The sequence below is a fragment of the Lactococcus nasutitermitis genome (assembly GCF_018403765.1).
GTDB classification, from domain to species: domain Bacteria; phylum Bacillota; class Bacilli; order Lactobacillales; family Streptococcaceae; genus Lactococcus; species Lactococcus nasutitermitis.
The window spans coordinates 1-184,261 of the sequence record NZ_BOVQ01000006.1 but is presented as its reverse complement, the minus strand read 5'-3'; the positions used below and the strand labels follow the sequence as shown (position 1 = coordinate 184,261).

The 184,261-nt window shown below is 38.6% G+C and carries 188 protein-coding genes, 7 tRNA genes, 1 pseudogene and 1 riboswitch; of the genes and pseudogenes, 36 read left to right on the top strand and 160 right to left on the bottom strand.

The genetic code is table 11. The features are described from left to right. Nucleotides 1-172: 172 nt before the first annotated feature. From KJS36_RS08235 to KJS36_RS08170, 14 genes are all read right to left on the bottom strand, one after another. Nucleotides 173-2,158 carry a glycoside hydrolase family 65 protein gene (locus KJS36_RS08235; protein WP_213536438.1) on the bottom strand — a complete coding sequence of 662 codons (1,986 nt, stop codon included), beginning with the start codon at nt 2,156-2,158 and terminating at the stop codon, nt 173-175. Nucleotides 2,159-2,203: 45 nt separating this feature from the next. Beyond that, the gene (locus KJS36_RS08230) at nt 2,204-3,049 is read right to left on the bottom strand and encodes a carbohydrate ABC transporter permease (protein ID WP_213536437.1); all 846 of its coding nucleotides are present in this window, start codon (nt 3,047-3,049) and stop codon (nt 2,204-2,206) included. Further along, complete coding sequence (locus KJS36_RS08225; RefSeq protein WP_213536436.1) at nt 3,046-3,969, bottom strand: carbohydrate ABC transporter permease; 924 nt, start codon at nt 3,967-3,969, stop codon at nt 3,046-3,048. The genes KJS36_RS08230 and KJS36_RS08225 overlap by 4 nt, the downstream gene beginning before the upstream one ends. Before the next feature lie 67 nt (nt 3,970-4,036). After that, on the bottom strand, nt 4,037-5,326 hold the full coding sequence (locus KJS36_RS08220) for a sugar ABC transporter substrate-binding protein (protein WP_213536435.1): 1,290 nt from the start codon (nt 5,324-5,326) through the stop codon (nt 4,037-4,039). 47 nt (nt 5,327-5,373) lie between these two features. Next, complete coding sequence (locus KJS36_RS08215; protein ID WP_244842841.1) at nt 5,374-7,686, bottom strand: glycoside hydrolase family 65 protein; 2,313 nt, start codon at nt 7,684-7,686, stop codon at nt 5,374-5,376. Nucleotides 7,687-7,740: 54 nt separating this feature from the next. Continuing rightward, nucleotides 7,741-7,995 carry a hypothetical protein gene (locus KJS36_RS08210; RefSeq protein WP_213536434.1) on the bottom strand — a complete coding sequence of 85 codons (255 nt, stop codon included), beginning with the start codon at nt 7,993-7,995 and terminating at the stop codon, nt 7,741-7,743. Beyond that, nucleotides 7,985-8,428 carry an RDD family protein gene (locus KJS36_RS08205; RefSeq protein WP_213536433.1) on the bottom strand — a complete coding sequence of 148 codons (444 nt, stop codon included), beginning with the start codon at nt 8,426-8,428 and terminating at the stop codon, nt 7,985-7,987. The genes KJS36_RS08210 and KJS36_RS08205 overlap by 11 nt, the downstream gene beginning before the upstream one ends. 126 nt (nt 8,429-8,554) lie before the next feature. Beyond that, the gene (locus KJS36_RS08200) at nt 8,555-9,535 is read right to left on the bottom strand and encodes a LacI family DNA-binding transcriptional regulator (RefSeq protein ID WP_244842839.1); all 981 of its coding nucleotides are present in this window, start codon (nt 9,533-9,535) and stop codon (nt 8,555-8,557) included. Between the two features lie 55 nt (nt 9,536-9,590). Then, complete coding sequence (gene ezrA, locus KJS36_RS08195; protein ID WP_213536432.1) at nt 9,591-11,321, bottom strand: septation ring formation regulator EzrA; 1,731 nt, start codon at nt 11,319-11,321, stop codon at nt 9,591-9,593. 338 nt (nt 11,322-11,659) lie between these two features. Further along, nucleotides 11,660-12,688 (bottom strand): translation elongation factor Ts, encoded by a 1,029-nt coding sequence (gene tsf / locus KJS36_RS08190; RefSeq protein ID WP_213536431.1) that lies wholly within the window; start codon nt 12,686-12,688, stop codon nt 11,660-11,662. Between the two features lie 149 nt (nt 12,689-12,837). Beyond that, the gene (rpsB, locus tag KJS36_RS08185) at nt 12,838-13,605 is read right to left on the bottom strand and encodes a 30S ribosomal protein S2 (RefSeq protein WP_213536430.1); all 768 of its coding nucleotides are present in this window, start codon (nt 13,603-13,605) and stop codon (nt 12,838-12,840) included. A 204-nt stretch (nt 13,606-13,809) separates the two neighbouring features. Further along, a complete protein-coding gene (locus KJS36_RS08180; RefSeq protein WP_213536429.1) occupies nt 13,810-14,394 on the bottom strand; it encodes an ECF transporter S component in 585 nt (194 codons plus the stop codon). 18 nt (nt 14,395-14,412) lie between these two features. Next, entirely contained in the window at nt 14,413-14,955 is a 543-nt protein-coding gene (coaC, locus tag KJS36_RS08175) for a phosphopantothenoylcysteine decarboxylase (RefSeq protein ID WP_213536428.1), read from the bottom strand. After that, nucleotides 14,948-15,643 carry a phosphopantothenate--cysteine ligase gene (locus tag KJS36_RS08170; protein WP_213536427.1) on the bottom strand — a complete coding sequence of 232 codons (696 nt, stop codon included), beginning with the start codon at nt 15,641-15,643 and terminating at the stop codon, nt 14,948-14,950. The genes coaC and KJS36_RS08170 overlap by 8 nt, the downstream gene beginning before the upstream one ends. 196 nt (nt 15,644-15,839) lie before the next feature. On the opposite strand from KJS36_RS08170, the gene KJS36_RS08165 reads away from it, so the two are divergent. The 5 genes from KJS36_RS08165 to adhE all read left to right on the top strand — a co-directional run bounded on the left by KJS36_RS08165 (nt 15,840) and on the right by adhE (nt 24,637). Next, nucleotides 15,840-16,862 (top strand): lactonase family protein, encoded by a 1,023-nt coding sequence (locus KJS36_RS08165; RefSeq protein ID WP_213536426.1) that lies wholly within the window; start codon nt 15,840-15,842, stop codon nt 16,860-16,862. Nucleotides 16,863-17,002: 140 nt separating this feature from the next. Further along, complete coding sequence (locus KJS36_RS08160) at nt 17,003-17,860, top strand: Rgg family transcriptional regulator (RefSeq protein ID WP_213536425.1); 858 nt, start codon at nt 17,003-17,005, stop codon at nt 17,858-17,860. Nucleotides 17,861-18,222: 362 nt separating this feature from the next. Next, complete coding sequence (locus KJS36_RS08155; RefSeq protein WP_213536424.1) at nt 18,223-20,463, top strand: ThiF family adenylyltransferase; 2,241 nt, start codon at nt 18,223-18,225, stop codon at nt 20,461-20,463. Continuing rightward, on the top strand, nt 20,460-21,680 hold the full coding sequence (locus KJS36_RS08150) for an MFS transporter (RefSeq protein WP_213536423.1): 1,221 nt from the start codon (nt 20,460-20,462) through the stop codon (nt 21,678-21,680). The genes KJS36_RS08155 and KJS36_RS08150 overlap by 4 nt, the downstream gene beginning before the upstream one ends. Before the next feature lie 251 nt (nt 21,681-21,931). Continuing rightward, the gene (gene adhE, locus KJS36_RS08145) at nt 21,932-24,637 is read left to right on the top strand and encodes a bifunctional acetaldehyde-CoA/alcohol dehydrogenase (RefSeq protein WP_213536422.1); all 2,706 of its coding nucleotides are present in this window, start codon (nt 21,932-21,934) and stop codon (nt 24,635-24,637) included. Between the two features lie 61 nt (nt 24,638-24,698). Here the strand turns inward: adhE and KJS36_RS08140 are convergent, their stop codons facing one another. The 10 genes from KJS36_RS08140 to rsmD all read right to left on the bottom strand — a co-directional run bounded on the left by KJS36_RS08140 (nt 24,699) and on the right by rsmD (nt 33,467). Beyond that, entirely contained in the window at nt 24,699-25,934 is a 1,236-nt protein-coding gene (locus KJS36_RS08140; RefSeq protein WP_213536421.1) for an MFS transporter, read from the bottom strand. Nucleotides 25,935-25,971: 37 nt separating this feature from the next. After that, a complete protein-coding gene (locus KJS36_RS08135; protein ID WP_213536420.1) occupies nt 25,972-27,477 on the bottom strand; it encodes an ATP-binding cassette domain-containing protein in 1,506 nt (501 codons plus the stop codon). Then, nucleotides 27,461-28,486, bottom strand: a complete 1,026-nt coding sequence (locus tag KJS36_RS08130) for a radical SAM/SPASM domain-containing protein (protein ID WP_213536419.1) — start codon at nt 28,484-28,486, stop codon at nt 27,461-27,463. Before KJS36_RS08130 ends, KJS36_RS08135 begins: the two co-directional genes overlap by 17 nt. A 53-nt stretch (nt 28,487-28,539) precedes the next feature. After that, nucleotides 28,540-28,665 carry an SSH motif RaS-RiPP peptide gene (locus KJS36_RS10910; protein WP_280520340.1) on the bottom strand — a complete coding sequence of 42 codons (126 nt, stop codon included), beginning with the start codon at nt 28,663-28,665 and terminating at the stop codon, nt 28,540-28,542. 24 nt (nt 28,666-28,689) lie between these two features. Continuing rightward, nucleotides 28,690-29,739 carry a radical SAM protein gene (locus KJS36_RS08125; protein ID WP_213536418.1) on the bottom strand — a complete coding sequence of 350 codons (1,050 nt, stop codon included), beginning with the start codon at nt 29,737-29,739 and terminating at the stop codon, nt 28,690-28,692. Beyond that, nucleotides 29,729-29,908, bottom strand: coding sequence for a PqqD family protein (locus tag KJS36_RS08120; protein WP_213536417.1), 180 nt, complete (start codon nt 29,906-29,908; stop codon nt 29,729-29,731). Before KJS36_RS08120 ends, KJS36_RS08125 begins: the two co-directional genes overlap by 11 nt. A gap of 252 nt (nt 29,909-30,160) precedes the next feature. Next, nucleotides 30,161-31,030 carry an Rgg/GadR/MutR family transcriptional regulator gene (locus tag KJS36_RS08115; protein ID WP_213536416.1) on the bottom strand — a complete coding sequence of 290 codons (870 nt, stop codon included), beginning with the start codon at nt 31,028-31,030 and terminating at the stop codon, nt 30,161-30,163. Nucleotides 31,031-31,262: 232 nt separating this feature from the next. Beyond that, nucleotides 31,263-32,306 carry a SepM family pheromone-processing serine protease gene (locus tag KJS36_RS08110; protein ID WP_213536415.1) on the bottom strand — a complete coding sequence of 348 codons (1,044 nt, stop codon included), beginning with the start codon at nt 32,304-32,306 and terminating at the stop codon, nt 31,263-31,265. Next, nucleotides 32,303-32,797 carry a pantetheine-phosphate adenylyltransferase gene (gene coaD / locus KJS36_RS08105; protein WP_213536414.1) on the bottom strand — a complete coding sequence of 165 codons (495 nt, stop codon included), beginning with the start codon at nt 32,795-32,797 and terminating at the stop codon, nt 32,303-32,305. The genes KJS36_RS08110 and coaD overlap by 4 nt, the downstream gene beginning before the upstream one ends. A 130-nt stretch (nt 32,798-32,927) precedes the next feature. Then, complete coding sequence (gene rsmD / locus KJS36_RS08100; RefSeq protein WP_213536413.1) at nt 32,928-33,467, bottom strand: 16S rRNA (guanine(966)-N(2))-methyltransferase RsmD; 540 nt, start codon at nt 33,465-33,467, stop codon at nt 32,928-32,930. Nucleotides 33,468-33,608: 141 nt separating this feature from the next. On the opposite strand from rsmD, the gene KJS36_RS08095 reads away from it, so the two are divergent. The 3 genes from KJS36_RS08095 (at nt 33,609) to KJS36_RS08085 (ending at nt 35,897) form a co-directional block, all read left to right on the top strand. Further along, a complete protein-coding gene (locus KJS36_RS08095; RefSeq protein WP_213536412.1) occupies nt 33,609-34,508 on the top strand; it encodes a prenyltransferase in 900 nt (299 codons plus the stop codon). Between the two features lie 75 nt (nt 34,509-34,583). Continuing rightward, entirely contained in the window at nt 34,584-35,210 is a 627-nt protein-coding gene (locus KJS36_RS08090) for a CPBP family intramembrane glutamic endopeptidase (RefSeq protein ID WP_213536411.1), read from the top strand. A 45-nt stretch (nt 35,211-35,255) separates the two neighbouring features. After that, on the top strand, nt 35,256-35,897 hold the full coding sequence (locus KJS36_RS08085) for a hypothetical protein (protein WP_213536410.1): 642 nt from the start codon (nt 35,256-35,258) through the stop codon (nt 35,895-35,897). Between the two features lie 65 nt (nt 35,898-35,962). Here KJS36_RS08085 and KJS36_RS08080 read toward each other — a convergent pair whose 3' ends face one another. Then, nucleotides 35,963-37,183, bottom strand: a complete 1,221-nt coding sequence (locus KJS36_RS08080) for an MDR family MFS transporter (protein ID WP_213536409.1) — start codon at nt 37,181-37,183, stop codon at nt 35,963-35,965. Then, nucleotides 37,180-38,406 (bottom strand): MDR family MFS transporter, encoded by a 1,227-nt coding sequence (locus tag KJS36_RS08075; protein ID WP_213536408.1) that lies wholly within the window; start codon nt 38,404-38,406, stop codon nt 37,180-37,182. The genes KJS36_RS08080 and KJS36_RS08075 overlap by 4 nt, the downstream gene beginning before the upstream one ends. 195 nt (nt 38,407-38,601) lie before the next feature. Between KJS36_RS08075 and KJS36_RS08070 the strand changes: the two genes are divergently transcribed. Genes KJS36_RS08070 through KJS36_RS10840 form a run of 3 tightly spaced genes read left to right on the top strand, consistent with a single transcriptional unit; the run spans nt 38,602 to nt 40,397 of the window. Then, nucleotides 38,602-39,093 carry an RNA polymerase sigma factor gene (locus tag KJS36_RS08070; RefSeq protein ID WP_213536407.1) on the top strand — a complete coding sequence of 164 codons (492 nt, stop codon included), beginning with the start codon at nt 38,602-38,604 and terminating at the stop codon, nt 39,091-39,093. Nucleotides 39,094-39,119: 26 nt separating this feature from the next. Beyond that, on the top strand, nt 39,120-40,214 hold the full coding sequence (locus tag KJS36_RS08065) for an anti sigma factor C-terminal domain-containing protein (RefSeq protein WP_213536406.1): 1,095 nt from the start codon (nt 39,120-39,122) through the stop codon (nt 40,212-40,214). Between the two features lie 51 nt (nt 40,215-40,265). Then, a complete protein-coding gene (locus KJS36_RS10840; RefSeq protein ID WP_244842837.1) occupies nt 40,266-40,397 on the top strand; it encodes a DUF6019 family protein in 132 nt (43 codons plus the stop codon). A gap of 143 nt (nt 40,398-40,540) precedes the next feature. On the opposite strand, the gene KJS36_RS08060 is transcribed toward KJS36_RS10840, so the two are convergent. Further along, on the bottom strand, nt 40,541-41,731 hold the full coding sequence (locus KJS36_RS08060; RefSeq protein WP_213536405.1) for a DNRLRE domain-containing protein: 1,191 nt from the start codon (nt 41,729-41,731) through the stop codon (nt 40,541-40,543). Nucleotides 41,732-42,006: 275 nt separating this feature from the next. Between KJS36_RS08060 and KJS36_RS08055 the strand changes: the two genes are divergently transcribed. Then, entirely contained in the window at nt 42,007-42,453 is a 447-nt protein-coding gene (locus KJS36_RS08055) for an OsmC family protein (RefSeq protein ID WP_213536404.1), read from the top strand. 265 nt (nt 42,454-42,718) lie between these two features. Here the strand turns inward: KJS36_RS08055 and KJS36_RS08050 are convergent, their stop codons facing one another. From KJS36_RS08050 to ahpC, 6 genes are all read right to left on the bottom strand, one after another. Next, complete coding sequence (locus KJS36_RS08050; protein WP_244842835.1) at nt 42,719-43,297, bottom strand: DUF5626 family protein; 579 nt, start codon at nt 43,295-43,297, stop codon at nt 42,719-42,721. Between the two features lie 115 nt (nt 43,298-43,412). Next, the gene (locus tag KJS36_RS08045; RefSeq protein ID WP_213536403.1) at nt 43,413-44,246 is read right to left on the bottom strand and encodes an Rgg/GadR/MutR family transcriptional regulator; all 834 of its coding nucleotides are present in this window, start codon (nt 44,244-44,246) and stop codon (nt 43,413-43,415) included. Between the two features lie 71 nt (nt 44,247-44,317). Next, nucleotides 44,318-45,664 (bottom strand): glucose-6-phosphate isomerase, encoded by a 1,347-nt coding sequence (locus KJS36_RS08040; protein ID WP_213536402.1) that lies wholly within the window; start codon nt 45,662-45,664, stop codon nt 44,318-44,320. A gap of 164 nt (nt 45,665-45,828) precedes the next feature. Continuing rightward, entirely contained in the window at nt 45,829-47,853 is a 2,025-nt protein-coding gene (locus KJS36_RS08035; RefSeq protein WP_213536401.1) for an oxidoreductase, read from the bottom strand. A gap of 149 nt (nt 47,854-48,002) precedes the next feature. Further along, nucleotides 48,003-49,535, bottom strand: a complete 1,533-nt coding sequence (gene ahpF, locus KJS36_RS08030; protein ID WP_213536400.1) for an alkyl hydroperoxide reductase subunit F — start codon at nt 49,533-49,535, stop codon at nt 48,003-48,005. 49 nt (nt 49,536-49,584) lie between these two features. Further along, nucleotides 49,585-50,148, bottom strand: coding sequence for an alkyl hydroperoxide reductase subunit C (gene ahpC / locus KJS36_RS08025; protein ID WP_213536399.1), 564 nt, complete (start codon nt 50,146-50,148; stop codon nt 49,585-49,587). A gap of 292 nt (nt 50,149-50,440) precedes the next feature. Here ahpC and KJS36_RS08020 point away from each other — a divergent pair, with 292 nt between their 5' ends. Beyond that, nucleotides 50,441-50,932, top strand: coding sequence for a YkgJ family cysteine cluster protein (locus KJS36_RS08020; protein WP_213536398.1), 492 nt, complete (start codon nt 50,441-50,443; stop codon nt 50,930-50,932). Between the two features lie 50 nt (nt 50,933-50,982). On the opposite strand, the gene KJS36_RS08015 is transcribed toward KJS36_RS08020, so the two are convergent. From KJS36_RS08015 to KJS36_RS07955, 13 genes are all read right to left on the bottom strand, one after another. Further along, a complete protein-coding gene (locus KJS36_RS08015; RefSeq protein WP_213536397.1) occupies nt 50,983-51,669 on the bottom strand; it encodes an alpha/beta fold hydrolase in 687 nt (228 codons plus the stop codon). A gap of 203 nt (nt 51,670-51,872) precedes the next feature. Beyond that, nucleotides 51,873-52,601, bottom strand: coding sequence for an ABC transporter permease (locus KJS36_RS08010; RefSeq protein ID WP_244842854.1), 729 nt, complete (start codon nt 52,599-52,601; stop codon nt 51,873-51,875). 51 nt (nt 52,602-52,652) lie between these two features. Next, nucleotides 52,653-53,393, bottom strand: a complete 741-nt coding sequence (locus KJS36_RS08005) for an SAM-dependent methyltransferase (RefSeq protein ID WP_213536395.1) — start codon at nt 53,391-53,393, stop codon at nt 52,653-52,655. 1 nt (nt 53,394) lies between these two features. Continuing rightward, complete coding sequence (locus KJS36_RS08000; protein WP_213536394.1) at nt 53,395-54,141, bottom strand: ABC transporter ATP-binding protein; 747 nt, start codon at nt 54,139-54,141, stop codon at nt 53,395-53,397. A gap of 26 nt (nt 54,142-54,167) precedes the next feature. Continuing rightward, nucleotides 54,168-54,659 (bottom strand): VOC family protein, encoded by a 492-nt coding sequence (locus tag KJS36_RS07995; protein ID WP_213536393.1) that lies wholly within the window; start codon nt 54,657-54,659, stop codon nt 54,168-54,170. Between the two features lies 1 nt (nt 54,660). Next, entirely contained in the window at nt 54,661-55,023 is a 363-nt protein-coding gene (locus KJS36_RS07990) for an MmcQ/YjbR family DNA-binding protein (RefSeq protein ID WP_213536392.1), read from the bottom strand. Between the two features lie 285 nt (nt 55,024-55,308). Then, nucleotides 55,309-57,933 carry a valine--tRNA ligase gene (locus KJS36_RS07985; RefSeq protein ID WP_213536391.1) on the bottom strand — a complete coding sequence of 875 codons (2,625 nt, stop codon included), beginning with the start codon at nt 57,931-57,933 and terminating at the stop codon, nt 55,309-55,311. A gap of 28 nt (nt 57,934-57,961) precedes the next feature. Further along, nucleotides 57,962-58,282 carry a nucleotide pyrophosphohydrolase gene (locus KJS36_RS07980; RefSeq protein WP_213536390.1) on the bottom strand — a complete coding sequence of 107 codons (321 nt, stop codon included), beginning with the start codon at nt 58,280-58,282 and terminating at the stop codon, nt 57,962-57,964. Further along, nucleotides 58,279-59,967 carry a DNA/RNA helicase domain-containing protein gene (locus KJS36_RS07975; protein WP_213536389.1) on the bottom strand — a complete coding sequence of 563 codons (1,689 nt, stop codon included), beginning with the start codon at nt 59,965-59,967 and terminating at the stop codon, nt 58,279-58,281. Before KJS36_RS07975 ends, KJS36_RS07980 begins: the two co-directional genes overlap by 4 nt. Nucleotides 59,968-59,970: 3 nt before the next feature. After that, nucleotides 59,971-60,903, bottom strand: coding sequence for a RhuM family protein (rhuM, locus tag KJS36_RS07970; RefSeq protein ID WP_213536388.1), 933 nt, complete (start codon nt 60,901-60,903; stop codon nt 59,971-59,973). Between the two features lie 10 nt (nt 60,904-60,913). After that, nucleotides 60,914-61,864: a restriction endonuclease gene (locus KJS36_RS07965; RefSeq protein WP_213536387.1), complete on the bottom strand. Its 951-nt coding sequence runs from the start codon at nt 61,862-61,864 to the stop codon at nt 60,914-60,916. 1 nt (nt 61,865) lies between these two features. Then, on the bottom strand, nt 61,866-62,414 hold the full coding sequence (locus KJS36_RS07960; RefSeq protein ID WP_213536386.1) for a GDSL-type esterase/lipase family protein: 549 nt from the start codon (nt 62,412-62,414) through the stop codon (nt 61,866-61,868). 315 nt (nt 62,415-62,729) lie between these two features. Then, complete coding sequence (locus KJS36_RS07955) at nt 62,730-64,265, bottom strand: MDR family MFS transporter (protein WP_213536385.1); 1,536 nt, start codon at nt 64,263-64,265, stop codon at nt 62,730-62,732. A gap of 116 nt (nt 64,266-64,381) precedes the next feature. Between KJS36_RS07955 and KJS36_RS07950 the strand changes: the two genes are divergently transcribed. Continuing rightward, entirely contained in the window at nt 64,382-64,969 is a 588-nt protein-coding gene (locus KJS36_RS07950; protein WP_213536384.1) for a TetR/AcrR family transcriptional regulator, read from the top strand. Nucleotides 64,970-64,982: 13 nt separating this feature from the next. Here KJS36_RS07950 and KJS36_RS07945 read toward each other — a convergent pair whose 3' ends face one another. The 5 genes from KJS36_RS07945 to rlmD all read right to left on the bottom strand — a co-directional run bounded on the left by KJS36_RS07945 (nt 64,983) and on the right by rlmD (nt 68,834). After that, on the bottom strand, nt 64,983-65,660 hold the full coding sequence (locus KJS36_RS07945; RefSeq protein WP_213536383.1) for an SGNH/GDSL hydrolase family protein: 678 nt from the start codon (nt 65,658-65,660) through the stop codon (nt 64,983-64,985). 125 nt (nt 65,661-65,785) lie between these two features. Then, nucleotides 65,786-66,403 (bottom strand): FusB/FusC family EF-G-binding protein, encoded by a 618-nt coding sequence (locus KJS36_RS07940; protein ID WP_213536382.1) that lies wholly within the window; start codon nt 66,401-66,403, stop codon nt 65,786-65,788. 124 nt (nt 66,404-66,527) lie between these two features. Further along, a complete protein-coding gene (locus KJS36_RS07935) occupies nt 66,528-66,755 on the bottom strand; it encodes a DUF1912 family protein (protein ID WP_213536381.1) in 228 nt (75 codons plus the stop codon). Between the two features lie 24 nt (nt 66,756-66,779). After that, the gene (locus KJS36_RS07930) at nt 66,780-67,283 is read right to left on the bottom strand and encodes a GNAT family N-acetyltransferase (RefSeq protein ID WP_213536380.1); all 504 of its coding nucleotides are present in this window, start codon (nt 67,281-67,283) and stop codon (nt 66,780-66,782) included. Nucleotides 67,284-67,400: 117 nt separating this feature from the next. After that, nucleotides 67,401-68,834, bottom strand: a complete 1,434-nt coding sequence (rlmD, locus tag KJS36_RS07925) for a 23S rRNA (uracil(1939)-C(5))-methyltransferase RlmD (RefSeq protein WP_213536379.1) — start codon at nt 68,832-68,834, stop codon at nt 67,401-67,403. Between the two features lie 70 nt (nt 68,835-68,904). Between rlmD and recX the strand changes: the two genes are divergently transcribed. Beyond that, nucleotides 68,905-69,732, top strand: coding sequence for a recombination regulator RecX (recX, locus tag KJS36_RS07920; protein WP_213536378.1), 828 nt, complete (start codon nt 68,905-68,907; stop codon nt 69,730-69,732). 216 nt (nt 69,733-69,948) lie between these two features. Here recX and KJS36_RS07915 read toward each other — a convergent pair whose 3' ends face one another. The 3 genes from KJS36_RS07915 to gnd all read right to left on the bottom strand — a co-directional run bounded on the left by KJS36_RS07915 (nt 69,949) and on the right by gnd (nt 74,079). Then, a complete protein-coding gene (locus KJS36_RS07915) occupies nt 69,949-71,448 on the bottom strand; it encodes a gluconate:H+ symporter (protein WP_213536377.1) in 1,500 nt (499 codons plus the stop codon). A 145-nt stretch (nt 71,449-71,593) separates the two neighbouring features. After that, a complete protein-coding gene (gene gntK, locus KJS36_RS07910; protein WP_213536376.1) occupies nt 71,594-73,093 on the bottom strand; it encodes a gluconokinase in 1,500 nt (499 codons plus the stop codon). Between the two features lie 80 nt (nt 73,094-73,173). Then, a complete protein-coding gene (gene gnd, locus KJS36_RS07905) occupies nt 73,174-74,079 on the bottom strand; it encodes a phosphogluconate dehydrogenase (NAD(+)-dependent, decarboxylating) (RefSeq protein ID WP_213536375.1) in 906 nt (301 codons plus the stop codon). A gap of 171 nt (nt 74,080-74,250) precedes the next feature. Here gnd and KJS36_RS07900 point away from each other — a divergent pair, with 171 nt between their 5' ends. Continuing rightward, entirely contained in the window at nt 74,251-75,099 is an 849-nt protein-coding gene (locus tag KJS36_RS07900) for a MurR/RpiR family transcriptional regulator (RefSeq protein ID WP_213536374.1), read from the top strand. A 24-nt stretch (nt 75,100-75,123) separates the two neighbouring features. Next, nucleotides 75,124-75,432 (top strand): DUF960 domain-containing protein, encoded by a 309-nt coding sequence (locus KJS36_RS07895; RefSeq protein WP_213536373.1) that lies wholly within the window; start codon nt 75,124-75,126, stop codon nt 75,430-75,432. A gap of 31 nt (nt 75,433-75,463) precedes the next feature. Here KJS36_RS07895 and KJS36_RS07890 read toward each other — a convergent pair whose 3' ends face one another. After that, nucleotides 75,464-76,231, bottom strand: a complete 768-nt coding sequence (locus KJS36_RS07890; protein WP_213536372.1) for a metallophosphoesterase — start codon at nt 76,229-76,231, stop codon at nt 75,464-75,466. Between the two features lie 179 nt (nt 76,232-76,410). Between KJS36_RS07890 and KJS36_RS07885 the strand changes: the two genes are divergently transcribed. Beyond that, nucleotides 76,411-81,438: a lectin-like domain-containing protein gene (locus tag KJS36_RS07885; RefSeq protein WP_213536371.1), complete on the top strand. Its 5,028-nt coding sequence runs from the start codon at nt 76,411-76,413 to the stop codon at nt 81,436-81,438. Between the two features lie 96 nt (nt 81,439-81,534). On the opposite strand, the gene rpsR is transcribed toward KJS36_RS07885, so the two are convergent. The 4 genes from rpsR to KJS36_RS07865 all read right to left on the bottom strand — a co-directional run bounded on the left by rpsR (nt 81,535) and on the right by KJS36_RS07865 (nt 83,722). Next, nucleotides 81,535-81,780 carry a 30S ribosomal protein S18 gene (gene rpsR / locus KJS36_RS07880; protein ID WP_213536370.1) on the bottom strand — a complete coding sequence of 82 codons (246 nt, stop codon included), beginning with the start codon at nt 81,778-81,780 and terminating at the stop codon, nt 81,535-81,537. Between the two features lie 136 nt (nt 81,781-81,916). Further along, nucleotides 81,917-82,417, bottom strand: a complete 501-nt coding sequence (locus KJS36_RS07875) for a single-stranded DNA-binding protein (protein ID WP_213536369.1) — start codon at nt 82,415-82,417, stop codon at nt 81,917-81,919. A 6-nt stretch (nt 82,418-82,423) separates the two neighbouring features. Next, nucleotides 82,424-82,717 carry a 30S ribosomal protein S6 gene (gene rpsF, locus KJS36_RS07870; protein ID WP_213536368.1) on the bottom strand — a complete coding sequence of 98 codons (294 nt, stop codon included), beginning with the start codon at nt 82,715-82,717 and terminating at the stop codon, nt 82,424-82,426. Between the two features lie 159 nt (nt 82,718-82,876). After that, a complete protein-coding gene (locus tag KJS36_RS07865; RefSeq protein WP_213536367.1) occupies nt 82,877-83,722 on the bottom strand; it encodes an undecaprenyl-diphosphate phosphatase in 846 nt (281 codons plus the stop codon). A gap of 146 nt (nt 83,723-83,868) precedes the next feature. Then, nucleotides 83,869-84,036: riboswitch (Lysine riboswitch) on the top strand. Between the two features lie 251 nt (nt 84,037-84,287). On the opposite strand from KJS36_RS07865, the gene KJS36_RS07860 reads away from it, so the two are divergent. Then, nucleotides 84,288-85,763 (top strand): amino acid permease, encoded by a 1,476-nt coding sequence (locus KJS36_RS07860; RefSeq protein ID WP_244842831.1) that lies wholly within the window; start codon nt 84,288-84,290, stop codon nt 85,761-85,763. A gap of 233 nt (nt 85,764-85,996) precedes the next feature. Here KJS36_RS07860 and KJS36_RS07855 read toward each other — a convergent pair whose 3' ends face one another. From KJS36_RS07855 to KJS36_RS07820, 8 genes are all read right to left on the bottom strand, one after another. Further along, a complete protein-coding gene (locus tag KJS36_RS07855; RefSeq protein ID WP_213536366.1) occupies nt 85,997-86,392 on the bottom strand; it encodes a hypothetical protein in 396 nt (131 codons plus the stop codon). Nucleotides 86,393-86,429: 37 nt separating this feature from the next. After that, complete coding sequence (locus KJS36_RS07850; protein WP_213536365.1) at nt 86,430-86,645, bottom strand: hypothetical protein; 216 nt, start codon at nt 86,643-86,645, stop codon at nt 86,430-86,432. Between the two features lie 12 nt (nt 86,646-86,657). Beyond that, nucleotides 86,658-86,990 (bottom strand): hypothetical protein, encoded by a 333-nt coding sequence (locus tag KJS36_RS07845; protein WP_213536364.1) that lies wholly within the window; start codon nt 86,988-86,990, stop codon nt 86,658-86,660. A gap of 43 nt (nt 86,991-87,033) precedes the next feature. Beyond that, nucleotides 87,034-87,297, bottom strand: coding sequence for a hypothetical protein (locus KJS36_RS07840; RefSeq protein ID WP_213536363.1), 264 nt, complete (start codon nt 87,295-87,297; stop codon nt 87,034-87,036). A gap of 120 nt (nt 87,298-87,417) precedes the next feature. Then, a complete protein-coding gene (gene dnaX / locus KJS36_RS07835; RefSeq protein ID WP_213536362.1) occupies nt 87,418-89,094 on the bottom strand; it encodes a DNA polymerase III subunit gamma/tau in 1,677 nt (558 codons plus the stop codon). A gap of 8 nt (nt 89,095-89,102) precedes the next feature. Continuing rightward, nucleotides 89,103-89,756, bottom strand: coding sequence for a phosphotransferase (locus KJS36_RS07830; protein ID WP_213536361.1), 654 nt, complete (start codon nt 89,754-89,756; stop codon nt 89,103-89,105). Then, a complete protein-coding gene (msrC, locus tag KJS36_RS07825) occupies nt 89,753-90,250 on the bottom strand; it encodes a free L-methionine (R)-S-oxide reductase MsrC (RefSeq protein WP_213536360.1) in 498 nt (165 codons plus the stop codon). Before msrC ends, KJS36_RS07830 begins: the two co-directional genes overlap by 4 nt. Nucleotides 90,251-90,282: 32 nt before the next feature. Next, on the bottom strand, nt 90,283-90,753 hold the full coding sequence (locus KJS36_RS07820) for a GNAT family N-acetyltransferase (protein WP_213536359.1): 471 nt from the start codon (nt 90,751-90,753) through the stop codon (nt 90,283-90,285). A gap of 77 nt (nt 90,754-90,830) precedes the next feature. Between KJS36_RS07820 and KJS36_RS07815 the strand changes: the two genes are divergently transcribed. After that, the gene (locus KJS36_RS07815; protein WP_213536358.1) at nt 90,831-91,100 is read left to right on the top strand and encodes a chorismate mutase; all 270 of its coding nucleotides are present in this window, start codon (nt 90,831-90,833) and stop codon (nt 91,098-91,100) included. 54 nt (nt 91,101-91,154) lie between these two features. Here KJS36_RS07815 and KJS36_RS07810 read toward each other — a convergent pair whose 3' ends face one another. The 13 genes from KJS36_RS07810 to argR form a co-directional block, all read right to left on the bottom strand. Continuing rightward, nucleotides 91,155-91,592 (bottom strand): hypothetical protein, encoded by a 438-nt coding sequence (locus KJS36_RS07810; RefSeq protein WP_213536357.1) that lies wholly within the window; start codon nt 91,590-91,592, stop codon nt 91,155-91,157. Nucleotides 91,593-91,743: 151 nt separating this feature from the next. Next, on the bottom strand, nt 91,744-93,084 hold the full coding sequence (gene glnA, locus KJS36_RS07805; RefSeq protein WP_213536356.1) for a type I glutamate--ammonia ligase: 1,341 nt from the start codon (nt 93,082-93,084) through the stop codon (nt 91,744-91,746). A 31-nt stretch (nt 93,085-93,115) separates the two neighbouring features. After that, nucleotides 93,116-93,484, bottom strand: a complete 369-nt coding sequence (locus KJS36_RS07800; RefSeq protein ID WP_213536355.1) for a MerR family transcriptional regulator — start codon at nt 93,482-93,484, stop codon at nt 93,116-93,118. A 112-nt stretch (nt 93,485-93,596) separates the two neighbouring features. Then, on the bottom strand, nt 93,597-94,028 hold the full coding sequence (locus KJS36_RS07795) for a low molecular weight protein-tyrosine-phosphatase (protein ID WP_280520339.1): 432 nt from the start codon (nt 94,026-94,028) through the stop codon (nt 93,597-93,599). Nucleotides 94,029-94,152: 124 nt separating this feature from the next. Then, nucleotides 94,153-95,103 (bottom strand): PTS sugar transporter subunit IIB, encoded by a 951-nt coding sequence (locus tag KJS36_RS07790; protein WP_213536352.1) that lies wholly within the window; start codon nt 95,101-95,103, stop codon nt 94,153-94,155. A gap of 120 nt (nt 95,104-95,223) precedes the next feature. Continuing rightward, complete coding sequence (gene ruvB / locus KJS36_RS07785; protein WP_213536350.1) at nt 95,224-96,225, bottom strand: Holliday junction branch migration DNA helicase RuvB; 1,002 nt, start codon at nt 96,223-96,225, stop codon at nt 95,224-95,226. 83 nt (nt 96,226-96,308) lie between these two features. Continuing rightward, complete coding sequence (ruvA, locus tag KJS36_RS07780) at nt 96,309-96,902, bottom strand: Holliday junction branch migration protein RuvA (RefSeq protein WP_213536347.1); 594 nt, start codon at nt 96,900-96,902, stop codon at nt 96,309-96,311. A gap of 36 nt (nt 96,903-96,938) precedes the next feature. Continuing rightward, a complete protein-coding gene (locus tag KJS36_RS07775) occupies nt 96,939-97,892 on the bottom strand; it encodes a glycosyltransferase family 2 protein (protein WP_213536443.1) in 954 nt (317 codons plus the stop codon). A 47-nt stretch (nt 97,893-97,939) separates the two neighbouring features. Continuing rightward, nucleotides 97,940-99,823: a DNA mismatch repair endonuclease MutL gene (gene mutL / locus KJS36_RS07770; protein WP_213536345.1), complete on the bottom strand. Its 1,884-nt coding sequence runs from the start codon at nt 99,821-99,823 to the stop codon at nt 97,940-97,942. A gap of 149 nt (nt 99,824-99,972) precedes the next feature. Then, nucleotides 99,973-100,566 carry a hypothetical protein gene (locus KJS36_RS07765; RefSeq protein WP_213536343.1) on the bottom strand — a complete coding sequence of 198 codons (594 nt, stop codon included), beginning with the start codon at nt 100,564-100,566 and terminating at the stop codon, nt 99,973-99,975. 49 nt (nt 100,567-100,615) lie between these two features. Beyond that, nucleotides 100,616-103,135 carry a DNA mismatch repair protein MutS gene (gene mutS, locus KJS36_RS07760; RefSeq protein WP_213536341.1) on the bottom strand — a complete coding sequence of 840 codons (2,520 nt, stop codon included), beginning with the start codon at nt 103,133-103,135 and terminating at the stop codon, nt 100,616-100,618. A gap of 199 nt (nt 103,136-103,334) precedes the next feature. Further along, nucleotides 103,335-103,685 (bottom strand): YlbF family regulator, encoded by a 351-nt coding sequence (locus tag KJS36_RS07755; protein WP_213536339.1) that lies wholly within the window; start codon nt 103,683-103,685, stop codon nt 103,335-103,337. Further along, nucleotides 103,675-104,121, bottom strand: a complete 447-nt coding sequence (gene argR, locus KJS36_RS07750) for an arginine repressor (protein WP_213536337.1) — start codon at nt 104,119-104,121, stop codon at nt 103,675-103,677. The genes KJS36_RS07755 and argR overlap by 11 nt, the downstream gene beginning before the upstream one ends. A gap of 139 nt (nt 104,122-104,260) precedes the next feature. Here argR and argS point away from each other — a divergent pair, with 139 nt between their 5' ends. The 3 genes from argS to KJS36_RS07735 are packed head-to-tail and all read left to right on the top strand — an operon-like array spanning nt 104,261 to nt 106,610. Beyond that, nucleotides 104,261-105,952, top strand: coding sequence for an arginine--tRNA ligase (gene argS / locus KJS36_RS07745; RefSeq protein WP_213536335.1), 1,692 nt, complete (start codon nt 104,261-104,263; stop codon nt 105,950-105,952). Nucleotides 105,953-106,012: 60 nt separating this feature from the next. Continuing rightward, the gene (relB, locus tag KJS36_RS07740; RefSeq protein WP_213536333.1) at nt 106,013-106,291 is read left to right on the top strand and encodes a type II toxin-antitoxin system RelB/ParD family antitoxin; all 279 of its coding nucleotides are present in this window, start codon (nt 106,013-106,015) and stop codon (nt 106,289-106,291) included. Continuing rightward, a complete protein-coding gene (locus KJS36_RS07735; RefSeq protein ID WP_213536331.1) occupies nt 106,278-106,610 on the top strand; it encodes a type II toxin-antitoxin system RelE/ParE family toxin in 333 nt (110 codons plus the stop codon). Before relB ends, KJS36_RS07735 begins: the two co-directional genes overlap by 14 nt. 24 nt (nt 106,611-106,634) lie before the next feature. On the opposite strand, the gene KJS36_RS07730 is transcribed toward KJS36_RS07735, so the two are convergent. The 7 genes from KJS36_RS07730 to KJS36_RS07700 form a co-directional block, all read right to left on the bottom strand. Further along, the gene (locus KJS36_RS07730) at nt 106,635-107,351 is read right to left on the bottom strand and encodes a GntR family transcriptional regulator (protein WP_213536329.1); all 717 of its coding nucleotides are present in this window, start codon (nt 107,349-107,351) and stop codon (nt 106,635-106,637) included. Between the two features lie 67 nt (nt 107,352-107,418). Continuing rightward, nucleotides 107,419-108,843 (bottom strand): glycoside hydrolase family 1 protein, encoded by a 1,425-nt coding sequence (locus KJS36_RS07725; protein WP_213536327.1) that lies wholly within the window; start codon nt 108,841-108,843, stop codon nt 107,419-107,421. 22 nt (nt 108,844-108,865) lie between these two features. Beyond that, nucleotides 108,866-109,420 (bottom strand): hypothetical protein, encoded by a 555-nt coding sequence (locus tag KJS36_RS07720; RefSeq protein ID WP_213536324.1) that lies wholly within the window; start codon nt 109,418-109,420, stop codon nt 108,866-108,868. Continuing rightward, nucleotides 109,417-110,247: a carbohydrate ABC transporter permease gene (locus KJS36_RS07715; protein WP_213536322.1), complete on the bottom strand. Its 831-nt coding sequence runs from the start codon at nt 110,245-110,247 to the stop codon at nt 109,417-109,419. Before KJS36_RS07715 ends, KJS36_RS07720 begins: the two co-directional genes overlap by 4 nt. Further along, entirely contained in the window at nt 110,244-111,125 is an 882-nt protein-coding gene (locus KJS36_RS07710) for a carbohydrate ABC transporter permease (RefSeq protein ID WP_417496607.1), read from the bottom strand. The genes KJS36_RS07715 and KJS36_RS07710 overlap by 4 nt, the downstream gene beginning before the upstream one ends. Nucleotides 111,126-111,194: 69 nt before the next feature. Further along, nucleotides 111,195-112,520 (bottom strand): ABC transporter substrate-binding protein, encoded by a 1,326-nt coding sequence (locus KJS36_RS07705; RefSeq protein ID WP_213536319.1) that lies wholly within the window; start codon nt 112,518-112,520, stop codon nt 111,195-111,197. 150 nt (nt 112,521-112,670) lie between these two features. Further along, nucleotides 112,671-113,603: a glycoside hydrolase family 113 gene (locus tag KJS36_RS07700; RefSeq protein WP_213536318.1), complete on the bottom strand. Its 933-nt coding sequence runs from the start codon at nt 113,601-113,603 to the stop codon at nt 112,671-112,673. A gap of 93 nt (nt 113,604-113,696) precedes the next feature. Here KJS36_RS07700 and KJS36_RS07695 point away from each other — a divergent pair, with 93 nt between their 5' ends. Together KJS36_RS07695 and KJS36_RS07690 are read left to right on the top strand one after the other, a co-directional pair. After that, a complete protein-coding gene (locus tag KJS36_RS07695; RefSeq protein WP_213536317.1) occupies nt 113,697-114,635 on the top strand; it encodes an acetylxylan esterase in 939 nt (312 codons plus the stop codon). A 178-nt stretch (nt 114,636-114,813) separates the two neighbouring features. Continuing rightward, complete coding sequence (locus tag KJS36_RS07690; RefSeq protein WP_213536316.1) at nt 114,814-115,260, top strand: Hsp20/alpha crystallin family protein; 447 nt, start codon at nt 114,814-114,816, stop codon at nt 115,258-115,260. 38 nt (nt 115,261-115,298) lie between these two features. Here the strand turns inward: KJS36_RS07690 and KJS36_RS07685 are convergent, their stop codons facing one another. The 17 genes and pseudogenes from KJS36_RS07685 to KJS36_RS07600 all read right to left on the bottom strand — a co-directional run bounded on the left by KJS36_RS07685 (nt 115,299) and on the right by KJS36_RS07600 (nt 127,332). Continuing rightward, complete coding sequence (locus tag KJS36_RS07685; RefSeq protein WP_213536315.1) at nt 115,299-116,180, bottom strand: NAD(P)-dependent oxidoreductase; 882 nt, start codon at nt 116,178-116,180, stop codon at nt 115,299-115,301. Nucleotide 116,181: 1 nt separating this feature from the next. Beyond that, nucleotides 116,182-116,397, bottom strand: coding sequence for a hypothetical protein (locus KJS36_RS07680; RefSeq protein WP_213536314.1), 216 nt, complete (start codon nt 116,395-116,397; stop codon nt 116,182-116,184). Between the two features lie 65 nt (nt 116,398-116,462). Further along, nucleotides 116,463-116,545 (bottom strand) — tRNA-Leu (locus KJS36_RS07675). A 77-nt stretch (nt 116,546-116,622) separates the two neighbouring features. Next, nucleotides 116,623-117,492, bottom strand: a complete 870-nt coding sequence (locus KJS36_RS07670) for an MIP/aquaporin family protein (protein ID WP_213536312.1) — start codon at nt 117,490-117,492, stop codon at nt 116,623-116,625. 99 nt (nt 117,493-117,591) lie between these two features. Next, entirely contained in the window at nt 117,592-118,074 is a 483-nt protein-coding gene (locus tag KJS36_RS07665) for a MarR family transcriptional regulator (RefSeq protein WP_213536310.1), read from the bottom strand. A gap of 59 nt (nt 118,075-118,133) precedes the next feature. After that, nucleotides 118,134-118,781: an FMN-dependent NADH-azoreductase gene (locus KJS36_RS07660; protein ID WP_213536308.1), complete on the bottom strand. Its 648-nt coding sequence runs from the start codon at nt 118,779-118,781 to the stop codon at nt 118,134-118,136. 84 nt (nt 118,782-118,865) lie between these two features. Continuing rightward, nucleotides 118,866-119,654, bottom strand: a complete 789-nt coding sequence (locus KJS36_RS07655; protein WP_213536305.1) for a histidinol-phosphatase HisJ family protein — start codon at nt 119,652-119,654, stop codon at nt 118,866-118,868. Between the two features lies 1 nt (nt 119,655). Then, on the bottom strand, nt 119,656-120,312 hold the full coding sequence (gene hisIE, locus KJS36_RS07650; protein ID WP_280520342.1) for a bifunctional phosphoribosyl-AMP cyclohydrolase/phosphoribosyl-ATP diphosphatase HisIE: 657 nt from the start codon (nt 120,310-120,312) through the stop codon (nt 119,656-119,658). Nucleotides 120,313-120,317: 5 nt separating this feature from the next. Then, on the bottom strand, nt 120,318-120,947 hold the full coding sequence (locus tag KJS36_RS07645) for a sugar O-acetyltransferase (protein WP_213536301.1): 630 nt from the start codon (nt 120,945-120,947) through the stop codon (nt 120,318-120,320). Nucleotides 120,948-120,991: 44 nt separating this feature from the next. After that, nucleotides 120,992-121,777: an ABC transporter permease gene (locus tag KJS36_RS07640; RefSeq protein WP_213536299.1), complete on the bottom strand. Its 786-nt coding sequence runs from the start codon at nt 121,775-121,777 to the stop codon at nt 120,992-120,994. Between the two features lies 1 nt (nt 121,778). Further along, a complete protein-coding gene (locus KJS36_RS07635) occupies nt 121,779-122,603 on the bottom strand; it encodes an ABC transporter permease (protein WP_213536296.1) in 825 nt (274 codons plus the stop codon). After that, nucleotides 122,587-123,603: an ABC transporter ATP-binding protein gene (locus KJS36_RS07630; RefSeq protein ID WP_280520338.1), complete on the bottom strand. Its 1,017-nt coding sequence runs from the start codon at nt 123,601-123,603 to the stop codon at nt 122,587-122,589. Before KJS36_RS07630 ends, KJS36_RS07635 begins: the two co-directional genes overlap by 17 nt. 112 nt (nt 123,604-123,715) lie before the next feature. After that, nucleotides 123,716-124,480, bottom strand: coding sequence for an imidazole glycerol phosphate synthase subunit HisF (hisF, locus tag KJS36_RS07625; protein ID WP_213536294.1), 765 nt, complete (start codon nt 124,478-124,480; stop codon nt 123,716-123,718). Continuing rightward, nucleotides 124,477-124,965, bottom strand: a complete 489-nt coding sequence (locus tag KJS36_RS07620; protein ID WP_213536292.1) for an NUDIX domain-containing protein — start codon at nt 124,963-124,965, stop codon at nt 124,477-124,479. Before KJS36_RS07620 ends, hisF begins: the two co-directional genes overlap by 4 nt. Next, the gene (gene hisA, locus KJS36_RS07615; protein ID WP_213536289.1) at nt 124,962-125,675 is read right to left on the bottom strand and encodes a 1-(5-phosphoribosyl)-5-[(5-phosphoribosylamino)methylideneamino]imidazole-4-carboxamide isomerase; all 714 of its coding nucleotides are present in this window, start codon (nt 125,673-125,675) and stop codon (nt 124,962-124,964) included. Before hisA ends, KJS36_RS07620 begins: the two co-directional genes overlap by 4 nt. Next, a pseudogene (locus KJS36_RS07610) lies at nt 125,672-126,838 on the bottom strand (DNA glycosylase AlkZ-like family protein). The gene hisA and the pseudogene KJS36_RS07610 overlap by 4 nt, the downstream one beginning before the upstream one ends. Nucleotides 126,839-126,936: 98 nt before the next feature. Further along, entirely contained in the window at nt 126,937-127,332 is a 396-nt protein-coding gene (locus KJS36_RS07600) for a MerR family transcriptional regulator (protein ID WP_213536285.1), read from the bottom strand. A 110-nt stretch (nt 127,333-127,442) separates the two neighbouring features. Between KJS36_RS07600 and KJS36_RS07595 the strand changes: the two genes are divergently transcribed. Continuing rightward, nucleotides 127,443-128,903, top strand: coding sequence for an MFS transporter (locus KJS36_RS07595; protein ID WP_213536283.1), 1,461 nt, complete (start codon nt 127,443-127,445; stop codon nt 128,901-128,903). 10 nt (nt 128,904-128,913) lie between these two features. Here the strand turns inward: KJS36_RS07595 and hisH are convergent, their stop codons facing one another. The 20 genes from hisH to hisC form a co-directional block, all read right to left on the bottom strand. After that, nucleotides 128,914-129,525, bottom strand: a complete 612-nt coding sequence (hisH, locus tag KJS36_RS07590) for an imidazole glycerol phosphate synthase subunit HisH (RefSeq protein ID WP_213536281.1) — start codon at nt 129,523-129,525, stop codon at nt 128,914-128,916. Further along, complete coding sequence (locus KJS36_RS07585) at nt 129,522-129,875, bottom strand: GNAT family N-acetyltransferase (protein ID WP_213536279.1); 354 nt, start codon at nt 129,873-129,875, stop codon at nt 129,522-129,524. The genes hisH and KJS36_RS07585 overlap by 4 nt, the downstream gene beginning before the upstream one ends. A 73-nt stretch (nt 129,876-129,948) precedes the next feature. Then, nucleotides 129,949-130,743, bottom strand: a complete 795-nt coding sequence (locus KJS36_RS07580) for a DUF5710 domain-containing protein (RefSeq protein ID WP_213536277.1) — start codon at nt 130,741-130,743, stop codon at nt 129,949-129,951. Continuing rightward, nucleotides 130,703-130,882, bottom strand: a complete 180-nt coding sequence (locus tag KJS36_RS07575) for a hypothetical protein (protein ID WP_213536275.1) — start codon at nt 130,880-130,882, stop codon at nt 130,703-130,705. Before KJS36_RS07575 ends, KJS36_RS07580 begins: the two co-directional genes overlap by 41 nt. Nucleotides 130,883-130,983: 101 nt before the next feature. Then, on the bottom strand, nt 130,984-131,115 hold the full coding sequence (locus KJS36_RS10905; protein WP_280520337.1) for a hypothetical protein: 132 nt from the start codon (nt 131,113-131,115) through the stop codon (nt 130,984-130,986). Nucleotide 131,116: 1 nt separating this feature from the next. Next, entirely contained in the window at nt 131,117-131,716 is a 600-nt protein-coding gene (hisB, locus tag KJS36_RS07570) for an imidazoleglycerol-phosphate dehydratase HisB (protein ID WP_213536273.1), read from the bottom strand. 43 nt (nt 131,717-131,759) lie between these two features. After that, nucleotides 131,760-133,793: a DUF6287 domain-containing protein gene (locus KJS36_RS07565; protein WP_213536271.1), complete on the bottom strand. Its 2,034-nt coding sequence runs from the start codon at nt 133,791-133,793 to the stop codon at nt 131,760-131,762. Nucleotides 133,794-133,822: 29 nt separating this feature from the next. Further along, nucleotides 133,823-135,109 (bottom strand): histidinol dehydrogenase, encoded by a 1,287-nt coding sequence (gene hisD / locus KJS36_RS07560; RefSeq protein ID WP_213536269.1) that lies wholly within the window; start codon nt 135,107-135,109, stop codon nt 133,823-133,825. A 24-nt stretch (nt 135,110-135,133) separates the two neighbouring features. Then, on the bottom strand, nt 135,134-135,637 hold the full coding sequence (locus KJS36_RS07555; RefSeq protein WP_213536266.1) for a GNAT family N-acetyltransferase: 504 nt from the start codon (nt 135,635-135,637) through the stop codon (nt 135,134-135,136). 102 nt (nt 135,638-135,739) lie between these two features. After that, complete coding sequence (locus KJS36_RS07550; protein WP_213536264.1) at nt 135,740-136,414, bottom strand: enhanced serine sensitivity protein SseB C-terminal domain-containing protein; 675 nt, start codon at nt 136,412-136,414, stop codon at nt 135,740-135,742. Between the two features lie 55 nt (nt 136,415-136,469). Next, complete coding sequence (locus KJS36_RS07545; RefSeq protein WP_213536262.1) at nt 136,470-137,075, bottom strand: hypothetical protein; 606 nt, start codon at nt 137,073-137,075, stop codon at nt 136,470-136,472. A gap of 38 nt (nt 137,076-137,113) precedes the next feature. Beyond that, nucleotides 137,114-137,533 carry a GNAT family N-acetyltransferase gene (locus KJS36_RS07540; protein ID WP_213536259.1) on the bottom strand — a complete coding sequence of 140 codons (420 nt, stop codon included), beginning with the start codon at nt 137,531-137,533 and terminating at the stop codon, nt 137,114-137,116. Then, nucleotides 137,530-138,123: a hypothetical protein gene (locus tag KJS36_RS07535; protein WP_213536257.1), complete on the bottom strand. Its 594-nt coding sequence runs from the start codon at nt 138,121-138,123 to the stop codon at nt 137,530-137,532. The genes KJS36_RS07540 and KJS36_RS07535 overlap by 4 nt, the downstream gene beginning before the upstream one ends. Next, complete coding sequence (locus KJS36_RS07530; protein WP_213536254.1) at nt 138,120-138,578, bottom strand: NUDIX hydrolase; 459 nt, start codon at nt 138,576-138,578, stop codon at nt 138,120-138,122. Before KJS36_RS07530 ends, KJS36_RS07535 begins: the two co-directional genes overlap by 4 nt. A 29-nt stretch (nt 138,579-138,607) precedes the next feature. Then, nucleotides 138,608-139,180, bottom strand: coding sequence for a hypothetical protein (locus KJS36_RS07525; RefSeq protein WP_213536252.1), 573 nt, complete (start codon nt 139,178-139,180; stop codon nt 138,608-138,610). Nucleotides 139,181-139,231: 51 nt separating this feature from the next. Beyond that, nucleotides 139,232-139,579 carry a hypothetical protein gene (locus KJS36_RS07520; protein ID WP_213536250.1) on the bottom strand — a complete coding sequence of 116 codons (348 nt, stop codon included), beginning with the start codon at nt 139,577-139,579 and terminating at the stop codon, nt 139,232-139,234. Next, entirely contained in the window at nt 139,576-139,887 is a 312-nt protein-coding gene (locus KJS36_RS07515; RefSeq protein ID WP_213536248.1) for a hypothetical protein, read from the bottom strand. Before KJS36_RS07515 ends, KJS36_RS07520 begins: the two co-directional genes overlap by 4 nt. A 17-nt stretch (nt 139,888-139,904) precedes the next feature. Beyond that, nucleotides 139,905-140,528 carry an ATP phosphoribosyltransferase gene (gene hisG, locus KJS36_RS07510; protein WP_213536245.1) on the bottom strand — a complete coding sequence of 208 codons (624 nt, stop codon included), beginning with the start codon at nt 140,526-140,528 and terminating at the stop codon, nt 139,905-139,907. After that, entirely contained in the window at nt 140,521-141,474 is a 954-nt protein-coding gene (locus KJS36_RS07505; RefSeq protein ID WP_213536243.1) for an ATP phosphoribosyltransferase regulatory subunit, read from the bottom strand. The genes hisG and KJS36_RS07505 overlap by 8 nt, the downstream gene beginning before the upstream one ends. Continuing rightward, nucleotides 141,464-142,522, bottom strand: a complete 1,059-nt coding sequence (gene hisC / locus KJS36_RS07500; protein ID WP_213536241.1) for a histidinol-phosphate transaminase — start codon at nt 142,520-142,522, stop codon at nt 141,464-141,466. Before hisC ends, KJS36_RS07505 begins: the two co-directional genes overlap by 11 nt. A 504-nt stretch (nt 142,523-143,026) precedes the next feature. On the opposite strand from hisC, the gene KJS36_RS07495 reads away from it, so the two are divergent. The 4 genes from KJS36_RS07495 (at nt 143,027) to zwf (ending at nt 146,439) form a co-directional block, all read left to right on the top strand. Beyond that, nucleotides 143,027-143,410, top strand: a complete 384-nt coding sequence (locus tag KJS36_RS07495; protein ID WP_213536239.1) for a MerR family transcriptional regulator — start codon at nt 143,027-143,029, stop codon at nt 143,408-143,410. Nucleotides 143,411-143,493: 83 nt separating this feature from the next. After that, nucleotides 143,494-144,366: an SDR family NAD(P)-dependent oxidoreductase gene (locus tag KJS36_RS07490; RefSeq protein ID WP_213536237.1), complete on the top strand. Its 873-nt coding sequence runs from the start codon at nt 143,494-143,496 to the stop codon at nt 144,364-144,366. A gap of 98 nt (nt 144,367-144,464) precedes the next feature. Then, a complete protein-coding gene (locus KJS36_RS07485) occupies nt 144,465-144,644 on the top strand; it encodes a hypothetical protein (RefSeq protein ID WP_213536234.1) in 180 nt (59 codons plus the stop codon). Between the two features lie 289 nt (nt 144,645-144,933). Continuing rightward, nucleotides 144,934-146,439, top strand: a complete 1,506-nt coding sequence (gene zwf / locus KJS36_RS07480; protein ID WP_213536232.1) for a glucose-6-phosphate dehydrogenase — start codon at nt 144,934-144,936, stop codon at nt 146,437-146,439. A 336-nt stretch (nt 146,440-146,775) separates the two neighbouring features. On the opposite strand, the gene KJS36_RS07475 is transcribed toward zwf, so the two are convergent. The 11 genes from KJS36_RS07475 to mreC all read right to left on the bottom strand — a co-directional run bounded on the left by KJS36_RS07475 (nt 146,776) and on the right by mreC (nt 157,530). Then, complete coding sequence (locus KJS36_RS07475; protein ID WP_213536230.1) at nt 146,776-147,306, bottom strand: YqeG family HAD IIIA-type phosphatase; 531 nt, start codon at nt 147,304-147,306, stop codon at nt 146,776-146,778. 49 nt (nt 147,307-147,355) lie between these two features. Next, on the bottom strand, nt 147,356-148,507 hold the full coding sequence (dnaJ, locus tag KJS36_RS07470) for a molecular chaperone DnaJ (protein WP_213536228.1): 1,152 nt from the start codon (nt 148,505-148,507) through the stop codon (nt 147,356-147,358). Nucleotides 148,508-148,613: 106 nt separating this feature from the next. Continuing rightward, nucleotides 148,614-149,300, bottom strand: a complete 687-nt coding sequence (locus KJS36_RS07465; protein ID WP_244842828.1) for a C39 family peptidase — start codon at nt 149,298-149,300, stop codon at nt 148,614-148,616. A 79-nt stretch (nt 149,301-149,379) separates the two neighbouring features. After that, the gene (locus KJS36_RS07460; protein WP_213536227.1) at nt 149,380-150,087 is read right to left on the bottom strand and encodes an aspartate/glutamate racemase family protein; all 708 of its coding nucleotides are present in this window, start codon (nt 150,085-150,087) and stop codon (nt 149,380-149,382) included. A gap of 34 nt (nt 150,088-150,121) precedes the next feature. Then, a complete protein-coding gene (locus KJS36_RS07455) occupies nt 150,122-151,291 on the bottom strand; it encodes a carboxylate--amine ligase (RefSeq protein WP_244842843.1) in 1,170 nt (389 codons plus the stop codon). Nucleotides 151,292-151,382: 91 nt separating this feature from the next. Then, complete coding sequence (gene asnB / locus KJS36_RS07450; RefSeq protein WP_213536226.1) at nt 151,383-153,260, bottom strand: asparagine synthase (glutamine-hydrolyzing); 1,878 nt, start codon at nt 153,258-153,260, stop codon at nt 151,383-151,385. A 128-nt stretch (nt 153,261-153,388) separates the two neighbouring features. Continuing rightward, nucleotides 153,389-154,705: a coiled-coil domain-containing protein gene (locus KJS36_RS07445; RefSeq protein WP_213536225.1), complete on the bottom strand. Its 1,317-nt coding sequence runs from the start codon at nt 154,703-154,705 to the stop codon at nt 153,389-153,391. 130 nt (nt 154,706-154,835) lie between these two features. Further along, complete coding sequence (locus KJS36_RS07440; RefSeq protein ID WP_244842826.1) at nt 154,836-155,804, bottom strand: CHAP domain-containing protein; 969 nt, start codon at nt 155,802-155,804, stop codon at nt 154,836-154,838. Between the two features lie 48 nt (nt 155,805-155,852). Beyond that, on the bottom strand, nt 155,853-156,032 hold the full coding sequence (locus tag KJS36_RS10835; RefSeq protein ID WP_244842824.1) for a hypothetical protein: 180 nt from the start codon (nt 156,030-156,032) through the stop codon (nt 155,853-155,855). A gap of 80 nt (nt 156,033-156,112) precedes the next feature. Then, entirely contained in the window at nt 156,113-156,652 is a 540-nt protein-coding gene (mreD, locus tag KJS36_RS07435) for a rod shape-determining protein MreD (protein WP_213536224.1), read from the bottom strand. Next, nucleotides 156,649-157,530, bottom strand: a complete 882-nt coding sequence (gene mreC, locus KJS36_RS07430; protein ID WP_213536223.1) for a rod shape-determining protein MreC — start codon at nt 157,528-157,530, stop codon at nt 156,649-156,651. Before mreC ends, mreD begins: the two co-directional genes overlap by 4 nt. A 235-nt stretch (nt 157,531-157,765) precedes the next feature. Between mreC and KJS36_RS07425 the strand changes: the two genes are divergently transcribed. Beyond that, entirely contained in the window at nt 157,766-158,215 is a 450-nt protein-coding gene (locus KJS36_RS07425; RefSeq protein ID WP_213536222.1) for an NUDIX hydrolase, read from the top strand. Nucleotides 158,216-158,264: 49 nt separating this feature from the next. Here the strand turns inward: KJS36_RS07425 and rpiA are convergent, their stop codons facing one another. The 8 genes from rpiA to KJS36_RS07390 form a co-directional block, all read right to left on the bottom strand. Further along, nucleotides 158,265-158,939: a ribose-5-phosphate isomerase RpiA gene (rpiA, locus tag KJS36_RS07420; RefSeq protein ID WP_213536220.1), complete on the bottom strand. Its 675-nt coding sequence runs from the start codon at nt 158,937-158,939 to the stop codon at nt 158,265-158,267. A 74-nt stretch (nt 158,940-159,013) separates the two neighbouring features. Beyond that, a complete protein-coding gene (locus KJS36_RS07415; RefSeq protein ID WP_213536218.1) occupies nt 159,014-159,262 on the bottom strand; it encodes a hypothetical protein in 249 nt (82 codons plus the stop codon). A gap of 29 nt (nt 159,263-159,291) precedes the next feature. Further along, the gene (locus tag KJS36_RS07410; RefSeq protein ID WP_213536216.1) at nt 159,292-159,537 is read right to left on the bottom strand and encodes a hypothetical protein; all 246 of its coding nucleotides are present in this window, start codon (nt 159,535-159,537) and stop codon (nt 159,292-159,294) included. 25 nt (nt 159,538-159,562) lie between these two features. Further along, nucleotides 159,563-159,964, bottom strand: a complete 402-nt coding sequence (locus KJS36_RS07405) for a hypothetical protein (RefSeq protein ID WP_213536214.1) — start codon at nt 159,962-159,964, stop codon at nt 159,563-159,565. Continuing rightward, a complete protein-coding gene (locus tag KJS36_RS07400) occupies nt 159,961-160,620 on the bottom strand; it encodes a VanZ family protein (RefSeq protein WP_213536212.1) in 660 nt (219 codons plus the stop codon). The genes KJS36_RS07405 and KJS36_RS07400 overlap by 4 nt, the downstream gene beginning before the upstream one ends. A gap of 86 nt (nt 160,621-160,706) precedes the next feature. Beyond that, nucleotides 160,707-161,135 carry an Rgg family transcriptional regulator gene (locus tag KJS36_RS10900; RefSeq protein WP_280520336.1) on the bottom strand — a complete coding sequence of 143 codons (429 nt, stop codon included), beginning with the start codon at nt 161,133-161,135 and terminating at the stop codon, nt 160,707-160,709. After that, nucleotides 161,101-161,565 (bottom strand): hypothetical protein, encoded by a 465-nt coding sequence (locus tag KJS36_RS10895; RefSeq protein WP_280520335.1) that lies wholly within the window; start codon nt 161,563-161,565, stop codon nt 161,101-161,103. Before KJS36_RS10895 ends, KJS36_RS10900 begins: the two co-directional genes overlap by 35 nt. 69 nt (nt 161,566-161,634) lie before the next feature. Further along, complete coding sequence (locus tag KJS36_RS07390; protein WP_213536210.1) at nt 161,635-165,930, bottom strand: 2-hydroxyacyl-CoA dehydratase; 4,296 nt, start codon at nt 165,928-165,930, stop codon at nt 161,635-161,637. A 360-nt stretch (nt 165,931-166,290) separates the two neighbouring features. On the opposite strand from KJS36_RS07390, the gene KJS36_RS07385 reads away from it, so the two are divergent. After that, complete coding sequence (locus tag KJS36_RS07385) at nt 166,291-166,905, top strand: TetR/AcrR family transcriptional regulator (RefSeq protein WP_213536208.1); 615 nt, start codon at nt 166,291-166,293, stop codon at nt 166,903-166,905. Nucleotides 166,906-166,926: 21 nt separating this feature from the next. Here KJS36_RS07385 and KJS36_RS07380 read toward each other — a convergent pair whose 3' ends face one another. Next, nucleotides 166,927-167,502 carry a TetR/AcrR family transcriptional regulator gene (locus KJS36_RS07380; RefSeq protein WP_213536206.1) on the bottom strand — a complete coding sequence of 192 codons (576 nt, stop codon included), beginning with the start codon at nt 167,500-167,502 and terminating at the stop codon, nt 166,927-166,929. A gap of 147 nt (nt 167,503-167,649) precedes the next feature. On the opposite strand from KJS36_RS07380, the gene KJS36_RS07375 reads away from it, so the two are divergent. Next, nucleotides 167,650-168,387: an SDR family NAD(P)-dependent oxidoreductase gene (locus KJS36_RS07375; protein WP_213536204.1), complete on the top strand. Its 738-nt coding sequence runs from the start codon at nt 167,650-167,652 to the stop codon at nt 168,385-168,387. A gap of 421 nt (nt 168,388-168,808) precedes the next feature. On the opposite strand, the gene KJS36_RS07370 is transcribed toward KJS36_RS07375, so the two are convergent. From KJS36_RS07370 to KJS36_RS07355, 4 genes are all read right to left on the bottom strand, one after another. Continuing rightward, nucleotides 168,809-169,033, bottom strand: a complete 225-nt coding sequence (locus tag KJS36_RS07370; protein WP_213536202.1) for a hypothetical protein — start codon at nt 169,031-169,033, stop codon at nt 168,809-168,811. 144 nt (nt 169,034-169,177) lie between these two features. Beyond that, nucleotides 169,178-170,323, bottom strand: a complete 1,146-nt coding sequence (locus KJS36_RS07365) for an ABC transporter permease (protein WP_213536200.1) — start codon at nt 170,321-170,323, stop codon at nt 169,178-169,180. Continuing rightward, on the bottom strand, nt 170,320-171,075 hold the full coding sequence (locus KJS36_RS07360; protein WP_280520341.1) for an ABC transporter ATP-binding protein: 756 nt from the start codon (nt 171,073-171,075) through the stop codon (nt 170,320-170,322). The genes KJS36_RS07365 and KJS36_RS07360 overlap by 4 nt, the downstream gene beginning before the upstream one ends. A gap of 5 nt (nt 171,076-171,080) precedes the next feature. Then, nucleotides 171,081-171,791 carry a pseudouridine synthase gene (locus KJS36_RS07355; protein ID WP_213536196.1) on the bottom strand — a complete coding sequence of 237 codons (711 nt, stop codon included), beginning with the start codon at nt 171,789-171,791 and terminating at the stop codon, nt 171,081-171,083. Nucleotides 171,792-171,969: 178 nt separating this feature from the next. Here KJS36_RS07355 and mnmE point away from each other — a divergent pair, with 178 nt between their 5' ends. Continuing rightward, the gene (gene mnmE / locus KJS36_RS07350; RefSeq protein ID WP_213536194.1) at nt 171,970-173,337 is read left to right on the top strand and encodes a tRNA uridine-5-carboxymethylaminomethyl(34) synthesis GTPase MnmE; all 1,368 of its coding nucleotides are present in this window, start codon (nt 171,970-171,972) and stop codon (nt 173,335-173,337) included. A gap of 127 nt (nt 173,338-173,464) precedes the next feature. Here mnmE and KJS36_RS07345 read toward each other — a convergent pair whose 3' ends face one another. Further along, nucleotides 173,465-174,001: a TetR/AcrR family transcriptional regulator gene (locus KJS36_RS07345; protein WP_213536192.1), complete on the bottom strand. Its 537-nt coding sequence runs from the start codon at nt 173,999-174,001 to the stop codon at nt 173,465-173,467. A gap of 166 nt (nt 174,002-174,167) precedes the next feature. Between KJS36_RS07345 and KJS36_RS07340 the strand changes: the two genes are divergently transcribed. Next, nucleotides 174,168-175,313, top strand: coding sequence for an MFS transporter (locus KJS36_RS07340; protein WP_213536190.1), 1,146 nt, complete (start codon nt 174,168-174,170; stop codon nt 175,311-175,313). Between the two features lie 15 nt (nt 175,314-175,328). Here the strand turns inward: KJS36_RS07340 and recG are convergent, their stop codons facing one another. The 4 genes from recG to KJS36_RS07320 form a co-directional block, all read right to left on the bottom strand. Continuing rightward, nucleotides 175,329-177,326, bottom strand: a complete 1,998-nt coding sequence (gene recG / locus KJS36_RS07335; RefSeq protein WP_213536189.1) for an ATP-dependent DNA helicase RecG — start codon at nt 177,324-177,326, stop codon at nt 175,329-175,331. A gap of 166 nt (nt 177,327-177,492) precedes the next feature. After that, nucleotides 177,493-177,984, bottom strand: coding sequence for a hypothetical protein (locus KJS36_RS07330; RefSeq protein WP_213536187.1), 492 nt, complete (start codon nt 177,982-177,984; stop codon nt 177,493-177,495). Between the two features lie 107 nt (nt 177,985-178,091). Beyond that, entirely contained in the window at nt 178,092-179,105 is a 1,014-nt protein-coding gene (gene gap / locus KJS36_RS07325; RefSeq protein ID WP_213536185.1) for a type I glyceraldehyde-3-phosphate dehydrogenase, read from the bottom strand. Between the two features lie 300 nt (nt 179,106-179,405). Then, nucleotides 179,406-179,918 (bottom strand): DUF536 domain-containing protein, encoded by a 513-nt coding sequence (locus KJS36_RS07320; protein ID WP_213536183.1) that lies wholly within the window; start codon nt 179,916-179,918, stop codon nt 179,406-179,408. A gap of 151 nt (nt 179,919-180,069) precedes the next feature. On the opposite strand from KJS36_RS07320, the gene KJS36_RS07315 reads away from it, so the two are divergent. Beyond that, nucleotides 180,070-182,763, top strand: coding sequence for a cation-translocating P-type ATPase (locus tag KJS36_RS07315; RefSeq protein WP_213536180.1), 2,694 nt, complete (start codon nt 180,070-180,072; stop codon nt 182,761-182,763). 70 nt (nt 182,764-182,833) lie between these two features. Here the strand turns inward: KJS36_RS07315 and KJS36_RS07310 are convergent, their stop codons facing one another. From KJS36_RS07310 to KJS36_RS07280, 7 genes are all read right to left on the bottom strand, one after another. After that, the gene (locus KJS36_RS07310; protein WP_213536178.1) at nt 182,834-183,550 is read right to left on the bottom strand and encodes a helix-turn-helix domain-containing protein; all 717 of its coding nucleotides are present in this window, start codon (nt 183,548-183,550) and stop codon (nt 182,834-182,836) included. 180 nt (nt 183,551-183,730) lie between these two features. After that, nucleotides 183,731-183,814, bottom strand: a tRNA-Leu gene (locus tag KJS36_RS07305). 20 nt (nt 183,815-183,834) lie between these two features. Then, nucleotides 183,835-183,906 (bottom strand) — tRNA-Gln (locus KJS36_RS07300). A gap of 5 nt (nt 183,907-183,911) precedes the next feature. Then, nucleotides 183,912-183,984: transfer RNA gene (locus KJS36_RS07295), tRNA-His, on the bottom strand. Nucleotides 183,985-183,994: 10 nt separating this feature from the next. Further along, nucleotides 183,995-184,065, bottom strand: a tRNA-Trp gene (locus KJS36_RS07290). A gap of 8 nt (nt 184,066-184,073) precedes the next feature. Then, nucleotides 184,074-184,154, bottom strand: a tRNA-Tyr gene (locus tag KJS36_RS07285). A 31-nt stretch (nt 184,155-184,185) separates the two neighbouring features. Further along, nucleotides 184,186-184,258 (bottom strand) — tRNA-Val (locus KJS36_RS07280). Nucleotides 184,259-184,261: the final 3 nt, after the last annotated feature.

The following is a 184,261-nucleotide window of genomic DNA, read 5'->3' as shown; positions in this document are numbered from 1 at the left end:
ATTCTATCAAACTATAACTCCCCTGTCAAGAATTAAGCACGCATTTTTGATTTTTTTTCCCTTGCTGTTCGTCTATTCCGAACTTTTTTTGCTTTCTTCCCTTGATATGCCTAGCTTCATGGTCTTAAAAAAACCATATAATTTTTTTCAAAAATTATATGGTTTGCTCATTCTATTTTCCTTTTTGCTCAAAAAAGACTTCTTTTATCTCATTCTTATATTTAATTTTAAATTTAATTGCTTGAATTTCTCTTGGCAAATGATTTTCAAATGCCAATTCTCCTTCTGATGTAAAATGCAAGCCCGCAAATCCGTAAACAAGCCCTAGCCAACTTCCTCCCATATTGGCAGCATGGATACCGTGAGCTGCATTTCCTTGGATATCTGCCAAATCCATTATTGCACTATCCGAAAAGAAGCTATACGCTTGCTTATCCCTACCAAGGCGACTCGCTATTACACCATGCACAGCACGCGATAAACTACTATCATGTGTCGTAAGAGGTTCATAAAAATCACAGTCGCGCGCCATTTGCTCTATATCCTCAGCAAAAAGCATATGTGCCAAAAGTGTGTCCGCTTGTTTTAATACCTGATGTTTATAAATCTTCATCGGATGATAATGTAAAAGTAAAGGATAATTTTGTAGTGGCGTTTCATCAAAATCCCAAGGTTCTTTACTTAGGAAACTGTCATCTTGTTGTGTGATTTTGCGCTTATTATCGTATCCAAAATACATTTGCTTTGCGGCTTGTTGCCAAAAAATACTTTCCTTTTCATTCTCATCAAAACGCTTTGCCAATTCATAAGCATAGTAAAGATTATTTTGTGCCATTTTATTTGTATAATAATTATTATTAACTAAAGCTGTATATTCATCTGGACCTGTCACTTCATGAATTTCAAATCCTCGCGAACTATGAAAACCGTAACTTATCCAAAATCTTGCTGTTTCATAGATAACATCACGTGCTAGTGCAATAAACTCATGGTCTCCTGTCACTTTTTCGTAAAGTTGAAAAGCATAGCTAATATCTCCATTGATATGAAGCTGTGCTGTTCCTGCTGGATAATAAGCAGATGTTTCATGCCCACTAATCCCACGCCAAGGATACAGCGCTCCCTTAAAGTCAAGTTCTTTCGCACGCTCTTTTGCAATAGAAAGTTGATTCACTCGATAACTAAGCAAGCTTTTGGCAATATCTGGCTGAGTGTAAATAAAGAATGGTAGAAGATACATTTCTGTATCCCAAAAATAATGTCCCTCATAGCCTTCACCAGTTAAACCTTTTGCTGCAAAATTAGTTTTTCCATCACGACCTGCTGAATTAAATAAATGATAAAGATTAAGCCGTATTCCTTTTTGCAATCTATCATCACCTATTATCTCAATATCAGATACATCCCAAAATTCTTGAAAAATATGTTCTTGCTGAACTTTTAAATCATCATAATCTATATCAAGAAACAGATTTTCTCTTGATAATTGATAAAGTTGGACAAATTCCTGTGTTTGACCTTTATTCAGCTCAAATTCATCGTTGTATTCATCAAATTTAAAGTATAATGATAAATTGCTATTTACAGTTGTTAATTTATTTTTTTCAAAAACCAACTTTGTGCTTGCTTCACGCACTCGTGGGTCAAACTCACTATCTACTGCAGGTGCGATATGCTTAGCATTTTTGATAACTCTAATATTTCCCTCAAAATTTAATGCTGTTATATTCCATTTTTGTGCATAAACATGACGATTAGCATGACTAGTAAAACTTTCTAAGCTAATCTTTATTTGCTTTCCTGATGGTGTTGCATAAACATAATTTTCATTCAATATTCCCGTTTTCATATTTAAGAATAATTCACGCTGAACTAACTTTGAGAACATTTCATCTATTAGGCTAATTTCAATAGTTCGTAAATCAAAAAGTTTCACCATTGTTTCATGATTTTTTGCATATCCATAAGCATTTTCACCGTAAATAATCTCATTACTTTCATAAAAACCATTTACAAAAGAGCCTGGAGTCGCATTTTTCTCTAAAACCGGACCACTTGCGCGTACTCCTAAAAAGCCATTTGCCTGTGCAAAAATTGTCTCAATATTCCCTGTATTTGTATTACCTAAATCGGCAAGTGTTAAAATAAAATCTTGCATTTTTTCTCCTATCAAACAAGTCTGCCAATAGTAGCAGACTCTTTTTTATTTTTCTCCGTCCATCCTTACACCTTGCAATAGATATTTATTAAAAATAATGTAGATGATAACAATTGGGATAATGGTAATGACCGAACCAGCCATACCAAGATTCCAATAATTAGAATGACCATCTGATGAAATCAATGTTTGCAATCCTTGAGTAAGTGTATAGTTTTGTGGAGACTTTAAATACCAGATAGCATTTGAGAAATTATTCCAAAATCCCATAAAGATAAACACTGCTTGGGTTGCAATACTTGGTCTTGCCATTGGCATAACAATACGGAAAAATACTCCTGTACTACTCAAACCATCAATTCGTGCTGCTTCTTCAACATCTTTGGGAAAGCTCAGGAAAAACTGACGCATCATGAAAATAAATGAAATATTAATCGCTGATGGAATAATCATTGAAGTCAAAGTATCAATCATACCTAAGTTTGTCAATAAGACATAATTTGGTACGAGTAGTACTTGTCCTGGCACCATCATCAAAGCTAGAAAAGCATAATATATCTTATCACGTCCTGGATAACTCAATCGTGCCAATGAATAACCTGCCATTGAGTTAAAAAATATATTGATTGCTGTTCCAATCACTGAGATAATCACAGAGTTCAAAAACCATTGTGGAAATGATGCTGAACCTGATGAAAAGATTTGTTGATAATTCGAAAAAGTAAATTCTTTAGGAATTAAACTCATTGAACCCGATACAATCACGCGCAAAGGTTCAAAACTTGCTGAAATCGCCCAGAGAAATGGATAAAGTGTTGTCAAAGCATAGATAATAAGAATGACGTAGAGCAATACTTTAAGTGCGGTTGCTTTTGAACTTTTATTTGTCATTTTGCAAGTCCTCCATTGAGTTTTTCTGCGATACGACTAACAACAAAAATCAAAATTCCCAGTAACACAGCGATTGCTGCTGCATAACCAATGCCTGAACCCAATCCTGTCGTCGCATATTGATAAATCAAAAGAGCCAACGTTAGAGTAGAGTTAGATGGTCCTCCAGTTCCTCCAGAAAAAATATAAGCTTGGTCAAACATTTGGAAAGTTCCAATAATCCCAGTTAAAAGAACATAAGTCGTAATAGGGCGTAAATATGGGACAGTGATATAGCGCAGGCGCTGCCAAGCACTTGCTCCATCTATCATTGCTGCTTCATAGAGTGAGTAAGGCAAATCAACCAATGAAGCCAAATAAATGGTCATATAAAATGGAACGGTTGACCAGATATTCATCGCAACGATGACTTTCATCGACCAAAAAGGTTCATTTAAAAAATTGATTGGTGTATGATATAATCCCATTCCGATAAATAATTGATTGATAGGTCCATTAACATTGAACAAAAACATAAAAATTAAAGTTAATGCTGCTGAGCTTGTCAAGGTTGGCAAGAAGTATATCAGACGAAAAATTGACTTTCCTTTTACACCGCGTGAACTCAACACATAAGCAATCACTAAGGAAATTATTGTTTGACAAGGAACGACAATCGCGACAAAACCTAAAGTATTTTCTAATGCTATCTTGACTGTAGGGTCTGAGAAAATATTGATATAATTTTGAAAGTTATTCCATGAATAGTTGTTTGTCAGCATATTGACTTTATTAAAAGACATATAAACAGCAAATACAACTGCGTAGATAAAAAAGATAGCTGCGATAACACCTGCTGGTATTAAAAATCCATAACCTTGTAACATTTCTGATGTCTGACGACGTGAGCGTTTCTTTTTTGTAGATTTGGTTTGCTCCATGATAAGCACTCCTTTTTATAAAAAGGAGTAAGGGCTAGCCCTTAGCATCCTTATTTAAATTCATTACTTAATTGCCATTCTTAATTGCTGTATTGGCTTGGGCATCTGCTTTTTTCATTGCACTAGAAAGTGATGTTTTGCCTGATAATGCACTTGGCAAGAAGTTATTAAATGATGTTTGAACATCAACAAGCGATGTTCCATATTGCCATGGTGTAGCATATCCAACTTCATTAGCAAAGACTTCAAGTTGCTTATCACCATTGATAACTTTTGCTTTTAAGTCACTTCGTGTAGGAAGAACACCCGTATTGTCAGCATCAATCGTCATACCAGCTTTTCCTGTGACGTATTGAATCCACTTATTTGCGAGACTTTGTTCTTTAGATTGTTTGGATTCCGCCCAACCAACTGTGTAAGACATTGTTTCTTTTTTGCCATTGTAAGTAAACATTGGGAGAATGGCAAAGTTTTTGCCTGGTTCCATCTTGTATTGTTGTTGAAGGGTTTGATAATCCCAGTTTCCATCGTCAATCATGAGAACTTTCCCTGTACCAAATGCTTCCCCATCATTAGATGAACCTATTGATTGTGGTGTTGCTGTTGCTCCTGTTTTTGTAAGTTGAGTCAAAATATCAAGATTGGATAAAGTTTTGGAACTCGAAAGATTTGAGTTGCCATTTCCTTTATCTTTGATAAAACTAGGATTGCTTGCGCTGACGATTGGGAAAAGACGGGCAAGGTCTTGGTCGTAACCAAAGGCTGAAACTTTTCCTTTTCCATAAGCTGCATCTAATTTTGCTTGAATGCCTGGCAACCATTTGACTAAGCCTTCGTAAGAAGTTGGAATATCGCTCTGGCTTACTCCACTTTTCTTTAACATATCAAGATTGACAAGATAGGCAAGAGTTGACATATCTTTTGGGATACCGTAAACTTTGCTACCTGACTTAAAAGCATCTAGTTGTGTTTTATAGAAATCACTGAACTTGTAACCATCAGAAGATTTCAAAGGTTGAAGCACACCTTCTTTATTGTAAAATGGAAACATTGAGCTGTCAACGTAGAAAACATCAGGTGCTGTATGGGCTGAGAAGTCCGCAGGAAGTTGTTGATTGATGTTCGTGTAAACTTTGTTGACAACTTTTGCTCCTGTTTTCTTCTCAAAGTTCTTAATTTGCTTTTTCATCGCTGTTGTTTCTTGGGGAGAACCAGCCCATGTTCCAATTTTCAAAGTTTGACCTTTGAAGTTAGTGCTTGAATTTTTACTTGATGATGCTGAGTTGCCACAAGCTGCAAGTGTTGCGATTGCCATGACAGATGCTCCGCCAAGTGCTACTTTTTTCCATGTTTTCATTTTTATTTTCCTCCTAGGTATAAATGAAATTTTATATATGCTGTGTATTACAGCGTGATTGTTACCGTGTTTTGTAAAGTATATTCTTTACCATTATGTAGAAATGTGATTGACTGTCCATCATCTGCTTTAATGAGTGTCAGTTTATCTGGTTCAACTTCTGCGTGGATACTTTCTCCATGATAGTCAAAACCGTAATCCAGATGTTGCCAATCTTTAGGTAAATGTGGTTCAATTCGAAGTTTACTATCAATCATACGAACACCCCCAAATCCCATGACAATCATTTGCCAGATGCCACCTAGACTTGCTGCGTGAATACCTGCATCTGACGACTTCATGTATTCTCCCATATCAATATTGATTGCTTTATTGAAGAAATCATAGGACTTATCTAGTTTTCCTAAATCGGCAGAAAGAATAGCATGTGTAGAAAGACTAAGTGAGCTATCGTGTGTTGTTTTGGGCTCATAGTAATCAAAGTTTTTTAATTTTAATTCTTTATCAAACAGTCCTTCAAAAAGGAGCATAAGTAAGAGAACATCGGCTTGCTTTGTAATTTGCATTTGATTGACTTGTTCTAAATTGTAATCGTGAAAAAGACTATCAACACCATCTTTTTCTTTATACTTTGTCAAATCAAGAAGTTTTTTATTCAGATAACTATCATCTTGAGGAATAATTCCTGCTTTTGTAGGTTGTGGTAGAAAAATTTTAGTTGATTTTTCTTCTAGTTCTTCTTTTAGCTTGACAAGATTAAATTTTTTATTGAGTTTTTTATATATTGGCGATTTATTTTTTTTCAAATGTTCAATGAGTTGGATAGCATAGGTCATATTCCAATGAGCTGTATAATTGGTATAACTATTATTATTGACGTGTTCTTTGTATTCGTCTGGCCCAATGACGTTGTCAATTTCGTAATAGTTTTGCTTAGAATTATATTCCAATCGACTTGCCCAAAACTGTGCTGTATCTAGTAAAATCTCATCGCCTTTTTCTTCCTCAAAATCGTCATCTCCTGTGACATCAATATATTGTTTAATTCCGAAAGCAACATCAGACGTAATGTGTTGTTCAATGAAACCTGACCAAATTTTGGTTGCTTGACCTGTGACAATATCAGCAGCTCCCCAGATTGGGGTCACTTCTCCATCTGCTGGTTTTGCTGCTTCCCAAGGATACTGCGCTCCTCTATAACCATTTGAAATTGCCTTTTTATGAGCGCCATCAAGTCCTAAATAACGATAAGTAACAAGATTTTTTGCGATATCTGGATGTGTAAAGTTGAAGTAAGGAAGCATAAAGATTTCTGTGTCCCAAAACGCATGACCTTTGTAACCTTCACCAGATAAACCTTTCGCTCCAATATTCATATGTTCATCATGAGCAGGTACCATCGCATGAAGATGATATTTTGCAAAACGAATAGCTAACTGGTCTTTAAAATTTTTACTCTGTATAGTAATTGGATGCTTGTCCCAAATTTTTTGCCAAGTGTTTGTTGACTCTGCTAATAGTTCGTCAAAATCTTTTTTATCTATATTTTGTAATTCTGCAACGGCTGTTTGGCGTAAAGCTGTGAGAGATTTATCTTTTAAATCATTGTCTATTGAAGTATAGATGGATGCACGTTTTTCAAAACTTATAATTTCTTCACTATTTAAAATGAAGTTATAATTCATAAAAAATGCACGTCGTTCTGTTTCTGGACGTTCTGTTGCTGATTTTGACAATAGATGATGAACGGTTTGTATAAATTGGATATTGCTGTGAGTGGTTCTTGGCATCATTTGAATGAACTTGCCATTCATCAGACCTTTTTCTCCATCTGTAAAATGTTGACTGCCTTCATTGGAAACCTGTCCGTTAATTCCAGATTTTATTTGGATATTTATTGTTTTTTGGGTTAAATTATTGAGTGTAAGCTGGCTTGCCATGAGATGTTTGCGTGCCATTGATACAAAGCGTAAAAACTTGAATTGTAGCTGGATATCTTTAAATGTCCAAATAAAACTTCTTGTTAATAGACCATTTTTTAAATTGAGTTGTTTAGAATAATTTGTTACACTTCCTTGACTCAGAGAGAAAAGTTCACCATTTATAAGTATTTCTAGCGCCCACATATCAGGTACATTGGGAAGTTCTGTTACTTCGTTTTCATCAAAGTTATTAAAAGTTCCTGCTACAAAGGTATCTCGCTTTTCACCGATATAGCTTTCTTCTTCACTGCTTCGAGTGCCTAAGTAGCCATTTCCAAGTGCCATTACACTTTCTGTTTTTCCAAGATATTGTTGTTCAAAACCTTTTTGTTCAATTACCCAGGGTTTTTCCTTATTATAATTCATTAAAGCTGGCATTTTATCCTCATTTTCTTTTAACTAAAACGTTTTAGTATTAGTTATAACAATTTTTTATTTATCAAAGTAATGTTGATTTCTAAAAATCAAAATTACTGCTCCAAAAATGTAAATTCCAATGATTAGTACTATTTTTAATTGTAAAAATATACTTATCACTGCAAAGATAGGGGCATATATCAAGTAGGCTTTTATCATTTTTGCTGGTTCATAATCAGTTCGATAATACCAAGCAATACCGTAAGCAACAATTACTGTCAAGAGAAACATTGTAATGAGAGGGAAAGTTGCTATCTTTTCAACTGTCATGGCTTTCTCTTACTCCTTTTGTCCTGATGACTACTGTACTGTGTCCGATGATATCATGTAAAAACTTTCCCTTAGTCAGATAACAAATAAAGCTAATCACTGCAACAATAGGCCCAGCCAGTGGCAAAAAATATAATATTTTTGCCACTTCTCTTTGTCCGACTTCCATGAGTTTTACTGATTTTTTGCTCGTTGTAGATGAGAAAATTTCAACTTGTAGTTTTGCAAAATATTTCCCTAGACTTTGACCTTCAAAGCTGCTTATGGCAATCATGTTGTAAATCACAAATAAGAGGGCTGCAAGTAGATTGACAAGTGGCAATAGGGTTGCTGATTTGAATAAGAAGTTTGCCAAGAGTAAAAAAGGAATATAGATGATAATTAAATCAATCAGACTTGCCAATATTCTCTGGACAAATAGTAATTTTTTCATTTCAAGAACTCCTAAAACGTTTTAGTTCTCTTTAATTATAACTTAACCGCTTTCATATGTCAATCACTCTGTAGAATTTTATAAGTCAAATGAGTTAATTTTTTATAACGTTTACATTTTTTAACTTTAAATATCTGCACTTTCTCTGACAATAATTGCATAAGGAACCGTATGTTTTTTTATTTCCCCGTGTTCTATTTGTAGAAGAAGGTCTTTTGCTGCTTCTTGACTAATTTTTTTAATATCTTGGCGAACAGTTGTTAGTGTAGGTGTGATATAACTAGCCAAAGTAATGTCATCAAAACCTACGATAGCTATTTTTTTATTTATATTTCTTTCTCGCAAGGCTTTGATAATTCCTATTGCCATAAGGTCACTCGCAGCAAAAATAGCATCAACGCTCTCCAATGAAGGATAATTTAAAATCATTTTGTAAGCAAATTCTTCTGAAAATTCAGCATAAATTACTTTTGGATTTCGAGTAGCTGAACGATAACCTTTTTCTCGGAGTTGGGAGACGATTGCCTCTTTTGTACCATTAACAAAAAGAACATTTTGGGCGCCAGCTTTGATAAGACGTGTTGTAACTTCTGCTGCCGCTGCTTGATTATCAATAGAAACACTTCCAACTTTTTCATTTTGTAACAAAAGATCAATCGCTACAACAGGAAGTGGGAAATTTTTTAATTCTTCATAATACGGGTCTGTCACTCGTAATCCTTGGATAATCAATCCTGAAATATCTCGCTCTGAACAAAATTGTTTGAGACTTTTCTGCTTTTGTTTATTTGAATTTGTTGCATAAAAAACAAATTCATAGTCTGTTTTATCCAGATAGTCGTTGACACCACCTAATATTTCTAGTGGCATTGCCACACCTGGTGTGACGTTGATTTCATTGAGAATAAGGGCGATTATTCTCTTTTTTTTGCTGGATAATTGGCGTGCTGCATTATTTGGAGTATAATCCAAGATTTGTGCGGCTTGATAGACTTTTTTTCTGGTTTCTTCGCTAATATCTCCATAATTATTGAAGACGCGAGAGACTGCGCTCACAGAAACTCCTGCTATGTGCGCAACGTCTTTAATCGTTACTTTTTTTATCATCTTTAGTTATTCTTTTTTAAAAAATCGCAAGTGAGACTTGCGATTTAGTGATTTATTATCTGTATTCTGGTTTTGCTTTGTCGTTGAAATAAACTCTGGAAATACGCTCTACTGCGCCAGGTTCTACGAGTTCTAGCGTTTTAGAAATTTCTTCAAAGGAAGCGTCATAATTTTGGTTGCGTTCAAAATATTGAAGTGCTCTGGAAATTCCTAGTGCTACACGTTCATCTGTTGCTTTATATCGGTTGGCATATTGCATGAGTTGTTCTGAAAGAACTGCATGGTCAACTAATTGGTCTGTTGTATCTTTTAAGACGTGCATATCTTCTGTTGAAACGTCAACGATATGATTGATGCTATCAATATTTAAGCGAATACGTCCAAGTTCTTTGAAAAGGTTTTGAATACGGTCGCTGGTCATGAAGAATAAATCAAGATAATCTTTTGGCAAGCCTGGCAGGTTACATTTTTCTACATAACGTTTGATTGTGCGAAGTTCTGAATCAAATTTGTCGGCAATTTCTTGGGCTGCTTTTTCTTCATCTTTTAAGCTTGTGAGGATGTTGCTAATTTTAAGCTGATTTTTTTCAATATCTTCTAAAGTATCTACGATTGCGTTCACTTTACGTGAAAGTGTAGAGTAAGGAATTTGCTTTTCTTCAATATCTTGAAGAAGTTCATCTACTTCTGTATCTAAGATATCTAAATGCTCTTGATATCCACGAACATAGCCTTTTTCATTGCCGGAAAGGACGTAAGACTGAGTCACATGGTCAATCTCAAGAAGGAGATTTTTATTATTGGCACGTGTATGGTCAATGTAGTCTTTGAGGACAACTGCGCGTTTTTCAACATTACGTCGTGCGCCGTATTCTCTTTCAAAGACATTGTAGAGGTCGTCAATCTTGTCTTGGATATTGACAAGTTCGTTTTCTACTTTTTCTAATTCAAATTGTTCGAGGAATTCTTTTGCTGTTGCAACTGTTGTTTTGATATTTTCTATCTTTTCGTCAACATTAACACTTTCTGGCAAAGTATAATCTTCAACTTTGAATTTTTCGTAGGCTTCTTCTAATCCTTCGATTTGTTTTGGCAAATCTTTATCCAGAGTGTTGATGTATTCTGGAATGTGTTCTGTGATTGCGCGGAGAGCGATGGTGTGTTCTTCGGCTGTTTCTAAAACTTCTGCAGCTTCAATTGGGTCTCCTGTGGAATTGAGGGTAACAAATTGAGAAAATTCTGTTTCGATATTGTCTAGTTGTTTTTCAATTTCACTAATCACACTGCCAAATGTATCTGCATTGTCTGTGATATCGTTGTGGAGCGCTTCGTACAAATCTAGTGATTCTTGAATTTTGTTTGAGTTGGATTTTTCTTGTTCAGTTAAAGCTTCCATTCCTTTGCGGATGTCTTCAACTTCTTGCTCCATCACTTCAATCTGTCCTTCACTGTCTGAAACAGACTCGCGGGCGCGGAAAAAGTGGAAAGAATCATTAAGTTGTTCGGCTTCAAAAATATGATTTTCTAGGTCGGCAAATGAATTGGAAGAAAGGTCTATCCATTTTTGATTTTGCTCGCGAAAAACTGTTTGAGATTGTCCAACGAGGTGCATTTGTTTAATTCTGTCGATTTCTTCTTGGACGGGAAGGTCAAACAGAGCTTCCTTACGTTCTTCTAAGTCCAAGATACGGTCTTCAGTTCTTTTTCGCATAATCATCGCAAAAGCGTAGAAAATGGCAAGGATAACGACGATTACAATAACTAAAATAATAATGGTATGTGACATGGGTTTGGCTTACTCCAAATTTGTTTGTTTAGCTTACTGGCACTCTTTGGCGCAAGTAAGAGTTTTTGAGCCTCATGTTATTCAATTACTTCCTGATATAATAGGCTCGAATTTCGTTTTTCTTTGATTATAGATTTATGAAACTACAAAATCTCATCTTTAATTATAGCATATAATGTTAAATAAATACACTATCGGTTAAAATTTTCTATGTTTTTTTTATGAGATTTTTGATATTTTTGTCCGAAATTGATGATGGTATTTGGAGTTTTCTGCGAAAAAGATAAAAAATGGATTTTCGCAAGGAAAATCCATTTTTTATCTTTTTTATTATTTGCTTAGTTCATGCCTGCTTGTGCGGCTACTTCTGCTGCGAAGTCATTTTCTGCTTTTTCGATACCTTCGCCAACTTCAAAACGTGCAAAGTTGATAACTTGAGCGTTTTCTGACTTGAGGAATTCTTCTACCGTTTTGCTGTCGTCCATGACGTAAAGTTGTGCAAGAAGCGTGTATTCTTGGTCAACTTTTGTGTTGTCAAGGATGAAACGTCCCATTTTACCTGGAAGAATTTTATCCCAGATTTTTTCTGGTTTGCCTTCGGCTTTGAGCTCTGCTTTGATGTCTTCTTCTGCTTTGGCGATGATTTCATCTGTGAGTTGAAGTTTTGAGCCGTATTGGTGAAGTGGCAAAGCTGGTTTGTCAACCATTGCGCGGCTTTCATTGTCCTGCTCAATTTTGTGGTTGATTTGTGCAAGTTCATCATGAACAAACTCTGGAGCGAGTTCTGTGTATGAAAGAACGGTTGGGTGCATTGCGGCAACGTGCATTGCTACTGATTTTGCAAGACTTTCATCTGCACCTTCAAGAACGGTAATCACTCCGATACGTCCGCCATTATGTTGGTAAGTTCCGAAATGTTGTTCGTCTGTTTTTTCAACGAGAGCGAAACGACGGAATGAGATTTTTTCTCCGATAGTTGCTGTAGCGTGAACATAAGCATCGGCAAGCGCAACGCCTTCAGCATTTTTGAGAGCAAGCGCCGCATCATTGTCAGCTGGTTTGTTCGCTGCGATGAGTTCTGCTGTTTCTTTTACAAGTGCTACGAATTGGTCGTTTTTAGCAACGAAGTCTGTTTCAGAATTGATTTCAACAAGTGCTGCGACATTTCCTTTGACTGCGATACCTGTCAAGCCTTCTGCTGCAACGCGGTCAGCTTTCTTTTCAGCTTTGGCGATACCTTTTTCACGGAGCAATTCTGTTGCTTTTTCCATGTCGCCGTCTGTTTCAACAAGTGCTTTTTTTGCATCCATGATACCTGCACCAGTTTTTTCACGCAATTCTTTTACTTGAGCTGCTGTTACTGCCATTTTTATATTTCTCCTTGTCGTTTATTTTTGACAGTTTTGTCAAAAATGTTTTATGTGTTTTGACAGAACTGTCAAAAGTATTTTTTATCAAAAAACAGGTAGAGGCGTAGGGCCTCCGCCTGTTGTTGTGACTTAGTTTATAGTGTTGCTTATTTGCCTTCTACGATTTCAGCAAGTTCTTCAAGAGATTCTTCTGAAGCTGTTTCGTCTGCTACGAAGTCTTCTGCTGCATCTTCACCTTGACGGCCTTCGATGATAGCATCTGCCATTTTGGCTGTGATAAGTTTAACAGCACGGATTGCGTCATCATTTGCAGGGATAACAACATCAATAGGTTCTGGGTCTGCGTTTGTATCAACCATAGCAACAACTGGGATTCCCAAAGTTTTTGCTTCTTTGACAGCGATTTGTTCGTTATGTGGGTCAACGATGTAAATCAAGTCTGGGATACGTGGCATATCTTGAATACCACCGATGAATTTTTCAAGACGTTCACGTTCTTTGTTAAGAAGGACAACTTCCTTCTTAGGCAAAACGTCAAATGTGCCATCTTCTTCCATTTTGTTGATTGATTTAAGGCGTGATACACGTGTTTGGATTGTGTTCCAGTTTGTGAGCATTCCACCCAACCAACGATGGTTGACGTAGTATTGACCAGCACGTTGTGCTTCATCTTTAACAGCTTCAGCAGCTTGTTTTTTTGTACCAACGAAAAGTACAATCGCACCATTTTCTGATGCTTGACGTACGTAATTGTAAGCTTCATCAACAAGTTTTACTGTTTTTTGAAGGTCAATAACGTGGATACCATTACGTTCTGTGAAGATGTATGGTTTCATTTTAGGGTTCCAACGACGTGTTTGGTGACCGAAATGAACACCGGCTTCAAGAAGTTGTTTCATTGAAATAACTGACATTTGAATGTCTCCTTTTAAGATAGTTTTTCCTCTTTTATCCGTCTGCCGCAACCGCTACACTAAATGTGCACTACGATATTGTCAGGATAAAATGTGAAATGGTTGCTTTTTGTCTGTACATGACTGTGCAGATACTGCAACTTTTTTATTATACACTATTTTTTGTGTTTTGACAAGAAATTTTTTTGACAGTTCTGTCAAAAATTATTTTCTGCTTTTTTGAAGACTTGGCACAATCGCACTGACGAGAATAACTGCTAAAAGTACTTCTACGAGTGAATTTGTGGCAATAATACTTTCAATCAAGTAGCCAAATGTCCATTTTAATGTTGCTCCAAAGAAAATGAAGATAGAGCCAAGTACCAAAATCGTATTTGTCGCTGTTCCAACAAATGCTGCCAAGCCAATACCTGTACGATTTTTCATTAATTTATAAACGAAATATGGAAAAATTCCAATCAAAATCCGAGGAATAAAGGCGATAATCAATGCGGCAAGTGAGCCGTGATTTGTCCCCGGAATTGGCTGAAGTGGGCTAAACATAAAGCTCGATGGCGATGTCACGATGGTGGCATTAATGAAAGAAATCAGCCCCATCATAAATCCTAGAAAAGCACCTTTGCGCCAGCCAAGAACGATACTTGCAACAATCACTGGGATATGCAACAATGTGGGTTTGATTGGGAAAGGCCAAACGCTATAAATCATCTGGCTAAAAAGCTGAATCACAATCATAATCGCAATGAAAATCGCAAGAATTGCGATATCCGAGGCTTTTGATTTTCTCATTTTATTCTCCGTTTTTTCTTATTTTTCTAGTTTTTTGAGGACAGCATTGACAATCTCATCGACATTTGCAAGAGCGCCTCGGCCGTAGTCACCACAAGCAAGTAGCGCTTCTTTTGGTTCGATTTCTTCGTATCCGATTTCTTTGAGAATGCTGAGATTACGTGCTGTGAGTGGATTTTTGTACATTTGTGTATTCATCGCTGGCGCAAGCATTTTGATAGCTTCGTCAGGAAGAGCGAGGGCGACAGCTGCCGTGACATCATTTGCTGCGCCTTGAGCGAGCCGGCTGATAGTATCGGCTGTGGCTGGAGCAACAATGAACAACTCCGTTTGCTTTGCAAGGTCAATATGATTAACCACGGCTGGACGTTCTTCATCCATGATATCTGTGTGTACCTTATTTTTTGACAGAACTTGCAAGGTCAAAGGTGTGATAAATTGCGTGGCTGAGCGCGTCATCAGTACTGTGACATTGTGCTTTTTCTTTGTGAGAGCGGACACAATATCTGCCGCTTTGTAAGCTGCAATACTGCCTGTGACAGCAAGGGTAATATTAGCCATGATAAGCCTCCTGAGCTTTTTCTAAAATACTTTGAGCGATTTCTAACTTTGTATGCATTTTGACAATTCTGTCAAAACTGATGAGCAGGGCTTCATGCTGTGTTTTCGTGATATTTTCAAGGTCATTGGCAATGATAAAATCTGCCTGATTTTTGACAAGACTTTTCTGTGCAACATCAACTAGTTCTTGTTCTGACACACCTGCGAGGAGTTTAAATCCAAAAAGTTGGACTTGTGGATTCCATTTTTTTATGTAAGAAATAACTTTCGGCGTTTTTTTCAACAACATGAGCTGAAAATCAGAATTAGATGAGATTTTTCTCACTTTTTCAGCAGAAAAATGAAGCAAATCATCTTTTGAAAAGTCATCTGAAAAATTTGACAGAGCTGTCATAAACACTGGCTGATAATCGCTGACTGCCATTGTGTGAACCACAGCATCCACTTCTGGCACAAGCTTTTCCATATTTTTGACAAGACTGTCAGTCGTCGTGATATGGATAATTGTCAGATTTTCCGCTGCTTCTGGCAAAATCGCTGTTTCACTTGCAAGCAAAAAAACCTCATGACCAGCTTGTAAAAACTGCTCTGCTGTGATTTTTCCCAAGCTTCCTGTGGCAAAATTACTGATACCACGTACATCGTCAATCCGCTCAGTTGTCCCACCAGACGTAATTAAAACGCGCATTTTTCTCCCCTCATTTGCTCTTTATTTTACAATAAATGATGCCATTTTTCAAGAAAACGTTTCAGATTTTTTGACAATTCTGTCAAAAAAATCTTATCAAAATTTAGCGAAAACGCTTTATTTGTGTTAAAATAATAAGTGGAAAATTAAAGAAAGGAAAAGTAAATTTTCTCATCAGCAAATTTACTTATATAATATGAAAGAAAAATTTCTCATCGGTGGCTACACAAAACGTGAGAGCAAAGGAATTTACAGTGTTGAACTCGATACAGATACCGCAACGCTATCAAATCTTGCACTCGTAGCTGAAATCTCTGGCGCCACTTATCTCACAGTTGACGCGCACGATCATCTCTACGCTGTCGCTTCTGAAAATAGCGAAGGTGGCACAACAGCCTTCACATTTGACGGCAAAAAAGCAGAGAAACTCAACAGTGTCACAGCTCCAGGCGCTTCTAACTGTTATGTCTCTGTCGATGAAGCACGCAATCTTGTTTATGCAGCCAACTATCATCTGGGCGAAGTCCGCGTTTATAAACGCTTATCTGACGGCTCTTTAGAGCTCACTGACGTTGCAAAACACGAAGACCATCATGGGCCAAAACCTGAGCAAAAAGGAGCGCTCTGCCATTTCGCCAATCTCACACCTGACAATCGTCTCGCTGTCTGCGATTTGGGCAATGATGCCGTTTATACTTATGCTGTCAGTGCTGACGGCAAATTGTCTGACGCAAAAATTTATCATTCCCAAGCTGGTTCTGGCGACCGCCACATCACTTTTTCGGCTGACGGCAAACACGCTTACCTCGCTTGCGAACTCGACTCAACAGTCGAAGTCTTGACTTATGAAAATGGCACTTTTAATTTACTGCAAAAAATCACTACATTACCTGACACACACACAGGTTTCAACGGTGTTGCTGCCATTCGCCTGAGTGCTGATGGAAAGTTCCTCTACGTTTCCAATCGTGGCAATGACAGCATTGTCAGCTACAAAGTTGCTACAGATGGCGCCAGCATTGAAACTCTCGGCTGGGCTTCTACTGAGGGAAACATTCCTCGCGATTTCAACTTCAACAAATCAGAAGATTTCATTCTCGTCGCACACCAAGATTCTGACAATCTCACGCTTTTTAAACGCGACCAAAATTCTGGCGCACTCACACTCGCCCAAAAAGACTTTTATAGCCCTGAAGGCACGTGTGTCTTTGCTTTGTAAGCCTATAAATTTAAAATAGTCAAATAAAAAACAGCTTTTCTCAAAAAAGCTGTTTTTTTATATTTACAAGCACTTTTTTATATTGTATAATATCATCAGAAATATTTCAATTTTTTAATATATTAAAAGTAGGTAGAAAAATGGAAAAAGAAATTAATTCAAGAATCGGGAAAGTCGTTGCCATGATTCGGGCGAACAAAAAGCTCACTTTGAAAGAGGTAACTGGTGGAGAATTTTCAGAATCAATGGTTTCTTTGCTAGAAAGTGGCAAACATAGCATCTCTGTCGATAAATTCTTTACTATTCTTGTCCATTCAAAAGTTTACTTAGATGAATTTGAATATTTGTACAATGATTATTCTCAACGTCCCGACCAAATCTTTGAAAATGAAGTCTCCAAAGCCTATGCAAATAAAGACCTGACCGCTTTAAAAAAGCTACACACATTCTGGAGCGATAAAGCAGAGCACTCAAAAAATAAATTTGATAAAATCAATAAAATTTACACTCAGTTAATCATCGCTATTGTCGAAAAATCTGTCCCTTTCAGAGAGGATGTTGGATTTTTGATGGACTACTTAGAATCCGTAGATGAATGGGGCAGATATGAACTCTGGATATTTTCAAACTGTACCTCATTTTTCGATGATAATGCTTTAAAATACTATGGAACTTTAATTCTTGGTAAGACTAATTTTTATAAACGTCTCACCAATCAAGCAATGGTCATCACTACTTTCTTAAATATCATCAACGCATGGTTGACAAGAAAAAATTTACCTCAAGCTCTGAAATATATCAATCACGTCAAAGAAATCGGCATTCCCTTTGATTGCTTTCTTGAAAAGTTATTTTTGAACTATCATGAAGCCCATTATCATTATCTACAAGGCTACGACAAGAATAAAAGTGAATTAAAAAAAGTCATAAAAACACTTGAAGATTATGGTTTTCAATCCGAAGCGGATGCTTGGACTAAAGAAATCGATACTTTTTGATATATTAAAGAAATTTCCCAAAAGTTGAATAAAAGAGTTAAACTTTGAGTGGTTGATAAAGAACAGCATCTCGACCAATCATAATTTTAATAAACAAATTTCCAGTTGCAAATGAAAATTTGAGCATCATTGCTTGCGTGCACAGAGCAATGTGAAAGGAGATGAGCTTTTTGGAAAAAGAAGATTTTATTGAATTACTCGTTGATGAAATCATGGACGATGTTGAACGCATTGATGAAAATGCTGATAAATGTTACTGTGTCATTCTTTGCTGATGATAAAAATTATTCATCATTGTTGAATAAAAAAACTTTATGCCAGAAAATTTTTATGATTTCTGGCATTTTATTTTAGGAGGCACTATGTTAATCATTAATAAGGCAAAATACCTTTCGATAGATGAAAATGGCTTATTCTTCTACGATAGCAATTATAAAAAATTACACCGATACACTAAAGAGGTTTGGGAATGTTTAATTTCATGGTATGAAGAACCCAAAAATGAAGATGACTTTCCCGATATCAAACTGTCACAAGACGAATTAGAAGCACTTATTATTGTTCTCAAGCAAAATAACATATTAAAAGAATTTCATGAAGTAGATGAAGTAGATGAAAAGATGATTAGGTTGAATAATTTCTACGAGACGTATGGCTCAACAACATTCAACAAGGTTTTCGATACTAAAATTCTAATCATCGGTTGTGGTACTGTTGGCTCTGGAGTTGTTCAAAGTCTTGTAAAAATGGGGTTTACTAATTTTTGTTTAATAGATTTTGATAAAGTTGAAATGAAAAATGTTATTGCTCAAACTATATTTGAAAACAAAGATGTTGGAAAAGAAAAGGTTGAAGTAATCAAAGGCTATATCGAACAGCACTCGCTTTTTTTGCCGAACATTGTCCTTCAAAAAACATTTATCAACACGATACAAGATTTCATAACTATTTATAAAAATTATGAAGCAGATTTTATAATTGACTGCTCAGATACAAAAACAAAAGAATTAGTGACCCAACTCATAAAATTTATCGAAATAAAAAAGAAAGTTTATCTATCAACTGGCTATTCCACAAATAAAAGTATTGTTTATAAAGTTTCTGATGACTTTTCCAATTTTAGAAATTATACGTTTAAAAATTGGGAACACTTTGAAAAAAGCTTGCATTATCCTTCAAATCGCGGAACGATTATTGATTCACAATTACTAGGAAGTATCATCACTAGAATTATTGTCAATCACATTTATAAACTAGCCCCACTTGATCAATTATTAGAAATTAACTTACTAAATATGTCAACAAGCTTTGTTGAATATCATTCTAATCGTGAAAAATTTCAAAAAAATTTGGCCGGTATTTTTGAAAAAACACCGTTAAAAAATATTACAAATCAAAAAGAAAAGATAATAAATTTTGCTCAGTATTTAAAATTCATCAACAACATCCAGCTTGATACAACCTATTTGAGCACTGACATAACAACTTCTTTGGCTATATTTAGTGAGCAATTTGCGAAACGTCAAAAATCGCTAACAAACACTTTATCCATCCCTTTGCCCTCAAATTTTTATTCCGAAAATCAACTAATGAAGTATTTTGCTGATTATTCATCCCAAGAATATTTTTATATTTTTGCTACTGAAAATAAGACCGAGCTGCTCAAAAGTTTTTCTATCTCTTTAAAAAACTACTTTAGTAGCCTCTCCCAAAGAGATAAAGAGCTTTTATCTGAAATAAAAAATTTATCTGAAGAAAATTATCATACAATCAATACTGATGATAAAGAAAAAATAGATTATTTCGATTATAAGCCTGAGGGAAAAGTAGATTTTGGAAGCGATGAAAAATGTCTGGATTTTATTCATTGCTTACTATTGCAGAACAATCAAAGATTTTCAAAAATTTTTGATAAATTATTGGAAGATAATCACATAAATTTAGAAATTTCAAAAGATATTTTTGGCAAAACACTTTATATAACGAGCTTAGATGAACATTTTGTTTATTCAACCTTTGACAATAGTTATGATGCAGTAATAACTCTCCTTCATGAGTTGGGACATTGTTTTACTAATTATCAACTAGATAAAGAGTTTTATTTATTCCAGTCAAATTCTTATCTCAACGAAGGGCTTGCAAATCAATTTTTAGTAGATATACTAGATTATAAAATATCTGAACACTATCAAGCCGAGTTAAATCAGTTAAAAAAAGCAATATACAGTAAATTTTATAGGGAAGTAACTTATCATCTTGATCAATTAATATTCCTTACAACATCTTATGCTTTTATGGAAAAAAATGTAGAACTGACTGAAACTGATTATTTAAGACTATTTAATGCCATGAAAAACTTGCATTCCAATATTTCTGAATATACTCATGGGAAGTTATTTGAATATAATTATTTGCTCAATATCCAGATGTATATGGGACAAAAATCTATTTTACATGATTTTCTTGAAACTGTTAATTTTCTTGCCCTAGACTATAAAGTATCTGCCAAAGGCTCTCTACCTAAAGAACTTATTTTTGAGCAAAAAACACTCGCCAGCGCTATTATTGTAGCGTTAAAAAATTTGAAGGAGCATTTGCAATGAACACTAAACTCGTAAAAATATTCTCAATATTTCTTTTCGGAAATCTAACAAGTCAAGCGTTGAGCTATATGATAGATTGGCACGTTCTGCGAGAAACAGGTCATGCCACTGACTTTGCACTCATAATCATGCTTTCATCTTTGGTAGCACTGATTGCCATGCCTTTTATAGGAACGCTTGTTGACCGAAAAAATCATAAGCATTTATTGCTTGTCGCACAAATTTTTGAAATCGTGTCATTATTGATTTTCTTCATTCAACCTTATCACAACCTTGTTGTTTATATTTTGTTAACAATAGCTCTTTCGCTCGCAAATATTTTGTTTTTGCTGACAATGTTCGCTTCTGTTGCTGAAATTGCCGATAATGATGAAGAAATGATGAAAATCAATGGAATTCAACAAGGAATTTCAACAACATTTTCCATCATTGCGCCTCCTTTAGCTGGCTTTTTATTAGTTTTTGTAAGCGTTCGCTTTTTTGCTCTTATTGAAATTTTCAGCGCAGTTTTAGTTCTTTTTGTTACTCTATCATTAACAATCAAGAAAACAACTGCTGCGACAGCTCAAGCAAGCTCCGATGAAAAAATTTCTTTTCACGATGTGCTTCGTTTTCTTTTTCAAAAACAGTTAATTCTATCTTTAATGCTAGTAATGGTTTCTCTTAATTTCATTTTGGCTGCTGTTAATATTGGTATTCCTTATTTTATCACTCATCAATTTGCAGGCAATACCAAACTTTTGGGAATTATCGAAACGGGACTACCTATTGGCATGATTTTAGCTAGTTTTATTTCACAACATTTGAAAAAAATTCATCTCTTAGATACTTTGCGCATTTCGTACAGCTTGGTTGCTTTGAGTATTATTCTATTTGGTGTTTTCGCATTTTTAGATGTGAGAAATATCATTTTTATCGCTCTCACATTTTTACTCTGTGGACTTGTGCTGGGAGCTGGTCAGGGTGTGAGCCAAATTCCCATGTTGACATTTTTGCAAAAAAATATTTCTGAAAAGATACAAGGAAGAACTTTTTCAATCATTGACACTTTCGCTCAAATACTCGTTCCTATTGGTTTATTGATGTATGGCTTTGTTTATGACCATTTAAATTCTGGCAGTATTTTGATTGTTTCTGGTCTTGTTCTTTTGCTCTTTATAATTTTTATCAGTAAAAACTTTAAAAATTATAAAAAAGATGACCGTTATGATTTTTGACAGAACTGTCAAAAACCTTTAGTGCATACGCACCGCAAAAAATTATTATTATTTGAATATATAATATATAATATATTTTTTCTTAATTATAGAATATGTTCTTCTCGTTCATTATAAAAAATATTTTTGACAAAACTGTCAAAAAAACTTTATCAAAAAAATTGTAAAAATTATCACAATAACACTTGACAAAGCAAAAAAACTTTGTTAAAATAATAACGTGAAATAAATCACAAGGAGAAAAAGAATTCATGGTTACAAAAACCCAATCCAAAGCAGCTCCCAAAAAAGAATTAACTGCTGAAGAAAAAGCAGCAAAATTCCAAGAAGCTGTCACTTACACTGACAAACTTGTCAAACAAGCACACGAAGCTGTCCTCAAGTTTGAAGGCTACACACAAGAACAAGTTGACACAATCGTTGCCGCTATGGCACTTGCCGCAAGTGAACATTCACTTGAACTCGCACACGAAGCTGTCAACGAAACTGGTCGTGGTGTTGTTGAAGACAAAGATACGAAAAATCACTTCGCATCAGAATCTGTCTTCCACGCCATTCAAAACGATAAAACAGTCGGCGTCATTCGTGAAAACAAAGTCGCTGGTTCTGTTGAAATCGCAAGTCCTCTTGGCGTCCTCGCTGGTATCGTTCCAACAACGAACCCAACATCAACTGCTGTTTTCAAATCACTCTTATCAGCGAAAACACGTAATGCTATCGTCTTTGCCTTCCACCCACAAGCGCAAAAATGTTCTTCTCACGCTGCACAAATCGTTTACGAAGCAGCCGTTGAAGCCGGTGCACCTGAAAACTTTATCCAATGGATTGAAGTTCCAAGTCTTGACATGACAACCGCCCTTATCCAAAACCCTGGTATCGCAACAATCCTTGCTACTGGTGGTCCTGGTATGGTCAATGCCGCACTCAAATCTGGTAATCCTTCACTCGGTGTTGGTGCTGGTAATGGTGCTGTATTTATTGACGCAACTGCTAATGTTGAACGTGCCGTTGAAGATTTACTTCTTTCAAAACGTTTTGACAATGGTATGATTTGTGCCACTGAAAACTCTGCTGTCGTTGCAGCTGAAGTTTACGATGAATTCATGAAGAAAATGCAAGAACAAGGTGCTTATCTTCTTCCTAAGAAAGATTACAAACCTCTTGCAGACTTCGTATTCGTAAAACGTGAAGATGGCTACGGTGTGACAGGTCCTGTCGCTGGACGTTCTGGTAAATGGATTGCTGAACAAGCTGGCGTTAAAGTTCCTGCTGATAAAGACGTTATCCTCTTTGAACTTGACAAGAAAAATATCGGCGAAGCTCTTTCATCTGAAAAACTTTCTCCATTGCTTTCTATCTATAAAGCAGAATCTCGCGATGAAGGTGTAGAAATCGTCCGCGCACTCCTTGCTTATCAAGGTGCCGGACACAATGCTGCATTGCAAATCGGTGCAATGGATGACCCATTCGTCAAAGAATATGGCGAAAAAGTCGAAGCTTCTCGTGTATTGATTAACCAACCTGACTCAATCGGTGGCGTTGGAGATATCTACACAGATGCAATGCGTCCATCACTTACATTAGGAACTGGTTCATGGGGTAAAAATTCACTCTCACACAATTTGAGTACATATGATCTATTGAATATTAAAACAGTGGCAAAGCGTCGTAATCGCCCACAATGGGTTCGCGTGCCAAAAGAAATCTACTACGAAAAAAATGCAATCTCTTACTTACAAGAATTGCCACACGTGCATAAAGCCTTTATCGTTGCTGACCCAGGTATGGTCAAATTCGGTTTCGTTGACCGCGTGTTGGAACAACTTGCACTTCGCAATGAGCCAGTTCAAACAACAATCTACGGTTCTGTTCAACCTGACCCAACATTGAGCCAAGCTATCGAAATCGCTCGTCAAATGAACGATTCTCAACCTGATACAGTTATCCTTATCGGTGGTGGGTCTGCCCTTGATGCTGGTAAGATTGGTCGTTTGATTTATGAATATGCAAGTCGTGGCGAAGTAGATATCAAAGATGATGCAGCCTTGAAACATCTCTTTGAAGAACTCGCCCAAAAATTCATTGATATTCGTAAACGTATCATCAAATTCTACCATCCACATCAAACACAAATGGTTGCTATCCCTACTACTTCTGGTACAGGTTCTGAAGTTTCTCCGTTTGCCGTTATTACAGATGACGAAACTCACGTTAAATACCCACTTGCTGACTATCAACTCACACCACAAGTTGCGATTAACGACCCTGAGTTCGTTATGACAGTTCCAAAACGTACTGTTTCTTGGTCAGGTATTGATGCCCTCTCACACGCGCTTGAATCTTACGTGTCAGTTATGGCTTCTGATTATACTCGTCCTTGGTCACTCCAAGCTATCAAACTCATTTTTGAAAACTTGACAGCTTCTTACAACTATGACCCAGCACACCCTACAAAAGAAGGACAAAAAGCACGTGAAAACGTCCATAATGCAGCAACTATCGCTGGTATGGCATTCGCCAATGCTTTCCTCGGTATCAACCACTCACTTGCCCACAAAACAGGTGGTGAATTTGGACTTCCTCACGGACTTGCTATCGCTATCGCAATGCCACACGTTATCAAGTTCAACGCGGTAACTGGTAATGTAAAACGCACACCATATCCACGTTACGAAGTTTACACAGCTCAAAAAGACTATGCAGACATCGCACGTTTCATGGGATTTACCGGTAAAACTGATGAAGAACTCGTAGCCAGCTTGATTAAAGAAATCAAGAAATTGACTGATTCTATTGATATTGATATCACATTGACAGGAAATGGTGTCAAGAAAGACCATCTCGAACGCGAACTTGACAAACTTGCCGACCTCGTTTACGATGACCAATGCACACCAGCTAATCCACGTCAACCACGTATTGATGAAATCAAACAGCTCTTGCGTGACCAACTTTAAGTTTTAAACAATAAGAAAAGCCGATTAAAACATCGGTTTTTTATTTTAAATTTTCTAAGTTTCAAAAAACATAATCCTCCTTATCCACTTTATCAACAAATCGGAAACCAATAGTAATTGCTAAAATCATCAATACACCGGAAATCAAGTAAATCCACTGCCCTTGAAAATGGTCAAATAATAATCCATAAAACATCAACCCAACTGGAGCAAGAATTTGTGCGGAAGTATCAATAATCGTAAATGCTCTACCTTGTATTTCTTCTGGAATATTATTTTGAGCAAATGTCATCATAGGTACGCGAGAAATTCCCAGACTTAGTCCAATCAAAAGCATGAGTAAAGCAAGACAAGCAACTATAACAATCATATTTTTTAGCATTAAAGCAAGAACAATGCCAAAACCTAAGATGACAAAAGCACAAGAGAAATAAGAAATTTTTAATACTTTAAAAATAAAATATTTTTGAAGTTTTTGAGTCAAAAAACTTCCTACAATGATACCTGCTGGAAAAGTAAGTTGCACGATACCTAAAATAATAGTATTTCCATGAAATCTATGATTGAGCATAAAAGGAATTCCCACATTGATGGAACCCAGCAGAAAATTAAGAGCAATTAAAATTCCCACAATGATAAGCAGTGCAGATTTCTTTTTCAAAAGTTTAAAAACGGTTTTATAAGATGACTTTTCATCTTCTTTGTCGGTCTTTTTTCGTACTGTTTTCTTTTCTTTAAAATTAAGTCTCAAAACCATCAAAATAACAACAGCTTCACAAAATATTTCAAGCCAAGAAAATGATTTCACAGTTATAAATGTAAGAAAAACACCAGCTAATCCAGGCGAAATAATGGCAAATAATGCTCCTACTCCTTGTTCAATTCCATTTATTTGTGACATTTCTTGTTTTTCTTCAGAGAGGGATTTTACTGAAGCGTACATCGTGATAGAAAATAATAAATCTCCCAAATCAAGCCCTACAGAAAAAAGAATGTAAGCAAGTAAATTCTGAAAAGGTTGGATGATAAAAATGAGCAAAACAAAAATACTAAAACATTGCGCAACTAAAAGAAGTTTCTTGTGATTATATTTATCAACGATAATCCCAACCAAAGGCATTGTAACAAGCATAACAACAGACGATATCGTAGAAATTAAAGCAAATTGAGAGGCTTGATGTGTTTGTTTTAAAACTGTCCACGAAATCATGAAAGTTAAAGTCGCACTTGACAAATTTCCAAATAAAAACATGAGAAAAATCGTGAGTAGTTTATTATTTGTAAGTATTTTTTTCATATTTCTCCTTCTATGTTCAGCAAGAGGTTTGTCATTGTTAAGATTCAACAATTTTTCCTTTTTCCAACTTCAAAATGCGGTTAAATTTTCCTAAAAATTCATCTTTTTGATGTATCGTCATGATTACTGTTGCTGGTAATTGGAGAACTTTTTGAAGTTCATTCTCAAATTGATAGTAATCCAAAGCAGAAAAAGGTTCGTCCAATATGACAAGTGGAGACTCTTGATTTGTTACACGTGTCAGATACATCTTTTGTTTCTCCCCGCCTGATAATGTTGTCGCAGAGACCTCACTTTTAGTATCACTCACCTTTTCCTGATAGCTCCCAAAAATCGTGACATTATTTTTATAAGTATCATGGAAAGTATGTTCTGCCTGTAAAATTTTGGCAAATGCACCATCCAAATTCTTGATTTCATTACCATCTACGAAAATTTTTCCCTCAAATTCATCATCTGTGCCATTCAAGACATTTAAAAATGTACTTTTCCCCGAACCATTTTCCCCAATAACCGCTATCTTTTCACCTTTTTTAATCATAAGTTCTGGAATATCCAGCTGAGTATTTCCTACTACTTTCTTCAAGCTTTGAATTTCAATCTTATCAAACGATTTTATCGCTCTCTTAGGTAATTGAACTTGGGAAACAATTTCTAAAAAATTCTTTTTTACATTTTTTATAGACTCCAACATTTGAATATCATATAATAACTCCGTCATTGGCTCTGAGAATGCTGTGATGTAGCTCAAACTCGCAGCAACTTCTGGAATAGAGAGTCGCCTTGTTGAAAGAGCGAAAACGAGATAAATAAATAGTACAATCCCTGTTAAACTAAAAGATGAAGCGTTCATGATGATTCCAAATGCCTTTAACAATCCATATTTTAAATAGTGCGTTTGCAAATTATCCAACGATTTTTGTTGTACTTTTTGAAAATTTTCTTCCGTTTCATCATTTACTAAATGGTGACCTGTTAATAAATCTTCTAATTTAGCATAATAATCTCCTTGACTTTTTAAGTAAGCATCTCGTCTTGCAGCAGTACGTTTTCCAATTATTTTAGGAACTTGTATCGTCAATAATGCAGTAATAAATAAAATAGAAGCTACCCAAATATTGACTGTTTGACTGATAATAACTGCAAAAATAACCATTTTCATAATTTGCTGATAAAAGCTGAATAATGGTGCTAAGTAATCTTTTTCCAAAGCATCTAAATCGTTAGCCTGATAAGAAACATACTCTGCCACTTTTTGTTTTGAAAATTTTCCTTGTGGCATAGCCAATAATTGATTAAACCAAGTATTTTTTAAGCTCGTGGAAAAAACAATTCCATAGCGCCATTCTAAACGCATTGATAAATAATTACAAAGTAAATAAAAAACCGTGCAACCAATATATCCAATCATTGCGAACAAAAATTCTCGTCTAAGTAAAGCTTGCGTAAAATAAGGAATTAACGCTTGAGCAACATAAGACAACGCAACTAAAATAAATACAGCAACAATATACAATCTAATCGGTCTAATAAACTGTTTCATTTTTAACCTTTCTCGCTTGAGCTGTCCTTTGGCAAATCTGCGCACAAACAGTTGAATCTCCACTTTCCGCAAATGCTATTCCAGGACATTGTGTACAATAATTAATTAATGCACATTTTGAACAATTTTTACTGTTAGCTAAACTATAAGTAGCGAGCACTCTTCTACGAATACTCTTCCAGATATCTTTTATATTTTCTGAATTAATATTTCCAAGACTTTTATTGTATAAAGAACATGGCTGTACCTCTCCAGTACAAGTAATGTATATTGAAACTTCAAGAGACTGACAAGTTTTATAATTTTTAGATTTATCTATTAAAATTGTTCCATTAATCGTATCTATATCCTCTTGTATTTCACACAATTGATTAAAAGAAAGAGACAAATTACTACCTGTTAAATACTCCGAGCGTTTCGGAACGATTTGAGCATCAACTTTATACGCAATATTCATTTCCTCACAAAACTGTTTTAATTCTACATATGCATAATAATTTTTTCTCATGATTGGTGTTTTTATTGCTACAGCAATTCCATATCTTTGCAATAATTCAATATTTTTTAAAACTTTTTTCAATGCTCCTTTAGTTTGCGAAATTTCATCATGTATTTGCTCATCAAGAGAAAAAACTGTACAAGATATATAATCTATTTCCAACTGCGCTAATCTTTTTATTTTTTCTTCATTCAAGATAGAAATATTTGAGTAAATTACTACGTTAAAAAACATTTCTCGGGCAATTGTTATCATGTCCATCACCTGCGGATGACAGAAAACCTCTCCGCCTGTTATTACCAATTCAAACACTCCCATTTCTCTTAAATTACCCAATAATTTTTTAAATTGAAAAAGAGAAAATCCTTTTATTGTATAATTATCAAAATAACAATGTTCACAGTGCCAATTACAATAAGAAGTTAACTCAATTGTTACTGAAAATAGCTCTCCCTCTCTCTTATATAACTCTATAATCTGATTCATACTATCATACTTCGCATTTTTCATAAATCTTCTCCAAACTACAAACAACGAGAATAAAAATTCTCGTTGCTCGTATTTCATTCTTTAGTTTGTGCCACAATATGAGCGCTAGCTCCACTACATTCAGCACTTTTATTCGATACAATGCTGTTTCTAGTTGAAACTTCTGTCATTGTTGGTTTACTAAATGCTTTTTTCATCATTTAACCTCTTTCTATTGTACCTTTTTAACAAAGGTGATTTATTTTTTCTAGGTTGTCATACTTATCTTTATTGTCAAACCTTACCTTTGCAAGTATTTTTGACGAAGTAGAACACCCCCATAAATCCTTATCTTCCAATAATGCAATTCTGCTACAACGTGCGCAATATTCCTTAACAGAACAAGCATTACAAAATCCTAAATCTTTTTGTTTTTTAGCTTGAATTTTCTGTAACACAACATTATCTTTCCAAATATCATGTATAGACGTATCTAGAATGTTATCTAAAGGCAGATTTAAATTATTACACGCAAGATAGTTTCCATTTGCTTCAATAGTACATGAACAGCGAGTTGCATTACATACGTACATACTGTCATTTTTTGAGAAACACATAAAATTTCTAATTTCATCAATTTGAACTAACTTATCTTGTAAATAATTATTATCAACTCTATAATTAGCTGGTTTTGTCTGACCATCTGTTTGATAAAAAATATTTGTTGTCGCTAAATGCTTAAAACCCGATTCAGAACAATATGCAACTATTTCTTCCAAGCAATCTTGGTTGATGTTCATAAGTATCTGTTTAACTTCAACACTTATACCATATTTTTTCAATAGTGCTAAGTTTTTCAAGGTTGCATGAAGCGAGCCTTTTACAGTAGTAATATGATCATGAATTTCTTCTTGCAAAGAAAATAAAGTACAAGATATTTGAGAAATATGAATTTTTGCAAGTCTTTTTATCTTTTCTTCGTCCAACAAAGAAACATTAGTAAAAAGTTTCACATCAAAGAAATGGGCACGCGCATTCTCAATAATTTCCATGGCATCTTTTCTCATAAAAATTTCTCCGCCTGTGAAAACTAATTCAAAAGTTCCCATTCTCCTCAAATCATCAAATAATTTATCAAGTTCTTTCGCACTTAGTCCTTTTTGTGTATATTCAGGAATATAGCAATGCTTACATCTCCAATTACAACGTGTTGTTAATTCAATAGTAGCCGAAAGTAAAGTCTTATTTTCTGAAGCCAGCTCATAAAGGTCTTTCTTCATAAATTCAGAGTTCATAAATGAGTCCTTTACCCAAAAGATTTGCAATAAAATCACTTACTTCATCTTGTAACTCTTCTTTATCAACTTCATATAATTTTGTGAGTTCTTCAACAATTATGCGTAATGTTCGATTTTTAGAAATAAGCATCCACATTTCTTTTGCCGAATCCTCTAAGAGCGTCATTTTATTGTTTTTTTATCTAAGATATAAACTACTTGAGTCTTAGGTTCAATCTGCCAAGCAAGATGGGGCGAGTAGTAAAACTTTTTATTCATAACCTAACCTTTCGGATAATATCAAATTTTTCCTTAAAAATCATAAATTAGAAGTTCAAGGTAAATACAAATTAGAACTTTATTGCTTTCCTCTATTGATATACTTATTAAACCATTATTTAAGTTTGTCTAAAAAATTTTTTGAATATATGAAAATCACTTATAAATTTTCGATTTCTTGATAAAGTGCTTGAGCTTCTTCTCTGTAACCATATTGTTCAAGAGTGCTGGCACATTTTTTCATTTCTTCAATACCAGATTTTTGATTTTGAAGTGTCCGATAATGAGCTTTATGATAATTGAGAATAATTTTTTCATAGAAGAAATCAATTTTAATTGTCATTTTATCAAGATGATTGATGTATTTTAGCGCGAGTACGAGATTGCCATGACGTAAAAAAGTGTCAATCAAATTTAAAAATGTACGAATAACCATTTGCTGATTAAGGTGAATAGAACTATAAAATTCTGTTTTTCCTAAAATGAGTAGTCCATAATTTTTTAAAGCATTATTATCAAAAAAACGTAAACAATTTCCAAAAATCCAGATTTCATAGCGTCCCCAATCACTGACAGAGTCCAGATAAGTCATCAAAAAGTCAATATCTTCTTCAAATGGTTTTGAATTTTGAGCCATTGCAAGAATAATTTTTAAAACTGTCTTATTCAGTTTATAGAATTTGTGTTCTGGATTTTCTTGGATTTTTGTCTCCCAAAAATCCAAAATTTCTTTGATACCCTTAATATCTTTTTTAGCATAGAGTTCTGCAAGTTTTTTTTGCAGAATTTCTTCTTCATTTGATACGTATTCATTATAAATCTGCTGAAACTCATCCAGATAGGTATTTGAGTTTTCTAAAACATCAAAAAATTTGCTAACGGTAATATCTGTCTCGCCATTTTCAAACTTTGAAAGTTGTGACTCTGAAAACTGTCCTTTCGTCACTTCTCTAAGTTTCAGATGCTTTGCTTGTCTAATCAAGCCAACCGTTTCTCCAATCTTTTCATTTATTCCATTTTCTTTCTTCATTTCGTTTCCTTTTTTCTTATATTCGAAAAATTTCAATTTATCTCTAATTTATTATACAATTTATAAGGGGAAATGTAAAAAATTAGAAAGAGGCTCTTTATGAAAAAATCTAAATTAAAGTGGATAATTTTTTTAGCATTTGATATTATTATCATTTCAAAATTCGCTGCTATTCTGCCAACACTGCTTAAATAATGAAAAAGCCTGCTATCATTTATAGCTGGCTTTTCTTTTAATCATCAACCTTCCCAGTTTCAAGATATGTCACGGCATCTTGGATAGTTTTGACGGGGATAATTTTCATTTTTGTGTGGATTTTCTTTCCTGCGGCTTTGGCGGCGAGGTAGTTGTTGTCTGCTAGCTTTTTGCTGCCGCTGTCTGGGACGAGGAAGATTTTTGCACCTTGATTGCTGGCGGTGACGATTTTTTTGTCAACGCCACCGATTTGTCCAATTGTGCCGTCGTCATTTATTGTCCCTGTGCCGGCGATTTCTCTGCCTTGACGGAGATTTTTGCCTGTGAGCTGGGTGTAAGTTTCGAGTGTGAACATCATGCCAGCACTTGGTCCACCGATACTGCCTGCATCTATCGTGACTTTGGGGGTGGTTATCACGTTTGTGTGGTCCACAAGTTCGATTCCAATTCCTGTTTTGCCGTTTGAAAGTTTGATGAATTTTCCTGTTGCTGTGTGCTTTTTGCCGTCAATGCGTGTGACGTTGAGTGTGACAGCTTCTCCAACTTTTTGGCTGGCAACATAAGCAATCATTTCTTTTGAGGAAGTAAAATGTTTGCCGTTGACTGCTGTAATCGTATCTGCGATTTGGAGTTTATTGGCAAATGTGGAGTTTTTTGTGACTTGCATCACATATACACCGTCGTATTCCATTTTGTAGGGTTTATTTGCCAATTTAAATGCTTGATACACAGCTGTGTTCTGCGCTGTTTGCATATAAAATTGATTGACAAGATTGTACTGTGAATTTGACAAGCCGCCCGTCAAATCTTGCGCACTATAAATCGTTGCAAAGTGATTGAACTGAGCATAAATCATCATCAATGCGTTCGCCCGCACAATCTCAACTGTCGTGAGAAAGAAATTTCCTTTAGATGTATCTTTGTGTCCTTCGACTTTTACCATCGTGTTGAGCGCTTGTGTCGTGCCGGGAACTTCGAGGTAATAATTTGTAGGGACAACGAGGGCAATAACGATAAGGACTGGAATTAAAATCAGGGCAAGTGTCTTTATCAGGCTGCGTTTTTTCTTATTTTCTTTCATACTTTTTTCCTATTTTTGATGGCTTCAGCTATGTTTTTTGGCACCCATTGGGAGACATCTTGACCGAGGCTGGTGAGTTCGCGCATTCTGGTAGAGTTGAGTGGTTCTAACTCTGGTTTTGCTAGGAGAATGACGGTTTCAATCCCTGTCATTTCATGATTGAAATAGAACATATTTTTTTCGTATTCTAAGTCTGTCGAATTTCTGATGGAACGCACAAGTGTTGTCACTCCAAGTTTTTTGGCAATGTTGACTGTCAATTCTCGCTCGTGTGTGATGACTCTGACATTTGACAGTTCTGTCAAATTTTCTAGCGTATCATTGAGCATTTTGACACGTTCAGCCGTTGAAAAAAGGGGATTTTTTTGGTCATTTTTGAAAATACCAACATAGAGTCTGTCAAAAAGCGCTGCTGCGCGGATAATAATATCCAAATGTCCATTTGTCAGCGGGTCAAATGTCCCCGTAAATAAAGCAATTTTTTCTGTCATATTTTTTCTTTCGTCATAAAGTTTTTGACAGTTTCGTCAAAAATATTTTCCCTATTTTAGCGTTTTTGACAGAACTGTCAAAAATCCTAGCATATTCGTAAACGAGCAAGCTCGCAACGACTATCCTATATCAAAACTCATAAATTGAAATTTTCGAGATACCATAGATTTTCTGCTTCACTAAATGTAAATTGCCAATCGTTTCTGATAATTCGACAGATTTATCTGTCTCACAGACGACTGTCACAGTTGCTGACAAGAGTTCTCGTTCCTGCATTATCAATAAATTTTTCTCAATCTGTTCTTTTGCGTAAGGCGGGTCGAGCAAAATCAAATCAAACTTTTTTGACAACATTGTCAAAACCTTTTCAGCAGACATTTTCATCAATTCAAATTTCTCTGCTTCTTTGGTCATCTGAATATTTTCCAAAATAATCGCTTGCGCCTGCCTGTCCCGCTCAACCAAGACTGCTTCATCCATTCCACGCGATACTGCCTCAATCGACAAAGAACCAGAGCCAGCAAATAAATCCAGCACCAGTCCACCATCAAAATAAGGCCCAATCATGTTAAAAATCGCCCCTTTGACTTTATCTGTCGTAGGTCGCGTTGTCTTTCCTGGCAAGGTTTTTAGCGGACGTCCGCCATAATTTCCTGATACAACTCTCATAGTCTTATTTTACCACAAAATCTCCCAAAATCATCTGCTCTCCCCTCTTTTGCTCAAAATATTCTGTGAGATAATATCTTTCTGATACGTCTTATTTTTTGATATAATTTAACAAGTAAAAACTCTTTCAAAAAGGAAATTATGACTTATACACTTACTTTCAAGGACTGGTTTATTGCCACGCGCCCTTGGTCATTCGTTGTGACCGCTTTGCCGACTTTATTTACATTTCTCTTTGTCCTCCTCGAAGAGCCTCAATACAGCAATCGCTGGGCTTTAGGACTGATTGCTATCTTGGGTTCGATTATCTACCAAGCCGGTGGCAATCTGCTAAGCGACTATCACGACTACAAACGTGGTGTGGATAAGGCGGGCGCTGTCGTCGGCAATGATATCTTGACTAGCGGACGTTTCTCGCCAAAACAAGTGCTGATTTTTGGACGAACGATGACGACGCTCGGTATTCTTCTCGGACTTTTCCTTGTGAGCCAATCTGGTCTGCCACTTCTTGCGATTGGAATTTTTGGTACATTAGGTTCTGTATATTATCGCAAATTCAAGGCGATTGCGCTTGGTGATTTGTTAATTTTTCTGATTTATGGCCCGATAATTATGGGCGGAACTTATTATGTGATGACACAGCATTTTTCTGGAGCACTCTTTTTTATCAGTGTGCATTTTGCTTTCATCACTGTTAATGTCCTTCATGCCAACAATTTGCGCGATATTCAAAATGATACGAATGCTGGTGTTCATACATTTGCCAGTATTCTCGGCGTGAAAAATTCGATTATTTATTATAATCTCTTGACTTATCTATCTTATCTCGTCATTGTCATCTCTGTTCTTCTTGCGCAACTTCCGATTTGGAGCTTATTGTCATTGATTACTCTGCCTATCGCCATTCGCAATACAAAAATGGTCAATCAGGCAACTACTGATAATTCAGCGATTAAAGACCTTGACAAATCAACTGCTCAGCTTCAACTCCTCGTGAGTTTGACCTTAATTATCGCCATTATCATTGCCATTATTTTTTGATAGCTTTATCAAAAATATCAAAATTAGAAAAAACAGTCTGTCAGAATTTTTGACAGAACTGTCAAAAAAATTATCATGCAAAATACAAATAAAATTAAACTTCCCTACATTATCTTAACTGCTGCCGTTCTCTGGTTCATCATGTTCAGCCCTTGGACGAAAACACACATCAATTTTTGGCTGGCGATGACTATTTCCGGAAGTCTCCTCATCATTCTCAGCCTCATTTCTGGTAATAAATTCTGGAAAAATATTCACTTCTCCATTCGCGATATTATCATCGGATTTGTCTCAGCACTGTTCATGTGGCTTGTTTTCTGGATTGGAAACTTTCTGTCTGTTCATCTTTTCAACTTCGCTGCACCACAAGTCAATGCTATTTATGGGCTAAAAGCTGGGAGCGATAGTGTCATCATCGCACTTCTTCTCCTATTTATCATCGGTCCTGCCGAGGAAATCTTCTGGCGCGGTTTCGTCATGGAACGACTTTCTGAAAAATGGGGACCTTGGCTCGGATTTGCCAGCGCAACACTCATTTATGCCAGCATTCACATCTGGAGCTTTAACTTCATGCTCGTCATGGCAGCACTCATTTGCGGAATATTCTGGGGATTACTCTACAAATTTAACCGAAATCTCCTCACAATCGTCATCTCTCACGCTATCTGGGACGTCATGGTTTTCGTCATTTTCCCAATTTAACAAAATAACATTGACTTCGTATTCTAAAAATGATATAGTTGCACTATGAAAACGAAAATCATTATTGGAATACTCTCTGTTTTTCTGCTGACAAGCCTTGTAGTCGTTGGTTTTTCTGCAAATAAAAATCATTCACTTTCCAGCAAAAACAGTACATTATTAAACAAAATAACTAGCATAAAAAAAGCAGACAGTTCAAACCTTGCTAACGCACAAAACACTTATAAGCAAAATCTGCTACAAAATTCATCTCTACTTTCTTCACAAAAAAGCAAAGATAGCTCCGCGATTGCTTCAATTAACAAGAAAAACAGTGCAACATTAGCTTCACTCAATAAAAAATCAGCTGCCGTATCAAAATCTCTCAACATTTTGCAAAGCAAATATAATGCACAGAGCAAAAATCTCAAAACAGTCAATGACAAACTACAGACGCAAGAGCAAAAAACAAAAGCCAGCACATCAACCACAGCGCAATCAGTCAAACTTCCTAACGGACTTTTAAACGAAAATTACACTACAAGCATCGCCCAGCTCAAAAAGCTCAATGTTACTCACGTCGCAAGTGAAGACAGCTCAGCAAATAATACAACAAACACAACAGAAATCTTGGACACAACAACATCGACCTCTCTCAAAGTAGGAGATAGTTTTAATCCCAATGATTTGCTGATTGTTATTTACTAAAGGGCATCTCGGAAAACTGCTTTTCGAGATACCCTAAAAAAAATGCTCAGAGATTGAGCATTTTTTTAAACCAAATTTTCATGCAAACGAATTGCCTTAATCGCAGGGAGAGCGCCAAGTAAAATAATCACAATCATGAAAATTGCCATTCCATCATTGCCATAAATACTCGAAAAGGACACTAGAACACCAGAAATCACCGATGCAATCGGCTGTGTCACAGAAAATGCACCTGTATAAGTCCCAACTTTCTCGCCCTCCATCAAGTCTGCCCGCAAAGCTTGTGAAAATGGCACCAAAATCATCTCACCAAAAGTGGCAACCAGCGCAGCGACAACTTCCCAAGTAAAATTATGTCCCAAAAAAGCAATCACAAATCCTGTCCCTTGTAGCACAATTCCAAGTCCAATTCCTGTTTGGCGCGACCAATTTTTCGTCAGTTTATTCATAGCATTCATACATAAAACAATCACAAAAGTATTGATAATCAAGAAAAGTGTCAACATTCGCTGCCCATAAATCTCAAGTCCAAGAAAATGTGTTGCCTTAAAACTATCACTCAAATGTACCGGCAAATAATAATCTACCTGATTAAAAATCATGGCAATAAAAATCGAAGCAAACAGATAATACATAAAAGCACTATCTTTTGCCACACTAAAATAAGCTTTAATAATGTTTGTTTCTACTTTTGCATGAACTTCCTTGGGATTAAAACTCTCATCAATCCCGAAAAGCACCACCAAAAAACTGATAAACTCCTCTATCGTGATTGCCAGCAAAAGCCAAACCAAATAATCTCTGAAAAACCAGCCAGACAAACCAGAACCAATCATAATCGCAAAGTTGATAATCCAGTATTGGATACTATAAACCGTGCGCCGATTGTCAGTCGTTGTCAAATCTACAATCATCGCTTGACTTGCAGAATTAAAAAATCCAAATCCAAAATTCAATATCAAAAATCCTAAAAAAGTCGTCCAAGGATTAAAATAAAAACTTGAGTTTGAAAAAGTTGCCAGTGCTGCACCAATCGTTGTTACCAACGTTGAAAAGAGCATAATCGGACGCCGACCGCGCATATCTGACAAATGTCCCGCATAAAGTCCGACCAGAAACACCATGATGGACGAAATAATTAGTAAAATCCCTGTGATACCTGCGCCCATATATTTATTATAATAAATCGTCATTGAGCCACCGACCGTACTGAAACACAGCGCTCCTAGAAAATTCATCATCAATCTTACCCGAATCGTTGGGTGAAGATTAAAAAACCCCTTCATTTTTCTCCCTCTTTTCTCTGCTGATGTCGTGCAACAGCGAGCATACATAGCGTAATCGCAAGTATTTCCGTGACGACAAGTACTAAACTCACACCAAAAGCCTTGATAATTGGTGATATAGAAACTAATCCAGCCGCGATAATACTGGCAAGTGGCTGACGAATAGCTCCCACTCCGTTATAAGCACCAATTTTTTCAGGAGCCATCAAGTCTGCTCCCAGTGATTGAGCGCTTGGTGTATAGATGATTTCGCCAAAAGTGTAAATAATCCCCGAAATGAAAATCGGTGTAAAAGTTGTCGTCATAAAGGCAACTATCATTCCCAAAGTCATGAAAATACTACCAAAAATAAAGCCTTTGCGGTGCGACCAAGCGTGTGTCCATTTGTTCAATGTTGTCATCAAAACAACGACCATCACACAAGCCAATATCAAGTAAATCGTGAGCATTCTTTGTCCGTAAATCTGAAATCCAAAAACGCTTAAGGTTTGGAAAGAATTTGACAAATGCACAGGTAAAAAATTGTCAAACTGCATGATAATCATCGTTGTCAGGATATTTGCCAGCATAAAAATCATGTAAGTTTTATCTGTCACGACACTTCGATAACTTTTAAAGATATTCTCAGGCTTTTTGTCTTTCACTGGTGTGAAAGTTTCTGTTATCATGAAGATAATAATCACGAGCATCACAATAATCGTCGTGAGCAAAATTCCAAGTAATGCCAAAAATGCAGGTTTGAACAGCCAAGCACCGAGCGCAGCTCCAATGATGACTGAAAGATTTTGCGCCCAGTAATTGAGCATGAACACGACTTTCCGATTTTCAGCCGTCGAATCATCAATAATCATCGCTGAACCGCTCGTCACATCAAGATTGAAGCCAAAACTTATCAACAGAAAACCGATAAAAGTCGTCCAAGGATTGACATGATGAGGAAGATTTGAAAAAAGCGCTACGAGAGCACCTGCAGCTTGGATAAAAGTGCCGGAAGTCATCACAGGTTTGCGGCCATGTTTATCCGACCAATAGCCCGCCAGCAGTCCTGCTACGAAAGTTGCCAAGGCTGATAAAGCAAGAAAAGCCCCTGTAATCGTTGCTCCCACGTGCTGATTATAGTAAATCGTCATTGACGAAAAAACCGTCCCATATGAGAAGGCTGCTAAAAATACTATCACAATCCTCAACTGAAGATTCCGATTGAGACTCCAAAACTCCTTCATTTATTCTCCTAAAAACCTGTTCTTAAAATACTTATAATTTTCTTAAATTATGTACAACAATTATAACACAAAACACTTGTAAAAAATAGTTGTTCTGGTATTGTTTTTGTATAATACGTTAAAACCATATTTTTGATAAAATAAACTGTAACCAAACTGAAAGTTCATTTGTTATATATGTGAAAGGAGGAAAAAGTGAACATCAAAGATTATGAGCAAGACGTCACTCATTATGCTGTGGAAATCACGAAGTACCTCGTTTCGCGGGGAGCATCACTAGAAGATGCCGAAGATACGGTGCAGGATACGATTGTGATACTGCTGGATTTGGACGTGTTGATAGAGCCACGAAAATTACGTGCGTTCATGTATCGCGTGTCTATCCGAAATTACATCAATAAATATCGACGCGCGAGCAAATATGCGCAGATTATTGAAGAAATCGGACGTGGTTTGTCAGAATTTGCCGAGGAAAAACGGACGATTGACCTGTCAGAACTTTTGACAAAACTGTCAAAAAAAGATGCGAAGCTTTTGACACAATTTTATTATGAAAATTTGTCTGTCAACGAAATTGCGCAGAAAACAGGATTTTCGGTCAGTAAAATCAAAGTCAATCTTTACCGCGCACGCAAAAAATTAAAGAAAATTTTAGAAGAAAAAGGTTATGACGGCTTTGAAAGCTGAATTTTCCTAGAGAAAGAAGGATAAAAATGAAATATATACTTGCATATTTAGTCTTGTCAGCGATTATTTTTGGGATTTACTGGCTGGTCAAAAAGATTGTGAAACATTTTAGAAAATCGCGTGCTGACGCAGACTTGGAGAGAAATTTTAAACAAGTGGCTAGAAAAGCACGGATGAAACGTATCTTTTTGCCTGTTTATCTAACGCTGACCGCGCTCGTTGTGATTTTCGGGATTGTCATGCAGCTTAATAGTGCGCAGATGGAAAAATTGTATTTTAAAACCAGCAATCAAGCGGATGCATTTGTGGATATTCAAGCACCAAATGTGGGATATAACAATGCTTATATCAATGATTACGGTGTTTTCAGCTCAAACGTTCATCTGGATACTTACAAAAATCTCGATGGATATCATGTAGCGTTCAAGCCGCTTGATTTTCCTTTTGGTACGCTTTCGATGTATATGAGCCATGAAGATTATGATATGTATGCTTCGCCACACATCGTGAATAACGGATATTACACGCAAAATAACAATCAAAAAATTGCTTCATTTTTTCAGCCAAAAGTGAATTTTAAGAGCAAGGATTACTATGGCTTGCAACCAACACATGAAGCTTCAACCTTTAAAAATCAGCCCAATGAACTGGCAGAAATTGCTGTGACGTTTAAAAAACCACTGACTTATGCGCAAATCCAAGCGCTCGTGCCGAAAAATCTGCTGATCAACTGGTACTGGATTGGATATTCTGAGTCCAAAAATCTGGACGCTGCTTATAATCTGGATTATTTCGGGCTAAATTCCGATTCAAAAACAGTTGATAACGGCAATACCGACCAGCTAACAGGGAAATTATCTGCTGCTTCTTACAAGGAATTTGTCAAAAATGTCAAAAACTGGCCAACCGAGCAGACATTATCCACAGGCGAATTTAATCCCCTCAAAGATGCACGCAAACAGGTCGAAAAATATCCGAATCTTGCGAGCGCGAAATTTTCCGGTATCATTTTGACAGGGCAAACCAAAAATTTCGGAACGCTTGACAGTAAAACTTGGGTATTTGCAACAAATGTTGGATTGACAACACCGATTGTACCTTATGTGAAGCCACTCAAATGAGAAAGTGCTATAATGTAATCATTAAAGTACCCTATAAAAGGAGGTTTCAAAATGGGTTCAATTATTGGACTATTGGTTTATCTTATCATTTTCCTAATTATTTGCTTTTCCCTTTATTTTGTCATCAAAACTGCTGTGAAAAATGCAATTAAAGAAAGTAAAAATGAGGGAATTTTGAAGTAAATGCTATGAAAATTTTTTGACAGTTTTGTCAAAAAATTTTTTCTATTCCGTCCGTTTGACAGCTCTGTCAAACCAGACTTCAGCAAAATTTACCAAAAATAAGAAACCCCTCTTGCCTTTAACCGAGCAAGAGAGTTTTTAATTTAGTGTGCTGTAAAGTTGGGGACATCTTTTGTCACCGCAAAATAGATAGCTTGACTCGTATAAAAATTCACTGTTTTATCAATGAAAGTATCAGAAGAATCCCAAGGATAACGTGCCGGAGAAATGCCGGGCCCTGAGCAAGGCAACACAAACGACGGGGTATTACCTGAAAATTTCTGAGCCCATTGTCCATCACTCAATTCAGTTTGCCAGTGATAATCAAAATCATCTGGATTTCTGAAATCAACACTCCCATCAAACGATTTTACGCCTACCCTAAGCGCAATTCGATACTCCTTTTTAGCATCAATCGAACTATCAAAATGAGCCAGTCTTCTGAATTTCGAAATTTTTAGAGACTGTTGGTGCGTAGCGACATACTTTTCCGTCAAATCAGCGATATAGTTAGCAATTCCATTTTCACCAGATTTTTTATAAATGTTGCTCATTATTGCTGGGTTGCCTTTTAAATCAGTAAGCAAAATTTCATTGGTATCTCGCAACGCGTTTGATAAGCAATTTCCTTTTGGAACCGAGGTAAAAGCATATTTACCATAATTGCTTGCACGCGCTTTTTGTTTCCCCGTAACAACGAGATAAGGTCTTGAGGCATTATCTTTTTCAGTATCCCCAGTATAAAAGGTACTTGTGCTTCCTTTTATCGCCACTAATGAGAAGCCATTATTTTTTGAATGTCCTGCCAGCCAATTTTTAAGCGTTGACGTCACATCAAGACTCAACCACCCATTTTTTCCAGACTTGACTGATGTGCTAATTGGTTTTCCAATATCAGATTTGATTTGAGTGAAACGACTATCTAGTCCAACCCATGCTGCACCTGTTGCCGCACCAATTTTCAACGCTTTGGGGAGCTTCCCCGACTTCAGTCTTAGATATAATCTGGCGGTGACGACCTCGTTAGAAAGCCATCTTGCCTGTAGAGGAAGGCGTAAAAAAGCAAAATTTTCTTTTCCTTTTATATTTGACACAGTAATTTCCGAAAAATCTTCTGTTGCTTGTCCTGTCGCCTGGTTAAAACTATTATAAGCTGTTGTAGAATCGGTTGACTTCCAACTTTGTGTGCTAGTAGATGACACACTCTTGCGATGTGCTGAGAGCGCATTCGATGTACACGCGGAAAGAGCTAAAGCAATCACACTAAGAAAAATGATTATTCTTATCTTTTTCATTTTAAACTCCATTTCGTCTCGCTGCGCTCGGCGAATCAATAAGTCATGAAAACGAGTGCGCACTCTCGTTTCGTGTATAATAATGGTACAAAGCACGAAAGCAATATGCCAGAGCACCTTGTACAGCAACAGTTTTAACTTATTTTAATCTTAAAATTACACTTTGTCAAAAATTATCTGATTTTTAAGCTTTTGACGAAACTGTCAAAACAGATTTCGGCAAAATTTACCAAAAATAGCGTAAAATAGAACTATCAAAGATTCAGGAGGCTCTCATGTCAGAAGAAAATTTGCACCCTACGGCGACCTACAAAACCGTTGCCATCAACGAAACTGGTGTCAATGGTGTGTCCTACATCAAAAACGAAGAAACTTACCCAATCAGCGCGCCCAGCAATGCCGAAGCTGTTGGAAATCCCGAGAAATTTCTCGGACTTGCACTTGCGACCTGCCTCAACGCTACGCTCGAAGCCATCGAAGAACGCAATCAACTGGCACACACAAGCAAAGTAAAAGTTGCCGTTTATCAAGCGCCCGACGAAAAAAAGCGAGGTCTGATGTTTCTCGTGGACGTGACCGTATTTATCCCGCTCAGCGCTGACGTTGATGAGCGCAAAGCACGTGCGATGTTTGACCTCGCAGAAAGTCGCTGTCCTGTCGCCAAACTCGTCGGTGGCAATGAAAATGTTACTTTTACGCTTGTTCATAACTGGGAAGACTAAAAAAGCTTTTTGACAGTTTTGTCAAAAGCTTTTTTGCTACTTATTTTTTTTATAGAACTATCAAAAACAAAACAAGGCTATCAAAAATTTTGACAGCCTTGTTTTTCACATTTTATAGGCCTGTATTAAGCTTCTTTACGCTTTATAGTCTATTTCTTTTTATTATCAGCCCCATTTTTCTTTATTTTAGACACCAACCTTGCAATTAGAAATATTACAAATGCTACAAAAAGTATGGTGCAAATAAAAACTATACTTAAGATAATCAATTATTCGTAATCACAATCTTATTGGAACTGTTAATTGTAGCACGTACCCATCCAGTCCAAGAAATTATATTATAAATTGGTGTAGTAAAATCAAAGCGGGCTGTTGCTTGTTTACTACTATCTACAGTTAATGTATGCGAGCCAACTGAGCCCGCAATGATATAGTCAAGGTTATTAGCAGATGTTATTTTATTACTGGATACGTTAATATAAAATGTCACATTCCATGCAACTCCCCAAGCATTAATTTTATATTTTCCATTCGCTACCCGTAGCAACGGATTAATTACTGGTGTCATAGAGTAATTAGTAATAGTTCCATCATCAGCAGTTATTGTCTGAATCTCTCCAGTACTAGGTAGATTTTGATAATCAAAAGTTGCAGAGCTTGCACTATCTACAATATCTTCAGATATTGCCTGATTTGTGTCTGTATCAAAAGATGGTATTGTAGTTGTTACTTGAGGAGAAGAATCTGATGTTATTTCATCTGCACTTGCCAATACTGGCATTGCAACAGAAAGAAGAACAACTGTGGTCATAAGACCTGTGAGAATTGATTTTGTTTTCATCATGCAAACCTTTCTTTAATAATATATTTGCACTTCAAGGATGCGCGCTTATCCTTTATTCTAAAACTATTATAAACCTAAAAAGTTCTAAATGATTAAAAAAGCAGTAGCTTTAAAGCTACAAAAAAACAACCCCTATATTTTCACATTTTCTGCGATAGTACTGAACCAAAACTTCTCTGTCTAAAAATGAAAATACATTTAATGCAGTTTCTATCTCAACCCTTCCATTTCCTTGATGAATAAAAAAATAATCAAAAATCCCAATGGATAATCGTTTTAAAGTAGCTGTATAAAGGTCAGTGGTTACCAACTTTTTTTGCTCAATAATTTGTAATACCTGTTTCGCTTTATCACGCTCACCTCTTGAAACTAAAAGATAAACTCCACGGTAAAAGGCTTGCAATATTTTTCTTCTATATTTCAATATATCATAATAATTTTCACTTTTTTCATCAAAATCATCCATCAATTCCAAGATTTCCGATGTCGTCAAGCTATTCAAAATACAGAAAAAGAGGCAAATTTCAAAATATCCCCACTCTTTTATTTTCTTTAAGTATAATAAGACTTGTTCAGTTTCCACTTTCTCTAAATCATCAACATTACTTTTTGCAGCTAAGGCAAGTAAAATATAGCCTGAATTCCTCGCTTCCTGATAAAGTGCTTCTAATTTTTTCTTATCAAATTTGAAATTTGCTTCTTCAATCTCATTCAAGAACTCTTCTTGAAAATCAGGAACAAAATCATTAAGAATCAAATCAAATTCACCTAAACTCACATTCATTTCTTGGAGCATCATATCCACACGTTCCAAACTCATCATTGTTTTTCCTCGCTCAAAACGGCTCAAATCTGTTTTATCAATTCCTAATTTTTGAAAGTAGGATAAAGGCAATCCTTTTTGTTCTCTTAAAAATCTAAATTTTTCTCCATATCTTGCAAAAGACATTCTTCGCTCCTTTTTGATTTATTTCAAGAAAAGAGCCTATCAAATGACAGGCTCTATTTTTTCAAAAAATTTTACAAACGCGCGTTCAATTCATCTGTCAATTCTTCATAGCCAGGTTTGCCCAAAAGTCCAAACATATTACGTTTGTAGCTTTCGACACCTGGTTGGTTAAATGGATTAATTCCGTTTAAGTAGCCAGAAATACCAATCGCAAGTTCAAAGAAGTAAATCGCATAACCAAGTGTGAATTCGTCTTGTTCAGGCAAAGTCACAATCATGTTAGGGACATTTCCGTCTGTATGTGCAAGCAAAACACCGTCAGAAGCTTTTTTATTGACAAAATCAACATCTTTTCCTTCAATGTAAGCAAGTCCGTCAAGGTCTGCGTCCATCTTAGGGATGGTAATATTTTTACGAGGTTTTTCAACACGAACGGCTGTTTCAAATACAGTACGAGTGCCTTCTTGAATCCATTGTCCGAGTGAATGCAAGTCTGTTGAGAAGTTCGCAGACGTTGGATAAATCCCTTTTTGGTCTTTTCCTTCAGATTCACCAGCGAGTTGTTTCCACCATTCTGAGAAATATTGCAATGATGGCTCGTAGTTAATCAAAATTTCTGAGAATTTTCCCTTGCGATAAAGAATATTACGAAGCGCAGCATAAGCATAAGCATCATTTTTACGCACATCTGTCTCAGTATATTCTTTACGTGCGGCATTGGCACCTTCCATGAGTTTTTGAATATCATGTCCAGCAGCTGCGATAGGAAGAAGTCCAACAGGTGTCAAGACAGAAAAACGTCCACCAACTGAATCTGGGACAACGAAAGTTTCCCAACCATTGGCATCCGCATTAACTTTAACAGCTCCCTTGGCTTTATCTGTTGTTGCGTAAATGCGACCGTTCGCGCCATCACGACCGTATTTTTTCACAAGCAATTCTTCAAAGACACGGAAAGCAATCGCAGGTTCAGTTGTTGTACCTGATTTTGAGATAACATTCACTGAGAAATCTTTATCTTCAACAAAATCAACCAAGTCAGCCAAATAGTTTGAGCTGATAGAGTTTCCAGCGTAAACAACGAGCGGAGCTTTGCGTTGTTCAGGCGTTTGATAATTTGCAAATGTAGAGTTCAAAAAGTCATTTGCCGCACGCGCACCAAGGTAAGAACCACCAATACCAAGAACCACGAGAACTTCGCTTTCCTCAGCGATTTTCTTAGCTGCTGCTTGAATGCGCGCAAATTCAGCCTTATCATAATCTTCAGGAAGGTCAATCCAACCACGGAAATCAGCGCCCGCGCCAGTACCTTCGCGAAGAACTTTATCCGCAGCAGTAATCTGCCATTGGATTTCGTCCAATTCATTATCAGCTACAAATGGTGTAAGTTTTGAATAATCAAATTTAATATGAGACATTTTTTCTCCTTGTGAACTATTTATTTTTTGATAACTTATTTTACCATTTTTTAGAAAAATACTCAATCTATGACTCTTTTTATACTATAAATTTATCATCTTTTTTATTTCCGCATTTTGAAAATAAAAAATCAGCCGAAAAAGGCTGATTTGTAAGTAAGTTTTTAGAGAGTTTGTGCGAGTGCAAAGGCATCATTAACAGCTTCAAGCACATCACGCACTTGATTTGAATCCCCAAGATTTGTGACATGGGGATATTCTTCCTTCAAAGCCTCATAAAGTGTTTTTTCAGAGCGATAGCCGAGAGCGAGAACAACTTGTGAAGCTGGAAGAGTTTTATTTTCTCCATTTTGCTCAACTTCAATACTGTCTGGATTGATTTTAGTTAAACGTGCAGATGTATATCTTGCAACTTTATGAAAATCAAGAAGTTCCAACATCATCTGCCAGTTTGGATGTGGTGCACCTTTCGGCAAAACTGTATCCGCCATTTCGATGATTTGTGATTTTTTACCATGTTTAGCAAGCCAAATAGCAATTTCTACACCAACTGTTCCCCCACCGATGATTGTCGTGAGTTCTCCTGCATTTTCAGCACCTGCAGTAAGGAAATCTTTGGCAATCGTAACATTTGGCAAATCAATACCTGTAACAGGTGGGATAAAGTCATAAGAACCTGTCGCAACGATGATTTCGTCTGCTTGCGCCAATCTTGTATCTTCCGCTGTGATGGCTGTGTGAAACTCAATCTTCACCCCAAGTTGTGAAAGCTGTCTGCCCCACCATTGTACCAGACGAACACCAGCTTCTTTAAACTCAGGAACGACACCATAGCTAAAAAGTCCGCCAATTTTATCTGATTTTTCGTAAATCGTCACTTGATGTCCTTTTGCCGCAAGAAGTCTTCCAGCTTCAAGTCCAGCAGGTCCTGCTCCGATAATCGCAATCTCTTTCACATTTGTTGTTTTTTCAGTTTCTAATGGAAATTCGCATTCACGTCCTGCACGCGCATTGACTGTACAATGCGCATTACGATGATTGACTTGATTGAAACAGCCTTCGTGGCAATATTGACACGGTGTGATATCTTCATAGTTGCCTGCATAGATTTTATTGACAATCTGTGAATCAGCAATCAACGGACGACCAAGCGCAACCATATCAAGTTTATTTTCCGACAATGCTTGTTCTGCAAAGTCAGGATTTGCCATCATTCCCGAAACGATAACAGGAATATTGACCACTTTTTTGACCTCTTCAGAAAGTGGCAAATAAGGCCCTTGTTCAAAGAAAAGTGGTGGATGCGCCCAATACCAACTGTCATAGTTTCCACCATCAACAGACAAATGCGCATAGCCATAACTTTCAAGCATTTTTGCAACTTCAAGTCCTTCAGCAAAATCACGACCAGATTCAAGTACATCTGGTTTTTCAAGAGTAATTTTTGTTTCTTCTGGGAGAATACCTTTTCGTAAATCTTTGACGAAAGATTTGAGTGAAAGTCGCATTCCAACTGGGAAATCTTCCCCACAGACACGATGAATTTCATCAATGATTTCTTTTGTGAAACGCAGACGATTTTCAAGACTACCGCCGTATTCATCTGTGCGCTGATTATAAAAACTCATAGAAAATTGGTCAAGGAGATAACCTTCATGGAGTGCATGAATTTCTACACCTGCAGCGCCACCATCTTGGGCAATTTTTGCTGCTGTCCCAAATTTTCGGATAATCTCGTGAATTTCATCAATAGATAGTGCACGCTGTTGTTTTTCTGGGTCCCAACGATTGCTGATAACACTTGGAGCAACATAAGATTGTTCACTCGTCGTAACAATTGGGAAAACAGCGCGTCCAAAACCTGCTGTGAGTTGGACAAAAAGTTTTGAGTCGTATTCCGCCATTGCTGTCGTCAGTTTTTTCAATCGTTTTGTGAATAATTCTGGATTTTGATTGGGCATTGGCATTCCGAGATTGACATTTTCTACGTCATTATCTACTTTACAAAGGCTGGTAAATAACACACCAACTCCACCTTTGGCACGTTCAAGATAGTATTCAATCGCGCGCTCACCAAAAGCACCATCTTCATATTCGTGAACAAAAAGCATTGGCGCAAGTGCGTAACGATTTTTTATTGTAACTTTACCAATTTTAATTGGCTCAAACAGATTTTCGTGGTTTCCCATTTCTTCTCTTTTCTTGTGATAATTTTAACTATACTATTCTAAACTTTTTTTGCTTGTTTATCAATTTTCAAAGACGAAAAAGAGAAATTATTTTTTTGACAGTTTCGTCAAAAAAATCAGTACTTTTGTACTGATTTTTTTATCATTTTTTAATTACGTATCAAATAATCAAAGGCTGAAAGTGCTGCTGTCGCACCTGTTCCCATAGAAATAATGATTTGTTTGTAACGACTGTCTGTACAGTCACCGGCTGCAAAGACTCCCTCAACACTCGTTGCACCTTCTTTATCAGCAAGGATTTCGCCACGCGCATTGAGTTCAATACTGCTTTCTTTGAGCCATTCTGTATTTGGCACAAGTCCGATTTGGATGAAAATACCTGCGATATCTAAATGCGTTGCTTCGCCAGTTTCTCTTGAAACATAATCCACACCGTTGACTTTATCTGTTCCTGTGATTGCCTTCGTTTCAACATTTGTCACAACCGTCACATTTGCCAAACTGTAAACTTTATCAACTAAGACTTTATCTGCTTTAAGTTCTGGCATAAATTCAAGAACTGTCACGTGTTTAACAACACCCGCAAGGTCAATCGCAGCCTCAATTCCAGAATTTCCACCACCGACAACAGCTACATCTTTTCCAGCAAATAATGGGCCATCACAGTGTGGACAATAAGCAACACCTTTTGTTTTAAACTCTTGCTCACCAGGGATACCAAGGTCACGCCAGTGCGCACCTGTTGCCAAAATCAAACTCTTTGTTTTGAGAATAGCACCATTTTCAAGCGTCACTTCGACTTGCTCTTTCTTTTCCAACTTCACCGCACGTTGTGTTTTCATCAAGTCAATCGGATATTTTTTCACGTGCTCTTCAAGTTGACGTCCAAGTTCCAATCCTTCGATATAAGGTGTTCCGATGAGATTTTCAATCCCCAACGTTTCCAAAGGTTGACCACCAAAACGTTCTGCTAAAACGCCTGTACGAATACCTTTACGCGCCGCATAGATAGCTGAAGCTGCACCAGCAGGTCCTCCACCAACGACGAGTACATCAAAAAGCTCTTTCTCATCAAATTCTTCACTGCCAGCAGGACCAAGAATTTTTTCCAAGAGTTCTTCAAGTGTCGCACGACCACTGGTAAATTCTTCACCATCTTTGAAAACAGTTGGCACAGCCATGATACTTTTTTCTTCGACTTCTTCTTTATACATTCCGCCCTCAATCATCGTGTGACTGATGTTTGGGTTCAAAATAGTCATGACATTGAAAGCTTGCACGACATCTGGACAGTTATGACACGTCAAACTGACATAAGTTTCAAAGTGAAGTGACTTTTTGATAGCTTTAATCCGTGGAATGAGTTCTGGGTCAATCTTTGGCGCGCGTCCACTAACTTGCACGAGCGCAAGCACCAATGAATTTAACTCATGTCCAAGTGGCAATCCAGCAAAAACAAGACCTGAAACCACACCTTCGCGCGCAATTTCAAAAGCTGGACTTTTTGGTAATTTTGCTTCTTGAACAGAAATTTTATCAGACAAACTCGCAAGTTCCGTCACAAAATTTCTGATTTTTTCTCCATTTTCACTCTCATCACTGTCAACTTTAAGAATAATATCATTTTCCAAAAGTTGTAAATAAGGCTTTAGTTGACCTCGCAGTGTTTCATCTAAAATCATGTTTTCTCCTTTTATTTAAAAAGAAGTGAGCTACACTCACTTCTGGCGATTAGATTCTTCCAACAAGGTCGATACCAGTTGTCAATGTTTCGCCATCTTCTTTCCATTTGGCAGGGCAAACTTCGCCTGGATGTGTACGAACATATTGAGCTGCTTTGATTTTGTCAATCAGTTGACTTGCATCACGTCCGATACCATCAGCTGTAATTTCGATTGCTTGAATCACTCCATCTGGGTCGATGATAAAGCTTCCACGTTGAGCAAGTCCTGCTTCTTCATCAAAAACATCAAATTCACGAGAAATTTTTCCTGAAGGGTCAGCAAGCATTGTATATTTAAGTTTTGAAATAGCATCGCTATGTTCGTGCCAAGCAGCGTGAACAAAGTGTGTATCTGTTGAACATGAGTAAATCTCAACACCAAGTGCTGAAAGAGCTTCGTGTTGGTCTTCCAAATCTTCAAGTTCTGTTGGACAAACGAATGAAAAGTCTGCTGGATAGAAGACCAAAACATTCCATTTTCCTGTAAAATCTGTATCTGAAACTTTGATAAATTTTCCGTTTAAGTAAGCGTCAGTTGTAAAATCACCAACTTTTTTTCCTATAAGTGACATAAATACCTCCAAATTAATTGATGTTTCTATTATCTCAAATGTATTTTTTTTCGTCAAATTATCTGTTTGAAAATTTTGACAGATTATTTTAAGTTTACATTTGTTTACTTAGACATCCTTTTTTGTTTTGCATATTTTTGACAGCTTTGTCAAAAATATTTTCAATAAATAACAAGATGCTTATTAAAATTTTTCTCTACAAAATGTCCTCTTTTATTTTTTGACGGTTCTGTCAAAAATTTTACTGTACAATGGCTAGAAATTTCTTGATTTTTATACTAAAATAGAAGTCATGGCTATTGACATTGAACATTATAAAAATCTGGCACAACAAAAACATAAGGCACATCAAAAATTTCTTACACAGTTAAAGAAAAAACCACCGAAAAATCTTGACAGGATTGTCAAAAATGTTCATGAAGAAGTTTTCTGTGAGATTGACTGTACCAAGTGCGCAAATTGTTGTAAAATTCTAGGGCCACTTTGGACGGAAGCCGACATCGAACGCGTCGCAAAACATCTGCGTATGAAAGTGAGTGATTTTGAAGCTGCTTATCTGCGTGTTGACGAGGACGGTGACAAAGTTTTTCAGACAATGCCTTGCCCATTTCTAGGGAGCGACAATCTCTGCTCAATCTATGAAGTTCGTCCCAAAGCTTGCCGCGAATTTCCGCATACTGACCGAAAAAAGATTTATCAGATTAACAACTTGACAATCAAAAACACCCTGTATTGCCCCGCAGCTTATGAGTTTGTGGAAAAGTTGCAAGAGAGATTGAAATAATACTTTGATACATAAATAAAAAACTTATTTTATTAAAGTGAGTTTTTTATTTATGTTTTATTCTTTAAAAAATTATTGACGATTGTATTAAAACGACCTGGTCGAAAATAAAAAGTCAAATGCGTTCCAAAAGATAAGATTTGAAAGTGAGAATGAGGAATGGAAGCCGCAATTTCTCGTGCATGATGAGATTTAACCACATCAAATTGTCCATTAAGCACTAAAGTATCTGCCTTTATATTTTTCAAATCATCAAATTTTAATCCTGTTTCTTCACTAAGCAAACGTAAAACTGGCGATTTATAAGCAACTTTCCCGATGAGCTTAATCAATAGACCTACCGGACGAATAAAACCAAGTTGCGTTAAATTTCCTGCGTTCAAAATCAATTTATTGACACGTTCTGGATATTGGCTTGCAAAAAGCATTGCTGTATTCGCGCCATCGCTAAAACCTAAAAGATTAGCGACAGCAATATTTTCCGCATTCATAATTTCCAGTAAATCCTGCGCTAGTTGCTCAAATTTTATTCTTTTCCCTCGAAAATGACTCCGTCCATGCGCTCTTGTATCCAGTGCCAAACAAGTATAATTTGCTTTCAAAAAACGAATTTGCTTCCTAAAAATCCAACTACTCTCCGAATTTCCATGTAAAAAGATGAGAACAGGTCCCTGACCTAGCTTGTAATAAAAAAGTTTTGTGCCATCACTCGCAGTAAAATAATTTTCCAAAGCCATATTTTACAACCTTTCCATGCAAAAATCTCATTTATTCTCATCATCTCTCTTATTTTACAGCTTTTTCCCAAAAAGCTCTAGCAAAATAGACCAGTATCTGTCCAATACTTTTTGATATAGAACATCTTTCTTTTCGTACTGCCCCTTTTTTTGCGTGAAAATTTCATAAAAAAATCCAATTTAGAATTATTTTTATTCCTCACTCAAACCCGGCTACGCTTATAAAGTCGTGTACTGACCAGGTATGAAACTACGAGTATTCCAGTCGACATCAGAAGTCCAATCCCAAAATCAGCATGTATCGTCCCTTGTTGGAGCGTATGCGACAATCCATTGATGATGAAATTCGCAGGGTGAAATTCGGCGATATTTTGCACAAACTGTGGAAGTTCAAACAAAATCATCGTCCCCATCATCTCAGAGGAGAGTATGAAGAAGCCCATAACCAGCATAAAGAGTGCCGAGAGCATACCCATTGACTTTGCTACAAAGCCTAAAATCGTCATGGCCCACGCGGTCGAAAAGCTAAAGAGGAGTAATCCTACATAGAAAAGCGCCCAATGTCCCAGATTTGCCGGCGATGTGAGTCCTAAAAGAAAGGCAAGTCCAGTAATCAAAGAAATCGACACGAACGTCTGGATAACGTTTGTCAAGACGTGTCCCCAGAGGAAAGCACCTCTTGCGAGTGGCATACTGCGCAGGCGGGTCATCATATTTTTTTCGCGATCTTCAAACAGCCTGAAAGCCGTGTATGACGTGCCGAGAAGCACGCTGACGATGGCGACCACTGGAAATATCTGACCAAGTGCCGCGCCACTATCTCCCTGTTGACGCGCGACAAAGTAGTTAATCATGAAAATCACGAGAGGCATGACGAGGCTCGTGATAATCGCTTCGCCGTCACGTAAATTTTTCTTCAAATTTCGTTTCATTAAGACAAGTGTTTCGTTCATTTTTTACCTTCTTTCTTATAGTTATTAAAACTAGACAACTTTAGCAATCAGCTGAATCGTATTAAAATACTGTCCTGCTTCCGCTGTCATCATCTCTAAATCCCATTTTTCTTCTTTATTTTGTGGGTCAAGCGTGTTGAGATAGTCTTGCCAAGCTTTCTTATGGCAAGCTTGTTCGCTGATGTTCACAATTTCTATGCCCCTTGCCTTGCTCCACAAGTCCTTCCACCATTCAATACCACGAACGTACTTTGCAACATCTGGGACATCCCAAAAAGGCTGCATTTCCGGCGGAACATTGTCACCAAACTCATACTTCAATCCGGGAAATGAAACGGCAATATAGCCACCTTTTTTCACAAAAGAAGCGAGCTTTGGTAGCATTTCCTCGTTATCGCCAAACATATTGTATGCGCCTACCGAAAAAATTACGTCGAAATAACCTTTGGCAAACGGCAGCGGCTGTGTAGCATCGAGTATCAAAGGAACAACTTTATCCGCAACGCCAAGCGACTGAAATCTCTCATAATTTTCGGCCGGCTCAATCATTAAGTCAGTGGCAAAAACTTCCGCGCCATATTCTTGCGCCAAATACAACGATGACAAGCCCGGTCCACAACCCAAATCAAGAATTCGCATCTCCTCTGTGATTGTGAAATACGAAACCAACTCCTCGGATTGTCGTATTGCGTTAGGTCCCCACATTGTTTCTTGCAAAAAAGCATGACTTTTTTCGTCCACGACGGCTGTATTTAAAACTTTCATGTTCATTTTATTTTCCTTTCTTGACAACTTTGATAAAAATATCTTCTAAATTTGCATTTTTTTCACCGTGTTCTTTGTGATGCTGGGCTTGAAGCTCTGAAAAGTCGCCTTCGACGACGATTTGCCCGCCGTGTAGAATGGCAATCTTGTCCGCCAATTCCTCGGCTTCTTTCAGATACTGCGTTGTTAGCACAATTGTCGTGCCTTCATTTTTCAGCTCTTTGATGACCTCATAAACCTCATATCTGGCTTCGGGGTCAAGACCCGTCGTTGGCTCATCAAGGAAAAGTACCGAGCGAGCGCTAATCAAACCCATGGCGATGTCAACGCGCCGTTTCATTCCACCTGAGTAACTTTTCACACGCTTGTCTGCAGCGGAAGTCATGCCAACTTTGTCAAGCACTTCCTCCACTTTTTCGCGCGCATTCGGCACTTTCCATAAATTCGCCATGAGAAGCAAATTTTCACGTCCTGTCATGAATTCATCAAGGGCGGAAAATTGTCCTGTCAAGGCAATGGAGTCACGCACATTTTGTGCCTCTTTGACGACATCATAGCCGTTGACCATTGCTGTACCGCTATCTGCGGTAAGTAAAGTGGCAAGAATGTTTATCATCGTTGTCTTCCCCGCACCATTTGAGCCGAGAAGCGCATAAACTTCGCCCTCCTTGACTTCAAAGTCAACGCCTTTCAGCACTTCTTTGTCGCCGAAACTTTTTATTACGTTTGAAACTCTAATCATATTTTTTGTCATTTCTTTCTCCTTATGTGAATTTTTTCTTATTTTTGAGCAATTAATTCTTCAACTACTGCCTCAGAATCTCCGAAGCGCTCGGCAATCTCTGTTATACTCAAGCCTTGTGCCAAAAATCGTTTTGCCACAAAAGCGACGCTCTCAGCAATTTCGATGATATGTCCGTCATAGTCGTAAAAGCGCATGGTATATGCCCCATAGCTTGACATTATCGGCTCATGCAACCAGTCAATCGCACTATCTGCCTTGATTTTTTTGAACATAGCCTCCAAATCTTCGACTTCAAAATAAAGCTGAGATATGTTTGCCCTGCGCTTCACAGAAAATTCTGCACCGGAGAGCCAGTCCGCATATGCCCATTCAGGCGCTAGTGTAATTCCGCTCTCGTAAGCTATCATCTGCCCGTCGTAGTCATAATCATAGATAGGTACCTGCTCCAATACATTCTCATAAAATTTTCTCGCTCGTTCAAGATTTGTTACTGTCAATAGAATGCCTTCAAATTTTATTTTTGTCATCTTATTCTCCTTGTGCGATTTCCTTTTGTATTTTTTTGCTAAATCCGCTGACGATAAGTTCGTAAGACTCGTCTATCATTTTTTTGACAAGATTGTCAGAAATATTTTCTGACAGGTAAATGCTATTCCAATGAGTTTTATTCATGTAATAGCCTGGAATGATTTTCCCGTTGTGCAGTTCACGTGCTTCTTCGCCATGCTCTGGTAAAAGCTTAAGCGTCAGGATTTCCTTGCCATTTTTATCGCCACCATGCATGGCAAACATTTTTCCGCGAATTAAGTAACGATGAGCATTCCAGTCCGCTTGATAATCTTTTTGTGCTTCTTGTTTGCTAAGCAGATGATTTTCTAATGTTTTTTTCATTTTTATTCCTTTATTCTCATTTGTTTATTATATATTTATTGTAATATAAAAATTACTTCTGACGAAGTGATATAAATTCCTTGCTAAATTTAACATAAAAAAGTATTTTGACAGAACTGTCAAAATACTTTTTTTGATTTTATTTTTTTAACACAGGCACGTGCATTACAAATAGCCGGCAAAATACAAGGCGAATAACCAAATTTTTCAGCCTTCGGAACCATATTTTGGTCAATGTAAGACTAAGTCCTTGAAAATCAACTGTGATACTGCGAAATTTTTATTTTACTTTTTTAATTCACTCAAGCGTTTTTCAACTGCATCAAATTTTTCCTGATAATCCACCAACTTCGCACGTTCTGCATCTACCACGTCAGCTTTCGCATTCGTGACAAATTTCTCGTTGGCGAGTTTCTTATTAACCAAATCAAGCTCTTTTTGCCATTTAGCAAGTTCTTTCGCCAAACGCTCGATTTCCTCATCAATGTTGATTAAACCTGCAAGGGGCAAGTAAATCTCAGCCCCCGTGATGACAGCTGACATCGCTTCTTCTGTCAGCTTCACCTCTTGTGCAATCGTCAGTTCTGACGGATTGGTAAAACGTGTGATGTAATTTTTTACAGAGTTGAGGAAGCCAGTTTTGTCAGTTTTGATGAGAATCGGCACTTTCTTACTCAGCGGTGTATTGACTTCCGCACGACTATTGCGCACGCTCGTGATGATGTCAATGAGAAGTTGTACACCTTCGGTCGCCTTTTCATCATCAAACTCAGGACGAACGATCGGATAGTCCGCCACGACAATCGAGCCTGTTGTATTCGGCATTTTCTCGAAAATTTCTTCGGTGAAGAATGGCATGATAGGGTGCAAGAGACGTAGCACATTGTCCAAAACGTAGAGCAAGACAGAGCGCGTCACATTTTTCTCGTCCTCATTATCGCCAAACATGACCTCTTTGGTCAATTCCAAATACCAATTTGCAAACTCATCCCAAATGAAATTATAGAGAATGTGCCCCGCCACGCCGAACTCGAACTTATCCATTTGCTCCGTCACGCGCGCAATAGTATCATTCAAACGCGTCAAAATCCAGCGATCAGTCACGTTTGTTTTAGCGTAGTCAATTTCGCTTGACGCCCCTTCGCTATTCATGAGAATATAGCGACTGACATTCCAAATCTTGTTAATGAAATTCCACGCGGCGTCCATCTTGTCATAGCTAAAACGTACATCCTGACCAGGCGCAGAGCCATTTGACAAGAACCAGCGTAGCGCATCCGTCCCGTATTTCTCAATGACATCCATCGGATCAATGCCGTTACCGAGCGATTTAGACATTTTACGTCCTTCTTCATCACGGATTAAGCCGTGAATGAGTGCGCGCTCAAACGGTGATTTTCCAGTAAATTCTAACCCTTGGAAAATCATCCGTGCCACCCAAAATGGAATGATGTCATAACCTGTTACAAGTGTTGAAGTCGGATAGTAGCGTTTGAAATCTTCCGAATTTTCATCAGGCCAGCCCATCGTGCTGAAAGGCCACAGAGCTGAGCTAAACCAAGTATCAAGAACATCTTCCTCTTGTTTCCAGCCCTCGCCCTCAGGCGCTTCCATGCCAACATAAACCTCTTCGCCACGATACCAGGCAGGGATTTGATGCCCCCACCAAAGTTGACGAGAAATCACCCAATCATGGACATTTTCCATCCACTGCAGATAAGCGTCTCCAAAACGTGGCGGATAGAAAGTGACCGCATCATCTGTTCCATCCTCTTTTCGTTGATGTGCAATCGCATTTTTAGCAAGACCTGACATCTTGACGAACCATTGCTTCGACAAACGCGGCTCAACAATCACACCCGTCCGCTCAGAATGTCCCACTTCGTGATGGATTGGCTCAACTTTCACTAAAATTCCCAGACGTTCAAACTCAGCAACAACTTTCTTGCGTGCCTCAAAACGATCCAATCCATTATATTCGTCGCCACAAAGCTCATTCATCGTACCATCAGCATTCATCACATTTGGCATAGGCAGATTGTGCCGTTGTCCGACCAAAAAGTCATTCGGGTCATGTGCAGGCGTGATTTTCACAACACCCGTACCTTTTTCCATGTCGGCATGCTCATCGCCGACAATCGGAATTGCCTTGTTTAAAATCGGCAAGATAACGGTTTTTCCGATGTATTTCGCATAACGTTCGTCAGCAGGATTGACCGCCACCGCCGTATCACCAAAGAAAGTCTCAGGGCGCGTCGTTGCCACCTCCAGCACAATCTCGCCGTCGGCAGAGGCATAGTTGACATGATAAAAAGCGCCCTCCACGTCCTTGTGAATGACTTCAATGTCGCTGAGTGCCGTCATCGCCTTAGGGTCCCAGTTGATAATCTTCTCGCCCTGATAAATCCAGCCCTTTTCATAGAGCTTGACAAAAACCGTGCGCACCGCCTCATTCAGTCCCTCGTCCAGCGTAAAACGCTCACGGTCATAATCGACCGAAATGCCCATCTTCGCCCACTGCTGGTGAATCGTCTCGGCATACTCGTCCTTCCATTCCCAAGCTTTTTCGAGGAATTTCTCACGTCCGAGGTCTTGAGGCAAAATGCCCTGCTCAGCAAGGCGTGCTGCCACTTTCGCCTGTGTCGCAATACCCGCATGGTCCATACCTGGTAGCCAGAGCGTATCAAAGCCCTGCATCCGCTTCTGGCGAATGATAATATCCTGCAGCGTCGTGTCCCAGGCGTGTCCAAGGTGGAGCTTGCCCGTCACGTTGGGTGGTGGGATGACGATGCTGTAAGGATGTGCTTTTTTATCGCCACTTGGCTTGAAAACGCCTTGTTCGAGCCATTTGGCATAGCGACCTTGTTCGGTTTGGGTTGGGTTGTATTTTGTTGGTAATTCTGTTGTCATTTGACTCTCCATATATTTCATGATTTTTTTATAATTCTGTATATTTTTTATTACTATTTTTACTTTTGCTAATTGGATATTTTTGATCGTTTTTTATTAATTTCTCTTTAATAATTGAATCAATATCTAAATTCAAATTATCAGCCATCATATATGAATAAATCAACACATCAGCTAATTCTTCTTTTACTTTTTCGATATCTGAAATCCCTTCAGTCACGCTTTTCCACTGGAATAATTCCAATAATTCTGAAGCTTCAAGTGAAATCGAAATAGCTAAATCCTTTTCATTGTGAAACTGACGCCAATTTCTATCATCTCGAAACTTATTTATATCATCAATAATCATTGTTTATTTCCTTTCTGTGCTTCAAGTAAAGCTTTTTGTAAACTTTCATCGCAAGCACAAATATAAAGACCATGAACCCCTCGAGTTAATAAAACATTTAGCTCATTATTTAAATTATGATTAATTGCATCAATTCCATGCTTTTTTTCAATCGCCTTTTTGTTTTTTGACCCATCAGCATCAAAAAATATTTTCTTATCTTGAGGATTATACTTTACACTTGGTCCTATAATAACCCCAGCATAATTTAAATCAAAGCCTTGAATTGTAAATGTACTTCCAACTTCTTTTATCGAATCTGGATTTTCAGCCCATGGGGTGCTATCACTTGCTTTTGTATAATAATAATTCCACGGAAGTGAGAAATTATTAATTTCAACACACCATTTCTGACCATCTGATTTCCAATCCCAATCATATGATGCCAACATTCTTGAAAGTCCATATTCAGTGTCATTTGATTTTTCTTTTATGCCATTATAGAGATCAGTAGGATTATCAAATATTTTCAATTCATACTTGTCATCATGTGGAATTTGATCAATTTCATGATTCCAAATAAAATCATTGAGCCAATTATTTGTAGCTGTTGACATTTGCATTCTATGCTGATCATGTAGCTCAATTAATTTATTTTCTAAATTTGCTTCATGTTTTAATTCTAAAATTGTATTTGGGTCCACATATTGTCCGCCAGTTAATATTTGATATTCATCAAAAACTAGGACCACAATTTTTGAAATTTTCCTCAAAGCCTCTAATTGTGTTAAGCCATACTTTTTGGGAAAGGCTTGACCGTTTCTAGTCGCCAATAAATGCCCTTCATCCACTATAACAATATCTACTTTTTCATTTTCATATTTTTTCAAAAACGAGTTAGGTTTCATCACTTGATTTTCGTTGAGGCCTAGTTTTCTTGATATTTGTTGATAGACGGATAACTGTTCATTGTGATTGACTAATACAAATGCTTTCTTTCCTTTTAGTAAAACATTATCATCTTCTTTTGACTCAAGCTGTAAGTTGTAAAATACATTAGATAATAAAACCGTTTTTCCGCTACCCGCACTACCTGTTACAAGTATTAACGTTTCTTTTTCTTGAGAAACAGCTTCCTCAATCTTCATAATAATTTGATTCTGAGCATTTTGTTGTGACTCGCTAAGCGTTTTAAAGGGAGAGGATTTAAATAATGCGGAGTTTTCTATTACTTTAATATCAGGAAAAAGATCAGGTTCTTCCTGGTTTAATCTTTTCCACCCTTCTTTAAAAATAGCATCTATCTTATCTTTTGGATAATATTTCCCTTGAGGGTTACCTCTTCGATTGTTAATTCCCTTATCGTTTTTTATAGAAGGCACACCTAAGAAATAATTCATGAATTTATTTTCTAGGTCAAGAGTAACAGATTTATTAGAAAACTCATTGCCAAACACAAGCATTTGAGCGGATTGAGAAGCATTTAATTGCTGCCAATCATCTCTTGGTTCAATGAAGTGTTGTTTTGTACGACGAAAAACATTATTTGTTTCTCCTACATAAACAGTATACTCTTCATTCTTTTTATCATATACAAAATAAACAGTTGGAAAATCAGTAAGTAATTCGGATTGATTATTCTTCAATAAGGAAAGACTACTTTCGGAATAGTTTACTTTTTTTACTACAGTAACTACATTTGTCATTATTTATTCTCCCAAAAAATTCTCAATCAACAGCGTCATATTCTCTCGCTCATCAGGCTTCGAGAGTGCCACCATCAGCACAATCGCGGCGAGGGTGTTGTTATTGATGTTACGTAGCGCATTATTTTCATACAAGAAATAGACGAATAACGCGGCGGCTGAGCGCTTATTGCCATCGTAAAAGGGGTGGTCTTTGACGATAAAATAAAGAAGATTTGCGGCTTTCGCCTCGACGGACAGATAAAATTCCGTATCGCCGAAGCCTGCATAAATTTGGTCTAAAATCCCCTGAAATTGACCTGTCCGCTCTTTTGCAAAGAGGTCAGATTTCTTAAAATCTGGCAGGTTTTCGAGAAAATCACGCGCATTTTTATATTCTAATTTCCAAGTTTCCACACTTCCTGCCACTTTTGGTAGCTCTTTGCGGTCGTAACTGTCCAAGAGGAAAAGCGCTTGGGTGTAGTCTGCAATCAGGTTTGCTGTTCCAGAAAGTTCTGGGATTTCACTTCTCTCCAAGATTTGTAGAGCGAGGTTTAAGTCAGCCAACCGTTTATCATTCACTGCATAGCCCTGCAAGATATACTTTTTCAGCACACTATTCGCCCATTTGCGGAACTCGGTTGCCTTTTTGGAATTGACACGGTAGCCAATTGAAAGAATCATGTCGAGATTATAGATTGTCAACTCTTGCGTTTGCGTTTTCCCAGTGATAGCACCGTGTTGGGTGGTATGTGCAATTTTTGCACTTACCACTTTTTCATCAAGTTCTTCCGATTTATAGATGTTACGGATATGCCTAGTAATACCCGTTCTATCTACATCAAAAAGCTCAGCTATTTGTGCTTGTGTCGCCCAAATAGTATCATGTTCAAAATCAGCATTGAGTTGGACCTCACCGTTTTGGCTGTTGAAACTAATAATTTCTTGATTCTCCATATTATTTTCCCTATTCATTAAAATAGAAATCATCAAGTTCATAAATCGTGACTGGCTTTACAAAAATTTCATATTTAGCGACTAAATCACAAACATCATCGATATTAATCAAAGTGATTGGAATTGTAGAACTACGCGCTGTTTCAATCGCATTTTTATTAAAATAGCTTGTTGTGACAAAAATACCATATTCTGCTTGGTTCAAATTTGTCGAAAGCGCACCAATAAAATTTTGTATTTCAACACGTCCAACGTTATTTTGCCAACGCTTTGCTTGAATGCCGACACGATTTGTCCGAAAATCATCTGCTACCATATAACCAAAGCCATCAATTCCACCATCGTTACTTACCTGTACACCTTTTACAGGATCAATCGTAACCCCCATATTTTTAACCAAAAGGCGTGCAAAATCTTCAAATTTTTTCGGAGACATCGTTTGTAGTGCCTTCGTTAATTTAATCTTCCAATCTTCGAGGTCTAATTCTTCATTATCTGCTTCATTTTCAAAAGTTGTCTCCTCTTGAAATGTCAACTTTTTCTGTTTATTTTTCTGCTTCGCTTGACGTGTTGGTCCCCAGTAATTTTCTTCATTTTGAACCATCATTGCTGGAAAATCAAAGTGATTTAACTCTACTTCAAAACCTTTTTGAGTTAATTCAATAACTCCACGCTCATCTTTTAGATAACCTGCAATAATTAAATTCTTTCTAGCAAACTGATAGTTGAAATCCAAGTATTTAAACGTTCCATTTTTTCCTAGATATTCTTTAGTCACGTATTCTGCCGGAATAATATCATCTATTTCTAGCAAATGCTGAATAAACTCCTTTTTTGTTGATTTTCCAGCAGTTGCCTTTAAATATTTTAGAATTTCTAAAGAAGTGAGACACTCTCGAGAATTGACTGTACCATCATAACTTTTTAATGCTTCAAATTGCTTTATGTTATATTTTGACATTTCATGTCTCCTTAACAAATTCAATAATTTTATCACTCAGCAGCTCATATCCTACTTCCATAAAATGCAATCCATCAGGTTTCAAAAGTACATTTGGGTTAGGTGTGTTTGTCATTGCCTGAAAAATATCTATCACGGGAATTTTCTGAGTTCGTCCGAGTTCAAGCACGGTCTGTCTGAAAAGTTCAACTTCAGAGAGTTTGCTGTAATGTGTGGGTTCTAGCTCATTATAGTAGGGTGGGGTGAGGAGGATAGTTTTGTTTTCGCCAAGCTGGTTGGTGATTTTTAGGAGATTGGCTTGAAATTCTTTTGGTCGTATCAGATGATAGGGTGAAGCGTCGTTTGCGCCGAAGAAAACAAAGTTAAAATCTGCATTTTCTGCTTTGACATATTTGATGCGATAGAGTGCGCCGTATGTGTCATCGCCGTTTACGCCATAAAGTTTTACGTCGATGCCGGAGCGTTTTTCTTCAATCTTATTTTTGAGAATTTTGGGATTTTCTGTGCCATAGCCGTTCGTGATTGAGTCACCGAAAATTGTAATTTTCATCTTTGTCTCCTTTCCGCAAAAAAATACCGCACACAGCTTCCTAAAAATAGGACGCTTGCGCGCGGTACCACCTAAATTCCTGCCAAATTACTTATAAAATCTGGCAGACACTCGTTTTTATTTACTTGATAATCGCACAACCTTCACAAGGTTTGATTGACAACTTGCACCAACCGCTGTCTCGCTTAAAATCTTGCCTTGTTACTCCTTGCGAAGTTAGTTCTATTCTATCAGAAAGTTTCTGTTTTTGCAATGTGTGTCAGCTTTGTCTTGCTATTTTCTAATAAAAAATTTATTAACTCTTTTTTTCTATGTTCAAACTGTTTTTCTTTTGCTGGATAAAAATAGGGCGGGTAATAAAATGAGGATGAGAGCGATACAACTGATAAGAAATCCCATTTGATAGCCGTTGAGCAGACCGTTTGTTTCAAATGCTTTTGCGATAGTTTGTCCAATCGCGGTTATTTGGTCGGCTGAGGGTTTCTTACCTGTGGTTTTTATGATATCTGTTACTTTTGCCATTGTTTTTGATTTGATATCATTTGCTTGGTCTGTCATGTAGTTTGTGACAACGGCGGTGACGACTGCAGAAATAACTGCTGAACCAAAACTTGAACCAACATTTTGAATGATACGGTTGCCGGCTGAGGCTGCTGGGATTTCATTGTTTTCAATTCCTGTATAAATATCGGTCATCAAAGGCATTGTTAGCCCGCCAACACCAATTCCTCGGATAAATAAGACAACGCCAATCCACCAGAGACTGGTTGAATTTGTCACGAAAACGAAGGGGAAACTTCCCACAAGAGAAATCACAAGAGAGACGAGAACAACTGGTTTTGCACCAAAATTATCAATTAATTTTCCAATCACAGGTCGGGCAATAAGCATTCCTGCACCTTGTGGAATCATAATCAGTGCTGCTTCTACGGTATTGAAATGTTTGATATTTTGAAAGAATAGTGGAAGTATGAGCATACAACCATTGATTGCAACGCCGTTTAAGAACACACCGATATTTGCCGCAGAGTAATTACGTTTGGCAAAAAATTTGAGTGGCAGAACTGTTTTATGTTTTTTGAGGATATCGTAAATGATGTATGCAATAATACAGGCAAGACCAATACCGCAAAAAATCCACATTTCGCTACTTTTGAAGAAATTTTTTGCGGATGAACCTTGGGAAATGCCGTACATCAAGCCTGTAGAAAAACCAACAAGTAAAAGTGTTCCAATAATATCCATTTTTGATTTTGGATTGAAAGGTTTAAAATCTGGCATGATTTTTAGCGTGAGAATAACGGAAAGGATTGCAATGGGAATATTGACATAGAAAATCCAATGCCAATTACCATATTGGACAATAAAACCTCCGATAATCGGTCCAACGATAGGTCCTAAAATCACGGGAGTCGTAACTACTGCCATGACTTGTCCTAATTTGTCGCGCGGTGCTGATGCCATGAGAAGTGAGGTTAAAAGTAAGGTCACAACACCTGCCGCAAAGCCTTGGATGAGTCTGAAAGCAATAAATACTTGAACGTTCCAAGCGATACCTGAAAGAATTGAGCCAACTCCAAAAAGTCCAACAAAAAGTGCGAATGCACGTTTACCATTAAAATGGTTCATAATCCAAGCACTGAAAGGAACTGCAATAGCTAGTGCAAGGACATAACCTGTGATTGCCCATTGAATAGTATTGAGATTTGTGTGGAGGTCAAGCATGAGTTTATTAAGGGCAATATTGACCATTGTTGAATCGAGCATTGGAGGAAGTGCGCCAATAACTAAAACCCACGCAATGCGCATGACTTCTTTGGGAACTTTATCGTCCTTTGTTTTTTTAGCCATTTTATTTATCCTTTGCTTTTAGATACACATGTATCTTATTTTTTATATCTTGAATTTTAGCACACAAAATGATAAAATGCAAGAATAAGATACAAGTGTATTTAGAGGAGTTGAAAATGGTACAACAAAGACGGCGTGGAGAGGCTTTGAAAGAAGATATTTTCAAGGTTGCCCTCGATATTTTGGAAAATGAAGGTTATGAAGCGGTCACTTTTGCTGAGGTGGCAAAGCGTGCAAAAACTTCGCGTTCTGTGATTTATAGGCAGTGGGAAAGTCCTTTTGCACTTCTTTATGCGGCTTCTATTTCTCAGGGGTTTCAGTATGGTAAGCGTTCTTTAGCACAAGCAACAGCTGACCAAGGAAATTTACGAGATGATTTACATTTTTTGTGTGATTATATGGTGGCAAATGCGAAACGTTATCCGAAAGAGTTTATCTCGGTTGTAAATAGTGAGGTGGCAAAGGGAAATTCATTGATTGATGAAAATCGTCACTCTGGGAATTTGCAGGCGATGACTACTATTTTGGAACGGGCACGCAGACGTGGCGAAGTTGTGGGGGAATTTTCCGTTCGTGCAAAACTTGTTCCTTTTGATATCTTGCGTTATCATCTGATTTATAGTTTGGAAGATGTGGATGAGCAGTTTGTGGATGAGCTTGTAGATGAGGTCCTGTTGCCAATTTATCAAAAAAAGCCTGTATGAAGGCTTGTTATTTTTAAAGATATTTTTTCATATTTTCTAGGACAATTTCGTAGCCGGCGGGATACATATGAGCGCCGTCAAAGGTGAGTTCTGCGCGAAGATTGCCATTTTCATCAGTTAATCCAGCGTTGACATTGATAAACTGGTAGTTATATTTTTGAGCGAGAGCAGCGACTTTTTCGCTGGCTTTGGTGAACGTCGCGTTGTTGCGTGTGTCATAGAGCGAATGCTGTTCTGTGTCGCTATTTCCAAAGTCGGCGCTAGTGTTCATCGGATAATACGCCATCGGGTAAACGTCGCAATCTGGGAGTTTTTCTTTGATTTTCTGTAAAATTTCGTCGTAGTTGGCAAGTCGTGTGGCTTCTGGGACACCAAAACCAATGTCGTTGGAGCCAATATTGATGAAAATTTTGCTGGGTGCGAGGTCAAAAATGAGTGTGTCAATGTGTGCGAGGAGGTCAGCAGTTGTCGTGGCGCGCACGCCACGATTGTAGATGTATTTGTCGAATGTGACTTTGCCTTCTTCTTCCCATTTTTCGATGGGGAAAATTTCCATGAGTGAGGAGCCGACAAAGAGAATTTGCCCTTTTTTCGCTGTTTTATTGGCTTCGGTGTAATCGGTACGGATTTTGTCTTGAAAGGCTGTGAGTTGGGGATTGAGTGGTGTGAGTGCTTGTGTTTGTTCGGACATTTTTTCTCCTTTTGAATTGGAAAAGTTTATTTAGTTAGTTTTTATACACAAAAACTAACTAAAATGATTATAAAACTTTTTGACAGTTTTGTCAAAAATAAAAATGAGAATTTCTTCTCATTTTTTTATTTTTTACGGATAGTTTCAATGAATTTTTCTAAGCCTTCGATAGTTTGCATCTGTTGGTTGCATTTTTCGCTATCCAAACAGATGTAATTGCCCTGTTTTGTGTAGGTGCCATCAGCTTTCGACTTGGTCACAGCTAGAAATTGAGTGACTTGGGATGTTTGCTGGCAAATGCTACAGATATTTTTTCTACTACCTGAAATTGTTCCGTAGAAGCCTTGTCCATCTTGCGTGATGATGTATTTGCGTCCACTGGCGATTTCATTCCAAGCAAAATAGCTGTAATTTCGCAAATCGAGAGCTTCTGTATTGGGCTGTTGGAGCTTTTTTACTTTTTTAAAAATTTTCGAGATTTGCGTGGCGCTAGGGAGCAAAAACGGCTCAACGAGAGCTTTTAAGCTTTCTAGGAGTTTTTCTGCTTGAGCTGTGGAGAGCCTGCGATTACTGAGAGCATTGAGAAATTGTTCAATTTCTGGAGCTTCCGACAAATTTTTGATTTCATTTACTATTTGTGCATAAACAGCTTCTAATGTCGTGCTGTCGTTGACCGAATGGTAAGCGTTGAGCAGGTCAAATGTGAGATATTTGATGCGATTATATTCGTAAGATTTTAACATTTTTTTCATTCCTTTCTTAGTTTTACTGCTAAGAGGATGAATTTTCTTAACAGTAACCAAGTGCGAGAGCTTGTACTCGCACTTGGTTACCAGCCATGTTTTTTCTCATTTTACTCTTTCTTTATTAAAATGTTCGTGTACCTAAATCTGGCATATCATGGAAATTTTTGCCATTTTTATAGTTTTCAAATTTCGTTTGTAGGAAATTGTAAGCATCCAAACGGCTTTCGTAGCGAATAGCAGCATCGTGTTCATGCTCAGTTTCAGCAAGTTGCTGTGCTTTTGCCATCAGATTTACTTGCTGATTGAGCCATTCTGAGAAATCTTTGAGAAATTCTTGTTCATAGGTCATTTTTTTAATCTCTTTCTTAACTTTTTATAATTCTCGTTGGTAGGCAAGACGAACTCCGTCAAAGACAACAATACCACGTTTGACAAAGCCTTCACGTTCAAAAACGTGTTGCATGATGGCATTCATTTCGTGTGTATCGACACGAAAATCCTGATAACCTCGCGCATTCATCAGCGTAAAGATATTAGAAAAGAGGAATTTCGTCAGGGCATGCCCACGGAAATTGTCAGAAAAAGCGATGCGATGTACCGTAACATAATCTTTATTATCATTGCTCCAAGCGCCGTCGGTAATCTTGGTATAAGCAGGTTCTTCGCCAGTGATAATCGCGCTGTATGCCGCAACTTCATCATCTACAACGAGGATATATCCTTGACCTTTGGCAATATCATCTGTGATATTGCTTTGTTCTGGATAGCCGTCTTGCCACTGGTCACTTCCTGATTTGCCTAGAAAAATTCTGGCTTCTTCAATGATGTTTATAATTTTTGACAAGTCTGTCAAAACTGCTTTTCTTAGATAAATCATATTCTTTTCTCATATTTTATTTTTGACAGGTCTGCCGTAGGGGCTAGAGAATTTATTCTCAGCCTTCTCGGACAGGGTGAACTGATAACGAAGTTGTCAGTTTGTACCCTGTCAAAATTATTTTTTACGCGTCAGCTTAACGACGGCTTCTGTCCGTGCTGTGTGAGGGAACATATCGACTGACTGGATATAATCAACGCGGTAAAATTGCGCCAGCACAATCAGGTCTTTGGCAAGTGTGCTGACGTTGCAGCTGACATAAACCATTTTTTCCGGTTGAACTTTGGCAATCGTCTCCAAAAGTGCCACATCAAGTCCCGTCCGTGGCGGGTCAACGAGCAAGGCACTCGCGCGATGTCCCGACTTCACCCAAGCAGGAATGATTTTCTCGGCGCGCCCTGTTTCGTAATGGCAATTTTTGAAGCCAAGACGCTTAGCATTCTCTTTCGCATCGGCAATCGCTTCAGGCGTGATGTCCATACCATGAACGGATTTGACTTTCTTGGCAACAGCAAAGCCAATCGTGCCAACACCACAATACGCATCAATCACGCGGTCTTCTTTTTTCGGATTGAGCGCGCGGACTGCTTCAGCGTAAAGAACATTTGCCTGCGTTGGATTGAGCTGGTAAAAGGCACGCGGCGAAAGCTCGAATTCGTAGTCCAGCACGCCTTCGGTAATCGTTTCTTTTTCATCAAATAAAATCTGCGTTTGTTCGCCATAAATTTCGCTGGTTTTTTTCGGATGGAAATTGGCTGCAACAGTGACAATATCTGTAAATTCTGATGTTAGTTCCGAAAGAATTTTGTCAAATTTGACAAATCCCATGCGTTCGCGTTTTGTTGGTTCTTCATAAGGTTCAGGCCAAAGCTGCCCGTCCAAAATAATCCGTGCAGAACTGACAAAAATCATCTGAACTTCACCCGTTTTTTGGCTACGACGCACCATTACTGTACGGATTCCGCGCGTTTTGCGTTCATCATCAACTGGAAGATGATATTTTTCAATCAATTCACACACACGATTGACGATTTTTTGGGTCATTTCTTCTTGAACCAGACAATTTTCAAGGTTGACAAGATGATGAGAATTTTCTTTGTAAAGTCCTGCAATAACCGCACCAGAGTTGAGCCGGCGGATTTGATATTGCAATTTATTTCGGTAATGCAAAGGATTTTCCATACCAATCGTTGGGCGAAGTTCATAATTTTTCCAACCGGCTGGTTTGTATTTTTCCAATGCCTGACGCACCAAATCATGTTTGAACTCAAGTTGCTGTGGATAGGCAAGGTGCATGATATGCGAGCTACTGAGTTCATGGTAAACTTCGTCGGCAGGTTTCACGCGAAACTTCGATTTTTTCGTGATTGTCACAAGTTTTGCACGTGAAAAATTGCGTGCATTTTCTGTGATTTCAGCGAGAATTTGCTCTGTTGGCAGTGCATAAGGCACGAAAACGAGTCTTCCGTGGTATGATGCGATTCCCTCGCCATTTATTCCCATGCGCTCAATGTTGAGCGGGATTTTTTGTCCTATTTTCAAATTTATCATAAATAACATTATATCACAAAAAAATCAGGTACATGGTTACATTTCACAGTTTTTTTCGTATAATAGGGTAATGGTAAAAATCACAGAAATAAAAAAACTCAAACGGCTCTACAAAATTACTTTTGACAGTTTTGTCAGCATTGAAAATCAAGATGAAGTAGATAAAATCTATGTTTGCGAAGATACGATTGTGCATTTCATGTTGACACGAGACAAAAGTTTTAGCGATGAGGAATTATCTGAGTTAGTTGCGTTTGATAATTTTGCTCAGGGGAAATCGCTGGCGCTTTATTATATTTCGTTCAAGTCACGCACAGCCGGCGAAGTCAGAAAATATCTGGTAGAACACGAGATTGTTGCAGAGCAGATTGAACAAATTCTGTCAAATTTGACAGAAAATGGACTGGTCAATGATGTCGCTTATGCTGAAAATTATATCCAAGGAAAGATTGCAATGGCAAGCGCTGGTCCATTTCAAATCAAGCAAAAACTGATGATAAAAGGAATTTCTGGAGAGATTATCGCAGACAGCCTAGAAAAACTTTATGACGAAACTGTCCAAATAGAAATTGCCACAAAACTTGCTGACAAAACTGTCAAAAATAAATTTACCCAACTTCCGCTCAATCAACTCAAGCAAAAAATCACACAAAACCTGATGAACAAAGGATTTACCTATAATATTTCAGCGATTGCTCTTGACAATCTTGAACTCGAAGCAAACGAAGAAAACGAGCAAGAACTGCTCTACAATGAGCTTGACAAAGCTGTCAAAAAATATTCACGCAACTACGGCGGTTATGACCTGAAAAATCGCGTGACCCAAGCGCTCGCCCGCAAAGGTTTCAACTTCAGTGACATTTCATCTGCCCTACGCGACATCATATTTGACGACTAATTTCCTGATAATTTTTTTGGCATAGGATATCGTTGTAGCTTTGCTCACTTGCCATTTTGCCTTGTGACTTTAGTCACTTAGAGCAAGTGGACAGCGGAGATACGAATATGCTAGTATTTTTTGACAGTTCTGTCAAAAAGTTTTTTCATTCATTTCTGACAAAAAATGGTTTTGACAAAACTGTCAAAGCCATTTTCAATATCATATTTTAGTAAATCAATGAACAACTGCATTTAAAAGTAAAATCACAATCAAACCAGTCGTAGAAATCAAACCTTCAAGCACTGTCCAAGTCATCAAAGTTTGTTTCACATCCAAATCAAAGAATTCCTTAAACATCCAGAAACCAGCATCATTGACATGAGAACAAAAGACAGAACCAGCACCAATCGCAAGAACAACAAACACAGGGTCAACGCCAGCACCAGCAACGATTGGTGCGACAATTCCAGCCGCCGTCAAGCCTGCAACCGTAGCAGAACCAACTGACAAACGAATAATCACTGCGACCAACCAAGCAAACAAAATAGGTGACAAAGAAGAATGCGCAAAAGCCGCCGCGATTGCTGTCGAAATACCACCAGCAACCAAAATTCCCTTGAACGCTGCACCACCACCAATAATCATCAACAAATTCGCAACAGACTTAATCGCTTCAGACATCGTATTTCCGACCTCTTTCATCGTCCGTCCTTGTTTCAAGCCCATTGACCAGATGGCAAATAATGTACCCACAACCATGATAAATCCAGGATTACCAAACAGTGAAATCACTTTATCCAACATATCTGGGTGAAGCAAATATCCCTTGTGTTGCGCAGGTGTCAAAGCCAACCAGCCAGCATCACCAATCACACCACCATAAACCTGCTTGCCCGCATTAAATATCAAAGTGAAAAATGTCGAAATCAACAAGAAAATAACAGGGAACAAAGAAGTGAATAAAGACAGAGCAAAACTAGGCGTTTCTTCCAATTTAAACGTTTTTACTTCTCCCAAAGCATCCAATTTCTTCGTGATTTTAAATGTATCTGGAGCAACTTTGCGAATAAGACGGGTGAAAATAGGACCTGCGACCAACATTGAAGGCACAGCAACAATAATCCCAAAAAGTAAAACCACACCAATATTAGCACCTAAAATGTGCGTGACCGCCGTTGGAGAAGGTTGAGGAGGTAAGAAAGCTTGAGCAGCCGACAAAGCAGCAGCCATAGGAATACCAAGGAAAAGCAAAGGAACTTCCGCTTCCACCGCAATCGTAAATACGATAGGAATCATAACGACCATTCCAACTTCAAACAAAAGCGAAATACCAATGATAAATGAAGCCGCAGCGACCGCCCATTGCAAGCGTTTCTTACCAAATTTATTAATCAACGTAGATGCAATCCGATAAGAACCGCCAACATCAGCCACCAAACGTGCAATCATTGTCCCCATACCAAAGACAATCACAAGTTCACCCAGCGTTCCGCCAATTCCTGATTCCAAAGTTGACACAATTCCCGCAGGATTCATGCCCAAACCTAAAGCCACCAAAATCGAAATCACGATGAGCGATATAAAAGTATTGATTTTAAATTTCAAAATCAAAACCAACAACAAAGCAATACCTAACACCAAAATAATGAAAGGCCAAATATTAATGCCACCTGACATTAACTGCAATAAACCCGTTTTGGGGTCCGCAAAGACTCCTGAGCTAAGTAAATTCATTACCTTTTCTCCTTAGTAATAATAAAATTTATAAAAAAATGTTTTAAACTATTTAAGAAATCGTCAAATTAAGCGCTTTCTCATTTATGTAAAAGCAAAGACCCAGAAAATTAAAATTTCCAAATCAATCCTTCACTCAAAACACTTATTCTTCACGTTGAAACTCAGCAATGCTCTCATATTCTCTCTGCAACAAGCGAGAAAGTCGGATATAAATCGGTGACAAAGCACGATAAGTATCAAAATTATCCTCATTCGGCTGATAGGTCTGATTACTCCCAACCATTTGCTCAATCACATTTAAACTATCGACCAATCCAAGTGCCTTTTCAGCCATGATAACTGCTGCCAAACAGCCCGCTTCACGACTTTCTGGCACATTGATAGGTTGTTCAAAGATATCCGCCAGTATCTGTGTCCACAGTTCAGAGCTTGTGAACCCGCCAGTTGCCTGTATTTGTGTCAAATCTCCAGTCACCTCAATCAAACTCAGTGCCACCATGTAAAGATTAAACATCACACCTTCAAGCACACTTCGTGCCATGTGATTGCGATTGTGCGTATAATTCAGTCCGAAAAACGAACCACGCGCATTCGCATCCCACAAAGGTGCGCGTTCCCCGCCAAGATAAGGATGGAAAAGCAAACCATCACTACCAGGAGCAATCCCAGCAGCCAGTTCTGTGATTTCATCAAAGGTCAGTTTCCCATCAAGCACCGCATCGCGGAGCCAACGAAAAACATCGCCACCAGAGTTCACAGGACCGCCAACCACCCAATGTTCCTTATCCAGCGCATAAGTAAAGGTTCGTGCCTTACTATCTGTACGAGGTTTATCCGTCACCACGCGGATTGCTCCGCTCGTCCCAATCGTAATCGCAGCAACGCCAGATTGTATCGCATTGACACCAAGATTTGATAAAGGACCATCTGCAGCTCCCCAGACAAATTTCGTATCGACATCAATTCCCATTTTCACAGCAAATTCATGGCGCATACCTTGCTCAATCTCATAAGGCTCGACAACTTCTGGAAGTTGTTCCCGATTAACACCTGTCAGTTCAAGAGCTTCCGTATCCCAATCCAAGTCAAAAATATTAAAAATTCCTGTTCCTGTCGCTGTTGACAATTCAATCTTCGTCACACCAAACAAACGCCAAAAGATATAACCTTTCAACTCCAGATAATGTTCCGCACGATTATAAATATCCGCGCGCTCCTGCCGCAGCCACAAGAACTTAGAAAGTGGCGCCATTGGATGAATTGGCGTTCCCGTCCGTTTATAAATTTCTAAACCTTTACCACTCGCTTTAAGTTGCTCTGTGTAAGTAACTGCTCGTGTATCTGCCCAAGTAATGACCCGTGTCAAGGCTTGCCATTTTTCATCAAAAGCAATCAAAGAGTGCATTTGCGTACTAAAAGATACGGCCAGTAACTTATCATTTTCATTCAAATGAATAGAAACCTCACGAATAGTAATCAGCACAGCCTCAAAAATATCTTCAAGTTCTTCTTCAGCCATACCATTAGAGTCCCGATACAATTCATAGCCCTGACTACTACTTGCTACAATCGTTCCGTCTGTCTTGAAAAGTACCGCTTTTGTCGCTGTCGTCCCCAAATCAACACCAATCAAATAATCCATTATTTCTCCTTCTCTAAAATATATTTACTCTCTATTTTGACATTTTCCCCTATTTTTCACAAGTCTCACTAAAAATGTCATTATTTTTTAGTCACAGAATGTCCACCAAAGCCATTACGCAAAGCAGAAACAACTTTTCCCGTCATCGTATCATCTTGCAGACTACGATTACGCATCATAAGGGACAAAGCAATCACAGGTGCAGGCACTTGCAAATCCAAACTTTCCTCAACCGTCCATTTTCCTTCACCAGAAGCTTGCACACGCCCAGCGATATGTTCCAACTTAGGGTCTTTTGCAAATTGTTCCTCAGCAAGCTCCATCAACCAACTACGAATAACAGAGCCATGATTCCAAAGTTTCGCAACTGCCTCATAATCATAATCAAAATCCGAAGCCTCCAAAATCTCAAAACCCTCAGCAATCGCCTGCATCATGCCATATTCAATCCCATTATGTATCATTTTTAGATAATGACCTGAGCCAAGTTTGCCTGTATAAAGATAGCCATTTTCCTGAGACAAAGCTTGAAAAAGTGGTTCTATTTGTTCCCAAGCAGTTTCATCATCGCCACCAACCATAAAGTTACCTCCGCGACGCGCACCTTCCATTCCTCCAGAAGTTCCTGCATCAAAGAATTTAATTCCTTTTTCTGTCAGCCATTTATTTTGCACAAGATTATCTTTATAATTTGAGTTTCCACCATCAATCAAAATATCTCCCGCAGAAAGTTTTGCTCCCAGCTCCTCAATCAGTGAATTTGTTACTTTTCCAGCTGCAACCATCAACCAAACAATCTTTGGACTTGGCAAATTTTCCAATAATTCTTCAATAGAATGAACGCCTGTCACAGCTTTTGAGTGTTTTGCTGCTTCATCTACAGCTTTTGCACTTAAATCATAAGCCACAACTTCCAAACCATTATCCGCCGCATTTTTCACTAAGTTTAGCCCCATTTTTCCTAAACCAATCATTGCAAATTTCATATCTATCCTCCCCTTTTCCTCTTGTTATCGTTTACATTTATATTATACGAAAATATTTTTCATAAGTCAATAGATAAAATGAAATTTTTTTACTTTTTCTATAAGCGAAAAAAATTTTCATTATCTATCACTTGTGCTATAATTAATGTGAAATACTGAAAGGAAAGAAAGATGACACAATCGTTAATCACAAGAATTAATAGTTATTATGATAATTTAAGTAAATCAGACCAAGCACTTTCGGATTATTTACTCAAAAACATTGACAACGCAGCTTTCCTTTCCATTCAAGAACTTGCAAATTCTACAAATGTCTCAACAGCAACGATTTCACGCTTTGCAAAAAAAATTGGTTACGATTCTTTCCAAGAGTTGAAACTTGCGATACACGTGACAGACTCTGTCAAAGAAGATGATTTTTTCAGTGAACTAGCGCCATCTGACAGCTATAAAGACATTTTAAGTAAAAATTTCAATAGTAATATTTCATCACTCAATTCAACGCTAAATCTCGTTTCCGAACAAGACTTAGAAAAAGCAATGAAAATCTTACTTGCAACAGATACTTGCGGCTTCTTTGGTTTAGGCGGTTCAAATGCTGTCGCCGATCTTGCCTTTCATAAGTTTCTTAGAATGCCTCTAAAAACTGTTTTTCACCAAGATTTTCATTATCAGCAAATGCTTGCAGCAAAACTCACCAATAAAGATTGTGCCTTTGTTATCTCACACACAGGGAAAAATAGAGATACAATGAGAATTGTAGAAATTCTTCAAAGTCATCATGTTCCTATTATTGCAATCACTTCCTTTGCAAGTTCTCCACTGGCTAAAATAGCTGATGTTTCTTTGATTTCTATATCAGAAGAAATTTCATTCCGTCCTGAAGCTGTTGCATCAACGGTTTCGCAGATTAGTTTACTTGATGCGATTTTCATGATGTACGGTATGAAAACACAGGACCAAACAGAAGGAACGATAAAAAATATCCGCAAGATTATTAAAGAATCTCGCCTACACTAACTAATAGAAAAGAGCGTATATAATATGGCATTTACAAATACAACGGGTCGATATGCTACTTTTGGCACTATTTCAACAATCCCAGGAGAAATCATTGATAGTTTTTGGTACATCATTGACCAACATTTAAAAGGTGTGCTTCCTCTTGATGACCTTCTCAACTTTGAACTTTTAAATCATAATGGATTCCTTTCTATCCGTTTTTCACAAGAAAATAATCCTGTTGAAATCACGATTGATTTCAAATATCCATTTAATAATACCTGGCCACGTCTTTTCTACGCCGTAGATAATAAAGGACGTGAAACAATTATGGTGCCAAAAGAACTTTAAATATATAAAAAGCTATCCAGTAGATAGCTTTTTATATTTCATAATAAACAATTTCAGGTGGAACACCAAAACGAATGGGTAAAAATGTTAAACCAATACCACTATTAACATAAAGTATCGTTTTATCATTAAGCGTATAACGCCCGTTATCGTAGGCTTTTGAACCTTCATTGCGAAGACGAAAATTTCCTATACGAATTTGCCCACCATGACTGTGACCAGCAACAATCAAGTCAAATTTATCACTATTTTTTAATTTTAAGACTGTATCCGGTTCATGAATAAGTAATAAAGAAAAATCTGCAGTTTCTGGTTCGATATCAAAGTCTGGCTGTCCTTCTCTCAAGTCATCCATTCCCGATAGAGAAATTTTCTCCACTCGTTCTGAATTATTTTTCAAGATTGAAAATCCTGACTTCTCAAGAATTTCTTGAGCAAAATCAGACTTATCATCCTCAAAATCATGATTTCCAACGATTGCAAATTTTCCCATTGGCGCTTCTAACTCATATAACATCGTTATCAGTGCTGTCCAATCTTTATTTTTTGCCCATTTCACTTTATCGAACAAATCTCCAGTAAACAAAATCATATCTGGTTGATTTTTAACAATATTTTTGGCAAATTTACGAAAACGGCGAATACTCGTGTGCCAACAAAAATGCAAATCTGTAAAATGTGCAATCTTTAAAGCTTGTTTTTGAGAAATCTGAATGTTTCGCACTCTCATAAAATGAGGTTCAATAAAAATCCCATAAATTCCCAATAGTAATAGTATAACAATAATCATTTTTAACATCTCCTTATTTTATCATAAATTTACAAAATAAAAATAAATCATTAAAAAATACGTACTCAATAAAATACATTTATGTTATAATTAAGGCTGTAGCAATTACATGAAAATAAAATTTCCTCCAATATCAAAAAACTAGAAGAAAATAATGTAATTTTCAAGAAAAAAAGGAGTTTTTGCTTATGGGATATCATTCTTCACACGATGCAGATGTAAATAACAGACATCTGAAATCAAGTTTTCGTACGTGGAAATCAGGCAAACATTGGTTATATGCTTCAAGTGCTCTACTTATCTTAGGAGCAGTAGGAGCAAGTCCAATCGGACAAACAATTATCAAAACGATACAGACACAAGTTGTCCACGCAGAAGCACTCACGAGTGCCGTAACGATTACACCAGACAATATGGGACAGTATTTTAATTCAATTGGTTCTGCAACTGCTCCTAGCGATGGGACTGTCCAACTGACACCTAATACAAACAACCAAGCTGGTTCTACTGTTTTAAATACTCAGATTAGCTTAGATAGTAGTTTCGTTCTGAAAGGGGCCATCAATCTAGGAACTACTCCTCAAACCAAAGGTGGTGCTGATGGTATCGGATTTAATTTCACACCCACAGCAACCGTCGGTAACTATGGAAATGGTTTTGGACTCGGAGGTATTCCTAATTCTGTAGGTTTCAAGTTTGACACTTACTATAACTCGAGTGTTGATAATACAGCAAATGCTGCAGCTGACCCTGCAATCGTCGGAGTAACAGAACCTGCCAAAAATACTGCAGGAGGAAAAGGTTATTCTTTTGGAACATTTGACGCAACGAATGCTTCTGGTCAAATCTCATCAACGACCTCATCATCATCCGCTACTGCAAATCCAAAACGCATTGGCGACCCTAATGGTAAGTTTAACAATGTAGAGTTTGACTACGATGGAACAACTCATGTGATGACCGTTACTTATACAGACCCAACTTATGGCACAATGACTTGGTCTGAGGACATCACAAGCTACGTCAATTCACTAAAAGCTGCTAATAATGGCTCTGCGAGCACTTATTTTTCTATCTCCGCTTCAACAGGAGGTTCCAAAAATCAGCAACAATTTACTTTAAGTCAGATGCAATATTATCAACCTGTTGCTATTGAAGGAAAAAATTCAACTATTGTGACGGGTAGTACGTGGAAAGCAAGTGATAACCTCACAACGGTCACAGATAGTTCAGGTAATCCCGTTCCTGCAAATGATAAAAATCTCACCGTATCCGTGACGCCAGCAACAGGAACAAATGCTCCTCAAAATCCTAACACTCAAAATGGGACAACGGTTGACACAAATACACCGGGCAACTACAATGTAACTTACACATATACAGACCCAGCAACTGGCGAAGCTGCCACAACAACAGTCATTGTAACAGTCAAAGCACCTCCTGTTATCAACGTTGAAAATTCAACAATCAATGAAGGTTCAACTTGGACACAAGTAGATAACTTTGTCGATGGTACTAATAGTAGTAATACTGCTATTAATGGAAATGACAGTAGTCTAACAACGGCTGTTACTGGTCCTAATGGCTATACTGGTACAACTGTAGATACTAGTGTACCAGGCGACTATACTGTCGTCTATACATACAATGATGCAAACGGAGAATCAACATCAGACACTGCTGTTGTCACTGTGCTTGCTAAACCAACTATTTCTAGTAAAGATTCAACTATTTTCCAAGGAGATACTTGGAGTCCCGCTGACAACTTTACTGGTGGAACAGATAGCATGGGAAATCCCATTACATGGGGAGAAGTGGGTCTTTCAATCACTTCTGTTGTTGGTCCAAATGGTTCAGCATTATCGCTTAACTCAAGTACACCCGCTGGTGTTTATAAAGTTACTTATCAATTTACAGACCCTAAGACTGGGGCAATCACAACAACCGTAGCTACTGTGACGATTGGCGCACCTTATGTAGAGGCACAAGATACACAAATCATGCCAAATAATGATGGAACAACGCCTACGTGGTCTCCTGCCGATAACTTTGTAAGTGTGACAACTGGTGCTGCTCAAACTATTACAGACTATAATGCTGCAACAACAGCTGGTGTTCAGGTGACACAAATCCTTGACCCAGATGGAAATAAAGTCCCAACGGTTGACACAAGTAAACCAGGAAACTATAGTGTGACTTACAGTTATACAGCAACAATTACTTTAGCTGATGGTTCTACAGAAGAAAAGACTGTCTCCGACACAGGAATTGTTACCGTTTATGGTCCTGTTTCTGCAACAGCTAATGACTCTACAATAAATGTTGGTTCGACCTGGTCACCTGCAGATAATCTCGGAGATGTGACAAATTCTGAAGGTGGACAAGTTCCTTGGGGAGATCCAGAATTGACAGTGTCTGTCTTATCTCCTGATGGCTCTACAGGCACAAGTGTTGATACAAATAAAGCTGGAATTTACAAAGTTACTTATACTTACACAGATCCAGATACTGGAGATTTAGCCACTGCAACAGCGACTGTCACGGTAAAAGATAATACAGCAATCAGCTCAGTTAAAAAGGACAGTATCCTTGAAGGAAATGACTATCAACCTGCGACTGATTTTACAAGTTCAACAAATGCTGATGCGAGTGCGGGTTCAGTAACAGATACAAATGATGCCAAAGTCAATGTTGTTATCACTGACAGCACAGGTAAAACTGTATGGACTGGTACAGCAGATGAGAGTGTACCAGCAGATAAACTCCCTGCTGGAGATTATACGGTGACTTATAGTGTTAAAGACTCTAACGGTAATCCTGTAACGAGTACAACAGCACTTACCGTCACAGCAGATAAAACAACATTAACTACTAAAACCACTGATACGATCAATGCTGGCAATTATAATCCTGAAACAGACTATACAAGTTCAACAAATATTGACGGCAGTTCAGGAACACTATCTTCAACAAATAATAAGCCTGTGCAAGTCAAAGTCACGAATCAAAATGGAGATGTTATCTATACAGGTGATGCAAATCATACTCTTAATCTGACTGGTGGAAGTTATACGGTCGTTTACACAGTTGATAATGGTTCGGGTACAGCTGTCACGAGTACGACACTTGTGACTGTAAAAGATAATACAGCTATCAACTCAAAAGCAACGGATACTCTCAAAGTCGGACAAAGTTATAGTCCTGCGAGTGATTTTGTAAGTTCAGTAAATGCTGATGCTAGTGCGGGTTCATTGACAAATACAAATGGTGCTGAAGTTGCCGTTGTGATTAAAGATAGTACAGGAAAAACTATCTGGACAGGCACAGCTGATGAAACTGTTCCTGCTGGTGTGTTGACCGGTGGCTCTTACAATGTGACTTATACTGTGAAAGATTCCAATGGTAATCCTGTCTCAGCAACAACAACTCTTGTCAGCCAAGATTTGACTGCAATCAGTTCTAAAGCAACAGATGAATTGACACCTGAAACTGGACAAACCACGGTCAACTTTACTCCTTCAACTGACTTTACAGCTTCATCAAATGCAGATGGTAGTGCTGGTAGTTTTGATAACACAAATAATGCAGCTGTAAAAGTAACCGTGACTGACACGAGCGGAAATGCAGTAAAAGCTAATAGTAACGGAAGCTATACGCTTGCTCAGGGAAATTATACTGTGGTTTATAGCACGACAGATTCTAATGGAAATGCTGTAAGTTCTACAACTGAACTGACTGTCGCTCAAGCGCCTAAAGATAATACGGCACTCACTTCAAAAGCTACTGATAATACGACGGTTGGTGCTTATAATCCTGCTACGGACTTAACTGTTGCGACAAATGCAGATGGTTCTGACGGTTTGGCAAGTTTAACGGTTAATAGCGCTACAATCCACGCAACTATTACCAATAATAAAGGAAATGTCGTTTATGATGGTGATGTGAGTGGTTCAGTCAATCTAACAGGTGGAAGCTACAATGTAACTTATACGGCAAAAGATAAATCTGGCAATACTGTCACTGCAACAACGATTGTTAATGTGGCAGATAATACTGCTTTGTCTTCTAAACCAAACGATAGTCTGAATGCTGGTAGTACATTCAATCCAACAACAGACTTAACAACAATGACAAATGCGGACGGTAGTGCTGGAAATTCTGATAAGCTAAATGGTAAAGCTGTTCAAGTCGTTGTGACAGATAGTTCTGGAAAAGTTGTCACTCCTGATGCCAGTGGTAATTATAGCTTTACTGGTGGAAATTATACTGTGACTTACACTACGATGGATTCAAATGGAAATGCCGTAACAAGTACAACGTTACTGACGGTCACAGATAATACTGCTCTGACTACAAAAACTACTGATAATATCACGGTTGGAGATGATTTCAAACCTGCAAACGACTTTACAAGTTCGGTAAATGCGAACGGTAGTGCTGGTAGTCTGACGGATACTAATGGTCAAAACATTACTGTTAGCATCACTGATAAAGATGGAAAAGTTATTTGGTCTGGAAATGCTGATGATACTGTTCCTGCTAGTAAATTAGCACAAGGCTCATACACTGTCACTTACAGTACGAAAAATTCTAATGGGAATCTTATTAGTCAGTCAACACTCTTGACTGTAAATCAAAAAGATGTTGTTGCTCCTACTGATAAAACTGCTCTTGTTACTAAGCCTAATGATAGTCTTGCTGTTGGTAAAGATTTTAAACCTGCGGATGACTTTACAGGTTCAATAAATGCTGATGGTAGCGCTGGTAGTCTGACGGATACTAATGGTGCAAAAATAAAAGTTACGATTAGTGATGAAAATGGTAAGATTGTTTGGACAGGTACAAGTGATGAAACTGTTCCGGCAGCTGTATTGCCAGTTGGCAACTACACTGTAACTTATACAGTTCAAAATGCTGCTGGAAATGATATCACTTCAACAACTCATTTAACAGTTGATGCTGGAGAAATAATATCAACTCCACCTATGATACCTACACCTGCTCCAAAGCCTACACCTAAACCTATTGCCAAAAAAGCTACAAATAAACCTACTGCTCAAAAGAAAGTAGCAACTGTCAGCAAACATCAAAGTTTGCCTGCTACTGGCGAAAATGAGAATAATTCACTTGTGTTAATTGGTTCGCTTTCTTTAGTTGGAGTTGCTTTATTGGAAGCTTGGAAACAACGTAACTATAAGTCAAAACATAGTAAATAATAAGTGTATAGTAAAAAGCTAAATCATCTGATTTGGCTTTTTTAATCTGAATTTTATAGATATAAAAAAAGTCCCACTATGTGGGATTTTTATTTATTAGTTTTCGTCAGATGCTACGAATGGAAGTAATGCCATTACGCGAGCACGTTTGATAGCTGTTACTACTTTACGTTGATTCTTAGCTGAAGTACCAGTCACACGACGTGGCAAGATTTTACCACGTTCTGAGATGAAACGTTTCAAGAGTTCAGTATCTTTGTAATCAACGATTTCGATTTTATTAGCAGCGATAAAGTCAACTTTTTTGCGACGTTTAAAACTATTACGACGTTGTTGTGCCATTGTTTTTCTCCTTATATTATTTGTCTTTGTTTACTCGTTCTTTTTGTTTGATTTTAACAAAAAATGAATGAGTAGAAAACCGTTATCCGGTTTTCATGAAATAATTAGATGCTTGCGCCTTAATTATTTCACTGCATTAAAATGGTAAATCATCATCTGAAATTTCCATCGGTGAGCTTCCAGCAAATGGATCTGCGTCACGTCCGAAATTTGGTGTTGCATTGCTTGCGTTTGTATTCGTAGATGAAGATGGACGGTTATTTTGTTGTGGAGCTGAGTATGTACTCTGACTTCCACCGCTTTGTCCTTCCCGTGTTGCACGGCTTTCAAGCATTTGGAAATTATCTACAAGAACTTCTGTCACATAGACACGTTGCCCTTGTTGATTTTCATAATTTCTTACTTGGATAGAACCTGTGACACCAACTAATGCACCTTTTTTAGCCCAATTTGCTAAGTTTTCAGCACCTTGACGCCAAATGACACAGTTGATGAAATCTGCTTCACGTTCACCTTGGGCGTTTTTAAAACGACGATTTACAGCCACTGTAAATGTAGCAACAGCGACATTTGAGGGCGTGTAGCGTAGTTCTGGATCACGAACAACACGACCAACCAAAACAACATTATTTATCATGATGAATTAGCCTTCCACTTTAACAATCATGTGACGAAGAATGTCTTCGCTGATTTTTGCAAGACGGTCAAATTCACTTGTAGCTTCAGCAGTTGTTTCTGCTTCAAAAGTTACGATGTGATACAAACCTTCACGGAAATCTTTGATTTCGTAAGCAAGTTTGCGTTTTTCCCAGTCTTTAGATTCAACATTAACTGCTCCATTGTCAGTCAAGATTGTATCAAAACGTGCAACAACAGCGTTTTTTGCTTCTTCATCAATGTTTGGACGAATAATGTAGAGAATTTCGTATTTAGTCATTGATTTTTTCCTCCTTTTGGACTAATGACACAGGTTGAGTCCTGTGTAAGTTGTGGTTTTTTACCACAGAGAACTATTATAGCAGATTTTTAGGGTTTTTGCAACTTAATTTTCTGAGAATAATTAAAAAAATCTGGTCTGTACCAGATTTTTATTTTCTTAGATAAATTGTTTAACAACTGCATAGATGAGAAGGATAATACCAAGGACGATACGGTATTTTCCGAAAAATGTAAAATCGTGTTTTTTAACGTAGTTCATCAACCAGCGAATAGCGAGCATGGAAACGCCAAAGGCAACGAGACAAGCGACAAGGAGAATACCAAACTGTGTGAATGTTAAGCCATGGTGCATGAAGAATTTGACAATTTTTAAGAGGCTGGCACCAAACATGATAGGAATACCAAGGAAAAAGGTAAATTCTGCTGCGACTGCGCGACTTGTTCCCAAAACCAGTCCACCTAAAATGGTTGCACCGGAACGTGATGTACCGGGAATGAGCGAGAGAACTTGGAAAAGTCCAATCATGAACGCGATTGAATAAGGAAGATGGTCAATATCAGTGACATGAGGCGTTTTATCTTTCAGCCAACGCTCTACGTAGATAAAGGCAACACCGTAAATAATCAACATCAATGCGACAACGACAAAATTATAAAAATGTGCATTGAGCCAGTCATTTAACGGAAAGCCAATGATAATTGCAGGCAGGCAGGCGATAAAAACTTTTGCCCAAAGTCGCCAAGTGAGCTGGACTTCGCGGGCTGATTTTTGCTGATTTTTTTTATTTAAAGCGTTGAAAGGATTGAGCTTGTGCCAGTAAAGGACAACAACTGATAAAATTGCGCCAAATTGAATGACGACATCGAACATTTCTTTGAAAGCTGCGGATTGATTGAGCTTGATAAATTCTTCGGCAATAATCAAATGACCTGTACTTGAGATGGGGAGCCACTCTGTGATGCCTTCAATAATTCCTAGAATAATGGCGCGGATAAAATCCATTTTTTTCTCCTGAATATTTTTTCTTATTTATTATTCATTATAACATAAAACTTTCTGTCAGAACTCATATTTATGCAAATTTTTTTGACAATTCTGTCAAAAAAAGCTTGACATATTTTTCAAAAAACGATAAGATAAGTCCATATACATTCGATAGAGGTTGCAACGGATAGGAAATCAAGTTGAGCGCAAGCACGCTGAGAGACTTGGTAGTGGAGACGTTGCCGAAAGGTTTTACAGGCTTGCTGTCAAATCTTGGGCTAGTTGGAGATACTGACTAGACTGTCGCGGAAACGCGGGGCGCTATTCGTAGTTGAAAAGTAAATTTTTTTCTTACGTTTAGCAATCTTCTATTTGAGATTGCTTTTTTTGTGGTTATAATTTTTTGGACAGGGTACAACTTCACATCTTTGATATAAGGTCTCCCTGACCGAGAAGTCTAAGTGGCAAAGCCACTAAGTCCCTTCGGCAGTTCTGTCAAAAACAAAAATGGTGACTGACAGCTTTGTCAAAAAATTTTATGGTCGGCAAATTAAATGTATAAAAATATTTTAGGAGAAAACTTTTGGAAAACAGTTCTCAAAATAAAAATCAGGTCAAACGTGGCCTGAAACAACGTCATTTGACGATGATTGCCCTTGGTGGGACAATCGGTACTGGACTTTTTGTTGGTTCTGGTGCAACGATTTCACAAGCTGGACCGCTCGGTTCGCTTGTTGCTTATGCCGTAATTGGCTTGATGGTCTTTTTCTTGATGACCTCACTCGGCGAAATGGCGTCTTACCTGCCCTTATCTGGCTCGTTTGCGACATTTGCTAGTCGTTATGTTGACAAAGCTTTTGGCTTTGCTATGGGCTGGAATTATTGGTTTAATTCAGCGATTACTGTTGCAGTTGAGGCAGCAACGGTTGGTTTAATCATGAAATTCTGGTTGCCAAATGTGCCAAGTTGGATTTGGTCGGCGGTCATTTTGGCGCTGATTTTGATTATCAACTTAACTTCTGCGCGCGCTTATGGCGAAGCGGAATTTTGGATGGCATTGGTTAAAGTCATTGCGGTCATTGCCTTTCTTGCCGTTGGTGTCCTCACCATCGTAGGAATTTTCCATCAACCTGGTCTTTCCGTCGTGAAAAATCTTTCTGCTGGTGGCAATCATGGTTTTGTCGGTGGTGCCGGCGGAATGCTCGCTGTGCTGATGATTGCTGGTTTCTCATTTCAAGGAACTGAAATCGTCGGAATTGCCGCAGGCGAGTCTGAAAATCCTGAAAAAACCGTTCCAACTGCTATTAAACAGGTTTTCTGGCGAATTGTCCTCTTCTATTTCGCAACGATTTTCATTATTGGTGCGCTCATCTGGTACAAAAATCCAAATCTGCTCAATGCTTCTGAAACACACATTTCTATTTCACCTTTTACCTTGATTTTTGAAAAAGCTGGACTTGCTGCAGCAGCTTCTATCATGAATGCCGTCATCTTGACTTCGGTTATTTCCGCTGCTAATTCTTGGCTTTATGCTGCTTCTCGAATGCTTTATAGCTTGTCTCTGGAAGGTTTTGCACCGAAAGTTTTCAGTAAAACACGTGATGGTAAAGGTATTCCAATGACAGCTGTCATCGTAACAACCATTATTGGTTTGTTTGCCTTTGTTACAAGTATCTTTGGTCCTGGATTTTATACTTACCTTTTGGCCGCTTCTGGACTTTCTGGCTTCCTCGCTTGGATTGGAATTGCGATTTCTCATTATCGTTTCCGTCGGGCTTTTGTCAAGCAAGGTCACAGCACAAAAGAGCTTGGGTATCATGCAAAATGGTTCCCTGTTGGCCCATTGTTGGCGCTCATTATGTCTATTGCTATCGCGCTTGGTCAAAGTTATGGAACCAAAAACTTTGCAGGAGGCTTTAGTCACTGGCACTGGTCAGCAATCTTGACAACTTATATGGCACTTCCCTTGTTCTTAATCCTTTACTTTGGCTATAAAATTATTCATCACACAAAGCTTATTCCACTAGATGAAGTGAATCTTGATAGAAATTATAAGTAAAAAATCGCTCAACTGAGCGATTTTATTTACCTCGACCTCTTCTTTTGTTGATAAAGATAGGGACACTCATAATAAAAAAAAGAGCATATGAAGTAACAAGAAAAATTCTGTAGATTTTTACATTTACCAAGTCGGCAATGTTAAGGAAATAGAGTAGCATACTTAGTAGTGCGATTGTTGATAGTATTATTTTCATATAGGTTCTATCTGTCTCTTTTCTTTTATTTTATCTGCTATAAAATCACTTTCAAATCCCGTTCAAATTTCTTTTCAGAATAGACTTCTAAACTGCCGTCGGGTGCTTTGACAAGGTATTCGCCGACTTGTCCGAAAGCGGGAATGCGTGGTTGATTGACGAGGAGATAAATGTTGTAAGGATAAGCGTTCGCAAAGCTGCCGAGTTCGACATAGAGCAAAAGCCAGCTCCATGCGGCTTCAGTCGAGTTGTTTTCTTTTCCTGCCATGTCGTTATCGTGCAGTTTTTGGCGCTCGGCACGTTCCATAACGAGTTTACCACTCCATGCAAGTTGCTTTTTTTCAAAAGCTTCCATAAGCCAAGGTTCATTTTCAGGTTTGTCGGTGCTAATTTTCCAATAATCAATCGTTGTGTTGCCAAGTTTTGCTTTCATAATCGTTTTCCTTTTCATAGTTTATTTTTTAAAAAGCTTAGAAGGCGCTGAACATAAAACCCAGTCCCATCATCAAAATCAAGCCACCCCAGATTTTATTGCCAGCGCCAAAAAATGATGTTTTGAAATAGGCAATATAAACCTCTGGAATGCTCTTGTTCTTGGTAATCTTGCCATTGCGCAAGATGAGAATGCCACAAAAGCTGATGAAAAGACCGAGAAACATCAAGAGAATGGGAATCAATATGTTCATTTTTACTCCTTTTTAGTCGCTGATTACCTTACACTCTTTTTTAAAGGCTGAGGCAGAGATAATCCGATATTTATTGACCATCGTGTCGTTGTGAATTAAGTAATCTCCTGGATAACCTTTCGCGGGTGAGCCTGCGATGATAAATAAATCTGGTGTTGTTTCGCCAAAAACTTCGGCTTTAGGAAAAGTTTTTCCTTTAAGAAATGTGTTGTAGTAAATGCCCAAGAGTCCACGTCCTTCTTCGCCAAATTCGTAAAACCAGCCAAGGAGTTTTTGGTCGTAGGCTTTTTTTGAGCCAAGGCTTGTAATCTTCGGGCTTTTCGTCGTGACTGATTTGCCAAACATCAACGGTCATATTTCCATATTTTGCTTTCATGATATGTGCTCCTTAGTGAATAAATGCGAGTTCTTTTTTTGCTTTATGTTGGCTGATAATCTGGTAGTTGTTTGGAAAAGTCGGGTTATAAATCAAATAATCTCCAACTTCGCCCCACGTGCCACCAAATCCGCCACGAATATAGAGTTGAGGCTTATCCGTCGCAGTGAAATAAATCCTGTCCATAGAAAATGCTTCTTTGAGCCAAGCGTCCTCACTTCTTATTTTTGAAATTTGCCAAACGTCAACGGTCATATTTCCATATTTTGCTTTCATTTTACCACTCCTTTATTTTTGTTATCTTTATTATACATCTGATTTTTGCGTTTTTGCGACTTGTTCCAAGTTTGAGACAATTTTTGGATAAAAAAAGCTCTCAATAGCTGAGAGCGTGAATTAGTCGTGGATTTCTACTACTTTTTCTCCGAAAAGTTCTTTGGCAACACTGAGTGTTTCTGGTTCTGACGGTGCTGTTGGTGTTTCTTCGGCACTGTCGCTCGTGTTTTTTAGGTTCGCCACGTATTCTGCGCGGACGTCCTGCCATTCTGCCTCCGCGAGGGCGATGATTTCAGGGGAAAAGCCGGCAATCATTGAGAGGAGATTACCAAATTGGAGCTGTAATTCTTGATTTTCCGTGACACGTTTGGCAAGATTTTCATGTGGAAATGTGACAACGACATAATTTTCTGAGGCGGCAGCCGGCTTGGTGTTGTTGAGTAGTGCGCGCTCGGCAGGTTTGGCAACGCTGGCAATGATTTCCGGCCAAGCATTCATCACTGTTTTTCTCGCATCATTTGTCGCTTCTGACAAGGCTGTAAAAATCAAATCTCGGCTGACAGCTGTGGAACTTGTCTGTTTAACAACTTTTTGTTCCGGTTTTTTCTCATTAGAAGTTTTTGACAGTTCTGTCAAAAATTCTGCTGGTGCTGCATGACTTGTCAAGGTCGATAATTGCTGCTGAAGCTGGACAATTTGTGCTTTGAGTTGGGAAATTTCACCTGTCAAAACTGCTGATGGTTCGTTTTGGCTATCAGAATTTTTGACAGAACTGTCAAAAACTTCTGCAAGTCGCATTGTCATCACGTCAGCGGCAATTTTGGTCTGAGTTGTTTCTTTGAGCGTTTTGAGCGATTCAATCGCGATGTCAATCCAATGATAGAGCGTTTCGTGCGCGATTGTGTTTGCATCATTTAATAAACAATCACGAAAATAAGCAAGCAAATCTTCAGTGAAACGAAGCATATTTTTTCCTTCAGAAAAAATCTTATCAAGTTCTTGTAGCGCTGTTTGTGTATCATTAGCAGAAATTGCATCAACATAAGCGATGAGTGCATCATTGGCAATCGAACCTGTCACTAAAAGTGCCGCTTGGAGACTAAGTGAGCCTTCGGAAAAACTGAGTGCTTGGTCGAGTAAACTGAGCGCATCGCGCATACCGCCTTCGGCTGATTTCGCCAAAACATCAAGTGCTGACGCCTCAAAATCGAGTTTTTCATCGTTCAAAACGTCTGCTAAATGCTGGCGAATGGCGCTAGTCGTGATTGCTTTGAAGGCAAAACGTTGTACACGCGAAATAATCGTGGCAGGAATTTTTTGCAACTCGGTCGTCGCAAGAACGAAAACGACATTTTCACTCGGTTCTTCAAGAGTCTTCAAAAGCGCATTAAAAGCGCCTGTCGAGAGCATATGCACCTCGTCAATGATATAGACTTTATAAGTTGCAATCGAGGGCGCATAGGTCGATTTATCGCGGATTTCACGGATTTCGTCAACACCGTTGTTGCTCGCTGCATCAAGCTCGATGACATCATCAAGATTGCCACGAGTAATTGCTTCGCAAATATCACAATGATTGCAAGGTTCGCCATCTTTTTGGTTGGGACAGTTGATTGCTTTGGCAAAAATCTTCGCTGCTGAGGTTTTTCCTGTACCTCGCGGGCCAGAAAATAGGTAAGCATGAGAAATTTGCTGATTGACAATCGCGTTTTTTAGCGTTGTCGCAATGACTTCCTGCCCGACCATTTCATCAAAACGCTGACTGCGGTATTTTCTATATAATGCTTGGTATGCCATGATTTTCCTTAGTTTTGTCCGTCGTAAAAGTCTGTACCGTTGCTATAATCGTACTCTTTGAGAATTTCAGTGAGCGCATCTCGCGATTGAATAAGTTCATCAATATCATCAGAATCGTAAGCTTTCAAAGCATTGATAAGCGCCCAAATCTGCGCACGCTCAATCGTTGATTTGTCAGCTTCTGCTGCGGCAAAGAAAATTTTGCGCGCTTTTGTATCAAAAAGTGTCCACGCGATCGCTAAATCACAGGCTGGGTCAGCGATAACAGCTTTTTCACTTTCTGCAATTCCTACTAATTTTCCATTTTCAACACGAAGATTTTTGGCAGTCAGATTGCCGTGAATCCAGAGTGGTTCTTTGTTCCAAGGTCTTTTTGTGGCGTGCAAAAACTTGTCGTCCAAAAGGTCAACTGGCACTATTTTTTCATATTTTTTGATGAGTTCGGTAAATTCTGCTTCAAATAGGGGCAAATCACTTCCAGCAAAGGCATTTTCAAAACTTGGTTTCGGCGCATCTGTTGTGTCAAGCTTGTGCAAGGAAAAAATAAAATTACCAAGGTCGCGTGCGAGTTTTTTGGGGTCGCCAATATTTCCGGGATTGGCAGGCTCTCCTGCTTGATTTTTAAAGCGTTCTGCAATAAATTGTTCAACTATTTCCGTCATTTTTCTTCTCCAATTTTGAAAAATTTAAAGTCTGTGAGTTCACACAAAATCTGGACAAATTCTTCTAGATATTTTTGGTCAATACTATCGTAAAAGCCAACTTCTGAAGCATCAAGGTCAAGCACACCAACGAGTTTCCCGTTTTTTGTCATTGGTACGACAATTTCAGAGAGTGCTTTTGAGTCACAGGAAATGTAATTTTTATGTGTGCGCACATCGTCAACTATCAATGTTCGATTTTCCTCTGCAGATTGTCCGCAAACACCGGCACCAAGCGAAATTTCCACGCAGGAAACTGAACCTTGAAAAGGCCCTAAAATCAACTTTTCGCCGTTATAGAGGTAAAATCCGTTATATACTTGGGCTGGCAAAGCATTCCATAAGAGGGCAGAAGCATTTGCGAGGTTGGAAATCGTGTAATTTTGCTCGCTCAACAAAGCGCGCAGTTGTAGATTGACGAGTTCGTAGGCTTCAATTTTTTCTTTTTTATCCATATTTTCTATTATACCATTTCTAGTGCGGCTTTTTATAGCCAAAATTCAAGTTCGCGGCGCTGATTGCGAAAACCTTGTTTTTCATAAAATTCGAGCGCTGAACCAGGAAATTCCCAGACATTGAGTTCCATGCGTGAGCAATTTTCTGCTTTAGCAAAGGCTTTACAATAATCCATGAGCTGAGCGCCAAGTCCGTGAACACGAGCATTTTCCGCCACACAAAGGTCATCCAGATAGAGCATTTTGTAAGGCGCAAGCACTGGATGTTCGGCATTTTCCTTGATTTCGCACATGGCATATCCTACGACTGCATCTTTTTCGTCAACAGCAACAAAAATAGGTTTTGACAGGTCTGTCAGCATTTTTGACAAGTCTGTCAAACTGTGTTTTCCTGCATCCGCGCGAAAAATATCTGGTCGTCCTGCATGATGAAATTTACCGATTTCATCGAGAAGTTCGAGCAGGCGCGGACAATCTTTTTCCTGTGCTTTTCTAATATTCATCTTGTTTTCTCCTGTATATTATGTCATTATAGCACTTTTTGTCAGAATTTTTCAGGCAATTTTGATATAATGATTTTATGAATTTAAATGAAATCAGACAAAATATTGACGAAGTTGACCGTCAAATCGCTGAATTAATGGAAGCACGTATGGACTTGGTGCTTCAGATTGCAGAATATAAAAAAAGCCAGAATCTTGAGATTTTAGATAGTTCGCGCGAACATCTTGTCCTAGAAAAAATCGCTGGCTACGTGAAAAATCCTGCCTACACAGACACGATTGTCACAAATTATCAAGATATTATGAAAAATTCTCGTTCTTTTCAGGAAAAATTACTGAAAAAATAAGAATTTCCTGTGTCAAAAAATCCAAAAAGCTTTGACAGACTTGTCAAAGTTTTTTCATAGCTCAATTTGTCCTGCCAGCTGGTCTTTTAACATCATATATTCCAGTTGTGGCAAATCCAGCAAAATCACTTTACTGTTTGACAGCATTTTTTTTGACAAAAGTGTCATCAAAAATCCACGTATCTCAGTCGTACCAAGCTCAATACACTCCACAAAAATAATGTGATGCTCAGCAGTCATTGACGCGGTAAAATTATCAAAATCTGCCTGTGTTAATGTCGTGAACTCGTCCTCGCGCTGAACTACAATCAAATCTTCGTCGTCTGTCAAATTTTCTTTTGAAAAATCTGCGAAGTCCTTATTTCCTTGTTTTGAAACACTATTTGGCTCATCAACTTCTGCATAAGGTCCACGGTCAATCATTGCCACCGTCGCAATATTACCATAATCTAAATCCGATAATGACCTTTTCAATTCATCATTTATAGCCATATCTACTCTACTTTCCTTTGTCAATAATTTCAGTGTACGACATCTTTGTGAAATTTTCAAAGAAAATGCTTATCAATTTTTTTGACAATTCTGTCAAAAAATAAAAAAGTGTCCGTATGGACACTTTTTTATTTCCCTCTTCACCTCTATTTTAGTACAATTCGAGGTAATTGTCAATTTCCCATTGTGTAACGAATTGAGCGTAGCTTGCCCATTCGATTTTCTTCGCTTCAACAAAGTTTGTCAAAACGTGATTGCCCAAAGCTTCGATAACTACGTCATCTTCACGCAAAGCTTTCACAGCATTGTGCAATGTGCTAGGCAAATCAGTGATACCATGAGCTTTACGTTCTTCTTCAGTCATCACGTAAATGTTAGATTCAATAGCTTCAGGTGCTTCCAATTTATTTTCAACACCATCAAGACCTGCTGCCAAAAGCACGGCCAAAGCAAGATAAGGATTTGCAGTTGGGTCAACAGCACGAAGTTCAACACGTGTAGAAAGTCCACGAGATGCAGGCACGCGGATAAGTGGTGAACGGTTACGACCAGCCCAAGCCACATAAACAGGCGCTTCATAGCCAGGAACCAAACGTTTGTAGCTATTTACAGTAGGATTTGTGATTGCTGTGAAGTTGTAAGCATGGTTCAACAAACCAGCGATAAAGCTGTGAGCCACCTCAGAAAGTTCCAAATCACCAGCTGGATCGTAGAACGCATTTTTTCCATCTTCAGTGAACAAGCTCATGTTGCAGTGCATACCTGAACCGTTGATACCAAAGCGAGGTTTTGCCATAAATGTTGCGTGCAAACCATGTTTACGAGCAATCGTTTTAACAACAAGCTTGAAGATTTGGATATTATCACAAGCCTTCAAAGCATTTGTATATTTGAAGTCAATTTCGTGTTGACCAATAGCGACTTCGTGGTGAGAAGCTTCTACTTCAAAGCCAAGGTCAGTCAAAACATTGACGATTTCACGACGTGTGTTGCCAGCGAGGTCAGTTGGAGCAAGGTCAAAATATCCACCTTTATCGTTGACTTCAAGTGTTGGTTCTTCATTTTCATCAAGTTTGAAAAGGAAGAATTCTGGCTCTGGGCCAAGGTTGAAATTCTTGAAGCCCAATTTTTCCATTTTTTTCAGATTACGTTTCAAAACACCGCGTGGGTCCCCAGCAAATGGTTCTCCTTCTGGTGTGTAAACATCACAAATAACACCAGCAACCTTACCAAATTCATCTCCCCAAGGGAAAACAATCCAAGTGTCAAGGTCTGGATAAAGATACATATCAGATTCATTGATGCGAACAAATCCTTCGATAGAAGAGCCGTCAAACATCATCTTGTTTTCAAAAAGTTTGTCAAGTTGTTCGTCAGTTGCTGGAACCTCAACGTTTTTAAGTGTTCCAAGAATATCTGTGAACATCAAACGCAAAAATTTAATGTCTTTTTCTTTGACATCGCGACGGATGTCTGCTGCTGTGATTGTCATGAATTTTCTCCTTAATGCTTTCACGCATTCTTCACATACGTGGTTGGTTAAAGTTTACAGGATTGGAATGATCAAAGCGACCTTGTTGGGCAAATTCTCTCTCCAGTGCATGATGCACTTCGTTAATTGAGAGTGTCTGCGAGCTATTGGCAGTCTCTTTTTGCGCAAAAATCCGCTTGATATCCGCGATATTATTACCTTCGGAAATCAAATCACTAATCTCAAAGAGAACATCAATATCATTGAGCGAATACATTCGGCGATTGCCATCATTGCGCTCAGGAAATATCAGCTCTTGTTCTTCATAGTAGCGAATTTGTCGTGCGGATAGGTCGGTCAATTTCATCACTGTACCTATCGGAAGTACCGCCATTGAACGTCGTAGTTCCCGTTCTTTCACTATAATTATCCCTCCATGTCGTTTATTATATACTCTTTTTAGCGTTCTGTCAATCTCTATGGTAGAAAATCTAACATTAAAATTGTTTATATTATTCGTTATAGACAATATATTATATTTCTGTCAGTAATTTTTCACAACCTTTTTTGACAAGTCTGTAAGTTTCCTCAAAATCCCCTGTAAACCAAGGGTCTGGCACAGATTCATCCAAGAGCATAGACAGCTTATTTTGTACATTTTCAGTTGCCATTTTTGACAAATCTGTCAAATTTTTCATATCCATTGCAATGATTTTGTCAAAATCCGTAAACTCTTTGTTAGTAATTTTTTGACTTTTCTTGTTTTTGTCAAATTCAATACAATGTTCTGTCAAAATATTTTGTGTTCCTGAAAAAATAGGATTGCCATGTTCCCAACTCGATGTTGCTCGACTTTCTACCGTGATTTCTCCTGCCCGCCCAGCCTTTTCCAACAAATCTTTCATCACAAATTCTGCCATCGGACTACGACAGATATTTCCCAAACATACAAATACTATCTTCACACCATTCTCCTTGTTCATCCAATAGTACAACAAATATCTTAAAAACAGATAAATACTCTTTTATTCATACTTTATTATAACTTATTTTTCATAAAAATTGCTGACAGTTCTGTCAAAAAATATTTTAATTTTCCTCCCATGAAATCAAACCAAACAATGCCGTTTTTTGCTTTGCCATCTCCTTTTGCTCAAAACGACTGACCGATTTTTCATGTGTATATTCCGTCTTCATCTGAACTTTTTCCAAAAAATCCCAAATTTTCTCCTCCTGCTGGACAAAATTACCATTTTTCAAATCTTTTTTCACATGAGCATCGTCAAACTTAATATAAGGAATATCATAAGCCTCCAGCCATTCCCGCCGACTTCTCAGTGCTCCAATCGAACTTGCATTCACCAAAAATCCATCAATCCGCCGTGCCACACGCGCAAAATCATTCTCACTCAATACAGAAATTTGCCCAAAAATAAACCGAACATCAAAATCTTCCTTTGGCTTAAAATCATAAAGATTTTCAAGAGAATAGCTTGTCACACAATAGCGAATATTTTCCTGCTCAAGATACTTAAACATATTTTTCCAATAAATCTCCTGTGACCCAGCACCCGCCACATAGATTTCCATATCTTTATCAGTCCCTTTACTTGCCGACAGAAGCTGCGATTGATACCCACGTCGCATATCAAGATTTATCAACAAGTCCAACAACATCACATAAGCCCGCTCAGTATCCATCACCCCAAACAAACGCCCCGGCAAATCCATAACCATTGAAGGATATTTCGCAAGCATTTCTTCCACATAAGCCTTCAAATAACTGACTTGTGGTGCAATGAGTACCGCATCAAAAAGCTGACCAAAGTCAAAAGCATTATAAGGACGAATATCTCCCGCCGCACCATAAGCAAAAACCAAATCATAATGCGAGCCATAAGACAAACGTTTTTGAAAAACATGACTCACATCATCAAAAACCGCCCGTAAATTCTCATCATACTCATTAATTTCCTTTACCAAACGCTGGCAAAACATACTTGACGTCCCACCACCTGCGCAACCAACAAATATAAACATAGCAACATTTCCTCGTCTCTCATTATACAACAAGTCAGCAAAAATGAAAACGTTTAACCTCCTTTTACTTTTATCAACACCAACAAAAAAAGTGATTTTCAACTGAAAACCACATTTCTATTATTTTTCTTCAGAATAAGCATAACCCAAGTGTTCATAAGCTTTCGCCGTCGCCTTACGTCCCTGCTTTGTCCGCACAATAAAACCTTTTTGTATCAGATAAGGTTCATACATATCCTCGACAGTCTCACGGTCCTCAGAAATATTCACCGCAATCGTTGAAAGCCCAACAGGTCCACCATGATACATCTCAATCATCGTTTTCAAGATTTTTTGGTCAATATAATCCAGCCCCTCATTATCCACATCTAAAATCTGCAACGCTTGTCCCGTAATCGCCCGATTGACCGTTCCATCACCCATGATTTGAGCAAAATCTCGCACACGTTTAAGCAAACGATTAGCAATACGTGGCGTTCCACGACTCCGTAGCGCAATTTCTAACGCTGCATCATCAACGACTTCCACCTCAAAAATCTCCGCCGTCCGTTTAACAATTTCTTCCAAATCTTGCTCCAGATAATATTCCATATGCGCCGAAATTCCAAAACGCGCCCGTAAAGGATTTGATAGCATTCCCGCACGTGTCGTCGCCCCAACCAAGGTAAATGGTGGCAATTCCAAATGCACACTGCGCGAACCATCGCCAGTTCCCAGCATGATGTCAATGTAAAAATCCTCCATCGCACTGTACAGTATTTCCTCAACATTCATCGGCAAACGATGAATTTCATCAATAAACAACACATCTCCCGGTGTCAATTCATTCAAAATCGCCACCAAATCTCCCGGTTTTTCAATCGCCGGCCCAGATGTTTGCTTGATATTCACACCCAATTCATTGGCAATCACAAAAGCCATTGTCGTCTTCCCAAGTCCCGGAGGACCAAAAAGCAACACGTGGTCAAGCACTTCCTCACGCATTTTTGCCGCTTTGATAAAAATTTCCAACTGTGACTTCACTTTTTCTTGACCAATATATTGACTGAAAAACTGCGGACGCAACGACTTCTCAGTAGCAAGCTCATCATCAAAAGACTGAGCAGATAAATTTTCATTCATAGCCTTATTATAACATACTAGTCCTACTCATTCATAGCCCCCAAAAGTATCTAAAAAAGGAATATATACATATTCCTTTTTTATCATTTCATCATCAACTTCAGTGCTGCCTTGATATAGTCCTCACTCGACAAGTCTTTTTCAGCCTGCAATTTCTTCTCGACTTTTTTCAACTCTGTCGCACGATAACCCAGTGCCTGCAAAGCTTCTATTGCTTCATCAAGAGCGATATTTCCAACAGAAGTTGCATTTAATAATGATTTCTCAGCATTTCCTTCAGCATCAAACTTCCCTGCTAAATCAAGCACCATCTGCATCGCCGTCTTTTTACCAACGCCGGGAAATTTCATCAGATATTTAATATCATTATTATCAATCGCAGTGATTAAGCCCACATTATCCGCAGCTGCAATGATTGCCAAAGCTGACTTAGGACCAATCCCAGAGACACTGATTAAGCGCAGAAACAAAGCTTTTTCCGCCGCATCACTAAAGCCAAATAAGGTATGTGCATCTTCGCGAATCACTTGATGTACAAAAATCTCAATCTCTGTATTCATCAAATTTGACCAAGCATAAGGATTTGCCACATTGATAAGATAGCCAATCTTAGCCACATCTACCACGATATAAGTCGGTGTAATTTTTACCAATTTTCCATTAAAATATTCGTACATTTTATTATTTTCCTTTTGCTTATTTTAATTTTATTCTTACTCATTGATAAAATCTTCAATGATATAACGTGGACGACGTTTGACTTCAATAAAGATTTTCCCAATATATTCTCCCACAATGCCAATCGCCAAAAGATTTGCTCCGCCAATACCAATAATAGCAATAATCAACGATGCCCAACCATCTGCATCTGCTCCTGCTGAAAAATGCCGAATGATAATGTAAAGTACACCGATAATCGCAAAAATAAAAGTAATCAATCCTACCCAAAAAATAATTCTCATCGGAGTGGCTGAAGTCGATGTAATCCCATCAATCGCAAAACTCACCATCTTTTTAAGAGGATATTTACTTTCGCCAGCAAAACGCTCCCCACGTTTATAATAAACAACCGTTGACTTATAACCAACTAAAGGCACCAAACCTCGCAAAAACAAGTTTTCTTCTGGAAATTCCGCCAGCCCATATATGGCACGCTGACTCATCAATCGGAAATCTGCATGATTAGGAATACTTTGACTTCCCAAGCCACGCATGATTTTATAAAAAAGTCCTGCTGTATTACGCTTGAAAAAAGTATCCGTATCCCGATTATCTCGCACGCCATAAACCACATCACACTCTTCATCAATGAATTTATCCAGCATTGCATCAATCGTATCAATATCATCTTGCAAATCTGCATCCATTGAAATCACACAGTCCGCAAATTCCTTTACAGTCATCAATCCAGCAAGTAAAGCATTTTGATGCCCACGATTGCATGAAAGATTGATACCACTGAACATTTCATCTTCTTGGTATTTTTCTTGAATTTTGTCCCAAGTTTTATCTTTTGAGCCATCATTCACATAAACAACACGACTTTTTCTACTAATCTTCCCAGCAGAAATCAGCGCATCATATTTCGCTTTCAATCGCCGTGATGTTTCATCAATAACCAATTCTTCATTATAGCAAGGTACAACCATATAAAGTATTGTCGCCATCATTTTTCTCCCTAATCTTTTAGCTTAACTTTTTCTCTCACTTTTTTCTAATTAAAATCTTTCCAAATTGTTGCTTTTGAGCGATGTGTTTCTTGAATACGACGAAACATTTTTTGGATATCTCCATTATTAAACTGGACAATCGTTGGACGACCATGCGCACAACTATATGGATTTTTACAGCCTGCTAATTCTTTAAGCAATGCTTTTGCAGAAGTATCATCTAGCACTTGTCCTGCTTTTATTGAACTCTTACAAGATACCATCGCCGCCAAATCATGACGATATTTTTTCAGTGAAAAATCTTTTGATGAGAGAATAATATCAATCATCTCATAAATATTTTGTTCAATCTCACTTTCTTTTAACCAAACGGGATGTTCTCTTAAAATAAATTGATTTTCCCCATATTCTTCTAAGAAAACACCAGCTTCATGTAGCAAATCTTTCTTTTCAGATAAGGTCAAAAAATCATTTTTAGGTAAGCTAAAAAGATAAGGTGTCAAAAGAAGTTGCTGATCTATATCCACTTCACCGATTTTATCTTCCCAATATTCATATTTTACACGTTCTTGCGCAGCGTGCTGGTCAACAAGATACAAGCCATCCGGCGCTTGACATAAGAGATAAGTTGCGTGAAGTTGTGCAAGATATTCTAGTTCTGGAAAACTTTCCAATACAGGATTTTCTTCGACAATTTCTTTGGCAAATTCTTGCTCTTGTACAGTCAAATTTTGTTGTGGAAAATCAACGATTTGAGAATTAAAATTTCTAATCTGATTTTCATTTTTTTCAACTGTTTTTTCTTCTTTGACATAAAAATCTTGGCGCTCTTTATCATAATAAATCGCATTTGAATGCAAAGGCAAATCCGTTTGTACTACTTTTTCAGGTTCTACTGCTGGACGTTTTTGCAGATTTTCCAAAGCTTCTGGTATAAGTACACCTTCTGAGAGTGCATTATCAATCGCTTTTGAAATCAACGCCATCAATTCTTTTTCTTTTGACAGACGAATTTCCTGTTTCGTTGGATGGACATTTACATCTTCAAGCTGTGGGTCAATCTTTATAGATAGAACAGCTAAAGGAAAACGTCCAACCATCAGTCGATTGCTATAACCTTCCAAAATTGCTCGATTTAATAAGAAATTTTTAATAAATCTGCCATTTATTAAGAGTGTGATATAATTTCGATTTGCCCGCGTAAATTCAGGTAGGCTGATATAGCCTGTCAATTCAAAATCTAAATCACTGGCTTCAACTTTTCGGAGTTTTTTGGCAGTGGAAATCCCATAAACAGAAGCAATCACTTGACGCAAATCGCCATTTCCCACCGTTTTCATAAACTCATGTCCTTCATTGATTAAAGTGAAAGAAATTTCTGGATGAGCAAGGCTGAGACGATTGATGATATCTGTGATATGAGAAAGTTCCGCTTGCAAAGATTTGATATATTTCAAACGCGCAGGTGTATTGTAGAAAAGATTAGCTACGGTGATTTTTGTTCCTACACGCTTATCCATTGGCTCTATTGAGCTAATAACACCTGCTTTGGCAACTAATTTTGTTCCTGACTTTTCTTCTGCAACACTTGTTTCAATCGTAAATTCACTGACTGAGGCGATTGAGGGAATGGCTTCGCCACGAAAACCGAGGGTTCTAATCCGAAACAAATCTGAATGAGATTTTATTTTACTGGTCGCATGACGTTTTAGCGAGAGTGCAACATCTGATTTTTCAATCCCTGAGCCATTATCTGTGACTTCGATATATTTTAATCCCGCTTCTTCGATTTTCACGATAATTTTTGTGCTTCCTGCATCAATCGAATTTTCCACAAGCTCTTTAACAACACTCGCTGGACGTTCTACAACTTCTCCCGCCGCAATCTGATTGGCTAGTGTTTCGTCAAGTTCAATAATCTTTCCCATAATTTCTCTCCTCCTTTTTATCTTTTTACCGATTTCACTTCATTTATTATAACATAAGATGACAAGCGCTGTTATGAACTTTCATGATAATTTTCTGAGAAAATATCAGAAAAAGCGGATTTCCCGCTTTTTGATTTATAGTCCTGAATTTAGATATTGTTATAGCTATTAACAGCTGAAACTATGATAAAAATGAATAAAAAGATACTTAAAACAGCTATAACTACGCCGATAATAAAGACAACTATTCCGGCAAGATTCCATGTATCCATTATTTTCCGAAATTCTTCTTCATCTCGATAATGATTGTCCAGATTGTTCAATGTCCACTTTTCAGCATTGATACCAAAAACAATCATCCAAACAAATCCAAATATCCAACCAATAAAAGGAACCATTCCCAAAAGAACAAGCAAACCAAGATATGAGCGATGTGCAATTCCGAAAACAAGTGGCATTGAAAAAGCACCCCAATTCCATTTTGTTTTGAAAGCCATTGTTGATGTGTCTTCATTATCCGGAAAACTCAACATCTGCTCGCTGGGCTGACTGGGAAATGCTTTATTTTCTGCTACTGGCTCTGTCTTTTCTGAACTTTCCGTTGTTGTTTCTGCAGTTTCGGAAGCTTCTGAAATTTCCGTCTTAGGGAGAATAGCCTCAAAATCTTCTACAAATGCTGGAACATCTGTGTTAGTGGCATCAACGGTCGTTTCAAGACTATTTGAGTTTTTTTCTTCTTCCATATCGTTTCTTTCTAAAGATTATTATTTTTATCCCATTATGTGAAATATATTAGAGCATTTCTTTTAAATCCCAGAGTATATTTAAAGCTTCACGCGAGGTAATATTATCAACGTTGACACTTTTTAATTTGGCGATTAGTTCTGAATGATTCTCTTCAAAATCAAATAAACTTAATTGTTTGTCATTATTTTCTAATTCTACTGCTGGAACAGGTTGATTTTCTAATTTTTGTAAAATCAAATCGGCACGTTCTAGGAGTGTTTCTGGTAAACCAGCGATTTTTGCCACGTGAATACCGTATGATTTATCAGCTGGGCCTGCTGCGATTTTGTGCAAAAATGTGACATTGCCATTTTCTTCTAATGTGGCAACATGCACATTTGTCAATAAAGGCAGCGTTTTATCAAGTTCTGTCAGTTCGTGATAATGTGTAGCAAATAGGGTTTTCGCACCGATTTTATCGTGGACGTACTCGATAATTGCCTGTGCTAGCGCCATTCCATCGTAAGTCGCTGTCCCGCGTCCCAACTCATCAAAGAGAATCAGAGAATGCGCTGTTGCGTGCTGGATTGCCCGATTAGCTTCGCTCATTTCCACCATGAAGGTACTTTCCCCAGAAATCAAATTGTCACTGGCACCAATTCGCGTGAAAATCGCATCAAAAATAGGAAGTTCTGCACGTTCTGCTGGGACAAAGGAGCCGATTTGCGCCATGATGACGATGAGCGCAAACTGACGCATATAGGTTGATTTCCCAGACATATTTGGCCCTGTGATGAGCTGAATGGCTGTATTTTCAGGGAGAATGATGTCGTTTGGCACGTATTCTTGCGCGCCCATGATAGCTTCGACAACGGCGTGACGACCGGCAACAATATTTACTTCTTGATTGTCATTGAATGTTGGGCGAATGTAAGCTTCTTTTTCAGCAATTGTTGCGAAAGCTTGTAGGCTGTCAATTGTCGCAATTGTTTTTGATAAATCTTGCAGACGAGAAATGTATTTTTCAACCTCGCTGCGCACCTCAAGAAAAAGGTCATATTCTAAAACACTTGATTTTTCACGGGCTTCAAGCATGACTTCTTCGATTTCCGCCAATTCTTTCGAGCCGTAACGTTCAGAATTTTTCAAGGTTGCTTTGCGGTAAAAATGTTCTGGAACGCTTGATAGCTGGGATTGCGTGATATGGAAATAATAACCGTCTTTACGATTGTAATCAATTCGTAATGTCGAAATACCTGTTTTCTGTTTTTCTTTACTTTCGAGTTCGGCAATCCAAGATGTTCCATTTTCCAAAGCTTCTCGGTACTTATCCAGTTGCGCATTGTAACCTGCTTTGATAATCCCACCATCCGTAATGACACGCATTGCCGCTGTATCAATCGCACGATTTATCAATTCTGACAGCTCCGGAATAGGGTCGAGATTTTTTGACAGTTCTGTCAAACTTTTTTCATTAAGACTTTCTAATACATTTTTAATAACTGGAACATTTTCTAATGAATTTTTTAGCTGAATCAAATCTACTGGCAGAGCTTTACCAAATGAAACCCGTGATGCCAATCTTTCCATGTCATAAACGCCTTTAAGGCTCTCAATCAAATCCGCACGTTCAAAGAAATTATCAAGGAAAATTTGCACAATATCCATACGATGCTCAATTTGCGCACGTTTAAGCAGCGGCTTGTCAATCCAAGCCTTGAGCATTCGCGTGCCCATCGCCGTTTTCGTCTGGTCAAGTAAGCCGTACAAAGTACCGTGTTTCTTGCCTTCACGCTTATTTGCCGTTAATTCAAGCGCTGATTTTGTCGCAAAATCCATTTGCAAAAAATCTTTAATTTCATAATGTTCAACTTCTTGTAAATGGCTCAAATCCCGCATTTGCGTGCGATTGACATATGTCAAAAGTTTTGACGAAATTTGATTTTCGGCTTTTGTCAATTTTGACAGTTCTGTCAAAAATTTTTCATCAATTTCTAATTGTTCGGAAATGAGAATGTTCATCTGTTTAGCAAGAACGGTGCGGTGCGCTTCGTTCAACTCATAACCTGCGACCACTTCACGGGCCCGCAGCGAAGCAATTTCACCGACAAGTGTTGGAAAATCAGGCAACTCTGTTACCTTAAATTCCCCTGTGGATAAGTCCAGATAAGCCAGCACAAAATGACCGGCATTCTTATCAATCGCCACTAGAAAATTATTATCATTGCCGTTGCTTGCATCCACCATCGTCCCCGGCGTCACGACCTGTGTCACTGCGCGCTTGACAATACCGACCGCCTTTTTCGGGTCTTCCATCTGGTCAGCAATCGCCACCTTGAATCCCATATCAACCAGTTTGTCAATATATTCCTGCACCGCATGGTGCGGTACGCCCGCCATTGGCACAGGATTCTCTGAATTTTTATTGCGACTCGTCAGCGTTAATTCCAAAATCTGCGCCGCATTGACCGCATCCTCATAAAAAAGTTCATAAAAATCGCCCATCCGAAACAGCAAAAACGCATCAGGATAGTCTTTTTTTATGTCCAAATATTGCTGCATTCCTGGCGAAATTTTCTCAGGCATTTTTTCTCTTTTCTTATCTATTTTTAATTTTTGACAGTTCTGTCAAAAAATATTTTCATTATTTCTTTCATTTTAGCACAATTCAGAGCAAAATAAAACCAATGGTTACAAGGATTTCAAAGTAATCAACATTTTTGTAATAAAAAAATTTTGACAGAACTGTCAAAACCATTTTCCACTTTGACAGAACTGTCAAAAATCAATTCTCATCATTTTCTAACAAAATATTCACGCGCGACTCAATTTCGCCCGTCACATATTGCAACAAATCATTCACATCCTGCATTTTCAAAAAATAATCCTCAACCAAAGCATTATTTTTCAGCTCTTTCTCTATTTTTTGAGCCTCATGTGAACTTGCCTTAAAAGCCTCCATCTTGCCAATCTGCCGGTACAAAACAGCCTCTTTTTGTAATTCTTTCATCCGTGACTGCTTCTCAAAAAGCTCAGCTTCTGCTCGCAAATGTCCCTCAGACTGCTGAAATTTCTGCACATAATCAAGCGACAATAGCTGCGCAATTAAGCTCTCAACAACATCATCATAAGACATTTTGTATCTCCGTCGTCAAATTTTCTGCCGCCAGCTCACTCGCACAAGTAATCAGTAAAGTATCCGCACCAGCCAAAGTGCCGAGAATATCCTCACGCCCCTCATCATCCAGCGCATTCGCCAGCAAATCCGCCTCGCCCAAATGTGTATGTACCACAACCATCACACTACTGTAAGCCACTTTAATCACAAAACGCGCAAAATGCGCCTGCAAATTTGACTGCGTTTGCGCCACATCTGACGGCAAAAACGAATAAAAACTCCGCCCATTTTCACGTTTTTTGATAATATTCAATTCACGAATATCGCGTGACAAAGTCGCCTGAGTAATCACAATGCCTTGTTCCTCCAGCATCGCCTGCAAATCCTCTTGTGTCGCAATTTCATGTTTTTCAACAATTTTTTTAATTAAAGCTAAACGTTCATCCCTTTTCATACTTATCATTATAACATTTTATTCTCATTTTTTTACCAAATTTATGAGAAAAATAAATATATTAAAAATACTATTAAACTCCCACAAAAAACTGATTTTTCCCCACAGCTAATCTAAAAATTATGGTAAAATAGACCCTATGAACGAAAAAAATTTAGTAGCCAAAGTCTTGTTTGATGCTCTTTCCGGAGACCTCACACTCGAACAAATTGAAAAACTCTTAGAAAAACCGAAATCCTCTGAACTCGGCGACATCGCTTTCCCTGCATTTAGCCTTGCCAAAACACGCCGAAAAGCCCCACAAATCATCGCCCAAGAAATCGTCGAAAACATCGATACCACAGGCTTTGAAAAAGTCCTCGCCACAGGACCATATATCAACTTCTTCCTCGATAAACCCCTCGTAGCCACCAACGTCATCAACGAAATTGTCGAAAAGGAAAACTTTTATGCTGATCAAGCCATCGGAAATGGTACCAACGTCACGATTGATATGAGTTCGCCCAATATCGCCAAACCATTCTCAATAGGGCATCTCCGCTCCACCGTCATCGGCGACAGTCTCGCCAACATCTACCAAAAAATCGGATACAATCCTGTCCGCATCAATCACCTTGGCGACTGGGGAAAACAGTTCGGTATGCTGATTACCGCCTACAAACTCTGGGGTGACGAAAAAGCCGTGCAAGCCCATCCGATTGACGAACTTCTCAAACTTTACGTCCGTATCAACGCAGAAGCCGAGACAAATCCTCAACTTGACGAAGACGCACGCGCTTGGTTTCGTAAACTCGAAGACGGTGACAAGGAAGCTCTTGCTCTCTGGAAATGGTTCCGCGACGAAAGTCTCTTAGAATTCAAACGTATTTACGACAAACTCGGCGTTGACTTCGACAGCTACAACGGCGAAGCCTTTTACAACGACAAAATGTCAGAAATCCTCGATATTCTCGGAGCAAAAAATCTCCTCAAAGAATCCGAAGGTGCCACAATTGTTGACCTTGAAAAATACAATCTCAACCCAGCTCTGATTAAAAAATCAGACGGCGCAACACTTTACATCACACGTGACCTCGCCGCTGCACTCTACCGCAAACGTACCTACGATTTCGCAAAATCTCTCTACGTTGTTGGTGGCGAACAAACAGGACACTTCAAACAACTCAAAGCCGTCCTCACAGAAATGGGCTACGACTGGGCAAAAGATATCGAACACGTTCCATTTGGCTTAGTAACCCGCGATGGCAAAAAGCTCTCCACGCGTAAAGGTAATATCATTCGCCTTGAACCAACGATTGACGAAGCCGTCGAACGCGCCCTCAAGCAAATCAACGACAAAAATCCCGACTTAACCAACAAAGAAAACGTTGCTCATCAAGTCGGTACGGGCGCGATTAAATTCTACGACCTCAAAACCGACCGTACCAACGGTTACGACTTTAACCTTGAAGAAATGGTTAGCTTTGAAGGAGAAACTGGCCCTTACGTCCAATATGCTCATGCAAGAATACGCTCTATTCTTCGTAAAGCAAACTATCAAGCACAAGCAAACCTCACCATTTCAGCCAATGATGCCGAAAGCTGGGAAATCGTCAAACTCCTCCAAAGTTTCCCCGACATCATCAAACGTGCCGCTGACAAATACGAACCTAGCATCATCGCCAAATACGCAATTTCACTCGCACAAGCCTTCAACAAATACTACGCACACGTTCGTATTCTCGAAGAAAACGAAGGTCTTCAAAGTCGCCTAGCTCTTGCCAACGCAACCGCCATCGTCCTCAAAGAAAGCCTACGCCTCCTCGGAGTCCAAGCTCCAGAAGAAATGTAAGTTCAAAAAATAGTTATTTTTATGATATAATATAGTTATAAAACTATATAGGGGGCTATAATGTCTACTTTAGAAAAAAATAAACAAGTCAATTTTAAAACGAATGCCGAACTTTATCAGCAAGCAAGCGCAGTATTTTCAGAAAAAAATCTTGATGCAACGAGTGCTTTTAACTATTTTCTACAATTTGTTGCGACTAATAAAGTACTTCCTTTTTTGGACAAAGACGAAGCAGAACGTGAACTTTTAATATCCAATCTTCAACAACGTCTCAAAGAAAATCTAAACACAGCTTCATTATCACTTGACGAAATGGAGCAACGCCTTGCAGACTTATGATGTTGAGATTAAACTTCCCGTTTATGAACAAATTATCGAGATAACGAAATATATAAAAAATATTCTCATAGCTCCTGATGCCGCACAAAAACGAAAAAATCAAATTCTTTCTGATATCAGACAACTTGAAAATTTTCCCGAACGTGGTTTTGACGCCGACCAAAAAATTGGTACAAAACTTCTTCCAAATCATAAAACATTTGGGCTTCCTATTGTTAATGGCAAGTACATTCTCCTGTACTACATCCATGAAAAAACCGTAACAGTTATTGATTTACTCCCTACACAAAGTGACTACGCAAAACTTTTCCTATCATAAAAAGCCTGAAACCTCAGGCTTTTTTCAATTCTTCCGTATCAGCACCGTCTCAAAACCATACTTATCATAACGATGTACATTTTCTGAGTATTCAAACGCACGTCCATCCGTTAAATAAGCCGTCTGCGAAGCAATGACTACCGGATCTCCCTCAGCAAGATCCAACAACTTCGTCTCCTCATCCGTACCGCGCCGTGCCTCAATATGCCGATGCGCGCTACCAATGGCAAGTTTCAACTTCTCTTCGATATATTCATAAATTGAACCTTGACAAATTTTCAACGTCAAATCTTGAACAATCTCCGTTGGCATAAAACTATTTTCAATCACATAAGGTTCATCATCTACAAAACGCAAGCGTCTTACATGATATATTTTAGTTTTCTCATCAACACCCAATTTATTCATGATAAAAGGTGTTGCCGAGATAACTTCAAAAGTCAACACATCACTCATTATTTTTTTATCCGAAAAAAGCGCCGTGGAACCTTGAAACTGATTGATTACCTTAAAATTCTCTAATTCATTTTGGCTCAATTCTTTGACGAAAGTTCCACTTCCTCGCCGTTTAATAATCAATCCTTCACGCACAAGTTCATCCATTGCATGCTTCACTGTCATTTTTGAAGTATGATAGAGGCCAATAAAATCATTCTCCCCAGGCAACATTGCACCCGGCTTATAGACACCAGAGATAATTTTATTTCTCACATCATTTTTTATTTTTAGATACTTATTCATAGGTAACTTTCTCAAAATAGGATTATTTCTCTATCATAACACTATTTCCTAAAAACGCTCTTTATTTTCATTGAAATTTTCTAAAAATTTCTTCAGAAACTTCTAATTGAGAGCTATCTGCCAATTCCTTAAAGAAATAAGCCGATTTTTTCAAGCGTTTTTCCTGCGTATGCACATTTAAAGAAATCAACCCATAACGATTACGATACGAATTCCGCCAACTAAAACAATCAATCGGCGTCCACAGATGAAAACCAAAACAATTCGCTCCTTCAGCTATCGCCTTATGCAACCAATACAAATGCTCCGTGATAAACTGAATCCGAAAATCATCCTTGATTTCCCCATCATCACCTAAATAACGCTCCTCACAGCTCACTCCCATGCCACATTCCGATACATACCAAGGAATATTCCCATAGTTTTCCTGAATATTTTTCGCAATCTCATACAAGGTCTGCGGATAAATTTCCCAGCCCTTATCCACATTCATTCGCGCCCCATGCAGACTATAATCATCAAAATATTTATTCGGCAACCAATCCACCGCCAAACTATCACTCGAATAATACGGACGTTGTGCCCGATTAGGATGATAAAAATTCACACCAAAATTATCAACCGTATTTTCCCTGATAATTTGCAATTCTTCTGCCGTACTCTCCCAGATAACCTCATCTTTCGTCAAAATTTCCACTAATTCATGGGGAAATTCACCCTTGACCGATGCATCCATAAAGAGTTGATTTTGCCACAAATCCGCAAAATGAGCGGCTGCCACATCTTCTGCTTCACTTGAAGCTGGATAATTCGGACACAAATTCAGAACAATCCCGATTTTCCCCTCAGGATTACGATTGACTTCCCGAAATTTTTGAATCGCCAAGCTTGAAGCCAGTTGGAGATTATAAGCCACCTGTACCGCCAACTTTCCATCCACAATATCCGGATAGTGAAATTGATACAAATAACCACCATCAACCACAACCATTGGCTCATTGTGCGTAAACCAGTCCGTCACCCGGTCAGAAAAACATTCAAAACATTTTTCCGCATATTTCACATACAATTCCACGACTTTTTTATTCGTCCAGCCACCATATTTATGCAGCAACTCCACAGGTAAATCAAAATGATGCAAATTAATCATCGGACGAATACCATTAGCCAGAAATTCATCAATTACCGCATTATAAAAGCGCACAGCATCCGCATTTAACGTCACTTCTTCCAAATCATCAATCAAACGCGACCACTGAATACTCGTCCGCACAGAATTAAGCCCAGCCTCTTTCATCAAACGAATATCTTCTCGAAAATCATTGTAAAAATTACTCGCTGTATCTGGACCTATCCCATGCCAAAAATGCTCAGGAAATTTCTCAAAATCATAATCAAAAATATTTGCGTGTTTCTTTTTAAAACGTCCTTCTGTCTGCGGTCCACTCGTCGCCGCTCCCCACAAAAAATCCTTTAAAAATTCTAATTTCATCTCTTTCCCACTTCCTAAACAATTATTCTTCCCGTTTTATATTCTTTTTATCCAACCTCTGAAAAACAACAACAAGCATTTTACATAAAAATCCCGGCACGAAAATAATAAAGATAATCTTACTAAATCCTGTCAAGATTAATGCCAAAATCAACAACATCAACACATAAAAAGCCAACGACCAGTTCGTCATGATTTTTTGCATCACATCAACAAAACGCACCTGTCCAAAATAACTCTTAAAAATGATATAAATCATCAACAAAATAAAGTAAGCCAAAGCAACCACTAAAATAAAAGTTGTCATATTCGACAAGGGAAAGCGCCCGATGAACACCACCAGACACAGCATGAGCCATGCCATAAGATTACTTCCATCAAACTTTACCTTCGCACCTCGCGTGGCTTCACGATACTTATCATAATATGAAGCGCGCAAATAAGCAAAAGTCTTCGTAAAACTATAAGTCCATCCAAAAAGCACAAAACCACGGAGTAGATTTATCCAAAACATCAACGATGCCAGCACAATCATATAAAACTGTTGCAACAGCCAAGTAAAACGATTTGTTTTCATTTGACTGAACCCGTCACACCATTATAGATATATTTCTGCAAAGCCAAGAACAAAATCAAGATAGGTATGATAACAATCATAACCGCCGACAAGATATAAGGCCATTGCGTATTATGCGCCCCTTTAAAAGCAAACAAAGCCGTCGAAATAACTTTCAAACTAGGGTCTGGCATATAAAGATAAGGATTGTAAAAATCATTATAAACACCCACACCAGAAATAATCAACATCGTCACAATCGGTGCTTTCAGATTAGGCAAAATAATTGACCTGAAAATCCGAAAATAAGAAGCCCCATCCAAATAAGCCGACTCATCCAACGACACAGGAATTTCTTGCAAAAATTGCATGAAAATATAAACCGCAATAATGTTCGTTCCCAGATACAAAATAATCACCGACCAAATCGTATCTACCAAGCCCAGCCCATTGATAATCTGAAAAGTCGCCACCTGACTTGTAATCGCTGGAATCAACATTGCAAACATGAAAAGTGACATAATCACCTTCTTCAAGCGAAACTCAAAACGACTCATCACATAAGCAAACGATGAACTAATCAATAACTGTCCCGCCATTGAAACCACAAAGATAATAAAGGTATTTTTAAAACCTGTCAACATCTGCCCTTGATTAAAAGCTTGCACATAGTTATGAAAATCCCAATGTTTTGGCAAACTCAGCACACCAGAATTCATAAATTCATGATTTGACTTCACCGAGCCAATGAACACCACCAACAATGGAATGATGGTAATCAATGTCCAAATCACAAGCGGAATATATTTTAGAAGAGAACTTGCTTTAAATCTTTTTTTGTTTTTCATTTTTTAGCCCCTCTATCTTGTGTTAAGAGATATTGTGCTAATGACACAATCAATACAATCGCAAGCAAAATAACAGCCATTGCCGAAGCAAGTCCTACTTGATTATACTGAAATGCCGTATCCACCGTTTGAATAACAAAAGTCATCGTACCATTCGCACCACCGGTCATGATATAAGGCACTTCAAAGACCGATAAAGCACCCGAAACACTCAAAATGATATTCAAAAACAAAATATTTTTGATTGCCGGAACAATAATATAACGAAATTGATTCCAACGATTGGCACCGTCCATCTCAGCTGCTTCATAAATCTCAGGATCCACAGATTGAATTGCACCAAGAAAGATTAAAAAGTTAAAGCCCATATAGCGCCACAGCGAAGTAAACGATAAAGAAATATTATTGATAGATTGATTCCCCAACCAAAGAGGAGTATGATGAATTCCAATATATCCAAGCAAGGTATCAAGTGAGCCACCTAGTTTATAGAAATATAGGAAAATAAAACCAACCGCAACACCATTCAAAAGGTAAGGAAAGAAAAGCACTCCTTTCCAAAAATTTCCAAAGCGAACTTTAAAACTCAAAATCGTTGCAAATAGCAATGCTAAGCCAAGTTGTGGGAAGCTCGAAGCAAAATAATACAAACTATTTTTAAAAACACCAAAGTAGTTCGGATTGGTAAAAATCGTTTCATAGTTTTTTAGCCCGACAAAGTTAGATACTGGACTAATCCCGTCCCAATCCGTCACCGAATATTGTATCATCTTCACAAGCGGAAAATAAGAAAATGTCAAAAGTAGTACCAATGGGACAATCGTAAACGCCACAATCACTAATCTTTTTTCATTTTTTTGAGACAAATGCTTCAACATAGACATTCCTTTCAAAAAAGTTGGGAGAAAGTTTCTTTCCCTCCCAACTCCATTCATTTTTATTCAACTTTACTTATTGTAGCCATATTGTTTAACAGCTTTACCCCAAGAAGTATTTAAGCCTGACATAATACTACTAAAGCTCTTCTTTGAGCTGCCATCACCAGCATCAATAATTTGTTGTTTCACCGTTTGCGTTGTACCAATACCAACTTGACTTGTATTGTTGACATTAGAGAACCAATCCGCTTTTGCTTTTGGTGTTGTGCCTGATTGGATAAACTTCACACCATTTTCAAGGTCAAAGTCTGCTGGTGCTTTAGAACCTTTGACAGGAGACATTCCACCATTATCTTTCGCAAAGTTAGATTTATTCACCAACCAATCCACCAAATCACGGTCAGCTTGTTGTGATTTACTATTTTTGTTAATTGCCCAGTTGTAGTCGCCACCTAAAAGCATATAAGTTTTACCATTAGGCGCAGCTTGAGGGAAAGCTTCCATCTTAATATTTGACTGACCTGACTTCATCTGAGATTGAACTTGAGGAACAGCCCATGAGCCAAGAACCATCACAGCCACTTTATTTTTCGCCATATCTGTGACAGAAGTATTCCAATCATCTGTTGTAGGGTCTGGGTCAATCAAGCCATCTTTTGCTGTTTGATATAAGGTATCGTAAATCGTGTACATCGTCTTACCTTTGCTAAATGGCGATGTATTATTTGCCAATTCTTGATAATCCATGTTAGGATTTCCTGAAACAGCATTACGTGTAAAGTCCCAGTCAACCAACGCCCAACCACAAGCATAGTTTGTATAAAGTGGAATGACACCAGGTTCTTTCGCTTTGATTGCCTGCAAATCTTTGATAAAATCAGCAGTTGTCGTAGGCCAGCTATCAATACCAGCTGCTTTAAAGACATTCATATTTGCAAGCATACCTGTCGCATTCATTTCTGATGGCAGTCCATATTGTTGTCCGCCATAGGTTCTGTCGCTTGTTCCTTGATATTTCTTAGATAAGGCTGACGTTTTACCAAGTGAAGTAAAGAAAGCAGGATAATCTTTTGGAGCGACCGCTGCTGGAAGCATCACAACATCACCAAAGTTCTTTGATGACATCCGTGTTTGTTCGGTTTGGTCGTAGTTATTGAGTGCTTCTTCTTTAACTTTGATATTTGGATATTCTTTGTTAAATTCAGCAATGTACTTTTTCCAAGTACCGTTTGATGCCCAGTCAGTCTTGTCATCTACCAAAGTAATACTTGCTTTGATGTTCTTGTTGTTGTCTCCTGATGAGCTTGCACTTTTAGATGAGTTGCCACATCCTGCCAAAACAGCTACACTAAGCATTGCTACCGCAGTACCGCCAACAATCCAACGTTTTTTCATGGTTGAAATCTCCTTTTGCGTTTTCTTTTCCTCCTTTATGAATTTCACTTGTGTAACACACAAGTGAAAGACCTAGGCCTTTAGTAAAACGTTTTCTTTTTTATTTCTAAATAAAGTATATACTTTTAACTTTGCCTTGTCAAGCTCAAACTAAAAATTTTTATAAAATTTTTTAATTATTTTTTCTGCCGGTTTATTAAAGAAAGCATAATCCTTATCTTGCAGCGCTTCTTGCTCTGGATAAACATGAGCTTTCCAATCCCACAGTCCAAAACCATCGACAAAATCAACTTTTTCAACAGCAGCAAACATTGCCTGATACCAGCGCGCTTGTGCCTCCATACTGACATCACCCACTAATGTCCAGTCATTAGGCAGAACATCTCCACCTACCCAGCTTGGTGCGCCCGCTTCACAAAAGAAAAATGGTTTTTGGTACTTCTTCACGACTAGCTCAATTTTCGCCAGTTGTTCCTCCCATGTATCATAAGGATAATAGCCAGAACTAGAAATCACATCCACCGCATCCCACCATTTCAGACGGTCTTCTTGATATTTATCGCAGTTGTAAGTCAATAAACCACTATAAACTTCACGCACTTCTTTTATCAGTTTACGCCATTCAGCTTCACGGCGGTCCGTATTGACCAGTTCACAACCAATAACAAACATAGTGCAATGATTTTCTTCAGCAACCTTCGCATAATGAAGCAAAAATTCCGTATAATTCTTGAACCAATCCGACCATTTTGGCTCACAAATGACATCTTCATCAAAAAAGTTGATATGAGCGCGCCAAGTGCCATCAGCACAATTTACCATCGGTTTCAAAATAACATCTAAACCTAAGCTTTGTGCATAGCGGATGGTTGCTACAATTTCCTCATCACTTGGCACTTTTGTCTCATCTCGCCAATGAATCTCTGTAGATTGTGCTTTATCTTGTTCTGCAACAATCGTCAGAATAATCGTATTGATACCTGTACGTTCTTGTAAGGTTCTCAAAGACCATTTTGCATAGTCATCATTAAGTTCCCCTGGTTTTGCCATATAACCAAAACTCGTGCCTTTTATTTTTTTCATTTATCTCTCCTTGCTTTTCATCCAAATAAAGTATATACTTATTTTTAGAATTATTGTAACCCTTTCTTAGAAAAAATTCAAGGAGTAAATCAAATGCGAATTTCAAATGAATTAAAAAACTATACTGGCAGTGCGCAAAAACCAGACAATTTTGATCTTTTTTGGGATAACAAATTAAAACAAATCAAAAATCATGATTTCAAAGTAGAAATTACCCAGAAATCTCTCCCATCAAAAGTAGCAAATTTTTATGACCTTTGGTTCATCGCCATTGATGGGGCAAAAATTCACGCGCAACTCATCACACCAAAAGATTTAACACAACGCTATCCCGGTATTCTTCAATTTCACGGTTATCATTGTGACAGTGGCGATTGGGTTGATAAAGTCGGTGCTGTTGCTGAGGGAAATGTCGTTCTTGCACTTGATTGCCGTGGGCAAGGCGGACCAAGTGAAGATAATACAAAAACCTCAGGCATGACGATGAAAGGTTTGATTGTTCGTGGTATTGAAGAAGGTTATGAAAACCTTTATTATGTGTGTCAATACATGGATTTAGCGAGTGCTGCAAAAATTTTCATGGCGCTTGACTATGTCGATGAGACAAATATTACTGCTCGTGGTGCTTCACAAGGAGGTGGACTAACGATTGCTTGTGCAGCGCTTGTTCCTGAAATAAAGCGAGCTATTGCGACCTATCCTTTTTTATCTGACTATCGTAAAGCTTATGATTTAGGCGCACAAACGTCTGCTTTTGAAGAAATTCCCTATTGGTTCCAATTTCAAGACCCACTCCACCTACGAGAAGATTGGTTCTTCAACCAACTCGAATATATTGACGTTCAAAATCTCGCAACACGTATTAAAGCCGAGGTTTTCTGGATTTATGGTGGAATGGATACCATTGTCCCTCCGATAACTCAAATGGCAACGTATAATAAAATAACCGCACCAAAACATCTCTATGTCCTACCAGAATACGGTCATGAGTATTTGCCAGCTATCAGTGATTATCTTGCGACTATTCTTTAAATAATTTTTAATTCGTCAGAAAAATTATAAAATATCAGACTAAAGTATGAAAATTAGCACTCTATTGAAAAGAGTGCTAATTTTTGAGTGAAAAAGCTTGACAATCTGACCAATACTGACTATAATAATAAGTGAAAGGTAAGAAAAGACAAAAACCTTTCATAGAGGAGGTATTACAATGTCAAACGATTTAATGAATAGTCAAAATAATTGGATGGATTTCGGAGATGATTTCTTTAACAATTTTGGACGGAATTTCTTCAAAAATGGCTTTGGTTTTCCTGACTCTACCCGTCAGATGACGATGCAAACAGATGTTTCAGAGTCTGACACGGCATATACAGTGAAGATAGACCTACCAGGTTTGAAAAAAGAAAATATCCAAATTGATTACAATGATGGAATCCTTAGTGTGAGTGGTAAACAAGAACGCGAAGATGAAGCTCGCAACGATGCTGGCGAAGTCATTCACAGTGAGCGATATTACGGCAGCTACAGTCGCCAATATAGCTTACCAAATGTTGAACGTGAAACGGTTACCGCAAAATATGACGGTGGTGTTTTAACACTTGAACTACCAAAATTAAAAGTAGATAGTACAGACCACCGTATTGAAATCCAATAATAAATAAAAATCACAACCAATTTGGTTGTGATTTTTATTTATTCAGGACGTTTGCCATCTTTCCACCAGAGTTTTATCAAAGCTTGTGTTCCATCATTTTCAAAGCCTTTATCCGCCAGTTTATCATAAAGTCTTTTGGCTTCTGCTGTTGCGGGTAGTTCAATGCCCATTTTTTCTGCTTCAGCAAGGGCAATACCCAAATCTTTGATAAAATGTTTCACAAAAAATCCAGGTGTGAAGTCTTCTTGCAGGATACGTGGCGCGTAATTGCTTAGTGACCAAGTTGATGCTCCACCTCCGCCAAGCGTTGTAAGTACCTTATCCATATCGAGACCAGCTTTATCTGCGTAGACCATCAACTCAGACATTGCTGTCATTGTACCCGCAATTCCAATTTGATTCGCCATTTTTGTATGCTGTCCCGCACCTGCGCCACCTTGAAGCATAATTGTTTTTCCTGCGATTTCAAAATACGGCAGAACTTGATTATAAGTCGCTTCGTCGCCGCCTACCATAACAGTCAATGTGGCATTTTTCGCACCAATATCTCCTCCAGATACTGGAGCATCTAAACTTTCTGCGCCTAATTTTTTTGCTGCTTCATAAATTTCAACTGCTAAAGCTGGTTCGCTTGTCGTCATATCAACAAAGATTTTTCCTGATACTTCTGCTTTTAAAGCTCCATTCTCGCCAAAATAAATCTCATGTACATCTTTGGGATAGCCGACCATTGAAAAGATAATCTCAGATTGCTCGGCGACATCTTTTGGGGTGTTACAATAAATTGCTCCATTCGCTACTAATTCATCTGTCTTTGACTTTGTTCGATTATAGACATAAAGTTCGTTACCTGCAGTAAGTAAATGTCCTGCAATCGCAGCTCCCATCACACCCGTACCAATAAATCCTATCTTTGTCATCTTATTCTCCCTCTTTCTTTTGTGACTGTCGTTGCATTTTCTCTCGACGACGCAAAGTTTTTATTTTTTGATTACGATAATCAACTAATTTATAATTCTTTAATAATTTTTCTAGTGCTGTTCGTGATAATCCTACTTGATTTGTAAGCTGCGCCAGAGAATGAAAAGGTTGTTCATCAATCATCTTTTGCAGTTGTTCTTTTGTTACTCTATTCATTTTACTCCTTTATTATCCAAAATAAAAAACGATTAGCTTCCCAGCCAACCGACTTTTTTGTGCTATGGGGAAGAAGGGATTTGAACCCTCACACCCTTACGAGTACATGCACCTGAAGCATGCGCGTCTGCCATTCCGCCACTTCCCCAACTTCTTACTATGATACCAGTTTCAGGGAATTTTTGCAAGAATTTGCGCGCTATACATCAGTCATTCAGCATTCTCCTAGTTTTTAAATATAAGCTTAAAAAGTAATGCTGCAAGAACACCACCAACGATTGGAGCAACCACTGGTACCCAAGCATACCACCATTTTGAATCAGATTTATTCTCTCCTAAAACTGATTTTGGTAAAAAGCTATGTACGATACGAGGACCGAGGTCACGCGCAGGATTGAGTGCTGTATTTGTTGCACCACCAAAAGTGATCATCAAACCAACAAATAATATGCCAATCGCCAATGCGCCTACCATTTTGGAAGCTGAAGCTCCTGATATAGAAGCCCATGCTGCACTTGTAAAGTCTGAACCTGATGTAGATTGACCTTGCGAAGCTGCATATTTAGCATACCATTTGATAGACTCAGCACCAAAGAAGTTTGTTGTAAAGCCAAGAATACCAAATACAAAAACAAATGTACCTATTGCTTCATTTACAAAGCCATTTAATACTGCTCTGCCGTGTCTTTGAGGTTCTTCAAGAGCGCTTGTTGTAGCAAAAGCTCCCAAAGTTACTGCCCCATCGTTTGTTTTTACAAAATATTCTTTGTAAATCAAAACAACGAGAAGCTGACCAACTATTGCACCCAAAATTTGCGCAAGAATGTATTGTGCCACGTGCGCCCAAGGGAAAAGTCCTGCTGAAGCCATTCCAAGCGTAATCGCTGGATTTATCTGCCCTCCAGAAACATTTGCAAAAACAAGAACAGGCATCATAATACCAATTCCAAATCCCCAAGCTGCTGCTAATCCTCCAGCACCTTTATTCTTTGAGCCTTTCAAAGTAACTGCTGCAACCGCACCATTACCAAGCAAGACAAGAAACATTGTTCCTAAAAACTCAGAAACATACTTTACCATCCATGAAGCATCCATAATAAGTTCTAATTCCTTTCATAAGTAAGATTAAATAAATGATGTCAACTTACTGAGTGTATCATGTTAAGCTTAAAACTACCTAACACTTATTATTGTTTATAAATTTAACTTTTCTTCAACTTTATTTGCATCTGTTAAAAATTTCAAAATTAAATTTTTTTCTGTTTCATTATATTTATCAAATAAGTTTTCTTCAAAAAGTTGTGTCATTTCTTGGTGCATTTGGTCGTGTATAGTTGCAAATTTTTGTCCTTTTTCTGTCAGTCGATAAAAAATTTTTTTACGGTCATCCGCGGATTGAAAACTTGTGATAAGACTAAATTTTAATAAATTTCTTGTAGCTCGAGTAATACCTCCCCGCGTGACATGAAGTATTTCTGCAAGTTCTACTCCTGTTTTTTCACTAGTGACTAATGCTGATAAGATATGAAAACTGACAACTGATAAGCTACCTGCTTCTTTTTCGGATAGACTATTTTCTAAATGTGTTAAAATCCAGCGCCGTTCATCTGTTGCCTGTTCACGATGATTACGCCACAACTGTAATTGCTCTGCTATTTTTTCGTTTAATAGGTTCATCTTTTAGCCTCTCTTTTTATTATAACATGAAAAATCTCGTCTTTCGACGAGAACTTTCTTTAAAAAGTTTTTCCAAGAGCTTCTGCTTTTGCAAACGTTGCTGCTTTGATTTCTTCGGCACGTTCTGGGTAACGAGCATAACCTTCGACATATAAGCTCTCAGGTGTACCAAGTCCATAAAGGCGCATTGTTGCTTGTAAATAGGCACTTCCAAAATCATGTGAATTGGCTAAAGGCATACCATTTTCATCATGATAATAACCTCCAGCTGCTTGGATATGTAACGCTTTTTTTCCTTTAAGCAAACCTTCTGGACCATTTTCTGTATAACGGAAAGTCTTGCGAGCAACGGCTGTCACATCAATATATTGTTTGAGTTCTGCGGGAAGGAAATGGTTATACATTGGATTAACAAAAACATATTTATCTGCTACGAGAAACTCATCTAAAAATTCTGTGTGTGCTTCAAGTAGTTTCGTTTCAACGGCTGTTAAAGCTTCTGTTGTAAATTTTTGTTTTGTCCATGCGCTAAAAACTTCATTGCTCAAAGCTGGAACAGGATTTTCTTCATCAAATAGGTCGCGTATGATAATCGTATCATTGGGATTTGCTAATTTATAGCTTGCAATAAATTTGTCGGCTGTGGCAAGAGAATAACTGAAATCTGTCGTATGTGGATGTGATAAAATAACTAATAATGTACTCATTTTTTATAAATTCTTCTTTCTTTTTTGTTTACAGTCAACATTATATATTCTTTTTTGTTGTTTGTCAACAAAAAAATCTAAGATTTAAATATCCAGATTTCTTTTTGTAAAGGTGGCTAGGTCAGTAAAGCCTGCTTTTTCTATGAGTTTTCTTGCCTTTTCAAGACTTGTCCAGTCACGTTCCACACTATGAGCATCTGTTCCAAGGGTGATTTTTTCTCCTCCATAGTTGCGAAAAGTTGTGAGGAGATAGTGGTAAAAATCTTGTGTTTGAGGAAGTTGAAAAAGACGTGTATTAATTTCTAAGGCTTTGTTTTTCTTGACTAACGTTTGCAAAATTTCTTCTAAAATTTTGCTATGATGTTGCCAAATAATGCTTTTATCTGGGTAAGGTCCGTAACGAGCGACATAATCTAGATGCGCAAGCGTATCAAAACAGTCAAAAGTTGTGATAGCTTCTAAAATGGCTTCAAAATACTGTTGATGTGCTTCTTTCCGTGGAATTTCATAGTAAGAAGTATCATCGTAAACTTCGATATCATGAATTTCATGAACTGACCCAATCACAAAATCATAAGGACTGGCAGCAACAAATGCTTCAATTTCTTGTTGGTAGTGCTTATCCAATCCCATTTCGAGTCCAATTTTTATTGTGAGTTGTCCAGCAAATTCTTCTTGTAATTGCCCAATGGCAGTGAAATAGCTTGGAACATCTAAGTCAAATTTTAATTCTCCTGGAAAATGAAAATCTCGGTGTTCAGTGAAACAGATTTCGTCTAAACCGTGCGAAATCGCTTCTAATACGTGATTTCTAGGTTCTTCTTCACTATCTGCGGAAAATTTACTGTGACAATGATAATCTAGTTTTTTCATATTAGTCTGCCGTTCGTGTATGAAATTCTTTTTTATTTCCTTGAATTTGATGGCGTTCTTTTGCTTTACTGCGGACTTCTTCAAGTGTGATATCCCGCTGATTGAGGAGGACAAAGAGATGGTAGAGTAAATCATCTACTTCGCCAAGGAGTTCTTCTTTATCAGGATTTTTACTGGCAATGATGACTTCAGCAGACTCCTCACCGACTTTCTTTAAAACCTTGTCAATTCCTTGGTCTAGTAAGTAATTAGTGTAGGATTTTTCTTTTGGATTTGCTTTGCGGTCAGCAATTTGGTCTTCTAATGCTGCAAAAATATCTGTATCATCAAAAGCTTGCACATCATTAAAGAAACAACTGTAAGCGCCTGTGTGGCAAGCAGCACCAATCTGCTCTACAAAGACAAGCAAGGTATCGCTGTCACAATCCAGTTTCATACCTTTGATATGTTGGAAATGCCCTGATTCTTCGCCTTTATGCCAGAGTTTTTGACGGCTACGACTGTAAAACCAAGTTTCACCTGTTGCGAGCATTTTTTCATAAGCTTCTTCGTTGGTGTAAGCGAGCATTAGGACTTGTCGTGTGCGATAATCCTGCACAATGACAGGAATGAGCGCTTGTTTTTCAAAATCGGGTTTCATGATGTTCTTCTTTCTTATTTTGTTTAGTTTTGTTGAGATTTTTTTAAGTGATAATCAGCCATTTTTTGCTGCCAATAGACTTTTTCTTTTTCGTCAATTTGACGGATGATTTTGGCAGGATTTCCTGCGACAATCGTATTTGCTGGGACGTCTTTTGTGACAACCGAAGCTGCACCAATGACCGCATTTTCGCCAATAGTGACTCCTGGTAAAATCGTTGTGCTTCCGCCAACCCAGACATTATCTTTGATGACAATCGGCAAACCAAACTCAAGTTCTGTGTTTCTGACTTTGGCAACTGTGGGATGACCTGCTGTGTAAAGTGCGACGCGCGGACCTAGCATGACATGATTGCCGATAATGATTTTATTGACATCAAGGAAAAGACAATCTAAATTGGCATAGAAATCATCGCCAATTTCTACGTGCCGTCCGTAATCTACATAGACAGGCGGTGTGACAACACTGTTTTTCCCGATTTTGCCAAAAAGTTGCTGGGTGAGTGTGGCTATTTCTGCTTTATTTTCAAACGGTGTCTGATTTAGCTTTTGGGCAATGATTTTTCCTGCAGTTGAGCGGTTTTCGGGTAAAATTCCTCCTGCCAGATAAAGCTCACCTGCGAGCATTTGATTGTAATCAAAATCTTCTATCATCGTTTTCTTCTTTCTGCTTCTATTTTATCACGTCTGTGTTCTTTTTACGACCCTGCGCTTTCGTAGGCTGACAGACCTTTTTGCCACAAAAGTAAGGCTAAAGTCAGAGCAATAATTGACACAATAATCAGTCCGCCAATGTTGAACAAAGGATTGTTGCCCGTCAAGAAATAATGGGCGGGATAGTAGGCAGTGAAGGCAAAGGGAATGATAAAGCTGACAACGAAGCGCACACCGCGGTTGAAAATCGTGAGCGGATACTGTGTGAAATTGTTCATCGAATAAACCAGATAAGTCACGGAATTGGACTGTTTGAGCCAGAAAGCAACGCTTGAAGCTGCAATTTTGATGGCGGTATAGATGAGGGTTGCAAAAGGAATACTGACGATGAATAAAAGTATCTTCATCGCTGTCCAGTCAATGCTTGACCCGCTCGTGATGAGCAAGACAACCCCAATAATGAGCTCGCCCAGCGCATCCAGCTGGAAAACTTCCATCATGACATGAAGGAGCGGGTTCATGGGACGTGTCATGTATTTGTCAAAATCGCCTTTATAGACAAGACGCTGCCCGATAGCCCAGAGATTGTCCGTCAGCAGGTGGTCAATACCGCGCGGAATGAGGGCAAAACCGTAAATGAAATAAATTTGTGAGAGTGTCCAGCCGTGAAGGGACGGAATTTTGCTCATCAAAACACCGATAAAAAGGAGCGAGAGCCCTTGCGTCAGCGAAAATCCGATGAGTCCTGTGATGAAATCTGCCTTGTACTCCATGAGTTGTTTGAAATATTGCTTGATAAAGACACGTTCAAGTCTGAAAAGTCGTTTCATGTTAGCCTCCTTGCACAGTCAAATGACCAATCACGGCGCGCCAGATGATTTTTGAGAGGACGTAGAAAAATAAAGTCCAGAAAACCTGTAAGACGAGCGAAAGTGTGAGCTGTTGCGGGTTGTAACGTCCAAGATAAATCATGATGGGCGTATAAATCAGTGATGCAAAAGGCAAAAATGAGAAAATACTTGCAACAAGTGGCGGGAAAAATGCCAATGGAATCAGACTTCCTGAGAAAAAATTGACAATCGTGCTTTTCATGTTGTTTGCGCCCCAGAGATTTTGAAAAATGAAAGCCGTAAAGCCGAAACAAAGGTCAAAATAATAGCTGATGAGATAGGCGAGCAGACTGCTCATAACAAAAAGCAGGAAATTCCCGAGATGAAAAGCGAGAACATGCGGATGCGTGAGCTGAAAAATCACAATCCCACCGAGCAAAATCACTGTCATAAAGGCAACTTGCATGAGTTTTGCGCCTATTTCCTCGAAAAAATAGGTCAGTGAGTAGTTGACAGGCTTCAAAAGTCGCATCGCAATCGAGCCATCTTTGATTTCTTGTCCGATATTACCACTTGCCCAAGAACTTGTCAATGTCGCCAGATAGAAACTCAAAAAGACGTAAATAATCATCTCAGGTAAGGTAAAACCGCCAAGATTTGGTGAGGTGCTACTGGAAAATACTGCGCGCCAGAGGAAATAGGCGACCAGCGCAAAGGTCGCATCTGCCAGTCTGTAAATTAAAAAATTTCCCTGATAGGCGAGCGATTGCCGATATCCTGCGTGAAAAAAAGGTAAATAAGCTCGTAAATTAGAAAGTTTCGGCATCTGACAAGTCCTCCTTCCTGAAAAAGCGGCGAATGATGTCCTCAATGTCGGCACCTGCGACGGACACATCTTTGACAGGTGCATTCGTCAAAGCTTGTGAAATCAGCTCTGGTGCAGTGATTTGGCTGCTGTCAAATTTGACGGAGACCATTGTGTCATTTTGTGTGATTTTGACAGCTTTGTCAGAAATATTTTCAAATTTGACAGGGACATTTTCTGACAGCTCAATCGTCAGCGTGTGCGTTTTACCGTATTTTTCTTTCAAATTTTTGACAGAACCGTCAAAAATCGCAGCGCCTTTGTCAATCATGAAAATCCTGTCTGACAGAAGCTCGATGTCGTTCAAATCGTGCGTTGTCAGGATAATCGTCGTTTGCTCCTCCGCATTGATTTGCTGAATTGCCTGACGGATATTGTCCTTGACCGCAACATCCAACCCAATCGTTGGCTCATCCAAAAAAAGGACTTTTGGCGAATGCAAGAGACTCGCTGCAATGTCCGCGCGCATCCGCTGACCGAGGGAGAGGGTGCGCACAGGGTCTTTGATGAAATCCTGCAAGTCGAGAACTTCGTTCAGAAAAGCCATTCGCTTGTTGAAACTCGTGTCAGGAACTTTGTAGATTTCTTTCAAGACACCGTAAGTTTCCTGCAAGGGCAAATCCCACCAGAGCTGCGTGCGTTGCCCGAAAACAACGCCGATATCTTTGACGTAGTTTTTCCTATCTTTTTGCGGAATTTTTCCGTTAATTTCACAAAAGCCCGATGTTGGCGTGAGAATGCCTGTCAGCATCTTAATCGTTGTTGATTTTCCTGCACCATTTGGCCCAATAAAGCCTAAAATCTCGCCCTTTGGCACCTCAAAAGTCAAATCCTTGACGGCTTCAAAAATCTCAAACTGTGGATGAAAAAGCGACTTGACAGAACCTGTCAGGCCTGATTGCTTCAGGGTTTTCTTGAAATTTTTCTGTAAGTGATTGACCGTAATCATGTTTTCAACCATCATTGCTCCTTTGCTGATTAGTGTCTGTCTTGACTTGTCAAGATAGAACTGATAGGCCTAGTCTATCAGAAAAATTTTTTGACAGTTCTGTCAAAAATAATATTCATCAGTTCTACAAGCGCCGTGCCGGAATCCCATTTTCCTGCATGGCATTTTTCACTTCATCAACCGTTGCTTCGCCGTAATGGAAAAGGCTGGCGACAAGTGCTGCATCAACATTTGTTTTTTCAAACACATCGACAATATCGGAAATACTGCCACAACCACCACTTGCAACGACAGGAATATTAACCGCATCACAAACGGTATTGAGCTGGGCAATGTCATAGCCCGATTTCGTGCCGTCTTTGTCCATGCTTGTGAGCAAGATTTCGCCTGCGCCGAGACTTTCGGCTTTCTTGACCCAGTCAATCAGATCAATGCCTGTGTCCTCGCGTCCGCCCTTGACATAAATCGTCCAATGTCCGTCAGGCTGCTGCTTTGCATCAATCGCCACAACGACACACTGCACACCGAACTCGGCTGACGCATCCGCAATCAGCTGTGGATTGGCAATCGCAGAGCTGTTAATCGCGACTTTATCTGCCCCCGATTGCAAAATGTGCCTGAAATCCTCAAGCGTGCGAATGCCACCGCCTACAGTCAAGGGAATACTGAGCTCTCTTGCCGACCGCGAAATCAGCTCATAAATCGTCGCGCGATTTTCGTAAGTTGCCGTGATGTCAAGAAAGACAACCTCATCCGCCGACTGGTCTTCATAGCGCTTTGCAAGCTCCACGGGGTCACCAACCGCCTGCAAACCGACGAAATTGATACCTTTTACCACTTGCCCGTCCTTGATGTCCAGACAGGGGATAATTCGTTTTGTGAGTGTCATAGTTTTTCCTTTTCATTTTTTGCAAATGCCAAATAATCCGCAATCGCTGTGCTGAATTTTTTGTTAAACAATTCTACTGTCAGATTTTTCAAATCGACCCAACGCAAATCCTCCGTCTCTTCGTCACGATAGGTCAAATCAACCGTCCCATGCAGATTACAAATAAACCAAATATCAATCGGCTGCGCTACATCACCATTCGGATAGGTAAATTCACGCCAATTATAGGTGCCAAGCTGTCGAACAATCTCAAACTCTCGAATCTGCGTTTCCTCAAAAATTTCACGGTGCAAGGCTTCTTCAAAACTCTCTCCCAACTCAATGCAACCGCCTGGAAAGCCCCACAAATCAGAATCTCCACGTTGTTGCATCAGCACTTCACCCTTTTCATTGCGAATTAGCGCCACCACAAAATTCATAAAAACTTTGTCATGCCCGACTTTCGAGCGGAGCCACTTGATATAATCTGGCTTTCCTTCTGTCATTTGAAGACACTTTCTAGGTCAATTTTCCCTTCGTAATAAGCTTTGCCGACGATAATGCCGTAAAAGTCGGATTTCTGTGCTTGTTTGATGTCGCTTGCATCTTTGACACCACCTGAAACAACGAAATTTAACTTTGTTTCGCAGGCAATTTCATCGTAGAGTGCAAAATTTGGTCCTGTCAGCGTGCCGTCTTTGGAAATATCTGTGATAACTGTCGTTGTCACACCGATTGCTTCAAGCTCATGCAAAAAGTTCAAATAGGGTGTACTGGAAGTTTCGAGCCAGCCGCTAGTCGCGACTTTGCCATCTTTGATGTCAACGCCGACGACGATTTTCTCTGCCCCATATTTTGCCAATGCAGCTTTCAGGAAGTCGGGATTTTTAAGGGCTGCTGTGCCTAGAATCACGCGCGTAAGCTTGACGTCATCAAGATAAAGCTTAAGCGTTTCGAGGTCACGAATCCCACCACCGAGTTCTATTTTGAGATTGGTCGCTTGTTTAATCTTGCGAATGGTTGCGAGATTTGCTGTTGTACCTGCTTTGGCGCCGTCGAGGTCAACGAGGTGCAGATATTCTACACCCATTGCTTCAAATCGTGCAGCGAGTTCTTCTGGCTTGTCGCTGTAAATCGTTTTCTGGTCGTAGTCGCCCTTGTATAGGCGGACGGCTTGACCATTTTGCAGGTCAATCGCGGGGATGATGTGTGTCATTTTGTATCCTTTCTGGTAAATCTTTGGTTATATCGTGCAACTTCTTTTTCTATCTTCGCTCGGATTTCTGCTGTATCGTAGCTTTCATTTTCAAACCAAAGCTTTTTGATTTGAAGCTTGTTCTTTCGAGATTTATCACGGTCGGGTTCTAAGCGACCAATAAAGCTGTCGCCGTAGAGAATAGGCAGCACATAATAGCCAAAAAGTCGTTTTTCGACAGGCTTGTAAACCTCCCACACGTAGTCAAAATCGAAAATTTCTTTGATAAATTTTCTGTCCCAGATGAGATTATCAAGTGGGGCGATAAATCTGAGCTGATTGTGTGTTTCATCATCTGCACAGATTTTCACAAGTTTCTGATAATTTTCTCTGGTCAGATAAAGTGGTGTTTTCAGGTCTTCCACAGTAATTTTGACAATTCTGTCAAATTTTTCGAGACGTTCGAGGGCAATTTTTCGATCTGTCAAAAAATGTCCTTGCCAAGATGCGCCATTTTTTGCCCAATAAGCGCCCAGTCCTGACAAACGGCGCAGGACATACCAGTCAAGGAAATCGTCAAAGTTGTCAAAAGCATTTTCTTGCGGTAAATGGGCTGAACTTTTGTAGAATTTCCGACGTTCGTTGCGCTCAGCGATGACAGCTTCGCCTTTTGACCAGAGATAGCTCAGGGCAATGTTGCCAAGGTTAGCAGAGCCCCAGCGGCTTGTAGTCGATTTTCCAAGTTGGAAATCTTGGGCTGAAAGGGGAATATCGCTTGTGGCGAGTTTCTTTTTAACCTCTTCAATCAAGGCGAGTGCATCATCTTGCTTACGATAGCGAATCGTTGCAAGTGCGCCATTGCCAGAAGCTTCACGAATGTTGGCAAATGCCGCCCACTCCTACGTCGGGTAAATGCTGAACTCTTTGTCCCAGCCCTCCATGAGCTTGCCGTCGCTGTAAAGTAGCTCGCGGAGCAGCTCAGGGCGATAGTCAGAAATCCGACTCGCAAGGATAATGTCAGGATTTGTCCCGATGATATTCAGCGGGTCTTGCTGAAGACTGGCAACGTGGGTAATATAAGCCAGAACACCACTTTTTCCTCTGCCAAAGTTGTCCAGCTTGTCAAGTCCGTAATGAGAAATGAGAAAATGACGAATTTGTTGCTTAGTAAATGTTGTTTGCATGTGTTCCCCTTTGTCATTTTTGACAGAAATTTTTTGACAGTTTTGTCAAAAATTATGTGTTGAAATTATCTTCCTAATCAGCAACAAATTCAAGGCTATCAATTTTTAGCAGCTTGCAACCATTCATTTTCCAAGCGATAGTATTGACCAGCGGGATTTTCTCCTTGATAACAGCCGATTTTGAACTCTAAAAAGTCTAGTGTTTGTTGTAATTCCTCAATTTGCATTTGAATTTTCTGCTGATTTTCTTTCAAAATGTTCAAATGAATCTCACGCGCTTCAGGTGTATCTACAATTTTTTTCACATCATCAACAGGAACGCCAGCTTTGCGATACTGGACAATACTATAAATTTGACGCAAGGTTTCATCGTCAAAAGTCCGAATGCCTGAATGTGTACGTGGGGCTTTATACAGTCCTTTTTGTTCATAAAAACGAAGTGTCGGTGCTGATATACCAAGACTTTCAGCGATTTTAGAAATATGTTTAGCCATGTTATTCTCCAAATTTTCCATAAAACATTTAGTATCTGTTGCTTGACTTCAAGTAACTTTAACTTTGTATAATATGGATATATTAACAAAAAGAAAGAAGATTTTCAAACATGAATGAACAGCAAAAAAAGCTGAGTACACGGGCGTTTTCGCTCTCTACAGTGATGGCAGGTCTTGAAGGAACGATTGTCGCAACGGCGTTGCCCTCCATGATGGCTGACTTACACGGCATTCAACTCATGAGCTGGGTGGTCACGATTTTCATGCTGACACAAGCCGTCACAAGTCCTATTTGGAACAAACTTTCTGAACGTTTTGGTTTCAAAGAAATGTTTATTACTGGCACGAGCCTTTTTATTATTGGTTCTTTATTTGAAGGAATGTCTGTCAATATGCCTATGCTGATTGTTGCACGTGCCTTTATGGGAATTGGTGCTGGTGCGATGCAACAACTTCCTTACGTGATTTTTGGACACTTATTTGCTGCGAAAGACCGGCGACGAGCGATTGGGAAATTGGTCGCTTCTTATTCACTCGCTGCGATTGCAGGGCCTCTTGTGGGCGGACTCATCGTTTCTCTCCTTGATTGGCGCTGGGTTTTCTTCATCAATATTCCTATCGGACTTTACATGATTTCTCAAATTGCGCGTCATTTTAAAATAGATTTGCATTTGGCAAAACAAGCGATTGATTATCTTGGTGCTTTTTTATTAAGTCTGATGGTCATTGGGATTATGCTTGCTTTTCAGATGATGGGAAACCTTGTCATTAACTGGAAAGTGATTAGTTTTTTGCTTATTGGCGCTTTTCTCTTGCTCATTGCTTTTGTTTTTGCAGAAAGTCGGGCGCAAGCTCCGATTATCCCATTGCTTCTTTTTAAAAATCCATCACTCATGGCTAAAAATGCGTTGACTTTCTTGACTTTTGGTTTCTTTGCTTTTTATACCAACTATCTTCCGACTTGGGGACAAGGCGTTGTCGGTGTCACAGCTTTAATCGGCGGTTTGATTTTGATACCAGGTTCACTGTTACTCATGCTGGGTGCGCGCTCGGCTGGCTGGTTGACCGAAAAACTTGGCGAAAAAATGGCGGTCAGCTTTGCAGTTGGTTTAATGGCTGCGGGAGCGTTGGGACTTATCCTATTGCCCGAGACAGCTTCTATCCTTTGGCTCTTCATTTTAGGAGGAATAATGGGACTTTCAGCTGGACTTGTCAATCCTGGTATGACTGTCGCCGTACAAGAATCCGTGGAAATAGAGCATTTGGGCGCTGCGACTGCGCTCAACACCCTCATCCGAACTTTAGGAGCAACGATCATTCTCTCTGCGATGTCCGTTGCACTCAATCAAACATTTGTAGCGGCTATCGCTACCGATAAACGGCTCACGCTCAACTTTATCAATAAAATAGCTGATAGTAATGCGCTGAAAAGTATTCCGTCAAATTTAATAGTTCCTTTACGGCAAGTTCTTTTTGATGGTCTGCATAAATTAGCTTGGATAAGTTTTATTTTGTTACTTTTGACGCTTGTAATTAACATCATAGACCCCTGGAAAAAAGCTCAGAGATAGATAGTTTGAGTTATTTTTCTATTATTTCTTTGAAAGCTGTCAAAATCTTATGTCCGACTTCGCCTGATTTTTCAGGGTGAAATTGACAGCCGAGGACATTATCACGTCCGACAATTGCGGGTATGGTCATGTTTCCGTAAGTGGTCGTCGCGATAAGTTCGTCTGACGGGCAATTTGCTTGGTAGGAATGAACGAAATAGGCTTCGTCTCCCTCTGTGATTTTTGACAGAAGTGAATGATTGGGTTGATTAAATTTCAACTGATTCCAGCCCATGTGGGGAAGCTTTTCGTCCGTTCTGATAGGGTCAACCGTACCTGTCAACAGTCCGAGACCTTGTGTTTTGCCATTTTCCGTGCCTTCGTCAAACAGCACCTGCATCCCAAGACAAATACCAAGAAACGGCTTGCCTGAAGCGGCTTCTGCTTGCAAAAGTTCAACTAAGCCAAATTCCTGTAGATTTTTCATGGCAATGGGAAAAGCGCCAACGCCTGGTAAGACAATGGCGTTCGACTTTTTGATGATTGCTGGGTCTCGTGTGATAGTGGTTTCCATGCCGAGCCGTGCGAATGCTGCCTCTACGGACTGGAGGTTGCCGACATTGTAGTCGATGATACTAATCATAAATTCTCCTTTTCAAAATAACTGATATTCTCGCGGTCTTCAATATGCTTAAAACCGCATTTTTTCATGTAAAAATAATGATTTCGCGTGGAATAGACTGGCGTTGAAACACACCAGCGCTGCGCAGGAAATTTATTTTCCAAACAATTCCAAATTTCTGAGCCGTAGCCTTTATTTTCTAAATCAACGGCAACAAAGAAAGATTCCAGTTCGTTATATTCCTTTCCAAGATGAACACAAGCCGCTGCAATCGATTTTTCATTTTCAAAAATCGCAAAACTCAGATTCTCTGGATCGAGGAAGCGGATGTAGACCTTTGAAATTTCATGGTGTGATTGCTCCTTTTTCAAACGTTGTCAGATGGACAAATTGATTCTTGTCAAATTTGACTCTTTATCATAAGTTTTTAGTACAATGTATCATCTAGCCGAACATATCATTTCCATAAACTTTATTTGTCTCCAAATCTATAATTCTACTTATTCTTTCATGATAATTTATCGGTGAATTAGGGTAAAAAATTGAATCAGAACTCATGCTAAGTTCCCTATCATCATGATAAAACCTAATAATATAGGCTTGAAGTTTTTCGTTATAATAATAACTAAATGGTCCTTCTAATTCATCATAGGTATCAAAATCCCCTAACAATGCATTACAATTATCACATATATTCGCAAAATATTTCTTATTGGCCGTTTTAGAATACCTATACTGGCAATTAAATTTGTCTGATAATATTCTTATAGCTTCCTGAGGAAGGTTTCCTGAAATTGGAATAACAATCATATCATCATGATTTATGTAATATTCGAAATTATCAGGAATAAAGTTATCTATTGCATATGCATAAATTGGCACTTGCCGATGGCATTTCCAACATTCTCTTTTCCCTTCAAGAATAAAAGCGTAATCGTATATAAAGACAGCATCATCAGTGCCTGTCAACCATTTTTCAAAGTTACTAGGATTCGCATTTTCGTCTATTTGCCATTTTCTCTTCTCTTTGTCCCACCAAGCTCCAAGGCGCTTCGCCTCATCTTTTTCTGAATATGGTACTTCTAAATATACACCAAGAAAGTCATTTTCTGTTGTGTTTTTCCAAAATTCTTTCTTCATTTTATCCAAAATTTCTTCTGTCTTTCTAAATAGTCGTTCTAATTTAATGTTAGTTTTGTCAAATTTGATAAAGCTGCAAAATCTCGCTAACCGTTTCATCGGGTGTTTTACCCGTCCTATCAAATTTGACAGTATTTATTTTCTCATACCTTAGCAAATAGCTAAGCGCTCCCGCTAAACTGTCAAGATTGCGACCGTTGTCTGTCAAAATTCTATCAATAATTTCCTGCTCGTGCATGATTCAAGTGAATACGACATTTTCAATCTGCATATTCGTCAAAAACTGTTTCAGCAGAAAGGCAATATTTTTATCCACCATGTTGATAGTTTCTTCATTGACTACAAAAGGTGCAAGTCCCAAGCCCAATCGCCGTCAAAATAAACAGCATTCGACAGTTTATCCGCTGAATTATGTCCAACAGTCGTCTTTCCAATTCCCATTGGTCCACCAATCAGATAAAGATTTTTCATTTCACAAAATTCCTTTACTGCTTGGTACTTCGTTTTTCTTCTCCTCATCAATCCGCACAGCTTCTTTGAGCGCACGGGCATAGCTCTTAAACATCCCCTCGATGATATGGTGCGTGTTCTTACCATAATGTGCGTTGATGTGCGCCGTAATGCCCGCGTTGTAGCTCAGCGCACGGAAAAATTCCTCGGTCATTTCGCTGTCATAACCGCCGAGCTTGGGATTAGCAAACTCTGGCGTGTTAAAAACGAGATAAGGGCGCCCGCTGATGTCGAGGCTGGTCGTGACCAGCGCCTCGTCCATGGGAATCGTGAAACTGCCGTAACGCGTAATCCCGCGCCGCTCGCCAAGCGCCTCGTCGATACATTTGCCCAGCGCAATGGCAATGTCCTCGGTTACGTGGTGCGGGTCCATGCCCACCGTTTCGTGGTCGCCGTGCGCCGTCAGCGCGATGTCCATATCGCTGTGAAAAGCGAGGAGCGTCAGCATGTGGTCAAGAAAACCGATACCTGTCGTGATGTCAGCTTGCCCTGTGCCGTCAAGATTGACGCTAAGCGTGATTTGTGTTTCTTTTGTGTTTCGGGTGATTTGTGCTGTGCGCATGGTATTCTCCTTATGTTATGATAATTTTTTGTTTAAATAGATTTTAGCCTCTTACTTTATCTAGTCGTGCTTGTAAACTTGTTTTAGTTGTTGCTTCCCAACTTTGTGTGAGATTATTGATGGAGACTTGGGCAGTTTGGACGGAAGAAGTGATTGTTGCTTGGTCAGCTGTTGAAATAGTGGGCTGAGGTGTAGAATTCACTTTATAATAAGCAGATTTTGAAGGCATATAAACCCATGAACCAGCTCCGTCTCCGATAACTATTCTATCTTTTGTTGAATCTGAACTATCAGATTTTGCATCAGATGAACTTCCACTTTGAAAGGCGCTAATCGGTAAAGTCTGGCCTTTTGAAATAAACCAGATTCCTCCATCTCCAGCTCCACTATAATTATCAAACATGATTAACAAAGTATTAGAGGAGAACTTCCCAGGTAGTATATAAAAACTACCGCTAGTTCCATTTTTACTAGTATTATGAGGTTCAAAATTTCCTATCAAGGTCGTGGTTATAGTCATTGATTCACCTGCATTATTTTTCCAAGTACCTAAAATACTACTAAAATCTCCTTGTGCAATCTGCTGCAAATTCATACTTTGTGATTGTGCAGCTTTCTGCGCATTTGCTTCCGCATCTGATTTTGCTTTCTCTGCTGCGGTTACTGCATCTGTCGCTGCTTTCACATCTGCCTGTCCAGACTGTATTTCTGCGCTAAAAAGTGGATTGCGAATCACTTCAATTTCTTTGCTTAAGTTCAAAAACGGTGAACCTGCTTCAAGATAGGTCACAAAATCAAGTTTTCCTGAACCAGAGAAGCTGTTATCTCCAGTCGTCGAAAGTTTGCCAGAAACAGTTGCTTTTCCTTCAAAACCAACTTTTGCACCAACTGTGAACAAATCTGCTAAATAAGCGGTCAAATTAGGTCCAATTTCAAATCCAAAGGCACCATCTGCTTGACCGTCAAAAGCAAGCGAAGCCTGGGGAACAGCATTGTTATAAGACATTGAAATTCCTTTTTGTGGCGTTGCGCTTACTTTTACTGCTGGACTGAATGACGTAGCTTCACTGGCAGTTACTTTTGCACTGGCGTTCATGTAGGAGTTAATTGTTACAGAAACAAAGGGAACTGGTGTGTCATAAGTGAAAAGTTTATTTTTAATCTGACTTTTTGCAGTTGCCTTCAAAGTTGCTGTTAAATTTTGGGATATGGCTAAAGAATTTTGAACTTCAATAGAATCATTGTTTGAATTCCAAAAATCCAAGTTCACATCAAGCTGAAAAGAGCCTGAGATATCTGCACTACCTTTGATTGTTGCACTATAAGATTTGTCATTATCTTTTGGAAACTGAAGGGTTGGGATTTCAGCATGAACTAGTTTTGTTGTCTTGTTGTCACCGATTTGAAAATCAGTTGGTTTAAGCGCATAGTTTTGAGTACGTGTTGTTGTTAGCTTGTCGCCAGTGATTTCACCTGTGTGAATTTTCAGCGAGTTTAATACCTCTTGGATTTTAGCAGTTTTAACTTTTGCCGAGATTTTTCCATTTTGTTCGGTTAAGCTCGTGATTTTGAATGCTAAGCCGTTAGGATTAGTGCTGTCTGGCGGAATAACAACCTTATCACCCTTATCAAACTGAAAAATTGAGTTAAAAGTCAGCGTTTGTCTATTTGAATTGTATGCGACATTGTTTGTCTGGTCAAGATAAGCCGCTCCAGATCGAATGGACATCTGCACGGTGTTTTTTGGTGTTGATAGCTCCAAGCTGCTTGAACCATTATTGCTCGTCACAAGTTTTCCGTTTTTATCCGCTTGTAAAGATAAATTCAACTCATTCGTAGTAATTTGATATTTTTTGTTTGGTATCAGATGTGTAAAAAACTGTCCATAAGCATCCGTCCGAATATTCTGCCCAGCGATTTGAACTGTTTTATCTACATATACTTTCCCTGCCTTATCCTTGATAACACCTGATACTGCAACTGTTGGTTGGTTGAATAGATACCAACTAATCCCTATTGTTATTGCTATTATAAATGCGGTGATGATACTGGATATGATGATTATTCTCTTTAACATATATTACTCCTGTTATTGGTTAGATTATTTTATTCAAACCTTACCTTTATGCTATTGGCGTGACCTGTCAATCCTTCAGACTTGGCAAATGTTTGCACGTCGTCTTTGAACGTTTCAAGCACAGATTTTGGATAATAGCTATAAGCAGAATGTTTCACAAAATCGTAAACACCAAGAGCAGAGTAGAATTTCGCCGTGCCACCTGTCGGCAGGACGTGGTTGGTGCCACTCATATAGTCTCCGAGCGGTTCTGGCGTGTATTCGCCAAGGAAAATGCTACCTGCATTTTTGACAAATGGGAGTTTCGCGAGAGGTTCGTCGGTCAAGATTTCCAAATGCTCTGGTGCGAGGTCATTGCTAACGTCAAAGGCTTCTTCAAGTGTGTCAACGACAATCGCCGCACCATAGTTTGAAATACTGCTTTCAATGATTTCACGACGTTCAAGCGTTACGACTTGACGGTCGAGTTCTGCATTGACCTTATCAACAAGCGCGTCAGACGTGGTCACCAAAATCGCGCTGGCGAGCTTGTCATGCTCAGCCTGCGCCATCAAATCTGCCGCGACATATTTCGGATTGGCAGCTTCATCTGCGATGACGAGGACTTCGGACGGCCCTGCAATCATGTCAATATCCACCGCGCCGTAGCAGAGCTTTTTCGCTGTGGCGACAAAAATATTGCCCGGCCCCACGATTTTATCGACTTTTTTGATGGACTGAGTGCCGTAAGCCACTGCTGCCACACCCTGCGCACCACCAACTTTGTAAATAGTATCCACGCCCGCGACTTTCGCCGCTGCAAGAATGACAGGATTGACCTTGCCGTCAGATTTGACGGGCGTGATGATGACAAGCTCAGGAACACCCGCAAGCTTGGCAGGCACGGCGTTCATCATGACGGTCGAAGGGTAAGCGGCTGTGCCACCTGGCACGTAGAGTGCAACACGCTGCAAGGGACGAACAATAGATCCCAAAATCTCGCCGGATTCTTTCGGCAATATCCAGCTCGTTTCCAGCTGGTGCGCGTGATATTCTTCAATTTGTGCTTTTGTACGTTCCAAAATGCGGAGATAGTCCGCGTCCACCTGTGCCAAGCCTTCGTCAAATTCTTCGGGTGTTACCGTTAGCGTTGACGAGGTAAGTTTTGCGTCGTCAAATTTCTCGGCGTAGTTGAAAAGTGCGGCATCGCCATTTTCACGAATGTCTGCGATGATTTTTTCCACACTGTCTGAAACTTCTTTAGAAACGGAGGCTTTGCGCCCTTGAAATTTTTCTGCGATGTCTGCTGTGAATGCAAGTTTGTTTAGTAATGTCATTTTATTTTTCCTTATCTTTTAATATTAACTCTTAAAAATCAGTACGTGTCCTTGAATATCAGAATGATAAATCGCCTGTGGTGAGTTTGTCACACACTGATACTTCTCGTCTATCTTTGTGACAATTTTCGTCCAAAACTTTTGTGAAATCACATTTTTGGGATTGTACATCAACTGCCATTTCCCTTGAAATTTCTCAAAAAGGTCTCTGGCAACAGCCTGTGCAATCCCAGTATGCCGATATTTATAAATGACAAAGAATTCTGCCATAGTAAAATCTGTCTCTGCTTTGATTTCAGGATAATCATTGACCAGCGCAAAACCTGCCAGATTTCCATCCACGCGGATAAAAAATGGAAAACGATTTTTCTCCGTCCAATAACAATCCAAATAATCATAACCATAAAGTCCAAGTTCATTGACCTCATCATCACAATACTGCGAAAACTCGTAAAGATATTTCTCTAACAAGTTACGGAGAATTTCCTTTTCTGACTTTTTAACTGGGTCAAGTGTGTAATGTATCATTTTTGCTCTCCTGTTTTCTTATTTTAATTTTTGATAGTTCTAGATAAACAAACTAGCATATCCGTAAGTGAGCAAGCTCACACGGCTATCCTATGTCAAAAATTATTTTTCATAAATCAGATATTTTTCATCTTCTTTGAAGATTTCTCCATTTTGCGCGAAATCAACTGGATAGGGATAATGTTCTGTATTGGCAACTTTTCCTGCAGTAGTCCCAATTTCTGGCACAATATCATAATCCGCATGATGTTGCACATAGACCAAGTAACTAAATTCTTGATTGCGCTCTATCAGCGCTAGATATATCTTATCCACGAAATCGTGCTGCTTGCCATAAGTCACTAGAAAATCAATCAGCTTCTGAGGTGGATTTGCCGGTAAGCCAATATTTATCTTCACTCCTGCTGGCATTTGATAGCGGTGAGTAAAAGTGGTACGGTTAAGCTGGACACTGTCTGAATTTCGATTAAGCCAGACGAAATCAAGCTCTGAATAATGCTCAAACATCTCACGCAAGCTGTCAAATTTTACGGTTGCAAATTTATCGCCTTTTTTCGGGAGCGGACGCATACTCAGGACATCTGTATAAACTGGAATAAACAATCTGCCTTCTGCATCTTTCCCAATTTTCCAGTTGCCATTTTCCTCTAGCCCAACAATCAGCTCGTCTGCTGATTTGACCCAATCAACGACTTTTTGGAAGCCTTCGTCATTTCTCGGAACATTGAAAAAGTTCGCTGGTGCTTCTTCTTTTTTTGATTTCTTAAATAGACCCATTTTTATCCTTTCTTTTTTTTGACAGTTCTGTCAAAAATTTTAAAAACGTTTACCGTTAATATCTGACATCTTTTATCGTTTTGTCAAAAGATTTTTTCCGGTATTTATCTGCCAAAGCATCAAAATTTTCAGCATTTATCAAGTTTTTATCCTCCTCTTGAACCCGATATAAATGGTCAAAACTTGCAATACCATCAAAATATAAACTCAAATAATAGTTCTCGGTTCCAACTCTTTTTTCAAGAATATAATCCCAGCTTTTTTTGGCAATCACTTCAATTTCAAACTTTTCATCCTCTACAACTTCCCAACGAGGATAGAGTTCATAGATAGATTTGAAATCTTTAAGTTCACTCATATCGTGTGCTGTCAATATTTTCTGCAAAGTTTCCAGCAAATACTTTATCCCCGCTTCATAGCTGACAGCTTTGTCAGAAAATCTATACCAGCCAGTTTCGTCATGCTCAGCTTGCAAGGGGAATATTTCCAAATGACACTCCAAATCCAGAAGGACTGCTGAAACAAGTCCGTTTGAGCCTTTCCCCCAATGAAATTCCAAAATTGGTTTAATCCTTTTCGCAGACTCATCTTTTGACAAATTTTCCACTAAAATAGGCAGAACTTTTGAAATACAGGTTTTATCATTCTCCGTTGCTTCCATTTTTGTCCTTTCTTTTTTGACAATTCTGTCAAAAAAATTTATAGCCATTTCCCAAATTTCAACTGTTTATGATACTCTTCATAGCCGTGTTTCCGGTAAAAATCATGTGCTAAATGGCGCTGTTCGCCTGATGTCAGACTTACTTGTGCCAATCCTTTCGCACGCGCCCAATTTTCAAGCGCTTCGAGAAGTTCACCACCAATTCCTCTGTCCTGAAAATCAGGCAAGACCGCAATTCCCATCACCCGCACACCAAGTGTCACGAGAATGCTGCGATAAATACTGCCCTCAATATAACCAACAACTTTACTATCAATTTCTGCCACAAAGAGACAATTTTCACCTTCCAGCACCGCTGTCAAATTTGACAGAAAGTCTTTTTCAGGCAGTGTGTAGCCCAGAACTTTTGACAGTTCTGTCAAACTTGGTACATCACTTAATGTTGCTTTTCGTATCATATTTCAACCTTTCTATTTTTGACAAGGACATGAGTGACAATGGCGATGACCACATCTGCTACAAGCACAAAGTTCAAAATGGAGAGTATCGCATAAACTGCCTTATTCAATTTTCCCGTTTTCCTAAGCGCACGCAAGCCGTACCATGAATAGAGTGAACTTGGGAGGATAAAAATTTCGCCGAGAATAACACTGATAAGCCCGATAGCGAAAATTCCAACACCGCCAAGAATAGGACCAAATATTCCCGCAAAAATTATCATAAAAAGTCCAACCAAAGCAGATTCCGTGTCAAATACAAGCCCCAACAACCAGCCACCTAGGAAAAATAGAATCATTGTACATTTGACGACAAGCGCAAGTTTTGTGTTACTTTGTGGCTCATTTTTTCTTCCAAAATAAATGAAAAGGAGCGATAAAAGAATGGCTATCCCAAGACACAGCTCTATCATGAGTGGGTAGAAATGAGCGGGTATATCAAGTGGCTTTTTCCCTGTCAAAGCTAGAACGGTTGAAATACTAAACAAGACGAGCATTGCGTAGAGCAGGATACCATAAAGAATAAAGAGGAGATTTCTAATGATTTTCATATTGTTTTTCCTTTCCCCAGCAAATCCGCCAAAATCAGCTGACTAATTGGCACAATTCTCTCTGGCAATTTATCACGGTCAAACCAGTCAAAGCGCAGGCTCTCCGTCTCATCAATTTTCATTTTTCCTTGAAAATCATGACTCCGGTAAACCACATTGACACCCTGATAGGTGTCGCCATTGGCAAGATGAGTCATTTCTTTTTTGGTATAAACGCCGAAAAGTTCCAGATTTTTGACAATCAAGCCCGTCTCCTCCTGCATTTCGCGCACAGCCGTTTCTTCTGTATTTTCGCCAAATTCCATCAGCCCACCTGGAAATCCCCAGTTGCCTGCCGTGTAAGTCCGCTTTTGCAGCAACATCTGCCCCGCTTCATTTTCCAAAATCAGCAAACTCCCAACCATAATAATCGGACGATGCCCGATGTCAGCACGTAAATCTTCGATATATCCCATTTTTTCACCCTTTCTTTTTTGACAAAACTTTACGCATCATCTGGGGACTTATCAAAGAGCACCCAATTTTTACCAACCTGCTTGAAATTCAGTTGCTCTCCGTACTGTGCGTATTTTACCAAAATAACGACCTGTTTCATGCTCAAATTATCAGAAGTACCTTTAGAAAAAACGACTGGATAGGGATATTTTTTGAGTAAGTCTGTTAATTTCGTGCCTTGCTTGATTTTATCAACCGTATCATCACTCAAAGTCGTTATCTTTTTTGATTGATTCAAGCCATTCGAACGGATAAGGAGGTAGTTACCGTTGGCTTGTTTCGCAAAAATAAAATCTGCTTCATAGTTCGAGGTTTCATAAGCAATGCGTCGCAAATGTACAGTTTTCCCTTCAATTTGTTGGTCTTGTTTTTCGTCAAGTACCGCTTTCCCCATTTTTGAGACCAGCTGCTGATAACTCTCGCCACCAACTCCCGAAATTGAGCGTGCGACTGTTATATTATCTTGCCATTTCAAAGGATAAGGTGCTAAGCCTTTTTTTGACGAGGCTTGACAGGCTGTCAAAATTATCAAAAAGAGAGCAAGAGGCAGTAATAAAGACATTCTTTTCATATTTTCACACTTTCTATTTTTTGACAAGTTCGTCAAAAACAGTTAATCATTTTCCGTAAATGCTACTCGATTAAACGTAACAGCATCAGAATTTGGATTTAAACTCAATCGAAGTAAATTCGGATGTGCAAGGAAAACTTGCTTTAATTCAGAAAAATCCATCGCGACATATTTCTCATTTCCTGTCACCTCATGATTGATAGAAGCCTCATCCGTATGCGCAATGCAAGCATTATTGAAAATCAGCACCCCCTTATCATCACACAAAACGAGAAACGAATGCCCATTGCGTAACCATTGATAAACCTTGAGCACACCTTCATTGTCACGCACAGAAAAATCAAAGAAATTCGGCAAACGCATCGTATCCAAAAAATAGCCACGTTTCACGCTACAAACCTCATGAAAAGGATTGACCACAATTCTCTCTCTTTCAGGCTGTTGGCGCAGAAGTTTTCCGCAAGCTCCTGAAAACTCGACTGCGTAAGCGCACGTCCCTCATCCCACCAGTTTTTGTTACGCTGCATTTCTTCCTGACTCGTAAAGACAAATAAACCAATTTCACCTGTCTGACCATTTTTGTCCACTCGCAAACCGTGCCAGACCTGATTGCTTTTCATAAAAGTCATCAGACGCTCAAAAGTTTCTTGCGGACTTTCTTTTTCTTTCTCTTGCTTAAAACGCTCAAATAATCCCATTTTTCTCTCCTTGAAAACTATTTTTTAACCTGCTCCAACTTCGCAACCAACTCCAAAATCTCATCTTTCTTAAACTTAAAACTCGTTTTTCCCGCAATCAACCGCGTAGAAATTGGCAAAAATCGGTCAATCACGACCAAGCCATTCGCCTTCAAAGTATTGCCCGTCTCGACAATATCAATAATCGCATCCGACAGCCCAACGACTGGTCCCAACTCAACAGAGCCTTCAAGCTTGATAATTTCAACATCCTCGCCACGCTCCGCAAAATAGCGTTTCGCAATGCTCGTGTATTTGCTTGCAATTCGCTTCCTGCGCTGAAAAACCTTGTCCGCATAGTCAGGAAAACTCGCCAGCGCAAAATCGCACTCTCCCACTCGCAAATCCAATAACTCATAATAATCATCAAAATCACTCTCGTCCAGCGTATCTTTACCGACAAAACCAATGTCAACAATTCCATGCTCCAAAAAAGTCACCACGTCATTTGCCTTACCAAAAATGAGTTCAAAACCGTCTTTGGTCACAACCTGCAGCTCCCTATCCATCTTCAAAATCGGCTGAACATCAAATCCTGCCTGCGCCAGCAACTCAGTTACCTGCTTTTGAATGCGCCCTTTGGTCATCGCAATTTTAATCATTATCCAGTCCTTTCAGTACATTATCCATATGCACGCAAAATCCGACAGCACCTGTTTTCGCACCAAATTTCTTTATCAGCTCATCATATCGACCTCCCGAAATAATCGGTTGCGCTGCGCCTTCTGCATAAACTTGAAACATTAAACCTGTATAATAACCCATCGCAGGCACCATTCCAAGGTCAAAAATAACATTTTCTTGCGTTGGTAAATTCTTGTAAAGTGTGCTCAGCTGAGTAAATGCGCCCACTAAGATTTTATCTCCCGCCAGCCATACCAGCCTATCCAAAGTTTCTACATCTGTCACCGTTGGAAGTGCCAAAAGTAAGTTTTGAAATCCTTCACGAAAGTTACCTTCTTTTGCAAATGAGTCCATTGCTGTCAAGTCTTTTTTAGATAAAATATCTGTCAACCAGCCAGCTTCATCTCCGACCATTTCACATAAGCGTTTGTAAAATGCCGCCGAACCAATTCCTAAAATGGTATTTTTTAAAGAAAGTTCCTGCAAACTGGCGAATGTTAGAGCTAAAATCTCATTATCCCCTTCTATTTCAGACGTACCAAGCAATTCCGTACCAATCTGATAACTTTCTGTCCGTCTTCCTTTATGGCGTTTTTCCTTACGAAAAACCTTGCCAAAATAGCTGTAACGTGCCGTTTTTTCACCTGATAGTGCAAATTTTCTAGCCAGTGGCACTGTGAAATCATAACGCAGCGCAATCGGTGCGCCCTCGTGATTGATGAACTGAAACATCTTTTCCTGCTCAAAACCAGCGTCAAGTCTAGTATAAAGTGACGCATATTCAAAATTTGGTGGCATCACTTCTTGAATATCCTTTTTCTCAAAAAGTTGACGTAATTGCTGTTCAATCTCTCGCAATTTTGATACGCCAGCGATGGTCATCTCGCCTGCTTCTTCAGGCAATAAAATATTTTCATTTTCCATTTAAGTAGTTCTCCAAAAATCTAATGACTTTCGTCATTTCTTCGTCTGTGCCAATCGTAATCCGCAGCCAATCTTTAATCCGCGGGTGATTCCAATGGCGTACGATAATTTTTTCAGCGTAAAGTGCATCAAAAAGTGTTTGTCCTGATAATTTTGCGTGCTTTACAAAAACAAAATTTGTCATCGAAGGTAGCACTTCAAAATCCAAGTTTTTCAAATCCTTTATAAATGTCTCACGTGTTTTGACAATTTTCGCCAAAGTACTCTGAAAATAACTTTCATCAGACAAACTCGCAAGTCCCACAGCTTGTGCCACATGGTCAATCGTGTAACTATTGAAACTATTTTTCACGTCATAAAGTCGTGCAATCGCATCAGGCGAGCCAAAAGCAAGTCCGAGGCGAATACCAGCTAAACTTCGAGATTTACTAAAAGTTCGCGTGATTACGATATTTTCATATTTTTCAAGAAGTGGAAGGGCTGTTTTCCCGCCAAAATCGATATAAGCTTCATCTACAAGCACAATCACATCAGGATTATGACGCAAAATATCCTCAATAAAATCTAGTCCTGTCAAAATTCCTGTTGGTGCATTAGGATTAGGGAAAATTACACCACCATTTTCTGCAAAATAATCTTCTTTTTTGAGAGAAAAATCAGTCTGCACGGGAATTGTACGAATCGGAATTTTATAAAGTTCTGCATAGACAGGATAGAAAGAATAGCTGATATCTGGCATGAATACTGGTTTTTTACTGTTGAAAAAAGTCAAAAAACTGAGTGAAAGTACTTCATCTGAACCATTTCCAATAAAAATCTGATTTTCAGCTAAACCATAATAAGCCGCCAAAGCTGTTCGCAAGTCTTCCGCATCCGCATTGGGATAAAGGCGCAGTTTCTCGCTGTCGATTGTCTTTAGAGCTTCCGCCACTTTTGGAGATGGCGGATAGGGATTTTCGTTCGTATTGAGTTTAATCATGTTACTGAGTTTTGGCTGCTCACCTGAAACATAAGGCTCAACATCTCTTAAATTATCTTTCCAAGTCATTTTTTTCTCCTTTGACTTTATTGTCCATTTATTTTTTATTAAAATTCAGTACATTACGCAAAAATTTAGACAAAAAAGCCGCCTAAAAGCGCTATGCTTAAAGGACGGCTGGGACGTGGTTCCACCTTTTTTCGTGTATTTTTCACAAAATACACCTCGGTGAGTTGTGGGAAACTCCAGTCTTAACGTGAACAAACGTCCGTGATTTGGCACGAAAAATTATGATAAGTGTGTTTCATCAAATGAGTTTGATCTCTTTTCCAGCTACGAGACTCTCTATACAAACAACAATTTAATTACTTTTTTACCTTTTAGTTATTATTTTAAATTATCTAAATTTTACCACTATTTTTTGATTTGGTCAACTTAAAATAGGATTTTTAGCAAAAAAATTGCATTTATTATTTTTGACAGTTTTGCCGTAGGGGTAAGAGAATTTTTTGACAGTTCTGTCAAAAAATTTTACTTGCCGTCGTGCGCACTCAAAGGTGTTATAATATCAGTATGAATATGAAAGAAATGTGTGCCAAATCAGGGCTGAGTGCCAACACTATCCGTTATTATGAAAAAGAAAAATTACTCAAAATTCCACGCAATAAATCTGGTTATCGTGATTTTTCTGCTGCCAATCAACGTCGTTTGGAATATATCACAAAACTGCGACGTGCAGGGATTGGCATTGATTTTTTGCGAAAATATTGCGCGTTGCTCGACGCGACTGATGGCAAATCACATGATGCAGAGCTTCGGACAATGCTGATTGAGCAAGCCAAAGATGCACGACAACGTTTGACAGAACTGTCAAATGCGCTGGATTATCTGGATTGGAAAATTGGCGTTTATGACACGAATTTAAAAATTCTCGGCGAGCTGTCAAAAGAAAAATAATTTTTGACAGAACTGTCAAACTTTTTTCTTGCATTCGTCCGCACTCCAAGGTTTATAATGGTTTCAGAAAGAAGGTAATTGATATGACAACACATGAAAACACAACAAAACAAGTCTGGTTCATCACAGGAACAAGCTCAGGCTTTGGTCGGGCGCTGGTTGAGGAGCTGATTGCACAAGATTATCCTGTCGTTGCCACAGCGCGCAAACTAGAAAGTCTCGATTACTTGCCTGAAAAAGATAACGTTTTGAAAGTCGCGCTTGACGTGACAAAGAAAGAAACGATTGACAAAGCGGTCAAATCAGCAAATGATGCTTTTGGAAAAATTGACGTTCTTGTCAACAACGCTGGCTATGGTTACTTTGGCGCAATGGAAGAATCTGACCAAGCACAAGTCCGCAACATGATGGACACGAATTTTTGGGGTGCCAATGATATGACCATCGCCGTGCTTCCACAAATGCGCAAAGCGCGCAGCGGACGGATTCTCAACGTGACATCTATCGGCGGACTGGCAACTTTCCCAACTTTTGCCTACTATCACGCTTCAAAATTTGCCATGGAAGGACTTTTCCAATCCTTGCGCAAACAAGTAGAACCACTCGGTATTTACGTGACCAACGTTGAACCCGGCGGATTTTCAACTGAATGGGCGGCAGGTTCACATTTCGCTGTCGCTCCAGAAAATGAAATCGCTGATTATCAGCTTGTCCATGAAGCAAAAAATGTCAGTGAAACACGCGGTGCAACGCACAGTCAAGCAGGTTCACCAGAACTTGCCGCAAAATACTTTATCAAACTCGCAAGCATGGAAAAACCACCGCAAAACGCACTATTTGGCGCAGATGCTCATGAAATGGCAACAAAAACTTACCGCGAAGCCCTCGCCGAATTTGAAGCACATCAAGCAGACGCGACACATCTAGCTTACGGTGACGAAGACTATTGGCAATAAAAATCAACCGTCTCATGCAGACGGTTTTTTATGCTACTTTTGCCTGCCGGCTTGTGCTATAATTATCAGTAAGACATAGATATAAAAAGGAGGTCTCGATGACCAGAGTAGAATTAGAAGCACGTTTACAAAAAGAATTAAATTTGCCATTTTACCGCGCAAAAATCGCCGAACGCGATTACAGCGAAATGGAATTTCAAAAAATGAAAGCCGAATTATCCAAAGAATATATGGATTACATCGACACTTACATTGATTACGCCGAAAATGACGTGTAAAATTTTTTGACAGAACTGCCGTAGGGACTAGAGAATTTATTCTCAGCCTTCTCGGACAGGGTGAACTTATAACGAAGTTGTAAGTTTGTACCCTGTCAAAAAGGTTGACAGTACCTGTAAACTTGATTGACACTCTAAGTTTACCAATACTGTCAAATCCACTTCTCTAGGGCTTTTGACAGTTTTGTCAAAATGTTCAATGACAAGTTATTTCATGATAAAATGACTTCCTTGACTTTAAGTGAATGTTCATTTATAATTAAAATTATCAACTACAAAAGGAGAAAACATGACCGAAAGTAAATCTGTCCTTTTCACAATTTTTGGGGCAACAGGAGATTTGGCAAAGCGCAAACTCTACCCATCTCTTTTTCGTTTATATAAAAAAGGCGAGCTTGCTGAAAACTTCGCCGTGATTGGGACTGCTCGCCGCCCTTGGACAGACGATTTTTACCGTGATGTCGTCCTGACTTCCATCAAGGACTTGATGAAATCAAAAAGTGAAGCAGACAATTTTATTAGCCACTTCTATTATCAAAGTCATGATGTCGGCGATGTTGCGCATTATGTGACTTTAAAAAATCTTGGCGAAAAACTTCGCGAAAAATACAGCACACAAGGCAATCAAGTCTTTTTCCTCGCTATGGCACCGCAATTTTTCGGCACCATTACTGAACATCTCAAATCTGAAAATATTTTGACTGGCGAAGGTTTTGAACGTATCGTCATCGAAAAACCTTTTGGCACAAGCTACGACACAGCCAAAGAACTCAATGATAGCCTGACAAAATCATTCACCGAAGAGCAAATTTTCCGTATTGACCACTATCTTGGCAAGGAAATGATTCAATCCGTCAGTGCCGTCCGTTTTGCCAATCCAATTTTTGAATCTCTTTGGAACAATCGCCATATTGACAATGTCCAGATTACATTTGCCGAAAGTATCGGTGTTGAAGACCGGGGCGGTTACTACGACACATCTGGTGCGCTAAAAGATATGATTCAAAATCACGTATTGCAAGTGCTGAGCTTGATTGCTATGGAAAAACCTGAAAAATTTGACGAAACACATATCGTGCAAGAAAAAGTCAAAGCACTCAAAGCTATCCGCAAATACACAGCTGACGAAGCACAAGCCAACTTTATTCGCGCGCAATATGCTGCTGGAACTTTTGATGAAGAAAATTACATTTCCTATCGCGACGAAGATTCTGTTTCCACAACAAGTCGCACCGAAACTTTCGCCGCTGGCAAGTTCTTGATTGACAATGAGCGCTGGGCTGGTGTTCCTTTCTACGTCCGTTCAGGTAAACGGATGACCGAAAAAGGCACAAGGATTAACATCATTTTCAAAAAAGATGTGGATAACCTTTTCGCCGAAAATGATGAAACTCCCGAGCAAAATGTCCTAACCATTTACATCCAACCGACCGAAGGCTTTTCACTCTCGGTCAATGGCAAAGCCGCTGGACAAGGTTTCCATCTTGACCCAATGCGCCTGAGCTTCCGCCACGACAGTGAATTTCTAGGAAATTCTCCTGAAGCCTACGAAAAACTCTTCCTTGATGTGCTTAACGGCGACGGTACTAACTTTTCACATTGGGAAGAAGCCGCTCGTGCTTGGGAACTTATTGACGTTATCCGCAAAACTTGGGGCAGCGATACAAGTTCCGAACTTCCAACATATAAAGCCCGTACAATGGGGCCTCAAGAAGCATTTGACCTGCTAGAAAAAGATGGACGCACTTGGAATTGGCAACCAGATCTCTGGTATATTGACCACGGAATGCTCTGATAAAAATAAAAAGTTTTTGACAGCTTTGTCAAAAACTTTTTTTACTCTTTTTTACATTTGTCAAGTCTCAATGAAAAAAATTATCCCCAAAATCCACAATTTTTTCCACATTTCTCCACAGAACTGTGGAAACTAGGTGTAAAACTGTGGAAAACTATCAATATTTTCCCCATAAATACACAAAATCTGCCTATTTATCAGAAAATTAAACTTATCCACAAGAAATTTTTTGACGAAACTTCCGTAGGGGCTATAGAATTTATTCTCAGTTTTCTCGGACAAGGTTTGAAACTTATAACGAAGTTGTAAGTTTGTAGCCCTGTCAAAAAATTTTTTCTAATCCAATTTATCTTTCCACACAGGCTCCCCATCACGCGCAATCAATTTTTTCCAGACACGACGTTCGCGCCAACGATTAAACTGCGTATTCCAAGCATCCGAAGTCACCAACGGCTTTACCAAAATTGACTTCACACCAGCACGATGTGCCGCACGAATATCCGTCATTAACTGGTCGCCTACCATAACGACCTGTTCAGGCTTCTCATCAAATCGTGCCAGCGCCTTATTTATCCCCAAAGCAAAAGGTTTCATCGCCCGACTGATAAAATCAACATCAAACTTTTCCACAGCCCGTGCCACACGTTCATGATTATTATTTGATACCACAATCACCTTAATCTCATTTTTACGCATCTCATCAAGCCAATCAAGCAATTCTGGCGTACCATCAGGATTATTCCAAGCGATCAACGTATTATCCAAATCCACCATCACAGCAGAAATTCCCTGCGCCATTAAACTCTTAGCTTCCAGCTGATAAACCGCCTCAACCATAAAATCTGGCTTATAATTATCAATTTTCATACCATTTATTATAACAAAAAAGTGAGCAATCCACTCACTTTTTTCGACCTTATTCAAATCCCTTCTTCAACTTATCGAAGAAACCAGCTTTTTGCTCATCTACAGAAATACCGCTCGCTTTAGCAAATGCCTGCAAAGCTTCTTTTTGTCCAGGATTGAGAGTTTTAGGAGTCACGATATTGATGATAACGTGTTGGTCTCCATTTCCACCACCACGTAATTTGGGCGCTCCTTTTCCTTTCAATCGGAAATTCGCACCAGTCTGTGTTCCAGCAGGGACTTTTAACTTAACATTTCCATGAACAGTTGGCACTTCAACCTCATCTCCCAAAGCAGCCTGAACAAATTCTACAGGCATCTTATAGAATATTTCACTGCCATCACGTTCAAATTTGTCCGAAGCAGCGACTTGGAAACGCACATACAAATCTCCATAAGGGCCACCATTCACACCAGCATCCCCCTGACCTTGCAAACGCATTTGTTGACCAGATTCAACACCAGCAGGTACTGTCACCTTCACTGTATGAGTAGCTTTTTCATGTCCTATACCACGACAAGTTGTACAGGGTTCTTTGATTTCCTTACCTGTTCCATGACAAACATCACAGGTTTGGTTGGTTGACATACGACCGAGCGGTGTATCACGTACTACTTGGATATGGCCACGACCACCACATTTTTGACAGGTAATCGGTTGAGTACCTGGTTTAGCGCCATTCCCACCACAAGTGTGGCAAAGTTCCTCACGGTTATATTTTACTTCTTTTTCCACACCAAAGATAGCTTCTTCAAATTTCAGATTAATTCGATATTGTAAATCATCTCCTTGTTGAGGTGCCGTAGGATTAACTTGTCCCCCACCGCCACCAAAAAAGCTAGAGAAAATATCTTCAAACCCACCAAATGAACCTCCGCCACCAGAGAATCCAGAAAATCCTCCTTGACCACCGAAACCACCAGCGCCACCACCAAAACCATTAGCTCCAGCTGCTCCATATTGGTCATAAGCCGCACGTTTTTGCTCATCACTCAGTGTTTCATAAGCTTCTTGCACATCTTTATACTTATCTTCAGCATCTGCTTCCTTATTCACATCTGGGTGATATTTTTTAGACATCTTGCGATAAGCTTTTTTTATTTCATCTTGACTAGCATTTTTATCTACGCCTAGTCGCTCGTAAAATTCATTATTATTCATTTATAATATTTCCCTTTAAAAATCATTTTTCTCAATAGGACTATTTTATCACGTTTTTCTTATTTTAGCAAAAAAATTAGCACTCATTTATATAGAGTGCTAATTTTTATTTCACCAATTCAATCGCAAATTGATTTGTCCCATAATAAATCGAACTCAAAACACTGACTGATTTCCAATATTTCCCATCAATAGGGTCTGTTACATGAAATTCATCCGTTTTAGAGTTATAGCCATCCAGAAGTACCGCGTGCGTATTATTCAACGCTTTATGTCCATAATAATCTGTATAAGTAATCTGAGGAGCCGCAAGTCCAATCGTCACCCACATCTCTACAGGATTTCCCGCCATGATAGCATTTTCGATTGTTTTCATATCTGCTCCAGAAATATCTTTTACAGCTGGGTCATAATTTTTAGCAAATTCTATCATAGCATTTGGCCAAATTGTTGGATAGCCACCATCTGGTATATCCGCATCAGTTATCCAAGGATTTCCAGCATAGCCCGTATTAGGATTGGCTCCCCAATCAACAAAAGGTAGAGAATTGATAACTGTTGTCACACTCTCTCCTTTTGTATCTCCGAGATAAACCAGAGCATTATAAAGCGAAACCGTCTCACAGCCTTGATAAGCACCTATTTTATTTTGATTTACAGAACCTGTGTCCATCAAGATATAATAATGTTTTCCACTAATATTTGACTTATAGGTAATGTTTTTAGATAAATTTTTAGTATTCTGATTGTCAATAGCCTCACCATTAAAATGGATAATAAACCCAAATACCACTACTACTATTATTACACTCAGAAAAAGTATCATTATAACTTTTTTTATCTTCAACACTCAATCCTTTCCTATACTGTCATTACTTCTTTTTCTCCATTAACTCCAATGTTCTCCCAACAGTTTCAGCTTGTGCATCAATGATATTATATTTATCATCAAGATTATACTCTTCATAAAGGCACGAAAGCTCCGTACAACCTAAAATCGTTACTTCACAACTCATTGTTTCAGCAACTTCTTCCAAAATCTCCGTATAAAGTTCAAAGTTCAAGTTTTTATTTTCCTTGACTTCATGGTAAATCAAATCATTTACCTTATTTTGCAACGCCTGATTAGGAACGATACATTCATAACCTTGTGCTTCCAGTTCATGTCGATAAACATCCGTCAAGATAGTTCCCTCAGTTGCAAGAACTGCAATGCGCTTACTCTCAGGAAAACGTTCCTTGATAGCCTCGACAGCAATTCGTGGCATATGTAAAATAGGAATCTCCGTCGCCGCCTGTAAACCTTCAAAATAATAATGCGCCGTATTGCAAGGAATAACAAAGAACTTAGGCTGAAGCTGACTTTGCAACTTCAAATCCTCAATAATTCTTTCTTCTGGGTCTTCTAGTGAATTATCTTTGATATAAGCCGTGCGGTCTGGGATTGTCGCATGATTGACCACAATATAATCCAAATAATCTTGGTCTTGGTGTGCCTCCGTTCGACGGTTTAACGTATGAACAAACGCTTCCGTTGCTAGAGTCCCCATTCCACCAATAATCGTAAAGAAATTCTCCATTATTACCTCCATTACCTAATCATATCATCTTTTCTTATCTTTGAGAAAAATATTGCCTAAACGCACCAATATAGCGATGAAAAGCGTATTTCATTAAAATATAACGCTTTGGCGAAGCATCTTTTCCGTAAAAAAGAGTTGTTCCATAATTCTTTGTCTTAATATATTCTTCAATCTCCGCCTTAAAAGTAGGATTAACATATGTCAATAAAACCTTTTTAGGAACCCCAAGCCAAAGCTTTGTTCCTTTACCATAAACCGTCTCTTTAAATGGCACATTCTCAATTCTATCTTCAACCAGATAGCGTGTCAAATTATAACCGTTCAAAGTAACATAAAAACTACTTCTTCCCTGACGCAGATTGATTTCAAAGAGTTTATACTCTCCATCACGTGGGTCATATTTCATATCAAAATTCGCAAATCCCGTATATTCAATCGTTTCAAGAAATTCTTTAATTTGTTGATATACTTTTTCATTGTAATCAGGCAAGATAGCCACATAATTACCAATCGCTTTTGGACTAGGATCTTCAAGCAAAGGATGTCCCAAACACATCATACGCACCTTATGGTCTTGTCCGACATAAGCATTAAGAACACGCATATTTTCATCCGTTCCCGGAATAAAATCTTGAATAATCATCTCATCAGGATAGCCAGCTTCATAACAACGTGTCAGCATGAGTTTCATCTCAGCTTCATCACGGATTGTAAAAGCTTTTTTCTGCCCTTCAAAATGCACTTCCAAATAACTAATCGAATTTCCTGGTTTCAAAATCATCGGATAAGGGAAAGTTAGACTTTCAACTAATTCCTCAATATTAGATTCAGGAGTCACTAAAACAGTTTTTGGATAAGGAAGATTATATTTCTCACAGATATTATAAAAATCAGGTTTATTTTCTAACTGTTGATAGAGTGAATAGTCAATATATGGTACTTCAAAGAAACTAGAAAGTTCTTCTTTATATTTAGAAGCCATTTGTGCATAACCATCACCACAAGCCACTAAAAGATACTTTTTCTTATCCTCTTTATGTTGAGCTATAAAATCTCGAAGAACTTTAATAAACACTTCTTCCTGATCAAAATCCGAATGACATTGCACATCAACAATTTTAGAATATTTCGTTGGTGCCAACTGCAATGCACTCAGCGCAATCGAAGTAATTCCAAATTCTTCATGAAATGAGCGCGCCATTCCATAAACATTGATATCACTTCCCAATAAAATCGGTTGAAAATCTACCACGACAAACTCCTTAAATATTTTTCCTTATAAACTTTTTTATTTAAACTGCAACTGCCTCAGGTTTTTCGCCATTGTTGACAAAATAAACATCATACCATGTCAAAAATGTATAAATCGTCCAAATCTTACGACGTTCATCATTTTTTCCTTGGAAATTATCATCCAAAAGTTCCAAAATCTTCTCTTGGTCAAAGAATTCTGAAACAAATTCTTGTTCAAATAAATGACGAACTACTTTATAATACTTTTCTTCCCTTAACCAGTCTTTAATCGGTACAGGAAAACCAAGTTTTTTACGATTTGACCACTCTTCTGGCAAATGACGTTTTGCCGCTTGACGGAAAGCATATTTTGTATTTTTATCATTCAGCAAATACTTCGTAGGAATTTGTTCTGCTGTGTGCATCAACTCAATATCAAGCAAAGGAACACGCAACTCCAACGAATGCGCCATTGACATCTTATCTGCTTTGAGCAAAATATCTCCCGGCATCCATTGATGAACATCCAAATATTGCATTTTACGCAATTCAGAACCTTTTGGTGCTTTTTTGTAAGTTTTTTCTACAATTTCTTTCACAGTAGGGGCTGTTTGATATTCTTTTTTCAAGAATGTTGTACTTTCTGATTCTTCAAAGACTTTTGCTTGTCCAATAAAGAAATCTTCAGCACGAGCGAGTGAGCGATAAAGATGTGTTTGCCCATGAAAATGTTTATTTTTAATACCATTTGCAATCGAATAACGCATAGATTTTGGCAATTTTTTCAATCCTTCAGCAACAACACGAACCGCACGAGAATTTGTGTTAAAACCATAAGCTTCATATCCTGCAAAAAGTTCGTCAGCACCTTCACCACTCATGACAACACGTACATCACGTGCAGCGAGTTCAGCAAGGAAGAAAAGAGGAACGCATGAAGGATTGGAATCTGGTTCATCAAGATAATATTGAATTTGTGAAAAATACTTAAATGCTTCATCACTATGAATTTCACGCGAAGTATTGTTCAAACCAATCATATCTGTCAACTGTTTTGCTTGTTTTGACTCATTAAATGTTCCTTGACCAAAACCAATAGAATAAGTGTGGTCAGGACGAAGTGTTGAAGCTACATAGCTTGAGTCCACACCACTTGATACAAAAGCACCCACTTCAACATCAGCGAACTTATGTGCTTCAACAGATTCCAAAACTGTTTTATCAATCAAGTCAATAGACTCTTCAAGTGAAAGATTTTCCTCATGAACATTAACATCCCAGTAAGGTTTAATATCCAAAACACCATCTTTATATGTGAAATAATGCCCCTCTTTAATACGGTAAACACCTTTAAAGAAAGTTTCATCAAGTGCTGAATATTGGAAAGTCATATAAGGTTTCAATGCTTCTTTATTTAACTCTTTATTGAAATTTGGGTGTTTCAAAAAGCTCTTGATTTCTGAACCGTACATAAAAGTGCCGTTCATCTGAGCATAGTAAAGTGGTTTGATACCGAAATGATCGCGCGCACCAAAAAGTTCTTGTTTTTCACTATCCCAGATAACAAAAGCAAACATTCCGCGGATTTTTTGTAGAAGCTCTACACCGTATTCTTCATAACCATGAAGCAAAACTTCAGTATCTGCGTGTGTTGTAAAGATATGTCCTTTACTAATCAATTCTTCTCTCAACACTTGAAAATTATAAATTTCCCCATTGAAAGTAATCAATTTTGTTTTATCTTCATTATAAATAGGTTGGTCGCCACCAGCAAGGTCAATGATTGAAAGACGTCTAAAACCAATCGCAGCCTTATCATCAATAAACTCTCCTGAACTACTAGGGCCACGATGAATGATTGTATTCATCATTTCTTCCAGTGTTTTTGTTTTATTTTCTTGACTCATGTCATCGACGAAGCCGACAATTCCACACATTTTTTCATTTTCCTTTACTTCATTTTATTGTTTTATTATATCACAATAAGCAAAAAAAGATTTGCGTTAGGAAAATTTGCTTTCCCCGCGCAAAATCTTTTTTTATTTTATTTTTTAACTAGCTTACTTTAATTTGGCATCAAGAATGTTACACCAGCGGCGCTCACATTATCACGAGTATGTCCCCAACCGAAGCCACTACCACCTTCGATAACGTTAATCGTACCATCAGAATTAACTGCTGTGACGATTGCAACGTGACCATAAGGAGAACCTGCATAGCCTACAAAGGCTGTAGAGAAACCAGAAGCAATAACACCTGGTGCCGCAGATACTACATGGAGAATTCCTTGTGCTGGACCATTAGTTGCCCATTGACCACCATTACCTGGCATGATATTTCTGATATAGATTCTTTGTGCAGCGAAGTATTGCCATACATAATCTGTACAGCCACCACCAGCATAAGGGTTAGCGATAGGAGTACTATTGATGCCTGAACCTCCACCGCCATATGTTACATCATTGTTTGAATTCGAATTCGAGTTAGAATTTGTAGTTGAATTTGAATTGCTTGATGAACTACTGCTAGATGAACTTGAGCTACTTGCTGGTGTAGATGGGGTTGAAGCAGCAGGTGCTGAGCTTGTTGAAGAAGCTGGAGTTTGTACTGCTGGTGCGGCTGCCGCTTGTTTTTCAGCTTGAGCTGCCGCTGCCTGTTGTGCATCATAAGCTTTTTGAGCTGCTGCTTTTTGTTCAGCTACTTTTTGAGCTGCTGCTTTTTGTGCTTCAAGAGAATTTTTTGTACTTTGAGCAGTTGCAATCGTTGCTTGATAGTTCAATGTTGCAACTTTAAGATTCGCTTGTTCTGTCGCGATTTCTTTTGCTTGTGCATTTAAATTATCATACAGTTTTGAGAATTGTTGATAATTTTTCTTCATCTCATTTGATTTTTGTTCAAGAGATTTTTGGTCTGCTTTTTGTTGTTTCAACATTTGTTGATTAGCACTTGTAACTGTTGCCATTGCTGTGATTTTTTGAACCACATCTGTGATTGATTTAGAGCTTACCACAGCATCAAGATAACTTGTAGCAGAAGAATTGATTTGCGCTGAACGTGCTTGAGCATCTAATGTTGATGTCCGTTCTTGAATATTTTGATTCAAGGTTGCCATTTGCTTATTAAGCGCTTGCGCTTGACTCTTGATTTTATTAATTTTATTTTTTGCGTTTGTTTGCTGTGTTTGTAGAGCATCAACTTTCGTTTGCAAGCTATCCATTTGTGTTTGCGCTTGTGCTTTTGCACTTGACGCTGATGCAATAGTTGAGTCCTGTTGAGCGATTTTTGAGTCTGTACTCTCATCGGCATTGACACTTGTGAATGTTGCTGCTGTTGCTAAAAGTACTGTTGACAGTAAGACTGTTGATATAATCCTTTTTTTCATATGATTGTTTTTTTGATATTTTCCTCTCTATGAAATCGGTCTATGCTTTTTAGTATAACATTCTTATGATACTCTTATTTTACTTTAATGTTACAATTTGATATCAAATTGTATCTGTAATTTCTATTCCTTAAACGTGGATAAAACCTAAATCTGCTAAACTAATTGGAACGTCACTTTCTGTGTTGAAATAACCATTTCCGAGATCTATCGCTTCTCCGATTTTCATTGTTCCAGCAGCTTTATCCACACTTTCGACTACTGCGACGTGACCACGGTCTCCGCCACGTTGTCCTGGTCCAAATACAGCGACTGTTGAACCTGCTACTGGATTAAAGTCAACTGTAAATCCATCCGAACGTGCAGAATTAGCCCAATCTTTACCATCTCCCCAAACATCCCCTACACGACTACCAAATGCTCCCTTGACGTACTCTGTACACCCCATATAATGAGCAATATTAGTTGAACTGTAACTTCCTGGAGTTGAGCTATTGCTTGAAGAATTTGAACTAGCTGTAGCTGTAGCTGCATTTGATGAACTTGTATTATTTGAAGATGAAGGAGCTGGAGGAATTGGTTTGCTATTTGCAGCTTTTACAGCTTCTTGTTCTGCTTTGACTTTGGCTGCAGTGGCTGCGGCTGCTTTTTCCTCGGCTGCTTTTTGAGCTAGTAATTCTGATTTTTTACCTTCTGCTGTTGTAATCGTGAGTTGGTAATTCGTTTGTGCGACTTTTAACTGAGCTTGTTGCGTTAAAAGTGCTTGGTTCTGTTGAGCTAATTTATTTTGAGCTTTAACTGCTTTGCCTTCATCTTTTTGACTTTGTTCAAGTTTTTTTGTGACGGAAGTCATGTCAGCTTGTTGCTGCTCAATCATATTCTTATTCGCAGTTGTTACTGTTGCCATTGCGGTAACTTTTTGGATGGCATTAGTGATAGATTTAGAGTTGATGATAGCATTTAAATAATTCATGGTTGAATTATTTACCTGAGCGCTCCGAGCTTGAGCTTCTAGGAAGCTGCTTCGTTCTTGAATATTTTCGCGAAGACTGGCTATATCTGCTGTAAGTTTTTTATCTGTAGCTAGCAAATCTGCCATTTGTGCTTTTATTTTTGCTTGGCTAGATTTGAGAGTATTGATTTTTGATTATAGAGAATCAACTTGGGCTTGTGCTTGCGCAGAAGCACTTTGAGCGCTAGAAATCGTTGGATTTTGTTGAGCAATCTGTGAATCTGTGCTGTCATTGGCGCTAACCTTTGTTACTGTTGCAGTTGCCGTTAAAAATACTGTTGACACCAAGAATGCTGAGAGAGTTCTGTTTTTCATATAATCTTTTATTATTATTTCCTTTTAATAGTATCTTATGTATGATATCATTTTTTTAATACTATTTCAGTCATTTCATGTTAAATTTTTATATCAGAAACTCTGGATTTTCTTTTATTCAACTTATAAAGATGTTCTAATGGTGATTGTAGAACTACTGCTAGTAGGATATTCAGCAAAAGAGTTGGGGCAAGTTGATAAACGACAAAATCACTAAAATTGAGTTGTGAAAAGCCAAATGCGCTGACAATAATAGCACTTGCCACTTCAAAAGTAGTTACAATGATGATAATTGAGAAAAGTCTTGTCCAACGATTTGTGAAGATAACATTTTGTATATTGTAAACGAAAAGAGCAATCAATGGAATCAGCAAGCTTGCTATGCCATAAATCCCCAGAAAATAACTGTCGTACACAATTCCCAAAAATAGCGCTAGAAATACCATATAGCTATGACGATGTTGCGTAGAGGTATAAACCAGAAAAATCAGGGTGAGATGGCAAACTGGAGTCAATGTCCCAGCACTCAGCACGGTAAAGAGGTGAGTGAGCTGTCCATCCAAGAGGAGGAGAAAAAAGAGGAGAATTGGACTGAAAAATTGAAAAGTGAATCTACTCATTCATTGCCTCCAATCTGGCGTTTAACGACAGAGACGAAGCTTATGTCATAAAGACTGCTTGATGGTTTCACATAGATGATATGGTCAAGTCCTTGGTCGTCATATTTTGTGCTGACAACTGTTCCGACAAGAAGTCCTTTGGGGCTGCTAACAATGCTGTCTGTTGTACCACTTCCAAGTCCACTCGTAAAAACTTGACTTCCTTTTTTGAGTTTGACTTGACTATCTACATTATTGACAATGTAAGTGCCTTGTTTGCTGTCGTAACCTGAGAGAATGCCGTAGGTTGGGTTACTTGCTGAACCTAGAAGAACTGGGATTTTGTTGGCAATTCCTTTGGTTGCGCTAAGAAGGGCGACTTTTGCACTGTTTTGGTTGACTTGGATAATTCTGCCGATAATGCCTCCGTTTGCCATGACGACCATGCCATCTTTTAAATCATCTTTTTTGCCACGGTCAATGACGAGTGTGTCGCTCCATGATGCTGGATTTCTTGTGATGACATTAGCATTTACTGTTTCATAGTCTGTTAATGTTTCTTGAAGTCCGAGTTCTTTTTTTAGTTCTTTATTTTCAGCTTGGGTACTTTCTAGCTGGTTTTTATCATCTTTTAAACTTGAAAGTTGTTTTTTTAGACTTTCATTTTGCTTGTAAGTGTTCATGAGATTTGACACTTCATTGGCTTTGTCTTGAACAAAATTGACAGGTGTTCCAATGATTTTGTCAAAAAAGCTCGTACCGTCATTGATTGTTTGTGTCATGGCTGCTGGACTTCTGTCAGTTGTGAAATTACGTGCAGAAATAGCAATCGCTGAGAGTGCAGCAATTACAATTATCAGGGCGATAATAATCATTTTACTAAGATTGAATTTTTTCAATGTAATCTCCTTAGAGGACTAGCTGAGTAATTTTTATAGTCTGGTAAAATTTTTTCTTTGACTCATTTACTCGCATACGTATCTTATTTTATCAAATTTAACGAATTTTTGATAGAATAGTGACAAAGAAAATTATATGTAAGCGTTTTTTGACAGAATTTTTTAGTTTTGACAGCTTTGTCAAAAGCAAATTTGTGTCTGTCAAAAAAATTTTTAATGAGAAAAGGAATGAAAAATGACAGAAATTCCAACTTTTGGTGAAAAAATTGACGGAAAAAATTATGAAGCGCGTTATGGCGTTTATGCTGTGGTTTCACGGGAAACGGACGGTAAAATCTGTCTCGTACAGACACCAAATGGCGCATTCTATTTACCTGGCGGCGAAATTGAAGCGGGTGAAAATCAGGAAATTGCGCTGAAACGTGAACTGATTGAAGAACTCGGCGCTGACATGGAAATTGGCGATTTCCTCGGACAGGCGGACGAATATTTTTACAGCTCGCACCGCAATCGCTACTATTATAATCCTGCCTATATTTATTCTCTAGCTTCTGTAAAATTTGACCATACGCCATTGGAAGATTTCAACAAAATCTGCTGGTTTGACAGCGAAGAAGCGATTGATAAACTCAAACGTGGCAGCCACAAATGGGGTATTGAAACTTGGAAAAAACGATTTGACTGATGCAAATCGTTTTTTATTTTCATAAATTTTTTGACAAAACTGTCAAAAATTATTTTGTCAAAATATCCACACCATCAGCTCCTCCGACGATAACTTTTTTGACCATATTGTTGAACAAGCCATGTTCAACCACACCAACTGTCAAATCCAGCTTACGCGCCAATTTTTCAGGCTCGGTGATTTTATCAATATGCAAATCAATAATATAATGTTGCATATCTGTCAGCAAACGCGAACCGTCCGCATTTTCCCGCCAAGTGGGCGCATAACCCGCCTGCTCAAATTTGCGGAAAACCTGTCCAGCACCATAAGGCACCACCTCAACAGGCACTTTAAAAGTCCCCAGCGTTTCCGACATTTTCGACGCATCCACAATCCAGATATAATCCCGCGAATAAGTAGCCACAATCTTCTCCATGAGCAATGCCGCGCCACCACCCTTAATTCCATTGAGCTGTGCATCAATCTCATCGGCACCATCGACCGTCACATCAACGAAATCAACCTCATCAATCGACTTCAGCGGAATTCCCAGCTCACGCGCTTGAGCACTGGTCACATTGGATGTCGTCACACCAACGATTTGCAAGCTTTCCTCAGCCACGCGCCGTCCCAACTCCTCTACGAAAAATGCCGCCGTCGAACCTGTACCCAGCCCAACAATCATACCATCTTTCACAAATTCCGCCGCCTTAACACCCACCATTTTTTTCAGATTTTCCATTTTTCTCTCCAAATTCAAATTTAACTTTATTATAGCACGTCAACCAGAAAAAAAGCCACTTCACAGTGACTTTTTCATTTTTTGATTCTTTCTTTTCTGTAAAAATAGAGAGAAATCAAAAACGGAATGAGAGAAGGCAATATTAAATAAAATGTTCCACTATGAAGTAACGCTTGAAGCAAATGGCTTACTGGATTTGTATAAGCATAGGCATAATTTGAAATCAAAGGTCGCCCCTCAATACCAATCACCAAGCCTATAAAAGCCATAAGCAAACCTAAAGTAAAAAATATTTTTGCCGAATAATTTGATGCTTTTTTCATTAGAAAATCCTCCTACTTTAGAATACTTATTACTTACTGAATAACTTTTCTTTTCTATAAGCAATGACAGAAGCCAGACAGAGCATAATAACTGGAATTAACAAAAATGGTATTTTTGTATTGAAAAAGCCATCAATCCAAAGTAAAATTTTAGGCATACCAGTTCCATCTACACCAAAAGGAAATAGCATGAAGCCGATGACGAAGCCTCCTATTGTGAAAAGGACAGCAGATAACAATAAAACTAAACTAATATCATGATTTATTTTTTTCATTTTAGCTACCTCTTTTAAGAAAAAACTATTTTGTAAGTGAGCCTTGAATATTGTACGTTTGTCCCTTGTGTGCAGCATCAAATTCTAATCTATAGGTTCCGCTTGTTGCCTTCGTAGATAACGTTCCACTTGCCGTTCCATAAAAAGTTTTTTCGGCAACAGTTTCCCAACCATACCAAGCTGATTTTTCTATATAAACTTTTAATCCTACACCAAAATATTGCTCACAAACTTGTTGTTTATGATGGACTGTAATTGTTGTTGTTTTAGAAAGATAAGTTTTACTTAAACTCGATAGTCCAACATAACTTATCCCCCACCCTTGATAAGTAAAGAGTGTTGTTGATGCTTGAACAACCATTGCTCCAGTTAGTGAAAGCAATACAACAAGACTTGCAATGTTTAATTTAATCTTGAAATTATTCATGATACTTCCTCCTTATGCGTTGCATTTTTTCTTTTTAAAGTAATCATTATAAATTTTGAAGTCTTCTCTCCATGAACCCCAAAGAGATACAAACTTTCAAAGATAATAAATCCAAAGTAAATTCCTAATAAATTCGTCAAAATATCATCAATATCAAAAATACCTAGCTTAAAAATATATTGACTCACTTCCATTCCAAGTATGATAACAAGCCCAATTAAAAGCGATTTTTTCATTGATTTTATCTTAATATAAAAGTACATTCCTAATGGAATAAAAACAATGATATTCAATACGTTTACCACAAACCCTTGATTATACATACTAAAAAAATTAAGAGGGTTTAAATTAATTCCGCGAATACCAATTGATTTAAACATGATTGCTAAAAAAGTACACACGAAATATATCAACATTTCAGAAACAAGAAACTTTCTATAGAATTTCAACATCAACACTTGATAAAGATTGACAGCAAACAATAAAGTTATAGCAAAATAAAAAGTAAATAATAATCCAACATGATTAAACAGAAATTGGGTTCTGGACATTCCGACCAGTTGCTCACCAAATAAAACAAAGAATTTTATAAAAAGAAAGAAAAACAATACTGATAAAACAACCGTTAAAGACATTTTTACTATTTTTTTATCCATATTTTTGTCCTCCATGGATTGACTTATCTTTTATAATTTCATTATACCACGCAAAAACAACCGTTTTCAGAACTGAAAAAAATATTTTATTTTTTATTTTTCTTTTTAAAAACTTTAGTTTCTTGCTTATAAATTTCCTGATAATAGTCTGCTAAAACATCATTCCCCAACGTTTTATAAACGGCGATTGTATCTTCCATTTCTTGTTTGCCAGAAGTTTGTTCTCCAAACTTATAATTCCACAGCCCTTTTGTAAAAAGATACATACAACGAGGAAAAACGTCCTTTATATTTAAACGAATTTCCACATTTTCAATAAGTTTTTGTGAAATTTCTCTATTGCCATGATGGATTTCTCCCACAGCAGCGCGACAAATAATTTGAAAAATTTTTTCTCGATACTTGGGAACACTCATATAATGCACATTATTCTTTAAAAAATCTTTCAAGATAGAAGCACGCATCACACTTGAGAGTTGCTCAATCACGAAAGAAAGAAAGAATGGATAGTTCAAAAAAGCTCCACTCTGTAATTTCAAAAAGTTCATCTCTAATTTCTGCTTTTTCGAGTGCCGTCAATTCTCCCAAAAGATTTTTTATCGCTAATGAAATCAATCGTTGATTGTATTTTGTGCTTTCTTTATAGATTTCCCTTAACTTTTCATGGTTTTTTCGATAATTTGCCTCTTCAATTTGTTCACAAATCTCAATATAATAATCTGACTCAAAACCATTTGTAAAATATTCAAATTCTCCAACTTCAATTTTCATCAATTCTAATCCAGCATCAAGTTGATGGTAGCGCAAGATTTGTTCGCCATTTTCAAAGCGTGAAAGAGTTGACACACTAAGTCCTACCTCTTTGAAATCAGTTAATAAAAAGCGACGCTGTTCCCTCAATCTTGCAAAAGTTCCTCCATATTCCTTTGAAAATTTTTCTTCCATCTTTTAAATCTCCCAAGCTTGTGTATTCTATAAAATATTATAGCAAAAAAGCCACTTTACAGTGACTTTTTAAACATTTACAAGTTCCATAGCTTTTTCTGCTTCAACTTCTTGTTTGACTGCTTTTTTTGCGGTTGCCATCATCAGGCGGATACGGTTGAGCTGGTTGACAGCGGAAACGCCTGGGTCATAGTCGATGGGGGCGATATTTGCGCCTGCATATTGACGACGGAGTTCTTTCATCATCCCTTTACCGACGATATGGTTGGGCAAGCAACCAAATGGTTGCAGGCAGACGATATTTTTGACATCTTTTTGCAAGAGTTCAATCATCTCACCTGTCAAGAACCAACCTTCACCTGTATGGTTACCGACAGAGATGATATCCTCAGTATTTGCGGCAATCTCATAAATACTTTCGATACCATCAAAACGGTTGGATGCAATCAGTTGCTTGTTCATTGGTTTTTCCATCATGTTGATGATGCCAAGGAAAGTTTTGGCAAAGAGTTTATTTTTCTTAGCAAAGCCGATTTCATCTGTACGCCAGATTTGATTGTAAAGACTGTAGTTCATGAAGCCAATCAAATCAAGAACAACCGCTTCGCCTCCTTCTTCTTCAATGATAGAGACGATGTCGTTATTTGCCGTTTTACTGTACTTGACGAGGATTTCGCCGACAACACCGACACGTGGTTTTTTCACGTCAATGAGTTCAATCTCATCAAATTCTTTGATAATCCGTTTCATATTTTTGTTAAATTCAAAGATAGAAGCGGATTTGACATTGTGCTTCGCTTTTTCAAGCCATTTTGCATGAAGAGCATTGACCGAACCTGCGACAGCTTCGTAAGGACGTGTGCGATAGACAACGCGCTCAAAGAGGTCACCGTAAAGGACGGCAATCATGAAGCGAGTGACCATTGGCACAGTAAACTTGAAGCCTTCCGTTTTTTCAGTTCCTTTATTTCCCATTGAGAGGGAAACAACAGGAACTTGTGGGAAGCCAGCATCTATCAGGGCTTTACGGAGCAATGGAATATAGTTCGTTGCACGACAACCACCACCTGTTTGGCTCATCATGACGGAGGTGTTATTGACATCATATTCGCCCGACTGGAGGGCTTCAATGAGCTGACCAATCGTGATAATCGCTGGATAACAACTGTCGTTATTGACAAATTTCAGTCCGTTATTGACCGAAGTTTGTGTTTCTGGAAGCACAACGACATTGTAACCGGACTCAGCAAGCGCCACATCAAGCAGACCTTCTTGGTGAATTGGAGAAAGCATTGGCATGAGAAGTGTATGCTTTTTCTTCATTTCTTTGGTAAACATTGGTGTTTCTTGGACGAGTTCTTTGATTTCAGTCGTTGCTTCGATATTGTGTTTTGTCCGTTCGGAAACGGCAGCTTTTAAGCTACGCAGGCGAATGCGGACAGCGCCCATGTTTGAACCTTCGTCAATCTTGAGAACAGTATAAAGTTTGTTATGACCGCGCATGATTTCTTCGACTTGGTCGGTCGTAACGGCATCAAGTCCACAACCAAAACTGTTGAGCTGAACGAGTTCAAGATTTTTATTTTTACAGACAAATTGTGCAGCTGCATAAAGACGGCTGTGATAAACCCATTGATTGACAACACGAAGTCCTGCAACGTCTTCAAGATGTGAAATCGCATCTTCTGGAATAACATGGAAACCTTCCTGCGTAATGATATCAGCGATACCGTGGTTGATTTCTGGGTCAAGATGATAAGGACGACCAGCGAGAACAATCGCTTTTTCATTGTTCAGATTGACTTGCATCAGCAAATCTTCTGCCTTTTTGCGGAGGTCTTCTTTGAAATCTTCAAGGGCTTGATAACCGTGATTGACAGCTTCTGTGACCTTTTCTACTGGAATATCATAGCCTGCATTTGTCAGTGCCTTGGCAATATTTTCAGCAACTCCTGCTGGATTGGCAAGGTTAAGATAAGGGTGAAGATAGCCGACTTCGCCGTTTCGGATTTCATCAATATTGTTTTTGATAACTTCTGGATAAGACTGGACAATCGGGCAGTTATAGTGATTTTGTGCGCTCTTTTGTTCTTCTTGTTCAAAGAGGACAGATGGGTAGAAAATCGTCTTGACACCTGAATTTATCAGCGCCATGATGTGTCCATGTGTCATTTTCGCAGGATAACAAACGGTATCTGACGGGATTGTTTCAATCCCTTGCTCGAAAAGTTCTTTATCTGAGCGAGGGCTGAGAACGACGCGGAAACCAAGGTCAGTCAACATGGTGTGCCAAAGGGGATAATTTTCATACATATTGAGGACACGAGGAATGCCAATTTCGCCCATTGTTTGTTTTTTCTTGCTGAGGCTGTGGAATTTGAAGAGTTTGTTGTATTTGTAGTCAATGAGGTTGACTTTTTTATCACGTTTAGGGATTTTGACTTGTGTGGCTTTTTCTGAACCGCGTTCACAACGGTTTCCTGTGACGAATTTTGAGCCGTCATTGAAAACAGTGAGGGTCATTTTACAGTTATTTTCGCAAAGTCCGCAGACCATGAATTCTTTTTGCGTTTTGAAGTTTTCGAGTGCTTCGAGTTTCAACATGGCGGTTTCTTCGCCCGCTTTTTCATTATCAAGAGAAATCAGCGCACAACCGTAAGCACCCATAAGTCCTGCAATACTTGGACGAACAACCTCACGTTCGCTGATTTTTTCAAAGGCACGCAAAACGGCTTCGTTGTAAAAAGTTCCCCCTTGAACAACAATTTTTTCGCCGAGTTCTTCGGGACGTTTGACTTTGATGACCTTGTAGAGGGCATTTTTGATAACGGAGTAAGAAAGTCCTGCGGAGATGTCGCCAACTGTGGCACCTTCTTTTTGGACTTGCTTAACTTTTGAGTTCATGAAGACGGTACAACGCGAGCCGAGATTTACAGGGTGTTCTGCAAGGAGGGCAATTTGCGCGAAATCTTTGACATCATATTTCAGAGAATTGGCAAAAGTTTCGATAAAGGAACCACAACCTGATGAACAAGCTTCATTGAGCGAAATAGAGCTGAGGGCACCGTCAATAATCCGCATGGCTTTCATATCTTGTCCGCCGATATCGAGAATGAAATCGACACCTGGATTGAAATAATCAGCGGCTTTGTAGTGCGCCATCGTCTCGACTTCGCCGTAATCCACATGAAGTCCTGCCTTGATGAGATGTTCACCATAGCCTGTGACGGTTGATTTGGCGATATAGACATCTTCTGGGAGTTTTTTGTACACATCTTTGAGGACGGTAATGACAGATTCAAGCGGTTCGCCGTTGTTTGAGCCATAGTGGTCGTAGAGAATATTACCGTCAGCATCAATCAGGACGATTTTTGTGGTCGTTGAGCCGGCATCAATTCCAAGATAAGCTGCGCCGTGATGTTCTGAGAGCGCTTTGTAGCTGGCTGCTGCTTTGGCATGGCGCGCGCGAAATTCTTCAAGTTCTGCTTCGTCGTTGAAGAGTCTGTCCATCGTGTCTTTGGGAATTAAGCTGTCTGAGTTGTCATTTTCGAGACTGTGAATAAGCTGATTGGCTGTTTCTGTGCGTGTTTCTTCGTAAAGTGCCGCGCCCATGGCAACAAAAAGTTGCGGATTTTCTGGGAAAATCACGTTTTCAGGTTGGAGATTGAGCGTTTCGATGAAACGTTTGCGGAGTTCACTCATGAAATAGAGAGGACCACCGAGAAAAGCGACATTGCCTTTGATTTTGCGTCCGCTGGCAAGTCCTGCAATGGTTTGATTGACAACGGCTTGATAAATGCTGGCCGCGATATCTTCTTTGCGCACACCTTCGTTGAGGAGTGGCTGAACGTCCGTTTTTGCAAAAACGCCACAACGGCTGGCAATCGGATAAATCTTTTCGTAATTTTTGGCGAGCTCATTGACACCGTTCGCATCCACTTTGAGAAGGGCTGCCATTTGGTCGATAAATGCGCCTGTTCCACCGGCACACGTGCCGTTCATGCGGAGTTCTTGGCTGCCATTATCAAAGAAAGTCATCTTCGCATCTTCGCCACCAAGCTCAATCATGACGTCCGTTTCGGGAATGAACTTTTCAATGGTAATCGAGCTGGCGATGACTTCTTGAACGAAAGGTACGTCAATCACGTCGGCAAGTCCCATACCGCCAGAGCCTGTAATCGCAAGGGCAAGCTGAATGTCTCCTTGCTCTGCGATGAGGTCATTGAGAACTTTAACAGTTGCTGCTTTGACATCAGAAAAATGGCGCTCGTAGCGGCTGAATATTAGTTCTAAATTTTCATTGAAAACGACGAGTTTGACGGTGGTTGAGCCAACGTCAATCCCTGCTTTGTAAGTTTTTGTCATGAGAGTCTCCTAGTTATGCGAGAAATTTCACTTTTTCTGTTAAAAATTTTTTGATAGTTTTGTCAAAAATGTTTTCAGTCAATTTATTTTTAAAATCTGGAAATATTTTTTGACAGACTGTTGTTTATCATATCTTATGTTCATTTTAACACCTTTGAAAAATTTTGCAACCCTCAAAAATGCTGTGGTTGTCAGTTAAACAACGTTTTTTTGTATTGTGTTGATTATGGAAAAGATGTTTGACATGGTTCTAATATGTAAATTACAAAAAGTTATACTATAATATAAACAACGAAACTGCTTAACTTGTTGGATATCTAACATTTTGTCTGATGATGTTTATTAGAAAGGTTTTAAAAAATGGCAAAAACAGAAGATTTACGTGTGAAACGGACGCGAAAATTGATTACACAGGCATTTTTCGCATTGCTTAGAAGTAAGAAATTTGAGAAAATCAGTATTCAGGAAATTGCGGATAGTGCAATGATTAATCGTGCAACTTTTTACGCACATTATGCGGATAAACAGGATTTATATGATAGTTTGATTGATGATTTTTTGACGGATTTTGTTGCGGTTTTGGATGATATTTCGCCGATTGAGGGAAATAATGTCCACGTCAAAGATATCGAGGCACTTTTGACACGATTTTATGATTTTGTGCGCAAAAATCCAGAAATTGCGCAAATTGTGATTGATAAAGCGCAAGATCAGGCAATTATCAATCGGTTTTTAGAAATTTTGTCGGAGCGTTATGCGGAACTTTTTGCGAAGCTGGAAGTGCGCGAACAGGATGTTGAAGTGCCCATTGATTTTGTGTTGGCTTATATTTTATCAATATTGACAGGCACTTTGAAATGGTGGATTAGTCCGTCAAACACAATGCGGGCGAAGGATTTTGCACACTTGATTATCAAATTGATTTCTAATGGTCATTTGACTGTTTTGGGTGTGAATATCAATCGGGAAAATTAAAAAATATTTTTGACAGTTTTGTCAAAAATATTTTTTATTGCCATACAAGGCTGTCAAATACTGATGTGCGGTCATTTTATCAAGAAAATGATGTTTCAAAAAAATCCAATCAATGACAGACAGCAAGATTGACAAACAATGCTCAGAAACCAATTCCAGTGGTAAATCCGAGCTTTCAACATCACTTTCTTTCATCAGCTGCTGCGAGATTTTCCAAAAATAATTTCTGAGCGCTGCCTGCAAATAACCGTCTGCGCGATTGTGCTGGACGATTTTTTTGACAGAATTTTCATTTTCCAAAAGCAGGTCATAAAGTTTGTCAAAATGTTCGATAAGTGTAGGTAAATCAGGGACGAAAGGCAGATTTTGGGCTGTCAAATTTTTTGACAGTTCTGTCAAAAAAAATTCAAGCAAATCATACTTGTCGTCAAAATAATTATAGAAAGTTGAACGCGGATAATTCGCAAGCTGACAGAGCTGATTGACCGAAATATGTTCAAAATCCTGTTTTTTCAGTAATTCAATAAGTTGCGTCTGAAAATCTTTGAGAACGCGCTGATTGCCGCGTGTTAATGGTTTTGTCAAATTCTGTTTCATTATTTTCCTTTTGGTCAAATTTTGACAAGTGTCCAGATAACTACATTTGTCAAAATTTGACACTTTTTTCAAGATGTATTTTATTGTATCATGGTTTTAGGATTTGGACAAATGTCCAAATACAAACAACTGAATAAAGGAAAAACCATGAAAACAATCTTAATCACAGGCGGAACGTCTGGTGTTGGAAAAGCAATTTCCAAAAATCTCGCAAAACTCCCAGAAACAGAGCTTGTCATCGTCGGGCGAAATGAGGAAAAAGCCAAAAATGCTGTGAGAGAAATCCAAGAAAGTACGCAAAATCCCAATATTTCCTATCTTCTCGGTGATTTATCAGCTCCCAAACAAAATCGCCAAATTGCAAAGAAATTCAAGTTGCAACACAAAAAACTCGATGTCCTCATACATTCTGCTGGAAACATTGCAAAAACCGCTGAGGAAAATATTGCTGTCAACCTGCGCAGTCATTATCAGCTGACACAGCAGCTTTTGCCTGAGTTGACCGCTTCTGGCAATGCAAAAATTCTCATCATCACAGGCTTACCACAAGTCATTCGTCTCGCTCCCATTTTTGAGCAACAAAACACTACAATCACGCGCGGAATATGGCTTTTGACACACAAAACGTTACTTGTCAAATTACTAGCTGAAGAACTACAAGCCCATAAAATCTGCATCAACGCATTTTTCCCAGGCGACATCAAAAGTGACTTGATGCCCTACACGCGCGCCCTCACAAATGAGAAGCTGACGGACATCTCACAACTCCTCAATTCAACCATCACAGGACAATTTTTTGATGCAACTGGCAATCTCATCACATTAAATCCCCAAAAATATAGCCCAGAGCGAGCTAAAAAAATTTTAACAGCTTATTTGGGGTAAAAATAATTTTTGGAGAAAAAAGTTACTTTTTATAGTGACTTTTCAAATATTTATAAGTTCCACAACATCTTGTTTCCCTGGCTTTTCGGTATCCATCACAAGGCGTAGGCAACTAATCTCCAAATTAAATTAAACATCGTAGCAATAATTAAACAAAAAATTGTTACAACAATAATGCTTCCTAAATTTCCCGAATACAAATACATAATATAAATCGTTTCTAATATGATAAAAACAGCTAAAGTCATCATTTTTCTAAGTTTATTTTCATTTTTTCTTATCCTATCCAATACTTTTATATTCATACTAGCAATATTGTGACAATAGTATTCTATGCACATTTATTTGATAAATCTAGTGTAACACGAAAAAAGTAAATGCAGATATTCTGCATTTACTTTTATTTTTTTACATTTATCTTTCAAAAAATCATCATCAGCGCCTGAACGAGCAGATAAATTCCGTAAATAAGGACGACCAAGCCACTGACAATATTTATCCACATGAAAAACTTTTGCGGAAGACGACTTTTCAAAATTCCAATCAGCATGATAATGCGTTTGAGAATGAAGTATCTAGGAAGTCCACCAAAGTGGCTTCCGTCTGACCATTGACACTTTGCCTTTTGCTCTTGGTGCTTCAGCACCTAAGCAAACGGACATTCGTAGCGCAGTGCAGATAGTGGCTTGCCTTTTTTGCATTCGCTTTAGCGGATAGTCAAAACGAACAGCGTAGCTGATGAAATCAGCGGAGATACGGGCAGTGATACTTATAACACTAAAATTAGTTATCAGGTATGTCTCAAGCGTTTCAGTGAGAGGATATTGAGGAGATAAAGAAGGAGAGAAATCACAAGGAGAATGAGTAAATTAACCACAATATTGGAAAATCCTTCGCCTCGTTTAATCACGACTTGTAAGGCTTGGATGGCATAATAAACTGGAATGACATGAGCAATCCATTGCAAGGGTTCAGACATTGTGGAAACATTGATAATTCCTGAAAAGAGGAATTGTGGCACAATCACAATCGGGATAAACTGGACGAACTGAAACTCGGTTTTTGCCAAAGTAGAAAAAAGCAGTCCAGCCAGTAGCGCAATGAGCGCGAGCAAAAAGTTGATGATGAAAACCCAGATAAGATTACCATTGACCTGAACAGCAAGCACCCAATGACTAAAACTGACGATAACGGCTGTTTGTAGCAGAGCAAGAAGTCCGTAAGCCAGCGTATAACCTGCAACAATCTCACTTCGTTTCACAGGTGTTGTCAACATTCGCTCCAAAGTTCCGCTCGTGCGTTCATTGACCAGCGAAATACCAGAAATCAGAAAGACAAAGAAGAAGACAAATCCGCCAATGAAAGCTGGTGCTAAATCATTGAACGTGGACGGATTACTATTTCCATAGAGATAATGTGTGTGCAGACTTAAGCTCGTCGGATTTTGCAGATTGTTCAGCTTTGTCTTGATTTGCTGGGCAAGTGTGGGATTTGTTGTGACGAGCTGAGCAGTTAGTTTTTTGAGTGTATTTTGTGTGGCAATACTGGCGAATTTTGCTTGTGTTTCTTGGACAGCTTGTGTGACAAGTCCATCTATCACGCGACTTGAAGCGATTGACTGATTGGAAAAAGTGGTATCTACGCGCGTTTTGTCAATGACAATCACAGCATCAAGATTTTTTGAATTTATCGTGTGGCGCTGACTATTATTGACATGAAAAATCGTGAGTTTTTTGCTCGTTTTGAGAGCATTCACGAGTTCTGTATTTTCTGCACGATTATCAATTCCCACACGGTATTTGACATTTGACGGTGTTTGCATGAGAAAATACATCAAGGTCAAAATCAAAAGTGGCGCGATGAATAGTAAGGCAAGGGAGCGTTTATCTTCTCGACGTTGCAAAAGAATGCGACGAAAAATAGCAAAAATTCTCATAGTAAATCCTCACTTTCAAGTTCTTCACCTGCTTTGATAAAGGCTTCTTCAATGCTTGTGCTATTGTATTTTTCTTTGATTTCACTTGGGCTGCCTTGGGCGACAAAATGTCCTTGGCGCAGGAGCAAAACTTTGTCGCAGCGCTCAGCTTCGTCCATCACGTGTGTTGTCATGAGAATTGTCTTTCCGAGACTTGCTTGCGCGCGCAGTTCTTCCCAGATTTTCTGGCGCAGTTCTGGATCAATTCCAACTGTCGGTTCATCTAAGAGGAGCAAGGGAGCATCTGTTTGCAACGCAATCGCAAGAGACAGACGACGTTTCATTCCTCCTGAGTAGTTTGACAGCTTTTTTCCGAGGTCAGTTGTCAAATTGACTGTTTTTGCGGTTTTTGACAGTTCTGTCAAAAAATTTTGATGAGAAATTCCTTGTAAACTAGCGAAAAATTCCAGATTTTGTTGTCCTGTGAGTTCGTCAAAAAGTGCATCAGACTGCGCCATAAAACCAATTTTACTCATCATTTTTCTGTTTGGTATTTCTGTATTAAAAATCTCAATTTTTCCACTATTGACAGCTTGCATTCCGAGCAAACTATTGATAAATGTTGATTTTCCAGCACCTGACGGACCTATCAGACCTACTATTTCGCCTTCTTTGAGTTCGATGGACAACTTATCTAAAATGATGCTTTTGTCAAATTTGACAACAAGTTCTTTTACTGAAACAGGGTTCATTTTATCCCTCCATTTATCAATTTTATTTAATTTTTAAGTTCTTCTAATTCATGTGCCGTCAATGCACGATAATTGCCAGCTTCAAGTCGCATATCAAGCGCCAAAGTCCCCATGCGCAGGCGTTTTAAATAGATAACTTTCATATCAAGTGCGAGAAACATTCGCTTGACTTGATGATAAACACCGCGATGAATAATCAGGCGAATTTCGGAAATTTCGCTAGATTTTTCAATGAAAAGCTCGCCCGTGAAAGGATTTCCTTTTTCTCCGTGAAGTTCGATTCCCTCTGCAAAGCGCAGAACCGTTTCTTGCGTCACTCGTCCCTCAATCCGCGCGAAATACTCTTTTTCCACGTGCTTATGTGGACTGAGCAAATCATGCGCCAGCCCGCCATCATTGGTCAAAAATAGCAAACCCTCCGTATCTTTATCCAGCCGTCCAGCAGGAAAAATATCTGTCCGATAATCCTCGGCTGACAATAATTCTAGCACGGTTTTGTGCAAATTATCCTGTGTGACGCTGACCACTCCAGCAGGTTTATTCATCATATAGTAAAACAAGGTTTGATGATTGACCAAACTGTCGTCAAATTTGACAATATCTTGATTGGCATCTACTTGAAATTTATCTGTTTTGACAAGTTTGTCATTTACCCTGACACGCCCTTTTTTGATGAAAGTTTTGACTTCGGAACGCGTTCCCAAACCACTTTCTGCTAAATATTTATCGAGTCTCATGCTCTTATTATACAATAAAAGCCTATAAAGAGCAGAATTTTACAAGTTGAGAGAAAAAATTTTTTGACAGTTCTGTCAAAAATATAAACCACAAAAATAATATTTCGTTGTAAGACAAATCTTCTTTTTGCAGGTACAGATGGTTCTTTTTTTCTTGAAAATGAGGTAAAATAGATGAATGATAACAAAAGAATTTGACACGATTGCTGCGATTTCGACTCCTCTTGGTGAAGGCGCAATTTCGATTGTACGCATGAGCGGAAGCGATGCTGTGGCGATTGCAAATCGTGTGTTCCGTGGAACAGACTTGGCAAAAGTCGCCAGTCACACGATAAATTATGGACACATTGTTGATAAAGAAAATCTGCTAGATGAAGTGATGACAAGCGTTTTTCGTTCGCCAAAAACTTTCACGCGCGAGGATATTGTCGAAATCAACACACACGGCGGAATTGCCGTCACACAAGAAATTTTGCAACTTCTCATTCGGCAAGGTGCACGCCTCGCTGAGCCTGGCGAATTTACCAAACGTGCGTTTTTGAACGGCCGCATGGACCTCGCACAGGCAGAATCTGTCATGGATTTGATTCGCGCAAAAACGGACAAAGCCGCACAGATTGCGGTTAAACAGCTGGACGGTTCCTTGTCACATTTGATTGGCAACATTCGACAGGAAATTCTCGAAACGCTGGCACAAGTCGAGGTCAATATCGACTATCCTGAGTACGACGATGTTGAGACGATGACCAGTCAGATGTTACGTGAGAAAACAGCGGATTTCGAACATCTTCTGGCAAATCTTCTCGCGACTGCAAAACGCGGAAAAGTCCTGCGTGAAGGTATAAAAACAGCGATTATCGGACGTCCAAATGTTGGGAAATCAAGCCTGCTCAATCAGCTACTGCGCGAGGAAAAAGCGATTGTCACTGATATTGCAGGCACAACGCGCGACACAATTTCCGAGTTTGCCAATATCGGTGGAGTCCCCCTTGAGCTGATTGACACCGCTGGTATTCGTGAAACAGATGATATCGTTGAAAAAATCGGTGTCGAGCGCTCGGTCAAAGCCATGCAAGAAGCTGACCTTGTTTTGCTCGTGCTGGACGCGTCAGAAGCGCTGACAGAGCAAGATTTATTTTTGACAGAACTGTCAAAAAACACAAAACGCATCATTTTGCTAAATAAAACTGACTTACCAGAAAAAATCAACAGTTCCGAACTTTTTGACAAAACTGTCAAAATTTCTGCATTGAAAAATCAAGGTTTGGACAGCCTGTCAAAAAATATTTCCGAACTTTTCTTTGCCGGCGACCTGTCCGCAAGTACCGATGACATTGTCCTATCGAACGCCCGCCACATCACGCTCGTCGAACAAGCACTTCAAGCACTCAGCGAGGCAAATGCGAGCCTTGCAGCTGGCTTACCCGTTGACCTCGTCCAAGTTGACATCACGCGCTGCTGGCAACTTCTCGGAGAAATCACTGGTGACGCCGCACCTGACGAACTCATCACTCAACTCTTTAGTCAATTCTGCCTTGGAAAATAAAAAAATCGTGAAATTTCACGATTTTTTTTGACAGAACTGCCGTAGAGGCTAGAGAATTTATTCTCAGCCTTCTCGGACAGGGTGAACTTATAATGAAGTTGTAAGTTTGTACCCTGTCAAAAATAATTTATTCATAAAATCCTTTGACAACCATCCAAATCCGCTCAAATTTTTCCTGATAGTCCTCGTCCCATTCCGCCACAAAATAAGGATTCATCACTTTCGCAAAAATATCAAACAACGTCCGAATTTCCTTACGATTTTCAATCCCCGTTGCCTGCGCAAAACTCGCCATCAATTCACGCGAATGTTCCTGATTTGCCACAGTCTTATCCTCCAGAAACTCCGTATAAAGTGCAAACATTTCCGGTTCCGTCTGCAAAGCAAGAAATTTCCCCTCACAAAGCGCCCACAGCCAATCATGCACAATCTGAGCCTGCGTTGCCCCATCAGCCACCTCAAAAGGAAACAACTTTGCCGAAATCTTATCCGTATAATTCTTTGCCAGCGCCAGCCAAAGTTCCTCCTTATTTTTAAAATGTTTATACAACGCAGCTGCACTAATTCCCACATTCTGCGCAATTTCGCTCAAAGTCACATTCCCAAAACCATTCACCATCACTAGTTTTTCCGCCACTTGCAAAATTTTTTCTTTTGTTTTCATAATAAATTCAAGACCTGTTCAATTCCTTTCCTCCTCATTTTACCACTTTTTTCACCAAAAAAGTTATTTTTTCTTGACAAATTTAACCAAAAGCGATAAACTACATGAGAAAGTTAAAAATAAAGATATTTTTTAACTAAATAATTAACTAAAAAGGTCATCTAACATGAAAAAATTTTCTATAACATTCTTTTTAACTATCTTTCTCATCGGCACAGATTCTCTATTGATTTCCCCACTTTTACCCATTCTCGCCCAAAATTATCACATTAGCCTCGCCATTGCAGGATGGATGGTTTCCGCTTATGCACTAGGATATGCTATCTTTGCCTTGCTCGCAGGTCCATTATCCGAAGGAAAAAATCGCAAGCACATCATTCTTGCAGGACTTATCGGATTTGGACTCTCCACATTTTTCTGCGCTTTTGCGCCAAATTTTGCTTGGATGATTATTTTTCGTCTCTTTGCCGGAATTTCCGCAAGCTTCATCATGCCACAAATTTATGCCGCCGTCCCCACTTTAGTTGATGGACAAAATCGGATAAAACTCATGGCAACGATTGGCGCTGGTGTATCCGTATCAGCTATTGCCGGTGTTCCTATCGGCTCAGTCCTTGCTTCTATCATTTGGCAATTTCCATTTATTATTATTGCCCTCTTATCTGCCATTCTTTTTATCATTTTAGCCAAACTTTTACCTACTATCCAAACGCCAAAACCAATCAACCACTCATTTTTCAGCCCTTATCGACACATTTTTAGCAATCAACGTACCAGACTCTATTTTCTCGCACTCCTTATCTTCTTCATTGGTGTTTACAGCAACACAACATTCATCGGCACTTGGTTAGCAAAAGGTTTTCATCTCCCTGTAGAAATTATCGGATTTGCCATGCTTTTTCTCGGTGTCGGACAACTTTTAGGCTCCATTCTCAGCCCACGACTTACCCTACATTTTGGAAGTAGTAAACTTCTAAGTCTCGTTTTACTCACTATCGCCATCGTCTTCTTTTTCGTCCCTTTTTCAACTCATCTTGTCCTTGCAATAGCCACACTTTTCATCTTTTTCCTTCTTGGCGGTATTCAATTTCCACAATGGATGACCCTCATTCAAGAAAGTTCCCCACAAGCGCTGGGTACAACTTCAAGCCTCTTTTCAGCCACGGTTTATCTCGCTTCCACTATCGGCGGTATTGCAGGCGGTACATTATTTATCAGTTTCCCGCATTTCTTCGGAGTAAGCTGGTTTTCATCTCTAGGTGCATTGATTGCTTTTCTCATCTTAGTTCGTATTAAAACAAAAAAATCGTGATATTTCACGATTTTTTCAATCAAAACCATCACCCACTTGAACCTGAGCAATCAGCTCATGATAATTTTCTGGTGTTTTAAAAATTTCCACAGCCTCAGCACGCGCGACTTCTAAGATATTATAATCATTAACAATATCAGCCACCGCAAACTCAGGAATCCCAGATTGACGCACTCCAAAAATCTCACCTGAACCACGCATTTTCAAATCTTCCTCAGCAAGCGTAAAGCCATTTTGCGTTTGAGTCATGATTTGCATCCGTTTTTTTCCACTATCAGACTTCGGATTTGCCACCAAAATAGCATAAGACTTTTTCATTCCTCGTCCTACACGACCGCGCAGCTGATGAAGTTGCGACAGTCCAAACCTATCAGCATCCATAATTACCATAATCGTTGCATTTGGCACATCAACACCAACTTCAATCACTGTCGTTGACACCAAAATATCCGTTTTTCCATCTTTGAAAGTCTGCATAATCTCATCTTTTTCAGTATTTTTCATTTTACCATGCAGCAAAGCAACTGTACTTTTAGGAAATTCTGCTAACAACTCTGCAAATAGTTCCTCAGCATTTTTCAAATCAAGCATTTCAGATTCTTCAATCAACGGACTCACAAAATAAATCTGAGCGCCATCCGCCAGCTCACTGTGAATCCATTTTAAAACATCTGGCAACTGCTGATGCTTAACCCAACGTGTCGTAATCGGCTGACGACCTTTTGGCAATTCATCAATAATACTCACATCCATATCACCAAATGCAGTAATTGCAAGCGTCCGCGGAATAGGGGTTGCAGTCATCATCAATACATCAGGATTTTGCCCTTTTTCCCGCAAAATTTTTCGCTGATTAACTCCAAAACGATGCTGTTCATCAGTAATCACAAGTCCCAGATTATAAAACTCCACTCCTTCTTGTATCAATGCGTGCGTCCCAACAACCATATGAGTACGTCCAGAAGCAAGACTTTCCAACACTTCTCGACGTTCAGCAACTTTTAGTCCTGATACAAGCAAAGAAATATTCAACTCTGGAAAAAGTTGTTTTAGATTGGCAAAATGTTGCCTTGCCAATATTTCTGTGGGAACCATGATTGCCGACTGAAAATTTGCCAAAGCAGCTGCATACATCGCAAGTTCAGCAACAACCGTCTTCCCCGAACCAACATCTCCTTGCAAGAGACGGTTCATGTGATAAGGACTTTTCATATCCGACAAAATCTCTGTTAAAGCTGACTGTTGAGCCTTTGTGAGTTCAAAAGATAACTCAGCAATCTTTTCATCCATTTCTTTCTGCTCAATGATAACGGAAATTCCTTCACGTCCAGATTTTTCTTTATTTTTCAACGCTTGAAGTTTCAACTGAAAAAAGAATAATTCTTCAAACTTTATCCGTCGTAATGCTTGTTTATGAGCTTGCATATCCTGTGGAAAGTGCATTGCATAAACTGCTTCTTGACGTGGCATAAGACGATATTTTTTTATCAGATAGTCTGGCAAATTTTCTGATAAATCTTTCAAAATATCTGCATCAAATACTGCCTGAATGAGTTTTACAAGTGTTGATTGCTTCACACCAGCACTCACATGATAAACAGGTGAAAAACCATCATCTGCTTGCGCCACAACTTTTGTTCCTAAAAGCTGCTGTTTGGCAAGTTCCCATTTACCATAAACAGCAATTTCTTTCCCAACTTCAACCTTATCTGCTAAATAAGGCTGATTAAAAAAACTGACCGCAATAATTGCATCATTTTGCTTAATTTTAAAAGATAAACGATTGCGCTTAAAGCCATAATACTGTACATTTGCAGGTGTCACAACTTCACCAATAATTGTCGCTTTTTCTCCATCAAGCAACTCAAAAACGCTACGGCTCGCAAAGTCATCATAGCGAAATGGAAAATATAAAAGTAAATCTTGCACCGTAAAAATCCCCAACTTCTGATAATTTTCCAGAGATTTAGGACCAACACCTTTTAAATATTGAATACTATCTGTGAGTTTCATATTTCTATTATAACACATACCATAAAGCGACGATATTTCGCTTTATGGTATGCTAATAAGAAAGCTAGGAAGTCCGCCATAGTGACTTCCGCCTGACCGTTAGCGACTTTGTTGCTTTACGGGCAGTGCTTTTTATACAATAAAAACGATGTTTCCATCGTTTCATTCAATCTTCGATTTGTTCGCTATGTTCTTGATGTTTTGCTACAAAAGTCATGATAAAGCTCACTCCTTTACCTGCCGAAAGAATAACACCCAAAATATCAACTATCATATAAGCAATAGAAGTTCCAAATAATTCACGTGTATTAGGCGAAGCAAAACCAATTAAAGCAAACAGAACGCCAATAGCTGAAAAAATTCCCATGACAAGTAAGAAAATTGACCAACCATAACCTGATTTTTTATCCATTTTCACAAAAGCCAACCAGTAAAGAACAAGAAATATAAGCCCTATAATAACTGAAATGACAAGCGTAGCATTAGAAATTGATTGAGCAAGCGATTGAGATTGAGAATCTATCCCCGCATTTTCATAAACTTTATGTATGACAGGCTTTGAAACTGCACTACTTATCAGACTAATCAGAACTCCAACAGAAGCAATAATCGCACCTATAAAGGCCCATAATTTTGGTTTTGACATTTTCTTTTCCATAAAAGTTTTCTCCTAAAATAGTATTTTCTACCATCATTATAGCATTTTTATATTTTATTAACACAAAAAAACTGTCCGAAGACAGTTTTTTACTCAATTTACTAAAATTATTTAGCGATTTTAGCGAAGTATTCAAGAGTACGAACAAGTTGTGAAGTGTAAGACATTTCATTGTCATACCAAGCAACTGTTTTAACGAGTTGATCGTCACCAGCAGTTGTAACTTCAGTTTGTGTTGCGTCAAAGATTGAACCGTGGCTTTCACCAACGATATCTTTAGAAACGATTTGATCTTCTGTGTAAGCATAAGAATCGTTTGCAGCAGCTTTCATAACTGCATTGATTTCGTCAACTGTAACTTTCTTATCAAGGATAGTTACAAGTTCAGTCAATGATCCTGTTGGAGAAGGGATACGTTGAGCATGACCTTGAAGTTTGCCGTTCAATTCTGGCAATACAAGACCGATAGCTTTAGCAGCACCAGTTGAGTTAGGAACGATGTTTTCAGCAGCAGCACGTGCGCGACGGAAATCACCTTTACGATGTGGACCATCAAGAAGCATTTGGTCACCAGTGTAGCTGTGAACTGTAGTCATTGTACCAACTTTGATACCGAAGTTCTTGTTAAGAGCGTCAGCCATTGGTGCAAGACAGTTAGTTGTACATGAACCAGCTGAAATAACTGTTTCAGTTCCATCAAGTTCGCTGTGGTTAGTGTTGAAAACGATAGTTTTAACATCAGATCCACCAGGTGCTGTGATAACAACTTTTTTAGCTCCGCCATTAGCGTGCAAGTGTTTTTCAGCTGCAGCTTTTGTTGCAAAGAAACCAGTTGCTTCAAGCACGATTTCTACGCCTTCGCCAGCCCAGTCGATTTGTTCAGGATCACGTTCTTGAGTAACTTTTACAAAGTTACCGTTCACTTTGAATCCACCTTCAGCAACTTCAACTGTACCATCGAATTTACCTTGAGTTGAATCATATTTCAACAAGTGAGCAAGCATTGCTGGATCTGTAAGATCGTTGATTGCTGCAACTTCGACACCTTCAACATTTTGAATACGACGGAATGCAAGACGTCCGATACGACCGAAACCGTTAATACCAACTTTAACTACCATGAGTAGTTGCCTCCTTATAGGAATTTTATTTTATAAAAGGATACCCTTTTAATTGATTAAGTTAAACATTTAACTTACATTATTATTTTAACACTTTTTGGAAATTTTGCAAATAAAAACTTCCTAAAATCCCTATAGTTAGCGGATATGTGCCGTTATCAGTATGAAAATGATTACATGAATTTGTTAGACATTTTATATTTTTGACAAAATTGCCGTAGGGGCTAGAGAATTTATTCTCAGCCTTCTCGGACAGGGTGAACTTATAACGGAGTTATTAGTTTGTATTCCTGTCAAAAATTATTTTCCAAATAATCGAGCAAAAAAACCATGATTTTTTTCAGATTTCATCTGTGTTTGTAGCTCATCAAAAAAAGATTTCTGGTCCATCAATGCTTTTTCCATCAATTCTTGTTGCTTTTTGATTTGTAAATCTTTTTCAGATATCTGCGCATCTTTGACAGATAACTGCTCATCTTTTGACAAAAGTTGCTGATTCAAACGATCAATCTCAGCATTTTTATCCTTCATCAAAGCACTTATCATCTCATAAGCCGCCGAGGTTGCATCATCATTTTGAAGCGCCAGTTCAGTTGTAGCTTCATTTTTCTCGTTATCCACAACTTCCGCTTCCGCCGTGACAACTTTTCCATAAAGATGTTCCAATTCACGAATTCCCTCAGCATTCGCAACCGTAACATTCTTCTCATTTTTTTCCACAAACTGACTATCCAACGATTTCACTCGTTTATTCATTGCTTGTCGCGTCACTCCAAAAAGTTCTGCCAATTCACTTACTGTTTTTGTTTCCATATGCTCTATAATACCATATTTCCTACCATTTTAACAGTCTTTTTCTACGATTTTCAACAATATTTTTAAATTTTTCTAGTATATTATTAAGAAATAAATGAAAAACAAATTATAATTAAATTATAAACACTTAAAAAGGAAAGGACAAAATATGAATTTCAAAACCGAATCCACAGAAAAAATCAAAAATTTTTTCCAAGTAAATATTAACACAGGCTTATCTCAACAACAAGTCCAAGAAAACCGTAATATCTATGGTAAAAATGAATTTAACGAACAACAAACTGCCAATATATTTCAAAAAATAGGTCATCATCTTCTTGAACTGATGAACATCATCCTCCTACTTGTAGCCTTACTTTCAGCCTACCTAGCTTTCATCAGCAACGGAAATTACACAAAAACAGTTGTCGTCTTACTTATCGTTATCATCAACGTAAGTATATCAATTTTTCAAGAAAATCGAGCAGAAAATGCACTTTCAGCCTTAAAAAAACTCTCCTCACCAACTTCAACCATTCTACGTGACGGACGTTTACAAACAATCCCCTCAACAGAACTAGTCGCCGGAGATATTATCCAACTTAACGCAGGAATGCAAGTTGGTGCTGATATCCACCTCCTCAGTTCAAATTCCCTGCAAATCGACGAATCCTCATTAACCGGCGAATCAGAACCGATTGATAAAGACGCAACCATCCAAATTACCGAAGAAGTTCCGCTTGGTGACCAGCTCAATATGGTTTTTTCAGGAACAAATGTCCTCAACGGTACCGCTCAAGGTATCATCGTTGCTGTCGGAAATCAATCACAGATGGGACAAATCGCCACACTCATCGAAGAACAAGTAAAAGGTAAAACGCCACTTCAAAAAAGAATTGACACACTCGCAAAACGTCTGACTGCGATTGCCTTTGGTGCAGGCGTCTTAATTTTCGTAGTCAATATTCTTCTTGCTGATATTCCACTCATTGACAACCTCATGACTGCCGTTGTCCTCGGAATTGCCGCCGTTCCCGAAACTTTACCTGTCATCGTCACTCTCAGCCTCATTTATGGCGTCGAAAATATGGCACATAAACGAGCGATTATCCGAAACATTCCCGCCGTAGAAACACTAGGAAATGCCACCGTGATTGCTTCTGACAAAACAGGAACACTCACGCAAAATCAAATGACCATCCAAAAACTCTGGCTCTCTGGAAAAGACATCTGGACTGGTGGACATTTATCTGACCATGAAGCAACGCTCATGCAAAATTTTGCTTACGCATCCGATGCCACAGCTCAATTAAAAGATGGAAAATGGGAAATTCACGGAGACCCAACAGAAGCAGCAATTATCCGTTTTCTCATCTCTCATGACATCTATCATCCAGAAAAAGCGCCAAAACGAATTACCGAATTACCATTTGATAGTAGCCGTAAGAAAATGTCCGTTGTTATTCCTCATCCTCAATATAGCGGACGTTATCTAGTTCTTACTAAAGGCGCCTTTGACCGCCTCGCTCCAAGCAGTCAACACGCAACTCACCATCCTATTCTCAATATTGATGGCACTTCTGCCTTACAAGCCAATCCAGAAGAAGAATTACTCTTTGAAGCCCAACAAATCCATGATGAGTTCGCTGATAATGCCCTCCGTGTCCTTGCCTTAGCTTACAAAATCATTGATGAAATACCAAAAAACCTAGCAGAACTCGAGGAAAATCTCAACTTCTTAGGCATCATCGGCATGATTGACCCACCAAGAAAAGAATCTAAAGCCGCCGTCAAAGAAGCTAGAGAAGCCGGTATTAAACCGATTATGATTACCGGAGATCACGCTCTCACTGCCAAAGCAATTGCCAAAGAACTCGATATTTATCGTTCAGGAGATGATGTTGTCGATGGCAAAACATTATCCAATCTCACAGATAATGAACTCAAAGAAAATATCGAAAAAATCTCCGTTTATGCCCGTGTCAGCCCCGAAGACAAGTTACGTATCGTTAAGGCTTGGCAAGATAAGGGTGAGATTGTCGCAATGACGGGTGACGGTGTCAATGATGCTCCTTCTCTCCGCGCAGCAGACGTTGGAACAGCTATGGGTATAGCTGGCACAGAAGTTGCAAAATCCGCCTCAGATATTGTCTTAGCAGATGACAATTTCGCCACCATCGTCAGCGCCATTCGCGAAGGAAGACGTGTCTATGCAAACATCAAAAAGACGATTTACTACCTTCTCTCTGCTAATGTGGCCGAAATCCTAATCATGCTTCTCAGCGCACTTGCAGGTTGGGGACTTCCATTTACAGGCTTACAACTCCTCTATATTAACGTACTAGCTGATGGTATTCCTGGCTTTGGCCTCTCACGTGAAAAAGCTGGTGCTCACCTCATGCAACAACCACCAATCGGTGTTAAAGAAAGTCTATTCTCCCGTGGAGTAAGTAAACGGATAGCAGTCTGCTCCAGTACTTTCATTATCATCTCTCTCATAGGCTTTTACATAGGAAAATTCATCGAAATAAACGGAATCACTCCAAGCCACACCTTAGGACAAACAATGGCATTTGTCATCTTAACCCTTGCCTCAACAATCAACGTCTATAATGCAAGAAGTAACAAATCAATCTTCAAAAACGGACTAACAAATAACAAAATGATTTTTGGTACAACACTTCTTTCACTCCTTATCACAATCATCTTTACTCAAACACCATTCCTCATGAACATCTTGGAAATCACAAGTCTCAGTCCTATTCACTGGCTAATAGCCATTAGCCTCTCACTCATCAGTATCCTAACCATAGAAATCACCAAATTTATTCTCAATAAACAAGGAAAAAATTTCATTGGCTAAATCAAACTAAATATAAAATTCCTTCCTATGTTGATAGGAGGGAATTTTATATTTTAAAGAAAATCAACACCTATTTATTACTTTCAGCATCCAGAATTAATCTTTTATTTGATTCAGGACCTCCTAAGAAGATATTTTTATGTATATTATAGTTTTCTTTTCTCCCATTAACGATATTTTGTCCCACAAAACTATGAATTACCAATTTCTTCAAGTTTTTATTATTTCGTAAATTACTAAATATATTAATCGAATTTTTTACTTGAAAATCAACATATACATCATTATTCTTATAGATATTTCCCCCATCAACTACCATATCAAAAGTATGTAATGGATCATTCATTTTAACAAAAACATAGTATTTATAATCTTTACCAATTTCTTTTCCATCAACAATCCTTGAATTAATTGCTACTTTTTCTACTTTTATAATTTTCACATTTCTAGGATTCATTACACTAATCTGATTATTCCATATAGAAATAATTCCTCCCGCAACCACAATGACCAGAACCACTAATGCCAAAATAAAACTTTTTAATCTCCGTTTATTCCGTGTATCAAAAGTCAATTTTTTAATCATTTTTTCATCCTCTCTTAAAAGAAAATCAAGAGGAACTTCAAAATAATCACTGATTTCTACAATCATTTGCAAATCAGGATAGCTCCTCCCCGTTTCCCAGCTAGATATTGTTGTTCTCGAAACGTGCAAAAGCTCAGCAAGTTTCTCTTGAGTTACCTTTTTATCAGCCCTTAGCTGTTTTAGTTTTTCAGATAATTCCATATAACTCCTTTCTCCATAAATTCTAACAAGAATCTTCTCATAAACCTAGATAATAAAACAAACATCCGTAAAAAATTCTGACAAAATTCTTGTCATTCCTTTCATACCAAGGTTTATACCTAATTAAAATACTATTATAAAAAATCAGCTTAACCAAAAGGTTAAGCTGATTTATTCTTATGCCCGGAGCCGGGGTCGAACCGGCACTCCCGTGAAGGAACCAGATTTTGAGTCTGGCGCGTCTGCCAATTCCGCCATCCGGGCAAACAAACTATTCAAGTAAACTGGGATAGCTAGATTCGAACTAGCGCATGAGGGAGTCAAAGTCCCTTGCCTTACCGCTTGGCTATATCCCAAAATAGGCGAATGAGGGGAATCGAACCCCCGAATGCCAGTGCCACAAACTGGTGTGTTAACCACTTCACCACATTCGCCATAGTGCAACACGGGCAGCAGGAATTGAACCCACACCAAAGGTTTTGGAGACCTTTGTACTACCTTTATACTATGCCCGTACAAAATATGGAAGGGGGGGGATTCGAACCCTCGAACCCGAAGGAGCGGATTTACAGTCCGCCGCGTTTAGCCTCTTCGCTACCCTTCCAAATTATACAATTTTTGGTTCATTTAAACCATGGGAGTTAACGGGATCGAACCGCTGACCCTCTGCTTGTAAGGCAGATGCTCTCCCAGCTGAGCTAAACTCCCCAA

What these genes read in the sequence shown, in the direction of transcription:
- KJS36_RS07315 (WP_213536180.1), top strand. Translation starts at nt 180,070, where the DNA reads ATGAATTTCAAAACCGAATCCACAGAAAAAATCAAAAATTTTTTCCAA.
- KJS36_RS07790 (WP_213536352.1), bottom strand. Translation starts at nt 95,103, where the DNA reads ATGTTTATATTTGTTGGTTGCGCAGGTGGTGGGACGTCAAGTATGTTT.
- KJS36_RS07950 (WP_213536384.1), top strand. Translation starts at nt 64,382, where the DNA reads ATGGTACAACAAAGACGGCGTGGAGAGGCTTTGAAAGAAGATATTTTC.
- ezrA (WP_213536432.1), bottom strand. Translation starts at nt 11,321, where the DNA reads ATGTCACATACCATTATTATTTTAGTTATTGTAATCGTCGTTATCCTT.
- recX (WP_213536378.1), top strand. Translation starts at nt 68,905, where the DNA reads ATGGTAAAAATCACAGAAATAAAAAAACTCAAACGGCTCTACAAAATT.
- KJS36_RS07400 (WP_213536212.1), bottom strand. Translation starts at nt 160,620, where the DNA reads ATGGATAAAAAAATAGTAAAAATGTCTTTAACGGTTGTTTTATCAGTA.
- KJS36_RS07415 (WP_213536218.1), bottom strand. Translation starts at nt 159,262, where the DNA reads ATGAAAAAAGCATCAAATTATTCGGCAAAAATATTTTTTACTTTAGGT.
- KJS36_RS07475 (WP_213536230.1), bottom strand. Translation starts at nt 147,306, where the DNA reads ATGAAAATTGATAATTATAAGCCAGATTTTATGGTTGAGGCGGTTTAT.
- KJS36_RS07595 (WP_213536283.1), top strand. Translation starts at nt 127,443, where the DNA reads ATGAATGAACAGCAAAAAAAGCTGAGTACACGGGCGTTTTCGCTCTCT.
- coaC (WP_213536428.1), bottom strand. Translation starts at nt 14,955, where the DNA reads ATGGCTAATATTACCCTTGCTGTCACAGGCAGTATTGCAGCTTACAAA.
- relB (WP_213536333.1), top strand. Translation starts at nt 106,013, where the DNA reads ATGTCTACTTTAGAAAAAAATAAACAAGTCAATTTTAAAACGAATGCC.
- KJS36_RS08135 (WP_213536420.1), bottom strand. Translation starts at nt 27,477, where the DNA reads ATGAAACAGTTTATTAGACCGATTAGATTGTATATTGTTGCTGTATTT.
- recG (WP_213536189.1), bottom strand. Translation starts at nt 177,326, where the DNA reads ATGAAACTCACAGATAGTATTCAATATTTAAAAGGTGTTGGTCCTAAA.
- KJS36_RS07565 (WP_213536271.1), bottom strand. Translation starts at nt 133,793, where the DNA reads ATGTTAAAGAGAATAATCATCATATCCAGTATCATCACCGCATTTATA.
- mnmE (WP_213536194.1), top strand. Translation starts at nt 171,970, where the DNA reads ATGATAACAAAAGAATTTGACACGATTGCTGCGATTTCGACTCCTCTT.
- KJS36_RS08115 (WP_213536416.1), bottom strand. Translation starts at nt 31,030, where the DNA reads ATGAAGAAAGAAAATGGAATAAATGAAAAGATTGGAGAAACGGTTGGC.
- gnd (WP_213536375.1), bottom strand. Translation starts at nt 74,079, where the DNA reads ATGAAATTTGCAATGATTGGTTTAGGAAAAATGGGGCTAAACTTAGTG.
- dnaX (WP_213536362.1), bottom strand. Translation starts at nt 89,094, where the DNA reads ATGGCATACCAAGCATTATATAGAAAATACCGCAGTCAGCGTTTTGAT.
- KJS36_RS07655 (WP_213536305.1), bottom strand. Translation starts at nt 119,654, where the DNA reads ATGAAAAAACTAGATTATCATTGTCACAGTAAATTTTCCGCAGATAGT.
- KJS36_RS07840 (WP_213536363.1), bottom strand. Translation starts at nt 87,297, where the DNA reads ATGAAAGCAAAATATGGAAATATGACCGTTGACGTTTGGCAAATTTCA.
- KJS36_RS07775 (WP_213536443.1), bottom strand. Translation starts at nt 97,892, where the DNA reads ATGGCGACAATACTTTATATGGTTGTACCTTGCTATAATGAAGAATTG.
- tsf (WP_213536431.1), bottom strand. Translation starts at nt 12,688, where the DNA reads ATGGCAGTAACAGCAGCTCAAGTAAAAGAATTGCGTGAAAAAACTGGT.
- KJS36_RS07725 (WP_213536327.1), bottom strand. Translation starts at nt 108,843, where the DNA reads ATGAAATTAGAATTTTTAAAGGATTTTTTGTGGGGAGCGGCGACGAGT.
- KJS36_RS07320 (WP_213536183.1), bottom strand. Translation starts at nt 179,918, where the DNA reads ATGGAAACAAAAACAGTAAGTGAATTGGCAGAACTTTTTGGAGTGACG.
- KJS36_RS07645 (WP_213536301.1), bottom strand. Translation starts at nt 120,947, where the DNA reads ATGATAGAAGATTTTGATTACAATCAAATGCTCGCAGGTGAGCTTTAT.
- KJS36_RS07340 (WP_213536190.1), top strand. Translation starts at nt 174,168, where the DNA reads ATGAAAAAATTTTCTATAACATTCTTTTTAACTATCTTTCTCATCGGC.
- KJS36_RS08060 (WP_213536405.1), bottom strand. Translation starts at nt 41,731, where the DNA reads ATGAAAAAGATAAGAATAATCATTTTTCTTAGTGTGATTGCTTTAGCT.
- zwf (WP_213536232.1), top strand. Translation starts at nt 144,934, where the DNA reads ATGACCGAAAGTAAATCTGTCCTTTTCACAATTTTTGGGGCAACAGGA.
- KJS36_RS10910 (WP_280520340.1), bottom strand. Translation starts at nt 28,665, where the DNA reads ATGATGAAAAAAGCATTTAGTAAACCAACAATGACAGAAGTTTCAACT.
- KJS36_RS08170 (WP_213536427.1), bottom strand. Translation starts at nt 15,643, where the DNA reads ATGCGCGTTTTAATTACGTCTGGTGGGACAACTGAGCGGATTGACGAT.
- KJS36_RS07985 (WP_213536391.1), bottom strand. Translation starts at nt 57,933, where the DNA reads ATGACAACAGAATTACCAACAAAATACAACCCAACCCAAACCGAACAA.
- KJS36_RS07375 (WP_213536204.1), top strand. Translation starts at nt 167,650, where the DNA reads ATGAAAACAATCTTAATCACAGGCGGAACGTCTGGTGTTGGAAAAGCA.
- KJS36_RS07635 (WP_213536296.1), bottom strand. Translation starts at nt 122,603, where the DNA reads ATGCCGAAACTTTCTAATTTACGAGCTTATTTACCTTTTTTTCACGCA.
- KJS36_RS08125 (WP_213536418.1), bottom strand. Translation starts at nt 29,739, where the DNA reads ATGAACTCTGAATTTATGAAGAAAGACCTTTATGAGCTGGCTTCAGAA.
- mutS (WP_213536341.1), bottom strand. Translation starts at nt 103,135, where the DNA reads ATGCCTGAGAAAATTTCGCCAGGAATGCAGCAATATTTGGACATAAAA.
- KJS36_RS08040 (WP_213536402.1), bottom strand. Translation starts at nt 45,664, where the DNA reads ATGTCTCATATTAAATTTGATTATTCAAAACTTACACCATTTGTAGCT.
- KJS36_RS07490 (WP_213536237.1), top strand. Translation starts at nt 143,494, where the DNA reads ATGACAACACATGAAAACACAACAAAACAAGTCTGGTTCATCACAGGA.
- KJS36_RS08095 (WP_213536412.1), top strand. Translation starts at nt 33,609, where the DNA reads ATGACTTATACACTTACTTTCAAGGACTGGTTTATTGCCACGCGCCCT.
- KJS36_RS07830 (WP_213536361.1), bottom strand. Translation starts at nt 89,756, where the DNA reads ATGACGGAAATAGTTGAACAATTTATTGCAGAACGCTTTAAAAATCAA.
- rlmD (WP_213536379.1), bottom strand. Translation starts at nt 68,834, where the DNA reads ATGATAAATTTGAAAATAGGACAAAAAATCCCGCTCAACATTGAGCGC.
- KJS36_RS07525 (WP_213536252.1), bottom strand. Translation starts at nt 139,180, where the DNA reads ATGTCTTTATTACTGCCTCTTGCTCTCTTTTTGATAATTTTGACAGCC.
- KJS36_RS07380 (WP_213536206.1), bottom strand. Translation starts at nt 167,502, where the DNA reads ATGAAACAGAATTTGACAAAACCATTAACACGCGGCAATCAGCGCGTT.
- asnB (WP_213536226.1), bottom strand. Translation starts at nt 153,260, where the DNA reads ATGTGTGGAATTGTCGGCTTCGTCGATGACATGAGTCAAGAAAATAAA.
- dnaJ (WP_213536228.1), bottom strand. Translation starts at nt 148,507, where the DNA reads ATGAATAATAATGAATTTTACGAGCGACTAGGCGTAGATAAAAATGCT.
- KJS36_RS07410 (WP_213536216.1), bottom strand. Translation starts at nt 159,537, where the DNA reads ATGAAAAAAATAAATCATGATATTAGTTTAGTTTTATTGTTATCTGCT.
- KJS36_RS07765 (WP_213536343.1), bottom strand. Translation starts at nt 100,566, where the DNA reads ATGGAAGAAGAAAAAAACTCAAATAGTCTTGAAACGACCGTTGATGCC.
- KJS36_RS07930 (WP_213536380.1), bottom strand. Translation starts at nt 67,283, where the DNA reads ATGATTTATCTAAGAAAAGCAGTTTTGACAGACTTGTCAAAAATTATA.
- hisF (WP_213536294.1), bottom strand. Translation starts at nt 124,480, where the DNA reads ATGACACTCACAAAACGAATTATCCCCTGTCTGGACATCAAGGACGGG.
- rpsB (WP_213536430.1), bottom strand. Translation starts at nt 13,605, where the DNA reads ATGTCAGTTATTTCAATGAAACAACTTCTTGAAGCCGGTGTTCATTTC.
- KJS36_RS08065 (WP_213536406.1), top strand. Translation starts at nt 39,120, where the DNA reads ATGAAATATATACTTGCATATTTAGTCTTGTCAGCGATTATTTTTGGG.
- KJS36_RS07720 (WP_213536324.1), bottom strand. Translation starts at nt 109,420, where the DNA reads ATGAAAACAAATCGTTTTACTTGGCTGTTGCAACAGTTTTATATGATT.
- KJS36_RS07600 (WP_213536285.1), bottom strand. Translation starts at nt 127,332, where the DNA reads ATGGCTAAACATATTTCTAAAATCGCTGAAAGTCTTGGTATATCAGCA.
- rpsF (WP_213536368.1), bottom strand. Translation starts at nt 82,717, where the DNA reads ATGACTAAATACGAAATTCTCTACATTATTCGTCCAAACATTGATGAA.
- KJS36_RS07550 (WP_213536264.1), bottom strand. Translation starts at nt 136,414, where the DNA reads ATGGGTCTATTTAAGAAATCAAAAAAAGAAGAAGCACCAGCGAACTTT.
- KJS36_RS08230 (WP_213536437.1), bottom strand. Translation starts at nt 3,049, where the DNA reads ATGACAAATAAAAGTTCAAAAGCAACCGCACTTAAAGTATTGCTCTAC.
- hisB (WP_213536273.1), bottom strand. Translation starts at nt 131,716, where the DNA reads ATGCGCACAGCACAAATCACCCGAAACACAAAAGAAACACAAATCACG.
- KJS36_RS07845 (WP_213536364.1), bottom strand. Translation starts at nt 86,990, where the DNA reads ATGTTTGGCAAATCAGTCACGACGAAAAGCCCGAAGATTACAAGCCTT.
- KJS36_RS07815 (WP_213536358.1), top strand. Translation starts at nt 90,831, where the DNA reads ATGAATTTAAATGAAATCAGACAAAATATTGACGAAGTTGACCGTCAA.
- KJS36_RS08020 (WP_213536398.1), top strand. Translation starts at nt 50,441, where the DNA reads ATGGCTATTGACATTGAACATTATAAAAATCTGGCACAACAAAAACAT.
- KJS36_RS07330 (WP_213536187.1), bottom strand. Translation starts at nt 177,984, where the DNA reads ATGGAAAAGAAAATGTCAAAACCAAAATTATGGGCCTTTATAGGTGCG.
- argS (WP_213536335.1), top strand. Translation starts at nt 104,261, where the DNA reads ATGAACGAAAAAAATTTAGTAGCCAAAGTCTTGTTTGATGCTCTTTCC.
- KJS36_RS07575 (WP_213536275.1), bottom strand. Translation starts at nt 130,882, where the DNA reads ATGCACGAGCAGGAAATTATTGATAGAATTTTGACAGACAACGGTCGC.
- KJS36_RS07670 (WP_213536312.1), bottom strand. Translation starts at nt 117,492, where the DNA reads ATGGATGCTTCATGGATGGTAAAGTATGTTTCTGAGTTTTTAGGAACA.
- mreD (WP_213536224.1), bottom strand. Translation starts at nt 156,652, where the DNA reads ATGAGTAGATTCACTTTTCAATTTTTCAGTCCAATTCTCCTCTTTTTT.
- KJS36_RS08215 (WP_244842841.1), bottom strand. Translation starts at nt 7,686, where the DNA reads ATGCCAGCTTTAATGAATTATAATAAGGAAAAACCCTGGGTAATTGAA.
- KJS36_RS07890 (WP_213536372.1), bottom strand. Translation starts at nt 76,231, where the DNA reads ATGTTAAAAATGATTATTGTTATACTATTACTATTGGGAATTTATGGG.
- KJS36_RS07820 (WP_213536359.1), bottom strand. Translation starts at nt 90,753, where the DNA reads ATGAATATTAGAAAAGCACAGGAAAAAGATTGTCCGCGCCTGCTCGAA.
- KJS36_RS08090 (WP_213536411.1), top strand. Translation starts at nt 34,584, where the DNA reads ATGCAAAATACAAATAAAATTAAACTTCCCTACATTATCTTAACTGCT.
- KJS36_RS07855 (WP_213536366.1), bottom strand. Translation starts at nt 86,392, where the DNA reads ATGAAAGCAAAACTTGGCAACACAACGATTGATTATTGGAAAATTAGC.
- rsmD (WP_213536413.1), bottom strand. Translation starts at nt 33,467, where the DNA reads ATGAGAGTTGTATCAGGAAATTATGGCGGACGTCCGCTAAAAACCTTG.
- KJS36_RS08180 (WP_213536429.1), bottom strand. Translation starts at nt 14,394, where the DNA reads ATGAGAAAATCAAAAGCCTCGGATATCGCAATTCTTGCGATTTTCATT.
- KJS36_RS08165 (WP_213536426.1), top strand. Translation starts at nt 15,840, where the DNA reads ATGAAAGAAAAATTTCTCATCGGTGGCTACACAAAACGTGAGAGCAAA.
- hisG (WP_213536245.1), bottom strand. Translation starts at nt 140,528, where the DNA reads ATGATTAAAATTGCGATGACCAAAGGGCGCATTCAAAAGCAGGTAACT.
- KJS36_RS07995 (WP_213536393.1), bottom strand. Translation starts at nt 54,659, where the DNA reads ATGACAAAAATAAAATTTGAAGGCATTCTATTGACAGTAACAAATCTT.
- KJS36_RS07660 (WP_213536308.1), bottom strand. Translation starts at nt 118,781, where the DNA reads ATGAGTACATTATTAGTTATTTTATCACATCCACATACGACAGATTTC.
- KJS36_RS07980 (WP_213536390.1), bottom strand. Translation starts at nt 58,282, where the DNA reads ATGATTATTGATGATATAAATAAGTTTCGAGATGATAGAAATTGGCGT.
- KJS36_RS08155 (WP_213536424.1), top strand. Translation starts at nt 18,223, where the DNA reads ATGTTAATCATTAATAAGGCAAAATACCTTTCGATAGATGAAAATGGC.
- rpiA (WP_213536220.1), bottom strand. Translation starts at nt 158,939, where the DNA reads ATGGAAAATCTGAAAAAAATGGTGGGTGTTAAGGCGGCGGAATTTGTG.
- ruvA (WP_213536347.1), bottom strand. Translation starts at nt 96,902, where the DNA reads ATGTACGAATATTTTAATGGAAAATTGGTAAAAATTACACCGACTTAT.
- KJS36_RS07540 (WP_213536259.1), bottom strand. Translation starts at nt 137,533, where the DNA reads ATGATACGAAAAGCAACATTAAGTGATGTACCAAGTTTGACAGAACTG.
- KJS36_RS07875 (WP_213536369.1), bottom strand. Translation starts at nt 82,417, where the DNA reads ATGATAAATAATGTTGTTTTGGTTGGTCGTGTTGTTCGTGATCCAGAA.
- KJS36_RS08140 (WP_213536421.1), bottom strand. Translation starts at nt 25,934, where the DNA reads ATGAAAAAAATACTTACAAATAATAAACTACTCACGATTTTTCTCATG.
- gntK (WP_213536376.1), bottom strand. Translation starts at nt 73,093, where the DNA reads ATGGATTATTTGATTGGTGTTGATTTGGGGACGACAGCGACAAAAGCG.
- KJS36_RS08150 (WP_213536423.1), top strand. Translation starts at nt 20,460, where the DNA reads ATGAACACTAAACTCGTAAAAATATTCTCAATATTTCTTTTCGGAAAT.
- KJS36_RS07440 (WP_244842826.1), bottom strand. Translation starts at nt 155,804, where the DNA reads ATGGCAGATTTGCTAGCTACAGATAAAAAACTTACAGCAGATATAGCC.
- KJS36_RS08075 (WP_213536408.1), bottom strand. Translation starts at nt 38,406, where the DNA reads ATGAAGGAGTTTTGGAGTCTCAATCGGAATCTTCAGTTGAGGATTGTG.
- KJS36_RS08225 (WP_213536436.1), bottom strand. Translation starts at nt 3,969, where the DNA reads ATGGAGCAAACCAAATCTACAAAAAAGAAACGCTCACGTCGTCAGACA.
- KJS36_RS08015 (WP_213536397.1), bottom strand. Translation starts at nt 51,669, where the DNA reads ATGGCTTTGGAAAATTATTTTACTGCGAGTGATGGCACAAAACTTTTT.
- KJS36_RS08005 (WP_213536395.1), bottom strand. Translation starts at nt 53,393, where the DNA reads ATGAACATGAAAGTTTTAAATACAGCCGTCGTGGACGAAAAAAGTCAT.
- KJS36_RS07945 (WP_213536383.1), bottom strand. Translation starts at nt 65,660, where the DNA reads ATGTCCGAACAAACACAAGCACTCACACCACTCAATCCCCAACTCACA.
- KJS36_RS07935 (WP_213536381.1), bottom strand. Translation starts at nt 66,755, where the DNA reads ATGACCTATGAACAAGAATTTCTCAAAGATTTCTCAGAATGGCTCAAT.
- KJS36_RS08045 (WP_213536403.1), bottom strand. Translation starts at nt 44,246, where the DNA reads ATGTCTTTTGCAAGATATGGAGAAAAATTTAGATTTTTAAGAGAACAA.
- KJS36_RS07345 (WP_213536192.1), bottom strand. Translation starts at nt 174,001, where the DNA reads ATGAAAACAAAAGAAAAAATTTTGCAAGTGGCGGAAAAACTAGTGATG.
- KJS36_RS07810 (WP_213536357.1), bottom strand. Translation starts at nt 91,592, where the DNA reads ATGGCTATAAATGATGAATTGAAAAGGTCATTATCGGATTTAGATTAT.
- KJS36_RS07715 (WP_213536322.1), bottom strand. Translation starts at nt 110,247, where the DNA reads ATGAAAAACAAAAAAAGATTTAAAGCAAGTTCTCTTCTAAAATATATT.
- KJS36_RS10835 (WP_244842824.1), bottom strand. Translation starts at nt 156,032, where the DNA reads ATGAAAAACAGAACTCTCTCAGCATTCTTGGTGTCAACAGTATTTTTA.
- KJS36_RS07965 (WP_213536387.1), bottom strand. Translation starts at nt 61,864, where the DNA reads ATGTCAAAATATAACATAAAGCAATTTGAAGCATTAAAAAGTTATGAT.
- KJS36_RS08235 (WP_213536438.1), bottom strand. Translation starts at nt 2,158, where the DNA reads ATGCAAGATTTTATTTTAACACTTGCCGATTTAGGTAATACAAATACA.
- KJS36_RS07900 (WP_213536374.1), top strand. Translation starts at nt 74,251, where the DNA reads ATGACACAATCGTTAATCACAAGAATTAATAGTTATTATGATAATTTA.
- KJS36_RS07695 (WP_213536317.1), top strand. Translation starts at nt 113,697, where the DNA reads ATGCGAATTTCAAATGAATTAAAAAACTATACTGGCAGTGCGCAAAAA.
- KJS36_RS07425 (WP_213536222.1), top strand. Translation starts at nt 157,766, where the DNA reads ATGACAGAAATTCCAACTTTTGGTGAAAAAATTGACGGAAAAAATTAT.
- KJS36_RS07865 (WP_213536367.1), bottom strand. Translation starts at nt 83,722, where the DNA reads ATGGATTTTATCCGCGCCATTATTCTAGGAATTATTGAAGGCATCACA.
- KJS36_RS07730 (WP_213536329.1), bottom strand. Translation starts at nt 107,351, where the DNA reads ATGAATAAGTATCTAAAAATAAAAAATGATGTGAGAAATAAAATTATC.
- KJS36_RS07545 (WP_213536262.1), bottom strand. Translation starts at nt 137,075, where the DNA reads ATGGAAGCAACGGAGAATGATAAAACCTGTATTTCAAAAGTTCTGCCT.
- KJS36_RS08130 (WP_213536419.1), bottom strand. Translation starts at nt 28,486, where the DNA reads ATGAAAAATGCGAAGTATGATAGTATGAATCAGATTATAGAGTTATAT.
- KJS36_RS07975 (WP_213536389.1), bottom strand. Translation starts at nt 59,967, where the DNA reads ATGACAAATGTAGTTACTGTAGTAAAAAAAGTAAACTATTCCGAAAGT.
- KJS36_RS10895 (WP_280520335.1), bottom strand. Translation starts at nt 161,565, where the DNA reads ATGGAAGAAAAATTTTCAAAGGAATATGGAGGAACTTTTGCAAGATTG.
- KJS36_RS07895 (WP_213536373.1), top strand. Translation starts at nt 75,124, where the DNA reads ATGGCATTTACAAATACAACGGGTCGATATGCTACTTTTGGCACTATT.
- KJS36_RS10840 (WP_244842837.1), top strand. Translation starts at nt 40,266, where the DNA reads ATGGGTTCAATTATTGGACTATTGGTTTATCTTATCATTTTCCTAATT.
- KJS36_RS07960 (WP_213536386.1), bottom strand. Translation starts at nt 62,414, where the DNA reads ATGAAAATTACAATTTTCGGTGACTCAATCACGAACGGCTATGGCACA.
- KJS36_RS08035 (WP_213536401.1), bottom strand. Translation starts at nt 47,853, where the DNA reads ATGGGAAACCACGAAAATCTGTTTGAGCCAATTAAAATTGGTAAAGTT.
- KJS36_RS07555 (WP_213536266.1), bottom strand. Translation starts at nt 135,637, where the DNA reads ATGATACATTACACACTTGACCCAGTTAAAAAGTCAGAAAAGGAAATT.
- KJS36_RS07940 (WP_213536382.1), bottom strand. Translation starts at nt 66,403, where the DNA reads ATGTTAAAATCTTACGAATATAATCGCATCAAATATCTCACATTTGAC.
- KJS36_RS07365 (WP_213536200.1), bottom strand. Translation starts at nt 170,323, where the DNA reads ATGAGAATTTTTGCTATTTTTCGTCGCATTCTTTTGCAACGTCGAGAA.
- KJS36_RS07915 (WP_213536377.1), bottom strand. Translation starts at nt 71,448, where the DNA reads ATGAATTTACTTAGCTCAGGAGTCTTTGCGGACCCCAAAACGGGTTTA.
- KJS36_RS07505 (WP_213536243.1), bottom strand. Translation starts at nt 141,474, where the DNA reads ATGGAAAATGAAAATATTTTATTGCCTGAAGAAGCAGGCGAGATGACC.
- ahpC (WP_213536399.1), bottom strand. Translation starts at nt 50,148, where the DNA reads ATGTCACTTATAGGAAAAAAAGTTGGTGATTTTACAACTGACGCTTAC.
- KJS36_RS07755 (WP_213536339.1), bottom strand. Translation starts at nt 103,685, where the DNA reads ATGTCTTATGATGATGTTGTTGAGAGCTTAATTGCGCAGCTATTGTCG.
- KJS36_RS07710 (WP_417496607.1), bottom strand. Translation starts at nt 111,125, where the DNA reads ATGTTGAAGCATTTGTCTCAAAAAAATGAAAAAAGATTAGTGATTGTG.
- KJS36_RS07850 (WP_213536365.1), bottom strand. Translation starts at nt 86,645, where the DNA reads ATGAACATATTGATTCCCATTCTCTTGATGTTTCTCGGTCTTTTCATC.
- KJS36_RS07390 (WP_213536210.1), bottom strand. Translation starts at nt 165,930, where the DNA reads ATGACAAAAACTTACAAAGCAGGGATTGACGTTGGCTCAACCACCGTC.
- KJS36_RS07620 (WP_213536292.1), bottom strand. Translation starts at nt 124,965, where the DNA reads ATGACAGAAGGAAAGCCAGATTATATCAAGTGGCTCCGCTCGAAAGTC.
- KJS36_RS08160 (WP_213536425.1), top strand. Translation starts at nt 17,003, where the DNA reads ATGGAAAAAGAAATTAATTCAAGAATCGGGAAAGTCGTTGCCATGATT.
- hisA (WP_213536289.1), bottom strand. Translation starts at nt 125,675, where the DNA reads ATGACACACATCATCCCCGCGATTGACCTGCAAAATGGTCAAGCCGTC.
- KJS36_RS07460 (WP_213536227.1), bottom strand. Translation starts at nt 150,087, where the DNA reads ATGGAGAATTTCTTTACGATTATTGGTGGAATGGGGACTCTAGCAACG.
- KJS36_RS08220 (WP_213536435.1), bottom strand. Translation starts at nt 5,326, where the DNA reads ATGAAAACATGGAAAAAAGTAGCACTTGGCGGAGCATCTGTCATGGCA.
- KJS36_RS08210 (WP_213536434.1), bottom strand. Translation starts at nt 7,995, where the DNA reads ATGACAGTTGAAAAGATAGCAACTTTCCCTCTCATTACAATGTTTCTC.
- glnA (WP_213536356.1), bottom strand. Translation starts at nt 93,084, where the DNA reads ATGACAATCACAGCAGCAGACATCCGTCGCGATGTCAAAGAAAAAGAC.
- KJS36_RS07530 (WP_213536254.1), bottom strand. Translation starts at nt 138,578, where the DNA reads ATGGGATATATCGAAGATTTACGTGCTGACATCGGGCATCGTCCGATT.
- KJS36_RS07580 (WP_213536277.1), bottom strand. Translation starts at nt 130,743, where the DNA reads ATGAAACGGTTAGCGAGATTTTGCAGCTTTATCAAATTTGACAAAACT.
- adhE (WP_213536422.1), top strand. Translation starts at nt 21,932, where the DNA reads ATGGTTACAAAAACCCAATCCAAAGCAGCTCCCAAAAAAGAATTAACT.
- hisH (WP_213536281.1), bottom strand. Translation starts at nt 129,525, where the DNA reads ATGATTAGTATCATCGACTACAATGTCGGCAACCTCCAGTCCGTAGAG.
- KJS36_RS07455 (WP_244842843.1), bottom strand. Translation starts at nt 151,291, where the DNA reads ATGGCGCGCTCATTTCATGAAGAATTTGGAATTACTTCGATTGCGCTG.
- KJS36_RS07535 (WP_213536257.1), bottom strand. Translation starts at nt 138,123, where the DNA reads ATGAAAATCATTAGAAATCTCCTCTTTATTCTTTATGGTATCCTGCTC.
- KJS36_RS08110 (WP_213536415.1), bottom strand. Translation starts at nt 32,306, where the DNA reads ATGAAAGAAAATAAGAAAAAACGCAGCCTGATAAAGACACTTGCCCTG.
- KJS36_RS07685 (WP_213536315.1), bottom strand. Translation starts at nt 116,180, where the DNA reads ATGACAAAGATAGGATTTATTGGTACGGGTGTGATGGGAGCTGCGATT.
- KJS36_RS08085 (WP_213536410.1), top strand. Translation starts at nt 35,256, where the DNA reads ATGAAAACGAAAATCATTATTGGAATACTCTCTGTTTTTCTGCTGACA.
- KJS36_RS10905 (WP_280520337.1), bottom strand. Translation starts at nt 131,115, where the DNA reads ATGAAAAATCTTTATCTGATTGGTGGACCAATGGGAATTGGAAAGACG.
- KJS36_RS07515 (WP_213536248.1), bottom strand. Translation starts at nt 139,887, where the DNA reads ATGGGATTATTTGAGCGTTTTAAGCAAGAGAAAGAAAAAGAAAGTCCG.
- hisD (WP_213536269.1), bottom strand. Translation starts at nt 135,109, where the DNA reads ATGACATTACTAAACAAACTTGCATTCACAGCAGACATCGCAGAAAAA.
- KJS36_RS08000 (WP_213536394.1), bottom strand. Translation starts at nt 54,141, where the DNA reads ATGACAAAAAATATGATTAGAGTTTCAAACGTAATAAAAAGTTTCGGC.
- KJS36_RS07405 (WP_213536214.1), bottom strand. Translation starts at nt 159,964, where the DNA reads ATGAATAATTTCAAGATTAAATTAAACATTGCAAGTCTTGTTGTATTG.
- KJS36_RS08050 (WP_244842835.1), bottom strand. Translation starts at nt 43,297, where the DNA reads ATGATGAAAACAAAATCAATTCTCACAGGTCTTATGACCACAGTTGTT.
- KJS36_RS08010 (WP_244842854.1), bottom strand. Translation starts at nt 52,601, where the DNA reads ATGAAACGAAATTTGAAGAAAAATTTACGTGACGGCGAAGCGATTATC.
- KJS36_RS07495 (WP_213536239.1), top strand. Translation starts at nt 143,027, where the DNA reads ATGAATATGAAAGAAATGTGTGCCAAATCAGGGCTGAGTGCCAACACT.
- KJS36_RS07680 (WP_213536314.1), bottom strand. Translation starts at nt 116,397, where the DNA reads ATGAATAGAGTAACAAAAGAACAACTGCAAAAGATGATTGATGAACAA.
- KJS36_RS07955 (WP_213536385.1), bottom strand. Translation starts at nt 64,265, where the DNA reads ATGGCTAAAAAAACAAAGGACGATAAAGTTCCCAAAGAAGTCATGCGC.
- rhuM (WP_213536388.1), bottom strand. Translation starts at nt 60,903, where the DNA reads ATGGAGAATCAAGAAATTATTAGTTTCAACAGCCAAAACGGTGAGGTC.
- ruvB (WP_213536350.1), bottom strand. Translation starts at nt 96,225, where the DNA reads ATGAATGAAAATTTATCTGCTCAGTCTTTTGATGATGAGCTTGCTACT.
- KJS36_RS07630 (WP_280520338.1), bottom strand. Translation starts at nt 123,603, where the DNA reads ATGGTTGAAAACATGATTACGGTCAATCACTTACAGAAAAATTTCAAG.
- KJS36_RS08200 (WP_244842839.1), bottom strand. Translation starts at nt 9,535, where the DNA reads ATGATAAAAAAAGTAACGATTAAAGACGTTGCGCACATAGCAGGAGTT.
- KJS36_RS07705 (WP_213536319.1), bottom strand. Translation starts at nt 112,520, where the DNA reads ATGAAAAAACGTTGGATTGTTGGCGGTACTGCGGTAGCAATGCTTAGT.
- coaD (WP_213536414.1), bottom strand. Translation starts at nt 32,797, where the DNA reads ATGACAGAAAAAATTGCTTTATTTACGGGGACATTTGACCCGCTGACA.
- KJS36_RS07640 (WP_213536299.1), bottom strand. Translation starts at nt 121,777, where the DNA reads ATGAAACGACTTTTCAGACTTGAACGTGTCTTTATCAAGCAATATTTC.
- KJS36_RS07885 (WP_213536371.1), top strand. Translation starts at nt 76,411, where the DNA reads ATGGGATATCATTCTTCACACGATGCAGATGTAAATAACAGACATCTG.
- ahpF (WP_213536400.1), bottom strand. Translation starts at nt 49,535, where the DNA reads ATGATTTTAGATGAAACACTGCGAGGTCAACTAAAGCCTTATTTACAA.
- KJS36_RS07385 (WP_213536208.1), top strand. Translation starts at nt 166,291, where the DNA reads ATGGCAAAAACAGAAGATTTACGTGTGAAACGGACGCGAAAATTGATT.
- rpsR (WP_213536370.1), bottom strand. Translation starts at nt 81,780, where the DNA reads ATGGCACAACAACGTCGTAATAGTTTTAAACGTCGCAAAAAAGTTGAC.
- argR (WP_213536337.1), bottom strand. Translation starts at nt 104,121, where the DNA reads ATGAAAAGGGATGAACGTTTAGCTTTAATTAAAAAAATTGTTGAAAAA.
- KJS36_RS08205 (WP_213536433.1), bottom strand. Translation starts at nt 8,428, where the DNA reads ATGAAAAAATTACTATTTGTCCAGAGAATATTGGCAAGTCTGATTGAT.
- hisC (WP_213536241.1), bottom strand. Translation starts at nt 142,522, where the DNA reads ATGACTTGGAAAGATAATTTAAGAGATGTTGAGCCTTATGTTTCAGGT.
- KJS36_RS07665 (WP_213536310.1), bottom strand. Translation starts at nt 118,074, where the DNA reads ATGAACCTATTAAACGAAAAAATAGCAGAGCAATTACAGTTGTGGCGT.
- msrC (WP_213536360.1), bottom strand. Translation starts at nt 90,250, where the DNA reads ATGGATAAAAAAGAAAAAATTGAAGCCTACGAACTCGTCAATCTACAA.
- KJS36_RS07355 (WP_213536196.1), bottom strand. Translation starts at nt 171,791, where the DNA reads ATGAGACTCGATAAATATTTAGCAGAAAGTGGTTTGGGAACGCGTTCC.
- KJS36_RS07310 (WP_213536178.1), bottom strand. Translation starts at nt 183,550, where the DNA reads ATGGAATTATCTGAAAAACTAAAACAGCTAAGGGCTGATAAAAAGGTA.
- KJS36_RS08120 (WP_213536417.1), bottom strand. Translation starts at nt 29,908, where the DNA reads ATGACGCTCTTAGAGGATTCGGCAAAAGAAATGTGGATGCTTATTTCT.
- KJS36_RS07485 (WP_213536234.1), top strand. Translation starts at nt 144,465, where the DNA reads ATGACCAGAGTAGAATTAGAAGCACGTTTACAAAAAGAATTAAATTTG.
- mutL (WP_213536345.1), bottom strand. Translation starts at nt 99,823, where the DNA reads ATGGGAAAGATTATTGAACTTGACGAAACACTAGCCAATCAGATTGCG.
- KJS36_RS07690 (WP_213536316.1), top strand. Translation starts at nt 114,814, where the DNA reads ATGTCAAACGATTTAATGAATAGTCAAAATAATTGGATGGATTTCGGA.
- KJS36_RS07445 (WP_213536225.1), bottom strand. Translation starts at nt 154,705, where the DNA reads ATGAAAAAAAGGATTATATCAACAGTCTTACTGTCAACAGTACTTTTA.
- KJS36_RS07700 (WP_213536318.1), bottom strand. Translation starts at nt 113,603, where the DNA reads ATGAAAAAAATAAAAGGCACGAGTTTTGGTTATATGGCAAAACCAGGG.
- gap (WP_213536185.1), bottom strand. Translation starts at nt 179,105, where the DNA reads ATGGTAGTTAAAGTTGGTATTAACGGTTTCGGTCGTATCGGACGTCTT.
- KJS36_RS08055 (WP_213536404.1), top strand. Translation starts at nt 42,007, where the DNA reads ATGTCAGAAGAAAATTTGCACCCTACGGCGACCTACAAAACCGTTGCC.
- KJS36_RS08080 (WP_213536409.1), bottom strand. Translation starts at nt 37,183, where the DNA reads ATGAAGGGGTTTTTTAATCTTCACCCAACGATTCGGGTAAGATTGATG.
- KJS36_RS07990 (WP_213536392.1), bottom strand. Translation starts at nt 55,023, where the DNA reads ATGAAAAAAACATTAGAAAATCATCTGCTTAGCAAACAAGAAGCACAA.